The sequence below is a fragment of the Kitasatospora setae KM-6054 genome (assembly GCF_000269985.1).
GTDB lineage: Bacteria > Actinomycetota > Actinomycetes > Streptomycetales > Streptomycetaceae > Kitasatospora > Kitasatospora setae.
Genome location: NC_016109.1, coordinates 3,666,251 through 3,888,604, shown reverse-complemented (window position 1 = coordinate 3,888,604; position 222,354 = coordinate 3,666,251). Strand labels below are relative to the sequence as shown.

General features: G+C 74.0%; 214 protein-coding genes, 1 tRNA gene and 2 pseudogenes (1 of these 217 running past the window's edge). 129 read left to right on the top strand and 88 right to left on the bottom strand.

Annotated features, from left to right (window positions below; all coding sequences use genetic code 11):
• Nucleotides 1–166 precede the first annotated feature (166 nt).
• A complete protein-coding gene (locus tag KSE_RS17170) occupies nt 167–361 on the top strand; it encodes a DUF3046 domain-containing protein (protein WP_014136590.1) in 195 nt (64 codons plus the stop codon).
• 109 nt (nt 362–470) lie between these two features.
• On the opposite strand, the gene KSE_RS17165 is transcribed toward KSE_RS17170, so the two are convergent.
• The 4 genes from KSE_RS17165 to KSE_RS17150 all read right to left on the bottom strand — a co-directional run bounded on the left by KSE_RS17165 (nt 471) and on the right by KSE_RS17150 (nt 6,373).
• Nucleotides 471–986 (bottom strand): hypothetical protein, encoded by a 516-nt coding sequence (locus KSE_RS17165; RefSeq protein ID WP_014136589.1) that lies wholly within the window; start codon nt 984–986, stop codon nt 471–473.
• A 1-nt stretch (nt 987) separates the two neighbouring features.
• Nucleotides 988–3,057 (bottom strand): site-specific integrase, encoded by a 2,070-nt coding sequence (locus KSE_RS17160; protein WP_148283109.1) that lies wholly within the window; start codon nt 3,055–3,057, stop codon nt 988–990.
• A gap of 101 nt (nt 3,058–3,158) precedes the next feature.
• Nucleotides 3,159–4,907 (bottom strand): hypothetical protein, encoded by a 1,749-nt coding sequence (locus KSE_RS17155; protein ID WP_014136587.1) that lies wholly within the window; start codon nt 4,905–4,907, stop codon nt 3,159–3,161.
• Nucleotides 4,907–6,373: a site-specific integrase gene (locus KSE_RS17150; RefSeq protein ID WP_167544098.1), complete on the bottom strand. Its 1,467-nt coding sequence runs from the start codon at nt 6,371–6,373 to the stop codon at nt 4,907–4,909. Before KSE_RS17150 ends, KSE_RS17155 begins: the two co-directional genes overlap by 1 nt.
• Before the next feature lie 110 nt (nt 6,374–6,483).
• Between KSE_RS17150 and KSE_RS17145 the strand changes: the two genes are divergently transcribed.
• Nucleotides 6,484–7,809: a DEAD/DEAH box helicase gene (locus KSE_RS17145; protein WP_014136585.1), complete on the top strand. Its 1,326-nt coding sequence runs from the start codon at nt 6,484–6,486 to the stop codon at nt 7,807–7,809.
• A gap of 5 nt (nt 7,810–7,814) precedes the next feature.
• The gene (locus tag KSE_RS17140; protein WP_014136584.1) at nt 7,815–8,012 is read left to right on the top strand and encodes a hypothetical protein; all 198 of its coding nucleotides are present in this window, start codon (nt 7,815–7,817) and stop codon (nt 8,010–8,012) included.
• A 25-nt stretch (nt 8,013–8,037) separates the two neighbouring features.
• On the opposite strand, the gene KSE_RS17135 is transcribed toward KSE_RS17140, so the two are convergent.
• The 3 genes from KSE_RS17135 to KSE_RS17125 all read right to left on the bottom strand — a co-directional run bounded on the left by KSE_RS17135 (nt 8,038) and on the right by KSE_RS17125 (nt 10,689).
• Nucleotides 8,038–8,868, bottom strand: a complete 831-nt coding sequence (locus tag KSE_RS17135; protein WP_014136583.1) for an alpha/beta fold hydrolase — start codon at nt 8,866–8,868, stop codon at nt 8,038–8,040.
• A gap of 54 nt (nt 8,869–8,922) precedes the next feature.
• Nucleotides 8,923–9,546 carry an HAD-IA family hydrolase gene (locus KSE_RS17130; RefSeq protein WP_014136582.1) on the bottom strand — a complete coding sequence of 208 codons (624 nt, stop codon included), beginning with the start codon at nt 9,544–9,546 and terminating at the stop codon, nt 8,923–8,925.
• 201 nt (nt 9,547–9,747) lie between these two features.
• A complete protein-coding gene (locus tag KSE_RS17125; RefSeq protein WP_014136581.1) occupies nt 9,748–10,689 on the bottom strand; it encodes an AraC family transcriptional regulator in 942 nt (313 codons plus the stop codon).
• A gap of 104 nt (nt 10,690–10,793) precedes the next feature.
• Between KSE_RS17125 and KSE_RS17120 the strand changes: the two genes are divergently transcribed.
• The 4 genes from KSE_RS17120 to KSE_RS17105 all read left to right on the top strand — a co-directional run bounded on the left by KSE_RS17120 (nt 10,794) and on the right by KSE_RS17105 (nt 13,426).
• The gene (locus KSE_RS17120) at nt 10,794–11,822 is read left to right on the top strand and encodes an aldo/keto reductase (protein WP_014136580.1); all 1,029 of its coding nucleotides are present in this window, start codon (nt 10,794–10,796) and stop codon (nt 11,820–11,822) included.
• 118 nt (nt 11,823–11,940) lie between these two features.
• Nucleotides 11,941–12,327, top strand: a complete 387-nt coding sequence (locus tag KSE_RS17115) for a helix-turn-helix domain-containing protein (RefSeq protein ID WP_014136579.1) — start codon at nt 11,941–11,943, stop codon at nt 12,325–12,327.
• A 100-nt stretch (nt 12,328–12,427) separates the two neighbouring features.
• On the top strand, nt 12,428–12,988 hold the full coding sequence (locus tag KSE_RS17110; RefSeq protein ID WP_014136578.1) for a hypothetical protein: 561 nt from the start codon (nt 12,428–12,430) through the stop codon (nt 12,986–12,988).
• A gap of 102 nt (nt 12,989–13,090) precedes the next feature.
• On the top strand, nt 13,091–13,426 hold the full coding sequence (locus tag KSE_RS17105) for a DUF2516 family protein (protein WP_014136577.1): 336 nt from the start codon (nt 13,091–13,093) through the stop codon (nt 13,424–13,426).
• A gap of 96 nt (nt 13,427–13,522) precedes the next feature.
• On the opposite strand, the gene KSE_RS17100 is transcribed toward KSE_RS17105, so the two are convergent.
• On the bottom strand, nt 13,523–14,971 hold the full coding sequence (locus KSE_RS17100) for a PP2C family protein-serine/threonine phosphatase (protein ID WP_014136576.1): 1,449 nt from the start codon (nt 14,969–14,971) through the stop codon (nt 13,523–13,525).
• 227 nt (nt 14,972–15,198) lie between these two features.
• On the opposite strand from KSE_RS17100, the gene KSE_RS17095 reads away from it, so the two are divergent.
• Complete coding sequence (locus tag KSE_RS17095; protein WP_014136575.1) at nt 15,199–15,714, top strand: O-acetyl-ADP-ribose deacetylase; 516 nt, start codon at nt 15,199–15,201, stop codon at nt 15,712–15,714.
• Between the two features lie 253 nt (nt 15,715–15,967).
• Here the strand turns inward: KSE_RS17095 and KSE_RS17090 are convergent, their stop codons facing one another.
• On the bottom strand, nt 15,968–16,792 hold the full coding sequence (locus tag KSE_RS17090; RefSeq protein WP_051055858.1) for a methyltransferase domain-containing protein: 825 nt from the start codon (nt 16,790–16,792) through the stop codon (nt 15,968–15,970).
• Nucleotides 16,793–17,060: 268 nt separating this feature from the next.
• Between KSE_RS17090 and mshA the strand changes: the two genes are divergently transcribed.
• From mshA to KSE_RS38540, 3 genes are all read left to right on the top strand, one after another.
• Nucleotides 17,061–18,335, top strand: a complete 1,275-nt coding sequence (gene mshA, locus KSE_RS17085; RefSeq protein ID WP_051055856.1) for a D-inositol-3-phosphate glycosyltransferase — start codon at nt 17,061–17,063, stop codon at nt 18,333–18,335.
• Nucleotides 18,336–18,408: 73 nt separating this feature from the next.
• Nucleotides 18,409–18,948 carry a type III secretion system chaperone family protein gene (locus tag KSE_RS17080; protein ID WP_014136572.1) on the top strand — a complete coding sequence of 180 codons (540 nt, stop codon included), beginning with the start codon at nt 18,409–18,411 and terminating at the stop codon, nt 18,946–18,948.
• 31 nt (nt 18,949–18,979) lie between these two features.
• Nucleotides 18,980–19,477 carry an SLATT domain-containing protein gene (locus KSE_RS38540; RefSeq protein ID WP_014136571.1) on the top strand — a complete coding sequence of 166 codons (498 nt, stop codon included), beginning with the start codon at nt 18,980–18,982 and terminating at the stop codon, nt 19,475–19,477.
• A gap of 33 nt (nt 19,478–19,510) precedes the next feature.
• Here KSE_RS38540 and KSE_RS17070 read toward each other — a convergent pair whose 3' ends face one another.
• Nucleotides 19,511–20,812, bottom strand: coding sequence for an MDR family MFS transporter (locus KSE_RS17070; protein WP_014136570.1), 1,302 nt, complete (start codon nt 20,810–20,812; stop codon nt 19,511–19,513).
• A gap of 161 nt (nt 20,813–20,973) precedes the next feature.
• On the opposite strand from KSE_RS17070, the gene KSE_RS17065 reads away from it, so the two are divergent.
• Complete coding sequence (locus KSE_RS17065; protein WP_014136569.1) at nt 20,974–21,732, top strand: phosphoglyceromutase; 759 nt, start codon at nt 20,974–20,976, stop codon at nt 21,730–21,732.
• Between the two features lie 295 nt (nt 21,733–22,027).
• Entirely contained in the window at nt 22,028–22,618 is a 591-nt protein-coding gene (locus KSE_RS17060; RefSeq protein ID WP_014136568.1) for a lytic polysaccharide monooxygenase auxiliary activity family 9 protein, read from the top strand.
• A gap of 138 nt (nt 22,619–22,756) precedes the next feature.
• Here the strand turns inward: KSE_RS17060 and KSE_RS40075 are convergent, their stop codons facing one another.
• Both KSE_RS40075 and phoU read right to left on the bottom strand, forming a co-directional pair.
• Nucleotides 22,757–22,939, bottom strand: coding sequence for a hypothetical protein (locus tag KSE_RS40075; protein ID WP_033258414.1), 183 nt, complete (start codon nt 22,937–22,939; stop codon nt 22,757–22,759).
• Nucleotides 22,940–23,134: 195 nt separating this feature from the next.
• Nucleotides 23,135–23,809: a phosphate signaling complex protein PhoU gene (gene phoU / locus KSE_RS17055; RefSeq protein WP_014136567.1), complete on the bottom strand. Its 675-nt coding sequence runs from the start codon at nt 23,807–23,809 to the stop codon at nt 23,135–23,137.
• A gap of 287 nt (nt 23,810–24,096) precedes the next feature.
• Here phoU and KSE_RS17050 point away from each other — a divergent pair, with 287 nt between their 5' ends.
• Nucleotides 24,097–25,383: a sensor histidine kinase gene (locus KSE_RS17050; protein ID WP_014136566.1), complete on the top strand. Its 1,287-nt coding sequence runs from the start codon at nt 24,097–24,099 to the stop codon at nt 25,381–25,383.
• Nucleotides 25,380–26,072 (top strand): response regulator transcription factor, encoded by a 693-nt coding sequence (locus KSE_RS17045; RefSeq protein ID WP_014136565.1) that lies wholly within the window; start codon nt 25,380–25,382, stop codon nt 26,070–26,072. Before KSE_RS17050 ends, KSE_RS17045 begins: the two co-directional genes overlap by 4 nt.
• A 64-nt stretch (nt 26,073–26,136) precedes the next feature.
• Here the strand turns inward: KSE_RS17045 and KSE_RS17040 are convergent, their stop codons facing one another.
• The gene (locus KSE_RS17040; RefSeq protein WP_014136564.1) at nt 26,137–26,811 is read right to left on the bottom strand and encodes a hypothetical protein; all 675 of its coding nucleotides are present in this window, start codon (nt 26,809–26,811) and stop codon (nt 26,137–26,139) included.
• Nucleotides 26,812–27,185: 374 nt separating this feature from the next.
• Between KSE_RS17040 and KSE_RS17035 the strand changes: the two genes are divergently transcribed.
• The 7 genes from KSE_RS17035 (at nt 27,186) to KSE_RS17005 (ending at nt 33,952) form a co-directional block, all read left to right on the top strand.
• On the top strand, nt 27,186–27,668 hold the full coding sequence (locus tag KSE_RS17035; protein WP_014136563.1) for a CarD family transcriptional regulator: 483 nt from the start codon (nt 27,186–27,188) through the stop codon (nt 27,666–27,668).
• Between the two features lie 213 nt (nt 27,669–27,881).
• The gene (ispD, locus tag KSE_RS17030) at nt 27,882–28,697 is read left to right on the top strand and encodes a 2-C-methyl-D-erythritol 4-phosphate cytidylyltransferase (RefSeq protein ID WP_014136562.1); all 816 of its coding nucleotides are present in this window, start codon (nt 27,882–27,884) and stop codon (nt 28,695–28,697) included.
• A complete protein-coding gene (ispF, locus tag KSE_RS17025; protein WP_014136561.1) occupies nt 28,687–29,184 on the top strand; it encodes a 2-C-methyl-D-erythritol 2,4-cyclodiphosphate synthase in 498 nt (165 codons plus the stop codon). Before ispD ends, ispF begins: the two co-directional genes overlap by 11 nt.
• A 44-nt stretch (nt 29,185–29,228) precedes the next feature.
• Complete coding sequence (locus KSE_RS17020; protein ID WP_014136560.1) at nt 29,229–29,624, top strand: PPOX class F420-dependent oxidoreductase; 396 nt, start codon at nt 29,229–29,231, stop codon at nt 29,622–29,624.
• Nucleotides 29,625–29,690: 66 nt separating this feature from the next.
• The gene (gene cysS, locus KSE_RS17015) at nt 29,691–31,085 is read left to right on the top strand and encodes a cysteine--tRNA ligase (protein WP_014136559.1); all 1,395 of its coding nucleotides are present in this window, start codon (nt 29,691–29,693) and stop codon (nt 31,083–31,085) included.
• Nucleotides 31,086–31,178: 93 nt separating this feature from the next.
• Entirely contained in the window at nt 31,179–32,171 is a 993-nt protein-coding gene (gene rlmB, locus KSE_RS17010) for a 23S rRNA (guanosine(2251)-2'-O)-methyltransferase RlmB (protein WP_014136558.1), read from the top strand.
• A 218-nt stretch (nt 32,172–32,389) separates the two neighbouring features.
• Nucleotides 32,390–33,952: a DoxX family membrane protein gene (locus KSE_RS17005; RefSeq protein WP_051055260.1), complete on the top strand. Its 1,563-nt coding sequence runs from the start codon at nt 32,390–32,392 to the stop codon at nt 33,950–33,952.
• Nucleotides 33,953–34,078: 126 nt separating this feature from the next.
• Here the strand turns inward: KSE_RS17005 and KSE_RS17000 are convergent, their stop codons facing one another.
• From KSE_RS17000 to KSE_RS16990, 3 genes are all read right to left on the bottom strand, one after another.
• On the bottom strand, nt 34,079–34,828 hold the full coding sequence (locus tag KSE_RS17000; RefSeq protein WP_014136556.1) for a nucleotidyltransferase family protein: 750 nt from the start codon (nt 34,826–34,828) through the stop codon (nt 34,079–34,081).
• A gap of 204 nt (nt 34,829–35,032) precedes the next feature.
• Entirely contained in the window at nt 35,033–35,470 is a 438-nt protein-coding gene (locus KSE_RS16995) for a hypothetical protein (RefSeq protein WP_033258413.1), read from the bottom strand.
• A gap of 234 nt (nt 35,471–35,704) precedes the next feature.
• Nucleotides 35,705–36,802 (bottom strand): ABC transporter ATP-binding protein, encoded by a 1,098-nt coding sequence (locus tag KSE_RS16990; protein WP_014136554.1) that lies wholly within the window; start codon nt 36,800–36,802, stop codon nt 35,705–35,707.
• A gap of 314 nt (nt 36,803–37,116) precedes the next feature.
• Here KSE_RS16990 and KSE_RS16985 point away from each other — a divergent pair.
• A tRNA-Thr gene (locus KSE_RS16985) sits at nt 37,117–37,190 on the top strand.
• Between the two features lie 93 nt (nt 37,191–37,283).
• On the opposite strand, the gene KSE_RS41220 is transcribed toward KSE_RS16985, so the two are convergent.
• Nucleotides 37,284–40,208 carry an AfsR/SARP family transcriptional regulator gene (locus KSE_RS41220; RefSeq protein WP_051055258.1) on the bottom strand — a complete coding sequence of 975 codons (2,925 nt, stop codon included), beginning with the start codon at nt 40,206–40,208 and terminating at the stop codon, nt 37,284–37,286.
• Nucleotides 40,209–41,568: 1,360 nt separating this feature from the next.
• Between KSE_RS41220 and KSE_RS42170 the strand changes: the two genes are divergently transcribed.
• On the top strand, nt 41,569–41,922 hold the full coding sequence (locus tag KSE_RS42170) for a hypothetical protein (protein WP_014136552.1): 354 nt from the start codon (nt 41,569–41,571) through the stop codon (nt 41,920–41,922).
• Nucleotides 41,923–42,093: 171 nt separating this feature from the next.
• Here the strand turns inward: KSE_RS42170 and KSE_RS16970 are convergent, their stop codons facing one another.
• Nucleotides 42,094–43,461 carry a chloride channel protein gene (locus KSE_RS16970; protein WP_014136551.1) on the bottom strand — a complete coding sequence of 456 codons (1,368 nt, stop codon included), beginning with the start codon at nt 43,459–43,461 and terminating at the stop codon, nt 42,094–42,096.
• Nucleotides 43,462–43,685: 224 nt separating this feature from the next.
• Between KSE_RS16970 and KSE_RS16965 the strand changes: the two genes are divergently transcribed.
• Nucleotides 43,686–43,910, top strand: coding sequence for a hypothetical protein (locus KSE_RS16965; RefSeq protein WP_014136550.1), 225 nt, complete (start codon nt 43,686–43,688; stop codon nt 43,908–43,910).
• 99 nt (nt 43,911–44,009) lie between these two features.
• Nucleotides 44,010–44,558, top strand: a complete 549-nt coding sequence (locus KSE_RS16960; protein WP_014136549.1) for a methylated-DNA--[protein]-cysteine S-methyltransferase — start codon at nt 44,010–44,012, stop codon at nt 44,556–44,558.
• 80 nt (nt 44,559–44,638) lie between these two features.
• Here the strand turns inward: KSE_RS16960 and KSE_RS16955 are convergent, their stop codons facing one another.
• Nucleotides 44,639–45,745 (bottom strand): ATP-grasp domain-containing protein, encoded by a 1,107-nt coding sequence (locus KSE_RS16955; RefSeq protein WP_014136548.1) that lies wholly within the window; start codon nt 45,743–45,745, stop codon nt 44,639–44,641.
• 448 nt (nt 45,746–46,193) lie between these two features.
• On the opposite strand from KSE_RS16955, the gene KSE_RS16950 reads away from it, so the two are divergent.
• Together KSE_RS16950 and KSE_RS16945 are read left to right on the top strand one after the other, a co-directional pair.
• Nucleotides 46,194–47,600: a family 2B encapsulin nanocompartment shell protein gene (locus KSE_RS16950; RefSeq protein WP_014136547.1), complete on the top strand. Its 1,407-nt coding sequence runs from the start codon at nt 46,194–46,196 to the stop codon at nt 47,598–47,600.
• 481 nt (nt 47,601–48,081) lie between these two features.
• Nucleotides 48,082–49,083, top strand: a complete 1,002-nt coding sequence (locus KSE_RS16945; protein WP_231873377.1) for a family 2 encapsulin nanocompartment cargo protein polyprenyl transferase — start codon at nt 48,082–48,084, stop codon at nt 49,081–49,083.
• A gap of 71 nt (nt 49,084–49,154) precedes the next feature.
• Here KSE_RS16945 and KSE_RS16940 read toward each other — a convergent pair whose 3' ends face one another.
• Complete coding sequence (locus KSE_RS16940; protein ID WP_014136545.1) at nt 49,155–50,156, bottom strand: NAD-dependent epimerase/dehydratase family protein; 1,002 nt, start codon at nt 50,154–50,156, stop codon at nt 49,155–49,157.
• A gap of 244 nt (nt 50,157–50,400) precedes the next feature.
• On the opposite strand from KSE_RS16940, the gene KSE_RS16935 reads away from it, so the two are divergent.
• The 4 genes from KSE_RS16935 (at nt 50,401) to KSE_RS16920 (ending at nt 55,496) form a co-directional block, all read left to right on the top strand.
• Entirely contained in the window at nt 50,401–51,696 is a 1,296-nt protein-coding gene (locus KSE_RS16935) for a DUF1254 domain-containing protein (protein ID WP_106437959.1), read from the top strand.
• A gap of 27 nt (nt 51,697–51,723) precedes the next feature.
• Nucleotides 51,724–53,052: a DUF1254 domain-containing protein gene (locus KSE_RS16930; RefSeq protein WP_014136543.1), complete on the top strand. Its 1,329-nt coding sequence runs from the start codon at nt 51,724–51,726 to the stop codon at nt 53,050–53,052.
• Between the two features lie 36 nt (nt 53,053–53,088).
• Nucleotides 53,089–53,757, top strand: a complete 669-nt coding sequence (locus KSE_RS16925) for a GAP family protein (protein ID WP_014136542.1) — start codon at nt 53,089–53,091, stop codon at nt 53,755–53,757.
• 83 nt (nt 53,758–53,840) lie between these two features.
• Nucleotides 53,841–55,496 (top strand): SulP family inorganic anion transporter, encoded by a 1,656-nt coding sequence (locus KSE_RS16920; RefSeq protein WP_014136541.1) that lies wholly within the window; start codon nt 53,841–53,843, stop codon nt 55,494–55,496.
• A gap of 7 nt (nt 55,497–55,503) precedes the next feature.
• On the opposite strand, the gene KSE_RS16915 is transcribed toward KSE_RS16920, so the two are convergent.
• Nucleotides 55,504–57,279: a BACON domain-containing protein gene (locus KSE_RS16915; protein ID WP_014136540.1), complete on the bottom strand. Its 1,776-nt coding sequence runs from the start codon at nt 57,277–57,279 to the stop codon at nt 55,504–55,506.
• A gap of 152 nt (nt 57,280–57,431) precedes the next feature.
• Here KSE_RS16915 and radA point away from each other — a divergent pair, with 152 nt between their 5' ends.
• Nucleotides 57,432–58,964, top strand: coding sequence for a DNA repair protein RadA (gene radA, locus KSE_RS16910; protein ID WP_014136539.1), 1,533 nt, complete (start codon nt 57,432–57,434; stop codon nt 58,962–58,964).
• Nucleotides 58,965–59,088: 124 nt separating this feature from the next.
• On the top strand, nt 59,089–60,195 hold the full coding sequence (gene disA / locus KSE_RS16905) for a DNA integrity scanning diadenylate cyclase DisA (RefSeq protein ID WP_014136538.1): 1,107 nt from the start codon (nt 59,089–59,091) through the stop codon (nt 60,193–60,195).
• On the opposite strand, the gene KSE_RS16900 is transcribed toward disA, so the two are convergent.
• The gene (locus tag KSE_RS16900; protein ID WP_157850069.1) at nt 60,192–60,809 is read right to left on the bottom strand and encodes a winged helix-turn-helix domain-containing protein; all 618 of its coding nucleotides are present in this window, start codon (nt 60,807–60,809) and stop codon (nt 60,192–60,194) included. The genes disA and KSE_RS16900 overlap by 4 nt on opposite strands.
• A 121-nt stretch (nt 60,810–60,930) precedes the next feature.
• Between KSE_RS16900 and KSE_RS16895 the strand changes: the two genes are divergently transcribed.
• Nucleotides 60,931–62,187 carry an MFS transporter gene (locus tag KSE_RS16895; protein WP_033259056.1) on the top strand — a complete coding sequence of 419 codons (1,257 nt, stop codon included), beginning with the start codon at nt 60,931–60,933 and terminating at the stop codon, nt 62,185–62,187.
• 19 nt (nt 62,188–62,206) lie between these two features.
• Here the strand turns inward: KSE_RS16895 and KSE_RS16890 are convergent, their stop codons facing one another.
• Entirely contained in the window at nt 62,207–63,058 is an 852-nt protein-coding gene (locus KSE_RS16890; protein ID WP_014136535.1) for a hypothetical protein, read from the bottom strand.
• Nucleotides 63,059–63,191: 133 nt separating this feature from the next.
• Between KSE_RS16890 and KSE_RS16885 the strand changes: the two genes are divergently transcribed.
• Entirely contained in the window at nt 63,192–63,956 is a 765-nt protein-coding gene (locus tag KSE_RS16885; RefSeq protein WP_014136534.1) for a rhomboid family intramembrane serine protease, read from the top strand.
• A 36-nt stretch (nt 63,957–63,992) separates the two neighbouring features.
• Entirely contained in the window at nt 63,993–64,898 is a 906-nt protein-coding gene (locus tag KSE_RS16880) for an HhH-GPD family protein (RefSeq protein WP_014136533.1), read from the top strand.
• Nucleotides 64,899–64,965: 67 nt separating this feature from the next.
• Here KSE_RS16880 and KSE_RS16875 read toward each other — a convergent pair whose 3' ends face one another.
• Entirely contained in the window at nt 64,966–66,558 is a 1,593-nt protein-coding gene (locus tag KSE_RS16875) for an MDR family MFS transporter (RefSeq protein ID WP_014136532.1), read from the bottom strand.
• Between the two features lie 209 nt (nt 66,559–66,767).
• On the opposite strand from KSE_RS16875, the gene KSE_RS45850 reads away from it, so the two are divergent.
• Nucleotides 66,768–67,376, top strand: coding sequence for a TetR/AcrR family transcriptional regulator (locus tag KSE_RS45850; RefSeq protein WP_014136531.1), 609 nt, complete (start codon nt 66,768–66,770; stop codon nt 67,374–67,376).
• A 55-nt stretch (nt 67,377–67,431) separates the two neighbouring features.
• On the opposite strand, the gene KSE_RS38535 is transcribed toward KSE_RS45850, so the two are convergent.
• Nucleotides 67,432–68,409 carry a M23 family metallopeptidase gene (locus tag KSE_RS38535; protein ID WP_014136530.1) on the bottom strand — a complete coding sequence of 326 codons (978 nt, stop codon included), beginning with the start codon at nt 68,407–68,409 and terminating at the stop codon, nt 67,432–67,434.
• 364 nt (nt 68,410–68,773) lie between these two features.
• Between KSE_RS38535 and KSE_RS16860 the strand changes: the two genes are divergently transcribed.
• The gene (locus KSE_RS16860; RefSeq protein WP_014136529.1) at nt 68,774–69,880 is read left to right on the top strand and encodes a threonine aldolase family protein; all 1,107 of its coding nucleotides are present in this window, start codon (nt 68,774–68,776) and stop codon (nt 69,878–69,880) included.
• Between the two features lie 76 nt (nt 69,881–69,956).
• On the opposite strand, the gene KSE_RS16855 is transcribed toward KSE_RS16860, so the two are convergent.
• Together KSE_RS16855 and KSE_RS16850 are read right to left on the bottom strand one after the other, a co-directional pair.
• Nucleotides 69,957–72,302: an immune inhibitor A domain-containing protein gene (locus KSE_RS16855; protein ID WP_033259057.1), complete on the bottom strand. Its 2,346-nt coding sequence runs from the start codon at nt 72,300–72,302 to the stop codon at nt 69,957–69,959.
• 371 nt (nt 72,303–72,673) lie between these two features.
• Nucleotides 72,674–75,190, bottom strand: a complete 2,517-nt coding sequence (locus KSE_RS16850; protein WP_014136527.1) for an ATP-dependent Clp protease ATP-binding subunit — start codon at nt 75,188–75,190, stop codon at nt 72,674–72,676.
• Between the two features lie 466 nt (nt 75,191–75,656).
• On the opposite strand from KSE_RS16850, the gene KSE_RS16845 reads away from it, so the two are divergent.
• Nucleotides 75,657–76,088 (top strand): hypothetical protein, encoded by a 432-nt coding sequence (locus KSE_RS16845; RefSeq protein WP_014136526.1) that lies wholly within the window; start codon nt 75,657–75,659, stop codon nt 76,086–76,088.
• 24 nt (nt 76,089–76,112) lie between these two features.
• Here the strand turns inward: KSE_RS16845 and KSE_RS16840 are convergent, their stop codons facing one another.
• The 16 genes and pseudogenes from KSE_RS16840 to KSE_RS16770 all read right to left on the bottom strand — a co-directional run bounded on the left by KSE_RS16840 (nt 76,113) and on the right by KSE_RS16770 (nt 90,452).
• Nucleotides 76,113–76,472, bottom strand: a complete 360-nt coding sequence (locus KSE_RS16840; protein WP_014136525.1) for a histone-like nucleoid-structuring protein Lsr2 — start codon at nt 76,470–76,472, stop codon at nt 76,113–76,115.
• Nucleotides 76,473–76,576: 104 nt separating this feature from the next.
• On the bottom strand, nt 76,577–77,104 hold the full coding sequence (locus KSE_RS16835; protein WP_014136524.1) for an amino-acid N-acetyltransferase: 528 nt from the start codon (nt 77,102–77,104) through the stop codon (nt 76,577–76,579).
• Nucleotides 77,105–77,115: 11 nt separating this feature from the next.
• The gene (locus KSE_RS16830; RefSeq protein WP_014136523.1) at nt 77,116–77,508 is read right to left on the bottom strand and encodes a BlaI/MecI/CopY family transcriptional regulator; all 393 of its coding nucleotides are present in this window, start codon (nt 77,506–77,508) and stop codon (nt 77,116–77,118) included.
• A gap of 104 nt (nt 77,509–77,612) precedes the next feature.
• Nucleotides 77,613–77,765 carry a hypothetical protein gene (locus tag KSE_RS43380; protein ID WP_014136522.1) on the bottom strand — a complete coding sequence of 51 codons (153 nt, stop codon included), beginning with the start codon at nt 77,763–77,765 and terminating at the stop codon, nt 77,613–77,615.
• Between the two features lie 3 nt (nt 77,766–77,768).
• A pseudogene (lysX, locus tag KSE_RS16820) lies at nt 77,769–79,352 on the bottom strand (bifunctional lysylphosphatidylglycerol synthetase/lysine--tRNA ligase LysX); the annotation flags it as partial.
• A 130-nt stretch (nt 79,353–79,482) separates the two neighbouring features.
• A complete protein-coding gene (locus KSE_RS42840; protein ID WP_014136520.1) occupies nt 79,483–81,240 on the bottom strand; it encodes a hypothetical protein in 1,758 nt (585 codons plus the stop codon).
• A gap of 83 nt (nt 81,241–81,323) precedes the next feature.
• The gene (locus tag KSE_RS42835) at nt 81,324–81,500 is read right to left on the bottom strand and encodes a hypothetical protein (protein ID WP_157850070.1); all 177 of its coding nucleotides are present in this window, start codon (nt 81,498–81,500) and stop codon (nt 81,324–81,326) included.
• Nucleotides 81,501–81,729: 229 nt separating this feature from the next.
• Nucleotides 81,730–82,428, bottom strand: a complete 699-nt coding sequence (locus tag KSE_RS16810; protein ID WP_014136519.1) for a hypothetical protein — start codon at nt 82,426–82,428, stop codon at nt 81,730–81,732.
• 162 nt (nt 82,429–82,590) lie between these two features.
• Complete coding sequence (locus tag KSE_RS16805) at nt 82,591–83,388, bottom strand: type III pantothenate kinase (RefSeq protein WP_014136518.1); 798 nt, start codon at nt 83,386–83,388, stop codon at nt 82,591–82,593.
• A 23-nt stretch (nt 83,389–83,411) separates the two neighbouring features.
• Nucleotides 83,412–84,383, bottom strand: a complete 972-nt coding sequence (nadC, locus tag KSE_RS16800; RefSeq protein WP_014136517.1) for a carboxylating nicotinate-nucleotide diphosphorylase — start codon at nt 84,381–84,383, stop codon at nt 83,412–83,414.
• 49 nt (nt 84,384–84,432) lie between these two features.
• Nucleotides 84,433–86,046, bottom strand: a complete 1,614-nt coding sequence (locus KSE_RS16795; protein ID WP_014136516.1) for an L-aspartate oxidase — start codon at nt 86,044–86,046, stop codon at nt 84,433–84,435.
• A gap of 16 nt (nt 86,047–86,062) precedes the next feature.
• Nucleotides 86,063–86,512, bottom strand: a complete 450-nt coding sequence (panD, locus tag KSE_RS16790) for an aspartate 1-decarboxylase (protein WP_014136515.1) — start codon at nt 86,510–86,512, stop codon at nt 86,063–86,065.
• A gap of 89 nt (nt 86,513–86,601) precedes the next feature.
• Entirely contained in the window at nt 86,602–87,507 is a 906-nt protein-coding gene (panC, locus tag KSE_RS16785; protein ID WP_014136514.1) for a pantoate--beta-alanine ligase, read from the bottom strand.
• Nucleotides 87,507–88,421, bottom strand: a complete 915-nt coding sequence (locus tag KSE_RS16780; protein ID WP_014136513.1) for a Rossmann-like and DUF2520 domain-containing protein — start codon at nt 88,419–88,421, stop codon at nt 87,507–87,509. The genes panC and KSE_RS16780 overlap by 1 nt, the downstream gene beginning before the upstream one ends.
• 74 nt (nt 88,422–88,495) lie before the next feature.
• Entirely contained in the window at nt 88,496–89,185 is a 690-nt protein-coding gene (locus KSE_RS16775) for a response regulator transcription factor (RefSeq protein WP_014136512.1), read from the bottom strand.
• A gap of 55 nt (nt 89,186–89,240) precedes the next feature.
• Nucleotides 89,241–90,452, bottom strand: a complete 1,212-nt coding sequence (locus tag KSE_RS16770; RefSeq protein WP_033259058.1) for a sensor histidine kinase — start codon at nt 90,450–90,452, stop codon at nt 89,241–89,243.
• Between the two features lie 119 nt (nt 90,453–90,571).
• On the opposite strand from KSE_RS16770, the gene KSE_RS16765 reads away from it, so the two are divergent.
• Complete coding sequence (locus tag KSE_RS16765) at nt 90,572–91,576, top strand: SAM-dependent methyltransferase (RefSeq protein ID WP_014136510.1); 1,005 nt, start codon at nt 90,572–90,574, stop codon at nt 91,574–91,576.
• Between the two features lie 15 nt (nt 91,577–91,591).
• A complete protein-coding gene (locus tag KSE_RS16760) occupies nt 91,592–92,755 on the top strand; it encodes an NADH-quinone oxidoreductase subunit D (RefSeq protein WP_014136509.1) in 1,164 nt (387 codons plus the stop codon).
• 24 nt (nt 92,756–92,779) lie between these two features.
• Here KSE_RS16760 and KSE_RS16755 read toward each other — a convergent pair whose 3' ends face one another.
• The gene (locus KSE_RS16755; RefSeq protein WP_014136508.1) at nt 92,780–93,652 is read right to left on the bottom strand and encodes a hypothetical protein; all 873 of its coding nucleotides are present in this window, start codon (nt 93,650–93,652) and stop codon (nt 92,780–92,782) included.
• Between the two features lie 221 nt (nt 93,653–93,873).
• Here KSE_RS16755 and KSE_RS16750 point away from each other — a divergent pair, with 221 nt between their 5' ends.
• The 9 genes from KSE_RS16750 (at nt 93,874) to KSE_RS16710 (ending at nt 104,586) form a co-directional block, all read left to right on the top strand.
• Entirely contained in the window at nt 93,874–94,218 is a 345-nt protein-coding gene (locus KSE_RS16750) for a WXG100 family type VII secretion target (protein ID WP_014136507.1), read from the top strand.
• A 77-nt stretch (nt 94,219–94,295) separates the two neighbouring features.
• Nucleotides 94,296–97,505 carry a toxin glutamine deamidase domain-containing protein gene (locus KSE_RS16745; RefSeq protein WP_014136506.1) on the top strand — a complete coding sequence of 1,070 codons (3,210 nt, stop codon included), beginning with the start codon at nt 94,296–94,298 and terminating at the stop codon, nt 97,503–97,505.
• Nucleotides 97,502–98,779 carry an SUKH-4 family immunity protein gene (locus KSE_RS16740; RefSeq protein WP_014136505.1) on the top strand — a complete coding sequence of 426 codons (1,278 nt, stop codon included), beginning with the start codon at nt 97,502–97,504 and terminating at the stop codon, nt 98,777–98,779. Before KSE_RS16745 ends, KSE_RS16740 begins: the two co-directional genes overlap by 4 nt.
• 49 nt (nt 98,780–98,828) lie before the next feature.
• Complete coding sequence (locus KSE_RS16735) at nt 98,829–99,782, top strand: Ppx/GppA phosphatase family protein (RefSeq protein ID WP_014136504.1); 954 nt, start codon at nt 98,829–98,831, stop codon at nt 99,780–99,782.
• 161 nt (nt 99,783–99,943) lie between these two features.
• A complete protein-coding gene (locus KSE_RS16730; RefSeq protein ID WP_014136503.1) occupies nt 99,944–100,771 on the top strand; it encodes a sugar phosphate isomerase/epimerase family protein in 828 nt (275 codons plus the stop codon).
• A gap of 57 nt (nt 100,772–100,828) precedes the next feature.
• Nucleotides 100,829–101,254: a VOC family protein gene (locus KSE_RS16725; RefSeq protein WP_014136502.1), complete on the top strand. Its 426-nt coding sequence runs from the start codon at nt 100,829–100,831 to the stop codon at nt 101,252–101,254.
• Nucleotides 101,255–101,278: 24 nt separating this feature from the next.
• The gene (locus KSE_RS16720) at nt 101,279–102,034 is read left to right on the top strand and encodes a class I SAM-dependent methyltransferase (protein ID WP_014136501.1); all 756 of its coding nucleotides are present in this window, start codon (nt 101,279–101,281) and stop codon (nt 102,032–102,034) included.
• A 128-nt stretch (nt 102,035–102,162) separates the two neighbouring features.
• Nucleotides 102,163–104,007 carry a dihydroxy-acid dehydratase gene (ilvD, locus tag KSE_RS16715; protein WP_014136500.1) on the top strand — a complete coding sequence of 615 codons (1,845 nt, stop codon included), beginning with the start codon at nt 102,163–102,165 and terminating at the stop codon, nt 104,005–104,007.
• Nucleotides 104,008–104,055: 48 nt separating this feature from the next.
• Nucleotides 104,056–104,586 (top strand): hypothetical protein, encoded by a 531-nt coding sequence (locus KSE_RS16710; RefSeq protein WP_014136499.1) that lies wholly within the window; start codon nt 104,056–104,058, stop codon nt 104,584–104,586.
• Between the two features lie 7 nt (nt 104,587–104,593).
• Here the strand turns inward: KSE_RS16710 and KSE_RS16705 are convergent, their stop codons facing one another.
• Together KSE_RS16705 and KSE_RS41205 are read right to left on the bottom strand one after the other, a co-directional pair.
• Complete coding sequence (locus tag KSE_RS16705; RefSeq protein ID WP_014136498.1) at nt 104,594–105,814, bottom strand: SCO2583/SCO2584 N-terminal domain-containing protein; 1,221 nt, start codon at nt 105,812–105,814, stop codon at nt 104,594–104,596.
• 61 nt (nt 105,815–105,875) lie between these two features.
• Entirely contained in the window at nt 105,876–106,316 is a 441-nt protein-coding gene (locus KSE_RS41205) for a hypothetical protein (protein ID WP_014136497.1), read from the bottom strand.
• A 93-nt stretch (nt 106,317–106,409) separates the two neighbouring features.
• Here KSE_RS41205 and KSE_RS16695 point away from each other — a divergent pair, with 93 nt between their 5' ends.
• From KSE_RS16695 to KSE_RS16680, 4 genes are all read left to right on the top strand, one after another.
• Complete coding sequence (locus KSE_RS16695) at nt 106,410–107,003, top strand: DUF6461 domain-containing protein (protein WP_014136496.1); 594 nt, start codon at nt 106,410–106,412, stop codon at nt 107,001–107,003.
• Between the two features lie 128 nt (nt 107,004–107,131).
• Nucleotides 107,132–107,959, top strand: coding sequence for a pyrroline-5-carboxylate reductase (gene proC / locus KSE_RS16690; protein ID WP_014136495.1), 828 nt, complete (start codon nt 107,132–107,134; stop codon nt 107,957–107,959).
• 23 nt (nt 107,960–107,982) lie between these two features.
• Entirely contained in the window at nt 107,983–108,636 is a 654-nt protein-coding gene (locus KSE_RS16685) for an HAD family hydrolase (RefSeq protein WP_014136494.1), read from the top strand.
• 95 nt (nt 108,637–108,731) lie between these two features.
• Entirely contained in the window at nt 108,732–109,946 is a 1,215-nt protein-coding gene (locus tag KSE_RS16680; protein WP_014136493.1) for an MFS transporter, read from the top strand.
• A 7-nt stretch (nt 109,947–109,953) separates the two neighbouring features.
• Here KSE_RS16680 and KSE_RS16675 read toward each other — a convergent pair whose 3' ends face one another.
• On the bottom strand, nt 109,954–110,202 hold the full coding sequence (locus KSE_RS16675) for a type II toxin-antitoxin system Phd/YefM family antitoxin (protein ID WP_014136492.1): 249 nt from the start codon (nt 110,200–110,202) through the stop codon (nt 109,954–109,956).
• A 30-nt stretch (nt 110,203–110,232) separates the two neighbouring features.
• A complete protein-coding gene (locus tag KSE_RS42165) occupies nt 110,233–111,108 on the bottom strand; it encodes a hypothetical protein (protein ID WP_014136491.1) in 876 nt (291 codons plus the stop codon).
• Between the two features lie 253 nt (nt 111,109–111,361).
• Between KSE_RS42165 and KSE_RS16665 the strand changes: the two genes are divergently transcribed.
• From KSE_RS16665 to KSE_RS16645, 6 genes are all read left to right on the top strand, one after another.
• Entirely contained in the window at nt 111,362–112,549 is a 1,188-nt protein-coding gene (locus tag KSE_RS16665) for an acetoin utilization protein AcuC (RefSeq protein ID WP_014136490.1), read from the top strand.
• Nucleotides 112,546–113,385, top strand: a complete 840-nt coding sequence (locus KSE_RS16660) for a phosphatase (RefSeq protein ID WP_014136489.1) — start codon at nt 112,546–112,548, stop codon at nt 113,383–113,385. The genes KSE_RS16665 and KSE_RS16660 overlap by 4 nt, the downstream gene beginning before the upstream one ends.
• A gap of 118 nt (nt 113,386–113,503) precedes the next feature.
• Nucleotides 113,504–113,713 (top strand): helix-turn-helix domain-containing protein, encoded by a 210-nt coding sequence (locus KSE_RS16655; RefSeq protein WP_014136488.1) that lies wholly within the window; start codon nt 113,504–113,506, stop codon nt 113,711–113,713.
• A gap of 122 nt (nt 113,714–113,835) precedes the next feature.
• On the top strand, nt 113,836–113,934 hold the full coding sequence (locus KSE_RS40055) for a 30S ribosomal protein bS22 (RefSeq protein ID WP_003948845.1): 99 nt from the start codon (nt 113,836–113,838) through the stop codon (nt 113,932–113,934).
• Nucleotides 113,935–114,133: 199 nt separating this feature from the next.
• Nucleotides 114,134–115,207: an NAD-dependent epimerase/dehydratase family protein gene (locus KSE_RS16650; protein WP_033257749.1), complete on the top strand. Its 1,074-nt coding sequence runs from the start codon at nt 114,134–114,136 to the stop codon at nt 115,205–115,207.
• Nucleotides 115,204–116,214 carry a lysophospholipid acyltransferase family protein gene (locus tag KSE_RS16645; RefSeq protein ID WP_014136486.1) on the top strand — a complete coding sequence of 337 codons (1,011 nt, stop codon included), beginning with the start codon at nt 115,204–115,206 and terminating at the stop codon, nt 116,212–116,214. The genes KSE_RS16650 and KSE_RS16645 overlap by 4 nt, the downstream gene beginning before the upstream one ends.
• Before the next feature lie 53 nt (nt 116,215–116,267).
• Here KSE_RS16645 and KSE_RS42830 read toward each other — a convergent pair whose 3' ends face one another.
• The 3 genes from KSE_RS42830 to KSE_RS16630 form a co-directional block, all read right to left on the bottom strand.
• Nucleotides 116,268–117,512: a DUF5667 domain-containing protein gene (locus tag KSE_RS42830; RefSeq protein WP_033257748.1), complete on the bottom strand. Its 1,245-nt coding sequence runs from the start codon at nt 117,510–117,512 to the stop codon at nt 116,268–116,270.
• A 315-nt stretch (nt 117,513–117,827) separates the two neighbouring features.
• Nucleotides 117,828–118,718, bottom strand: a complete 891-nt coding sequence (locus tag KSE_RS16635) for an ECF subfamily RNA polymerase sigma factor, BldN family (protein WP_051055249.1) — start codon at nt 118,716–118,718, stop codon at nt 117,828–117,830.
• A gap of 507 nt (nt 118,719–119,225) precedes the next feature.
• The gene (locus KSE_RS16630) at nt 119,226–120,173 is read right to left on the bottom strand and encodes an HAD family hydrolase (protein ID WP_014136483.1); all 948 of its coding nucleotides are present in this window, start codon (nt 120,171–120,173) and stop codon (nt 119,226–119,228) included.
• Nucleotides 120,174–120,256: 83 nt separating this feature from the next.
• Between KSE_RS16630 and KSE_RS16625 the strand changes: the two genes are divergently transcribed.
• The 7 genes from KSE_RS16625 (at nt 120,257) to hemB (ending at nt 127,459) form a co-directional block, all read left to right on the top strand.
• Nucleotides 120,257–120,529 carry a glutaredoxin family protein gene (locus KSE_RS16625; RefSeq protein WP_014136482.1) on the top strand — a complete coding sequence of 91 codons (273 nt, stop codon included), beginning with the start codon at nt 120,257–120,259 and terminating at the stop codon, nt 120,527–120,529.
• A gap of 127 nt (nt 120,530–120,656) precedes the next feature.
• A complete protein-coding gene (locus KSE_RS16620; protein ID WP_014136481.1) occupies nt 120,657–121,358 on the top strand; it encodes a 3'-5' exonuclease in 702 nt (233 codons plus the stop codon).
• Between the two features lie 101 nt (nt 121,359–121,459).
• Nucleotides 121,460–122,338, top strand: a complete 879-nt coding sequence (locus KSE_RS16615; RefSeq protein ID WP_014136480.1) for a redox-sensing transcriptional repressor Rex — start codon at nt 121,460–121,462, stop codon at nt 122,336–122,338.
• 31 nt (nt 122,339–122,369) lie between these two features.
• The gene (locus tag KSE_RS16610) at nt 122,370–123,776 is read left to right on the top strand and encodes a glutamyl-tRNA reductase (protein WP_014136479.1); all 1,407 of its coding nucleotides are present in this window, start codon (nt 122,370–122,372) and stop codon (nt 123,774–123,776) included.
• Nucleotides 123,777–123,817: 41 nt separating this feature from the next.
• On the top strand, nt 123,818–124,792 hold the full coding sequence (gene hemC / locus KSE_RS16605; RefSeq protein ID WP_033257785.1) for a hydroxymethylbilane synthase: 975 nt from the start codon (nt 123,818–123,820) through the stop codon (nt 124,790–124,792).
• Nucleotides 124,789–126,408: a bifunctional uroporphyrinogen-III C-methyltransferase/uroporphyrinogen-III synthase gene (locus KSE_RS16600; RefSeq protein WP_014136477.1), complete on the top strand. Its 1,620-nt coding sequence runs from the start codon at nt 124,789–124,791 to the stop codon at nt 126,406–126,408. The genes hemC and KSE_RS16600 overlap by 4 nt, the downstream gene beginning before the upstream one ends.
• Nucleotides 126,409–126,478: 70 nt before the next feature.
• Complete coding sequence (gene hemB / locus KSE_RS16595; protein ID WP_014136476.1) at nt 126,479–127,459, top strand: porphobilinogen synthase; 981 nt, start codon at nt 126,479–126,481, stop codon at nt 127,457–127,459.
• A gap of 24 nt (nt 127,460–127,483) precedes the next feature.
• On the opposite strand, the gene KSE_RS16590 is transcribed toward hemB, so the two are convergent.
• The 4 genes from KSE_RS16590 to KSE_RS16575 form a co-directional block, all read right to left on the bottom strand.
• Nucleotides 127,484–128,062, bottom strand: a complete 579-nt coding sequence (locus KSE_RS16590) for an RNA ligase family protein (protein ID WP_014136475.1) — start codon at nt 128,060–128,062, stop codon at nt 127,484–127,486.
• A 174-nt stretch (nt 128,063–128,236) separates the two neighbouring features.
• Complete coding sequence (locus KSE_RS16585; protein ID WP_014136474.1) at nt 128,237–128,494, bottom strand: hypothetical protein; 258 nt, start codon at nt 128,492–128,494, stop codon at nt 128,237–128,239.
• 201 nt (nt 128,495–128,695) lie between these two features.
• Nucleotides 128,696–129,040, bottom strand: a complete 345-nt coding sequence (locus KSE_RS16580; RefSeq protein WP_014136473.1) for a hypothetical protein — start codon at nt 129,038–129,040, stop codon at nt 128,696–128,698.
• A 148-nt stretch (nt 129,041–129,188) separates the two neighbouring features.
• Nucleotides 129,189–129,533, bottom strand: a complete 345-nt coding sequence (locus KSE_RS16575; RefSeq protein ID WP_014136472.1) for a hypothetical protein — start codon at nt 129,531–129,533, stop codon at nt 129,189–129,191.
• A gap of 267 nt (nt 129,534–129,800) precedes the next feature.
• Here KSE_RS16575 and KSE_RS16570 point away from each other — a divergent pair, with 267 nt between their 5' ends.
• Nucleotides 129,801–130,508 (top strand): hypothetical protein, encoded by a 708-nt coding sequence (locus KSE_RS16570; RefSeq protein ID WP_014136471.1) that lies wholly within the window; start codon nt 129,801–129,803, stop codon nt 130,506–130,508.
• 87 nt (nt 130,509–130,595) lie between these two features.
• Here KSE_RS16570 and KSE_RS16565 read toward each other — a convergent pair whose 3' ends face one another.
• From KSE_RS16565 to KSE_RS16555, 3 genes are all read right to left on the bottom strand, one after another.
• Nucleotides 130,596–130,979 (bottom strand): hypothetical protein, encoded by a 384-nt coding sequence (locus KSE_RS16565; RefSeq protein WP_014136470.1) that lies wholly within the window; start codon nt 130,977–130,979, stop codon nt 130,596–130,598.
• Between the two features lie 127 nt (nt 130,980–131,106).
• Entirely contained in the window at nt 131,107–131,394 is a 288-nt protein-coding gene (locus tag KSE_RS16560; protein ID WP_014136469.1) for a chaplin, read from the bottom strand.
• Nucleotides 131,395–131,483: 89 nt separating this feature from the next.
• The gene (locus KSE_RS16555) at nt 131,484–131,726 is read right to left on the bottom strand and encodes a chaplin (RefSeq protein ID WP_014136468.1); all 243 of its coding nucleotides are present in this window, start codon (nt 131,724–131,726) and stop codon (nt 131,484–131,486) included.
• A gap of 449 nt (nt 131,727–132,175) precedes the next feature.
• On the opposite strand from KSE_RS16555, the gene KSE_RS16550 reads away from it, so the two are divergent.
• Nucleotides 132,176–132,415: a chaplin gene (locus tag KSE_RS16550; protein WP_014136467.1), complete on the top strand. Its 240-nt coding sequence runs from the start codon at nt 132,176–132,178 to the stop codon at nt 132,413–132,415.
• A 99-nt stretch (nt 132,416–132,514) separates the two neighbouring features.
• On the opposite strand, the gene KSE_RS16545 is transcribed toward KSE_RS16550, so the two are convergent.
• On the bottom strand, nt 132,515–133,093 hold the full coding sequence (locus KSE_RS16545) for a DUF4291 domain-containing protein (protein WP_014136466.1): 579 nt from the start codon (nt 133,091–133,093) through the stop codon (nt 132,515–132,517).
• Nucleotides 133,094–133,183: 90 nt separating this feature from the next.
• Here KSE_RS16545 and KSE_RS16540 point away from each other — a divergent pair, with 90 nt between their 5' ends.
• Entirely contained in the window at nt 133,184–134,158 is a 975-nt protein-coding gene (locus KSE_RS16540) for an N-acetylglucosamine kinase (RefSeq protein ID WP_014136465.1), read from the top strand.
• 28 nt (nt 134,159–134,186) lie between these two features.
• Here KSE_RS16540 and KSE_RS16535 read toward each other — a convergent pair whose 3' ends face one another.
• Entirely contained in the window at nt 134,187–134,687 is a 501-nt protein-coding gene (locus tag KSE_RS16535) for an ATP-binding protein (RefSeq protein WP_014136464.1), read from the bottom strand.
• Between the two features lie 170 nt (nt 134,688–134,857).
• On the opposite strand from KSE_RS16535, the gene KSE_RS16530 reads away from it, so the two are divergent.
• Complete coding sequence (locus KSE_RS16530; RefSeq protein WP_014136463.1) at nt 134,858–135,616, top strand: GntR family transcriptional regulator; 759 nt, start codon at nt 134,858–134,860, stop codon at nt 135,614–135,616.
• 135 nt (nt 135,617–135,751) lie between these two features.
• Entirely contained in the window at nt 135,752–137,515 is a 1,764-nt protein-coding gene (gene argS, locus KSE_RS16525) for an arginine--tRNA ligase (RefSeq protein ID WP_014136462.1), read from the top strand.
• A 48-nt stretch (nt 137,516–137,563) separates the two neighbouring features.
• Here argS (KSE_RS16525) and KSE_RS38525 read toward each other — a convergent pair whose 3' ends face one another.
• Nucleotides 137,564–138,574: a LuxR C-terminal-related transcriptional regulator gene (locus tag KSE_RS38525; RefSeq protein WP_148283108.1), complete on the bottom strand. Its 1,011-nt coding sequence runs from the start codon at nt 138,572–138,574 to the stop codon at nt 137,564–137,566.
• A 134-nt stretch (nt 138,575–138,708) separates the two neighbouring features.
• Here KSE_RS38525 and KSE_RS42825 point away from each other — a divergent pair, with 134 nt between their 5' ends.
• From KSE_RS42825 to KSE_RS16470, 12 genes are read left to right on the top strand one after another with little or no spacing between them, the layout of a single operon-like run.
• The gene (locus KSE_RS42825) at nt 138,709–138,882 is read left to right on the top strand and encodes a hypothetical protein (RefSeq protein ID WP_157850038.1); all 174 of its coding nucleotides are present in this window, start codon (nt 138,709–138,711) and stop codon (nt 138,880–138,882) included.
• Nucleotides 138,883–138,932: 50 nt separating this feature from the next.
• A complete protein-coding gene (locus KSE_RS16515; protein ID WP_014136460.1) occupies nt 138,933–140,102 on the top strand; it encodes an aldehyde dehydrogenase family protein in 1,170 nt (389 codons plus the stop codon).
• 35 nt (nt 140,103–140,137) lie between these two features.
• A complete protein-coding gene (locus KSE_RS38520; protein WP_014136459.1) occupies nt 140,138–141,094 on the top strand; it encodes an iron-containing alcohol dehydrogenase in 957 nt (318 codons plus the stop codon).
• Entirely contained in the window at nt 141,094–142,590 is a 1,497-nt protein-coding gene (gene argS / locus KSE_RS16505) for an arginine--tRNA ligase domain-containing protein (RefSeq protein WP_014136458.1), read from the top strand. Before KSE_RS38520 ends, argS (KSE_RS16505) begins: the two co-directional genes overlap by 1 nt.
• A gap of 28 nt (nt 142,591–142,618) precedes the next feature.
• Nucleotides 142,619–143,539 carry a class I SAM-dependent methyltransferase gene (locus KSE_RS16500; protein WP_014136457.1) on the top strand — a complete coding sequence of 307 codons (921 nt, stop codon included), beginning with the start codon at nt 142,619–142,621 and terminating at the stop codon, nt 143,537–143,539.
• 12 nt (nt 143,540–143,551) lie between these two features.
• Nucleotides 143,552–144,331, top strand: a complete 780-nt coding sequence (locus KSE_RS16495; protein ID WP_014136456.1) for a hypothetical protein — start codon at nt 143,552–143,554, stop codon at nt 144,329–144,331.
• Entirely contained in the window at nt 144,328–145,590 is a 1,263-nt protein-coding gene (locus tag KSE_RS16490; protein ID WP_014136455.1) for an MFS transporter, read from the top strand. The genes KSE_RS16495 and KSE_RS16490 overlap by 4 nt, the downstream gene beginning before the upstream one ends.
• On the top strand, nt 145,587–147,470 hold the full coding sequence (locus KSE_RS42160) for a TFIIB-type zinc ribbon-containing protein (protein ID WP_014136454.1): 1,884 nt from the start codon (nt 145,587–145,589) through the stop codon (nt 147,468–147,470). Before KSE_RS16490 ends, KSE_RS42160 begins: the two co-directional genes overlap by 4 nt.
• Nucleotides 147,467–149,299, top strand: coding sequence for a non-ribosomal peptide synthetase (locus KSE_RS16480; RefSeq protein ID WP_014136453.1), 1,833 nt, complete (start codon nt 147,467–147,469; stop codon nt 149,297–149,299). Before KSE_RS42160 ends, KSE_RS16480 begins: the two co-directional genes overlap by 4 nt.
• Entirely contained in the window at nt 149,296–150,531 is a 1,236-nt protein-coding gene (locus KSE_RS38515; RefSeq protein ID WP_014136452.1) for a condensation domain-containing protein, read from the top strand. Before KSE_RS16480 ends, KSE_RS38515 begins: the two co-directional genes overlap by 4 nt.
• On the top strand, nt 150,528–152,042 hold the full coding sequence (locus KSE_RS16475; RefSeq protein ID WP_014136451.1) for an amino acid adenylation domain-containing protein: 1,515 nt from the start codon (nt 150,528–150,530) through the stop codon (nt 152,040–152,042). The genes KSE_RS38515 and KSE_RS16475 overlap by 4 nt, the downstream gene beginning before the upstream one ends.
• A gap of 32 nt (nt 152,043–152,074) precedes the next feature.
• Complete coding sequence (locus KSE_RS16470; RefSeq protein WP_014136450.1) at nt 152,075–152,494, top strand: alkyl sulfatase C-terminal domain-containing protein; 420 nt, start codon at nt 152,075–152,077, stop codon at nt 152,492–152,494.
• Between the two features lie 18 nt (nt 152,495–152,512).
• Here the strand turns inward: KSE_RS16470 and KSE_RS16465 are convergent, their stop codons facing one another.
• Both KSE_RS16465 and KSE_RS16460 read right to left on the bottom strand, forming a co-directional pair.
• On the bottom strand, nt 152,513–153,073 hold the full coding sequence (locus tag KSE_RS16465) for a YbhB/YbcL family Raf kinase inhibitor-like protein (protein WP_014136449.1): 561 nt from the start codon (nt 153,071–153,073) through the stop codon (nt 152,513–152,515).
• A 280-nt stretch (nt 153,074–153,353) separates the two neighbouring features.
• Nucleotides 153,354–153,953: a hypothetical protein gene (locus tag KSE_RS16460; RefSeq protein WP_407927441.1), complete on the bottom strand. Its 600-nt coding sequence runs from the start codon at nt 153,951–153,953 to the stop codon at nt 153,354–153,356.
• Nucleotides 153,954–154,202: 249 nt separating this feature from the next.
• On the opposite strand from KSE_RS16460, the gene hemL reads away from it, so the two are divergent.
• The 7 genes from hemL to KSE_RS16425 all read left to right on the top strand — a co-directional run bounded on the left by hemL (nt 154,203) and on the right by KSE_RS16425 (nt 161,168).
• Nucleotides 154,203–155,546 carry a glutamate-1-semialdehyde 2,1-aminomutase gene (gene hemL / locus KSE_RS16455; protein WP_014136447.1) on the top strand — a complete coding sequence of 448 codons (1,344 nt, stop codon included), beginning with the start codon at nt 154,203–154,205 and terminating at the stop codon, nt 155,544–155,546.
• A 62-nt stretch (nt 155,547–155,608) separates the two neighbouring features.
• Entirely contained in the window at nt 155,609–156,259 is a 651-nt protein-coding gene (locus tag KSE_RS16450; RefSeq protein ID WP_051055848.1) for a histidine phosphatase family protein, read from the top strand.
• A gap of 152 nt (nt 156,260–156,411) precedes the next feature.
• Nucleotides 156,412–157,008 (top strand): TlpA family protein disulfide reductase, encoded by a 597-nt coding sequence (locus tag KSE_RS16445; protein ID WP_014136445.1) that lies wholly within the window; start codon nt 156,412–156,414, stop codon nt 157,006–157,008.
• On the top strand, nt 157,005–157,778 hold the full coding sequence (locus KSE_RS16440; protein ID WP_014136444.1) for a cytochrome c biogenesis CcdA family protein: 774 nt from the start codon (nt 157,005–157,007) through the stop codon (nt 157,776–157,778). Before KSE_RS16445 ends, KSE_RS16440 begins: the two co-directional genes overlap by 4 nt.
• Nucleotides 157,779–157,780: 2 nt before the next feature.
• Nucleotides 157,781–159,547, top strand: coding sequence for a cytochrome c biogenesis protein ResB (gene resB, locus KSE_RS16435; RefSeq protein ID WP_014136443.1), 1,767 nt, complete (start codon nt 157,781–157,783; stop codon nt 159,545–159,547).
• Between the two features lie 3 nt (nt 159,548–159,550).
• On the top strand, nt 159,551–160,672 hold the full coding sequence (ccsB, locus tag KSE_RS16430; protein ID WP_014136442.1) for a c-type cytochrome biogenesis protein CcsB: 1,122 nt from the start codon (nt 159,551–159,553) through the stop codon (nt 160,670–160,672).
• 91 nt (nt 160,673–160,763) lie between these two features.
• The gene (locus tag KSE_RS16425) at nt 160,764–161,168 is read left to right on the top strand and encodes a hypothetical protein (RefSeq protein ID WP_014136441.1); all 405 of its coding nucleotides are present in this window, start codon (nt 160,764–160,766) and stop codon (nt 161,166–161,168) included.
• A gap of 76 nt (nt 161,169–161,244) precedes the next feature.
• Here KSE_RS16425 and KSE_RS16420 read toward each other — a convergent pair whose 3' ends face one another.
• From KSE_RS16420 to KSE_RS16410, 3 genes are all read right to left on the bottom strand, one after another.
• Nucleotides 161,245–161,445 carry an acyl-CoA carboxylase epsilon subunit gene (locus KSE_RS16420; protein ID WP_014136440.1) on the bottom strand — a complete coding sequence of 67 codons (201 nt, stop codon included), beginning with the start codon at nt 161,443–161,445 and terminating at the stop codon, nt 161,245–161,247.
• A gap of 57 nt (nt 161,446–161,502) precedes the next feature.
• Nucleotides 161,503–163,095: an acyl-CoA carboxylase subunit beta gene (locus KSE_RS16415; RefSeq protein ID WP_014136439.1), complete on the bottom strand. Its 1,593-nt coding sequence runs from the start codon at nt 163,093–163,095 to the stop codon at nt 161,503–161,505.
• A gap of 351 nt (nt 163,096–163,446) precedes the next feature.
• Nucleotides 163,447–163,848: a PLD nuclease N-terminal domain-containing protein gene (locus KSE_RS16410; RefSeq protein ID WP_014136438.1), complete on the bottom strand. Its 402-nt coding sequence runs from the start codon at nt 163,846–163,848 to the stop codon at nt 163,447–163,449.
• 93 nt (nt 163,849–163,941) lie between these two features.
• On the opposite strand from KSE_RS16410, the gene KSE_RS16405 reads away from it, so the two are divergent.
• A complete protein-coding gene (locus KSE_RS16405) occupies nt 163,942–165,399 on the top strand; it encodes a menaquinone biosynthesis decarboxylase (RefSeq protein ID WP_014136437.1) in 1,458 nt (485 codons plus the stop codon).
• Nucleotides 165,400–165,481: 82 nt separating this feature from the next.
• Nucleotides 165,482–166,384, top strand: a complete 903-nt coding sequence (gene mqnP, locus KSE_RS16400; protein WP_014136436.1) for a menaquinone biosynthesis prenyltransferase MqnP — start codon at nt 165,482–165,484, stop codon at nt 166,382–166,384.
• Nucleotides 166,385–166,466: 82 nt separating this feature from the next.
• On the opposite strand, the gene KSE_RS16395 is transcribed toward mqnP, so the two are convergent.
• Genes KSE_RS16395 through KSE_RS16370 form a run of 6 tightly spaced genes read right to left on the bottom strand, consistent with a single transcriptional unit; the run spans nt 166,467 to nt 173,079 of the window.
• Nucleotides 166,467–169,121 carry a fumarate reductase/succinate dehydrogenase flavoprotein subunit gene (locus tag KSE_RS16395; RefSeq protein WP_014136435.1) on the bottom strand — a complete coding sequence of 885 codons (2,655 nt, stop codon included), beginning with the start codon at nt 169,119–169,121 and terminating at the stop codon, nt 166,467–166,469.
• A 22-nt stretch (nt 169,122–169,143) separates the two neighbouring features.
• The gene (locus KSE_RS16390; protein ID WP_014136434.1) at nt 169,144–169,860 is read right to left on the bottom strand and encodes an ABC transporter ATP-binding protein; all 717 of its coding nucleotides are present in this window, start codon (nt 169,858–169,860) and stop codon (nt 169,144–169,146) included.
• Entirely contained in the window at nt 169,857–170,642 is a 786-nt protein-coding gene (locus tag KSE_RS16385) for an ABC transporter permease (protein ID WP_014136433.1), read from the bottom strand. Before KSE_RS16385 ends, KSE_RS16390 begins: the two co-directional genes overlap by 4 nt.
• Entirely contained in the window at nt 170,639–172,018 is a 1,380-nt protein-coding gene (locus tag KSE_RS16380) for an ABC transporter substrate-binding protein (protein WP_014136432.1), read from the bottom strand. The genes KSE_RS16385 and KSE_RS16380 overlap by 4 nt, the downstream gene beginning before the upstream one ends.
• A gap of 11 nt (nt 172,019–172,029) precedes the next feature.
• Nucleotides 172,030–172,257: a 4Fe-4S dicluster domain-containing protein gene (locus KSE_RS16375; protein WP_014136431.1), complete on the bottom strand. Its 228-nt coding sequence runs from the start codon at nt 172,255–172,257 to the stop codon at nt 172,030–172,032.
• A gap of 57 nt (nt 172,258–172,314) precedes the next feature.
• The gene (locus KSE_RS16370; protein ID WP_014136430.1) at nt 172,315–173,079 is read right to left on the bottom strand and encodes a GntR family transcriptional regulator; all 765 of its coding nucleotides are present in this window, start codon (nt 173,077–173,079) and stop codon (nt 172,315–172,317) included.
• A 212-nt stretch (nt 173,080–173,291) separates the two neighbouring features.
• Here KSE_RS16370 and KSE_RS16365 point away from each other — a divergent pair, with 212 nt between their 5' ends.
• Nucleotides 173,292–173,669 (top strand): VOC family protein, encoded by a 378-nt coding sequence (locus tag KSE_RS16365; protein ID WP_014136429.1) that lies wholly within the window; start codon nt 173,292–173,294, stop codon nt 173,667–173,669.
• A 3-nt stretch (nt 173,670–173,672) separates the two neighbouring features.
• On the opposite strand, the gene KSE_RS16360 is transcribed toward KSE_RS16365, so the two are convergent.
• Both KSE_RS16360 and KSE_RS16355 read right to left on the bottom strand, forming a co-directional pair.
• Nucleotides 173,673–174,383, bottom strand: a complete 711-nt coding sequence (locus KSE_RS16360; RefSeq protein WP_014136428.1) for an MOSC domain-containing protein — start codon at nt 174,381–174,383, stop codon at nt 173,673–173,675.
• Between the two features lie 101 nt (nt 174,384–174,484).
• The gene (locus KSE_RS16355; RefSeq protein ID WP_014136427.1) at nt 174,485–175,225 is read right to left on the bottom strand and encodes a cyclase family protein; all 741 of its coding nucleotides are present in this window, start codon (nt 175,223–175,225) and stop codon (nt 174,485–174,487) included.
• Nucleotides 175,226–175,297: 72 nt separating this feature from the next.
• Between KSE_RS16355 and KSE_RS16350 the strand changes: the two genes are divergently transcribed.
• The 6 genes from KSE_RS16350 (at nt 175,298) to KSE_RS16325 (ending at nt 180,973) form a co-directional block, all read left to right on the top strand.
• Complete coding sequence (locus KSE_RS16350; protein ID WP_014136426.1) at nt 175,298–175,975, top strand: UbiX family flavin prenyltransferase; 678 nt, start codon at nt 175,298–175,300, stop codon at nt 175,973–175,975.
• 118 nt (nt 175,976–176,093) lie between these two features.
• The gene (locus KSE_RS16345; RefSeq protein WP_030462120.1) at nt 176,094–176,555 is read left to right on the top strand and encodes an Lrp/AsnC family transcriptional regulator; all 462 of its coding nucleotides are present in this window, start codon (nt 176,094–176,096) and stop codon (nt 176,553–176,555) included.
• Nucleotides 176,556–176,638: 83 nt separating this feature from the next.
• Entirely contained in the window at nt 176,639–177,601 is a 963-nt protein-coding gene (locus tag KSE_RS16340; RefSeq protein ID WP_014136424.1) for a threonine ammonia-lyase, read from the top strand.
• Between the two features lie 53 nt (nt 177,602–177,654).
• Entirely contained in the window at nt 177,655–178,818 is a 1,164-nt protein-coding gene (gene mqnE, locus KSE_RS16335; protein WP_014136423.1) for an aminofutalosine synthase MqnE, read from the top strand.
• Nucleotides 178,819–179,017: 199 nt separating this feature from the next.
• A complete protein-coding gene (locus KSE_RS16330) occupies nt 179,018–179,932 on the top strand; it encodes a L,D-transpeptidase family protein (RefSeq protein WP_014136422.1) in 915 nt (304 codons plus the stop codon).
• 96 nt (nt 179,933–180,028) lie between these two features.
• Nucleotides 180,029–180,973 (top strand): beta-ketoacyl-ACP synthase III, encoded by a 945-nt coding sequence (locus tag KSE_RS16325; protein ID WP_014136421.1) that lies wholly within the window; start codon nt 180,029–180,031, stop codon nt 180,971–180,973.
• A 180-nt stretch (nt 180,974–181,153) separates the two neighbouring features.
• Here KSE_RS16325 and KSE_RS16320 read toward each other — a convergent pair whose 3' ends face one another.
• A complete protein-coding gene (locus KSE_RS16320) occupies nt 181,154–181,795 on the bottom strand; it encodes a TetR family transcriptional regulator (RefSeq protein WP_014136420.1) in 642 nt (213 codons plus the stop codon).
• Nucleotides 181,796–182,099: 304 nt separating this feature from the next.
• On the opposite strand from KSE_RS16320, the gene KSE_RS16315 reads away from it, so the two are divergent.
• The gene (locus KSE_RS16315; protein WP_014136419.1) at nt 182,100–184,469 is read left to right on the top strand and encodes a serine/threonine-protein kinase; all 2,370 of its coding nucleotides are present in this window, start codon (nt 182,100–182,102) and stop codon (nt 184,467–184,469) included.
• A gap of 71 nt (nt 184,470–184,540) precedes the next feature.
• Here the strand turns inward: KSE_RS16315 and galE are convergent, their stop codons facing one another.
• Entirely contained in the window at nt 184,541–185,515 is a 975-nt protein-coding gene (gene galE / locus KSE_RS16310; protein WP_014136418.1) for a UDP-glucose 4-epimerase GalE, read from the bottom strand.
• 143 nt (nt 185,516–185,658) lie between these two features.
• On the opposite strand from galE, the gene KSE_RS16305 reads away from it, so the two are divergent.
• Complete coding sequence (locus tag KSE_RS16305; protein WP_051055846.1) at nt 185,659–186,744, top strand: S1C family serine protease; 1,086 nt, start codon at nt 185,659–185,661, stop codon at nt 186,742–186,744.
• A gap of 96 nt (nt 186,745–186,840) precedes the next feature.
• On the opposite strand, the gene KSE_RS16300 is transcribed toward KSE_RS16305, so the two are convergent.
• Nucleotides 186,841–187,995, bottom strand: coding sequence for a sensor histidine kinase (locus tag KSE_RS16300; RefSeq protein WP_033257745.1), 1,155 nt, complete (start codon nt 187,993–187,995; stop codon nt 186,841–186,843).
• Nucleotides 187,996–188,304: 309 nt separating this feature from the next.
• Between KSE_RS16300 and KSE_RS16295 the strand changes: the two genes are divergently transcribed.
• The 12 genes from KSE_RS16295 to KSE_RS16240 all read left to right on the top strand — a co-directional run bounded on the left by KSE_RS16295 (nt 188,305) and on the right by KSE_RS16240 (nt 199,854).
• On the top strand, nt 188,305–188,712 hold the full coding sequence (locus KSE_RS16295; RefSeq protein ID WP_014136415.1) for an NADH-quinone oxidoreductase subunit A: 408 nt from the start codon (nt 188,305–188,307) through the stop codon (nt 188,710–188,712).
• Complete coding sequence (locus KSE_RS16290; protein WP_014136414.1) at nt 188,703–189,332, top strand: NADH-quinone oxidoreductase subunit B; 630 nt, start codon at nt 188,703–188,705, stop codon at nt 189,330–189,332. The genes KSE_RS16295 and KSE_RS16290 overlap by 10 nt, the downstream gene beginning before the upstream one ends.
• Nucleotides 189,329–190,432: an NADH-quinone oxidoreductase subunit C gene (locus KSE_RS16285; protein ID WP_014136413.1), complete on the top strand. Its 1,104-nt coding sequence runs from the start codon at nt 189,329–189,331 to the stop codon at nt 190,430–190,432. The genes KSE_RS16290 and KSE_RS16285 overlap by 4 nt, the downstream gene beginning before the upstream one ends.
• A complete protein-coding gene (nuoH, locus tag KSE_RS16280) occupies nt 190,429–191,388 on the top strand; it encodes an NADH-quinone oxidoreductase subunit NuoH (protein ID WP_014136412.1) in 960 nt (319 codons plus the stop codon). The genes KSE_RS16285 and nuoH overlap by 4 nt, the downstream gene beginning before the upstream one ends.
• On the top strand, nt 191,388–191,966 hold the full coding sequence (locus KSE_RS16275) for a NuoI/complex I 23 kDa subunit family protein (RefSeq protein ID WP_014136411.1): 579 nt from the start codon (nt 191,388–191,390) through the stop codon (nt 191,964–191,966). The genes nuoH and KSE_RS16275 overlap by 1 nt, the downstream gene beginning before the upstream one ends.
• Nucleotides 191,963–192,673, top strand: a complete 711-nt coding sequence (locus KSE_RS16270; RefSeq protein ID WP_014136410.1) for an NADH-quinone oxidoreductase subunit J family protein — start codon at nt 191,963–191,965, stop codon at nt 192,671–192,673. The genes KSE_RS16275 and KSE_RS16270 overlap by 4 nt, the downstream gene beginning before the upstream one ends.
• Before the next feature lies 1 nt (nt 192,674).
• Complete coding sequence (gene nuoK, locus KSE_RS16265) at nt 192,675–193,031, top strand: NADH-quinone oxidoreductase subunit NuoK (RefSeq protein WP_014136409.1); 357 nt, start codon at nt 192,675–192,677, stop codon at nt 193,029–193,031.
• Complete coding sequence (locus KSE_RS16260; RefSeq protein WP_014136408.1) at nt 193,028–195,034, top strand: NADH-quinone oxidoreductase subunit 5 family protein; 2,007 nt, start codon at nt 193,028–193,030, stop codon at nt 195,032–195,034. The genes nuoK and KSE_RS16260 overlap by 4 nt, the downstream gene beginning before the upstream one ends.
• Before the next feature lie 181 nt (nt 195,035–195,215).
• Entirely contained in the window at nt 195,216–196,742 is a 1,527-nt protein-coding gene (locus KSE_RS16255) for a complex I subunit 4 family protein (protein ID WP_014136407.1), read from the top strand.
• Between the two features lie 32 nt (nt 196,743–196,774).
• Nucleotides 196,775–198,304 (top strand): NADH-quinone oxidoreductase subunit N, encoded by a 1,530-nt coding sequence (locus tag KSE_RS16250; protein ID WP_051055842.1) that lies wholly within the window; start codon nt 196,775–196,777, stop codon nt 198,302–198,304.
• Between the two features lie 105 nt (nt 198,305–198,409).
• Entirely contained in the window at nt 198,410–199,267 is an 858-nt protein-coding gene (htpX, locus tag KSE_RS16245) for a zinc metalloprotease HtpX (protein ID WP_014136405.1), read from the top strand.
• Between the two features lie 170 nt (nt 199,268–199,437).
• Entirely contained in the window at nt 199,438–199,854 is a 417-nt protein-coding gene (locus tag KSE_RS16240; protein ID WP_014136404.1) for an SHOCT domain-containing protein, read from the top strand.
• Nucleotides 199,855–199,927: 73 nt separating this feature from the next.
• Here KSE_RS16240 and KSE_RS40045 read toward each other — a convergent pair whose 3' ends face one another.
• Nucleotides 199,928–200,395 (bottom strand): transposase, encoded by a 468-nt coding sequence (locus KSE_RS40045; RefSeq protein WP_157850037.1) that lies wholly within the window; start codon nt 200,393–200,395, stop codon nt 199,928–199,930.
• 217 nt (nt 200,396–200,612) lie between these two features.
• On the opposite strand from KSE_RS40045, the pseudogene KSE_RS40040 reads away from it, so the two are divergent.
• The 4 genes and pseudogenes from KSE_RS40040 to KSE_RS46240 form a co-directional block, all read left to right on the top strand.
• A pseudogene (locus tag KSE_RS40040) lies at nt 200,613–201,301 on the top strand (alanine--tRNA ligase); the annotation flags it as partial.
• A 272-nt stretch (nt 201,302–201,573) separates the two neighbouring features.
• Complete coding sequence (locus KSE_RS38510; protein ID WP_051055246.1) at nt 201,574–202,089, top strand: 4'-phosphopantetheinyl transferase family protein; 516 nt, start codon at nt 201,574–201,576, stop codon at nt 202,087–202,089.
• A gap of 2 nt (nt 202,090–202,091) precedes the next feature.
• Entirely contained in the window at nt 202,092–202,685 is a 594-nt protein-coding gene (locus KSE_RS16225) for a flavodoxin family protein (RefSeq protein ID WP_014136400.1), read from the top strand.
• A 70-nt stretch (nt 202,686–202,755) separates the two neighbouring features.
• Nucleotides 202,756–202,935 (top strand): YccF domain-containing protein, encoded by a 180-nt coding sequence (locus KSE_RS46240; protein WP_081539859.1) that lies wholly within the window; start codon nt 202,756–202,758, stop codon nt 202,933–202,935.
• Here KSE_RS46240 and KSE_RS16220 read toward each other — a convergent pair.
• Together KSE_RS16220 and KSE_RS16215 are read right to left on the bottom strand one after the other, a co-directional pair.
• On the bottom strand, nt 202,862–204,820 hold the full coding sequence (locus KSE_RS16220; RefSeq protein WP_014136398.1) for a recombinase family protein: 1,959 nt from the start codon (nt 204,818–204,820) through the stop codon (nt 202,862–202,864). The two genes, KSE_RS46240 and KSE_RS16220, sit on opposite strands and share 74 nt — an antisense overlap.
• Nucleotides 204,821–205,233: 413 nt before the next feature.
• Nucleotides 205,234–205,791: a helix-turn-helix domain-containing protein gene (locus KSE_RS16215; protein ID WP_014136397.1), complete on the bottom strand. Its 558-nt coding sequence runs from the start codon at nt 205,789–205,791 to the stop codon at nt 205,234–205,236.
• A 261-nt stretch (nt 205,792–206,052) separates the two neighbouring features.
• Here KSE_RS16215 and KSE_RS16210 point away from each other — a divergent pair, with 261 nt between their 5' ends.
• From KSE_RS16210 to KSE_RS16185, 6 genes are all read left to right on the top strand, one after another.
• Entirely contained in the window at nt 206,053–206,814 is a 762-nt protein-coding gene (locus KSE_RS16210) for a DUF2637 domain-containing protein (protein WP_407927440.1), read from the top strand.
• Nucleotides 206,815–207,329: 515 nt separating this feature from the next.
• Complete coding sequence (locus KSE_RS38505) at nt 207,330–207,773, top strand: plasmid mobilization protein (RefSeq protein ID WP_014136395.1); 444 nt, start codon at nt 207,330–207,332, stop codon at nt 207,771–207,773.
• The gene (locus tag KSE_RS16200) at nt 207,770–209,491 is read left to right on the top strand and encodes a relaxase/mobilization nuclease domain-containing protein (protein WP_014136394.1); all 1,722 of its coding nucleotides are present in this window, start codon (nt 207,770–207,772) and stop codon (nt 209,489–209,491) included. The genes KSE_RS38505 and KSE_RS16200 overlap by 4 nt, the downstream gene beginning before the upstream one ends.
• Before the next feature lie 104 nt (nt 209,492–209,595).
• Nucleotides 209,596–210,510, top strand: a complete 915-nt coding sequence (locus KSE_RS38500; RefSeq protein ID WP_014136393.1) for a ParB N-terminal domain-containing protein — start codon at nt 209,596–209,598, stop codon at nt 210,508–210,510.
• 241 nt (nt 210,511–210,751) lie between these two features.
• Nucleotides 210,752–211,078, top strand: a complete 327-nt coding sequence (locus KSE_RS16190) for a hypothetical protein (RefSeq protein ID WP_014136392.1) — start codon at nt 210,752–210,754, stop codon at nt 211,076–211,078.
• 254 nt (nt 211,079–211,332) lie between these two features.
• A complete protein-coding gene (locus KSE_RS16185; RefSeq protein WP_231873177.1) occupies nt 211,333–212,253 on the top strand; it encodes a hypothetical protein in 921 nt (306 codons plus the stop codon).
• A gap of 162 nt (nt 212,254–212,415) precedes the next feature.
• Here KSE_RS16185 and KSE_RS16180 read toward each other — a convergent pair whose 3' ends face one another.
• The 8 genes from KSE_RS16180 to KSE_RS16145 all read right to left on the bottom strand — a co-directional run bounded on the left by KSE_RS16180 (nt 212,416) and on the right by KSE_RS16145 (nt 219,175).
• Nucleotides 212,416–212,622: a hypothetical protein gene (locus KSE_RS16180; RefSeq protein WP_014136390.1), complete on the bottom strand. Its 207-nt coding sequence runs from the start codon at nt 212,620–212,622 to the stop codon at nt 212,416–212,418.
• Between the two features lie 191 nt (nt 212,623–212,813).
• Nucleotides 212,814–213,857, bottom strand: a complete 1,044-nt coding sequence (locus KSE_RS16175; protein ID WP_014136389.1) for a serine hydrolase domain-containing protein — start codon at nt 213,855–213,857, stop codon at nt 212,814–212,816.
• An 84-nt stretch (nt 213,858–213,941) separates the two neighbouring features.
• Nucleotides 213,942–215,057: a glycosyltransferase family 4 protein gene (locus KSE_RS16170; protein WP_014136388.1), complete on the bottom strand. Its 1,116-nt coding sequence runs from the start codon at nt 215,055–215,057 to the stop codon at nt 213,942–213,944.
• On the bottom strand, nt 215,054–215,590 hold the full coding sequence (locus tag KSE_RS16165; RefSeq protein ID WP_014136387.1) for a dCTP deaminase: 537 nt from the start codon (nt 215,588–215,590) through the stop codon (nt 215,054–215,056). Before KSE_RS16165 ends, KSE_RS16170 begins: the two co-directional genes overlap by 4 nt.
• Nucleotides 215,587–216,126 carry a dCTP deaminase gene (gene dcd / locus KSE_RS16160; RefSeq protein ID WP_014136386.1) on the bottom strand — a complete coding sequence of 180 codons (540 nt, stop codon included), beginning with the start codon at nt 216,124–216,126 and terminating at the stop codon, nt 215,587–215,589. The genes KSE_RS16165 and dcd overlap by 4 nt, the downstream gene beginning before the upstream one ends.
• Nucleotides 216,123–217,349, bottom strand: coding sequence for a metallophosphoesterase (locus tag KSE_RS16155; RefSeq protein WP_014136385.1), 1,227 nt, complete (start codon nt 217,347–217,349; stop codon nt 216,123–216,125). Before KSE_RS16155 ends, dcd begins: the two co-directional genes overlap by 4 nt.
• Nucleotides 217,346–218,650, bottom strand: a complete 1,305-nt coding sequence (locus KSE_RS16150; RefSeq protein WP_014136384.1) for a UDP-N-acetylglucosamine 1-carboxyvinyltransferase — start codon at nt 218,648–218,650, stop codon at nt 217,346–217,348. Before KSE_RS16150 ends, KSE_RS16155 begins: the two co-directional genes overlap by 4 nt.
• 45 nt (nt 218,651–218,695) lie before the next feature.
• A complete protein-coding gene (locus tag KSE_RS16145) occupies nt 218,696–219,175 on the bottom strand; it encodes an ATP-binding protein (protein ID WP_014136383.1) in 480 nt (159 codons plus the stop codon).
• A gap of 269 nt (nt 219,176–219,444) precedes the next feature.
• Between KSE_RS16145 and KSE_RS16140 the strand changes: the two genes are divergently transcribed.
• The 4 genes from KSE_RS16140 to dapF all read left to right on the top strand — a co-directional run.
• Nucleotides 219,445–220,317 carry a helix-turn-helix domain-containing protein gene (locus tag KSE_RS16140; RefSeq protein WP_014136382.1) on the top strand — a complete coding sequence of 291 codons (873 nt, stop codon included), beginning with the start codon at nt 219,445–219,447 and terminating at the stop codon, nt 220,315–220,317.
• A 2-nt stretch (nt 220,318–220,319) separates the two neighbouring features.
• Nucleotides 220,320–220,550, top strand: a complete 231-nt coding sequence (locus tag KSE_RS16135) for a DUF397 domain-containing protein (RefSeq protein ID WP_063747387.1) — start codon at nt 220,320–220,322, stop codon at nt 220,548–220,550.
• 358 nt (nt 220,551–220,908) lie between these two features.
• The gene (locus KSE_RS16130) at nt 220,909–221,811 is read left to right on the top strand and encodes a hypothetical protein (RefSeq protein WP_033257744.1); all 903 of its coding nucleotides are present in this window, start codon (nt 220,909–220,911) and stop codon (nt 221,809–221,811) included.
• A 121-nt stretch (nt 221,812–221,932) separates the two neighbouring features.
• Nucleotides 221,933–222,354 carry the beginning of a diaminopimelate epimerase gene (dapF, locus tag KSE_RS16125; protein WP_014136379.1) on the top strand. It continues 577 nt past the right edge of the window, so 422 of the gene's 999 nt are visible here — the first part of the coding sequence; the start codon lies at nt 221,933–221,935; the stop codon falls past the right edge of the window.

Genomic DNA, 222,354 nt, shown 5'->3' with positions numbered 1-222,354 from the left:
TCCCAGATGCGGGTCGCTGTACGCGGCCCTGCCGCACTCAGCGCAACCGGTATACCGGCCAGCGCCGACACACAGCGGCCCCTGCCCTGAGACCGCCCATCATGGCAATGGTCCGGGCGGCACGGCCGTCGGCGGGGTCCGCGCTGCTGGACGGGATACTGGGGCCATGAAACTGCAGGAGTTCTGGCGACGGATGTACGAGCACTTCGGCGAGGCGTACGCCGATTCGTTCGCCAGCGACCACGTGATGAGCGAGCTGGGCGGACGGACGGTCCGGCAGGCCCTGGACGCTGGCTGGGACACCAAGAACATCTGGCGGGTGGTCTGCGACACCCAGGGGATCTCGGCGCTGCTTCGCTGAGATCCCCGCTCCGGATGCGGCCATGCCCGCGTTCGGGACGAGGGGTGGGACTGGGGCGGGCGCCGCGCACGGCGGGCGTGTGTGTGGGGCCGCCCGCCGTACGGTCCGGTCAGCTGCAGGAGCCGTGCGGGGCGATGCCGCGAGGCGTCGGCAGCGACGCGACGATGCCGACCGGGCCGGTCAGTTCGGGCTGTTCGGCCAGTTCTTCCCGTAGGCGCTCGATCTCCAGGTGCTGGGCGGCGATGCGGGACAGCGCGAGCTGCTTGAACTCGGTCAGCTTCTCGATCTCGGCGTCCCGGTCCGTCACGCGCTTCTTCAGCTCGGCGTTGGTGGTCTTCAGCCGCTCGATCTGGGCCGCCCTCGGGTCGGGCACCGTCCCGGCGTCCTGAAGGGCTTTCAGGCGCCGTTCGAACTCCTCGGCGAGGTGCTGGTAGGGGCCGGGCCGGGTGGTGCCGTCGCGGTCCTTCTTGGGGTAGAGGGCGGTGCGGGTGACGCCGGCCTCGGCGGCCAGGGTCTTGAGGTCGCATTTGCCGCCTGGCGGTAGCTCGCCGCGCAGGAGGCGGTCCATCGCCGCGCGGAGAGCGTCCTCGTTGCGGGCGCGGGTCTCCTCGGTGATCCGTCCCATGTCAGGCCGCCGATCCGGTGGCGGCGTCGATCTCGGCCAGCACGCGCAGGTCGCGCTCCAACTCGCCCTGCAGACGGGTCTTCTCGGCTTTCTGGCCTCGGCCGATGGAACCGATGAACACCGTCTTGGTCTCGGCGCTGGAGGCCCACACCGGCCGGTGGCACAGGTGGTGGGTGGCCTGCGGGCAGCGCGAGGAGTCGCACATGCCGGCCATGGGCTTCGTCGCGCCCGGGTTGCCGGCGAGTTTCAGGCACAGGGCCTTGGCCGGGTCGACGAACCAGCAGTAGTTCGCCGTGGCCAGGTGCAGGGTAGCCGCCCGCCTCGACAGCAGGTTGATCACTTCCTGGTCGCCTCCCTTGGTGTTCGGGGCGCCGCCGGCCAGTTCTTCCAGTTGGCCGTCGACGTGGGTGAAGAACTCGACCAGGCTCCTGGCGCCGGGTCCGGCGGGCATCTGCCCCTGCTGGAAGTCGCGGAAGACCTCCAGCGTGAGATCGTTGTTGCGCTGCTGTTCCTCCTCGCCCATCTCGGCGAGGAACTTGCCCTGGGCCCCGCCGGGCAGAGCCGCGTAGCCTTCGGTCGTGGCCACGGACACGTGCTTGAGGTGGATCTTGGCGGCGAGCAACCCGCCTGGCCGGTGGGCGAGTTCGACGGCTAACGTCCTCCGCAGCCGCCGCAGGTTGACCAGGGTCTCGGGGATCGGGGCCAGGCCCAGCCGCTGCCCCTCGGGCCCGTTGACCCAGTCACGGAAGCTCTTGTAGCGGGAGTTGAAGCCGACGCGGCCGTACAGGTGCGTCTGCCCGTGGTTCTGGCCGAGCAGGGCCGCGGACAGGATCGCGGCGTCGTGGGGTTCCTGGACGGTGACCCATTCCTCGCGTTTGCCGCCGCGCGGCTGGCCCTTGATCAGGCGGCTGGCCAGGCGGTAGCGGAGCCGGCCGGGGCCGGTCGGGATGAGGGGAAGCGCGCAGTCGACGGGCAGTTCCATGAGTTCGCTCGAACGCATTCCCGTGACGGCGGCGATCACCAGTAGGCAGGCGGTGCGGACCTTCTCGATGAGGAAGTCCAGGTCCTGGGCGCGGGTGAGCGGGAGGGTCCACGGGACCTCGCCCGCGCCGTCGGCTCGCGGGACGAGGACGGCGTCCAGCCCCCACCCGGCCTGGGTGCCGACCTGGCCGAGGGCGTGTTCGATCAGCGGCCGGAACTGGGTGACCCAGTGGGGGCGGAATGTACGGATGCCGGCCTCTTGGGCGATGGCGTTGAGGTTGACCGCCAGCAGTGGGTCGTCGGCCGACCAGGTCTTGCGGGCCAGGCGGATGTCGATGCGGAAGCTGGGCAGGGCCTCCAGCGCCACGCGGCCCTCGATGTGGCCTCTGATCACGTCCTCGATCCGCTCGCGCCAGTCGGTCGGGCTCGGGCCGGGCTCCACGTCCTTGGCCAGGGCGCGCGGGGGCAGGGCCAGCAGGTGGGGGCCGAGAGTCTGGATGACGTACAGAGCTGCCGCCAGCATCGGCTGCACGACGCTCTGGTCCAGAGCCGGGGTCTTGTTCTTCTTGGTGACGACCTTCCCGGCGATGCTGTGGGCGGTCCGACCGTCCCAGGGCAGGAAGCCGGGCCGGTAGGCGTCGGCGGTGAACAACTCGTTGTAGTAGAACGGTTCGACGATGGCGAGGACGACATGGACCCGGGTGGAGTCGCTGCTGGGTCGCACGACCGCTCCCTCCTTGTCCCGGATGTCGCTGCACCACTGGTAGTAGGCCGTGCAGTGCTGCTGGGTGACCGCCTCCAGGGAGGGGACCCTGTGCTCGTCGAGCCAGTTCAGCCAGCCGGTGAGGTCCAGGATCCGCTGATAGCAGGTTTCCAGGCCCAGCGGGGTGCGGAAGGCGTGGGCGAGCTCGCGTACGCGCTCGTGCCAGGGGGCGAGCCTGGCGAAGAAGTACTCCTTGGCTATCAGCCGCCAGCGCGGGTTGCGGATGCCGGTGAAGTCCAACTGCTTTGCGTAGTCGGGGTGTTGCTGGGACAGGCCCTGAACCTCGGTGAAGTGCCAGATGTCGTCGTCGAAGACACTGCGCGGCACTCCGCTGGGCACGGTGAACCGGGCCGCTTCGCAGACATCGGCTCCGGTGAAGGGGCAGGGCCGCGCGGCCGGTCCGGGGGAGGTGGGCAAGGCCGTGATGGTCATCGGACGGTCCGTTCTTCCGCTCGCAGCGGCAGTTCTTCGTCGGTGTCGGCGACCTGGGCGGCGGCCCTGGCCAGGGACTCGGCGCTGAAGTGGACGCCGGGGGTGAGAATGGAGTCCAGGCGCTGGGAGTAGAAGCCGAAGACGGCCATGAACTCGGCCGAGGTCATCTCCTGCCACATGGCGGAGAAGAACGCCCGCAGCCGCATCAGGTTCGGCAGGTGCCGGGGCGTGAACAGGGCGAGCGGGCAGGCCAGGCAGACCCAGGGCCGGGCCGGGCAGGGCTTGCCTTTGGGCCCGTGCAGGCCCGAGAGCTGGTCGGCGCACGAGGCGCTGAACACGTCCCGCTGCCCGCTGAGGAGTTCGGTCAGGACCTCGTCGGTCAGGTTCAGCGCCGCGACCTGCTCGGGGTAGTCGCGCACCAGCGTGGCCATGGACTCGTCGGTGAGGACGACCGGTGGCTGGGCGCGACGCAGCATGTCCATCTGGGCGTCGGCGATGACGTCGTCGACCATCTCGCGCTGGGCCTCGGTACCGAGGGTGAGATAGTGATCGCCCTCGACCAGTGGGCTGCGGTTGGGGTCGATGGTGGAACGCCGACTGCCCCGCCAGGTGCGCCGGTCGCGCATCGCACCGTGCGTGGTACGGATCCGGTGCCGGTGGATCTGCAACGGGCGGCCCTGATCGTCGAGCAGCCCGGCGCCGCGGGCCCAGCGGATGAGGACCATGGAGTCCTCGGTGCGGGCCGTCCAGCGAGTGGGAAGTGGGAACGTGTGGCGCACCCACAGCTTGTCCTTGAGGTCGGGGGGTGCGAAGCGCCGACTCGGCGCGGAGTGCTCCAGCCACTGCTGCAGCAGGCGGCTCGCGCGACGGGACAGGACCAGGCTCTCCGGCGCGGTGCGGCCCTTGACGTAGTCGAGCAGGACCGTCGTGTCACCGGCCCAGTCCACATCGCCCAGCCCCAGGTCGGCGAGCCCGTCCGGCACGATGCCGCTGTAGATGCCCAACAGCACGCGGTAGGCGATGATCGTTCCCGTGTTCGGGAAGAGCACCTCCGTGTCCTTGACGGCCTGATACGGGAAGCTGTTCACGCTCAGGCCCGACGGATGGTCCCGGCGCCAACTGACGACCGGCGCGGCCTCGATCGGACCCCACGTCGCCATCGCCCAGCGGACGTTGTCGACACTCCAGCCGCCCTCGTACGGGTCCCGGCCCCGTCCGGCCGCCGCCATCGCGTCCTTGAACCGCCCGAAGTCCAGCTTGACGATCCGCTGGCACGCCTCGGTCAGCCGGGCCCACTCTCCTTCGCTGTAGGGCGGCAGCGGCTTCTTGTCGCGCAGGTGGGCGCTGTAGCTGCGGCCGGCGACCAGGCCGCGCACATCCGGCTTCAATACGCTGTGGATATCGTCCAGACGCAGCAGCATCGCCCGCGCCTTCTGCTCGTTGGCAGGGTGGGCCGTGCCCAGCCAGTGCTCGGAGAGCCGGCCGCGGGTCAGCTCGGCAGCAGTGCCGGTGAAGCCCAACTCGGCCAGCTTGTCGCACAGGTGGCGGATCGCGGTCGTGTAGCCCTGCACGGAGCCGGTGCTGTCCAGGTCGCCGTGCGGCTTGACGAGATCCGCCAGGCCAAGGAGCAGTTCCCGGGCCAGGGCCGGGTTCTTGGAGTCGCGGATGCGGACCGTGCACGAGCTGCCGTCGGTGAACTGCGCGGAGATGGCGGGCGGGTCGTCGTGGATGACGGTGGCGGGCATCAGGAGTACACCTCGTCCATGTCTTCTCCGAATTCGTCCTCCGCCTCGCGGTCGGACGCCCCGTCGAGCAGCCCGGCCTCCATGCCGACCCGCTCGTAGAGCTCCTTGAAGATGCGGGTGGTGTCGAGCCGGTGGAGGTATTTTTCCGTGGTCATCGAACTCGAGTGCCCCAATAGGTCGCGCAGGACCAGAATCGGTTCGGTCGTACGCAGATACAGGGCGAGCGCGGCGTTCTCGTCGGTCTCCCGCACGAGGCGGGCGGCCTGCTCGTAGTAGCCCTGGACCAGGCGTTTCATCGTCGCCATGGCCATCGTGTGGCGAAGTCGGTGGGGCCAGACGTGCGGGAAGCGCGGTTCGTAGCGGTCCCGGAGCCGGTCGGCGGTCCGCTCGAACACCTTGGACCACTCGGTGAAAGGCCGCCCCGGGCCCCAGACCGAGAGCAGCATCGAACCGCCGTCCGGACCGACCAGACGCCGGCGCTGTGACGGCTTCAGGCCCGCCCAGGACGTCCTCGTCCCGTTGACTCGGCCGCCGAACGCGTCGGCCTCGGTCACGATCAGCGGCTCGCCCCAGCGCGCAGGCGGCATCCACGTCGAGCCCTGCACCGCCAGCGCCCGCTCCAGCCCCAGATAGCCGTGCACCTCCGCCAGCACGTCATAACTGACCAATGACTCGCGGTACTTGCTGCCTTTGGTGATCCCCTCCGGGACCGGGAGGACGACCGGGACTTCGGTGCGGATCCGGGGCAGCGGCGGCACCTCCACCGCGAGCATGTACGAGAACTCCTGCAACCGCAGGCCGGACGACAGCACGAACTTGCCCACCGCCGAGTTCCGCGCGATCTCCCGGCCCCGGTAGCCGCGCTCCTCCGAGCCGTCGGGCTCCAGCCGCGCCAGTCCCTTGGTGAACAGGTCGGCGAAGTCGTCCAGCAGGTACTTGATCGTCACATGTTCCTTGGGCTGGCGCCGCCGGGCCTGGTTGACCCGGATCGTCGTCGACTGCTCCTTGAACACGTGCTGAGCCTGCTTGTAGGTGAACGGGAGCGCCGTCGCGTAGCCCTCGCTGATCGCCCAGTTGTAGAAGATCCCGAGGATCGTCATGGCCTGGTTCCAAGTCGACGCGGCGAAAAGAGACTTGACCGGGCCTGACGAGCGGTGGACCGCGTAGGCGCCGAGCACCTGTTTCAGGCGGACCCTGGTGTCGAACAGGCTCACGCCGTACAGCGCGGCGAACTCCTTCCACTCACGCACCGCGCGCACGTACGTGGGCCAGGAATTGGCCGCCGGCACCCCTGACGTGGGCAACTCGCAGGCCCACCGATTCACCGCCACGGTTTCCCGAGTGCCGCGAGCGTCCTCGAAGAGCAGGTCGTCATCGAAGACGAGCGGCATGCCCTCGGGGATCGCCGGCTTGAAGGCCAGGCCCCAAGATTCCCAGCCAGCCGAAGAATAGAACTCTTGTTCCATGGCTTCGAGCCTATCTAACCGACATGACATTGGACGGCTCGCAAACACCACGACAGGACGACACCTGACGCTCTATCCGACACTGCAAGTAAGTCGAGACAACCGACGACATGGGCCTCGGCAAGACCGTCCAGACCCTGGCCCTGCTCGCCCTCGAACACGCCCGCGGCGCCCGCGGCCCCGTCCTGCTGGTCTGCCCCACCTCACTGGTCGGCAACTGGCGCCGGGAGGCCGCCCGCTTCACCCCCCGGCTGCGCGTCCAGCTCCACCACGGCCCCGACCGCACCCTCCCCGACCCGGCCGCCGACCTGGTCGTCACCACCTACGGCGTGCTCCAGCGCGACGCCGCCCTGCTGCGCGCCGTCCACTGGCGCCGGATCGTCGCCGACGAGGCCCAGCACGTCAAGAACCGCGCCGCCCGGCAGTCCCGCGCCCTGCGCTCGCTGCGCTCCGGCCCCCGGATCGCCCTCACCGGCACCCCCGTCGAGAACCGCCTCGCCGAACTCCACACCGTCCTCGACTTCGCCAACCCCGGCCTGTTCGGCACCCCCGAGTCCTTCCGCGAGCACTACGCCGTCCCCGTCGAGCAGTCCGGCAACCAGGACGTCGCGGCCGCCCTCCGGCGGCTCACCGCGCCGTTCCTGCTGCGCCGCCTCAAGAGCGACCCCGAGATCGGCCGACAGCTGCCCGCCAAGCGGGAGTTCACCGTCCGCTGCGACCTCACCCCCGAACAGGCCGGCCTCTACCAGGCCGTCGTCGCCGACCTGCTCGACCGGCTCGGCGGCGTCCGCGGCGTCGAACGCAAGGGCGCGGTGCTGGCCGCCCTCGGCCGGCTCAAGCAGGTCTGCAACCACCCCGCCCAACTCCTGCGCGACCGGAGCCCGTTGGGCGGCCGCTCGGGCAAGGTCGAACGGCTGGTCGCCCTGCTCCGGGAGGCCCTGGCGGAGGGCGACCGGGTGCTGGTCTTCACCCAGTACGCCGAGTTCGGCGCCCTGCTCCAGCCCCACCTGCGCCGCCGCCTCGACACCCCCGTCCTCTACCTGCACGGCGGGCTCAGCGCGCCGCGCCGCCAGGAACTCGTCGACAGCTTCCAATCCCCGGACGGGCCACGGGTGTTCCTGCTCTCCCTGAAGGCCGGCGGCACCGGACTCAACCTCACCGCCGCCAACCAGGTCGTCCACCTCGACCGCTGGTGGAACCCCGCCACCGAGGACCAGGCCACCGACCGCGCCCACCGGATCGGCCAGCACCGCGACGTCCAGGTCCGCAAGCTGGTGTGCACCGGCACCATCGAAGAACGGATCGCCGAACTCATCGACACCAAACGCGAACTGGCGGACTCGGTGGTCGCCCCCGGCGAACAGTGGCTGACCGGGCTCCCCACCGACCGGCTCCGCGAACTCCTCACCCTCTCCGCCGACCCGACAGGCCCCTGACCGCCATGGACCAGCCCCTCGACGCTGCCCTCGATGGCGCCCTCGACGCCTTCTGGCAGGGCGACTTCACCCTCCGCGACACCCCGCCCGAGGCCCCGGCCGAGGACGGGCCGCGGTCGGAGCCGCCTCCGGAGCTGCCTCCGGAGCTGCCTCCGGACCTCGCGGCACTCCTCGCCCCGTTCTACCGGCACCTCGCGGAGTAAGGAGGGCGCCGCGCGGGGCGCCGCGTCACGCCCGGTCGAGGAACCCGCCCACCAGCTCGGCGAACTCGTCCGGCCGCTCCACCCACGGCCGGTGGCCGACCCCGGGCAGGACGGCGAGCCGGGCGCCGGGGTGCAGGTCGGCGGCCAGCCGCGCGGGCGCGGTGCCGATCATGCCGTCCCGCTCGCCGGCCACCACCAGCACCGGCACCGACGCCGGCACCGGCCGTCCGGCGCCGGAGCCCGCGTAGAACGCGTCCCGCATCCAGGGCGCGGCCGGTGCCAGCGCGGGATTGAACGCCTCGGCGCGGGCCGTCTCGTTCCAACTGCCCCAGAAGAACGGGGTGATCCGCCGGACCAGCTCCGGGTCCGAGCCCGGGCCGGCGGCCAGCAGCGCGTCCGCCGCCGCCGCGTCCGGGTACCAGGGCTCGGCCGACCGGGCCGCCCTGAGCGCGGCGAGCTCCGCCGCGTCCGGCTCCCGGGCGGCCCGGCCGACCGGTGTGACCAGCACCAATGACCGTACCCGGTGCGGGAATTCGGCCGCGTACCGCTGGACGGTGAGCGCACCCGCCGAGTGCCCGAGCAGGTCGAGGGCGTCCAGCCCGAGGTGCTCCCGGAGCGCCTCCAGGTCGGCCGCCTGGGCACCGAACGCGCTGCTCGCCCGGTCGGCCGGGGCCGCCGACCGGCCGCAGCCCCGCGGGTCGAACCGGATCAGCCGCCGCCGCGCGTCCAGCCCGCCGAGGGTGCCGAGGTAGCGGGCGTCCATGCCGGGGCCGCCGGGGACGGCCAACAGGGCCGGGCCGTCGCCCAGTTGCTCGTAGTGCAGGGCGGTGCCGTCGTACCCGGGGAAGATCGTCATGCACCGGATGGTGGCACGCCGGGCCCGGGCCCGGCAGATGATTTCGCCGGGCGCTCAGCCCAGCAGCCCGTGGCCGTCGAGCGCCGCGCGCAGCCCGGTCGCCCCGTCGTGGTGGTGGCCGTGCATGCCGAGCGCCGTCGCGGCGGCGACGTTCCCGGCCGAGTCGTCGACGAACAGGCAGCGCTCCACCGGGACGCCGGCCAGCCCGGCGGCCGCCAGGTACACCCGGGGGTCGGGCTTGGCGTGTCCGAACCGGGCGGTGTTCAGGACGGCGTCCACGGCGCCGTCCAGCCCGCACGCGGCCAGGTCGGCCTCCAGCCGGGTCGTCCCGTTGGACACCAGCACCACCGGGACACCGCCCCGCCGCACCTCGGCGACCAGCGCCAGCACGTCCGCGTCCACCTGCGACGGCTGCCGGCCCCAGGCCGCCACCGCCTCCCGCGCCGCCTCCGCCGACCCGCACACCGCGACCAGGTCCGCCGCGACCGCCGCCCGCCACTCCTCGTCACTGACCAGCCCCGTCACCGCGGGCAGCAACCGCTCCGCCCGGAACGCCGCCCCGCCCACCGTCCCCGGCGGCAGCCCCCGCACCCGGTCGACCTCCGCCAAGTCCCCCCAGACCCGCAGCACCCCGTCCAGGTCGCACAGCACCGCCCCGACCCGCCGTCCCGCCGCCATCTCCCCGCCCCCTCCTCGCCCGTGGACGGCCGACGCTACCGGACGGGCTCAGGGGCTCGGCGTGCTGTCGGGCCGGGAGCAGGGGGCGAGCACGGTCACGTGCATGAAGTCGGTGTCGACGGCGTGCAATCCCCTGCCCCTGGTGTCCGACGAGATCGCGAAGCCGTTCGACGCCCCGGTCAGCCGGGCCGGGCCGACGTGTCAGGGCGTCTCGATCCGGACGCGGCCGGTGGCGTCCTGTCGCACGCGGGACCGGTAGCGCAGCGGCGACTCGCCGACGACCCGTTTGAACGCCGTGCTGAAGGCGCTCTCCGATCCGTAGCCCAGTTCCTCGGCGAGTGCCGCGACGCGGGCGTCGCCGTCCCGGAGCGCGCGTTGGGCGAGCAGCATGCGCCACCGTCCCAGGTAGGTCAGTGGTGGCACGCCGGCCGCCTCCCGGAACCGTTCGGCGAAGGTCGTCCGGGACATCGCGGCGGCCCGCGCCAGCTCCTCCAGTCCCCAGGCGCGGCCGGGGCGGTCGTGCAGCAGGTCGAGGGCGGGGCGCAGTCGTTCGTCGACGAGCAGCCGGAGCCAGCCGGAGGGCAGGGCGCACTGGTCGACGTAGGACCGCAGCAGTTCCAGCAGGAACAGCTGGCCGTACTGCCGGATCGCGAAGGCCGAGCCGAGGCGCTGCGCGGTCGCCTCGTCGAACAGGCGGAGCAGGGCGGCGGGGAGCCGGTCGTCGGCACCGGTCGGCCTGATGTGGGCCAGGGGCGGCAGTGATTCCAGCAGGAGCGTTCTGCCGGCTTCGTTCAGGTTGATGCAGCCGCCGATGACGATGTCGTCGGCGTCGCGGTCGGAGCGGGCGAAGCGGTCGGTGGAGAAGTCGGATTCCGGCTGCACCTCCTGGCGGGGTTCCGGGCCGGCCTCGAAGGCGACCCAGGAGCGGCCGGTGAGGATCGCCACGTCGCCCGCCACGAGGTCGACCGGTTCGTCGATCCCGTCGGTGGTGAGGCGGGCCCGACCGCTGACGAGGGCGAAGAACTTGACCGGGTCGGCGAGCGGTCCGCGGCCCCGCCATCCGCCGCGGGCCGCGATGCCGCCGGTGAGGACGCCGCGGACTTCGACCAGGTCGAGTGCTTCGGAGAGTCGATCGGGAGTCACAGCCGTACTCTCGCGCAAAAAAACGGGACTCACAAGTATTCATAGTCCGTCCGCCCCTCGGCAGGCTGGTGGCAGCACCCCGATGACGAACCCCAGGAGAGAACATGCGTTACCGCGGCCTCGGCAGGACCGGGATCAAGGTGAGCCCCTACGCTCTGGGCGCCATGATGTTCGGCGCCATCGGCAACCCCGACCACGACGACTGCGTCCGGATCATCCACCGGGCCCTGGACGCCGGCATCAACCTCGTCGACACGGCCGACATGTACGCGCGCGGCGAGTCGGAGGAGATCGTCGGCCGCGCGCTGAAGGGCCGCCGGGCCGACGTCGTGCTCGCGACGAAGGCCGGGAACCCGATGGGCGACGAGCCCAACCACCAAGGCGCGTCCCGGCGTTGGCTGGTGCGTGCGCTGGAGGACTCGCTGCGCCGCCTCGACACCGACTACATCGACCTCTACCAGATTCACCGCCCGGACCCCGACACCGACATCGAGGAGACGCTCGGGGTCCTCACCGACCTGCAGCGGGCCGGCAAGATCCGCGCCTTCGGCACGTCGGCGATGCCGGCCTCCGAGCTGGTGCGCGCCCACTGGGTCGCCGAGCGGCGCGGCCTGGCCCGGCCGCGCACCGAGCAGCCGGTGTACTCGATCCTCAACCGGGGCATCGAGCGCGAAGTGCTCCCGGTGGCCCAGGAGTTCGGCATGGGCACGCTGGTCTGGTCGCCGCTCGGCGGCGGGCTGCTGACCGGGCGCTACCGCAAGGGCCGGCCGGCCGCGACGCACCGCTCGCAGTACGGCTTCCAGCACCTCAAGGACGACCGGCGGCTCGACGTCGTCGAGCAGCTCATCCCGCTCGCCGAAGAGGCGGGCCTGCCGCTGACCCACCTGGCGATGGGTTTCGTGCTCGCCCACCCCGGCGTCACGTCCGCGCTCCTCGGGCCGCGCACCATGGCGCACCTGGACGATCTGCTCGCGGGCGCCGACGTCACGCTCCCGGACGAGGTCCTGGACCGGATCGACGCCATCGTGCCGCCCGGCACGGACGCCGGCACGCTCGACATGGCCTACCAGCCCCCGGCCGTCCGCCGGCGCGAACTGCGGCGCCGGCCACCGGTCGAGCGCGCGGCGGCGTGACGACGGCGCGACGGCTCGGCTGCGGTCCGGGGCCGCAGCCGCACGGGCCCGCCCGGCGCCGGACGTCGATGCTAGCAGTCTGCTTGCAATTGCAAGCGGTCCGGTGCAGACTGCCCGCATGGCGTCACTGAACGTGGGCTCGCTCGGCGAGTACATCCGGGAGCAGCGGCGGAGCGCGCAGTACTCGCTGCGGCAGCTCGCCGAGGTGGCCGGGGTGTCCAATCCGTACCTGAGCCAGATCGAGCGCGGGCTGCGCAAGCCCAGCGCGGAGATCCTCCAGCAGATCGCCAAGGCGTTGCGGATCTCGGCGGAGACGCTGTACGTGCAGGCCGGGATCCTGGAGGAGCGGGGCGAGGAGGGGCCGGGGCTGCGCGCGGCGATCCTGGCCGATCCGCTGATCGGCGAGCGGCAGAAGCAGGCGCTGCTGTCGGTGTACGAGGCGTTCCTGCAGGAGAACCAGGAGAACCGGGAGAACCGGGCGGGGCGGCCGAGCGGCTCCGCGTGAGCGAGACCCCGGGCGACCGGGCCAGAACGAGACAGACCCGCGTGACCGAGGCCGGGTACGACCCGACCGCGCGGCGGCACCCCGACCGGGAGGACCCGACATGCCGATCAGCGACGAGCTCAAGAAGACCCTGACCGACCCGACCCCGCTGTACGCGCTGGCCGGCGCCGGCGACCTGGCGTACGAGAAGCTCCGCGAGGTGCCGGCCCAGCTGGAGGCGCTCGCGGCGGACCGCAAGGGCACCCAGGAGAAGGCCGCCGCCGCGCTGCAGGAGGCGGGCACCGCGCTGGCCGGGGCGCAGGCGAAGGTCACCGAGGCGGTCACCGCGCTGCCCACCGACGTGAAGGAACTCCAGGCCAAGGCGCAGGAGTTCGCGATGCAGCAGGTCGGCCGGGCGCTGGAGTTCGCGGTGAAGGCCAAGGAGGTCTACGACGAACTGGCGGTCCGCGGCCGCACCGTGGTCGACGCCGCCTCGGCCGCCCCGAAGGCCGACGCCGACGGGCCGGCCGCCGCCGAGGACGAGGCGGAGGTCGTCGAGGAGGTCGTGGTCGCCGAGGTCGTGGTCGCCGAGGTCGCGGTGGACGAGGCGCCCGCCGGGTCGAAGCCGGCCGCGAAGAAGGCGCCCCGGCCCCGGAAGAGCGCCGCGCCGAAGGCCGAGTGACCCGGAGGCCGGTGCGGGCGGTGCGGGAACGCCGCGCCGACGGGGGCCGTTGACTGCTGCGGTGTCCGTGCCAGGATGGAAGTAGAGAGTGAGGAGCCCCGGTTGATCCTGTACGTCGACCTCCTGAACCCGTTCTGGTGGATCGCCACGGCGATCATCTGCTTCAAGGTGTTCGCGCTCGGCGACGCGGTGTTCCGGCGGGAGGACGCGTACCGGGCCGCCGACAAGAAGACCAAGGGCTTCTGGGTGATCATCCTGGCCCTGGCGCTGGTCTGCGACCTGGTCTTCGGCGCCAACCCGGTCACCGGCCTGCTGACGCTGGCGGGCCTGGTCGCCGCGATCGTCTACGTGGTGGACGTCCGCCCCGCGATCAAGCTGCTGACCGACGGCCGCGGCCGCGGCGGGCGGAGCAACCAGGGCCCGTACGGCCCCTGGTGAGCACGAGGACCACGAGGAGCACGAGCGGAAGGGCGGCCCCCGGAGCACCGGGGGCCGCCCTTCCCGCGTTCGGGCCGCAGGGCCCGGACGGCCGGCTCAGCCCATGATGACCGGCAGCGGGTTGCGCTCCAGCAGCAGCACCGCGACGTCGTCGGTGAGCGCGCCGCCGTTCAGCTCCTCGACCTCGGCGATCGCGGAGTCGACCAGCCGGCCGCGGGTCAGCCCGGCGGCCTGGTGGTCGGCGATCAGCTCGATCAGGCCCTCCTGGCCCAGCCGCGGCGAGCCCGCGCCGACCTTGCCCTCGACCAGGCCGTCGGTGTACATCAGCAGCCGCCAGCCGGCGGAGAGGTCGATCCGCAGCGCGGGCCAGGCCGTGTGCGTCGCGTCGCAGGGCAGCAGGCCGAGCGCGGGGCCGGCCTGGTCGAGCGGGAGCAGGACGGGCGGGCCGTCGGGGGCGAGCAGCAGCGGCGCGGGGTGCCCGGCGAGGTACAGCTCGGCGGACTCGGGGCCGCCCTGCGCGTCCGGGGCGTCCAGCACGACCATGCACAGGGTCGCGAAGATCTCGTCGCTGCGGCGCTCGTGCTCCAGCACGTGCTGCAGGGTGGTGAGCAGGTGCTGGCCGGTCAGCCCGGCGAACACCAGGGTGCGCCACGCTATCCGCAGCGCGACGCCGAGCGCGGCCTCGTCGGGGCCGTGGCCGCAGACGTCGCCGATCACCACGTGCACCCGGCCGTCCTCGGTGCGGACGGCGTCGTAGAAGTCGCCGCCGAGCAGGGCGCGGCGGCGGCCGGGCCGGTAGCGGCGGGTGAAGGCGAGGCCGGCGCCGTCCAGCAGCGGGGTGGGCAGCAGGTGGCGCTGGAGCCGGGCGTTCTCCTGGCCGCGGATCTCGGCCTCGACCAGCCGGCGCTGCGACTCGTCGGCGCGCTTGCGCTCCACCGCGTAGCGCAGGGCGCGGGCCAGCAGCGGGCCGCCGGTGTCCTGCCGGAGCAGGAAGTCCTGGGCGCCGGCGGCGACCGCGGCAGCGCCGAGTTCGGCCCCGGCGGCGTCGGTGAGCACCACGACGGCGGTGTGCGGGGCGCGCAGCAGCAGTTCGCGCAGCCCGTCCAGCCCGTCGGAGGAGTCGTCGGACGGGTCGCCGGAGGGCTCGTCGGGCGTGCCGAGGTCGAGCAGGACGCACTGGAAGTCGGGCGGGCGCTGTCCGCGCCGGCCGCTGCCGGGCGGCGGGGGCAGCGCGGCCAGGGCCTCGCGGATGCCGTCGACCCGGTGCAGTTCGGCGTGTAGCCCCAACTCGGCGGCGAGCGAGTCGAACAGGGTGTGCCCGGGGCCGTCGGCCTCGACCACCAGGACCCGGAAGTCGGCGGCGGGCCGGGCGGGTTCGGCGGCGGCCGGGGTGCTGCGCGGATGCGGTATCGGCGCCGGGCCGGCGGCCTGGGCGGCGCCCTGGCCGGGCCGCGGTGCGCTGTGGGCGCGGCGGCTGCGGCTGCGTTCGGCGGTACCGGCGCTGCTGGTCGCGTCGGGTGCCCGCCCGTCTCCCGTAGCGGGCATCGGTCGGTCCTTCCTTTCCCCGACGGACCAACGGCTGGTGTCCGTCCGCAGTGCCCGGGCGGCACCGGGCATCGTGGGGCTTCCCGCGACCATAACGTGATCTCCGTGGATTTCTTCGACCGGGCGGCGCCGATGTGGTTATTGCCACGCGTCTGGTGGCGGCTTTGCCTAGGGTTTCCGCAGGCTTTCGCCATCGGAGGACCGGAATCGACCGGAGGGGTGTCGCGGTGACGCAGATCACTTTGGTGCAGGGTGACATCACGGAACAGCGGGTGGACGCGGTGGTGAACGCCGCGAACGGCTCGCTGTTGGGCGGTGGCGGGGTGGACGGGGCGATCCACCGCAGGGGCGGACCGGAGATCCTGGCCGAGTGCCGCCGGCTGCGCGCCTCGCACTACGGCAAGGGCCTGCCGACCGGCCGGGCCGTGGCGACCACGGCGGGGCGACTGCCGGCCCGCTGGGTGGTGCACACCGTCGGCCCGGTGTACCGGGCGGACGACTACCCGGAGCGCGCGGCGCTACTGGCGTCCTGCTATCGGGAGTCCCTTCGGGTCGCGGTCGGACTGGGGGCGCGGACGGTGGCCTTCCCTGCGATCTCGGCCGGAATCTTCGGCTGGCCGCTGGAGGACGCCGCGCGGATCGCCCTGGCGGCCGTGACCGAAGCGGCCCCGGACCTGGACGAGGTGCGGTTCGTGCTGTTCGGCGCGGACGCGTACCGGGCCTTCGAGCGGGCCCTGGGCTGAACGCGCCCGTGCTGGTGCGGTTGCTGTTGGTGCGCTTGGTTCCGTTGGTGCCTTCGCTGCCGTGGTGGTCGGGGCGTGCGGACGGGAGGGTGCCCGGGCGGCCGCGCCAACAGCCGTCCGAAAACCGTCCTCCGAACGGCTCCATGGTGGCCTGAGGGAGCGTCAACACGCCAGAGGAATTCGATAACTCGTTCGAGTGAATGGCCGAACGGATGTGCGGACGGGCGGGGCCGTCCGGGGGACGGCGCGCCGCTCAGCGCGGGGCCAGCGCGGCCCAGTCCACCGTCAGCTCGCCCTGCCGCCGCCGGACCGGCCCGTCCCGCAGCGGCCAGTCCGCGGCCAGCGCCGCGCAGGCCGCCGCCCAGCGCTGCCGGGCCCCGAACGCGCCCAGCGGCGCGGCCGCCGCCCAGGCCCGGTCGAAGTCGCGCAGGAAGGAGTGCACCGGGCGCCCCGGCACGTTGTGGTGGATCAGCGCCTTCGGCAGCCGCTCGGCCAGGTCGGACGGCCGCTCCAGGCCGGCCAGCCGGGCCGCGAAGGTCACCGTGCGCGGCCCCTCCGGGCCGAGCGCCACCCAGACGTGCCGCCGGCCGACCTCGTCGCAGGTGCCCTCCACCAGCAGCCCGTCCGGCGCCAGCCGCCCGCACAGCCGGGCCCACACCTCGGCGACCTGGTCCTCGTCGTACTGCCGCAGCACGTTCGCCGCCCGGATCAGCTGAGCCCGCCGCCCGCCGTCCAGCGGCACCTCGAAGCCGCCGCGGCGGAACTCCAGCAGCGGCGGCTCGGCCATCGGCAGCGCCGCCGCCACCCGGGCCGGGTCGATCTCGATCCCGACCACCCGGACGTCCGCCCGCACCGCCCGCAGCCGCGCCGACAGCTCCACCGCCGTCCACGGCGCCGCGCCGTACCCCAGGTCGACCGCGACCGGCGGCTCGACCGCCGCCCGCAGCGCCCGGCCCGCGGTGTACGCGATCCAGCGGTCCATCCGCCGCAGCCGGTTGGTGTTGGTGGTGCCCCGGGTGATCGTCCCCACCGGCCGGACCGACCGGCCCCGGGACGACGGCGTGTCGCTCGCTGCCATGGTCACCAAGCGTACGCAGCCGGACATGGCCCCCATGCCGCCGCCCTCGACCGGGAATAGAGGGAAGCTCCTGTTCCGTTCCCCTCCCTGACGCCATCCGCCCGCAGCCGCCGGCCGCGGGCGGCGGCGCGAACGGACCAGACCGGAACCACCGGACGGCCGGCACCCAGGGAGGCATCCGCAGGTGACCCAGCACCTCGTCCGCACGCCCCGCCGGGAGTCGCGCCGGGCCGCGGCCGCCACGGCCCTTCCCGCCGCTCCCGCACCGCTGTCCCCGCCGCCCCCCGGGCCCGGCCGCCGACCGCGCCGGATCGCGATGCTGAGCGTCCACACCTCGCCGCTGCACCAGCCCGGCACCGGCGACGCCGGCGGCATGAACGTGTACATCGTGGAGCTGGCCAAGCGCCTCGCCGACCTGGACATCGAGGTCGAGGTCTTCACCCGCGCCGTCAGCTCGGACGACGCCCCCACCGTCGAGCTCGCCCCCGGCGTCCTCGTCCGGCACGTCACCGCCGGCCCGTACGAGGGCCTGCTCAAGGAGGACCTGCCCGCCCAGCTGTGCGCCTTCACGCACGGCGTGCTGCGCACCGAGGCCGGCCACCGCCCCGGCTACTACGACCTGGTGCACTCGCACTACTGGCTGTCCGGCCAGGTCGGCTGGCTGGCCGCCGAGCGCTGGGGCGTCCCGCTGGTGCACACCATGCACACCATGGCCAAGGTCAAGAACGCCGCCCTGGCCGAGGGCGACACCCCCGAGCCCGCCGCCCGGGTGATCGGCGAGACCCAGGTGGTCGGCGCCGCCGACCGGCTGATCGCCAACACCGCGGAGGAGGCCGCCGAGCTGGCCCACCACTACGCGGCCCGCCCCGACCAGCTGGCCGTCGTCCACCCCGGCGTCAACCTCGACGTCTTCCGTCCCGACAGCCGGGCCGCCGCCCGCGCCCGCCTCGGCCTCCCGCAGGACGCCGCGGTGCTGCTGTTCGCCGGCCGGATACAGCCCCTCAAGGCGCCGGACGTCCTGCTCAAGGCCGTCGCCCGGCTGCTCGACCGGCACCCCGGGCTGCGCGAGCGGCTCGTCGTCCCGATCGTCGGCGGCCCGTCCGGCACCGGCCTGGCCCGGCCCGAGAGCCTGCACAAGCTCGCCGCCCAGCTCGGCATCGGCGACGTGGTCCGCTTCCACCCGCCGGTCGACCAGCGCAGCCTCGCCGACTGGTACCGCGCCGCCACCGCCCTGGTGATGCCCTCGCACAGCGAGTCCTTCGGCCTGGTCGCCCTGGAGGCCCAGGCCTGCGGCACCCCCGTGGTCGCCGCCGCCGTCGGCGGCCTCCCGGTCGCCGTCCGGGACGGCCGCACCGGCACCCTCGTCCCCGGCCACGACCCGGACGCCTGGGCCCGCGCCCTCCACCCCTACGTCGCCGACCCCGCCCTCACCCCCGTCCGCGGCGCCGCCGCCGCCGCCCACGCCGCCGCCTTCGGCTGGCTCACCGCGGCCGGCGCCACCGCGGAGGTCTACCGGGGGGCGATGGCCGCCATCCGCGCCTGAGCCCCCGCCCGCCCCGTCCCGGTGTCGGGTTGCTCACCGCCCCCGCCCGCCCCGGAGGGGCTAGCGTGGGGGCATGGCCGCCAAGGACGACGCTCTGACCCTGCTGCGCGCCGCGCTCGACGAGGCCGGCGTGGCCTGGGAGCCGGCCGCCGCCGACCCGTACACCCTGGTGGCCGCGCTGCCCGGCACGCGGAAGCTCTCCACGGCGTGCGCGCTGCGGGTGGGCGACCACACGCTGTCGGTGAACGCGTTCGTGATCCGGCGGCCGGACGAGAACCACGAGGCGTTCCACCGCTGGCTGCTGGAGCGCAACACCCGGATGTTCGGGGTCGCGTACGCGGTGGACCGGCTCGGCGACGTCTACCTGGCCGGGCGGCTGCCGCTGGAGGCGCTGACGCCGGGAGCGGTGGACCGGCTGCTGGGCAGCGTGCTGGAGAACGCGGACGAGCCGTTCGACACCCTGCTGGAGCTGGGCTTCGCGACCGCGATCCGCCGCGAGTGGGAGTGGCGGACCAAGCGCGGCGAGTCGACCCGCAACCTGGCCGCGTTCGCGCACCTGGTGAGCGAGACCCCGCCCGGGACCACGCCCGGAACCCCTCCCGCCGCGGGCTGAGCCCGGTATCCTCCCGGCCGGGGAGGGAACCATGGACACCGAACACCGCGGATCCGCCGAATCCGCCGCCGCGCAGCGGAAGTCGGCCTGGCTGGAGACCGAGCTCGCGGCCGAGCTGAAGGAGCGCCGCCGCCGCCGCGACTGGGACCGGCGCCGCGCGCTCACCCTGCAACTGGCCACCGTCAGCCTGTCCGCGCTGGTCACCGTGCTGCTCGGACTGAAGGTCGGCGAACCCGCCGCCGACCGGCTGGCGGACGCCGCCCTGGTCGCCGGCGCGCTGGTGACCGTGCTCGCGGCCTGGGCCGCGTTCTTCGGCTACCGCACGCTGTGGATCCAGCGCTCCGACACCGTGCACCGGCTGACCTCGCTGCGCCGCCGACTCGGCCTGCTCAGGGCCGAGGCCGGCGACGCGGTGCCGGAGCCCTCCCGGCTGGCGCCGCTGATCGACGAGTACCAGGCGATCCTGGAGGACGACCACGACTCCTGGGTCCGGCTGCGGCAGAGCGAGGTCGGCGGCGGCGCGGGCTGACCGGCCCCGCGCCGTGCGTCGCGCCCCGCACCGCTAGCCCGCGATCCCCTCCGCCGCCCGGACGGCCGCCGCCGACCCGGCCGACCCCGCCGGGACCGCCGGGACCGGCTCCGGGCGGGCCGGGCGGCGGCCGATCCGGACGAAGGCGGCCGCGGCCAGCGTGCCCGCCGCCGCGCAGCCGCCCCACAGCGCCCAGCTGCCCGCGTACTGCAGCAGCAGGCCGCCGCCGAGCGGGCCGGCGAACGAGGCCAGCGACCAGGAGAGCGAGTAGACCCCCTGGTAGCGGCCGCGGGCCCGGGCGGGGGAGTGCTCGGCGACCAGCGCCATCATGGTCGGCGCGGTGACGATCTCGCCGACCGTCCAGACCGCGACCGCCAGCGCGTACAGCGCGGCGGACGAGCCGGCCAGCGCGGTCAGGCCGAAGCCCCAGCCGGTCAGCAGCGCGCCGGCCACCAGCAGGGCGGTGCGGTCGCGGTTCTCCATCAGCCGGGTCAGCGGGAGCTGCAGCAGCACGATCAGCGCCCCGTTCAGGCTGATCACCAGGCCGAACTCGGTGGTCGAGAGCCCGTGCGCGCCCATGTCCACCGGCAGCGTGGTGGAGCCCTGCTGGACGACCAGCGCCAGCAGCAGGTTCACCGCGACCACGGCCATGAACGGCCCGTCCCGGAACACCGTGCCCAGCCCGACCCGCGGCTCCCGCCCGGCGGCGGCCGCCGGGGCGGCGTCCGGGGCGGCGTCCGGCCGGGTCTCCGGGACCTTCACGAACACCACCACCGCGCAGAGCAGCGTGGTCGCCGCGTCCAACAGGAACAGCGTCAGGTAGCCGTGCACGGCGATCAGCCCGGCCACCGCGGCGGACGCGCCGAAGCCGATGTTGATCGCCCAGTAGTTCAGCGCGTACGCCCGCACCCGGTCGGCGGCCGGCACCAGGTCGGCGATCATCGCGCTCACCGCCGGACGGGACGCGTTGCTCGCCAGGCCGACCAGGAACGCCACTGCGGCGATCGCCGCCGGCCCGTCGGCGAACCCGAGCAGCGCGGTGAACAGCGCCGTGGACAGCTGCGCCGCCAGCAGCGTCGGCCGCCGCCCCAGCCGGTCGGTCAGCACGCCCGCGCCGACCGCGGCCACCGCCGAGCCGAGCCCGAACAGCGAGGCGACCAAGCCCGCGTACGCCGCGGAGTAGCCGCGCTGCTGGGTCAGGTACATCGCCAGGAAGGTGACGACGAAGCCGCCGAGGCGGTTCACCAGGGTGGACGTCCACAGCCACCAGAACTGGCGGGGCAGCCCGCCGCCCGCTCGGCGTGCTTCGGCGGTCAGACGGGCGAGCGGGGGCATGGGGGCTCCGGGTGGTACGGCCCGGTCCGGCGGCCGCGGGCAGGGTGGGGCGGCCGCCCGCGGGGCGGGTGGAACGGTAAGAGTCGAAACCGATGAGCGAACATTACATGCGAAAGGGACGGCCAAGCGATCGGATGAACCCCTCCACTAGGCTTGGCCCCATGGCTGACACGACCTATCGCTTGATCCTGCTCCGCCACGGCGAGAGCCAGTGGAACCAGAAGAACCTGTTCACCGGTTGGGTCGACGTCGACCTCAACGAGAAGGGCGAGAAGGAGGCCGCCCGCGGCGGCGAACTCCTGCTGGCCGAGGGCCTGCTGCCGGACGTGCTGCACACCTCGCTGCTGCGCCGCGCGATCCGCACCTCGCAGATCGCCCTCGACAAGGCCGACCGGCACTGGATCCCGGTCCGCCGCAGCTGGCGCCTGAACGAGCGCCACTACGGCGCCCTCCAGGGCAAGGACAAGGCCCAGACCCTCGCCGAGTTCGGCGAGGAGCAGTTCCAGCTCTGGCGCCGCTCCTACGACACCCCGCCGCCGGCCCTGGCCGACGACGCCGAGTACTCGCAGGCCGGCGACGCCCGCTACGCCGAGATCCCGTCCGAGCTGCGCCCGAACACCGAGTGCCTCAAGGACGTCGTCGAGCGGATGCTCCCGTACTGGTACGACGCCATCGTGCCGGACCTCGCGGCGGGCAACACCGTCCTGGTCACCGCCCACGGCAACAGCCTGCGCGCCCTGGTCAAGCACCTGGACGGCATCTCCGACGAGGCCATCGCCGGCCTCAACATCCCCACCGGCATCCCGCTCGTCTACGAGCTCGACGCCGACTTCAAGCCGCTCGCCGCCGGCGGCCGCTACCTCGACCCCGACGCCGCCGCGGCCGCCATCGAGGCCGTGAAGAACCAGGGCAAGAAGTAGCACCCGCACGCCCTCACCCACCTCTCAGCCCCCTGCCCGGCGCAACGACGCCCCGGCCCAGGGGGCTGTTCCGTTCTCCGCCGCGGATGGCGCCGCCGGTCGGACGGAGTGTCAACTCACGGGTGGCAAAGGTTGGTTCAGGGGTAAGAATGGTTCAGACCATTGACGCCGGGCGGCGGTGGCTTCTAGCGTGGGAGCACTGTCGACGCGGGCATGACAATCTTGGTCGCCCCCCACGCGGCCCCATCCGCGTGCCCGCGCTCGTGTACTCCATCCACCCCCACGGAGGAGCACCATGCGCAAGCGCAACATCCTGGCGGTCGGCTTCGCCGCCGCCTCGGCGGTCCTGGCGACCGCCATCCCGGCCAGCTCGCACGGGTACATCACGACGCCGCCCAGCCGGGCGGGGCTGTGCGGGGCCGGCGTGGTCAAGAACTGCGGCGACATCCAGTGGGAGCCGCAGAGCGTCGAGGGCCCGAAGGGCTTCCCGACCCGCGGCCCGGCCGACGGCACGCTGTGCGCCGGCGGCGACGCCCGCTGGGCGCCGCTCGACAACCCGCGCGCCGGGGCCTGGCCGGCCACCAAGGTGACCGCCGGGCAGCAGCTGACGCTGACCTGGAGCATCGAGGCGCGGCACGCCACCACCTCGTTCCGGTACTTCATCACGAAGCCGGGCTACGACGCCACCACCAAGATCACCAGGTCGAACCTGAACCCGACCCCGTTCCTGACCGTCTCGTTGGGCGGCAAGCAGCCCCCCGCCACGCTCAGCCACACCGCGACCCTGCCGACCGGCCTGACCGGCCACCAGGTGATCCTGGCGGTCTGGGACATCGCGGACACCGGCAACGCCTTCTACCAGTGCATGGACGTCAACTTCTCCTGACGCCGGCACGCGCGCGGACGGCCGGGCACCCCTGCGGGAGGGGCGCCCGGCCGTCCGGTCGTGCGCAGAGTGCGGAGAGTGCGAGGCACGCGGGGCGCCCGGGGCCGCCGGGGCGTACGCGGGCCGGGCGGCGCGCTGTCAGTGCCCGCCGCAGCAGCCCCCGGTCACGCCGCCGCACTGGCAGGGCGCGCCCGACTGGCAGCCGCACCCGCAGCCCGGGCTGCAGCCGCAGCCCGCCGCGAGAACGGGCAGCAGCCGCACCGCGGTCGGCGCGGCCGGGCCGGGCGGGGGAGTGGTCGGGGTGCCGGCGGTCGTCTTCATCGCGCTGCCTCTCGTCCGGGCGGAGCCGGGCAGCCCGGAGGAGCCACCCCGTTCCTCCGAGTGAAACCCGGCGGTCGACGGTGCGTCAACGGGCGCGCGGGGGCTGCCGGTTGACGCGCCGTGCGCCCCTTGGAGCCCTCCGCCGGCCACCTCCGCCGGCCGTTCCGTCGACCGGTCGGCCGTCTGCTCGGCCGCCTACTCGGCCGACTCCGCGGTCGCCACGAAGTCGGCCACGTGCTCGCCGGTGACCAGGTACACCACGCGCTTGGCGACCGAGACCGCGTGGTCGGCGAAGCGCTCGTAGTAGCGGCCGACCAGGGTGACGTCCACCGCGGTCTCGATGCCGTGGTGCCAGCGGTCGTCCAGCAGGTGCGAGAACAGCTCGCGGTGCAGGGCGTCGATGGCGTCGTCGTCCGCCTCCAGCTCCAGCGCCTTGTCGACGTCCTTGGTGGCGATCACCAGGCCGGCCTTGGCGACCAGGCGCTGGGCGAGCTGCCCCATCTCCAGCACGATCGGGTGCAGGTCGTTCGGGACGGCGGTCTCCGGGTAGCGCAGCCGCGCGACCTTGGCGACGTGCCGGGCCAGGTCGCCGCAGCGCTCCAGGTCGGCGCTCATCCGCAGCGAGGTGACCACGATCCGCAGGTCGGTGGCGACCGGCTGCTGGCGGGCCAGCAGGTCGATGGCCCGGTTCTCCAGGTCGTGGTGCAGGCCGTTGATCTTCTCGTCGGCGGCGATCACGCTCTCCGCCAGGGCCAGGTCGGCGTCCAGCAGGGCGGTGGTGGCCCGTCCCATCGCGGAGCCGACCAGGCGGGCCATCTCGACCAGGCTGTCGCTGATCGAGTCGAGTTCCTCGTGGTACGCGTCGCGCATGCGCTCTTCTCCTCCAGTACCGGTGTCGGTGGCGGTGCCGACCGGACGCCCCGGACCCGGTCCGCCGGGAGGGCGGAGGGTGCGGGCGGCCGCTGCTGGTGGCGCGAATGGTAGCCGCGTCACCGCCCACACGGGCTTGCCCGGCCCAGACTGAGCCGTTCGGGCGACCTCCCACGGCCTCTGCGGTGAATCGGCGGGAGCGTGAAGGTGAATTCTCGGCAACGTCAGGCCGATGCCTTGATCGCACCCTTACGGAGCGCGCCCGGACACCATTTACGCTGACAGGCATGGACGTGAACGTGGCCGCCGCCGCTGCCTGCGCCATAGCCGGGCTCGGCGTCGGCCTCACCGCCTCCATCGCCTTCCGCTGGAGCGAGCGGGAGCAGGCGCGGGACCGGAACGGCGGCAGGACCGGCAAGGCGGGCAGGACCGGCAGGGGCAGCGCACCGGCGGAGCTGGAGCAGGAGCCGGCCCTGCCCCCGGGCGTGGACACCGTGCTCTCGGTGCTGCGCTCCTGCGCGATCGTGCTCGGCGAGGGCGACGAGGTGGTCAAGGCCTCCTCCGCCGCCTACGCGATGGGCCTGGTCCGCGGCGGCAAGGTGGCGGTGGACCAGATGTTGGCGCTGGCCCGCTCCACCCGGCGGGACGGCGAGATCCGGCAGATCGAGCTGGAGCTGACCCGTCCGGGCGCCTCGGCGCGCACCGCCGAGCCGCTGGCGGTCTCGGTCCGGGTCGCCCCGCTGGGCTCCCGGCTGGTGCTGGTGCTGGTCGAGGACCGCACCGAGCGCCGCCGGATCGAGGCGATCCGGCGCGACTTCGTGGCGAACGTCTCGCACGAGCTGAAGACCCCGGTCGGCGCGCTCTCGCTGCTCTCCGAGGCCGTCGCGGACGCCTCCGACGACCCGGAGGCGGTGCAGCGCTTCGCCGGCCGGATGCAGGTCGAGGCGACCCGGCTGGCCAGTCTGGTGCAGGAGATCATCGACCTGTCCCGGGTCCAGGACGACCAGCTCAAGGTCGACCCGGAGCCGGTCGCGGTGGACGAGCTGATCGCCGAGGCGATCGACCGCTGCCGGCAGACCGCGGCCGCCAAGCAGATCGTCATCGCGGCGGGCGGCACCGCCGGCCTGTACCTGGTCGGCAACCGCGGCCAACTGGCCGCCGCGCTCGGCAACCTGGTGGAGAACGCGGTGAACTACAGCCCGCCGCGCACCAGGGTCGCCATCGCCACCCGCCGGATCTCCAGCGCCGCCGCGCTGGGCGAGGCGGACGGCGAGCTGATCGAGATCTCGGTGACCGACCAGGGCATCGGCATCTCGGAGAAGGACCGCGAGCGGATCTTCGAACGCTTCTACCGGGTGGACCCCGCCCGCTCCCGCCTCACCGGTGGCACCGGCCTCGGCCTGTCCATCGTCAAGCACGTCGCCGCCTCGCACCGCGGCACCGTGTCGGTGTGGAGCGTCGAGGGCCAGGGTTCCACCTTCACTCTGCGGCTCCCCGCCGGGCAGGCTCCGGCCGGGGACCGCGACACCCACGCAGCAACAACCACATTTCCTGCCCCGGAGGCCCGATCGTGACCCGTGTACTGGTGGTCGAGGACGAGGAGTCGTTCAGCGACGCCCTGTCGTACATGCTCCGCAAGGAGGGCTTCGAGGTGGCGGTCGCCGCCACCGGCCCCGACGCGCTGGAGCAGTTCGAGCGCAACGGAGCCGACCTCGTCCTGCTCGACCTGATGCTGCCGGGCCTGCCCGGCACCGAGGTCTGCCGCCAGCTGCGGGTCCGCTCCAACGTCCCGGTGATCATGGTCACCGCGAAGGACAGCGAGATCGACAAGGTGGTCGGCCTGGAGATAGGAGCCGACGACTACGTCACCAAGCCGTACTCCACCCGCGAGCTGGTCGCCCGGATCCGCGCGGTGCTCCGCCGCCGCGGCGAGGACGGCGGCGCCGACGGCGCGGCCGCCCCGGGCGCGCTGGAGGCCGGCCCGGTCCGGATGGACGTCGACCGGCACGTGGTGACGGTGGACGGCGCCAAGGTCGACCTGCCGCTCAAGGAGTTCGACCTGCTGGAGATGCTGCTGCGCAACGCGGGCCGGGTGCTCACCCGGATGCAGCTGATCGACCGGGTCTGGGGCGCGGACTACGTCGGCGACACCAAGACCCTGGACGTCCACGTCAAGCGCCTGCGGGCGAAGATCGAGCCGGACCCGGGCGCCCCGCGCTACCTGGTCACGGTCCGCGGCCTGGGCTACAAGTTCGAGCCGTAAACCCGGCCCGGCACAGCGCGAAGGGCCCCGCCTCGGCGGGGCCCTTCGCGTGCGGCGGGGTGCGTCAGCGCGCCGAGGCCGAGGCCGAGCCGGACGGGCTGACGGGGGCGGAGGCCGAGCCGCTCGCGGTGGCACCGGCCGGGGCCGACGCGGTCGCGGACGCGCCGGCCGACGCGCCGGCCGAAGCCGCGGCGGACCCGGAGGCCGCGGCGGACGGGCTGGCGGCGGCCTTCGGGCCGAAGCCCGCGTAGTGGCCGACGGCCGGCTGCACGTTGGCGTCGGCCGAGACCTCGCCGGCCTGCTGGAAGCCGAAGGTGGTCGTGGCGTAGCCGCCGACCGAGAGGTCGGAGGAGGCGATCTGGGCGGTCGGGTTGCCGGTGCCGCCGAGCAGCACCGACTGGCCGGCCTTGATCTGGATGCTGGTGACGGCGGCGCCGTCCGCACCGGTCAGCTTGGCGGCGGTGTCGCCGATCTTCACCGAGGTGAGCACCTCGTCGCTGGTGCCGGTGTTGGCGATGTTGACCGTGACGGCCGCCGCGCCCTTGTACTCGCCCGCGGTGCCGGCCGGGGTGACCACCACGATGTTGTTGAGCTTGACCTTGCCCGCGATCGAGGTGGCCGCGTTGTCCGGCTTGATCTCCAGCGTGCTCGCGTCGTTGCCCGCGGCGCAGGCGGCCAGCGGAACGATCGCGGCGAGGACGATGGCGGCGGCAGCGCCGCGTCGAAGGCTCCGGCTCACGGCGGCGACTTCTCCTTGGTGGGGGACGATCCAGCGGAAAACGGATCACGGTCGGTGGTCGAGGGTCAGACTACCGACCGCACATATCCGGCTCTCACGGGGTGGCCCCGTGTCGCGGTCCGATCACGATCCGGGGCGTCCGGCGCGTCGTGGGCAAAAACTCAAGATCCAATCATGGTTTCGGGCATGTGACCAGAGGTTTCGCCGTGCGACCAGACCGCCTCCGACCTGCGGGAAGCCCGGATCGAACACCGGTCGCAGCATGCGACGGGGGTGGTTGTCAAGCCCTGGGACCGGCCCTGACCTGCGAAAACGCCCTTCGAGTCAGCCGAAAAGCGTGTTATTCTGGAAAGCCACGGAAGGGGTCCTGTCACATGACGTTCAAGGTTGGCGACACGGTGGTCTACCCCCATCACGGGGCTGCGCTGATCGAGGCCATCGAAACTCGCCAGATCAAAGGTGTGGACAAGACCTACCTGGTGCTGAAGGTGCAGCAGGGAGATCTGACGCTTCGCGTTCCCGCGGAGAACGCCGAGTTCGTCGGCGTCCGCGACGTGGTGGGCCAGGAAGGCCTGGACCGCGTCTTCGAGGTGCTCCGGGCACCGTACACCGAAGAACCCACCAACTGGTCTCGCCGGTACAAGGCGAACCTCGAGAAGCTCGCCTCCGGCGACGTGATCAAGGTGGCCGAGGTCGTCCGCGACCTGTGGCGCCGTGAGCGCGAGCGCGGCCTGTCCGCCGGCGAGAAGCGGATGCTGGCCAAGGCGCGTCAGATCCTGGTGAGCGAGCTGGCACTCGCCGAGAACACCAACGAGGACAAGGCCGAGACACTGCTCGACGAGGTCCTCGCCTCCTGAGCCGTCCCGCCCTGCTCGGTGCGCGGCGTGCTCGGTGTCGTCCTGCCGAGTGCCGTCCCACCGGGCCGTCCAGGCCCTGAAGCCCGGTCGATGAGCCCGGTCGATCCAGGTTTGACGCAGCGCCCGGTGGTGCCCGAACGGCACCTCGGGCGCTTCGCCATGCCCGGAAAGGGGTCGGTGGCATGGCGGAACGGCGGGCGCGGTTCCACTAACGTGCAGTCAGGAAGGGGGCCTGCCCGCTCGCGTCATCCGCGCTCGGGACGGGCCATACCCATCACTACCGAGGAGCCAAACCTGAACGCCTCAGTACAGCTCGCGGCGGCGGTCGTCCCGGCCGCCGGGCGCGGCGAGCGACTCGGCCCCGGCGCCCCCAAGGCGCTGCGCGAACTCGGCGGCGTGCCGCTGCTGGTGCACGCCGTCCGGGCGCTGGCCCGCAGCCGGGCGGTCGGCCTGGTGGTGGTCTGCGCCCCGCCGGACGGGGTGGCCGAGGTGGTCTCGCTGCTGGACAGCCACGGCCTGGACGGCAAGGACGTCCGGGTGGTGCCCGGCGGCGCCAGCCGGCAGGAGTCGGTGCGGCTCGGCCTGGCGGCCGTCCCGGAGGGCACCCGGGTGGTGCTGGTGCACGACGCGGCCCGCCCGCTGGTGCCGGTCGAGGTGGTGGACGCGGTGGCCGCCGCCGTCCGCGCCGGGGCCGGGGCGGTGGTGCCCGCGGTGCCGCTGGCCGACACCGTCAAGCGGGTCGAGCCGCAGCCGTCCGGCCCGGAGCCGGTGCTCGACACGCCCGACCGCGCCGCGCTGCGCGCGGTGCAGACCCCGCAGGGCTTCGACCTGCCCGGGCTGGTCGAGGCGCACGGCAGGGCGCTGGCCGAGGGCGTCGAGGTGACCGACGACGCCGGGCTGATCGAGCGCTTCGGCGGCCGGGTGGTCGTGGTGCCCGGCCACGAGGAGGCGTTCAAGGTGACCCGTCCGCTGGACCTCGTGCTCGCCGAGGCCGTACTCGCCCGCCGGAGGGCCACCGATGGCTACTGACCGCCCGATCGTCCCCCGGGTCGGCATCGGCACCGACGTGCACGCCTTCGAGGAGGGCCGCCCGCTGCGGGTGGCCGGCCTGGACTGGCCCGGCGAGACCGGCCTGGCCGGGCACTCGGACGCCGACGTGGTCGCGCACGCCGCCTGCGACGCGCTGTTCTCCGCGGCCGGCATCGGCGACCTGGGCGCGCACTTCGGCACCTCCCGCCCCGAGTGGGCGGGCGCGGCCGGGGTGGCGCTGCTGGCCGAGGCGGCCCGGCTGGTCCGGGAGGCCGGCTTCGAGATCGGCAACGTGTCGGTGCAGGTGATCGGCGTCCGCCCGAAGGTCGGCAGGCGGCGCGCCGAAGCGCAGGCCGCGCTGTCGGCGGCGGTCGGCGCCCCGGTCTCGGTCTCCGGCACCACCACCGACGGCCTCGGCCTGACCGGCCGGGCAGAGGGACTCGCCGCGATCGCCACGGCGCTGGTCTACGAACGGCCCGCGTCCTAGCCTGATTTCCGACCGACCGTCAGGAACCAGGCACAGGAGGACGAATGGGCGTCGAACTCGGCGACAAGGTCAAGGAGTTGCTGGACGCGAAGAGCTACGCCGTGGTGTCCACGGTGCAGCCCGACGGCAGTCCGCAGTCGTCGGTGGTCTGGGTGCGGCGGGACGGGGACGACATCCTGTTCTCCACCGTCCAGGGCCGCCGCAAGCACCTCAACCTGCTGCGCGACCCGCGGATCAGCCTGCTGGTCAACCCGGCGGCCGATCCGTACACCTACTTCGAGGCGCGCGGCGAGGTCACCATGACCACCGAGGGCGGCCGGGAGCTGATCGACGAGCTGTCGCGCAAGTACCGAGGTGAGGACTACCGCTTCGACGGGCCGGACGCGGTGCGGGTGGTGGTCCGGCTCAGCCCGCGCAAGATCGTCGGGAACATCGGCTGAACGAGGGCACGACAAAGGGGCGGGAAGGTGGCGGGGCACCCCCCGCCGCCCACTACCCTGGTCGCTGTGAGCCTTCGCCTGTACGACACCATGACCCGCCAGGTACGCGACTTCGTCCCGCTGGTGCCGGGCTGTGTCTCGATCTACCTGTGTGGCGCCACGGTCCAGGCACCGCCGCACATCGGGCACATCCGGTCCGGCCTGAACTTCGACGTGATGCAGCGGTGGTTCCGCTACCGCGGCTACGACGTCACGTTCGTCCGCAACGTCACCGACATCGACGACAAGGTGATCGCCAAGGGGCGCGAGCAGTCCACCGACTGGTGGAAGATCGCGTCCGCCAACGAGCGCGCCTTCAGCGAGGGCTACGCCGCCCTCGGCTGCCTGCCGCCGAGCGTCGAGCCGCGGGCCACCGGGCACGTGCCCGAGATGATCGAGATGATGCGCGGGCTGATCGAGCGCGGCCACGCGTACGCCGCCGACGGCAACGTGTACTTCGCGGTCACCACCTTCCCGGACTACCTGGAGCTCTCCAACCAGGAGTTGGAGAACCTGCGGCAGCCGGCCGGCGACAACGAGACCGGCAAGCGCGACCCGCGCGACTTCGCGATGTGGAAGGCCGTCAAGCCCGGCGAGCCGAGCTGGGAGACGCCCTGGGGCCGCGGCCGGCCGGGCTGGCACCTGGAGTGCTCCGCGATGGCGCACAAGTACCTGGGCCGGGCGTTCGACATCCACGGCGGCGGGCTCGACCTGATCTTCCCGCACCACGAGAACGAGATCGCCCAGTCCAGGGCGTACGGCGACGACTTCGCCAACTTCTGGGTGCACAACGCCTGGGTGACGCTGGCCGGCGAGAAGATGTCGAAGTCGCTGGGCAACTCGGTGCTGGTCTCCGAGATGGTCCGGCGCTGGCGGCCGATCGTGCTGCGCTACTACCTGGCCGGCCCGCACTACCGCTCGATGATCGAGTACAGCGAGGAGTCGCTGCGCGAGGCCGAGACCGGGTTCGCCCGGATCGAGGGCTTCATCGAGCGGGCCGTGGAGCGCTGCGGCCCGGTCGACCCGGCGCCCGAGGTGCCGCCGGCCTTCGCCGAGGCGATGGACGACGACCTGGGCGTCCCGCAGGCGCTCGCCGTGGTGCACACCGCCGTCCGGCAGGGCAACAGCGCGCTCGGCGCGGACGACAAGGAGTCGACCGCGGCCCGGCTGGCCGAGGTCCGGGCGATGCTCGGCGTGCTCGGCCTGGACCCGCTGGACGAGCAGTGGGCCGACGGCGCCGGCCAGGGCGAGGAGCTCACCGGCGTGGTCGACGCGCTGGTCCGGCTGGTCCTGGAGCAGCGCCAGGCGGCCCGCGCCCGCAAGGACTTCGCGACCGCGGACGCGATCCGCGACCAGCTCGGCGCGGCCGGGCTGGCGGTCGAGGACACCCCGTCCGGCCCGCGCTGGACGATCGGTCAGTAACAACCAGTAGCCCTCCGGGGCGCGCAGGGGCCGTACCTTTGTAGGGGTGCGGCCCCGACGCACGAAGCAGACGCAGAGACAGGAAGTACAGCCATGGCCGGCAACAGCCAGCGCAGGAACCGACGCAACGCCGGATCGAAGAAGGGCGCGAGTGTCGGTACCGGCGGCCACAGCCGGAAGGCGCTCCAGGGCAAGGGCCCGACCCCGCCCGGCGAGGCCCGCAAGGGACACCCCAAGCAGCGCGCCGCCAACGCGGCGCTCAAGCGCGAGCGCGACGCGAAGTCCCGCGCGGGCATGCGCCGCTCCGGCGCCGGCTCGCGCAGCGGGCGCGGCGGCGCCGGCGCGGCCGAGCTGGTGGTGGGCCGCAACTCGGTGGTCGAGGCGCTGCAGGGCGGCGTCCCGGCGACCGCGCTGTACGTGCAGCAGTTCCTGGACACCGACGACCGGGTCCGGGACGCCTTCCAGGCCGCCAACGAGCGCGGCGTCCCGCTGATGGAGGCGCCGCGCGCCCAGCTGGACCAGATGACCGGCGGCCTGAACCACCAGGGCCTGGTGCTGCAGGTCCCGCCGTACGAGTACGCGCACCCCGACGACCTGCTGGAGGGCGCGGCCGACGCCGGCCAGGACGCGCTGATCGTCGCGCTGGACGGCGTCACCGACTCCCGCAACCTCGGCGCCGTGGTCCGTTCCGCCGCCGCGTTCGGCGCGCACGGCGTGGTGATCCCGGAGCGCCGGGCGGCCGGCATGACCGCGGGCGCCTGGAAGACCTCCTCCGGCGCGGCGGCGCGGCTGCCCGTGGCGCGCGCCACCAACCTGACCCGCGCGCTGGAGTCGTACCAGAAGGCCGGCGTGATGGTGGTCGGCCTGGCCGCCGACGGGGAGGCCGAGATCGGCGACCTGGACGCGCTGAACGGGCCGGTGGTGATCGTGGCCGGCTCCGAGGGCAAGGGCCTGTCCCGCCTGGTGTCGGAGACCTGCGACCTGCTGGTGCGGATCCCGATGCCGGGCCAGACCGAGTCGCTGAACGCCGGCGTCGCGGCGGGCATCGTGCTGTACGAGGCCGCCCGGCTGCGCGCCAAGCGCTGACGCCGTCCGTCCCGTCGTTTTCGTGGGGGAACCGGTCGGGTCCGGTCGGGCCCGATCGGTTTTCCCATGATCACTTCAAATCCTCTCCGGGAATCCACCCGGGAGAGTGTCCTCCGGGCCCGTCACCCGGTTAGAGGGGTGTGGACACCAGAACACCTCTGCGCCTCGGGCAGCGCCCCGCGGGGATAGACGACGGACCGGTCCTCAACACGGTCCGGGTGCCGTCCGACCCGTCGAGGCTCAGCAGCACCCAGGCCAGTTTCCGGGTCAGGCTCTCCGCCCCGGTGGCCCCGATGATCGACGCCCCGGCCGGTGCCGCCTTCGGTGACCCGTACGGCCTGCGCGGCGGCGTCACCCCGCAGATCGTGGTGCCCGTCTCGTCGGTGCCCGCGCTGGCCGGGATCACCGCCGCCTCGGTCACCGGCGCGGCGCCGCGCCGCAAGGCCCGGGTGGTCACCGCCTGGAGCGGCCAGGCCGGGCCGGGCGACACCGCCGCGACCCAGCTGCTGGAAGCCGTCCGGCTGAGCACCGTGCCCGCGCCCGCCAAGGGCTTCGCCGACGACGACACCCAGCAGGTGCAGGGCGTCCCCCGGCAGTACGGGCCGACCGGCCCGGCGGCGGGCGAGACCCCGCACGTCGGCGTGCCCGAGGTGCTGGACGAGTCGGTCCGGATCGGGGCCGGCCGCAGCTGGCAGCCCGAGGGCGAACTGCCCGAGGTGCCGTCGCTCGGCGAGGGCTCCAGGCACGCCTGGTACCCGGGCCGCCGGGTCGACCTCGGCCTGGTGCTGCTGCCGCTGCGGGTGCTGCTCGGCTCGCTGTCGGTGTACGCCGGGTTCAGCAAGCTGTGCGACCCGGTGTACTTCGACGGCGGCGAGCGCGGCTCGATGATGCGCTGGCTGTCCTCGCTGCACCCGTGGAAGGTCGCCCAGCCGCTGCTGGACTTCGCGATGGCCCACCCGGTCGGCGCCGGGCTCGCGGTCTCCTTCCTGGAGATCGTGGTCGGCGTGCTGTCCATCCTGGGCCTGTGGCAGCGGCTGGCGGCCGGCACCGCGATGGCGCTCTCCGCGGCGCTGCTGTTCACCGTGAGCTGGAAGGCGGTGCCGGTCTACGACACCCCCGACCTGATCTTCCTCGCGGCCTGGAGCCCGCTGCTGATCGCCGGAGCCCCGTTCGCCTCGCTGGACGGGCGGATCGCCCTGGAGGCGTTCCGCCGGCACGGGCCCGCCGAACCCGGTGCCGTCCGGCGGCGGATGCTGCGCCGGCGCGGCGTCGTCACCGCGGTGGTGGTCGGCCTGACCCTGCTGTCCGGCTCGCTGCTCGGCGCGGCCGTCCGCACCGGCGACCCCAAGGCGCCGGCCAAGCGGCCCACCGACTACGGCTCCCCGGTCTGGCCCAGCAACAGCCCGTCGCCGTCCCCGTCGGCCCCCTCGCCCACGCCGTCGCCCAGCGCCACCACCGGCCAGGGCAAGGCCCCCGCCTCGTCCACCCCCTCGCCCTCGCCCAGCCGCAGCGGCGGCGCCAAGCCCAAGCCGAGCAGCACCCCGGCCGGCGGCGGCGGCACCGCGCCGAGCCCGCGCGCCGGCGCCCCCACCGCGGGCTCCGGCGGCGGCTCGGGCACCGGCAACGGCGGCTCGGCCGGCGGCACCGGCAACGGCGGCGCCCCGGCGGGCACCCCGCGCACCGCGCAGCCCTCGCACGGGGTGATCGGCGGGCTGCTGGGCAGCGGGCCGCCGCTGCTGGAGCTCGGCATGAGCCCGCAGCGGCCCGTGGGCGCGGCCTGACCGGCCGGGCCGTCCGGACGCCCCGCAGGGCCCGGTACCGGGGTTTCCCCCGTGGTACCGGGCCCTGCGGGCGTTCTCGGGGCGTTCTCGTGGCGTTCCGGGGGCGTCTTCGGGCGCGCGGCTGCCTCACGTGCGGGACGCGGCGAGCTCCTTGGCGGCCTCGGTGAGGTCCTTGGCGGTGTCGATGGCCCGCCAGTAGCAGCCCTGCGGGAGCTGGTAGCCGGCCAGCCGGCGGTCGCGGGCGAGCTGCGGGAAGGTGGTCCGCTCGTGGTCGCCGACCTCGGGCAGCAGCTCGCGGAAGCCCGGCGCGAAGACGTACAGGCCCGCGTTGATCAGGAACGGGGACGGCGGGGCCTCGATGAAGTCCAGCACGTTGCCGAACCGGTCGGTCTCCACCGCGCCCCACGGGATCCGCGGCCGGGCCAGCGCCAGGGTCGCCACGGCGGCCCGCTCGTGGTGGAAGGCGGCCATCTCGCGCAGGCTGAACCTGGTCCAGATGTCGCCGTTGGTGGCGTACCAGGGCTCGGCGGGGCGCGGCAGGGCGGCCGCCGCGTACCTCAACCCGCCGCCGCGGCCCAGCGGTTCGGCCTCCACCACGGTCTGGGTGCGGAGCGGCAGGTCGGCCTGCTCCAGCCACTCCTGCAGCACCTCGGCGAGGTGGCCGCAGGAGATCACCACGTCGGTGACGCCCTCGGCGGCCAGCCACTCCAGCTGGTGCCCGATGATCGGCGTCCCGGTGCCGGGGATCTCCACCAGCGGCTTGGGCCGGTCATCGGTGTACGGCCGCAGCCGGGAGCCCTGCCCGCCGGCCAGGATCACCGCCTGGGTGACGACGGGGGCGGTGGCACCCGGGACGGTGCCGGTGTCTGCTGTCATGCGCGCCACCCTAGCGGGCCCGCCCCGGCGTGGACGGGCCTGTCCAGGGCGGGCGCGGGGCGGCCGGGGGGCGGCCGGGGCGCGGGTGCGGGGCGCGTGTGAGGCGGCACCGGGCGGGTGCGGGGCCTGGCCCGGCGGTGGCTCGACGGGGCCGTCAGCCGACCGGCCGCTCCGCCGGCCGTCCGGGCGGCCGTCCGGACGGCGTCAGTTGACCACGCCGGCGGCGAACGAGCCGTCGCAGACCGGGCGGGCGAAGGAGCGGGCGCGCTGCGCGTCGCCCTGGTACTTCTTCACCGCGGCGCGGCCGAGCTCGCCGGCCAGCGCGGTGCAGTACGGGGTCAGCGAGGGCTTCTCCCGCATGGTGCGCTCCAGCAGGTCGAGCGCGGTGCCCGGATTGTGGTTCTTCAACTCCTCCATCAGGTCCACCCGGAGGGCGTCCTGCGGGGCCAGGCCCTCGGTGTTCGGCACGGTGGAGGTGCGGCCGATGGTGCCGTCCCCGCTGGAGGCCGCGACCACCTGCTGGTCCAGCCCGGTCGGCGGGGCCCACGGGACGCGGGTGACGGCGAGCGTGCCGGTGGTCACCAGGATCACCGGCAGGGTGAGGGCAACGGTCTGGGCGATGCGGCGCACGAGCTGTTTCACGCACAGGAGAGTAGCGCTGCGTGGCCGGGCGGGCGCGTCACGTTACCCCATCGGGTGAGTGCTGTCCCGTTTTGTTCCACCATCGGGTTGACGATCCGTGTCCGGAGCAGCCCCCGTCAACGCCGGAACCCCCTGCCGACCGCCGTGGGCAAGGGGTTCCGGGTGGAGAACGGGGGGACGGGCGCCGCCGTCAGGTGCGGCGCTCGTCCGGTGCCGTCGTCAGCGGCTCGGGCGTCAGCGGCTCAGGCGCACGCCGCCGTTGGCCTCGGTGGTGAAGACGTGCGGCTCGTTGCCGACCGGCACGACGTGGATGGTCTCGCCGCGCTGCGGGATCTCGCGGCTGTGCACGCGGACCACGATGTCCTTGTCCTCGCCGGACACCTGGGTGGTGCCGTAGACGAAGCCGTCCGCGCCGAGCTCCTCGACCACGTTGACGGTGACCGCGACGCCCTCCAGGCCGCCGGCCGGGACGACCTGGAAGTGCTCGGGACGGATGCCGACCACGACGCTCTTCGCGTCGCCGGCCTTGGCCAGGTCCTCGCGGGCGATGCTGATGACCGAGCCGCCGAACTTGACGCCGCCGTCGACCAGCGGCACCTCGATCAGGTTCATCGCCGGGGAGCCGATGAAGCCGGCCACGAACAGGTTGCCCGGGCGGTCGTACATCGCGCGCGGCGCGTCGACCTGCTGGAGCAGACCGTCCTTGAGGACCGCGACGCGGTCACCCATGGTCATGGCCTCGGTCTGGTCGTGGGTGACGTAGACCGTGGTGATGCCCAGGCGGCGCTGCAGGCCGGCGATCTGGGTACGGGTGGAGACGCGGAGCTTGGCGTCCAGGTTCGACAGCGGCTCGTCCATCAGGAAGACCTGCGGCTGGCGGACGATCGCGCGGCCCATCGCGACACGCTGGCGCTGACCACCGGAGAGCGCCTTCGGCTTGCGGTCCAGGTACTGGGTCAGGTCGAGGATCTTCGCGGCCTCTTCGACCTTGGTGCGGATCTCGGTCTTGTTCACGCCGGCGATCTTCAGGGCGAAGCCCATGTTCTCGGCGACGGTCATGTGCGGGTACAGCGCGTAGTTCTGGAACACCATCGCGATGTCCCGGTCCTTCGGCGGCAGGTGGGTCACGTCGCGGTCGCCGATGCGGATGGCGCCCTCGTTCACGTCCTCCAGGCCGGCCAGCATGCGCAGCGAGGTCGACTTGCCACAGCCGGAGGGGCCGACCAGGACGAGGAACTCGCCGTCCGCGATCTCCAGGTCGAGCTGGTCGACGGAGGGCTTGTCGGCACCCGGGTACACACGGGTGGCCTTGTCGTACGTCACAGAAGCCATGGTGCTTCGCTCCTTCACCGGCAGGAACGTGCCGGACGATCCGAGTAAAGGTGGATGTTCTCGCCGCCGCCCCGACAGGCCCGGAACTGGTCTGGATCACAGCAGTCGGACGCGGCTCCCCGTGACGCTACCTGGCAGTTCGTCCTTTTGTCAGCCCTCCGCCGCCCCCGAGTTGGCATCGATCCGGTCACACCCGCCCCCACCGCCCCACCACCCACCCCCGCCAACCACCCCCGCCAACCACCCGCATCCCCGCGCCCCCGCCCGGTACACTGCCCACTGGTGCCGCCGTGGATCCCGCGGACGGCCACCGCGCCTCCTTAGCTCAGTTGGCCAGAGCACCGCTCTTGTAAAGCGGGGGTCGTCGGTTCGAACCCGACAGGGGGCTCCGCGGGCCTGTCGGCCAGTGGCCCCTCCGTCGTCGTGGCGGAGGGGCCTTCCGCGTTTCCGGGGCCGGGGGCCGGGGGGCGGGGCCGGGGGTTCAGCCGGTGGCGAGCAGGTCGCGGAGTTCGCCGACCACCGGGTGGTCGGCGGTGCTGAGGCGTTCCAGGGCGGAGCGCCAGGCGGCGCGGGCTTCGGCGGGGCGGCCGAGGTCGCGCAGGATCAGGCCGTGGGTGTGCTGGAAGGTGCCGGTGACGAGGGCGTCCTGGAGGGGGGCGGCCTGGTCGAGCAGTTGCCGGACGACGGTCAGGGCGTCGTTCAGCCGGCCCAGGCGGCGCAGTGCCTCGGCCCGGCCGCGCCAGACCTCGGTGTTGATCTGCCAGGAGGCGATCCGCAGGGAGCTGCCGGTGGTCTGCTCGAAGTGGCGCAGCGCCTCGGCGGGGTCGTCCAGCCGGAGGTGGGCGAAGCCGATGTTGCAGAGGGCGGCGACGGTCGCGTACTCGAAGCCGCAGCGGTTGGCGGCGTCGATGGCGCGGTGGTGGTAGGCGATGGCCAGGTGCGGGTCCTCGGCTTCCACCAGGTTGCCGAGGGCGACGAGGGCGCTGGCCTGATCGCGGTCGTCACCGGCCCGGACGGCGAGGTCCAGCACCTCTTGCAGGCTGGCCATCGCCTCCTCGACGCGGCGCATGTCGGACAGCACGAGGCCGCGGTGGCCGAGGGCCCGGCGGCGGAAGTCCGGGTCCTCGGCCACCGCCAGGCAGGCGTCGAGGAGTTCGAGCGCGGGGACGTTCCGGCCGGCGGAGTAGTGGGCGTGGGCCATGGAGTTGAGCGCGTACGCCTGGGCGGCCAGGTCGCCGTCCCGGACCGCCAGGCGCTGGACGATTCCGTTCATCCGGAGCGCGTCCGCGTGCGGGCGGACCCGCAGGTAGGGGAAGAGCGCCCGGGCCAGCGGGGAGACCTCGGCGGAGGTCGCCCAGTTCGTGGCGGTGAGCTGTTCGACCAGGAGCAGCAGGTTGCCGAACTCGGCGTCGCCGGCGGCCAGCGCGCCCTCGTGGTCCAGCTGGTCGGCGGGGGCGACCGGCGGCAGCTCCCGGGTCAGGGCGGAGCCGGGGTCGAGGGCGAAGGCCATCCGGACGGTCAGCGAGCGGTACCAGTCGAGCGCGGCCCGGACGTGGCCGGTGCGGTCGGCGGGGTCGGGGACGAGTTCGCGGGCGTAGTCGCGGACCAGGTCGTGCGGGGCGTACCGGTCGGGGCGGGGCTCGTCGAGCAGGGCGACCTCGACCAGGCGGTCGAGGGCGGTGGCGGCCTGGGCGGGGGTGATCCGCAGGACAGCGGCGAGCAGCGGGGCGGAGTAGTCGGGGAGGTCGAGGGTGCCGATCGCGGCGAGGGCGGCGGCGGCCCGGACGTCCGGCCGGCGGGCGGAGCCGCGCAGCGAGTCGTACGTCAGGGCGAGCGAGCGGCGGATGCTCAGGTCGTCGAGTTCGAGCTCGTCCAGCCGGTCCTCGTGCTCCTCCAGCCGGCCGACCAGGTGCCGGACGGGGAGGGTGCGGCGGGCGGCCAGCCGGGCGCCGGCGATCCGCAGGGCGAGCGGGTGCCGGCCGCAGAGCCGGACCAGGCGGGCCAGGTCGGTCCGCTCGATGGCGACCACCGACCGGTCCGCACTGGTGCGGCCGGCGGCGCGTTCGACCAGGGCGATGCCGTCGTGCTCGGAGAGGACGTCCAGCCGCAGGTGCAGCGCGTGGTCCAGGGCGTGCATGGGGGAGCGGCTGGTGACCAGGACGGCGCAGCCGGGGGCGGTCGGCAGCAGCGGGCGGACCTGGGCGAGGTCGGCTGCGTCGTCCAGGACGAGCAGGGTGCGGGTGCCTGCCAGGGCGGTGCGCAGCAGGGCGGCGGCGCCGTCGGTGTCCTCGGGGACGCCGCCCCGCGCGGCGTCGAGGGCGGGCAGCAGCGCGGTGAGCGCGGCGTGGGCGGTGAGCGGGGTCAGGCCGGGGGTGGCGCCGCGCAGGTTCAGGAACAGCTGCCCGTCCGGGAACTCGCCCCGCAGGTCGGTGGCGCAGCGCACCGCGAGGGCGGACTTGCCGACGCCGGCCAGGCCGCTGACCACGACGATCGCGGGCTGCTCCGAGGTGTCGGTCAACGCGTCCCGGAGGGTTGCCAGTTGCTCTTGGCGTCCAACGAAGTACGGTGACACGAGCGGGAGTTGGGACGGCCTTGGGCGGTCGGCCGAGAGCGTGGCGGCCGGAGCGGGCGGCGCTTCGGTTGCCGCCTTGGCCGCCTCGGCCGCCTCGGCCGACTGTTCAGCCTGTTCGGCTGGGTTGCTCGGTTCGGTCGGCGGCTCGGCGAGGATCCGCTGGTGCGCGGCCCGGACGGTGGGGCCGGGTTCGATGCCCAACTCCTCGATCAGGGCGGTGCGCAGGCGCTGGTGCACCTCCAGGGCCCGGGCCCTGGAGCCGGTCAGGTGCAGGGCCAGCATCAGCTGGGCGTGGAAGACCTCGCGCAGCGGGTGCTCGCGGACCAGGCGGGTGAGTTCGGGCAGCGGCGCGTGCGGGCGGCCCAGGCCCAACTCGGCGTCGAAGCGCCACTCCAAGGCCTGCAGGCGGCTCTCCCGCCACTGCTCGGCCGCCGCGCCGCCCCCGGCCGCCTCCGGGAGGTCGGCCAGCGGCTCGCCGCGCCAGAGGCCGAGTGCGGTGGCGGTCTCGGCCAGTACGGCGGACAGGTCGCCGGCCTCGTGCGCGGAGCGGGCCCGGCGGATCGCGGCCTCGAACTGTCGAGTGTCCAACTCGTCGTCTGTCAGCGAGAGTTGGTAGCCGGACGGGGTGGACCGCAGTCGCTGTCCGTCCTCGTCGCCGAGTGTCCGGCGCAGCCGGGAGACCAGGTTGCGCAGCGAGGCTTCGGCGGTGGCGGGGGGCCGGTCGCCCCAGAGCGCGTCGAGCAGGCGGTCGAGCGAGACGGGCCGGTCGGCGTTCAGCAGCAGGACGGCCAGCAGGGTACGGGCTTTGGGGCCCTGGACCGGCCGGTCGGCCACTCCGTCATGGGCCGTCAGAGTGCCGAGCAAACCGAAGCGCACCGTGCTGCTCCCCGTTCGCGTGCCCCCCGTCCGACGCTTCGTCGGCGCACGTTAGGCCGATGTTATCGGCCGGTTGCCGGGGCGCTCCAGGCTTGTCCCGTCCCACCGCGAACCATCCACCAGGGCCGCACCGGTCCGGCACCGTACGGAGATCAGCATGGCGAACACCCGGTCCGCCCCGGCCCGTTCCGGTCGACGGGATATCGCCTGGTCCTGACCCCGCCCCGGGCCCCGCCGCCACCGGCCTGGCCCCATCGACCCGCGGCCCGCCCGAACCCCGGCACCGGCCGCGCCCCGCCGCCCCGCGCTCCCGGCCGCCGCTCGCCGGAGCCGCGCGGACGGCGGATCCGCAGGACGGCGGCCCGAGGGGGAGCCACCGTCCTGAACGGAGAGTGCCGGGGGCGCGCGAGGTCGGCCCGCGAGAACGCCGCCGGCAACGGGAGACCGCGCGCCCCCGGCCACCACCGTCGCTGTCGCTCTCGCTGTCGCTGCTGCTGCCGCCGCTGTTGCCGGCGGACAGGTCGGCGCCGCGCCAACAGCCTTGCCATGCGGGGGCGTTGCCCCGCCACCGCCTCCTCCTGGCGGACGATCCGACAGGACGTCAATCTCCTCGCCGGGTAGGCGCCCCGTCCTTCCCGCGACCTGCCCCGCCCCCGCGCGGCCCTCCCCGCGGCCGATGCCCGGCCCACCCGCCGCTGCCTAGCGTGGACGCCATGGCAGACCGCACCCACCACCCGCCCCGGACGGCGGCCGCCGCGCTCGCCGCCGCCCTCGCGTACGGGCTGACGCAGACCTGGTGGGCACTCGGCCACGCCCCGTCCTTCGGTCGGCTCGGCACCGACCTGCTGGTCGTTCCCCGCTGGGGGACGGTCGGCCTGTCCGCCGCCGCCGCGGCGCTCGGATACGGCCTGCACCGGGCCCGCCGCTACCGCCCCGGACTGCTCGCCGGGGCCGCTGCGGTGGCCGCCGTCCTGCTGCTGAGCTGCCCGTTCCTGCTGCTGGACGTGGTCGGCGGCCTGCTGCCCGGGCTGGGCCTCCCCGGCTCGGCGGCGGGTTTCCTCAGCCGGACCGGCTGCGCCGCGACCGCCGTCCTGCTGGCCGCCGCTGCCCGCGCCCACCGCCGCCTGCGCGGCGACTGCCCCGCTGCGGCCGCACCGGCGACCCGCACGACCCCGCCGCCCGCACCCGCACCCCGCGCTGGGCCCGCCTGGCCGGCTACGGGGCGGTCGCCTCCTGCTGGCTGCGGATCCTCGCCCAGTACGGACTGGGCTTCGGTAGCCCGGGACCGCTCGGGACGGCCGAGCGACTCTCCCTCGCCGTGTTCGAGGCCGGCTTCGTCCTGGCCGGCACCGTCCTGCCGCTCTCCCTCGTCCACCGCTGGGGCCGGAACGTCCCGCACCCCGTCCCGCTGCTCGGCGGCCGCCCGGTGCCCCGCTGGCTGCCGCTCGGCCCGGCCGCCGCGCTCTCGGTCGGACTGCTGGTGTACTTCGGCGTCGGCATCGCCCAACTGCTCGGCGAGACGCTCCACCCGGCGTCCCGCGACGACACGCTGCCGCTGCCCTTCCTGTGGATCGCGATGCCCGCCTACTGGCTGTGGGGCCTCGGCCTGGGCGCCGCCGCCCTCGGCTACGCCCGCGCCACCCGGCCGCCGTGCCGCGCCTGCGGCCGGTGAGCGGGGGGTGGGGGTGGCGGAGTGGGTGGGCGGGGCGCGAGGGTGATGGCGCGTCGATGTCGTGACACCGATGTCGCGACACCAGTGTCGTGACATCGATGCCGCAGCATGAATGTCCCGGCATCGGTGTCGTGACACCGATGCCAGCGCACCGGTGTCACGACACCGATCTCAAGCCGCCACCCGACCCCGGCCCCGCCCTTCCCCTCCCCCGTCCCCCTCCGCCGTCGGCCGAGGCGCGGCCACCCGGTGCACGAACGTCGCGGTCAGGAACGACACCACCGCCGAGACGATCAGCAGCGGCATCGAATCCGCCGACTGGTCGCCCAGCAGCGCTGCCGCCAGCACCGTGCTGGTCACCGGCAGCCGCATGACCGCCGCGCCGCTCGCGGCCAGGCCGGCGGCCAGGCCCGCCTCGACGCCCAGGCCGGGCAGGCCGCCGGCCGCCACGCCGAGGGCGGCGCCCAGCAGGACCGCCGGGAAGATCGGGCCGCCGCGGAGCGATCCCAGGGCCACACCCCAGCCCAGGCCCTTGAACAGGACGAGGGCCAGCAGCGCGCCCACCGACCAGCTCCGCGGGTCCGCCGCGAGCTGTCCCAGCGCGGCCTGGCCGGACAGTGCCGCCTCCTCGGGGGAGCGTCCGGTCACCAGCGCGTACCCGGCGATGCAGGCACCCACCAGCACCGCGGACAGCACCGTCCGCACCGCCGTCCGGTGGGCCGTGAACGCGGCGAAGCGGTGGCCCAGGGTCTGCCCCGCGACCAGGATCACCGCGATCGCCATCGCCAGCGGCACGCCCCACAGGAAGTCCCCGGCGTCCGGCAGTTGCGCCTTCGGGACGGACGGCAGGTTCAGCGAGCCGATCGACAGGCCGGTCCAGTGTCCGAACCCGGTGAACACCAGCGCGCCCACGCCGGAGGAGAGCAGGCACGGCAGCAGCAGCAGGGTCAGCTGCGCCCCGCCCAGGCCCGCTGCCTCGATCATCATCACGGCCGCGACCAGCGGGCTGCCGAAGATCGTGGCGATCGCCGCCGTCGATCCGGCCGCGCCCAGCATCGGTCCGACCATCGGGCTGTTCGCCCGTTTCGCCGCGCTCACCGTCAGCAGCGCCAGCCCGCTGCCCAGTGCCATCAGCGGTGCCTCCGGGCCGAGTACCGCGCCCAGCGGGAGGGAGGCCAGCGCGGCCAGGACGACCGACGGCACCTCCACCGGCAGGGTCGGCGGGCCGCCCAGCCCGAGGACGGGGGTGTGTCCGCCCCGGCCGGGCATCCGGGTCACGATCGGGGCCAGCAGCAGACCGGCCAAGGCCAGCGCGGGCAGCGGCCACCACCAGGGTGCCCGGTCGTAGCCGAGCTGGTCCGGCAGCGACTCCCACACCCAGTGCTGCAGCTCGTGCTCCAGGCTCACGAAGCCGAACGCCGCCAGCGAGACCGGCACCCCGACCAGCGCCGACACCAGCAGCAACCGCCCGTAGCCGGGGCTGCGCAGCAGCTCCCGCAGACCGGGCGGTTGGGACGGACCGGCGGCCTCTGCTGGCATCTGCGCTCCCTGTCACCCGTCGGACACCGTCCCCTGACCGTCCGCCGGGCGCCCCGCCCCCGGCCATCCGGGTGGTCCGAACGGGCGAGCCGCCCCCGCCCCTCGCAGACCCGCCCCCTCCCTCCACTCCCACCACACACGACCCCACGCGACCCCGCGCGACCCGGCTCCGGCGGTCGTACGGTGGACGGAGGACCGATCGAGGACCGACCGAGGAGGACGAGATGCCCGGCTCCATGACCATCGGCCACACCGACACCCTCGTGATGCTCAGCCACGACGACGCCGAACACCTCTCGGCCGTCCTCGCGGGCCTCTCCGCGCTGGCCGCGAGCGGCCGCCTCTCCACCGAGCAGCTCGCCGCGCTCGGTGCGGGCGAGGCCCCGGACCGCGCCGCCCTGGCCACCTGGTCCCGCACCCTGGCCGGCTACCTCCGCGACCACCTGTAGGGCCCGGCGTCCGGAGCCCCGGGCGGTGTGCCCCGGGGGTTCTCCGCCGTTCTCGCCGAACCCCCGGGGTCCCTGCGGCGGAGTCCTTAGAGTGGAGGGATGGACCTCTCCTGGGTGACCGTCCCGACCCCCTTGCCGAGCGGGCCGATGCGGTTCGGGGTGACCGCCCGGGGCGTGGCGTCCGCCAGCTACACGGGCAGCTACCCGGGGGCGGCCGGGCCCGAGTGCACGGATCCGCGGCGGGTGGAGCTGGTGCGGGCCCGGGTGGGTGAGTACTTCGCGGGCGTGCGGCGGGAGTTGGAGCTGCCGATCGACTGGTCGCTGGCCGGTGGTCCGCACCTGGTGGTGCTGCGCTGCCTGTTGGCGACGGTCGGCTGGGGCCGGACCGTCACCTACGGTGAACTCGCCGCCCGCAGCGGGGTGTTCACCGACCCGTCCGAGCCGGGGGTACCGGCCCGGACGGTGGGGCAGATGATGGGCGCGAACCCGCTGCCGCTGCTGGTGCCGTGCCACCGGGTGGTGGCGGCGGACGGGTTGGGCGGTTTCGGCGGGGCGTGGCACGGGGTGGAGACGAAGCGCTGGCTGCTCACGCTGGAGGGCGTACTGCCGCCGACCCTCGACTGGTCGGGTCCGACGGAGGCCGGCTAGCCAGGGCGAGGGCCGACCGGAAACGGCCGGCTCGCCAGGGCGAGGGACGGCCAGTCCAGGGCCGACGGCAGCAATCGCAACTAGCCTGCGGTGGAGAGGAGTTCCGCGCCGGTGCCGACGGCGACGCTCTCGATCCGCTCCAGCGCGGGCGCCGCGGACTGCCGGGGCAGTAGCGCCTGGATGGTGGAGACCAAGGTGTACTCGCCGAGCGTGAGTTCGTCCGTCGCGGGGAGCACGGGCCGTCCGCCGAGGGCGAGTTCGAGCGCGGCGGCGGGCAGGTTGAGTCCGCACACCCGGAGCTGGTGCAGGCCGCCGGACGGGCGGGTGTTGATGTCGAGGACGACCGGGCGGCCGGTGTGCCGCTCGTGCCGGAACTGGACGTTGGACAGGTGGCCGACGCCGAACTCCTCGACCAGGCGGCGGGCCGGCTCCAGGTAGGCGGGGTCGACGGTGAAGCCGCGGCGGCGGCCCTGCTTGGTGCGGCCGACCGCGGCCAGTACCCGTCCGTCGCGTTCGGCGAGGCAGTCGACCGAGACCTCGGGGCCGTCCAGGTAGGGCATCACCAGCAGTTCGGCGGGGGTCGGCGATGCCTCCAACGCGGCCAGCACCTGGTCGAGTTGGACCCGGGAGTCGACGTACCCGGCGAGCCGGCGGAGGCTGAACGGCTCGCGGGTCAGGACGCGGAATCCCTCGCCGCCCGCGCCGGAGGCCGGCTTGAGGCAGGCCGGGACGCCGGTCGCCTCGATCTCCTCGACGGCGGCGAGCAGTTCGGCCGCGGTGTCGGCGTGCCGCCACAGCGGGGTGGGCAGTCCGGCGGCGTCCAGCGCCCGGTAGCCGTCGCTCTTGCTGGCGAACAGCGAGATCGCCGAGGCGGGCGGGCAGACCAGGGCGGTGCCGAGCGCCTCGAAGTCGCGGTGGCGCAGCGAGATCGCGAGTTGGTGCAGGCGGGGCAGGAAGACGTCCACGTCGTGGCGGGCGCAGAAGGCGAGCGCGAATTCGACGTACGCCTCGGCCGAGAGGCCGTCGGGTTCCAGGGCACCCAGGTCGGCGGCGGCGAGCACGGGGGAGTCGGGGTCGACGTGGGTGGCCAGGATGTGAACGGGGCGCGGCGCGGAGCGCAGCAGATCGATGAAGAAGACGTTCTCGGCGTAGGTGCGGTTCAGCCAGACGCGGACGGGCGCGGTCACGAGGGTCTCCCTGGAGAAGGGCGTGCCGATGGGAGGTCACCGACCGGTTCGCCTGCGCTGCGGCGGCGGTCACCACGCGGTGAGGGGGCCACCATAGCGCTGTTCCGCAGGGATTCGAACAGGGGGTGGGTGAGCTGCGCGGACGTCCGAAACGAGGGGGTCCTGAAGGGGTCCCGACAAGCCTCTCGGCGACCCTTCGGAGCGGCCCCGACGGGCCCCTCGCGAGGCCCTTCGCGGGGCACCGCGCGGAGGCGTCCGGAGGTGTCCGGAGACGTCCGGCGGCCCGCCGGGAGGGGGCGTGAATCGGACGATGATCGCTCCAGTCCGCTGGTCGCACTATTGCGCGCACGCACCTGAATCACCCCCACGAGTGATTGCCGCCTCACCTGAACGGCCGTCAGCATGGTTGCCGCAACGTGCCGTCGACACGATCAGGGGCCCCGCCGAAATGACGACCGAAACGACCGCCGGAATCCCCCAAGCGAGGCAGCAGAGCAGCCTCTCGGTGGCGGCCGCCAAGAACCTCGCGTCGACCACCAAGTCGGCCCCGCAGATGCAGGAGATCAGCAATCGCTGGCTGCTCCGCGCGCTGCCCTGGGTCGAGGTCTCGGGCGGCACCTACCGGGTCAACCGGCGCCTCTCGTACGCGGTCGGCCGGGGCCGGGTGAGCTTCGCGCAGACCGGTCGCCAGGTCAGCGTCGTCCCGCCGACGCTGCGCGAGGTCCCGGTGCTGCGCGGGTTCGAGGACGACGCGCTGCTGGCCGAGCTGGCCGGCCGCTTCGTCCAGCGCGACTTCGCCGTCGGCGACGTGCTGATCGAGCAGGGCGCCGAGATCGACGAGGTGTTCCTGGTCGCGCACGGCAAGGTCGACAAGATCGGCACCGGCAAGTACGGCGACCCGACCGTGCTCGGCACCTTCGCGGACGGCGACCACATCGGCGACGAGGCGCTCACCGTCGCCGACCGCCGCTGGCCCTACAGCGTGAAGGCGACCACCTCGGGCACCGTGCTGGTGCTGGCCTGGCCGGCCTTCCAGGAGCTGGTCGACCGCTCCGAGGCGCTGCGCGACCAGATCCTCGCCTTCATCGCCGACTCGCAGCTCCCGCAGACCCACAAGGGCGAGGCGGCGATCGGGATGTCGGCCGGCCACGAGGGCGAGTTCGACCTGCCGACGGCCTTCGTCGACTACGAACTCTCGCCGCGCGAGTACGAGTTGAGCGTCGCGCAGACGGTGCTGCGGGTGCACAGCCGGGTCGCCGACCTCTACAACCAGCCGATGGACCAGACCGAGCACCAGCTCCGGCTGACCGTCGAGGCGCTGCGCGAGCGGCAGGAGCACGAGCTGGTCAACAACCCGGAGTTCGGCCTGCTCAGCAACGCCGAGTACGGGCAGCGGATCCAGACCCACTCCGGCCCGCCCACCCCGGACGACCTGGACGAGCTGCTCTGCCGCCGCCGCAGCACCAAGTTCTACCTGGCCCACCCGAAGGCGATCGCCGCCTTCGGCCGGGAGTGCAACAGCCGCGGGCTGTACCCGGAGGCGATCCAGTTCGAGGGCAAGACGGTGCCGAGCTGGCGCGGCGTCCCGATCCTGACCTGCAACAAGATCCCGGTGGTCAACGGCACCACCTCGATCCTGGCGATGCGCGTCGGCGAGGACAACCAGGGCGTGATCGGCCTGCGCCCCGGCGCGCTCCCGGACCAGGTCGAGCCCGGCCTGAACGTCCGCTTCATGGGCATCGACGAGAAGGCCGTGGTCAAGTACCTGGTCAGCGCCTACTACTCGGCGGCGGTCCTCGTTCCCGACGCGATCGGCGTCCTGGAGAACGTGGACGTCGCCCACTGGCAGCACTGACCACCGGGCGGGCCCACCGTCCTGGGCCCGCCCGTCCGTCCGTTCCGGTGCTCGTCCGTTCCGGTACCGGCCGGTGTCGCCGTTCCACCGCACGTTCCACCGCACGTCCCGCCGCCCGGGCGGGTCGGCCGGCCGTAGGGGAGTCATCCGCCGGCCCGCCCGGGCCGCGCCCGTCAGCCCGCGCGCCGCGCCTGTCAGCCCGCGCGCCGCGCCTGTCAGCCCGCGCGCCGCGCCTGTCAGCCCGCGCGCCGCGCCTGTCAGCCCGCGCACCGCGCCCGTCAGCCCGCGCACCGCGCCCGACGGCCCGTCCGCTTCACCGCTGCACCGCCTGGCGGACCGTCAGCGCACATTCACGCCGCCCCGCAGCCGGGGCCGTCGAGGGGGAGGATCCACCATGGCCATCACCGTGCCCGAACGCGGGCAGCACGGCGAGAACGCGACGGTCGCGGCCGTCGACGGCGGGCGCGACACCGCCGAGGCGATGGCCCTGCTCGGCCGGGCCCGTACCGTCGTCGACCCGGCGCTGCGGGCGGCGGTCGACACCCTCCCGGACTCGATGCGGCTGATCTCCGGCTACCACCTGGGCTGGCTGGAGGCGGACGGCGCCCCGAGCGCGGTCGGCGCGGGCAAGTCGATCCGCCCGGCGATGGTGCTGGCCGCGACCACCGCGGTCGGCGGCCGTCCGCAGGACGCGGTCCGGGCCGCGGCCGCCGTCGAGCTGGTGCACAACTTCACGCTGCTGCACGACGACGTCATCGACCGCGACCACACCCGCCGCCACCGGCCCACCGCCTGGCGGGTGTTCGGCACCACGGGCGCGATCCTGGCCGGCGACGCCATGCACTCGCTGGCCCTGCGGGTGCTCGCCGAGGACCCGCACCCGGCGGCCGCCGCGGCCGTCCGCCGCCTCGCCGACTGCGTGGTCGAGCTGTGCGCGGGCCAGCAGGCCGACTGCTCCTTCGAGCAGCGCACCGACGTCACCCTCGCCGAGTGCCTGACCATGGCCGAGGGCAAGACCGGCGCCCTGCTCGGCTGCGCGTGCGCGCTCGGCGCGCTGTACGCGGGGGCGGACGCGGAGACCGCCGACGCGATGGACGCCTTCGGCCGCGAGATCGGACTGGCCTTCCAGCTGATCGACGACCTGATCGGCATCTGGGGCGATCCCGCGGTCACCGGCAAGCCGGTCGGCGCCGACCTGGCCGCCCGCAAGAAGTCCCTCCCGGTCGTCCACGCCCTCTCCTCCGGCACCCCGGCCGGCGCGGAGCTCGCCGCGCTGTACGCCACCGGCCGCCCGCTCAGCCCCACCGAACTCGCCGCCGCCGCCGACGCGGTCGACCGCGCGGGCGGCCGCGGCTGGGCCCAGACCGAGAGCTGCGACCGGATGGCCGCCGCCATCGCCCACCTCGCCGCGGCCGTCCCGGACCCGTCCGGCGCCGACGACCTGCTGGCCCTCGCCGAACTCGTCACCCGCCGGACGTACTAACCGGACGCCACCGGCCGGACGCACCAGCCGGACGCACCAGCCGGACGTACCGGCCGGGACGCCCGGCCCGCCTACCGCCCGTCGAGGATCCGCCGTTCCTTCGCCGGGTCGATGCCGAGCGGTGTGTCGAGCTGCCGGTAGCTGACCTCGGCGCGGCCGCCGGATTCGAGCCAGGCCCAGGTGTCGGTGACGGTGTCGAGGACCGGGCGGGTCCGGAGGCCGGCGGCGAGGGCGGTGGCGGGGTCGGCCTGCCAGGTGCCGTGCCAGCCGTCGGTGGCGGGGGCCCAGAGCGGGAGTTCGACCCAGGGGGAGACGTCGGCGGCGAGCAGGTCGGCGTCCGGGGTCCAGACGAGTTCGGCGTCGGAGCCGGTCGCGGTGCGGCAGGCGTCGAGGAACTCGCCGGTGGTGGTGGAGCGGATCGGCGCGGTGGTGACGTAGCGTCCGGCGGCCCGCCGTTCGGCGAGGTCGAGGCCGAACGCGGCGAAGTCGCGGGCGTCGATGAGGCTGAGCGGGCGGTCGGGGTGGCCGGGGGCGAGGACGCGGCCGCCGCGGGCGATCCGGTCGAGCCACCAGGGGAGGCGGCCGATGGGTTCGTGCGGGCCGATCAGCAGGCCGCAGTTGAGGATCGCGGCGGGTCCGGTGAAGTGCGCGGTCAGGGCGCGTTCGCAGCCGGCCTTGAGCGCATTGGCGAAGGGCTGGTCGGGCGGGAGGTCGCCGGGGCAGTCGAGGGTGGCGGAGTCGGCGTCGACGGGGTGGGCGGGCCAGTCGGCGAAGGCGTGGATCGAGGAGACGAAGCCGTAGTGCCCGGCGCGGCCGTCGAGCAGCCGGGCGGTGGTGGCGACGTCGTGGGGCTGCTGCCCCGAGGTGTCGACGACGGCGTCCCAGGTCCGGCCGTCGACGAGGCGCTCCAGGTCGGCGGGGTTGCCGCGGTCGCCGTGGACGGCCTCGACGCCGGGCGGGTCGGTGCGGCTGACGCCGCGGTTGAAGGTGGTGACGCGGTGGCCGCGGGCGAGGGCCTCGGTGGCGTAGGCGCGGCCGAGGAACTTGGATCCGCCGAGCAGAAGGATGTCCATGCCTTCGAGGGTCTCCGCCGCCGGGGCCGTCCATGCGCCGTGTTCACCGGCGGCGGAGCGGTTCTGCCGCCGGCAGACCACCGGCAGACCACCGGCAGACCGCCGGCCGCGCGCCCGGTCCCCGTCCGTCCTCGCCGCCGGAGTGCCGATGCCGCCGGAGTGCCGATCGAAAAGGGAGCACATAGCATCCGGGTGTACCGCTATGTCTGGATATTCCCTTTTGTGGGGGAGAAGGGTGGGCGAGATGGGCAACCCGGTCGGCGCGGATCCGGCGGCGGTGCGGCGGACGGCGGCGCGGGCGTGGGTCTGGGGGTACCCGCTGGTGGAGAACTACCGGACGATCTACCCGCAGGCGATCGACGACGCGGACCCCCGGTACGTCGGGGGGTTCGGCGTGTTCCGGCACTACCCGCGGCCGTTCACCCCGGAGAACACGGACGTGGTGACGCCCAACAACGACACCCCGTACTCGTGGGCGTGGCTGGACCTGCGGGCCGAGCCGTGGGTGCTGGAGAAGCCCGCCGCCGACCGCTACCACGTGCTGCCGGTGCACGACCTGGACACCGCGTACGTCGGCTTCGTCGGCTCACGCGCCACCGGGCCCGGCGCGGGCCGCTACCTGGTCGCGGGCCCGGGGCACCGGGCGAACCCGCCGGAGGGCTTCGACGGGGTGCTGCGGGCCGACACCAACCTGGTCGGGATCGTCGGACGGACGTCCTCGGCGGGGCCCGCCGACGTGCCGGAGGTCGAGCGGATCCAGGCCGGGTACGTGCTGAAGCCGCTGAGCGAGCACCTGGGCACGCCGCGCCCGGTCGCCGCCGAGCCGCTCTGGCCGGTCTGGCGGGGCGAGGAGGTGCTCGGCACGCTGGAGTTCTTCTCCCTGCTGGACTTCCTGCTGGGCTTCTTCCCGACCCTGCCCGCGGATGCCGAGCTGCGCGGCCGACTGACCGAACTGGGCATCGGCAGCGGTGACTTCGAGCCGGCGGCGCTGCCCGCCGAGGTGCGTGCGGCGCTGCTCGCGGGCATCGCGGACGGCCGGGCGGAGCTGGTCGCGGCGACGGACGGCGCGGCCACCGGCACCACCCTCTTCGGCACCCGGGAGCAGCTGGGCACCCGCTACCTGGACCGGGCCTGCGGCGCCCTCAAGGGCCTGTACGGGCTGCCGGTCGAGGAGGCCTGGTACGGCGGTTGGGAGTCGACGGCGGGCGGCCGGGAGCGGTCCGTGCTGCGCTTCCCGGCCGGCGGCCTCCCGCCGGCCCGGTTCTTCTGGTCGGTGTCGATGTACCGCCTGCCGGAGCGGCTGCTGGTCGCCAACGAGATCGACCGGTACTCGGTCGGCGACCGCACGCCCGGCCTGGTGTACGGCGAGGACGGCTCGCTGACGCTCTACCTCCAGCACGAACGGCCCACCGACGCCGCCGAGTTCGCGAACTGGCTGCCCGCTCCCGAGGGCCCGTACTTCGTCGCGGTGCGCGCCTACGGTCCGAAGCCCGAGCTGCTGGACGGAAGTTGGCAGCTCCCCACCCTCACCGCCCGCTGAAGTACCCGATCAGACAAGGACGTTCGGATGGCTGACGCCACACCCGAAATGCTGGCCGCCGAGGCCCACGTGTACGGCTCCCCGCTGGTGGCGGGCTTGGTCGCGGTGGACGGCATCGTCCGCCACGGGCTGGGCTCGATCGGTCCGACGCCGTGGAACACCTTCGGCCATGCCGCCGAACTCGGCGACGCCTCCTCGCACTTCGTGTCGGTGAACAACGACACGCTGTACTCGGTCGCCCCGCTGGACCTGTCGGCCGGCCCGCTGCTGCTGCACGTCCCGGACACCGGCGGCGCGTACGACGTGCTGCAGTTCGTCGACGCCTGGACGAACAACTTCGCCTACGTGGGCCGTCGTTCGTCCGGTACCGCCGAGCAGTCCTGGCTGGTGGCCCCGCCCGGTTGGCGCGGGACGGCGCCGGAGGGCGTGCCGGTGATCAGCTCGCCGACGGCGGTCGCCGTGATCCTCGGGCGCAACTACTGCGCCGGGCCGGACGACATTCCCCGAGTGCGCGAACTCCAGGGGCAGTTGACGCTCACCCCGGTGGACGGGGGCGCCGCGACGGGCCTCCCGGAGCCCGACCCGGGCGTCCCCGGGGACCTGCTGTTCCTGGAGCGGCTGCGGCTCTGGGCGGCCGCGTTCCCGCCCGCCGCCGCCGACGTGGAGTTCCAGCGCCGCTTCGCCCCGATCGGCCTGCACGACCAGGGCCGCTCGCCGTACCTGGACGGCCCGCCGGAGTGGGCGGCGGCGCTGGCCAAGGGTCTGGCGGCGGGCCGGGAGCGGGTGGAGGCGGCGACCGCCGGCGCCGACGACGCCACCGGCGAGTGGGCCGCGAACCTGCACCTGTTCGACTACAACCTGGACCACCTCGGCCCCGGCACCCGCGACGAGCCGCAGTGGAAGATCGCCGACCGCCGCTCCGCCTACCTGTCCCGCGCGGTGGCCGCCCGGGCCGGCCTGTGGGGCAACCACGCCTACGAGGCCGCGTACGCCACCACCTACCACGACGCGGACGGCGTCGAGCTGACCGGCGCGCACGCGTACACCCTGCGGTTCGAGCGGACCCCGCCGGTGGGCGCGTTCTGGTCGGTGACGATGTACGGCACCCCGGAGTACCTGCTGGTCGCCAACGAGATCGACCGGTACTCGATCGGCGACCGCACGCCCGGCCTGGTGTACGGCGAGGACGGCTCGCTGACGCTCTACCTCCAGCGCGAACGGCCCACCGACGCCGCCGAGTTCGCGAACTGGCTGCCCGCGCCGGAGGGCGGCTTCCGGCCGATGGTGCGGATGTACCAGCCGAAGGACGAGGTGCTGGACGGGAGTTACCGGCTGCCCCCGATCCGGCTGCGCTGACCGGAAGGGCGAACCCGAGGAGAGGCGGGAACGGGGATGGGTGACGCGATCGGGCAGATGCTGGCCTCGGCGGTCGGCATCGCGATCAGTCCGCTGCCGCTGATCGCGGTGATCCTGATGCTGGCCACCCCGCGCGGGCGGTCCAACGGCATCGCGTTCACGGCGGGCTGGGTGGTGGCGCTGGGCGCGGTCACCACCGCGGTGGTGCTGGCCGGTTCGGGCATCGACAGCAGCGCGGGGACGCCGGACTGGTCGTACTGGGTGAAGCTCGGGCTGGGCGTGCTGTTCCTGCTGCTGGCGGCTCGGCAGTGGCGGGGGCGGCCGCGCGCGGGGCAGACCGCTGAGCAGCCCGGCTGGATGCGGGCGATCGACCGGTTCGGCCCGCCGAAGTCGGCGGGGTTGGCGGCGGTGCTGGTCGCCGCCAACCCGAAGAACCTGGTGCTGGCGGTCGGCGGCGCGGTCTCGATCGCCACCAGCGGCGCGAGCGGCGGCGGCAAGGCGGTCGCCGGGGCGCTGCTGGTGCTGATCGGCTCGCTGTGCACGCTGCTGCCGCTGGGCGTCTACCTGCTGGGCGGGGCGCGGGCGACCGAGGTGCTGGGCGGCTGGAAGGCGTGGATGTCCGCGCACAACTCGGCGATCATGATCGTGCTGCTGCTGGTCCTGGGCGTGAAGTACGTCGGCGACGCCGTGTCGGGGCTGGCCTGATGGGCCGGCCGGCGCCGCCCGGCCGGGGGCGGCCGTCGTTGCAAGGCCGGGGCCGGTCGCTGGGCCGGTCGCTGGGTCGTTCGTTGGGCCGCCCGAAGCCGAGCGACGTCACCTCCGGGCTGGTCACCGGCCTGTTCTCGATCCCGGAGGGCATGGCGTACGCGTCGATCGCCGGCTTCAACCCGGTCGCGGGCCTGTTCTCCGGCGTCGTCCCGGCGATCGTCGGCTCGCTGACCGCCCGTACCGTGCTGATGGTCACCACGCTGACCAGCGCCATCGCGCTGACCTCGCAGAGCGTGCTGGGCGACGCCGGGCTCGACCCGTCCGACGCCGGGAACGTGGCGATGCTGGGCGTGCTGTCCGGCGTGGTGATGCTGCTGATGGGCGTGCTGCGGCTCGGGGTGGTGCTGAGCTTCGTGTCGAACGCGGTGATGGTCGGCTTCTCGACCGGCATCGCGCTGCAGATCGTGGTCGGCGTGCTCAAGGACGCCACCGGGTACCGGCCGCAGGGCCACAACAAGCTGGCGCAGCTCGGCGACTGGCTGGTGCACGCCGGTTCCTGGGAGCTCGCGGCGACGCTGGTCGCGGTGGCGACCGTCGCGGTGTGGGTGCTGGCGCACGCGGTGAAGCGGCTCCGGACGGTGGCGCTGCTGGTGGCGATGGTGCTGGTCAGCGCGGGCGTGGCAGTGTTCGGCACGGACGTGGAGCTGGTCGGCGGCATCGCCGACATCCCGGCCGCGCTGCCGCACTTCACCGCGCCCGACTGGTCGGCGGCCTGGCACCTGCTCGGCGGGGCGCTGTCGATCGCGCTGGTGGCGCTCGCCCAGGCGGCCGGGATCAGCCCGTCGGTGCCCAACCCGGACGGCTCGAAGTCCAGCGTCAACGGCGACTTCACCGCGCAGGGCCTGGCCAGTGCCACCGGCGCGCTGTTCCAGTCGCTGCCGGTCGGCGGCTCGCTGTCGCGCACCGGCGTCGCGGTCTCGGCCGGGGCCGGGACCCGCTGGGCGGGCGTGTTCTCCGGCGTCTGGCTGGCGCTGATCGTGCTGGTCCTGGCGCCGCTCGCCGAGCACATCCCGATGCCGGTGATCGGCGGGCTGATCATCGTGGTCGGCGGCGAGCTGATCGTCGGCAAGGTCCCGGACGTCCGGCTGGTGCTGCGGACCTCGCGGCTGTCCGCCGCCGCGATGGTGGTCACCTTCCTGGGCACCACCCAGCTGCCGCTGCAGCAGGCGATCATCCTCGGCGCGGTGCTCTCGCTGCTGCTCTACTGCGTGCAGGCCGCCCGGCAGGCCCGGCTGACCGCGCTCGTCCCGGCCGGCGGCGGCCGCTGGCGGATCGCCGAGGTGCCCGCCGAACTGCCCGCCGGGCAGGTCACCGTGCTGGCCTACAGCGGTGTCAGCCTGTTCGCGGAGCTGCCGCTGATCGAGTCGGCCTGGCCGAAGGCGCCGGACGGCCCGGCGGTGCTGGTGCTGGTGGTGCGGGCCGTCCCCGACGTGCCCTCGTCCAGCATGGTCAAGCTGCTGCGCCGGAGGAACGAGGAGCTGGGCGCCCGCGGCGGACGGCTGATCGTCGCCGGGGCGCAGCCCTCCTTCGTCCGGCTCACCGAGCACACCGGGCTGGCCGGCGCGCTCGGCGCGGACGGAGTCGTTCCCGCCGACCCCGTCCTGGACGCCTCGCTGGAGGAGGCGGTGGCCCGCGGTGAGCGCTGGCTGGCCGGCGAGCGCACCGCGGCGGACTGACCACCCGTCACGGCGAGCCGGCGGCCGCGCCGGACGGGCTGGCGGAGACGGACGGGGACGGACCGGCCGAGCCCGGGCCCGAGGCCGACGGCGAGGGCGAGGCCGGGGGTGACGACGGCGGGGGCTCCGACGAGGGCGGCGACGACGGCGGCGACGCGGAGACCGAGGCGGAGGCGGAGGCGGACGGCGAGGGCTCGGCCGGTCCGGAGTCGCTCGCGGACGGCGTGGGCGCCGGGCTCCCGGTCGCCGCCGGGTCCGGGGTGGGGACGCCGCGGTGGTCGCTGCCGCCCTCCAGGGTCACCACGGCGGTGGACGGCGGCAGCGCCAGGCGCGCGGTCCAGCGGGACTGCGGGGCGCGCGCCTCGTCGACGGTGACGGTGACGGTGATCCGCTGGCCGGGCTCCAGGGTGCCGCCGTCCCGGCTCAGCCGCAGCCAGTCGACGTCCAGCACGGCGTGCCAGGCCAGCGGCCCGTCACCGGAGTTGGTGAGGGTCAGCACGGTGCGGCTGCCGTACGCGCCGGCCGTCACGGTCAGCCGGTCCCGGTCGGCGGCGGTCGGCGGCGGGGCGGGCTCGGGGCTCAGCGCGGGGCTGGAGAGCGGGGTGGCGCCGTGCGAGGGCACCGGCACCGCCGGGCCCTGAACGGTCGGCAGGGACGTTTCTGCGGCCACCGCGCCGGCCAGCTCCAGCACCTGCACCGGGGCGGCCGGCGGCAGCGCGCCGACCGCGCCCCCGACCGCGGTCGGCTCGGGCACCGGCACCCGCCGCCCGGGCGCCGCCGTCGGGTCGACCCGCACCGAGGAGACCGCGGTGGCGTGCTCCTCGCCGCCGCCCCGGTGCGCGCTCCACAGCGCGACCACCGGCGCGGCCAGCACCGCGGCCAGCACGCCGGTGGTCACCACCCGCTGCCGGACCGCGGCGCCGCGCGGTGCCGAGGGCATCCGGTGCCGGGGGAAGCCGCGCTGGTCGAACCGGGGTTCGGCGGGGCCCTGCGCGGCCCGCCGGCCCGCGGCCGCGCCGGTCAGGAAGGCCGCCCCGCCGGACGGCGCCACGCCGGGGCGCAGCGGCCCGGGCGCGGCCAGCAGCGGCAGGCCGGGCAGCCCGGCGAGGCCGTGGCCGAGCTGGCCGGCGACCCGTTCGGCGGTGCCCCGGCAGGTGGGGCACTCGACCAGGTGCAGGACGAGTTCGCGGCGCAGCGCCGGGCCGAGCACCCAGCCCCGCCAGGACTCCGCGCCGACGCCGCCGAGCTGGGCGAGTTCGGGGCAGGAACCGACGCCGAGGACGAGCAGCGCGGTCCTGGTCCGGCCGACCTCGGCGCCGGCGGCGTCCAGCAGGGCGGCGGCGTCCGCGGTGCTCAGGCCGAGCACCGCGGCGACCTCCGCGCCGTCCAGCCGGTGGCGGACCGCGAGTTCCAGCGCCTCGCGCTGTTCGGGGTCGGTGCCGGCCGCCTCGGGCCAGGCCAGCGAGGCGAGTTCGCGCCGCCGCTCGCGCAGCGCGCCGGGCGCCGGGACGCCGGGGGCGCCGTCCTCGTCGGCGGCGTCCCCTTCGAGGCGGGCCAGGCAGCGGTGCCGGGCCAGCGCGTACAGCCAGGCGCGCAGCAGCGCCGGGTCGTCGACCCGGTCGCCGTGCCGCCGGGCGAGGTCGCGGACTTCCAGGACGGCCGCGCTGGCGGCTTCGTGCTCGCAGAGCACGGACAGGCAGTAGGTGAACAGCCCGTCGACGTGCGCGCCGTACGCCCGGAGTGCCGGGGTCGGGTCGACGGGGTGGGGCTGGCCGGTGGTCACGGAACCGACGGTAGGCAGCCGAAACCCGCCGCCCGGAAGGTTTCCCCCGTTTGTCCTTCTTTCGGGTAACAGGACCGATTCCTTGTTCGCCTGGTTGACGCCGTTCGAGTGAGGTCCGGGCGTTGTCGGTGCGAGGCGCTACCGTGGCCCGCATGGCTGCCCGTACCAAGACCACCGCGAAGCCGCGCCCCTCGTACCGCTGCACCGAGTGCGGCGCCCAACTGCTGAAGTGGGTCGGCCGCTGCCCCGAGTGCAACGCCTGGGGCACGGTGGAGGAGCACGGCGCCGTCCCGGTCCGGACGACGGCGGCGGGGCCGGTCTCGGCGCCCGCCCGGCCGATCGGGCAGGTCGACGGGCAGGTGGCGACGGCCCGCTCGACCGGCGTCCCGGAGCTGGACCGGGTGCTCGGCGGCGGCCTGGTGCCGGGCGCGGTGGTGCTGCTGGCGGGCGAGCCCGGCGTCGGCAAGTCGACCCTGCTGCTGGACGTCGCGGCCAAGGCCGCCAGCGACCGGCACCGCACGCTGTACGTCACCGGCGAGGAGTCGGCCGGCCAGGTCCGGCTGCGCGCGGACCGGATCGACGCGATCTCCGACCACCTCTACCTGGCCGCCGAGCAGGACCTGGGCGCGGTGCTCGGCCACATCGAGGCGGTCAACCCCTCGCTGCTGATCCTGGACTCGGTGCAGACCATCGCGTCCGCCGAGCTGGACGGCGCCCCGGGCGGCCCGGCGCAGGTCCGCGAGGTGGCGGGCGCGCTGATCCGGGCCTCCAAGGACCGCGGCATGGCCACCCTGCTGGTCGGCCACGTCACCAAGGACGGCCAGATCGCCGGCCCCCGCCTGCTGGAGCACCTGGTGGACGTGGTGCTCTCCTTCGAGGGCGACCGGCACGCCCGGCTGCGGCTGATCCGCGGCGTGAAGAACCGGTACGGCGCGACCGACGAGGTCGGCTGCTTCGAGCTGCACGACGAGGGCATCGTCGGCCTGGCCGACCCGTCCGGCCTGTTCCTGACCCGCCGCGACAAGGCCGTCGCCGGCACCTGCCTGACCGTCACGCTGGAGGGCAAGCGCCCGCTGGTGGCCGAGGTGCAGGCGCTGATGGTGGACTCGCAGATCCCCTCGCCGCGGCGCACCACCTCGGGCCTGGAGTCGCCGCGGATCGCGATGATCCTGGCGGTGGTGGAGCGGCACGGCGGCGTGAAGCTCGGCAAGCAGGACATCTACACGGCGACGGTCGGCGGCGTGAAGCTCACCGAGCCGTCGGCCGACCTGGCGATCGCCCTGGCGGTGGCCTCGTCCTCGACCGACACGCCGCTGCCGAACAACCTGGTGGCGATCGGCGAGGTCGGCCTGGCGGGCGAGGTGCGGCGGGTGACCGGCGTGCAGCGGCGGCTGGCGGAGGCGCACCGGCTGGGCTTCACCCACGCGCTCGTCCCGCCGGACCCGGGCAAGGTCCCGGCCGGCATGAAGGTGGTGGAGGTCTCCGACATCGGCGAGGCGCTGCGCGCGATCCCGGGCCGCCGCCCCCGCTCGAAGCCGAAGGCGGACGCCGCGCCGCCCGCCCGCACGCCCGCCGACCCGGGCGCCCAGGCGCTCGCCCGGGCCCGCGCCCAGGCCCCGGTCCCGGCCTATCCGGAGGAGCTGATGGCGGGTTGGGAGCCGGTCGACTCGGACGAACTGGCCTGACCCACGCCCCGTCGCGGCCGTACGCAGTTAGACTTCAGCTGCTCATCGGCATCATGCGCAGGAACAACGAGAGACAGACCGTCGGCCGCCGCGGCACACGGTTCGGGTCGGCCCAAGGAGTCACGTGGCAGCCATCGACCGGGCGGACAAGTCCTCCCGCGAGGAGGCCCTGCTGCGGGCCTCCCTCAGTGCGATCGCGCCGGGCACGGCGCTGCGGGACGGCCTGGAGCGGGTGCTCCGGGCCAACACCGGCGGCCTGATCGTCCTCGGCTTCGACAAGAGCGTGGACGCGCTGTGCACCGGCGGCTTCGTGCTGGACGTCGAGTTCACCGCGACCAGGCTGCGCGAGCTGTGCAAGCTGGACGGCGCGGTGATCCTGGACAAGGACCACGCCAAGATCCTGCGCGCGGGCGTCCACCTGATGCCGGACGCGAACATCCCGACCGACGAGACCGGCACCCGGCACCGCACCGCGGAGCGGGTCAACCGGCAGACCGGCTTCCCGGTGGTCGCGGTCTCGCACTCGATGCGGCTGATCGCGATCTACGTCAACGGCGCCCGCCGGGTGCTGGAGGACTCCACCACGGTGCTGTCCCGGGCCAACCAGGCGCTGGCCACCCTGGAGCGCTACAAGCTCCGGCTCGACGAGGTGGCCGGCACGCTGTCCGCGCTGGAGATCGAGGACCTGGTCACCGTCCGGGACGTCTCGGCGGTGGTGCAGCGGCTGGAGATGGTCCGGCTGATCGCCGGCGAGATCGCCGGGTACGTGCTGGAGCTGGGCACCGACGGCCGGCTGCTGTCGCTGCAGCTGGACGAGCTGATCGCCGGCGTCGAGCCGGAGCGCGAGCTGGTCGTGCGCGACTACTTCCCGGACCGGGCGGCGAAGAAGGGCCGCACGGTCACCGAGGTGCTCGCCGACCTGGAGGCGCTGACCCACGCCGAGCTGCTCGACCTGCAGACCGTCGCCAAGGCGCTCGGCTACACCGGCACCCCCGAGTCGCTGGACTCCGCGGTCTCGCCGCGCGGCTACCGGCTGCTCGCCAAGGTGCCGCGGCTGCCGAACACCGTCATCGAGCGGCTGGTCGACCACTTCGGCGGCCTGCAGAAGCTGCTCGCCGCCTCCATCGACGACCTGCAGACCGTGGAGGGCGTCGGCGAGACCCGGGCCCGCTCGGTGCGCGAGGGGCTGTCCCGGCTCGCCGAGTCCTCCATCCTGGAGCGGTACGTCTAGCCCTGGCCGCCGTCCTCCGCGGGCGGCCGGACGGCGTACAGCAGCGCGAACAGCGCCACCTCGACGGCGTCCGGGTCGGTGGAGTCGCCCTCGGCGAACACCTCGTCCAGCGCGTCGTCCAGCCGGGCGCGCAGCCGCCGCAGCCGTTCGGGGCTGAGCCGGAAGGTGGCGTGCGCGAACTTGCCGGGGTGCGGGTTGCCCTGCGCCGCCGGGGTGAGGTCGATCCGGCCCGCCAGGAAGTCGCGCCGGAAGTCCGCGCGCACCAGGTCCATCGCCGCCAGGATCGCCCCCAGCGCGGCCGGCGGCTCGTCGCCCTCCGCGTAGACCTGCGGGGACAGCCGCAGTGACTGCTGGGCGGAGCGGTAGCGGCTCTCCACGATCCCGGAGACCAGCCGGGTCTCCGCCACGTACACCAGCCCGGTCTGCTCCAGCTGCTTGACGTGCCGGTAGAGCTTGGTCGGCGCCTCGTCGAGCGCCGCGGCGATCTCCTTCACCGACACCGGCTCCGGGTCGCGCTTCATCAGCACGCCGAGCACGGCCAGCCGCAGCGGATCGGCCAGCGCCTTCAACGTCGCGACGTCGGTGACCTCGCGTTCCTTCATCTGATCAGCCACGTTCACATTCAGCCATAGCGTCAACGCCCGCGCAATCATTACCCCTGTTGCAATCATTCACGTCATCGTGAATGATTGCTGAGGCATGAACATGGGCGCGAGCATGAACGGGGTACGAGAGATGACCACGACGACGACCGAACCGGCGGCCACCCCGGTGCCGCTGCGCCGCAACCGCCGCTTCCAGACCCTCTGGGCCGGCTCCGCCTCCGCGATGCTCGGCACCTGCCTCGCCGACACCGCGTACCCGCTGCTGCTGCTCGCGATGACCGGCTCCCCGACCGTGGCCGGGGCGTTCGGCGCCGTCCAGTTCGGCGCGTCGGTGCTGTTCGGCCTGCACGGCGGCACCGTCGCCGACCGGTACGACCGGCGGCGGATCCTGATCGCCGCCGACACCGTCCGGCTGCTCACCGCGCTCAGCGTCGTGCTCGCCCTGGCCGCCGACTGGTTGACCGTCCCGCACGCGCTGTTCGCCGCCGCCGTGATCGGCGCCACCATGGCCTACGGCGGCCCCTCCCGGATGCTCGCGCTGCGCGCCGTCGTCCCGCCCGAACAGCTCCGCCAGGCCCTCTCGCAGGACGAACTGCGGGTCAACGGCGCCGCGCTCGCCGGGCCGCCGCTGGCCGGCTTCCTGCTCGGCCTCGGCAGCGCGGTCCCGTTCCTCGCCACCGTCCTGACCTCGGGTCTGGCGCTCGGCGCGAGCGTCGCCGTCCGGTTCGACTCCGGCCCCGGGGCGGACAAGCCGGCGGACGGCCCGGCGGGGGAGCAGGGTAAGGAGAAGGGCGCCGCGCTGGCCGGCCTGCGCTACCTGCTCGCCCACCGGACGATGCGCGGCGCGGTGCTGATCGCCGCCGGGCTCAACCTCACCGGCTCGGCGATCCTGCTGGCCGTGATGGTCCTGCTCCGCGAGCACGGCACCTCCGAGGCGGGCACCGGCCTGGTCCTCACCGGCGAGGCCGTCGGCGGTCTGCTCGGCGCGCTGCTCGTCCCGCACCTGCACCGGCTGCTCAGCCCCGGCCGGCTGATGCTGGCGGTCGGTTGGGCCGCCGCGGTCGCCTTCGCCGCCTGCGCGGCGGCCTCCGGTCCGGTCCTGGTCTTCGCCGCCCTGGCCTTCGGCTGCCTCGGCGTCCCGTCCCTGCGGGTCCTGCTGGACGTCCTGGTCTTCCAGCGGGTCCCCGAGGAGATGCGGGGGCGCGCGATGGCCGGGACGATGACCCTCCTGATGGCGGGCGTCCCGCTCGGCACGATGGCCGCGGGCCTGCTGCTCGACCGGCTCTCCGCCCCCGCCGTCCTCACCCTGCTCGCCGCGGCCCTCGCCGCCGCCCTGCTCCCGCTCACCCTGGGCCGCACCCTGCGCAGTACCAGCTGGACCGAGTAGCGCCCGGCAGGGGTGCCGCTCAGCCCTCCAGGCGGATCGACGCCCGGGCGGAGAGCGGCCCGCCGGCCGGGCCGGTGAGGTCGGCCTGGACGAGGTAGTTGCCGGGCTGGGCGGGGTTCGGGTCGGGGGTGGCGCACTGCGGCTTGGAGCGGGCGCGGTCCCAGGTGAAGGTCTCGGTGACGCCGCTGTTGCCGGCGATCTGGGCCCAGGCGTCGACCCGCTCGGCGATGCAGTCCGCGGAGGACCAGACCCGCTCGTTGGCGCTGGAGGTGACGGTCAGGAAGGAGTACTCGTGGGAGAGGTTGATCCGGCAGCCCGACCCGGAGGAGTTGCGGATGGTCAGCGCCAGCTTCGGCTTGTCCTTCGCCGCGTACGAGTTCTGCGCGGAGGCGAGTTCGAGGGTCAGCTGCGAGGTGGTGCAGACCGGCAGCGTCATCACCTCGGTGGTGTTGACGGCCGGCGAGGCCCCGGTGCCGCCGGTCCGGGAGCCGCTGCCGGTCCCGCCGGTGGAGCCGCCGGCGGCCGAACTCCCGCCGCTGGAGCCGCCGGAGGAGGAGCCGCCGCCGGTGACGCTGATCTCGCCGCCCGCGCCGCCGCTCGCCGAGCCGCTGCCGCTGCCGCCGGAGGAGCCGCCGGGCCGGGTGGTGATCGCGGGGCCGGTGGGGGAGGCGCCGGGGGTGATGGACTGCGCGGGCGCGGGCAGCGGGCTGCTGCCGGCGGCCTTCTTCTGCTTGTCGCCGTCGCCGCCGGGGCCGAACGCGAGCCAGCCGACCACGAGGAGGACGACGGCGAGGGCGGACAGGACCACGACGCGGCGCCGCCAGTAGATCGAGGCGGGCAGCGGTCCGACGGGCTGGCGCAGAGAGGGCACGCGCAAACTCTACGAGACCTTGTGCACCTGTTGACGCATCAACACCGCACCGGGACCACTTCTTTCACATGATCCGCCATTTGGGCCGGAAGAGGGACTCGACACGACGGTGTGTCGCCCTATAGTCGCCCTCATGGCCTCCTCGCACGACCACGCCCCCACCGGCGGCGGCCTCGACCCGGCGCAGCTGATCGCCGAGGCGCGGCGCGCGTTCTTCGTCATGTTCTCCTTCATGTGCCTGGTCTGGGCCGCGCAGCTGGTGAACTGGCTGCTGGGCGGCGACATGGCGAGGCAGCACGGCATCGTCCCGCACGACCCGGACACCCTCGGGTACCTGCTGACCGCGCCCTTCCTGCACGCCAACTGGCAGCACCTGGAAGGCAATTCGGGGCCGCTGTTCGTGTTCGGCTTCCTCGCCGCCTACCGCGGGGTGGGCAAGTTCCTCGGGCTGACGGCGCTGCTGGTGGTGACCAGCGGGATGACGGTCTGGCTGTTCCAGGACGGCGACACGGTGACCGTCGGCGCGAGCGGCCTGGTCTACGGCTACCTCGGCTACGGGGTGCTGCGCGGCCTGTTCGACCGGAACCTGATCGACTCGCTGATCGGCCTGGTGATGGGCGCCTCCTTCGCCTACGTGCTGACCGCCGCCGTGCCGGGCACCCCCGGGGTGTCCTGGCTGGGCCACCTCGGCGGGCTGGTCGGCGGCCTGGCGGGGGCCTGGATCTTCCGCGACCGGCGGCCAGGGCGGCCCGCCGGGCTCGCCCTCCGGTCCGGCCGGTCCGGCTCCGCCGACGACGCCCGGTCGCTGCCGGCCCCGGGCCGACCGGCCGCGGCCCCGGCCGGACCGGTCAGCCCGCGCGCGGACCTCCTCAAGGAGCTCGACGACCTGGGGCTTTAAGCCTGCGGGCCGGGTCGTGGCAGGATCGAGAGAACCATGGTTGCCACTGCTTCGACTCTTGCCCCGGGCGCCGTCCAGGCGCTGCACTCGACCGTCATCGGCTGGTACGAGACCCACGCCCGCGATCTGCCCTGGCGGGCGCCGGACGCCTCGCCGTGGGCCGTGATGGTCAGCGAGTTCATGCTCCAGCAGACGCCGGTGAAGCGGGTGCTGCCCGCCTACGCGGCCTGGCTGGAGCGCTGGCCCACGCCCGCCGCGCTGGCCGCCGACGCGCCGGGCGAGGCGGTCCGGATGTGGGGCCGGCTCGGCTACCCGCGCCGCGCGCTGCGGCTGCACGGGGCGGCCGTGGCGATCACCGAGCGGCACGGCGGCGAGGTGCCGGCCGACCACGCGGAGCTGCTGGCGCTGCCGGGGGTGGGGGAGTACACGGCGGCCGCGGTCGCCTCGTTCGCGTTCCGGCAGCGGCACGCGGTGCTGGACACCAACGTGCGCCGGGTGTTCGCCCGGGCGGTGACCGGCGTCGAGTACCCGGCGAACGCCACCACGGCCGCCGAGCGCCGCACCGCGCGGGAGCTGCTGCCGGCCGGCGACGAGCGGGCGGCCACCTGGGCGGTCGCCGTGATGGAGCTGGGCGCCCTGGTCTGCACCGCCCGCGGCCCGGAGTGCGGCGGCTGCCCGCTGCTCGCCGACTGCGCCTGGCAGCGGGCCGGCCGCCCGCCGTACCAGGGCCCGGCGCGCCGCGGCCAGACGTACGAGGGCACCGACCGGCAGGTGCGCGGCAAGCTGCTGGCGGTGCTGCGGGAGGCCACCGGGCTGGTCGCCCAGGGGCAGTTGGACGTGGTGTGGCCGGACGCGGTGCAGCGGGCCCGGGCGCTGGACGGGCTGGTCGCCGACGGGCTGGTCGAGCCGGTCGGCCCGGGCACCTACCGGCTGCCGCGGTAGCGGAACGCGGAACGGTCCGCCGCCCCGGGGAGGGGCGGCGGGCCGTTCCACGCCTCGGCGGGCGGCGTCAGACCGCGCCCTCCAGGGCGGCCTCGGCCTTGGCCTCGGCGGCGTCCGCGCCCCCGCGGAGCTTGACCTCGCGGATGAACAGCGAGGCGGCGATGGCGACCACGCTGACCACGGTGCCCCACAGGAAGACGGTGTGCATGCCGTTGGCGATGCCGTGCCGGAGCACCGCGACCGCCTCGGGCGGCATGTGCTTCAGGGTCTCCGGGCTCATCGAGCCGGTGGACTCGCCGCCGGCCGGCATCCCGGCGTCCTTCAGGGTGTCGTTGAGCCGGTTGATGTAGAGCGTGCCGAACAGCGCCACGCCGAAGGAGCCGCCGATGGTGCGGAACAGGGTGGCGGAGGACGAGGCGACGCCCATGTCCTTCATCTCCACGCTGTTCTGCGCGACCAGCATGGTGACCTGCATCAGGAAGCCCATGCCGGCGCCGAGCACCACCATGTAACAGGAGGAGGTGAAGGTCTTGGTGTCCACCGCGAGGGTGGACAGCAGCAGCGAGCCGCCGGCCATCACGGTGGTGCCGATGATCGGGAAGATCCGGTACTTGCCGGTCTTGGTGATGGCCTGGCCGACCACCAGCGAGACCACCAGCATGCCGAACATCATCGGCATCAGCAGCAGGCCGGAGTTGGTCGCCGAGGCGTTCTGCACGATCTGCTGGTAGGTGGGCAGGAAGGTCACCGCGCCGAACATCGCGAAGCCGACGATGAAGCCGATGATCGAGACCATGGTGAAGTTCCGGTTGCGGAACAGCGAGAGCGGGATGATCGGCTCGGCGACCCGCTGCTCGACGTAGCAGAAGCCGATCAGCGAGGCCAGGCCGAGCGTGCCCAGGCCGAGGATCTGCTTCGAGCCCCAGGCGTACTCGTGGCCGCCCCAGGTGGTGACCAGCACGGCCGAGACGATGCCGACGGTGAGCAGCAGCGCGCCGAAGTAGTCGATCTTCGCGTTGGAGCGGATCTTCGGCAGCTTCAGCACGACGACGATGAAGGCCAGCGCGATCGCGCCCAGCGGCAGGTTGACGTAGAACGTCCAGCGCCAGTTCAGGTGGTCGGTGATGAAGCCGCCGATCAGCGGGCCGCCGACGGTGGCCAGCGCCATCACGGCGGCGAACATGCCCTGGTACTTGCCGCGGTCGCGGGGCAGCACCAGCGCGCCCATGATCGACATCACGCCGACCATCAGGCCGCCGGCGCCCAGGCCCTGGACGGCGCGGAAGGCGATCAGCTGGGTCATGCTCTGCGACAGGCCGGACAGCGCCGAGCCGAGCAGGAAGATCGCGATCGAGACCAGGAACGAGCCCTTGCGGCCGTACAGGTCGCCGACCTTGCCCCAGATCGGGGTGGAGGCGGCGGTGGCCAGGGTGTACGAGGTCACCACCCAGGACATGTGCTCGGCGCCGTGCAGCTCGCCGACGATGGTGGGCATCGCGGTGCCCACGATCAGGTTGTCCAGCATGGCGAGCAGCATGGTGATGACCAGGCCGACCATCACCAGGCGGATCTCGCGGTGCGGGCGCTGCTCGAACTCGGCGGGCTTCCCGAGCTCGACGACCGGTTCCTCCGGAACCGCCGCTGACTTCTGGGTTGTCATGGTGCGTCTCTCCCGGGGCGCAGGTGCCGCGGGGTGCCGCGGCGGTACTTACTTGACGACCGGCTAGTTAATCGCCGTCCGGCACGGTAGGTTGTTCACTAGCCGGTCGTCAAGCCAGTTTCGACGGAGTCCCACTGGGCAGGGACAATGCCAGCAGAACCGGATCTTGACACCCGTCCGCCCCCGCTCCCCGAGGCAGGCCGCCAGCGATGACCACCACCCAGAGCCCCCGCAGCGACACCAGAGCGCGGATCATCGACGTGGCGCTGGAGCTGTTCGCCGAGCACGGCTACGAGAAGACCTCGCTGCGGGAGATCGCCGACCGGCTCGGCGTCACCAAGGCCGCCCTCTACTACCACTTCAAGACCAAGGACGACATCGTCCGCGGCATCGTGGAGAAGATGGCCGCCCCGCTCGACGACGCCATCGCCTACGGCGAGGACCGGCCCTGGTCGCCCGAGCTGCGCGAGGAGCTGCTGCGCCGGTTCGCGGCCGGGATGGGCGAGCGGGCCCCGTTGCTGCGCTTCTTCCACGAGAACCAGCCCGCACTGCGGGAGTCCGCGGCCGGGCTGGCGTTCAAGGAGCGGATGATCCGGATGATCCGCCTGCTGCACGGCCCGGAGCCGACCTTCCGCGACCGGCTGCGCGCCACCGTCGCGCTGACCTCCGTGCACTCGGCGATGTTCCTGCTGAAGGCCGACACCTGCGAATCCGACACCCCCTACGAGGTCCCCCCCACCACGGTCGAGGAGGCGATGGAGGCCGCCCTGGAGGTCGCCCTGGAGGTCGCGGCACGCATCGAGCCGCCCACGCGGTAGGCGCGGGCGGCTCGGGGCTGAGCGGCGGTACGGGGGCAGTGCGGGGAGCGGCGGATCAGAAGTTGGTCGCGCCGTGCTGCTTCAGGTAGCCGACCGGGTCGATCACCTTCGCGTACTGGTTGGCGGTGCGGATCTCGAAGTGCAGGTGCGGGCCGTGCGAGTTGCCGGTGTTGCCGGACTTGCCGACCTGCTGGCCCGCGTCCACGTGCTGCCCGGCCTTCACACCGAGCTGCGACAGGTGCGCGTACTGGGCGAAGCGGCCGTCGGACAGCTTCAGCACGACCTGGTTGCCGTAGGCGCCCGCGTAGCCGGAGGACACCACGGTCGCGTCGCCGACCGCCAGCACCGGGGTGCCGACCGAGACCGCGAAGTCGGTGCCGGTGTGGTAGCCGGCCGCGTACGCCGCGTTGGTCTTGTGGTACGGGTTGCTGATCGTGGCGCCCGGCGCGGGCGAGGACCAGGCCGGCTTCGCCTGCGCGGCGGCGGCAGCGGCGGCGGCCTGCTCGGCCGCGGCCTTCTCGGTCGCCGCCTTCTCGTCGGCGGCGTGCTGCTCGGCGGCGGCCTGGTCGGCGGTCGCCTGCTCGTCCTGCTGCTGCCCGTCGGCCGGCAGTTCGGCGCGGTCCTCGCCGCGGGAGGCCGACTCGTCCTGGTGCTGCTCCTGGTGCTGGTCCTCGGCCGGGGCCTGGGTCAGGCCGGCCTGCTCCAGCGAGGCGGCCAGCACGGCCTTGGCGGTCTTGGCCTGCTCGCTCTGCAGCGCGGTCGCCTCCGGCAGGTGGTACTCGGCGACCTCGGCGGGGGTGCCCTCGGCGGTGGCCGTGACGGCGATCCGGTCGCCCGGGTGGGCGGTCTGCGCGATGGCCTGTCCGGTCGGGATCAGCAGCGCGCCGGCGGCGACCACCGCGGCGCCCGAGGCGAGCGCCTTGGCGGGGGCCAGCCGGGCCGTGGTGTGCGGGGCGGCGGACAGGACCGAGCGGACGTGGCGGGTGCTGATCGCCTGGAGAAGCCGGCGGCCGGTGGCGGGGAGAGAACGCATCGGGAGTCGGTACCTCACGGACGGGGCCAGGACGGGGCCGGGCCGGTGAGGGCCCGCCGCACTGGTGCAACGACTCCGGTGTAAACGACCCGGACGCGAAGGCCCAAGAGTGTGACCTACGACGGCCGATAGTGCGCGGGGCGGGTGGTAGGCCGCCCCGAGGCGTCGGGATGCACGGCTTTTCGCGCCCTAAACCTCCTATCCCGGGTCGTATGTCGGAAATGCCCTGTGAGCAGCGCCACCGGCGGCCGCCCGGTTTGGGCCCGAACCGGTGCGGGTATGACCGGCTTCCGGGCGATGTTCGAACCCGCTTGCGAACCAGCTGCGCCATCCGATCCACCTCGACGTCGGAGATGATCAGCTGATGAACGACACCCCTGTTCAGGACCGCCGCTTCCACGCCCGCCGCCGGGCCGGCCGGCTGCTCTCGGCCGGCCGCCAGCAGACCGTCCGCGAGTCACTGGCCGCCCTCGCCGCGCTGGCCGACGGCCCCTACCCGCTGGACGAGCCCACCGACCGCTACGGCGACGGCATCGTCCGCACCCTGGAGCTGCGCACCGCCGCCCTGCTCGGCAAGCCGGACGCCGCCTACTTCCCGACCGGGACGATGGCCCAGCAGGCCGCCCTGAAGACCTGGGCCGACACCCACGGCCCGGTGGTGGCCATGCACCCGCTCGCCCACCCCGAGCAGCACGAGCGCCGCGCCCACCAGGTGCTGTCCGGCCTGCGCAGCGTCCCGCTGACCGGCGCCCCGCGGCAGCCCGCCGCCGCCGAGCTGGCCGAGCTCGACGAGCCGTACGACGTGCTGATGCTGGAGCTGCCGCTGCGCGACGCCGGCTTCCTGCTGCCCGGGTGGGACGAACTGGAGGCGCTGTACGCGCTGGCCGAGCGGCAGGGCCGCCCGGTCCACCTGGACGGCGCCCGGCTCTGGGAGTCCGCCCCGCACTTCGGCCGGTCGCTGCCCGAGGTCTGCGCCCGGGCCGGCTCGGTGTACGTCTCCTGCTACAAGTCGCTCGGCGGCCACAGCGGCGCGCTGGTGGCGGGCGAGGCGGAGTACGTCCGCCGGCTCAAGGTCTGGCGGCACCGCTACGGCGGCAGCCTGTGGCAGCAGTGGCCCGCCGCGCTCGCCGCGCTGGCCGGCCTGGACCGCGAGCTGCCCCGGCTGCCCGGCTACGTGGCGCACGCCAAGACGGTCGCCGCCGCGCTCGCCGCGGCCCCCGGCGCCCGGGTGCACCCCGAGCCGCCGCACACCCACCAGTTCCAGTTCTGGCTCCCGTACCCGGCCGCCCGGCTGGAGGAGGCCGGCTTCCGGCAGGCCGAGGAGCAGGGCGTCTCGCTGTTCGGCGGCTGGCGCGAGCCGGGCCCGCACCCCGGCCTGTCGATGACCGAGGTGACGGTGGCCGCCGACGCCGCCGACTGGAGCGCCGAGCAGGTCACCGAGGCGCTGGACGCCTTCCTCGCACTGGTCTGATCGACCGTCGGGAACGACCGGGGGCCCCGGTGGTGGAAAACCACCGGGGCCCCCGGGTACCGCTACCGCCGTGGTGTCACTTGCGGACCGGCGAGACCTTGATCAGGGCCTCCAGGTCGTTGTGCGACTGCCACAGCACCTCGATCTGGGTGCGGGTGTCCGGCACCTGGACGCTGCTGTACTTGTTCTCGTCGAACCAGTACTTGGTGGTGTGGTCGTTGAAGACCGTCACGCCGCGCGAGCTCGGGATCTTGGTGAGCGCGTCGGCCTTGTGCAGGCTCAGGCCGTCGGTCCGGTCGGACCCGAAGGTCGCGTCGTAGGACTGGAAGCGCGGACGCATCACCGTGCCGTCGTTCCACTTCAGCGTGGCCGGGTGGGCGTCGACCGGCAGGATCAGGCCCTGGCCGGGGTGGTTCGCCACGTTGTTGTCGGTCTGCGAGGAGTCCCACAGCCAGATCAGCACGCCGTTCTGGTTGGCGTAGTGCTCCACCCAGTCCGGACGGGCCGCCGAGCCGAAGTTGTACGGGCCGGTCTTCAGCGTGGTGTCGAACGAGACGTACTGGCGGTTCTCGACCAGGTAGTGCTGGTCGTAGTCCTTGGCGAACTTGCCGGTGATCCGGGAGAAGCCCGCCGCGGTCCAGCCGTTGTCACCGTTCTCGGCGCCGTCGGTGAACAGGGCCGAGCCGTCCGCGGTCACCGCGACGTTGTCCAGGGCCAGGCCCTTGTAGTGGACGCCGCCGTCGGTGGTGTTGCGGAACCGGAGCTTGACGGCCTGGCCCGCGTACTGGTTCAGCGAGAAGGACAGGTCGCCCCAGGCGCCGTTCGAGGTGCCGTTGATGGCGTTGTCCGGCAGCGCGGCGCCGTTGAAGGTGCCGGCCAGCGGGGTCCAGTTCTTGCCGCCGTCGGTGGAGACCTCGGCGTACGCGTAGTCGTAGTCCGTCTCCAGCTCGTACCAGGCCTTCGCGGTCAGCGCGGCCGAGGTCTTGCCGGTCAGGTCGACGTCGCGGGTCAGCGTGACGTTCAGGTCGTCGGCGCTGCCGCTCCACCACTCGTTGGCACCCTCGAACGGGGTGTTGATCACGGTGGTGACGGTCTTCGGGGGCAGGTTGACGATCAGGCCCTGCTTGCGCTTGGTGTTGTACTCGACCGGGCCGAGCAGCGAGAGCGAGGTCTGGCCGGCCTTGGCGGTGTCGTAGTTCAGCCAGCCCAGCTTGAGCTTCGACCAGATGTCGAGGTCGTTCGGCAGGTCGCCGATCTGGTCCTTGCCCTCGCCCAGCCAGGAGCCGGAGGACATCAGCGACCAGAAGCCCACCGAGTTGTCGATGCCCTGGCCGGAGGTGTCGTACAGGTCCGGCAGACCGAGGTCGTGGCCGTACTCGTGCGCGAACACGCCCAGGCCGCCGTTCTCCGGCTGCATGGTGTAGTCGCCGACCCACAGGCCGGTGGCGCCGATCGGGGTGCCGCCGAGCTTGTTGTTGTCCGGACCGGTCTTGCCGGCCTGGTTGGCGTACACGTAGGAGCGGTGCGCCCACAGCGCGTCGGTGCCCTGGACGCCGCCGCCGGCCGACTGGTCCTCACCGGCGTGGACGATCTGGAAGTGGTCCAGGTAGCCGTCCGGCTCGTTGAAGTTGCCGTTGCCGTTGTAGTCGTAGCGGTCCCACTGGTCGTACTGCGCCAGGTCGGCCTTGATCTGGGCGTCGGTGCGCCCCTTGGCCTTCTGGTCGGCGACCCAGGCGTTGATGCCGTCGCGGATCAGGTCCTGCGCGTTGGCGCAGACGTGCTGGCCGCAGTAGTCCGAGCCGTAGCGGGCCTCGTTCCACGGCACCCGGACCCAGTCGGTCACCAGGCCGTCGACCGAGTACCGGCCGGAGGACTGGCGCTCGTAGTAGGTCTTCAGCGAAGGCTTGTCCTTCGCGAAGTACAGGTCCTGGTAGTGCGCCTGGTTGTAGTCCGCCTGCCAGGCCGTCGAGTTGTCCTTCGAGCGGTCCGGAGCGGCGATCTGGTTGCGCGCCGGGCCCGGCGTGCCACCGTACTTGACCTTGCCGTCGGCGGTCTTGGTGGTGTTGTCCACCTGGTCGCCGAAGTCGACGAGGATCGTGAAGATCCGGTCCGTGCGCTCGCGCGACAGCTCCACGTACTTGTCGCGGCCCAGCTTCACCGAGGAGCCGCTGCCGTGCTGCTCGACCTTCGCGGTGCCGTTGACCAGCTGCTCCACCGCGGCGGTCTGCTCGGCCTGCTGCTTCTCGGCGAGCGGGCTCTGCAGTTCACGCGGAACGCTGTCGTTCTGGGCGGCGTCGGCCGGGTCCGTGACCACCGGGGTCGCCGGGGCGGCGGAGGCGATGCCGGGCAGCATGCCGGCGCCGAGCGCCGCGGCCACCGCGACTGCCGCGGAAGCCGCGGCAACCCTCTTGGTTATCTTCAACGTGGTGACGTCCTCCCCTTGCCGGTGAGGCCTGTTGGCCGAACCGGTGAACCAATGCAAGACAGGTGGACGACATTTGATCCAAGGTCCGGTAAAAAAGAAAGACCTTGACCGTGGCGTGTTCACGCCGCTATGCTCCCGCGACTCCGAGTGACTGACGGAGCGTCAACCTACTGGTCGGCCAGGCGCGGCAGGGGTCGGTCGTGCTCGGAGTGTGGCGTGTCGTACCCATTCGGCGGCCTGCGGGGCCCGGATTCACAGCGCACGGAAACCTAAACAGTTTTTCAACTGAAAAGCGCGGCACGGAAAAGCCGCCGCCCCCGACCTGGCCAGGTCGGGGGCGGCGGCTTGCGAAACGCTTTGCGGCGCTATTACTTGGTCAGATCCGGACCGGCCGCCGTGACCGCCGCCGGGGTGTCCGCCACCGGGGACTTCTCCTCGCCGCGGAAGGTGAACTTGGCCTCCTTGCCCTCACCCTCCACGCCGACGACCACGATGTGGCCCGAGCGCAGCTCACCGAACAGGATCTTCTCGGACAGGTGGTCCTCGATCTCCCGCTGGATCGTGCGGCGCAGCGGACGCGCGCCCAGGATCGGGTCGTAGCCGCGCTTCGCCAGCAGGCTCTTGGCCTCCGGGCTGAGCTCGATGCCCATGTCCCGGTCCTTCATCCGCTGGTCGACCCGGGCGATCATCAGGTCGACGATCTCGATGATGTTCGCCTCGGACAGCTGGTGGAAGACCACGATGTCGTCGACGCGGTTCAGGAACTCGGGGCGGAAGTGCTGCTTGAGCTCCTCGCCGACCTTGGCCTTCATCCGCTCGTAGCCGGCCTGGACGTCACCCGTGGCCGCGAAGCCCAGGTTGAAGCCCTTGGAGATGTCCCGGGTGCCGAGGTTGGTGGTCATGATGATGACCGTGTTCTTGAAGTCCACGACCCGGCCCTGGGAGTCGGTCAGCCGACCGTCCTCCAGGATCTGCAGCAGCGAGTTGAAGATGTCCGGGTGGGCCTTCTCGACCTCGTCGAAGAGGACGACGGAGAACGGCTTGCGGCGCACCTTCTCGGTGAGCTGGCCGCCCTCCTCGTAGCCCACGTACCCGGGCGGGGAGCCGAACAGCCGGGAGACGGTGTGCTTCTCGGAGAACTCGGACATGTCGAGCGCGATCAGCGCGTCCTCGTCCCCGAACAGGAACTCCGCCAGGGTCTTGGACAGCTCGGTCTTACCGACGCCGGACGGGCCGGCGAAGATGAACGAGCCGCCGGGGCGCTTCGGGTCCTTGAGGCCCGCCCGGGTGCGGCGGATCGCCTGGGAGAGCGCCTTGATGGCGTCCTCCTGGCCGATGACCCGCTTGTGCAGCTCGTCCTCCATGCGCAGCAGCCGGGAGGACTCCTCCTCGGTCAGCTTGAAGACCGGGATGCCGGTGGCGGTGGCCAGGACCTCGGCGATCAGCTCCTCGTCCACCTCGGCCACGACGTCCATGTCGCCGGCCTTCCACTCCTTCTCCCGCTTGGCCTTCGCCTGGAGCAGCTGCTTCTCGTTGTCGCGCAGCGACGCGGCCTTCTCGAAGTCCTGCGCGTCGATCGCGGACTCCTTCTCCCGGCGGACGTCGGCGATCTTCTCGTCGAACTCGCGCAGGTCCGGCGGCGCGGTCATCCGGCGGATGCGCATCCGGGAGCCGGCCTCGTCGATCAGGTCGATCGCCTTGTCCGGCAGGAAGCGGTCCGAGATGTACCGGTCGGCCAGGGTGGCGGCGGCGACCAAGGCGGCGTCGGTGATCGAGACCCGGTGGTGGGCCTCGTACCGGTCGCGCAGGCCCTTGAGGATCTCGATGGTGTGCGCGAGCGAGGGCTCGGCGACCTGGATCGGTTGGAAGCGGCGCTCCAGCGCGGCGTCCTTCTCCAGGTGCTTGCGGTACTCGTCCAGCGTGGTGGCGCCGATGGTCTGCAGCTCACCGCGGGCCAGCATCGGCTTCAGGATGGAGGCGGCGTCGATCGCGCCCTCGGCGGCGCCCGCGCCGACCAGGGTGTGCAGCTCGTCGATGAACAGGATGATGTCGCCGCGGGTGCGGATCTCCTTGAGGACCTTCTTCAGGCGCTCCTCGAAGTCACCGCGGTAGCGCGAGCCGGCCACCAGGGCGCCGAGGTCCAGGGTGTAGAGCTGCTTGTCCTTGAGCGTCTCGGGGACCTCGCCCTTGACGATCGCCTGGGCCAGGCCCTCGACGACGGCGGTCTTGCCGACGCCGGGCTCGCCGATCAGCACCGGGTTGTTCTTGGTGCGGCGGGACAGCACCTGCATGACCCGCTCGATCTCCTTCTCGCGCCCGATCACCGGGTCGAGCTTGGCCTCGCGGGCGGCCTGCGTCAGGTTGCGGCCGAACTGGTCGAGCACCAGGGAGGTGGAGGGGGTGCCCTCGGCCGGGCCGCCGGCGGTGGCCGACTCCTTGCCGGTGGTCTGGTAGCCGGACAGCAGCTGGATGACCTGCTGGCGCACCCGGTTCAGGTCGGCGCCGAGCTTCACCAGGACCTGGGCGGCGACGCCCTCGCCCTCGCGGATCAGGCCGAGCAGGATGTGCTCGGTGCCGATGTAGTTGTGGCCGAGCTGAAGGGCCTCGCGGAGCGACAGCTCCAGCACCTTCTTCGCCCGGGGGGTGAAGGGGATGTGGCCGGACGGGGCCTGCTGGCCCTGGCCGATGATCTCCTCCACCTGCTGGCGGACCGCCTCAAGCGAGATGCCGAGGCTCTCCAGCGCCTTTGCGGCGACACCCTCGCCCTCGTGGATCAGGCCCAGGAGGATGTGCTCGGTGCCGATGTAGTTGTGGTTGAGCATCCGGGCTTCTTCCTGTGCCAGGACGACAACCCGCCGCGCGCGGTCGGTGAACCTCTCGAACATCGTTAATCGCTCCTCAGAGCGGTCGGTCAGTTCGGGGGCCGTCCCCGCCCTGTCCTTCCGCATGCTAGTCCCGCTCAGCAGCGCGGCTACGGAACTCCCACGGAGCGGGAGCAACATGCTGCGCGACCAGCCGACACCTTTCCCAACCTGATGCTGGGAGACGGTGTTCCCAGCGACGGGCCCGATGCACCGGATCCCGCTACGCCAACGGCGAACACGGTTCGGTGGAACCGTTGCTCCGGCCCCGCGGCGTGCTGCGGACGGGCTCCTGCGACCCCGTCCACCAGCATTCATACCCGGTAATCCGGCGGGTTTCGCGTGGTTTCCGCGGGGTGCGTGTTCGCCTGGCGAGAAGTCCGGCGGCCCGGTGCCCGGAATGACGGGTCGTCAGGCCGGCCGGGGGCGGGGTACCGCCGTTCCGGTGGCGGTCGCGTGACCGCCCGGCCCCTCCAGCGTTGCACAGGTCGTGACCAGTGCGCCGTCGGCCGCCGCGGCCGCCCCGACCGCGGCCGCGCTCTGGCGCGGCTCGGACCGGCTGAGCGCACCGCTGCGGCCCGCGCGGGCCGCGCTGGGCCGGCTGGAGCGGCTGGGCCGGGCCGGCGGCCCGGTGCTGCGGCAGGCCGACCGGGCGGTGTTCCTGCTCGCCCCCGGGGCCGCCGAGCCGGTGCCCGAACTGCTCGGCTGGCTCGGCTGGGGCCCGGAGCTCGGACTGCCGATCGAGGCCCGCGCGGCGCACCCGGGAGACCCCCGGGTGCCCGAACCGCGGACCGCCGACTGGCTGCGGGCCGGGACCGTCCGCCCCGCCCTGGACCTGCGCTCGCCCGACCTGCTGCACCTGCTGGACGCCCTCGCGGACGCCTGCGCGCGCGAACGGCTGGGCCTGCCGCCCGCCCGCTGAGAGCCTCGCGGGCTCAGCCCCCGCTCAGGAGGCGTGGGCCCGCTCGTACGCCTCGCGCACGTTGCTCGGGACGCGGCCGCGGTCGTTGACCGGGTGGCCGTTCTCCTTCGCCCAGGTGCGGATCTTGGCGGTGTCGGCCTGTCCGGCGGCGGCGGTCCGGCCGGCGCTCCGGCCGCCGCTGCCACCGCGCCGCGGCGCGGTGAGCCGCCCGCTCTGCTTGCGGCCCTTCTCGACGTACGGGGCGAGCAGGCCGCGGAGCTTCTCCGCGTTGTCGCTCTTCAGGTCGATCTCGTAGGCCACGCCGTCCAGGGCGAACGTCACCGTCTCGTCCGCGGAGCCGCCGTCGAGATCGTCTTCCAGAATGACCTGAACCCTCTGTGCCACGGGCTTCCCTTTCCGCGATAACGATCCATTGCCTAGAGAAAGGAAAGCGTCTTTTCCCGGAAAACACAAACCCCTGTGTCGCAGGTCGTGCCGCCGGGCATGACTCACAGGTGCAGCAGCATCCGCGAGTTGCCCAGGGTGTTCGGCTTCACCCGCTCCAGGTCGAGGAACTCGGCGACGCCTTCGTCGTACGAGCGCAGGAGTTCTTCATAGACTTCCGTGGCCACGGCCGCCGGGTCTGCCGTACGATCGTCGTTTTCGCCGATCTCGACGAAGCCGTGTTTCGAGAAGAACGGAACCTCGAACGTCAGGCAGAAAATCCGACGGACGCCGAGCCAGCGCGCGGTCTCCAGCAGCTTGTCCAGCAGCAGGTGCCCGATGCCGAGCCCCTTGCAGACCGGATCCACCGCGAGGGTGCGCACCTCGGCGAGGTCCTCCCACATCACGTGCAGCGCGCCGCAGGCCACCACCCGGCCGTCCTCGTCGCGTTCGGCGACCCAGAACTCCTGGACGGATTCGAACAGGGTGACGGTCGGCTTGTCGAGCAGAATGCCGTTGCGGGAGTACGTGTCGATGAGCCGGCGGATGGCGCGCACGTCGGTGGTCCGCGCACGGCGGATGGTGACCTCCATGCCGGGGAACGTTATCGTGCCGCGGGCTGCCCGGTCTCCTCGGTATCGACGCCGGCCACCCGCAGCGCGTCGCGCAGCCACTCGCGCTGTTCCGGCGACATCATCCCGAAGAAGTGGACCAGCGCCGCCGCCGGATTGTCGCTGGTCGCCCAGGCGTCGTTCATCAGCGCGGCGGTGTACGCCTCCCGGGAGGAGACCGGTTCATATCGGTATGCGCGCCCGGCGCGCTCCCGGCGCACCCAGCCCTTTCGGTACAGCTTGTCGAGCACCGTCATCACGGTGGTGTACGCGATTTCGCGTTCCGACCGCAGATCCTGCAGAACCTCCCGAACCGTGACCGGGCGGTTCCACTGCCACACCCGGGTCATGATGTCGTTCTCGAGTTCTCCGAGTTGCCGCACCATAGTGCCGCCAAGGATAGGACCGATGCGGACAAAAGACGGCAAACGGCAAACGCGGCGGCGCGCCGCTCCCCCCTCCGGGGAGCGGCGCGCCGCCGCGGATACCGCTATTCGGCGGAGGAACGCGCGGCCAGGGCCTCGGCCGCGGCGTCCTCCTTCGCCTTCTGGGCGCCGCCCTGGCTGCGGATGATGGCCCGCACCAGGAAGGCGAAACCGATCGCCATGACCAGCGGCGGGACGATCGCGCTGACGTAGTCCATCGCCTACTCCTCGGTGTCGTCGTCGGCGGCGGCCTGGTCGGCCGCCCGCTCGGTCCTGCTGTCCGCCTTGGCGGCCTTCTCCGGCTTCACCAGCGGGAAGAGCACCGTCTCGCGGATGTTCTTGCCGGTCAGCAGCATGATCAGCCGGTCCACGCCGAGGCCGAGGCCGCCGGTCGGCGGCATCGCGTACTCCAGGGCGCGCAGGAAGTCCTCGTCCAGCTGCATCGCCTCGACGTCGCCGCCGGCCGCCAGCAGGGACTGCGCGGTGAGCCGGGCGCGCTGCTCGACCGGGTCGATCAGCTCGGAGTAGGCGGTGCCGATCTCGGTGCCGAAGATGACCAGGTCCCACTTCTCCGCGACGCCCTCGATCGAGCGGTGCCGGCGGGTCAGCGGGGAGACCGAGGTCGGGTAGTCCTTGATGAAGGTCGGCTTGATCGCGTGGTGCTCCAGCAGGCGCTCGACCAGCTCCAGGACGATCTGGCCGTGGTCCCACTTCGGGTCCAGGTACTCGCCGAGGCCGGCCTTCCCGGCCAGCTCGCGCAGCTCCTCCTCGGTGGTGGCGGGGGTGACCTCGGTGCCCAGCCGGGCCGAGATGCCCGGGTAGACCGAGACCTCCTCCCAGGGCTCGGCCAGGTCGATCTCGTGCTCGGCGCCGTCCGGGCCGACGCCCCTGACCACGGTGGTGCCCAGCGCGTCCCGGGCGGCGTTGACGATGATCGCCCGGATCAGCTCGGCCTGGGTGTCGTAGTCGCCGTACGCCTCGTACGACTCCAGGGCGGTGAACTCCGGGTTGTGGGTCGCGTCGGCGCCCTCGTTGCGGAAGTTCCGGTTGATCTCGAAGACCTTCTCGGCGCCGCCGACCACCAGGCGCTTGAGGTACAGCTCGGTGGCGATGCGCAGGTACAGCTCGATGTCGTACGCGTTGATGTGGGTCTTGAACGGGCGGGCGTTGGCACCGCCGTGGATCGGCTGCAGCATCGGGGTCTCGACCTCGAGGTAGCCGCGGTCCTCGTAGGTGCGGCGGATCGAGCGGACCACCTTGGTGCGCAGCAGCAGCATCTCGCGCGCCTCGGGGTTCACGATCAGGTCCACGTAGCGCTGGCGGACCCGGGCCTCCGGGTCGCTCAGGCCCTTGTGCTTGTCGGGCAGCGGGCGCAGGCACTTGGCGGTGAGCTCCCAGCGGTCGACCAGCACGCTGAGCTCGCCGCGCTTGGAGGTGATCACCTCGCCCTCGACGCCGACCTGGTCGCCGAGGTCGATGTCGCCCTTCCAGGCGGCCAGCCGCTCGGCGCCCAGCCTGTCCAGGGAGAACATCACCTGGAGGTCGCCGGAGCCGTCGCGCAGGGTGGCGAAGCAGAGCTTGCCGCCGGTGCGGGCCAGGACCACCCGGCCGGTGACGCCGACCCGCTCGCCGGTGGCGGTGTCCGGCGCCAGGTCGGGGTGCTTGTCGCGCAGGTCGGCGATGGTGGTGGTGCGGGGGAAACCGACCGGGTACGGGTCGATGCCGGCTGCCCGCAGCCGGTCCAGCTTCTCGCGCCGGACGCGCATCTGCTCGGGAAGGTCGTCGGCCGCGGGAAGGGTGCTCTGATCGCTCACCCCACCAGGGTAGCCAGGCTCACGGGGCGTCCCGGCACGGGCTGCCGTGCTGCCGGGCGGCCGCGCGGGCCGGGACACCGGCCGCCCCGGGCGGGGGCGGGCCGGTGCCCCGGCGGTGGCGTCAGCGCTGCCGCGCGCCGCGGCGGCGGGAGACCGCCAGGATGGTGCCGCCGCCGAGCACCACGGCGCCGATGCCCAGGCCGAGCATGGTGCCGGTGCCCTGGCCGCCGCCGGTGGAGGCCAGGTTGCCGCCGGCGGTCGAGCCGGTCGAGCCGGTGGTGCCGCCGGTCGAGCCGGTGGCCGGGGCGCTCGACGTGGCGGAGGCGGTGGCGGTGGCGGTGGCGCCGCCGTTCCCGCCGGTGGTGGAGCCGCCGCCGGCGGTCGAGCCGCCGCCGGTGGTGGAGCCGGTGGAGCCGGTGCCGCCGCCGGGCTTGGTGGTCGGCGCGGCGGTGGAGCCGGTGGTGCCGAGGGCGACCACGGCGGTGTTGTCGGCGTTCTCGCTGTCGAACTCCAGCGGCTCGACGCGGTTGTTGTAGCCGCCGTCCTCGGTGGTGACGCCGAGGAGGACCTTCGGGGCGGCGGCCGGGTCGGCGACCGCGAGCGGCAGGTCGAAGGTCTGCTCGGTGCCGTTGCCGACGAACGCCGTGGTGTGGCAGGTCACCACGTTCGGGAGCTCCTCGCGGACGGAGCAGCCGTCCGGCAGCTGCCCGTCGACGGTGACCCCGGCGGGCAGCGTCACCAGCTCGGCGGCGACCGCGTTGCCGCTGCGCGCGTAGGCGACCGAGGCCGGGCCGTTGTTGTGCACGCCGGTCTTCAGGACGCCCTTGCGGCCGCCGGCGGACGGGGTCCAGGTGCCGAGCACGGCGAAGTCCGCGGTGCTGTCGACCCGGTACTGGACGATCACGCTGTCGCGTCCGTCGTTCTCGCCACCGGGCAGGTTCGGCGGGCCGGGCTTGGTGCCCTCGGTCTCCGGCACGCCCTGGACGGTCAGCCGCTCGCCGGTGCCGGAGGCCGGGGTGAAGGTGAAGCCCCGGTTCAGGTAGACCAGGGTGTCGGTCTCGGGCACGGCGTAGAACTGGATGTCCGGGTAGAGCGCGTCGGCCCCGACCTTGAACTCCAGCGGGTTGACGGTGACCTGCTGGCCGGGCCGCACCGAGGTGTTGATGGTGCAGATGGCGGCGCTGCCCGCGTTGAACCGGGGGTCGGTGTTCCGGGAGGTGCCGTACGAGCAGTTGGCGAACTTCTTCTCGAAGGTCAGGCCGGGCGAGAGCTCGGCCGCGACGACCAGCCGGCCGCTCTCCAGCGGGCCCTTGTTGGTGATCTCCAGGGACTGCTTGAGGACCGTGCCGGGCTTGCCGGCGGGCCGCGCGGAGCTGTCGAAGTCCTTGGCGAACGCCAGCCGGGGGCCGCCGGCGTAGACCGCGACGTCGATGCTCTGCGGCGCGGCGCCCTTCCAGGACTGGGAGACCTTCAGGTGCCCGGCGGTGTTCGCCGGGGCGCCCTTGAGCGCGGTCAGCCGGGGCTGGAACTGCATGCCGAACTCGGGGTGGCCGGGTGCGGAGTAGTGCCGGTAGGTGCAGGTGACGAGCTGCCCGGCGGTGGTGCAGGCGTGGCTGGTGCCGCTCTCCGGGGTGAGCGACGCGATGCCGGCCAGGCCGGTCGTGTCGTAGGTGACGACCAGGTCGCCATCGGTGGTGGCGGTGCCGCGGGCGTCGATGAACAGCGTCGTGCCGTCGGCCTGGTCGGTGGGCAGCGAGAGCGCGGGGACGGCGTCCAGGGTGATCTGCTCGGCGGCCTGGGCCGGGACGGCGAAGGCGCCGAGCGCGAGGACGGTGAGCGCGGCGGACGCGGCGAGCGTCCGGGAACGGGGGTGCTGCATGGGCTTCCTCGGTACTGGTGAGGTGGGCGGCGCCCCTGCCGGCCCGGCCGGGTGGGCGGGGGCGCCGGAGGTGTGCGGGTGCCTCAGCGGTGCGCCCCGGCCTTGCGGCGGCGGCGTCCGGTGGGCACCGGCCCGTCGGCGGGCGGCTCGCGGCCGGGGCCGGTGGCGGCCTCCGGTCGGGGCCCGCCGGTGTGCGTCAGGAGGTCGGCGGCCGGCGGAACGCCGGTGGCCGCCGCGCGCGGAACACGCGAATTCCCCACGTTGACCCTTCGATCTTTCGAATGCGATCGAGCCAGACCATAGGGGGGTGGGGTGACATCGGGCGGGCTGATAAATCAGACAATTCCGGACGCGCTCGACCTATCGTTCGAAGGTTTTGCCAGATCTTTGCCGAAGGGTTCTCCGCGAACGCCTCACATTGTCGACACATCTCCCCGGAGCACGGAAAAGCCCCCTCCGGGGAGGGGGCTTCGGTGTCCTGGCGGGGTGTCAGCCGCCGGTTCCGGTGGCGAGCTCGGGGCGCTCCTCGTCGTCCGGCGGGTCCTGCCGGGGGGCCGGGCGGGAGCGGCGGCCGAAGAGTTCGGCGGGGGTGGGCATCCGGCGCGGGCGGGGCCGGTCGGCCGGGTGCGGGGGGTGCTGGTCGCTCATCGGGAACCGTCCTCCAACAGTGATGGCGGGCTGGGGTTCGGACGCCGGGTTCGGCACCGCGGCGAGGTGCCGCTGGCCGGAGCCCAGCGAGAGCCGTTCGCGGACTTCCGCCTCGGCGAGCGCGTGGCAGCGCCCGGCGAGCCGGGAACGGCGGGCCTGCTCGTGCGGGCCGCACGGCTGGCGGGACAGCGAGCGCAGCGCCGACAGGTCGTCGGCGGTGGGCAGGTAGCCGTCGGTGACGGCCTCCTCCAGGCGGTCCAGGTAGCCCGCCGCGCTGCCGGGCAGCGCGGACCGGTAGCGGGACAGGTCGGTGAGCATGAAGGCGCGCAGCCGACCGCCCTCCTGGACCGCCTCGTCGATGGCCTCGGTCAGCCGAAGCGCGTCCTGGACGTCCTCGGCCCACAGCTCGCCCGCCGGGGCGGGCGCCGGGAGCCGGTCGGGGACGGCCGGGTAGAGGGCTTGGGCGAGGACACGGCGCAGCACCCGGACTTCGTCGGCGCTGAAGGCCATGCCGCCGCGCGATCCGTGTGGCGTTGGCATGGGTCGACAGTACGTGGCGTACGTCCGACTTATGACGATTGATGACGTGTTTGTCCCGATTGGCCTATGAGATGGTGCATCCGCTCCGGACCTGCGGTGCGGGAACGCGACCGGCCCCGGTCCCCCGTCGGAACGGGCCGGGGCCGGGGGGACGGCGGGGCGTCAGGCGGCGGTGGCCGGGCGGTTGCGCTCGAAGATCAGCCGCAGGCCGATCAGGGTCAGCCAGGGCTCGTGCACGTCGATCGAGTCGGCCTCGCCGAGGACCAGCGGGGCCAGGCCGCCGGTGGCGATCACCTGGACGTCGTTCGGGTCCTTGGCGAGTTCCTTGGCCATCCGGTTGACCAGCCCGTCGACCTGCCCGGCGAAGCCGTACAGGATGCCGGACTGCATGCCCTCGACGGTGTTCTTGCCGATCACGTTGCGCGGGCGGGCCAGCTCGATCTTGCGGAGCATCGCGGTGCGGCCGCCCAGGGCGTCGACCGAGATCTCGATGCCCGGGGCGATCGCGCCGCCGACGTAGTCGCCGCGCGCGTTGATCGCGTCGAAGGTGGTCGCGGTGCCGAAGTCGACCACGATGCACGGGCCGCCGTACAGGTGGTTGGCGGCCAGCGCGTTCACGATCCGGTCCGCGCCGACCTCCTTCGGGTTGTCCATCAGGACGTGCACGCCGGTCTTCACGCCCGGCTCGACGATCACCGCCGGCACGTCGCCGTAGTAGCGGCGGGTCACCTCGCGCAGCTCGTGCAGCACCGCCGGGACGGAGGAGCAGATCGCCAGGCCGGCCACCCGGTCGTCCGCCGAGACGATCGGGTGGGCGCCCATCAACCCCTGGAGCAGGACCGCGAGTTCGTCCGCGGTGCGGCGCGGGTCGGTGGAGATCCGCCAGTGCTCGACGATCTCCTCGCCGTCGAACAGGCCGAGCGTGGTCTGGGTGTTGCCGACGTCGATGGTGAGGAGCATGGGGGGCTTTCTGCTTCGAAGGGTCAGGAGGTGCGGAGGTCCAGGCCGATGTCCAGGACCGGCGCGGAGTGCGTCAGGGCGCCGACGGCCAGGAAGTCGACCCCAGTCTCCGCGACCTCGCGCGCGGTGGCCAGGGTCAGTCCGCCGGAAGCCTCCAGCCGGGCCCGGCCGGCCACCAGGGCGACGGCCTCGCGCAGCTGCTCGGTGCTGAAGTTGTCCAGCAGGATGAGGTCCGCGCCGGCCTCCAGGACCGGGGCGATCTGCTCGACGGTGTCGACCTCGACCTCGATCGGCAGCTCCGGGAACGCCTCCCGGACGGCGGTGAACGCCTCCGCGACGCCGCCCGCGGCCACCACGTGGTTGTCCTTCACCAGCGCCGCGTCGGACAGCGCCATCCGGTGGTTGGCGCCGCCGCCGGCCCGGACCGCGAACTTCTCCAGCGCGCGCAGGCCCGGGGTGGTCTTCCGGGTGTCGCGGACCACCGCGCCGGTGCCCTCCAGGGCGTCCGCCCAGGCCCGGGTCGCGGTCGCGATGCCGGACAGGTGGCAGAGCAGGTTCAGCGCCGAGCGCTCGGCGGTCAGCAGGTCGCGGGTGCGGCTGCGGACCGAGAGCAGCACCTGGCCGGGGACGACCGCCTCGCCGTCCTCGACGTGCCGCTCGACCTCGAACTCCTCCTCGCAGACCAGCGAGACGACGGCCTCCGCCACCCGCAGGCCGGCCACCACGCCCGCCTGCCGGGCGGTGAAGTCGGCGGTCGCCACGGCCTCGGCCGGGACGGTCGCCACCGAGGTGACGTCCTCGCCGCCGGCCAGGTCCTCGGACAGGGCCATCATCGCCACGTCCTCGACCTCGACCGGGTCGAGCCCGGCCTCCTCCAGCAGCGCGGCGAGCGCCGGGTCGAGCCCGGTCTCGTACTCCTCGCCCTCCCCGCACGCGCAGCCGTCGCCGCAGCCGCCGGACTCGGAGGACAGGAGGGGCAGTTCGGAGTGGGACATGGTGGCTGGGCTCCAGGGTTCGGCGGGACGGGAGGGCGGGCGCGGGGCGCTAGCCGGCGAGCGGGTGGACGACGTGGCGGTGCCAGTGGGCGTCGTCGCGGTCGGGGAAGTCCTCGCGCCAGTGGCAGCCGCGGGTCTCCTGGCGGAGCGCGGCGGAGGTGGTGAGGGCGGTGGCGACCTGGTGCAGGTTGGTGGCCTCCCAGGTCTCCACGGACGGGGCGGCGCCGTCGGCCGGGTCGGCCAGCGCGGCCAGGCCCTTGGCGGTGGCGGCCAGCGACTCCGCGGAGCGGAGCACGCCCGCGCCGGACGTCATCAGCTGCTGGATCTCGCCGCGGGCCGCCTCGGGCAGCAGCGGCACCGGCGTCGCGGCGCGGGCCGCGTCGGTGGTGACGGTGCGGGCCGGGAGCCGGCCGGCCGCGTTCAGCGCGGCCAGGTCGGCGGCGATCCGCTCGGCGAAGACCAGGCCCTCCAGCAGCGAGTTGGAGGCCAGCCGGTTGGCGCCGTGCACGCCGGTGCAGGCGACCTCGCCGCAGGCGTACAGGCCCGGGACGGTGGTGCGGCCGTGCAGGTCGGTGCGGACGCCGCCGGAGGCGTGGTGGGCGGCCGGGGAGACCGGGATCGGCTCGGTGACCGGGTCGATCCCGTGCGCCCGGCAGGCGGCCAGGATGGTGGGGAAGCGGTGCTCCCACATCTCGGCGCCGAAGTGCCGCCCGTCCAGGTACATGTGCCGGGTGCCGTGGGCGTGCGTCCGGCGGATGATCGCCTTGGCGACGATGTCGCGCGGGGCGAGCTCGGCCAGCTCGTGCTGGCCGACCATGAAGCGGACGCCGTCCGCGTCGACCAGGTGGGCGCCCTCGCCGCGGACCGCCTCGGAGACCAGCGGCTGCTGGCCCTGCGCGTCCGGGCCGAGGAACAGCACGGTCGGGTGGAACTGGACGAACTCCAGGTCGGTGACCTCGGCGCCGGCCCGCAGGGCGAGCGCGACGCCGTCGCCGGTGGAGACCGCCGGGTTGGTGGTGGCCGAGTAGACCTGGCCCATGCCGCCGGTGGCCAGCACCACGGCCCGGGCCAGGATCGCGCCGACGCCGTCGCGCTGGCCCTCGCCCATCACGTGCAGGGTGACGCCGGAGGCGTGGCCCTCGGCGTCGGTGAGCAGGTCCAGCACCAGGGCGTGCTCGATCAGCTCCAGGCCGGGGTCGGCCTCGACCGCGGCGACCAGGGCGCGCTCGATCTCGGCGCCGGTGGCGTCGCCGCCGGCGTGCGCGATCCGGCGGCGGTGGTGGCCGCCCTCGCGGGTCAGCACGATCTCGCCGTCCTCGTCGAGGTCGAACTCGGCGCCGGTCTCGATCAGCCGGCGCACCGCGTCCGGGCCCTCGGTGACCAGGGCGCGCACCGCCTCCTCGTCGCACAGTCCGGCGCCGGCGACCAGGGTGTCCTGCAGGTGCTGCTCGGGGGTGTCGCCCTCGCCCAGGGCGGCGGCGATGCCGCCCTGGGCCCAGCGGGTGGAGCCCTCGTCCAGCACCGCCTTGGTCACCACCATGGCCCGCAGGCCGGCCTTGCGGGCGTTGAGCGCGACGGTGAGCCCGGCCACGCCGGAGCCGATCACGACCACGTCGGTGCTCGTGGTCCAGCCGGGGGCGGGGGCGGTCAGGCGGTACGGCATGGGTTCAGCTGCTCCTTCAGCGCGCGGCGGCGTCGGCCGCGCCGTTCGCACCACCGTACGCGGCGTCGCCGCGCACCAGTCCGCTGCCCTCGGGGGCGTCCGCGGGGTCGCCGCCGAGGCCGGTGATCCGGTTGCGCCCGTCGACGAAGACCACCTTCGGCAGGTACGCCTTGGCCTCGGCGGTGTCCATCTGCCCGTAGGCGATCAGGATCACCAGGTCGCCGGGGTGGACCAGCCGGGCGGCGGCGCCGTTGATGCCGATCACGCCGGAGCCGCGCGGGCCGGCGATGGTGTAGGTCTCCAGCCGGGCGCCGTTGTCGATGTCGACGATGTGGACCAGCTCGCCGGGGAGCAGGTCCGCGGCGTCGAGCAGGTCCTCGTCGACCGTCACCGAGCCCACGTAGTGCAGGTCGGCCTGGGTGACGGTGGCGCGGTGGATCTTGGACTTGAGCATGGTGCGGAACATGGGTCACGCCTCCTGTGAGTGCATGCCTGGTGGTGCGTACCGGGAAGGGGCGGGCGGCCGGGCGGCCGCCCCGGGGTCCGGGCTGGTGCCTAGCGGACGATGACGCTCACGTTGTCGATCAGCCGGGTCGAGCCGACCCGGGCCGCGACGGCGAGCACCGCCTCGCCCTGGAAGTCGTCCGGCGCCTCGGTGAAGGACAGCGGGTCGACCAGGGCCAGGTAGTCGGGGGAGACGCCGTCCGCGCCCTCCAGCACGGCGGCGGCCGCCTCGCGGACGGCCTTCGGGCCCCGCGCGCCGGCGTCCCGGCCGGCGAACAGGGCGCGGGAGAGCACGAGGGCCCGGTCGCGCTCGGCCTCGGACAGGAAGCGGTTGCGCGAGGACAGCGCCAGGCCGTCCTCCTCGCGGACGGTCGGGACGCCGACCACCTCCACGTCGAAGTCCAGGTCGGCGACCATCCGGCGGACCAGCGCCAGCTGCTGGGCGTCCTTCTCGCCGAACACCGCGAAGTCCGGGTCGGTGATGTGCAGCAGCTTGGCGACGATGGTCAGCACACCGTCGAAGTGGCCCGGGCGGGCGGCGCCCTCGAAGCCCTCGCCCATCGGGCCGGCCGAGATCCGCACCAGCGGCTCGCCGTTCGGGTACACCTCGTCGACGGACGGGGCGAACACCACGTCCGCGCCCATCTCCTCGGCGAGCGCGAGGTCCTCGTCCAGGGTGCGCGGGTAGCGGTCCAGGTCCTCGCCCGCGCCGAACTGCAGCGGGTTGACGAAGACCGTCACGGCCACCCGGCCGTCCTGGCCGACCTGGCGGCGGGCCGCCCGGACCAGCGCCGCGTGGCCCTCGTGCAGCGCGCCCATGGTCATCACCACGGCGTTGTCCACCGGCTGCTCGTCCGGCCAGAACGCGGCCTCGAACTCCTCCACGGTGCGGGTCAGCACCGCCTTGCGGACCTTCGCCGCCTTCGGGGCCTTCGCCGGGCGCCTGTCGCGTGCCATCAGTGCTTCTCCTCGTTCAGTACGTCCAGCAGCGCCGCCGCCGGCTCCGGCTTCAACGTGCCGTTGGCCACCGCCCGTTGCGCGGTCGCCGTGGCCATCGCCCGGTAGGCCCGGCCGATGTCCGGGGTCACCGTAGCGAGTCGGGACAGGTGCGTGCGCACCGTGCCGACGTCGCCGCGGGCCACCGGGCCGGTCAGCGCGAGGTCGCCCGAGCGCAGGGCGTTGTCCAGGGCCGCGCCCAGCAGCGGGCCGAGCAGCTGGCCGGGCTCGGCGACGCCGGCCGTGCGCAGCAGCTCCATCGCCTGCGCGACCAGCGTGACCAGGTGGTTCGCGCCGTGCGCGAGCGCCGTGTGGTAGAGCGGCCGGACCTCCTCGGGGATCCAGGCCGGCTCGCCGCCCATCTCCACCACCAGCGCCTCGGCGACCGGCCGCAGCTCCTCCGGCGCGGTCACCCCGAACGGGCAGCCGGCCAGCCGGGCCACGTCCACCGAGGTGCCGGTGAAGGTCATCGCCGGGTGCAGCGCCAGCGGCAGCGCGCCCACCCGGGTCGCGGGCTCCAGCACGGCCACGCCGTGCGCGCCCGAGGTGTGCACCAGGAGCTGGCCGGGGCGGACCGCGCCGGTCGCGGCCAGGCCGCCGACCAGGTCCGGCAGGGCGTCGTCCGGGACGGTCAGCAGCACCAGGTCGGCGGCGGCCATCACCTGCGGCGGCGTCACCAGCCGCACCCCCGGCAGCAGCGCCTCGGCCCGCCGCCGCGACGCGGCGGAGACGCCCGACGCGGCGACCACGCGGTGCCCCGCGAGCTGCAGGGCGGCGCCGAGGGCGGGGCCGACCCGGCCGGCCCCGAGCACGCCCACGGCGAGTCGGGCGGGGCGGTTGCCGGGGTCGGAGGGGTCTCCGAAGTCGGGAAGCACTTTTCCGTTCCAGTCCTCTAGGGGTACCAGACGTACCGGTCAATGGTACGGGCGTTTCCGCCCCGGGCCGCCGGTCAGGGGGTCTCGCCGGCCCGGACGAGGCCGTTCTCGTAGGCGAGGACGACGGCCTGGACGCGGTCGCGCAGGCCGAGCTTGGCGAGGATCCGGCCGACGTGGGTCTTGACGGTCGCCTCGGAGAGGACCAGCCGGGCGGCGATCTCGCCGTTGGAGAGGCCCTGGGAGACGAGCAGGAAGACCTCCCGCTCGCGGTCGGTGAGCGGGCCGAGGACGGTGGAGCCGGGGGTGCTGGCGGGGGTGGGCAGCACCTCGGCGAAGCGGTCGATCATGCGGCGGGTGGTGGTGGGCGCGACCACCGCGTCGCCGCCGTGCACCGAGCGGATCGCGGCCACCAGCTCGGTCGGCGGGACGTCCTTGAGCAGGAAGCCGGACGCGCCGGCCTTGAGCGCGGCGAAGGCGTACTCGTCCAGGTCGAAGGTGGTGAGGATGAGCACCCGGGGGGCGTTCTCGACCGGGTTGCCGTGCTCGTCCAGGCAGATCCGGCGGGTGGCCTGGACGCCGTCCAGCCGCGGCATCCGGACGTCCATCAGGATCACGTCGACCTCCGCGGTGCGCAGCACCTCGACGGCCTGCTGGCCGTCGCCCGCCTCGGCGGCGATCTCGATGTCGCCCTGCGACTGCAGGACCATCCGGAAGCCGGTGCGCAGCAGTTCCTGGTCGTCGACCAGCATCACGCGGATCGGCATAGGGGTCGGGTCTCCTTCGTCGGGGTCGGCTCAGCGGGTCAGCGGGACGTCGGGGTCAGCGGGAGGCCTTGAGCGGCAGCACGGCCCTGATCCGGAAGCCGCCGCCGGGCCGGGGCCCGACGTCGAGGCTGCCGCTGACCATGCCGACGCGCTCGCGCATGCCGATCAGGCCGTGGCCGAGGCCGTCGGTGCCGCCGGTGAGCTGTTCGTGGGTGGAGCCGCGGCCGTCGTCCTCGACCAGGACCTCCAGGTCGCCGTCGCGGAAGTCCACGGAGACCCTGGCCCGGGCGTTCGGGCCGCCGTGCTTGCGGACGTTGGTGAGCGCCTCCTGGACGATCCGGTAGACCGTGAGCTCCAGGCCGCGGGGCAGTTCGCGGACCTCGCCGGTGGCGGCGTACTCGACCTGCAGGCCGGCCGTGCGGACCTGCTCCAGCAGCTCGGGCAGCTCCTCGACGCCGGGCTGCGGCACGTACTCGCCGGCCGTGTCGGCGGTGCGCAGCACGCCCAGCAGGCGGCGCATCTCGGCGAGCGCCTGGCGGCCGGTGGAGGCGATGGTGCCGAGCGCCTCCTTGGCCTGCTGCGGGGAGGAGTCCAGCACGTACGCGGCGCCGTCGGCCTGGACGATCATCACCGAGACGTTGTGCGCGACCACGTCGTGCAGCTCGCGGGCGATCCGGGCGCGCTCGGCGGCGACCGCGACCTGGGCCTGGGCGTCGCGCTCGCGCTCCAGCCGGGCGGCCCGGTCCTCCAGCTCGACCAGGTAGGCGCGGCGGACCCGGGTCAGCCGGCCCCAGGCCCAGCAGAGCACGAACGGGGTGGTCATCAGGGCGGCCAGGAACACCGCCTTGTAGCCGTCCCCGCGCTCGGGCGGGGGCGTCAGCCGCCACAGCGTCAGCGGGCCGGCGACCAGGCTCGCGGCCAGCGCCAGCCGGGACGTCCAGGCGTGGCCGAACGCGGCGCCGGTGTAGGCGAAGACCAGGAACGCGATGCTGGAGCCGCCCGGCTCGATCCGGAACGCCACCTGGCCGAGGCCGACCGCCACGGCGGCCGCCGTGGTGGCGTCCGGCCAGCGGCGGCGGACCACCATCAGGGCGGGCACCACGCACGCGACCGCGATGCCGGTGTAGTGCTTCCAGGAGGGCATCGGGTAGTCCGGCATGCCGGACGACTCGACGGCGGCGAGCACGCCGAGCATCAGTACCGGCAGCGCCCAGGCGGAGTCGACGATCATGGGATGTCGGCGGAGCCAGGCGTTGAGTCGATGCACGCCTCCAAGCCTAGGGAGTCCGAAGGGGCGTTCCGCTCCGCCGCGAGGCCGATCCGGGGCTACTCCCCAGGGTGGATGCCGGGATCCGGGTGCCGGGGATCCGGGTAACGTCGTCCGCCATGACCTGGATGCGGTGGCGGCCCGCGATCGAACACGCCCTGTACCGGCCGGACGGCGGCTTCTACCGCGGGCCGCAGGGGCCCGCCGGGCACTTCCGCACCTCCGTGCACGCCTCCGCGCTGTTCGCCGGGGCGGTGGTCCGGCTGCTGGCCGGGGTCGACGCGGCGCTCGGCCGTCCGGAGCGGCTGGCCTTCGTCGACGTCGGCGCCGGGCGCGGCGAGCTCACCCTGGCGGTGCGCGGTCTGCTGCCGGCCGGCCTGCGCGACCGGGTGGACCTGTACGCCGTCGAGCTGGCCGACCGCCCGGCCGGCCTGCCCGCCGGGGTCGACTGGCGGGCCGAGCCGCCCGCCGGGGTCCGCGGCCTGCTGTTCGCCAACGAGTGGCTGGACAACGTCCCGCTGGACGTCGCCGAGCGCGGCCCGGACGGCGCGCTGCGGTACGTCGAGGTCGCGCCGGACGGCACCGAGCGGCCCGGCGGGCCGCTCGACCCGGCGGACGCGGCCTGGGCCCGCCGCTGGTGGCCGGACGGCGAGCGGGTCGAGCTGGGCGGGCCGCGCGACGCCGCCTGGGCGGCCGCCGTCGGCGCGCTGGCGGGCGGCCTCGCGGTGGCCGCCGACTACGCGCACACGGCCGCCGCCCGGCCGCCGTTCGGCACCCTGACCGGGTTCCGGGCCGGCCGCGAGTGCGCGCCCGTCCCCGACGGCTCGACCGACCTGACCGCGCACGTCGCGCTCGACGCGGCCGCCGCGCCGGGGCACCCGGCGCTGCTCACCACCCAGCGCGCGGCGCTGCGCGCGCTCGGCGTCAGCGGGGCCCGGCCGCCGCTCGCGCTGGCCTCCGCCGACCCGGCGGCGTACCTGCGGGCGCTGTCCGGCGCGGGGGAGGCCGCCGAGCTGACCGACCCGGCCGGGCTGGGCGCGTTCCACTGGCTGGTCCAGGCCGTCCGGATGCCGGTACCGGACGACCTCGCGGGCCTGCCGGGATGGCAGACTCTCCCCTCGTAGAAGGAGGCGACGGCCATGACGGAGACCACGGTCGGCATCGGCCCGGGCGCGCAGACGCTCCCCGGCGACGGCGGCAGCACCGACATGGTGCTCAACATCGGCCCCCAGCACCCGTCCACGCACGGCGTGCTGCGCCTGAAGCTGGTCCTCGACGGCGAGCGGATCACCAGCGCCGAGCCGGTGATCGGCTACATGCACCGCGGCGCGGAGAAGCTCTTCGAGGCCCGCGACTACCGGCAGATCGTCATGCTGGCGAACCGGCACGACTGGCTGTCCGCGTTCGCCAACGAGCTGGGCGTGGTGCTGGCCGTCGAGCGGATGCTCGGCATGGAGGTGCCCGAGCGGGCGGTCTGGCTGCGCACCCTGCTGGCCGAGCTGAACCGGGTGCTCAACCACCTGATGTTCCTCGGCTCCTACCCGCTGGAACTGGGCGGCATCACGCCGATCTTCCACTCCTTCAACGGCCGCGAGGAGCTCCAGCACGTCCTGGAGGAGGCCTCCGGCGGCCGGATGCACTACATGTTCAACCGGGTCGGCGGCCTCAAGGAGGACCTCCCGGCGGGCTGGCTCGGCCGGGTCCGCCGCGCGGTCGGCGTGGTCCGCGGGCAGCTGCCGGTCTTCGAGGACCTGGTGCTCGGCAACGAGATCTTCCGCGGCCGCACCGCGGGCGTCGGCGTGCTCTCCCGCGAGCACGTCCACGCGTACGGCGTCAGCGGCCCGATCGCCCGGGCCAGCGGCGTCGACTTCGACCTGCGCCGGGACGAGCCCTACCTCGCGTACGGGGAGCTGCGGGACGTCCTGAAGGTGGCCGTCCGCGAGGAGGGCGACTGCCTGGCCCGGTTCGAGTGCCTGCTGGAGCAGACCGGCAACGCGCTCGACCTCGCCGACGCCTGCCTCGACCGGCTCGCCGAGCTGCCCGCCGGGCCGGTCAACCTGCGGCTGCCCAAGGTGCTCAAGGCCCCCGAGGGCGAGACCTACGCCTGGACGGAGAACCCGCTCGGGCTGAACGGGTACTACCTGGTCTCGCGCGGCGAGAAGACGCCGTGGCGGCTCAAGCTGCGCTCGGCGTCCTTCAACAACGTCCAGGCGCTGACCGAGCTGCTGCCGGGGACGCTGGTGGCGGACATGGTGGCGATCCTGGGGTCGATGTTCTTCGTGGTCGGGGACATCGACAAGTAGCCGGCCCGCCGGGCCCGGTCGGGCCTACCGGCCCGCCGGGTCCGCCGGGTGCGGGGCGAGGCGGGGGTCGTGGGCCTCGCAGAAGGCGACCAGGGCCGCGTACGCGGCGGGGCCCATGAGCTCGGTGAGCTCGGGGCGGTAGGAGACGTAGACCGGGTCCGGGCCGTTGTGCGCCTCGGGGGAGCCGGTGCACCACCAGTGCAGGTCGTGGCCGCCGGGGCCCCAGCCGCGGCGGTCGTACTCGCCGATGGAGACCTGGAGGTAGCGGGTGTCGTCGGGGCGGTCGATCCACTCGTAGGTGCGGCGGACCGGGAGCTGCCAGCAGACGTCCGGCTTGGTCCGCAGCGGCTCCAGGCCCTCGCGCAGGGCGAGCACGTGCAGCGCGCAGCCGGCGCCGCCGGGGAAGCCGGGGCTGTTCAGGAAGAGGCAGGCGCCGTTCACCCGGCGGGTCTGCCGGTCGCCGTCCTCGTCGAACATGGTGATGCCGCCGTCGCGGCGGATCCGGCCCTTGGCGTCGGTGCCCTCGGCGTGGTGCTCCCAGATGTCCGGGGTGAGCCGGGCGGCGTGCTCGGCGACGCGCTGCTCGTCGTCCTCGTCGGAGTAGTGGGCGCCCAGGGTGCAGCAGCCGTCGGAGGCGCCGCGGCCGGGCTGGATGCCGTGGCAGCCCTTGCCGAAGATGCAGCCCCAGCGGGAGGTGAGCCAGGTGAGGTCGCAGCGGAACACCTGGTCCTCGTCGGCGGGGTCGGTGAACTCGACCCAGGCGCGCGGGAAGTCGAGGGCGACCTCGCGGACGGCGGGCATCGCCAGGTCGACGACGGTGCCCTCGGACTTCGGGGACTTCGGGGCCCCGGCGGGCTTCTTGGTCTTCTTGCTCTTGGTGCTGTCAGCTGCTGCCACCCGGTAAGGGTATGGCCTGGGCCGGACGGTCCGGGGGTGCGGCGGCGCGGCATTGCCGGTGGTTCGTCGCGATTGGGGCGGTTGAAACCGTTTCGGCGGGCGGACGAAGGTGAAACGGCTGTGAAAACGGCCGCAGGCCGGTCGGCGTCGGCGGGGTGTGGTTCTAGGATGGCCCAGCCGGTAGGTCGGGCGCGTGAGCGCCCTTGCACGGGGGAGTGCAGATGGGCGACGAGATCGTCATCCGGTCGTGGGAACTCCACGGCGAGGGACGGGAGTTCGAGAAGATCTCGGACGAGTTCAGCAGTGCGGCGAAGCAGTTGGAGAGCGGGCTGGCGGCGCTCGGCGCGCCGTGGGGCCCGGACGAGCCGGGGAAGCCGTTCGGCGCCGCGTACGGCGAGGCCCGGGAGGGCGCGCTGGCCGGGTTGCAGGGGCTGTCGGAGCGGCTGGGCCGCGTCGGGCAGGGGCTGCACACGATGGCGGACAGCAGCGAGCGCACCGATCAGGAGATCAGTGCCGACTTCACCGCGCCCTCGGCGAACCGCCCGGCCGCAACCGGCCGGGCCTGAACCGCAGTCAGACCACGGGGCGGGCCGCCGCGCGCGCCGAGCCGTACCACCTGCCGTACCACCTGAAGGGGGAGCACGTGTCCAGGAACCTGCCGGAGGAACTAGCCCCCGCGCTGGCGCGGACCGGCCACGCGTGGCCGCAGGCGGACGAGGACGGGCTGCGCCGGGCGGCCGCCCTGTGGCGCGAGTTCGGCTCGGAGGCGGACGCCCTGGTGACCCGCGGCGCGGCGTCCGCGCAGCGGGTCTCCGGGGAGAACAAGGGCCCGGCGGTGGAGGCGTTCGCCGACCACTGGCGGCAGTTCAGCGGCGGCGGGCGCGGCCAGCTGGACGACGCGGCGGCGGCCGCCGCGCTGGTGGCCGCGGCGCTGGACAAGGCGGCCGGGGTCGCCGACCAGTCGAAGGCCGACATCATCGCGGTGCTCACCGAGCTGACCGAGAAGATCCGGGCGGCCGACGCGGCCGAGGCGAAGGCCAAGGCCGACATCGCCTCGGCCGGCCAGCAGATGACCACCGGACTGGGCGGCCTGGTGACCGGCGCGGTCGGCGCGGTCGTCGGCGCGGTGAAGGAAGTCGCCGCCGAGGCGGGCGAGTTGGCCGCGGTCGAGCACGCCAAGGTGAAGATCGGCCAGCTGCTGGAGCAGCTCGGCCGGGACATGGGCGAGGCCGCCAAGTCGCTCGCCAAGGAGCCGCCGCTGGTCGCGCTGGAGCGGATCGCCCAGGCCGACGGCCGGGGCCTGCACGGCGAGCGGCGCGAGACCTCGATGGCGGCCCGCTCCGGGCAGGTCACCGGCGTGCTGGCGAAGGCCGGGGTGGCCGGCGCGGTGGAGGTGGCCTCGGTCGCCCAGGTGCACGCCGACCTGAAGGCCGACGGCACCGTGCGCACCGACCGCAACGGCAACCCGGTGCTGGTCGGCCCGGACGGCCAGCGGGTCAAGGGTGTCGAGAACCTGACCGTCACCCAGGGCCCGGACGGCACCCAGCAGTTGGTGACCAAGGACGGCACCCCGGTCAGCGGCGTCGCGATGGACGAGGGCGGCAAGCCGCTGCTCGGCAGCAACGGCCAGCCGCTGCTGGTCGGCCTGAGCGGCGCGCTGATCGGCACCGGCCTGATGCTGGCGCTCGGCCACAACGGCCAGCCCGAACTCGGCACCGACGGCCACCCGGTGATGACCACGCTCGACGGCCACCCGGTCGCCGCCCTGGTCACCGACCCGAAGGGCCACCTGCTGGCGGGCACCGACGGCCAGCCGGTCACGGTCGACGCCTCCGGCCGCGCGGTCGGCCCGAACGGGCAGATCGTCCAGTTCGGCGCGGACGGCCGCCCGCTCGACCTGCTCGGCGCCGACGGCAAGCCGGTCCCGGTGGCGGACGGCCAGCAGCACGGCGGCGGCCCGTTCCAGAACGGCCACGACAACAACGGCCACGGCAACGGCAACGGCCACGGCCAGGGCAACCAGAACGGCCAGGGCAACGACTGGCAGGCCGGCAACCAGAGCGGCCGCGGCGGCGGCCCGCTCGGCGGCCTGCTCGACCCGGTCACCGCGCCGGTGGAGACCGTCGTGCAGGGCGCGCTCGGCGGCGACCACCCGCAGCCCGCCCCGGCCCCGGCCGACAACGGCGGACACCGCGGTGGCGGTGGCGGTGGCAACCAGCAGGGCGGCTACCAGAACAACTCCGGCAACGCGTACGGCAACGCGCACAGCTCCTCGGGCGGCTCCTCGTACGCCGGGGCGTCCAGCCCCGCGTACCAGGGCGGCGGTGGCGGGGGCGGCGGCGTCCCGTACCCGGACGACGACTACCGGCCGCCGGCGCGCGGCCCGCTGTCGGTGCACGTCGACTCGGTGGCGGCGCCGCCCGCGCCGAGCGCCCCGCCGCTGGTGGGCGGCGACATCTGGTCGTCGGTCGGCGGCGGTGGCGGCGGCGGGCACCACGCCCCGGACCCGGGGTCGTCCTACGCCGGGTCGGCCTCCTCCAGCGGCTCTTCGTTCCAGCTCGGCCCGGTCGGCGGCGGTGGCGGCGGCGCGGTCGGCGGCGGCCTCCCGGCCGGCGGTGGCGGCGCGGTGGGCGGCCCGGTGGTCGGCGCGGGCCCGGTGGGCGGCCCGGTCGGGGCCGCGCCCGGCGGTGCGGCGCCCGTTCCCGGCGCGCCCGGCGCGGGCGGCGCGGCCGGTCCGGTGACCGGTCCGGTGGGCGGCCCGGTCGGCGGCGGCGTCGGCGCCCCCGGTGCGGCCGGTGCCCCCGGCGGCGCGGCCGCGGTGGTCGGCGTCGGCCAGCACCCGGTGGCGGGCCGCCCGGTGGCGACCGGCCCGGTGGCGCCGATCGGCGGCGGCGGGATCGGCCAGCACGCGCCCGGTGGCCCGGTGCGCGGCCCCTACGAGCCGCTGGGCGACCTGCGGCGCCAGTCCGGCACCGACGAGCAGGGCGTGCCGGTGCACCCCGGCCAGGCGTCCGCCGCCTGGCTGCTGATCGCCAACGGCCGGCGCGGCGGGCAGCTCGGCCCGCTGCCGGCCGCCGAGCGCGAGCGGACCCTCGCCGACAGCCGCCCGTACGGCCTGCCCGGCGGGCTCGGCCCGGTCGACCCGGCGCACCAGGCCGAGGCGGTCCGCCGCACCCCGGTGCCCGCGCCGGACCCGATGGTCGGCGAGTGGATCGAGGTGCTGAACGGCGGCGGCCCGGCCCAGAGCGGCCGCGCCAACAACTGCGTGGACGTGGCGCTGTCCGCCGTGGACACCCTCGGCGGCGTCCCGACCTGCGCCGCGCCCCGGCTGCCCGACGGCCCGGCCGGCGAGCGCGGCGGCCGCGACCGCGCCGAGCTCGAACTCGGCACCCGCTTCCTCGACCTCGGCGACGGCGCCGACGCCCACGGCAGGCTCGGCCAGGCCCTGCTCGCCCACGGCACCGGCACCCGCGCGGTGCTGCTCACCGTCGACGGGTTCGGCCGCTCGCACACCTGGAACGCCGTCAACCACAAGGGCGTGCTCAGCTACCTGGACCACCAGACCGGCTACGCCGCGGCCACCCCGCTCTACCCGGCCGACCACGGCCTGTGGGCGATCGCGGTGGACGCCGCCGACCGGCCGATCGACCTGACGGCGCCGCTGCCCGCGACCGTCGCCGTCCCGGCCGCCGCCCAGGCCCCGGCGCCCGAGCCGGAGCCGGAGCCCGCGCTGGTGGGCGCGCCCGCCGGGGAGGCCGGGGAAGCCGGGGCGGGCGACGCCCCCGACGAGCCCGCACCGCCGCGCTCCCGGCTCACCATCCACCGCACCACCACCGGGAGCACCAGCCGATGATCACCCGCGAGCAGGCCCTCGCCACCGCCCACCGCTGGGTCAACGGCGACCTCCCGCAGGAGGGGGCGCGGCCGGTCAGGTGCCACGAGTTCGACCTCGGCTGGGTGCTCTGGCCGGAGCCCGCGCCGCTGCTCACCGACCCGCTCACCGGCTCCCGCCGGGCCCCCGAGGAGATCGGCGCGGCCTGCGCCGTGGTCGACCGGGCCACCGGCGAACTCGTGGTCTACCCGTCCGTCCCGGTCCCGGTGGTCGAGCAGCTGCACCGGGACCGGCTCGGCGCCGGCAGCCACGACCCGTCCCGGCCGCCGGTCACCGGCCCCGGCACCCGGGCCACCCTCGGCTACCTGGACGAGCAGGACCGGCCGCGGTCGCTCACCGTCCGCTCCGCGCACGGCCGCCCGCACCCCGCGCTGCTGGCCCGCGAGCAGCTCGACGCGCAGGGCGTCCCGGCCGAGCGGCTGGTCTCGCTCCGCACCGACCTGCGGCTGTCGATGCTGCCCGGCAGCTACTCCGAGCAGGCCGTCGCCGACCGGCTGCCCGGCGTCCGGCTGGAGTTCGAGCAGCCGTACGGGCCGCGCCACGACCACCGGGCGGCCGCCGTCCGGGCCCTGGTGGCCCGCGGCCGCGGCGGCTACAACCGGGTGCCGCTGCCGACCTCGGTGCCGCCCGCCCAGCCCGAGGACGAGACCGGCCTCGGCAAGCGGCTGGCCGCGCTGTTCGGCGAGGACGGCACGCACCGCTTCGAGCAGGCCCAGACGCTGGCCGCCGACCTGCCCGAGGAGTTCTCCCGCCCGCTCCAGCGGGTCGGCCTGCCGCGCGAGCTGCCCGGCTTCTTCGCCCTGCACCTGCCCGAGGCCGACGGCATCGCCGAGCAGGCCGCCCCGCCGCTGCCCGACCTCGCCGAGTACCTGGCCGGGCTCGGCCGGGGCCGCCGGGCCACCGCCGCCGCCCGGGCCGCGCTGCTCGGCCAGCGCCTGATCGGCACCGACGGCTGGGCGCTGCTCACCGTCGACACCGCCCAGGGCCGGGTCCGCGCCGTCGACCCCGACACCTGCGAGGCCCGCTACTGCAACGCCGACCTGACCGCCTTCACCCGCTGCCTGGCGCTGCTCGCCGAGCACCGCCCCGCCCTGCTCGACCTGCCCCCCGAGCAGGCCGGACCGGCCGTCGCCCGGTTCCAGTGGGCGCTGGCCGGACTCGACCGGACGGCGCTGCGCGACCCGGAGAACTGGTGGGCGGTCATCGTCGAGCAGCTCTGGGACGGAATGCTCTGACACCGTTCGTATCCCGGCAGGTCACCGGGTTGGGCTAGGTTGGACGGTTATGCGACTCGGTGTGCTCGACGTAGGCTCCAACACCGTCCACTTCCTCGTGGTGGACGCCCACCCCGGCGCGGCCCCGCTGCCCGCCTACTCCCACAAGGCCGAACTGCGTCTCGCCGAGCTGCTGGAGGAGGACGGGGCGATCAGCGCGGTCGGCGTCGAGCGGCTGGTCTCGATGGTGGCCTCCTCGCTGCGGGTCGCCGAGGACAAGGGCGTCGTCGACCTGCTGCCGTTCGCCACCTCCGCCGTCCGGGAGGCCGCCAACGGCGAGGAGGTGCTGCGCCGGGTCGAGGAGGAGACCGGCGTCGCGCTCACCGTGCTGTCCGGCCAGGACGAGGCCCGGCTGACCTTCCTGGCGGTCCGCCGCTGGTTCGGCTGGTCCTCCGGGCGGCTGCTCAACCTCGACATCGGCGGCGGCTCGCTGGAGATCGCCTGCGGCCTCGACGAGCAGCCCGACGTCGCCACCTCGCTCCCGCTCGGCGCCGGCCGGCTCACCTCCCGGCTGCCCGGCGAGATCGCCGACCCCGGCGACCTGCGCGAACTGCGCCGGCACATCCGGGCCGAGATCGCCGGCGCGGTCGGCGACATCGCCCGGCTCGGCCCGCCGGACCACTCGGTGGCCACCTCCAAGACCTTCAAGCAGCTCGCCCGGATGACCGGCGCCGCCCCCGAGGGCGCGGGCGTCCGGGTCCCCCGCAGGCTCACCCGGTCCGGTCTCTCCGCCTGGCTGCCCCGGCTCGCCGCGATGACCCCCGCCGAGCGCGCCCAGATCCCCGGCGTCTCGCTCGGCCGGGCCCGCCAGCTGCTGGCCGGCGCGCTGGTCGCCGACGCCGCGATGGACCTCTTCGGCCTGGACGAGCTCGACATCTGCCCGTGGGCCCTGCGCGAGGGCATCATCCTGCGGCGGCTGGACACCATGGACGGGCAGGAGAACCGGGTCGCGATCGAGGCGTAGCGCCGGTGCCGGGGCCGCCGCGCGCCGCCGGCTCCGCGCCGGTCTGACTTAGTCTGGTTCGCGTGGCGGATACAGCGGACGACCGGAAGGCGCGGCGCGGCCCGCTGCCGTCGAAGGCGGCGCGGGCCGCCAGGGCGGCGCGGCGGAAGCTGGAGCGGCCGGTGCTGCCGCCGCCGCACCCCGCGCTGCACGTGCCGGACACCAAGGTGGCGCTGTCGACCGCGTCGGTCTATCCGTCGACGACGGAGACGGCGTTCGAGCTGGCGGCCCGGCTGGGGTACGACGGCGTCGAGGTGATGGTCTGGAACGACCCGGTCAGCCAGGACGTGGACGCGCTGCGCCGGCTCTCCGACGCGTACGGGGTGCCGATCCTGGCGGTGCACGCGCCGTGCCTGCTGATCACCCAGCGGGTGTGGGGCTCCGACCCGTGGACGAAGCTGGTGCGGGCCCGGCGGGCGGCCGAGCGGCTGGGGGCGGACACCGTGGTGGTGCACCCGCCGTTCCGGTGGCAGCGGCAGTACGCCAAGGAGTTCGTGGCGGGGGTGAACCGGATGGCGGGCGAGACGGACGTCCGGTTCGCGGTGGAGAACATGTACCCGTGGCGCTACCGGGACCGCGAGGTGCTGGCGTACGCGCCGGGCTGGGACGTCACGGACGAGGAGTACCGGCACTTCACCGTCGACCTGTCGCACGCGGCGACGTCCCGGACGGACGCGTTCGAGCTGGTCGACCGGATGGGCGACCGGCTGGCGCACGTGCACCTGGCGGACGGGTCGGGGTCGGGGAAGGACGAGCACCTGATCCCGGGGCGCGGAAAGCAGCCGTGCGCGCAGCTGCTGGAGCGGCTGGCCAGGACCGGCTTCCAGGGGCACGTGGTGCTGGAGGTGAACACCCGCAAGTCGGGCGGCGCCGAGGAGCGCGAGGCGGACCTCGCCGAGGCGCTGGCGTTCACCCGGCTGCACCTGGCGACGGTCCGGCCGGGAAGCTGACCGCCGGGCCGCCAAAGCGCGTGCGCCGGGCGGCCGTTCGTGCCTAGAGTGCGAACCGTGACCGATGCGAACCCCGACCTCCCGGTGCCCGGCCCGTCCCTCCACGTCCGGCACGCCCGCCCCTCCCGCGACCTCGCCGCCGCCGAGCGGTTCTGGACCGAGGGCCTGGGCCTGTCGGTGCTCTGGCGCACCACCGAGCGCGTCCCCGGCGAGCACGACCTGGTGATGGTCGGCTTCCCCGGCGGCGGCTGGCACTTCGAGCTGACCCGGGACCCGGAGCGCCCGCTGGAGCCGACGCCGACGGTCGACGACCTGTTCGTGCTGTACCTCGGCGGGCCGGTGGACGAGGCCCTGGTGGACCGGCTGGTCGCGGCCGGCGGCACCCGGGTCGCCGCGCACAACCCGTACTGGGACGAGCACGGCGTCACCGTCCGCGACCCGGACGGCTACCACCTGGTGCTCAGCTCGCGCGCCTGGTCCTGAACGACGACGGGGGAGCACGACCCGATGTACGACACCAAGGCGCACGCCTACTCCTTCGGCCCGGTGGCCGCGCAGTACCAGGCCGCCCGGCCGTCCTACCCGGACGCGCTCTTCGACGAGCTGGAGCGGCTGACCGGCCGCCCGCTGGCCGGCGCCGACGCGCTGGACGTCGGCGCGGGCACCGGCATCGCGACCAGGCTGCTGGCCGGGCGCGGCGCCCGGGTGGTCGCGGTCGAGCCGAGCGAGGGGATGGCCGCGGTGCTCCGCGAGGTCAGCCCGGGGATCCCGGTGGTGAAGGCCACCGGCGACGAACTCCCGTTCCACGACGCCTCGGTGGACCTGGTGACGTACGCCCAGGCGTTCCACTGGACCGACCCGGAGCGCTCGATCCCGGAGGCGGTGCGGGTGCTGCGCCCGGGCGGCGCGCTCGCGGTGTGGTGGAACGTGAAGGACCTCCAGGTGCCCTGGCTGGCCGCCCAGCAGGAGCGGCTGCGGGCCGCGCTGCCCAGCTACCAGCACACCGGTCGGGGGAACAGCAGGCCCGAGGCGTTGACGGCCTCCGGCCTGGAGGTGCGCACCGCGCGGCTGCGCTGGCAGCGGACCATCCCGGTGGACCAGCTGGTCGACGACCTGACCTCCCGCTCGTACTTCGCGGTGCTGGAGCCGGAGCAGCGGGCCCCGGTGCTGGCGGCGGAACGGGAGGCGCTGCTCGCCGAGTTCCCGGACGGGCTGGTGGTCGAGCCGTACCAGCTGGACGTCTTCGTGCTGCCCAGGCCGTAGCCGGGGGCCGGTCGCCGGTGTCCGCGCGCGGTGCCCGGGTTGACCGCATGGCGGACACGGTGTCCGGATCCGGGCGGCGCGGGCGTAGGCTCGACGGATCCCGAAAGTCTCCTGAAGGAGCGGCAACGATGCCCCAGCTGAGGTCCAACACGGTCACCCAGGGTCGCAACATGGCGGGCGCGCGCGCCCTTCTGCGCGCCGCGGGCGTAGCCCGCGAGGACTTCGGCAAGCCGATCATCGCGGTCGCCAACTCCTTCACCGAGTTCGTCCCGGGCCACACCCACCTGCAGCCGGTCGGCCGGATCGTCTCCGAGGCGATCAAGCAGGCGGGCGGCATCCCGCGCGAGTTCAACACCATCGCGGTCGACGACGGCATCGCGATGGGCCACGACGGCATGCTGTACTCGCTGCCCTCGCGCGACCTGATCGCCGACTCGGTCGAGTACATGGTCAACGCGCACTGCGCCGACGCGCTGATCTGCATCTCCAACTGCGACAAGATCACCCCCGGCATGCTGATGGCCGCGCTGCGCCTCAACATCCCGACGGTCTTCGTCTCCGGCGGCCCGATGGAGGCCGGCAAGGCCACCCTGGTCGACGGCACCGTCCGCAAGCTCGACCTGGTCGACGCGATCTCCCAGGCGGTGAACGAGAACGTCTCCGACGCCGACATCTCGATCATCGAGGAGAACGCCTGTCCGACCTGCGGCTCCTGCTCCGGCATGTTCACCGCCAACTCGATGAACTGCCTGACCGAGGCGATCGGCCTGTCGCTGCCCGGCAACGGCTCGCTGCTGGCCACCCACACCGGCCGCCGCGCCCTGTACGAGCAGGCCGGCCGCACCGTCGTCGAGATCACCAACCGCTACTACGGCGGCGACGACGAGTCCGTGCTGCCGCGCAACATCGCCACCCGCGCCGCGTTCGAGAACGCGATGGCGCTGGACATCGCGATGGGCGGCTCCACCAACACGATCCTGCACCTGCTGGCCGCCGCCCAGGAGGCCGGGGTCGACTTCGACATGCGGGTGATCGACAGCATCTCCCGCAAGGTGCCCTGCCTGTCCAAGGTCGCCCCGAACGGCTCGTACTACATGGAGGACGTGCACCGGGCCGGCGGCATCCCCGCCATCCTCGGCGAGCTGTACCGCGGCGGCCTGCTGCACGAGGACGTGCACACCGTGCACTCCGACTCGCTCGCCGAGTGGATGAAGACCTGGGACGTCCGCGGCGGCTCGGCCTCCGAGGAGGCCGTCGACCTCTGGTACGCCGCCCCCGGCTGCGTCCGCTCCGCCGAGGCGTTCAGCCAGTCCGAGCGCTGGGACACCCTGGACACCGACGCCGCGGGCGGCTGCATCCGCAGCGTCGAGCACGCCTACTCGGTCGAGGGCGGCCTCGCGGTGCTGTACGGCAACATCGCCGAGGACGGCTGCGTGGTGAAGACCGCGGGCGTCGACGAGTCGATCTGGCGCTTCCGGGGCAAGGCCGTGGTCTGCGAGTCGCAGGACGAGGCGGTCGACAAGATCCTCCGCAAGGAGATCACCGAGGGCGACGTGGTGGTCATCCGCTACGAGGGCCCCAAGGGCGGCCCGGGCATGCAGGAGATGCTCTACCCGACCTCGTTCCTGAAGGGCCGCGGCCTGGGCAAGGCGTGCGCGCTGATCACCGACGGCCGGTTCTCCGGCGGCACCTCCGGCCTCTCGATCGGCCACATCTCCCCGGAAGCCGCCTCCGGCGGCGCCATCGCCCTCGTCCGGGACGGCGACTCGATCACCATCGACATCCCGGCCCGCACCATCAGCCTGGACGTCTCCTTCGAGGAGCTGCACGAGCGCCGGCTCACGCTGGAGGCCGCGGGCGGCTACCGCCCGAAGAACCGCGACCGCCAGGTCTCGGCCGCGCTCAAGGCGTACGCGGCGATGGCCACCTCCGCCGACAAGGGCGCCGTCCGGGACGTCTCCAAGCTCGGCTGAGGCGCGTTGCTCCCCGGGGCGGCCCCCGAGCGCGGTGATAATCGGACCGTGAGTACGACGAGTACGACGGGTTCGACGAGCCCCACCACCACCGCGGACGGGGCTCCCGCCCCCCAGCCGATCCGCTGGTTCGGCACCAGCTGGGTCGAGCGCGGCGCCGGCTACTGGCTGCGCCGCGCCGCGGTCTCGCTCGGCGCCCTGGCGGCCACCGCCGCCGGGGCGCTCGCGCTGCGGCTGGGCGTCTCCGGCGTCCGGCTCTCCGAGGCGGCCCCGCTCTCGCTGCTGCTGATGCTGGCCATCGGCGTCTGCTCGGCGCTGGCCGGCCTGCGGAACTGGAAGATCCTCACCGAGGGCAAGGACGCGCTGAGCGGCTGGATGGCCGAGGAGAAGTCGCTGGCCGGGGTCTGGCTGATCGGCTTCACCGGGGCGCTGGCCGCCTACTTCGCCCGCAGCCTGGTCGAGGCCCCCGGCGAGGGCCTCAAGCGCGCCGCCTACGACCAGGAGAGCGCGGTCTGGCACCGCCGCCGGGCCGCCAAGGCGGAGCGCGACGCCCGCAAGGCGGCCCGGCGGCGGTCCTGACGGCCGGTCAGGTCCGGCTGATCCGCCCGCACTCCCCGTCGGTGCGCAGCGGCTTGGTCCGGTCGTAGGGGTCGCTCTCCGGCCCGCTCGGCGTCGGGCCGGCCGCGGGGGCCCGCATGAAGTCGAACTCCGGCTCCAGGAAGCCGGAGCCCATCTCGCACCGGTTGTTGCCGAACTCGCTGCTGCCCTCGCCCAGCACCGGCTTCCCGGGCGTCACCTTGAAGCGCTCCGGGTCGTAGAACCGGAAGTCCTGCGAGCGGCGGACGATCTCCCGGGCCACCTCCCGGCTGTGGTCCGCCTGCGCCCAGGAGGCGGGCTTCGCGCCGCCGGCGGCGGTCTTCCCCGCGTCCGGGCCGGGGCGCAGCGCGTACACGTAGGTGACGTCGGTGTGCACCAGCATGCCGTTCTCGCCGTCGCCCTCGAAGGTCACCGAACCCTGCACCTTGACCTGGTCGGTGACCGGTACCGCCCAGGCCGGGTCGAAGCGGCTCAGCCAGGAGGCCGGGTCGTCCTCGGTGGTCGGGTGCTCCAGCGCCTTGGAGAGGTCCGCCGCGCTCTGCTCGTCCAGCAGGTCGAGGGCGGGCCGCGCGGTCGAACCGGAGAGCACCTCCGGGTCGAGGTTGCTGGCGACCAGGTACGCCTTCACCGCCTCCAGGTTCGCGGCGACCTGCCGGGCGCCGAACGCGCCGGTGGCCGGCGTCTCCGTGGGCATGCCGATGCCGTCCGCGCCGTTCGGCCAGGACTCGGCGGGCGCGCCCGCCCAGGGGCGCTCGGGGGTCGGCACCTCGGGCGCCAGGGTGGGCGGGGCGCTGCTCGGCGGGGCGGTCTCGGCGCCCAGGGCGGGCAGCGCGGAGGACTTCTGCGGCAGCGTCGAGCCGTCGCCCAGCGAGGCCAGGCCGACCAGCACCAGGACCGGCACCAGCAGCAGCGCCAGGGCGCTGCCCAGACCGGGGCGGAACGGCCGGCGCGGGCGGATCGACCGCCGCTGCCGGCGGCGGTGCCAACGGGAGCGGCGGTCGTCCAGCCGGACGACGGTGGCGGGGCGCCACGGCTCGTTCTCCGGCGGCGGGTCCTTCTTCCACCGCTCGGTCAGCATCCGGGCCCGCCCGGACGCCTCCTTGTTCGTCGCGGACCGGACGAACTCGTCGTCCAGCACCAGCCCCTCGAAGGGGTCGTCGTCTCGGCCGGGCCCGGAGGACCCCGGACCCGGCTCGTCTGTCGTCGGCACGGCGGGGATTATGTCGTCCACCGACGACGCCCCCGGCAACGGGGGGAAACGTGAGGTTCCGTCAGCCCTTGCGGGCGGCCTTCACCGAGCCCACCACGCCCGCCACCGCGAGCAGCGCGGCGGCCGGCAGCAGCGCGGTGAACAGCGCCCCGAGCAGGCTGTGGTCGCCCAGCAGCCAGAGCACCAGGGTGTCCAGCCCCCACAGCGCGCCGGCGGCCGGCAGCACCGACTGCCACGGGTGGGCGTCCGCCCAGCGGCGCAGCCGCCGCTCGCCGCCGCGCAGCCGGCCGCCGACCGTGCCGACCAGGAACGACACGAACAGGCCGAGGCTGACCGGGAAGGACAGGATGTCCAACGACCAGTCCAGGGTGAACACCTCGACCGCGAGCGCGGCCCCGCCGACCACCGTGCCCACCGTCGCGGCCGTCCGCCACGGTCCGAGCGTCGCCGCGGCGACGGCGACCTGGCGGCTCTCGCGTCCTGACAACTCTCCGTTTCCCATGTCTCCACGGTCCTCCCGCCGGGCGCCGGAATCCAGAGCCGGGGCCCCTGAGATTCCCCCTACGGGAGCGGGCCGCCCGGCCACAATGGACGGATGACGCCGACCGCGCACGACTACGCCTGGACCGCCGACTCCTCCTGGTTCCCCGACCTGCGGGACTCCGGCTACTCGCTCACCCTGGTCCGCGGCCGCACCCCGGACGAGGTGCTGGAGCTGCTGGGCGCCGTCCCGCAGGGCTTCGGCGACGGCGTCGACGACGTCTTCGACTGCCAACAGGAGCTCTACGCCTGGCTGGAGGACCCGGACGAGGACTCGTACACGGTCGGCGCGCTCGCCGTCCCCGGCGACGGCGGCGACTGGACGCTGCTGCTGGCCCTCGACCGGGGCGCCGGGGTGGACGGCGGGCGGCTCGCCGCGCTCTCCCGGGGCGGCGGCGAGGCGGTGCAGCACGGCGGCGGCGGGGGCGACGGGCCGGCCGGGCGCTTCCGGCACTACCGGGACGGCGAGCCGCGCGCGGTGGCCGGCGCGGAGCCGGACGCGGACGGCGTGCAGCCCGGCGGGGGAGCGGGGCCGGAGCCGGCCCTGCTCGCGCTGGCCGAGCGGCTCACCGGCGTGCGGGTCACCGAGGAGCTGGTCCGGGACGGCGCGTTCGTCCTCGGCGTGGTCCCCGACCGCGAGCTGGGCTGAATCCGCCGCCGGCCCGGCGCGGGCCCGCCGCCGCCCCGCGCCCGCAGGGTGGACACCTCCGCCGGGGCGGGTGCCTGCCGGGGCAAGATGGCGCGCAGGAACCGCAACCGCAGTGCACGGAGGGGCCCATGAGCGACACCACGACCGCCGGCCAGAAGATCGCCTTCCTCGGGACCGGCAAGATCGGCGAGGCCCTGCTCTCCGGCCTGCTGCGGGCCGGCACCTCGCCCGCCGACGTGCTGGTCACCGCCCGCCGGGCCGAGCGGGCCACCGAGCTGGCCGACCGCCACGGCGTCACCGTCGTCACCAACGCGGAGGCCGCCAAGCTCGCCGACACCCTGATCCTCGCGGTCAAGCCGCAGGACATGGGCACCCTGCTGGACGAGCTGGCCGAGCACGTCGCCGCCGACAAGCTGGTCGTCTCGGCCGCCGCCGGCATCCCCACCAGCTGGTTCGAGGAGCGGCTGGCCCCCGGCACGCCGGTGGTCCGGGTGATGCCCAACACGCCCGTCCTGGTCGACGAGGGCATGAGCGTGATCTCCGGCGGCTCGCACGCCGCCGAGGCGCACCTGCTCCGGGCCGAGGCGATCTTCCGCTCGGTCGGCAAGGCGCTGCGCGTCCCGGAGAGCCAGCAGGACGCCGCGACCGCGCTGTCCGGCTCCGGCCCCGCGTACTTCTACTTCCTGGTCGAGGCGATGATCGACGCGGGCATCCTGCTCGGCCTGCCCCGGCAGGTCGCGCACGAGCTGATCGTGCAGTCCGCGATCGGCGCCTCGGTGATGCTGCGCGACTCCGGCGAGCACCCCGTCAAGCTCCGCGAGGCCGTCACCTCCCCGGCGGGCACCACCATCGCGGCCATCCGCGAGCTGGAGAACCACGGCGTCCGGGCCGCGATGCTCGGCGCCCTGGAGGCCGCCCGGGACCGCTCCCGGGAGCTGGCCGGCGGCGGGAAGTAGGCTCGGACGGCATGAGCGACCCCGTGAGCTACGACCTGCTGATCCTGGACAACGACGGCGTGCTGGTGGACAGCGAGCCGATCTCCAACCGGGTGCTCGCCGAGTACCTGACCGAGCTCGGCTACCCCACCAGCACCGAGGACTCCTACCGGGACTTCATGGGCACCGCCGCGCACACCGTGCACGACGTGATCGCCGAGCGGTACGGGGCGAAGCTCCCGGACGGCTTCGACGACCTGTTCCACGACCGGGTGTTCGCCGCCTTCGAGGCCGAACTGCGGCCGGTCGCCGGGGCGGCGGAACTGCTCGGCCACCTCCGGGAGCAGGGCCTCCGCTACTGCGTGGCCTCCTCGGCGCACCACTCCTGGATCCGCACCGCGCACCGGCTCACCGGCCTGTCCGGCTACTTCACCGACGACCTGCTGTTCTCCGCCCAGGACGTCGGCGTCGGCAAGCCCGCCCCCGACCTGTTCCTGCACGCCGCCCGCACCATGGGCGTCGACCCGGCCCGCTGCCTGGTCCTGGAGGACAGCCGCAACGGCGTGCTGGCCGCCCGCGCGGCCGGCATGGACGTGTACGGGTACGCGGCGCTCACCGACCCGGCCAAGCTCACCTCGGCGGGCGCGACCGGCCTGCTCGGGGCGCTGCCGGACGCGATCGCGCTGCTGCCGAACTGATCCCGTCGCACCCCTCCCGCCGGCGCCGCCGACCGCCTACGCTCTGCCCAACAGTTGCGTACCGGCCGGTAGCGTCGGTGGTGAGCGAGGTCCCGATGCAGGTCAGCACGGCCCCGGCCGAACCCGCCCCCCGGCTGCGGCGGGCCCGGGCCGCGCTGGCGGTCTCGTTCTTCCTCCAGGGCACCACCTTCGCGCTGCTGGTCACCTGCATCACCGACATGCAGAAACGTTACGGCCTGAGCGACGGCCTGCTGCCGGTCTTCCTGGCCGCCGTCCCTATCCTGGCGGGCGTCGGCTCGATCACCTCCGAGACGCTGGTCAAGCGCACCACCGCGCGCGGCGTCCTGCGGGTCGTCCAGCCCGCGCTGTGCCTCACCCTGGCGCTCACCGGCCTCGGCACGCGGCTCTGGCAACTCGCCCTCGCCCTCGGCCTGTTCGGCCTCCTGGTGGGCGCCCTGGACGCCTCGATGAACATGCTGGGCGTCGGCCTCCAGCACCGCTACGGCCGCAGCATCATGATCGGCTTCCACGCCGCGTTCAGCCTCGGCGGCATCGTCGGCGCCGCGCTCGCCGCCGCCGGCGCCCACTGGGACACCGGGCTGCCGCTGCTCTTCGGCGGCGCCGCGGCCGTCCTGGTCCCCGCCGCGCTCGTCGCCGGGCGCTGGTTCGCCGGGCCCGCCGAACTCGGCGACGCCGTCCGCGAGGCCGCCGCGCTGGCCGCCCGCCGGATCCCCTGGAAGCCGCTGCTGCCGCTGTGCGCCGTGATGGCCTTCGCCTACATCGCGGACGCCTCGGTCTCCAACTACAGCGTCAAGTACCTCACCGACGGCCTGCACAGCCCCGAGGACCTCGCCAAGTTCTCCTACCTCGGCTACATGGTCGCGATGCTCCTCGGCCGCTCGGTCGGCGACCGCGCCGTCCAGCGCTTCACCGTCCTCCCGGTGGTCCGCACCGGCACCGCCGTCGCCGCCGCCGGCTTCCTGATCGCCGTCCTCGCCCCCGGCGCCTGGGCCGGGATCCTCGGCTTCACCGTCCTCGGCTTCGGCATCTGCGCGATCATCCCCCAGGTCTTCGCGGCCGGCGGCCGGCTCCTCCCGCACGCCAGCGACGCCGCCGTCGCCCGCCTCAACCTGTTCAACTACGTCGGCTTCCTGATCGGCTCCCCGCTGGTCGGCACCCTCGCCGAACTCTCCGACTACCGCTGGGCCTTCTGCGCCCCCATGCTCCTGGTGCTGGCCATCCTCCCGCTCGCCCCCCACTTCGCCCCGGCCCCGGCCGCACGGCCCGCCCTGGCGGACAGCCCGGCCTGACCCGGCCTCAGGCGGTCGGGTCGTGGTCCGGGGCGGTCGGGTCGTGGTCCGGGGCCGTCGGGGGGTGCTGGGAGGGCAGGCGGGTGCGGTACCAGGCCAGGGTGGCTTCCAGGTCGGCGAGTTGGCGGGGGTTGACCAGGACGGCGGCGGGGAGGCCGTGGACGGTGAGGGTGACGCGGTCGCGGGTGTCGGCGACGCGGCGGGTCAGCCGGCCGAGGCGGGCGCGGGCTTCGGTGATCGAGAGGGATTCGGGCATACGGGTGCCGTGCTTTCGGTGGGGTGCGGTTCAGCGGGCCGCGCGGACGGGGCGGGCGTGGGTAGCCCCGCTGTAGGCGGGGCTGTCCTTGGCCTGCCGGCAGTCCGGGCAGATCCCGGGGCGGGCGGCGGGCCGCTGGCAGTCGGCGCAGCGGTGGGCGGGGGCGGGCGGGGCGGTCGCGAGCGACGGCGGGAGCTTCTCGGTCAGGCGGTGCTGCAGGAGCCCGGCGGGGTTGTGCACCAGGGTCGGGAGGCCGGTGAGGAGCGCGGCGGCGAGGATGGCCTCGGTGCAGCCGCGGTCGAGCCATTCGAGGACCAGCGGGGCCAGCCGGAGGGCCTCCAGCTCGCCGATCCGGAGCATGGGCTGCGGGCGGACGACGCGGAGCAGCAGGTCGCCGGCCTGCCTGGTCCGCTCGTCGACCGGGGCCCGGCGGGGCCCGGGCACCCGGGCGGGTGCGGGCCCGGGTGCGCCCGGCGGGGCCTGCGCGTGCTCGCGCGCGAGTGGTTCAGGTTCAGACGGGAGGGGCGGGAGGGAGGTTTTTTCTTTCCCTGGTTTCTTTGTCTTTAGGGAGGGGGCCGGACCGGATACCGGACCTTCGACACCCGGTCCGAACTGGTGCGGAGTGTCCGTGACGTGCTGGACGGAGATGATCCGCCCCTTCTCGATCCGGACCTTGGCGACCTTGTAGTACCCGGCGGCGGTCAGCCCCCGGAGGGACTTCCGGATGAGGTAGAGGCTGTCCTGCGTGTGGCCGGCGATGTCCGCGGCGGTCATCCGCACGTTGTCGGGGAGGGAGAGCAGGAAGGTGAGGAGGCCGCGCTCGGCGCACTTCAGCCCGCGGTCCTGCAGCAGAGAGTTGGAGAGAACCGTGAAGTTGCGCTTCGACGCGCTACGATGAACTCGCATGGGAGGGGTGAGAACTCCTGTGTCATGCCCCGGGGTGTTGGCGCACCGCCGGGGCGAAACTTTTTCGCTTCGGATGACGCAGAACGTAACACGGTGACTACGCTCCGCACCAAGCCCGGTACGGGCCGTGAGAATCCGACGAGTTAATGGATCATCCCCATTAGATCCGTGATCGGATCTGTCCGTTTGGGTGCGCACTCGTGCCGGGGGCGGCGCGACCGGCGCCGGGGCCGCCACCGATACGGTGTGGGGCATGGCGGACACCTCCTGCGGACTGCACCTGTTCTGGGACGAGGCCGAGACCGGATACGACTTCGGACCCGGCCACCCGATGGACCCGACCCGGCTCGCGCTGACGATGCGACTGGTCGAGGCGCTCGGGCTGACCGACCGGCCGTCCGTGACGATGCGTTCGGCACCGCCCGCCGGGGAGTCGACGCTGCGGCTGGTGCACACCGCCGAGTACGTCGACGCGGTGAAGCGGGCCGCCGCCGACCCGTCCGCGACGGACCTCGCGCACGGGCTGGGGACGGACGACAACTGGGCGTTCCCCGGGCTGCACACCGCCTCCGCGCTGATCGCCGGGCAGTCGGTGGCCGCCGCCGAGGCGGTCTGGCGCGGCGAGACCCCGCACGCCGTCAACTTCGCGGGCGGGCTGCACCACGCGATGCCCGGGCAGGCGTCCGGCTTCTGCGTCTACAACGACCCGGCGCTGGCCATCGCCCGGCTGCTGGAGCTCGGCGCCGAGCGGGTCGCCTACGTCGACGTGGACGTCCACCACGGCGACGGCGTCCAGCAGGCGTTCTGGAACGACCCCCGGGTGCTGACCGTCTCGCTGCACGAGAGCCCCAGCACGCTGTTCCCGCAGACCGGTTGGGCCACCGAGACCGGCGGGCCGGACGCCGGGGGCTCCGCCGCCAACCTCGCGCTGCCCGCCGGGACGGGCGACGCCGGGTGGCTGCGCGCCTTCCACGCGCTGGTGCCGGAGCTGCTGGCCGCGTTCCGCCCGCAGGTGATCGTCAGCCAGCACGGCGCCGACACCCACGTCGAGGACCCGCTCGCCCACCTCGCCGTCACCGTCGACGCCCAGCGGATCGTCGCCGAGGCCGTCCACCGGCTCGCCCACGAGCACGCCGGCGGCCGCTGGATCGCCACCGGCGGCGGCGGCTACGCGGTGGTCGACGTGGTCCCCCGCGCCTGGACGCACCTGGTCGCCACCGCCGCCGGCCACCCCGTCGACCCGGCCACCGAGACCCCGGAGTCCTGGCGCGCCGAGACCTACCGGCTGACCCGCCGCCCCGCACCGCTGCGGATGACCGACGGCGCCACCCCGCGCTGGTCCGACTTCCAGGACGGCGGCTACGACCCCGCCGACCGCCTCGACCAGGCCATCCTGGCCACCCGCCGGGCCGTCCTGCCGCACCACGGGCTGATCCCGTGAGCGCCCGCGACGAGCTCCGCGCCTACCTGGTCAAGCACCGGCTGGCCGGCCCCGAGGTCCCCACCCCCCGGCAGAACAACCTCCGGCACTACCGGCTGTTCGCCCAGGGCGACCCGAGGTCCCTGATGGGCCTCGGCCCCGCCGCCCGCCGCGACGAGGCCGCCGTGCTGGCGCTGATGGTCGAGCGGGTCGGCGTGAACCCGGACCCGCGCCACACCGAGGGCGCCGACTCCATCGACCCCGACCGCACCCTCGACGCGCTGGACCGGCTCGCCGCCCTGCTGCGCCGCACCGCCGACCGGCGCGGCAGCGTGCTGGCCGGCACCGGCCACCCGAACAAGCTGGCGGGCTTCCACCGCGCGCTGGCCGAGGCGCTCGAAGCGGCCGGCTGCACCGTGCACACCCCCGCGCGGGGCACGCGCTTCCGCGAGCCCACCCCCGAGGGCGAGCGCCCCCGTTACCTCGACGTGCTCGACGGCGTGCTGGTGACGCGCGCCCTGGACGGCCCGGACGGCCCCGGCCGCCCCGGCCCCGGCGACCTCGCGCACACCCACTCCCCGCTGCCGGTCCGGCTCGCCCTGACCGCCCTCGCCGACGCCGGCCACCGCCCGCCCGACCTGGTGCTGGGCGACCACGGCTGGCTGTGCGGCGCGGGCCGCCTCGGCATCCCGGCCGGCGGCATCGCGGACTGCAACGACGTCGCCCCGTTCGCGGCCGAGGCGGACGGCCTGGTCGAGGTGGTCGTCCCGCTGGAGGACGGCTCCGCGCCGAGCTGCTACGTCCCGCTGAGCGACTACGTACTGCAACGGGCGGATCTCGCACCGTACAACAGGTGAGGGCCCCCCTCTTCCCACCCGTACCACGCATAACTACTCTGGGGATACACGTGTGCCGGTGGAGTCACCGGAGGGGAAGCCGGTGCCTTGCACACGGGTAAGGGTCGGGTGATGGGTCATGAGTTCCGGCGAGCGTCCCCTGCAGGATGTCGTCTTCCTGACCGTGGCCGAGGTCGCCTCGGTGATGCGGGTGTCGAAGATGACGGTCTACCGTCTCGTGCACAGCGGTGAGCTTCCGGCCATCCGGGTCGGGCGCTCCTTCCGGGTGCCCGAGCAGAAGGTGCACGAGTACCTCCAGGAGTCCTACGTGCGCCTGGAAAGCGCGTAGGCCGGAGCCCCGAGGGGGCACCGATTACGGCAAACGCGACGTGGACGGTAGGCTAGGCCCTCCGTCAGTCGTATGGACTCCCGTCTCTCACGGGCGCGGGTCCGAGTGAGCGAGGAAATTCCGTGGGCTCTGTCATCAAGAAGCGTCGCAAGCGTATGGCCAAGAAGAAGCACCGCAAGCTTCTGAAGAGGACTCGCGTTCAGCGTCGCAACAAGAAGTAACACCGGTCGGCGCCTTCCTCGCTCCAGCGGGGGACGACCCCGCACACGCGTTCAGCGACGCAGGTAGAACTGGCGCCGTCGGTCTGGCACTGCCCGCCCAGGGGAGAAATCCCCTGGGCGGGCAGTGGCGTTTGAGCCCCCGTCCCCTCCGCGCGGTACGGTGCACCCCAGGGTGGGCATCCAGGGAGGTCGGGGCATCGTGGGCAAGGTCGTGCTCGTCACCGGCGTGGCGCGCCCGCTGGGCGCGCGCTTCGCCGAGCGGATCTCCGAGCACCCCGAGGTCGACCGGGTGGTCGGGGTGGACGCCGCCCCGCCGCCGCCCGGACTGCCGTTCGGCGTCCGGTACGCCCAGGTCGACCCGCGCCGCCCGGCGATCGCCCGGGTGATCGCCGAGCACGGCGTCGACACCGTCGTGCACCTCAACGTCACCGCGCTCGGCCACGGCGGGCGGGCCGCGGTGAAGGAGAGCAACGTCATCGGCAGCATGCAGCTGCTCGGCGCCTGCCAGCAGGCCCCCGGCGTGCGCCGGCTGGTGGTGAAGTCGACCACCGCCGTCTACGGCTCCGCGCCCCGCGACCCCGCCGTGTTCGGCGAGCGCACCCAGCCCAAGGCGCTGCCCCCCGGCGGCTTCGCCCGGGACGCCGCCGAGGTCGAGGGCTACGTCCGCGGCTTCGCCCGCCGCCGCCCCGACGTCGCCGTCACCGTGCTGCGCTTCGCCAACATCCTCGGCCCGGACGGCGACACCCCGCTCGCCGCGTACTTCCGGCTGCCGCTGCTGCCCACCGCGTTCGGCCACGACCCCCGGCTGCAGTTCGTCCACGAGGACGACGCCCAGGAGGTGCTGCGGCTGGCCGCGCTGGCCGCCGCCCCCACCGGCACCTACAACGTCGCCGGGGACGGCGTCCTGCTGCTCTCCCAGTGCGCCCGCCGGCTCGGCCGCCCCACCGTCCCGCTGCTGCGGCCCGCGCTCGGCCTGGTCGCCCAGCTGGCCCGGCAGCTGTCCGCCCCCGCGGACCGCGCGTTCTCACAGGAGCAGCTCCAACTGCTCACCCACGGGCGGGTGGTGGACACCGCCCAGCTGCGTGACCGGTTCGGCTACGCCCCGCGCCGGACCACCTCCGAGACCTTCGCCGACTTCGTCGCGCACTGCCCGCCCGGGCCGCTGCCGCCGGAGCGGCTGACCGCCGTCACCGACCGGCTCGCGGACGCGCTCGGCGACCGCCCCACCGCCCGGAACCACCCCACCCGGAACCAGGAATCGAGGCCGCGATGACAGCCGCCCGGGAGTCCGCCGATCCGGCGGCCAAGGTCATCCCGATCGAGTCCGCCCCCAGCTGGTGCGGGCCCGACCCGGACGCCCGCCCCGGCCTCGCCGACCGGATCGCCGACGGCGTCGGCACCGCCCTCGCCGGGCAGCTCGGCGCCACCGCCACCCGGGTCCTCGGCAAGGACTGGGAGCAGCGCGCCGCGAACGGCCTCGGCTTCCTGCGCCGCCGGCTCACCGGCGACTACGAGGTCGACGACTTCGGCTTCGACCGGGAGCTCACCGAGGAGGTCTTCCTCGCGCTGCTCCGGCCGCTCGCCGAGAAGTACTTCCGGATCGAGGTCCGCGGCACCGAGCACATCCCCGCCGAGGGCGGCGTGCTGATCGTCGCCAACCACTCCGGCACCATCCCGCTGGACGCCCTGATGACCCAGGTCGCCGTCCACGACCACGCCGACCGGCACCTGCGGATGCTCGCCGCCGACCTGGTCTTCGTGCTGCCGGTGGTCAACGAGCTGGCCCGCAAGGCCGGGCACACCCTGGCCTGCAACGAGGACGCGCAGGCCCTGCTGGAGCGCGGCGAGGTGGTCGGGGTCTGGCCGGAGGGCTTCAAGGGCATCGGCAAGCCCTTCGCCGACCGCTACAAGCTGCAGCGCTTCGGCCGCGGCGGCTTCGTCGCCTCCGCGCTGCGGGCCGGGGTGCCGATCGTGCCCTGCTCGATCGTCGGCGCCGAGGAGACGTACCCGATGATCGGCAACTTCAAGACGCTGGCCCGGCTGCTCGGCCTGCCCTACGTGCCGATCACGCCGACCTTCCCCTGGCTCGGGCCGCTCGGCGCGATCCCGCTGCCCACCAAGTGGACCATCCAGTTCGGCGAGCCGATCCCCACCGACAGCTACCCGAAGGACGCGGCCGAGGACCCGATGCTGGTCTTCAACCTGACCGACCAGGTGCGCGAGACCATCCAGCACACGCTGTACAAGCTGCTGGTGCAGCGGCGGTCGGTCTTCGGCTGACGTCTTCGGCTGACGGGTGGCGCCCCCGGGCGGTGGGCGCCACCCGGGGCGCGCTACTTCAGCGTCAGCCCGGGCAGCAGGCCCGGGATCAGCGGCGGGATGGTGATGCCCTGCCCGGAGTCCGCCGGCGGGGCCGCCGGGGAGCCGGAGGGGGCCGGCGAGGCGTTCGCCGGGGCGCCCCCGCCGGCCGCCGGGGAGCCGGACGCGGCGGGGGAGGCCCCGCTGCCGGTCAGGCCGCCCAGCAGGTCGCCGAGACCGCCCGCGGCGCCGCCGCCCGGCGTGCTCGGGGTGGCCCGGGAGGACGGTGCGGTGGCCGGGGCGTGCCCGCCGACCGCGCCGCCGGTGACCGGCAGGCCGGGCAGCAGCGGCTGCTGGCCCGTCCCGGTGCCCGCCGAGCTGCCGGCGGTGGTGCCCGCGCCGGTGCCGCTGCTCGCGCCGCCCCCGGAGGAGGCGCCGCCGCTGTCGCCGCCGCCGCTGCTCTGGCCCGGGGCCTGCCCCAGGCGCAGCGGCGCGACGTCCTCGCTTATGTCGTCGAACAGCCGGTCGACCTTGCTGGCCTGCGGGCTCAGCCCGGAGGGCAGCTTGGACTGCAGGGCCGACCAGCGCTGGTCCTCCCCGGCGAAGCCGGCGAGCTGGCGCATCGGGGCGAGCGAGCCGTCGTTGCGGTAGACCGCGCGCAGCAGGTCGCGGCCGCGCAGCGCCTCGGCGTGCATGTCGTCGAGCGCGCGGCGGACCTGGTCGACCGTGGCCGGGCTGAGCGAGGTGGGGCTGTCGGCCCGGCCGAGCAGGCTCTGCGCCTCGTCGAGCCGGGTGGACGCCTGCTGGAGCAGCAGGGCGCCGCGCTCGGTGTCGCTGTCGGCGAAGTCGAGGCGCAAGCCCTCCAGCCCGCGCTTCATGCCGTACAGGGCGTCCCCCGGGAGGGCGTTGGTGGACGCGGCGGCGGCTCCGGCCAGCGAGCCGACCGCGACGCCGGCGACCAGGCCGCCGATCGCCAACCGGCGGCCCCAGCGGGAGCGTTGGGCGCGCCGGCCGCGCTGGGCGGGGAGGACCGCGGTGGGTGCGCCGCCGGACCACTCCTGCTCGAACGCGGCCATCAGCTGGGCGCGTTGGACCGTCCGCGTCTCGGCCGCGAGCCCGGGGGCGGGGACCGCGCCGAGTGCGTCGGCCATGGCGAGGAGCTCGGTCATGGCGGCGGAGCCGGCCCGGTGCGAGCCGCTGTTCCGGTGGTCACTCTGGTGGGCCTCCAGCGCCTCGGCGAAGGACTTCGCCCGCCGGTGCTCCAGCACGTTTGCCGTCACGGGCCACACCTCCCTTCGTCGTTTTCGACACCGTGGCCCGCCGGTTGGTTGTCCCGACAGGCCGAAACCACACCATCGGGTGACAGTTCGAGTTCGCACTTGACTGCGGGCCCGGTGGCGGATTGCACGCTGGCCAACGAGCGGTGTCGGGAGTCGGTTACGCACGACCCCCCTGGCGTATTAAGCAGAGCAGATGACCGCCCCGTCACCCGGACGTGCCGACGCCCGGCCCGGGTTGACGCCCCGTCGGCCGCCGGGGGCGGCGGCGACGGGCTGGGCGGCGGTCTGTGGGCTATCGCGTCCACGGCCGGCGGATCACCTGGCGTCCGGCGGCAGCAGGCGGGCCAGCGTGCGCACCGCCCGGTACTGCAGCGTCTTGATGGCGCCCTCGTTCTTGCCCATGATCCGGGCCGTCTCGGCCACCGACAGGCCCTGCAGGAAGCGCAGCGTCACGCACTCCTGCTGCTGCGGGTTGAGCCGGCGCACCGCGTCCAGCAGGGCGGCGTTGGAGAGCGACTCCAGCACCGACTCCTCGGGGCTGCGCTCGCACTCGTTGGAGTCCAGCATCTCGCCGGTGGTGACCTCCAGCCGGAACCGGCTGGACTTGAAGTGGTCGGCCACCAGGTTGCGGGCGATGGTCACCAGCCAGGCGCCGAAGTCGCGGCCCTGCCAGGTGAAGGTGCCGATCCGGCGCAGCGCGCGCAGGAAGGTCTCGCTGGTCAGGTCCTCGGCGGTGGCCCGGCTGCCGACCCGGTAGTAGATGTACCGGTACACGGTGTCGGCGTAGTGGTCGTAGAGCCGCCCGAAGGCCTCGCTCTCGCCGTTCTGGGCCCGCTCGACCAGCTCCACCACCGGGTTGTGCTCGGTGTCGTAGCCGGGCCCGGCGGGCGCGCTGCGCGAGCGGCCGCGGGTGCCGGGGGCGGGCACCGTGCGGGCCCGCGCCCCCGCGGCCGGGGCGGCGCCGCCGGACGGGCTGCCGGCGGCGGTCGGGCCGGTGGCGGTCGAGCGCAGCAGCGGCGCGGCGAACGCGACCGGCACCGCGGGGACGGGCGCGGCGAACGCCGGGCCGGCCGGCGCGAGCTGCGGAACGGCCAGTTCGAACTCGCGGATCGCGGCCCACAGCCGTTCCAGGCGCACACCGCGGCGCAGAGTGGCGGTCGACGGGCGGGAGGTGGCTGGCGCGTCGTTCCGGACGGGTGGGTACACGGGACTCCCAGAGGCAGAACTGTGGACGGATCACCTCCGCCTGTGCGGAGAGCACGCCGCACGGACCACCCGTCACGGGGACGTTCGGGTGGCGTGCATCCAGGAGAGAATAACGCTTTGTGCAATGACAGCTACACCGCGTGGTCGAAGTGGTCGGATGAGGTCCACTTCTTGCGCATATTCACCTGTCGGTGACCGGAGTTGGCGCCATCCATCCGGCTCAATGTGACCACTTGTGCACATCCGGTGACCGAACACCGGGGCGCGGGCCGGGTTTCCCCGCTATCCGCGCCCCCAACCCACGACTTTGACCGACTGCCGAACGATCAGTTCCGGTCACCGCCGGACGGTCCCGGACCATCCGTCCGGGCGGGCCGGTTCACCCCCGCTGACGTGCCACGACCACCCGCCGGGGGGCGTGTCGCCGTCGCGGTGTTGACGCGGGCCGGGCCGGGGCCCGCCAGTGCGCTCTCAGGCCCGCTCGCGCTCTCAGGTCCGCTCGCGCTCTCAGGCCCGCCGGCGTCGGTGCACCGCGACCGCCGCCGCGGCCGCCCCGGCCAGCACGCCCAGCCCGGCCGCCGCCGGGAGGCCGATCCGGGCCGCCTTCCGCCCGGTCCGGAAGTCCCGCACCCGCCAGCCCATCGCCCGCGCATGCCGGCGCAGCGCCCGGTCCGGGTTGATCACGTACGGGTGGCCGACCAGGCTCAGCATCGGGATGTCGTTGGCGGAGTCGCTGAACGCCGCGCAGCGCGCCAAATCCAGCTGCTCGCGGCGGGCCAGCGCCCGCACCGCGGCGGCCTTCGCCGGGCCGTGCAGCATCCCGCCGACCAGCCGGCCGGTGTAGACGCCGTCCGCGGTCTCCGCGACGGTGCCGAGCGCGCCGGTCATGCCCAGCCGGCGGGCGATCAGCCGGGCCACCTCCTGCGGGGCGGCGGTCACCAGCCAGACCCGCTGCCCGGCGTCCAGGTGCATCTGCACCAGCGCCCGGGTGCCCGGCCAGACCTTCTCGGCCAGCACCGGTTCGAAGATCTCCTCGCAGATCTGCTCCAGGTCGGCGGTGCGCTTGCCCGCGACCAGGCCGAGCGCGCTGTCCCGGGCGTCGGCGATGTGGTCCGGGTTCTCCGACCCGCGCAGCCGGAACGCGGCCTGCTGCCAGGCGAAGCGGGCCAGGTCGCGGCGGGAGAAGAAGCGCCGCCGGTACAGCCCGACGCCCAGGTAGAAGATCGCTGCCCCGCGCAGGATCGTGTTGTCGCAGTCGAAGAACGCGGCGGCCCGGACGTCCCCGGGCACCGGGGTGTGGTCCCCGGCCGGCTCGGCGGCGGCCGGCGGCCCCTCCGCCGCCGTGTCCTCGGGCGGGAGCTGGGCCCGGGCGGCGTCGGCCGCGGCCTCGCCCGCCAGGGCGGTCCGGTCGTCGGTGGAACGCTTTGACTGGGTGAGCCTTCGCAGCGCGGCCATGCGACGAGCATAGTCAGCGCGGCCGCCCGACCCCGTGTCGGCGGAGTGCCGCCGCAGTGAACGCGCGGCGGCACAATGAACCGGTGAACCTGTTGCGACGCGCCAAGAAGAACCCCGCCGACACCGTCGTCACGCTGGTCGGCAAGCCCGGCTGCCACCTCTGCGAGGACGCCCGCGCGGTCGTCCTCAAGGTCACCGCCGACCTCGGCGCGACCTTCGAGGAGAAGGACGTCCTCCAGGACCCGGAGCTCTACGAGCGGTACGCCGAGCAGATCCCGGTCACCCTGATCGACGGGCGGCAGCACGACTTCTGGCGGGTGGACGAGAGCCGGCTGCGCAAGGCGCTGGGCGGGTAGCGGCGGGGGCGCCCGCGGAACTGCTTCGTGGACGCCCGACGAAGATCGCCCTAGGAGTTCGCCCTCCTCTCGGCTTACGATCGAACGGTTTCCGTGTCCGCCGGGGGCTGTGCAAGAGGAGGGCGCGATGAGCGGCTACGCCGTCGTCGACGTCGAGGCCACCGGTCGTAGCCCCTGGCGCCACCGGGTGGTCGAGGTCGCCGTGGTGCAGTTGGACGCCGGGCTGCGCACCGAGCGGGAGTTCGCCACGCTGGTGGACCCGGGCGGACCGGTGGGCCCGACCCACGTGCACGGGATAGCGCAGGCGGACGTGCTGGGCGCGCCGAGGTTCCGGCAGATCGCGCCGCGGCTGCTGGAGCTGCTGGCCGGCCGGGTGCTGGTCGGCCACCACGTGACCTGCGACCGGGCGTTCCTGGAGCGCGAGTTCGCCCGGATCGGGGTGGCGCTGCCGCAGGTCCCGCTGCTCTGCACGATGCGGCTGGCCCGCCGGCAGCTGCCGGAGGCGGGCGGCTACGGGCTCTCGGCGTGCGTGGACGCGGCCGGGCTCGGCTGGTTCCCGGCGCACACCGCGCTGGGGGACGCCCGGGCGACGGTGGAGCTGCTGCGGCACTGCCGCCGGACCGGCGGCTGCTCGGAGGAGCCGCCGCCGGAGCGGTCGGTCGAGCAGCCGGCCGGGCAGCCGCCGGTGCCGTGGCCGCGACTGGCCCCCGCGCGGGCGGCGCGGGCCGGCGGCGCGGCCCCGCTGCTGCGCCGGGTGGCGCAGCTCGGGCCCTGGCCGGCCGGGGTGGAGGGCCCGCGGGCGCTGATCGGTTCGGCGGGTTACGAGTGATGCGTGTCACTGTTCGGGGACAAATCGGACACCATCTTTGTGCACACGTTCACAAACGCATAGCCTGGCGGTCCAAGCCCAGCTTCACCCACAGGAGCAGCGTGGCAATCGGCCGACCCTCACCCAGCAGTTCGCAGACGCCCGACCCGGGCGCCGCGCGCAGGTCCTCGCGTGCGCGGGGCATTCCGGAGGCGACCGTGGCCCGCCTCCCGCTCTACCTGCGGGCCCTGACCGCGCTCTCCGAGCGCTCGGTCCCGACCGTCTCCTCCGAGGAGCTGGCCGCCGCCGCCGGGGTGAACTCCGCGAAGCTCCGCAAGGACTTCTCCTACCTGGGCTCCTACGGCACCCGCGGCGTCGGCTACGACGTGGAGTACCTCGTCTACCAGATCTCCCGCGAGCTGGGCCTCACCCAGGACTGGCCGGTCGTCATCGTCGGCATCGGCAACCTGGGCCACGCCCTCGCCAACTACGGCGGCTTCGCCTCCCGCGGCTTCCGGGTCGCCGCGCTGCTGGACGCCGACCCCCACGTGGTCGGCTCCGCCGCCGCCGGCCTGCCCGTCCGGCACATGGACGAGCTGGAGGAGATCGTCGCCACCCAGCACGTCTCCATCGGCGTGATCACCACCCCGCCCGGCGCCGCCCAGCAGGTCTGCGACCGGCTGGTGGAGGCCGGCGTGACCAGCATCCTGAACTTCGCCCCGACCGTGCTGACCGTGCCGGACGGCGTCGACGTGCGCAAGGTCGACCTGTCGATAGAGCTGCAGATCCTCGCCTTCCACGAGCAGCGCAAGGCCGGCGACGAGCCGGCCGCGGGCGACTCGGTGCTCGACCGCGCCCCCGGCCCGGTCCGCGCCGCCGCCGCGAAGCTGCGCCGGGCCGCCGGCGGCAAGGCCGAGCAGGCGAAGGCCGCGCCCGCCGCGCCCGCGGCACCCGCCAAGGGCGGCCCGGACGACGACCTGTCCGCGGTGATGCCGGCGTGAGCACGAACATCCGTCACGACGAGGTGGGGGCATGAGTCTTCTGGTAGTCGGTCTGAGCCACCGGACCGCGCCGGTCGGCGTGCTGGAGCGCGCCGCGCTCACCGGCCAGACCCCGACCCGGCTGCTGCACGACGCGGCCGCCTCGGCGACCGTCGGCGAGGCCGCGCTGGTCAACACCTGCAACCGGATCGAGCTGTACGCCGACGTGGACAAGTTCCACGCGGGCGTCGCCGAGCTGTCCCAGCTGCTCGCCGGGCACAGCGGCGTCGACCTGGACGAGCTCACCCCCCACCTGTACGTGCACTACGAGGACCGCGCCGTCCACCACCTGTTCTCGGTGGCCTGCGGCCTGGACTCGATGGTCGTCGGCGAGGGCCAGATCCTCGGCCAGCTGCGCGACGCGCTGGCCAGGGCGCAGGAGGAGCACACCGCGGGCCGCGGCCTGAACGAGCTGTTCCAGCAGGCCCTGCGGGTCGGCAAGCGCGCGCACAGCGAGACCGGCATCGACAAGGCCGGCCAGTCGCTGGTCACCTTCGGCCTGGAGCAGGTCGCGGCCGGCGCCGGCCCGATCGCCGGCAAGCGCGCCCTGGTGGTCGGCGCGGGCTCGATGAGCTCGCTGGCCGCCGCCACCCTGGCCCGCGCGGGCGTCACCGACCTGCTGGTCGCCAACCGCACCCCGGCCCGCGCCGAGCGGCTGGTCGAGATCCTCGGCGGCGCCGCCCGCGTCCTGGACTTCGCGAAGGTCCCGCAGGCGCTCGCCGACGTCGACCTGGTGATCTCCTGCACCGGCGCGGCCGGCACCGTGATCGACGCCCCCGCCGTCGCCGCCGCGCTCGCCTCCCGCACCGCCGCCCGGCCGCTGGCCTTCCTCGACCTGGCCATGCCGCGCGACGTCGACCACACCGTCCGCGACCTCGACGGCGCGCTGCTGGTCGACCTGGAGACCCTCTCGCACGCGCACGCCGCCACCCCCGGCGCCGGCGACGTGGACGCCGTCTCCGGCATCGTCGCGGACGAGGTCACCGCCTTCGGCCAGGCGCAGCGCGCCGCCCGGATCGCCCCGACCGTGGTCGCCCTGCGCGCCATGGCCTCCGAAGTGGTCAGCGGCGAACTCGCCCGCCTCACCTCCCGGCTGCCGGACCTGGACGAGCGCTCCCGCGCGGAGATCTCGCAGACCGTCCGCCGGGTGGTCGACAAACTGCTGCACGCCCCGACCGTCAAGGTCAAGCAGCTCGCCGCCGAACCCGGCGGGGCCTCCTACGCGGAGGCCCTGCGCGAACTGTTCGACTTGGACCCCGCGGCAGTGCACGCTGTCTCCGGCACCCCGATCGGCGCCCAGGCGGGATCCTCGATCCCACCGGGCGGCGTCCCCGCCGCCCAGGCCGCCCTCGCCCCGCCCGCCGGAGCGTCCGCCCCGCCCGCCGGAGCAACCAGATGAACACCCCGTCAGCCCCCCAGCACGACCAGGACGATCGCCTCATGAACGGTCCAGAGACAGTGACGCCGCTGCGCCTCGGCACCCGCCGCAGCGCCCTCGCCATGGCCCAGTCGGGCATGGTGGCCGAGGCGGTGGCCGGGATCACCGGCCGCCGGGTGGAGCTGGTCGAGATCACCACCTACGGGGACGTCTCCCGCGAGTCGCTGGCCCGGATCGGCGGCACCGGGGTGTTCGTCTCCGCCCTGCGCGACGCCCTGCTGGAGGGCCGGATCGACCTGGCCGTCCACTCGCTCAAGGACCTGCCCACCGCCGCCCCCGCCGGGCTGCTGCTGGCCGCCGTCCCCGAGCGCGAGGACGCCCGGGACGCGCTGGTCGCCCGCGACGGCCTGACCCTGGCCGAGCTGGTCGGCAAGAGCACCGGCCGCGCCGTCCGGGTCGGCACCGGCTCCCCGCGCCGGATGGCCCAGCTGAACGCCTGGGCCCGGGCCCGCGGCGCCGAGCTGGAGACCGTGGCGATCCGCGGCAACGTCGACACCCGGATCGGCTTCGTCGCCTCCGGCGAGCTCGACGCCGTGGTGCTGGCCACCGCCGGCCTCAACCGGCTCGGCCGCGCCGCCGAGATCACCGAGCACCTCGACACCGAGCTGATGCTGCCCGCCCCCGGGCAGGGCGCGCTCGCCGTCGAGTGCGTCGACCCGACCCTGGCCGCCGTCCTGGCCCGGCTCGACCACCGCCCGACCCGGGCCGCCGTGGTCGCCGAACGCGCCCTGCTCGCCACCCTGGAGGCCGGCTGCTCCGCCCCGGTCGCCGCGCTGGCGACCTGGGCCGGCACCGAACTGCGCCTGGACGGCGTGGTCGGCAGCACCGACGGCACCGAACTGATCAAGATGTCCGCCAACGGCCCGCTCGTCCCCGACGGGACCGCCGAGGAGCAGGCCGCGGCCCTGGGCCGCGCCCTGGCCGCCCGGCTGCTCGACACCGGAGCGGCCGACCTGATGGGGGAGCGCGCCCGATGACCGCCGCCGGATTCCACCCGCCCGCAGGGCGCTGCACCTTCCTCGGAGCCGGCCCCGGCGACCCCGGACTGCTCACCCTGCGCGCCGTCGACGTGCTCGGCACCGCCGACGTGCTGATCGCCGACCCGCTGACCGCCGCCGCGGTCCGCACCCACTGCCCCAGCGGCGTCCAGGTCATCGACCCGGCCGACGCCGGCAAGGAACTGGCCGACCTGGCCGCCGACGCCGTCAAGGCCGGCCGCCACCTGGTCCGCACCGTCGACGGCGACCCCGGCCTGGACGGCTGCGCCGCCCAGGAGATGCTGCGCTGCGCCAAGGCCGGTGTGCCGTTCGAGGTCGTCCCCGGCGTCGCCCAGTCGGTGGGCGTGCCCGCCTACGCGGGCGTGCCGTTGCGCGGCGGCCAGGGCGCCGACGTCCGGTTCGTGGACGCCGAGGCGCTGCTGGCCGGCCAGGTCGTCGACCTGGGCGTGCCGGAGACCACCCTGGTGGTCCGCACCACCCTGGGCCAGCTGCCCGCGACCGCCAACGCGCTGGTCGCGCACGGCCGCAAGCCCGACGCGGCGCTCTCCGCGACGCTCTCCGGCACCACCACCCGGCAGCGCACCTTCACCTCCACGCTGGCCGCCATCGCCGCCGACCTGAAGGCCGCCCGGGTGCTGCCCTCGCCGGTCTCCGCCCCGGTGGACCCGGCGACCTCGGTGATAGCCGTGGTGGGCGCGCAGGTCGCCCACCGGGCCTCGCACTCGTGGTTCGAGACCAAGCCGCTGTTCGGCTGGAACGTGCTCGTCCCGCGCACCAAGGAGCAGGCCCACGGCCTCTCCGAGCAGCTCCGCTCGTACGGCGCGGTGCCGCAGGAGGTGCCGACCATCGCGGTCGAGCCGCCGCGCACCCCGCAGCAGATGGAGCGGGCCATCAAGGGCCTGGTCACCGGCCGCTACGAGTGGATCGCCTTCACCTCGGTGAACGCCGTCAAGGCCGTCCGGGAGAAGTTCGAGGAGTACGGCCTGGACGCCCGGGCGTTCGCCGGCATCAAGGTCGCGGCGGTCGGCGAGACCACCGCGCAGGCGCTGGTCGACTTCGGCGTCAAGCCCGACCTGGTGCCCTCCGGCGAGCAGTCCGCCGCCGGCCTGCTGGAGGACTGGCCGCCGTACGACCCGGTGTTCGACCCGATCGACCGGGTGCTGCTGCCGCGCGCCGACATCGCCACCGAGACCCTGGTGGCCGGCCTGGTCGAGCTCGGCTGGGAGGTCGACGACGTGACCGCGTACCGCACGGTGCGCGCCTCGCCGCCGCCGGCCGAGACCCGGGAGGCGATCAAGGGCGGCGGCTTCGACGCGGTGCTGTTCACCTCGTCCTCGACCGTCCGGAACCTGGTCGGCATCGCCGGCAAGCCGCACAACGTGACCGTCATCGCCTGCATCGGTCCGGCCACCGCCAAGACGGCGGAGGAGCACGGCCTGCGGGTGGACGTGATGGCCCCGGCCCCGTCCGCGTCCGCGCTCGCCCAGGCGCTGGCCGACTTCGGGGCCACCCGCCGGGACGCCGCCACCGCGGCGGGCGAGCCGGTCTACCGGCCGAGCGAACGCCGCCCCGGCTCGCGCCGCAAGGCGCGCTGACCCTCCGGTCGGGGGGGAGGCCCTCGGGCCTCCCCCCGACGCATTCTCCGTGACTCAGGGAGCCTTCGAAGTGTCCGCCGAATTCCCGTCCGTCCGCCCGCGCCGGCTGCGCTCCACCCCGGCGATGCGCCGCCTGGTCGCCGAGACCCGGCTGCACCCGGCCGAGCTGGTCCTGCCGGTGTTCGTCCGCGAGGGCATCACCGAGCCGAAGCCGATCACCTCGATGCCCGGCGTCGTCCAGCACACCCGCGACACCCTGCGCCGGGCCGCCGTCGAGGCCGTCGAGGCCGGCGTCGGCGGCCTGATGCTGTTCGGCGTCCCGGAGGTGCAGGACGCCACCGGCACCGAGGGCACCAACCCCGAGGGCATCCTGCAGCTCGCCATCCGGGACGTGGTCTCCGAGGTCGGCGACCAGGTGGTGGTGATGTCCGACCTCTGCCTGGACGAGTACACCGACCACGGGCACTGCGGGGTGCTCGCCGCCGACGGCTCGGTCGACAACGACGCCACCCTGGAGCGCTACGCCGAGATGGCCGTCGTCCAGGCCGACGCGGGCGTCCACCTGGTCGGCCCGTCCGGCATGATGGACGGCCAGGTCGCCGTCATCCGCCGGGCGCTGGACGCGGCGGGCCACCAGGACACCGGCATCCTCGCCTACACCGCCAAGTACGCGTCCGCGTTCTTCGGCCCGTTCCGGGAGGCCGTCGGCTCCTCGCTCAAGGGCGACCGCAAGACCTACCAGCAGGACCCGGCCAACGCCCGCGAGTCGCTGCGCGAACTCGCCCAGGACGTCGCCGAGGGCGCCGACCTGGTCATGGTCAAGCCCGCGATGTCCTACCTGGACGTGCTGCGGCAGATCGCCGACGCCTCCCCGGTGCCGGTCTCCGCCTACCAGGTCTCCGGCGAGTACGCGATGGTCGAGGCCGCCGCCGCCAACGGCTGGATCGACCGCGAGCGCACCATCCTGGAGACCCTGACCTCGATCCGCCGGGCCGGCGCCGAGCAGATCCTCACCTACTGGGCGGTCGAGGCCGCCGGGATGCTGCGCTGACGGCGGGCCCGCCTTGACGGACCGTCAGGCGCGCCCGGGCCGGGCGGACCCGGGGAAGTCCTTCCGCTTGATCTTGGCGCGCCGCCCGTCCGGGTGGTGGAACACGATGCCCTCGGCGAGCGCGCCCGGCGCGAACCGGCTCTCCAGCTCCGCCAGGTACGCCCGCAGGCCCGGGTAGTCGCGCGGCACCCCCTCGTACACCGGCGCCTCCCGGTCGAACGGCAGGCACAGGTGCCCGTCCAGCCCGAGCGGGTTGCCCTGGATCCGCGGGCCCAGCGCCTCGCACGGGTGCTCGCCGTCCGGCCAGCCGGCCACGTCGGTGCCCCGGGCGGCGGCCAGGATCCAGCGGTCCTCGGCGGCGTCCTCGGCGGTGTCGGCGTACCAGCCGTCCACGATGCCCGCCTTCTTCTGCGCGGCGCTCGGGTTGCGGCGCTTCTCCACCCGCACCAACTGCCCGGCGCGGACCGTCAGTCGGACGTTCGTGCCGTCCAGCTTCTCGGTCGCCGCGCCCTCCCCGGCGAACACCCAGGCGCACTCGGCGCGCGGGCGGTCCACCACCCGGAAGGCGCCGTCCCGCTCGAACAGCGTCGGGATCTTCTCCATGACCGTTCTCCCCTCCGTGGCCGGTCCGGTCGGCCAGTCTTCCGGCCGGCACCGACCGGGGCAACGGAGTATCGGCGCGCGGGCGTTGGCGGGGCGGGCGTCCGCGCAGGGCGGGGACGGCGAAGGGCGCGGCGGCCGCCGACGGCCTCCGCGCCCAGGGGGGTTGTCGCGACGTCAGTCGATCGCGACGATGCCGCCCTCGCCGCCGCCGACGGCGGTGTCGGTGGCCCAGCCGTAGCCGCCGCCCGCGGTGAAGATGTGCGAGGTCTCGGCGAAGCCCGCCCAGTGGCCGGCGACGAAGGGCTCGTCGGCGGTGGCCACGCCCTCCTGGCCGCCGCCGACGGCGACGTGCGCGTAGGCGGGGGCGGCGATGCCGGCCAGCGCGAGCGCGGCGACGGTGGTGACGACGGCCTTGCCCAGCTTGCTCTTCATGGGAGTTCCTCTCTGCGTCATGGGGAGTGCTTCTACGTGATCACAGGGGTGCGGCTGGAGCGGCGCTGCACGCGCCCACCGGTGCTCCGATCACCCGAACGCGCCGCAGACGGACGGGTTTCCGGGAGCGGCCGGAGACGTGGAACCGCCGGGCCCGCGGGATCGCTCCCCCGGACCCGGCGGTCGGTTGCGACCGGGAGGTCAGCCGATCAGGTGGCTGACGCCACCGTCGCCGCTGCCCACGGTGTTCTGGCCCACGACGCAGGTCTGCGACGGCTTGTTGTCCAGGACGTCGGCCTCGATCGGCACCGCGACACCGATGACGGCGACGGCGATGTTGTGCACCTCGGGGAGGCACAGGTTCGGGTTGTCCAGGGTGTGGAAGTTCGGGCTGTGGTTGCCCGAGGTGCCAGTGGCGTTGGTGCCGCCGTTGCCCTGGACCGAGGTGGCGGCGCCGTCCGCGTCGCCGATGGCCATCGCCGGGGAGGCGATCGTGGCGAGACCGGCGGCGGCAACGCCGGCGGCGGCGAGAGCCTTCTTGATCATTGGGTTTTCCTTTTCGGATCTGATGGAGTGGAGCGCCGGACCGGTGCGTGGCTCGCGCCGGGTCCTGTGACCGCCGGGCCGGGGGAGCGGCCCGGCGGGTGGTGCCGCGCGGAGCGTGGGGCTCCGCGCCGGGGGCAGTGACGGTGGGTCAGCCGACCAGGTGGGAGACGCCGCCGTCGCCGCTGCCGAGGGTGCCCTGGCCGACCACGCAGGTCTGCTTGGGCTGGTTGTTGAGCGCGTCGACCTCGACCGGGACGGCCACGCCGAGCACGGCGACACCGATGTTGTGGATCTCCGGGAGGCACAGGTTCGGGTTGTCGGCGAAGTGGAAGTTCGGGCTGTTGTTGCCCCAGGTGCCGGTGGCGTTGGTGCCGCCGTTGCCCTGGATCGAGCCGGCCGAACCGTCCGCGTTGCCGATGGCGACGGCGGGGGTGGACACCGCGGCCAGCGCTGCGGCGGCCAGGCCGACGGTAGCGAAAGTCTTCTTGAGCATGGTGGAGATACCTCTCTGAAATGCCGTTCGAGGGGTGCTGCCCCGTCGTCGTCGGGATCAAAGAATGGCGACTCGGAAAGTTACGGGTTCTTGGGGAAATTCGTCATCGATCTCGGCTTTCCCTGCGCGCCGGTCGGATTGTCGACCATGCGGAGATCGGATTATTCAGCCGTTCCGGTTAACTCCCGCTATCCGCACCGGAGCTGGCTCGTTCGCCAGGGTGCCCACAGGCACTCGAACCAATTTCCCGAACGAACGGCGAACACGATGAAGCTCTCCAAGCGGGCGACCGGCGCCCTGCTGCTGGCGGTCGGCGCCGGCGTGGCGGCGGCGCAGGGCGTGGCCCAGGCGGCCCCGAAGACCCCGGCCGAGGTGGCCGCGATCGAGAACGGGCTCGCCACCCAGGAGGTGCCGTTCACCATCCCGCTCAGCGCGGCCACCGCGCCGCTCCCGCTGCTGCCGGACGGCGGCGAGGTCCACGGCGGGATCCCGACCTCGCCGCTGATGCCGCCGACCGAGACCGGCCAGAGCCCGACCCAGCCGATCCCGGACCACGTGGTGCCCTCCCTCAACGGCGGCAAGGCCGGCCCCTCGCTGGGCGCCGTGCTGCCGCTGCCCGAGGTCGACCGGAGCACCGAACTCGGCGCCCTCGGCGTGGACGCCCCGGCCGCCCCGCTCAGCCTGGGCGGCCCGGCGGTCGGCCTCGGCCAGCCGGTCTCCTTCGTGCGGGGCGAGAGCGGCCAGCTCACCGACGCCGCGCTGACCCTGGACAAGGTCGACCCGCACCTGGTGACCGCGCCGGTCCAGGCCGTCCCGGGCGCCAGCGCCTCGCTCGGCGGCGAGCAGGACCAGATCTCGGTCACCGACTCGGTGAAGAACCTGGCCGGCACCACCACCGCCACCACCGGCGAGATGCTCAACCAGGCCGACCCGGTGGGCGTCCTGGCCGGCGGCCTCGACCAGGCCCGGTTCTGACCCGGCCTCCCCCCTCGCACGCGCGACGGCCCGGGCCCCCGGCTGGGGAACCCGGGCCGTCGCGCGTGCGGGGCCGGAGCGGCGGGCTCAGCCCGGCAGCACGCCGAGCAGCGGGCCGGCCAGCGGCAGGTCCTTCGGGCCGCCGCCGCCGGACAGCGGGGAGGTCAGCGGGGCGGTGCCGACCGGGGCGACCCCGTTGTCGGGGACGACCGCGACGCCGTTGTTCAGCACGTCCGCGCCGGAGCCGGCCCACGGGTCGAGCCGCAGTTCCTTCACCGGCGCGACCGCGTAGCCGAGCGCGCTGGTGGTGCCGGTGAGCGCCTGCTGGGCGTCGGTGTTCTGCAGGTGGGTGGTGGGCGCGGGGAGCCCGTCGAGCGCGGCGGGCTCGGCGTGCGCGGCCTGGGCGGTGACGCCGCCGAGCAGCATCGCCGCGCCGAGCGCGGCCACGGCGCCGGTGGTCTTCCGGGTCATCGGCCAAATCCTTACGGGTGGGGTGCCGGGTGTGGTGTCCCGCGAGGGCGCGGGGGCGGAACGCGGGCGGCCCCCCGGCCGCGGGGCCGGGGGGCAGTCTGCACGGGAATGCCTGTCAGCGGGGACTTCAGCAGTCCTCGTCCACCGGCGCCGGGTGCACGTGCTCGACCGGGGCGTCGACGTTGGCGCAGGAGTTGCCGAACGCGGGGTTCAGCAGGCCGATGACGTTGACCGAGTTGCCGCAGACGTTCACCGGGACGTGCACCGGCACCTGCACGGCGTTGCCGGACAGCACGCCGGGGGAGTTGGCGGCGACGCCCTCGGCGCCGGCCGAGGCGTTGGCCAGACCGGCGGAGCCGAGGACCAGGCCGGCGGCGGCGGCCGACAGGACGGCGGCCTTCTTCACGTTCTGCATGGGGGTTGATCTCCTAGATCACACAGGGAGTTGGTGCGCCGCACCGCACCACGGGGGTGCGGTGCGGCGCTGGCGCTGCGTCAGGCAGTTCAGCCGACGTTGGCGCAGGAGTTGCCGAACGCCGGGTTCAGCAGGCCGATGACGTTGACGGTGTTGCCGCAGACGTTGACCGGGACGTGCACCGGGACCTGGATCAGGTTGCCGGAGAGCACGCCGGGGGAGCCGGCCGCGACGCCCTCGGCGCCCGCGGAGGCGTTGGCCAGACCGGCGGAGCCGAGGACCAGGCCGGCGGCGGCGACGGACAGGACCGCGGCCTTCTTGAAGTTGCGCATAGCTTTCTTCCTCACGTTCTGCCCGACTTCGGATGGTCGGGTGCCGGGCGATTGGCATCATCGCCCGGTGTTTTCCGGATGCGCCGTGAATGTCACTCACGCGGCCCAACACCCTCGTGTCGCCCGTGGCTTGGGCGATCCGTGCCGCGTCGGGGTGCGCCCGCGACCACTCGCTCACGGCGGGGAGCGGTCGCTTCGCGGCGCTTCCAGGGCGGCCAGGTGGCTGCCTGTGGAGCGGTGTTCGTCAGCAAGAACGAGTCGGCGCGGCCGGGGAAACGGGCGGATCCACCGATCACCCGAATGCGGCGGATTAGGCCGAGTGGGTGATTGTTCGGGGGCGTGCGCAACTGTGCCGGGGCGGCTTCGTTGGCCTGGTGCACGTCCCGTGTGCTTCCTTCCGGCAGCCCCCGGCGCGGCAATTGGAAGATCTGATTTATCGAGGAGACTCAATGAGCATCAAGAAGGCTGCCGCCGTCGGCGCCGCTGTCGTGGGCATCGTCGCCGCCGGTGCGGGCTCCGCCATGGCGAGCAGCGGCGCCGAGGGCGTCGCCGCCGGCTCCCCCGGCGTGGCCTCCGGCAACGAGATCCAGGTTCCGGTGCACGTCCCGGTCAACCTGTGCGGCAACTCGGTGGACGTCATCGGCGCCCTGAACCCGGCGTTCGGCAACTCCTGCGCCAACGTCGGCTGACGCGCGGCCCCTGGTCGGCGAGCCGCCGACCGCACCCTCCTGGCGGGGTGCGGTCGGCGGCTCGACTGCTGTGCGGGGCCTCCCCGCCGGTCCGGAAGCTCAGGACGCCCCCAGTCGGACGGCCGCGCCCGCGGGCAGCGGGTACGGCCGCTCCGGCGGCAGCAGCCCCGGGTCCCGGGTCGCGTGCAGGGCGCGGGCCAGCGGCGTCAGGTCGTCGATCCGCACCAGCCACTCGCCCAGGTAGCGCTCCACCAGCGAGCCGCTCAGGCCCAGTTGCAGCGAGCGGTGCGCCAGCGGCCGCAGCTCCAGGTCGCGCTCCGGATCCCACTGCGCCCGGCCCTCGGAGCGCCGCAGCTCCCGCTGCCACTCGGCCCGCGACGCGTGCACCCCCCGCTCGTACGAGCTCAGCACCGCCGCCTCCAGCGCCGCGTCGAACCCGGCCCGCCACAGCACCACCCCCAGCACCCGCTGCTGCCCCTCGCTCCTGGCCCAGTCGCTGCGGTGCATCAGCCACCGGAACGACGGCTTCACCCACGTCATCCGCCCCGGGTCGAACGCCGCCGGGAACCGCCCCCCGGCCACCGCGGGCTCCGCGATCTCCGGCCGGAACGCCTGGTAGACCGTCACGGTCTCCTCGTCGTACCGCGCCCTGACCTGCCTCTTCGGTGTCTCCGTCACCCGGCCGATCCTGCCCGGGGCGGGCGGGGGACGGTACCGGTTTTCCGGGCCCGCCTAGCATGGGGACCTCTCTGCCAGGAGGTGTGCGCGGTGGCCGGTGCGGCGTTGGTGCTCGGGGTGGACGTCGGCGGGACCAGCACCCGGGCGGTGGTCGCCGCACTGGACGGGCGGGTGCTCGGCCGGGCCCGGGGCGCGGGCGGGAACCCGGTCGCGCACGGGGTGGCCGCCGCCGCGCGCGAGATCGGCGGCACCGTGCGGGCCGCGCTCGACGGGATCGACCCGGGACGGGTGACGGCCGGGGTGCTGGGCCTGGCGGGCGGACTGGTGGTCCGGCCGGACTTCACCGGACTCTGGGACGGCCTCGGGCTCGGCGCCCACCCGGTGCTGGTCAACGACGTGGTGCTGGCGCACGCGGCCGGCACCGCCGAACCCGACGGGAACGTGCTGCTCAGCGGGACGGGCGGGATGGCCGCCGAGATCCGCGACCACGAAGTGCGCCGCACCGCGGACGGCCACGGCTGGCTGCTGGGCGACCGCGGCTCCGGCGTCTGGCTCGGCCGGGAGGCCGTCACCGGCGCCCTCGCCGCCATCGACCGGGACGAACCGCTGACCGGCCTGCACGCGGCCCTCGCCGTGGAACTGACCGGCCCGGACGGCCCGGGCGCGGACCCGCGCTCCGCCCTGATCGCCGCCGTCCACGCCCAGGCCCCGACCCGGCTGGCCCGGCTCGCCCCGGTCGTGCTGGCCCGCGCCGAGGCCGGCGACCCCGCCGCCCGCGCCCTGGTCGACCGGGCCGCCGACCACCTGCTCGACACCCTCGCCCTGCTCCGCCCGCCCGGCTCCGCGCTGCCCGTCGTGCTGGCCGGCGGCCTGCTCACCGCCGGCACCCCGCTCGCCGCCCGACTCCGCGCGCTGCTCGCCGCCCGCTGGCCCGCCGCCCCGCTCCGCACCGCGGGCGACGGCGCGGGCGCGGCGGCCTGGCTGGCGGCCCGCGGGCTGGGGCACGGCACGCCGGAGCTGCACCGCGCGCTGACGGCCGCGCCTCTGGGCGACCCGTCGATCTGACGACGCGTCGGCCCGGCCGACCGGCCGGCTACTGGCAGGTCATCGCCCAGGGCGCGACCCCGCCGTGCGGGGTCTTGCGCGGGGTGCCGTCCCGGGGGCCGGGGATGGGGCGGGCGGCGGCGCCCGGGAGGGCGATCTCGGCCCAGACCCACTTGCCGCCGCGCTTGCGGACCACGCCGTGGGCGAGGGCGAGTTCGGCGACCAGCAGCAGGCCGCGGCCGGACTCGGCGTCCTCGTCGGGCAGGTCGGCGGCGGTGGGCAGGACGGGGAGGGCGGGGGAGGAGTCGTAGACCTCGATGACGGCGCGGTGGTGCAGCGGGTCGGCGTGGACGCCGACGGTGACGGCGGGGCCGGTGGCGTGGCGCACGGCGTTGCCGAGCAGTTCGGAGGTGACCAGGTCGAGGGCGAAGCGGGTGTCCTGGTCGAGCGGGGTGTTCCAGGCGGTGAGGAGGTCGCGGACCCGGCGGCGTCCGGCGGCGACGGTGGCGGGCTCGCGGGGCAGTGAGAACCATCGACGGTGGACGGACATGGCGGGCTCCTCACGCGGTTTCGCCCGATGGGCGGAGACTCGGCAGCCGATATGAGGGTATGTCAGATCCCAACATCTCTAGACAACCTGAAATCTCTAGAGATGTCAATGCGTCAGGGGTCACATCCCGCGTAGGATGTCTAGAGAAGAGGGGAAGGAAGTCCGCCGCCATGACCAGTCACCCACCCGCCCCGCAGCCCAAGTACCAGCGGATCGCCGAGGACCTCAGGCGCGACATCGACTCCGGCCGCTACCGCCCCGGCGACCGGCTCCCGGGCGAGAACGACCTGATGGCGACGTACGGCGTGGCCAGGATGACGGCCCGCCAGGCCCTCGGCGTCCTCAAGGACCAGGGGGTGGCGGAGGCCCGCCGGGGCGTCGGCGTCTTCGTCCGGGAGTTCCGGCCGATACGGCGGCGCGGCATCCAGCGGCTCTCCGGCCGCACCTGGGGCGGCGGCGAGTCGGTCTGGTCGGCGGACATAGCCTCCCGCGAGCTGACGGTCGACCAGCTGAGCGTGACCGAGCGCGGGGCGCCCGGGCGGATCGCCGCCGTGCTCGGCCTCAAGGGCGACGAGCCGGCCTGCGTGCGCAGCCGCCGCTTCGTGCTGGACGGCAAGCCGGTGCTGCTCTCCGACTCGTACCTGCCGGCCGCGTTGGTCGCCGGCAGCCGGATCACCGACCCGGACACCGGCCCCGGCGGCACCTACGCCCGGCTCGCCGAACTGGGGCACAAGCCGGTGCACTTCCAGGAGCAGATCCGCTCCCGGATGCCCGCCGGCGACGAGGCGGAGCGGCTGGCGCTGGCGCCCGGCACCCCGGTGTTCCTGGTGCACCGGATCGCGTTCGCCGAGGACGGGCAGGCGGTGGAGGTCAACGAGATGGTGCTGGACTCGGCCTCGTACGTCCTGGAGTACGACTTCGACGCCTGAGGGCCGCCCGCGCCTTCCGGAGGCGCGCCTCGGCCCATCTGGTATGTGATATATTACCTAGCTCGGAAGTCTGCCGGGTCGGCGGCCGACGGCGGCCGACGACCCGGGGCGCACAGCACTGGGGGGAAGTCGCACGTGACCGAGGTACTCGCCGCGATGGGTCTGGCGGAGCGCGCGGTGCGGGAGGCGATGGCCCGCGTCCTGCCGGAGGACCTGTCCGGTCGGGACGCGCTGGTCCGGCCGTCCGAGCACGCCGACTTCCAGTCGAACGTCGGACTGGCCCTGGCCAAGGAGGCCGGTCGTCCGCCGCGCGACCTGGCCGAGGCGCTGCGGTCCGAGCTGGCGGCGGGGCCGTTCGCGGCCGACGTCTCGGGGCCGGGCTTCCTCAACCTCCGCCTCGCCGACCGCCTGCTGTGGGCGCAGGTGACGGCCCGGCTGGCCGCCCCGCGGCTCGGTGTGGGCCTCCCGCTGGCGGGCAGCAGGACGGTCATCGACTACTCGGCGCCCAACATCGCCAAGGAGATGCACGTCGGGCACCTGCGCACCACGGTCATCGGCGACTCCCTGGTGCGGGTGCTGTCCTTCCTCGGCGGGGAGGTCGTCCGGCAGAACCACCTCGGCGACTGGGGCACCCAGTTCGGCATGCTGATCCAGTACCTCGACGAGCACCCGGAGGCCGGCTGGCACGGCCGGGCCGAGCAGGGGGACGCCGCCGCGCAGGTGGCACTCCTCGACACCCTGTACCGGGCGGCCCGCAAGGAGTTCGAACGGGACCAGGACTTCGTCGAGCGGGCCCGCGGCCGGGTGGTCGCGCTGCAGTCCGGCGACGAGGCGACGACCGGGGCCTGGCGGGAGCTGGTGGCGGTCTCCACCGCCGCCTTCCAGCAGCTGTACGACCGGCTCGGGGTCCTGCTGACCGAGGCGGACTCGGCCGGCGAGTCCACGTACAACCACCTCCTCGACGAGGTCGCCGAGGAACTGCTGCACAGCGGTGCCGCGGTCGAGAGCGACGGCGCCCTCTGCGTCTTCTTCGAGGACGTGACGGGACCGGACGGCGCCCCGGTGCCGCTGATCGTCCGGAAGAAGGACGGCGGCTACGGCTACGCGGCCACCGACCTGGCCACGCTCCGGCACCGGGTCCGGGAGCTGCGCGCCGACCGGATCCTCTACGTCGTCGACGCCCGGCAGTCGCTGCACTTCAAGATGGTCTTCGCCACCGCCCGCCGGGCCGGCTGGCTGCCCGCCGGGGTGGAGGCCGTGCACGTCCCGTTCGGTACGGTCATGGGCCCCGGGGGAACGCCGTTCAAGACCCGGGAGGGCGGCACCGTGCGGCTCGCCGAGCTGCTGGACGCCGCCGTCGCCGCGGCCCACCGGGCGGTCGCCGACAAGCCGCACGAGCTCTCCGAGGCGGAGCTCGACGACGTCGCGCGGGCGGCCGGCATCGGAGCGGTCAAGTACGCCGACCTTTCGACGTCGCGCACCAAGAACTACGTCTTCGACATCGACCAGATGGTCTCGCTCCAGGGCAACACCGGGGTCTACCTGCAGTACGCCCACGCCCGGCTGCGCACCCTGCTCGGGAAGGCCCAGGCGGTCGACCCGGCCCCGGAGGTCGATCCCGGACTGCCGCTCGAACCCGCCGAGCGCGCCCTGATCCTGCAGCTCGAGGGCTTCGGGCAGGTGCTCCGGGAGGTGGCCGACGAGGCCGAGCCGCACCGGCTGGCCGGGTACCTCTTCGCCCTGGCGAAGGCGCTCACCGAGTTCTACGGCAGTTGCCCCGTCCTGAAGGCCGACACCCCGGCCCGCCGGGCCAACCGCCTGGCGCTGTGCCGCCTCACCGCGGACACCCTCGCGCAGGGCCTGGACCTGCTCGGCCTGCGCGCCCCCGAGCGGATGTGACCGGGGTCCGTCTTCCCGGCCGGACGGGCCGGGAAGACGGACCCCGGGTCAGGCGTCGGAGGGCGAGAGCTCGATGACGCCCCGCTCCACCGCCATCACCGCGGCCTGGAACCGGCTGGTCGCGCCCAGGTCGGAGATCGCGGTCGAGAGGTGGCGGCGGAACGTCCTGGTGGACATGCCCAGCCGGCGCGACGCCGTCTCGTCGGTCAGGCCCAGGGCCAGGGCGTGCAGGACGGCCCGCTTCACCTCGTCCAGTACCTCCTCCCGCACCGCTTCGGTGGCGGTGAAAGGCGTGGCCGAATCCCACAGCCGCTGGAAAAGATCGACGACGAACCCGATGGTGCTCGGCGACATGATGGCGACCCCGGCCGGCGGGCCCGAATTCGTGAGGCGACGGGGTATGACGCAGACACGCCGATCGATGACGACCATGCGGTCGGGCAGCACGTCCACGGTGCGGACTTCTCCGCCTGCGGCGCAGAGGGACGACACGAAGGACTGCATGGCGAGCGATCCGCGCGCCGTGTGCTGGTAGAGAATTCTCCGGCTGATTCCCCGGCCGAGCATTTCCAGCTCCTGGGAGAGCACGGAGTCGAGGGTGGACGGATTGCGCACCCCGCCGGGTTGGACGGTCAGTACCTCGTGCTCGGCCCGCTTGATCTCGCCGGCGAGGAACGCCGATACCTCCGAGGCTTCGAGCAGGATTTCGGACGGGTCGCTCTCGCCGTAGTGGGGCAGGCAGGAAAGCATGGACTCCCGCAATTCCTCCAGGCCGGTCAGGCGCTCCCGCGCGCCCTCGATGGCGTCCCGCAGGGCCAGCTCCGCAGCCACCCCCGGATGGACCGCCACCACTCCCGGCGGCTGGGTGAGGCTCCCCCTGACCAGTCCGAACGCGGAGAGCCTGGCCAGCGAGTCGAGCGTCTCGGCCAACGGTAACCCCACCCGGCGGGCCATGTCCGCGCCGTCCGCGCCGTGCCCCTGGGCCACTGCGGCGTACACCGCGACATCAACGCCGCCCAATCCCGTCGGCGGCCGTTGAAAATCGCCGACATTGTCCATTTTGCCCCCCATTGAGTATTGGCCAGGTCGGGACGTCAATCATAGGCCAAACGGCAGCCCTGGACCGGGTGAAGGCGGTCGGGAAGCATTGCTGTCGAAGGGGGCGGAGACACTGGGATCCGGCCTCGAGGAAAATGATCCATCCGATCAGATTGGATTTTTCGGTGATCCGGGCTTCCCTTTTCGTCGTCACCTTCGCCGCAATCGTTTCCATCTTTGCCGCGCCTTCCTCCGTCCCGTCCGGTGCGGTGGCGGAAAACCGGGGCGCAGTGGTGGTCGGATCGGGTGGCGACATCGGCTGGGACTGACCGGCCGGACCTTCTCGACAGGATCGCCACAAACCGTTCCGGAGGATCTGATGGAAATTCTGAGGAAACTCGAAATCCTGAGAGGGCTGCTCGCCGAGGAGAAACCGGAGCTGATCGCCCTGGCCGCGACGGTGGAGACCGTCCGCACCGCGGAGACCGAGTGGCAGTGGGCCGACGCCGGGCTGGCGCTCGACCGGCGCCAGGTCGCCTGGCTGGCCGGACGGGTGCCGCTGGGCACCGTCCACGTGCGGCTCCCCGCCACCCTCCCGCTCTACTCCTTCGTCCTGTTCGCGGTCGGGGCCCTGCTCCCGGGCAACCGGGTCCTGGTGCGCCCGGCCACCGCCAGCCGGCACGTGGTCGAGCGGGTGGTGTCGATCGCCCGCCGGGCCGGGCTGGACGTGCGGGCCGACCGGGACGACTGGGAGTCGTTCGAGCGGCGGACCGGGGAGGACGCGGCCGGGGTGGTGTTCTGCGGCGGCCCGGCCCGGGCCGAGCGGCTCCACCAGCGGCTCCCCGAGCGGACCCGGATGGTCTACCAGGGGCCGGGGTGCTGCGCCTTCGTGGTGGCGGCCGACGCCGACCCGGCGGCCGCCGCGGCGGCGGTCGCGGCCACCCGGTTGTTCAACAGTTCGCAGGACTGCCTGGCCACCGAGCGGGTCTACGTCGCCGACGCCGTGTTCGACCGGTTCACCGCCGAACTCGACCGGGTCCTGGACGGAGTCCGCTACGGACCGAACACCGACCCCGCCACGGACGTCGGCCCGCTGCTGCTCACCGCGCACGCCGAGGACTGGTACCGCCGGATCACCGACCCCGCCGCCGGCACCGTGCTGCGGGCGGGCGGCCGGATCGGCCCCGACCTGTACGAGACCTCCGTCCTGGAGGCCGCCGCGGACAGCGCCGTGGTGCTGGAGGAGAAGTACTGCCCGATCCTGCCGCTGGTCCGCTACCGCTCCGACCGGGAACTGCGGCAGATGCTCGAACTCGGCGACTTCGCCCTCGGGCTCACCGTCCACGGCCGGATGCCGTCCTTCGGGACCCTCGACTTCGGCCACGTCGCGATCGGCTCCACCCAGTACGACCAGGAGAACGCGATGGCGTCGTTCGGCGGCTACCGCCGCACCACGTTCGTCCGCCAGGCCCGAGGAGTCCGCCCGGGGCCGGCGCTCGTCCCCTTCGAGATGTCCGCCCCCGCCGGCCGACACCTCCCCCGCTCCTGAGCCCGCTCCCGAGCCCGTTCCGACGGAGGACCACCATGCCACCCACCCACGACCGGATCCGCGTCATCGAGGGCCTCGACCGGCTCGGCCCGATCGGCCGGACCGACCTCGTCGTCACCTCGCCGCGGGCCTGGGCCGCCGCCGCGCCCCTGCTCGGCGCCGGGGCGGCCCGGATCGAGACCGGCCCCGCACCGGTGCCGGACGCCGGAACCACACGGATCCTGGCGGTCGGGGCGGGCGCGGTCATGGACCGCGCCAAGGTCGCCGCCGCCGACGCGGGACTGCCGCTGCTCACCGTGCCGACCCTGCTGTCCACCGACGCCGCGTTCAGTCCGGTCGCCGCCCTGCGGGTCGGTGACGCGGTGGAGTACCGGGAGACCGGCCTGCCCGACGCGGTCGTGCTGGACCGGGCCCTGCTGGCCGCCGCCCCGCCCGCCGGCCACCGGTGGAGCACCGGCGACCTGCTGAGCGTCGAGTCGGCCGTGCGGGACCGCCTCCTGGCGCACCAGGTGGACGAACCGCTCCTGCGCACCGCGCGGGACCTGGTCGACCGGACCCTGGCCGGCCTGCACGACGAGGCACCCGACCCGTCCGGGACCGCCGCGCTGCTGATCGCGAAGGTGGAGGCCGGCCTGCGGACCGGCGACGCCTGGTTCGAGGAGGGCACCGAGCACTACCTGGCCTACCAGCTGGAACAGGAGACCGACGCGGTCCCCTGGCACGGCGAACTGCTGCTCGCGCTGATGCCGGTGTGCGCCGTCCTCCAGGAGTGGGCGCCCGAGCGCTCCGCGCGGATCGCGGACGCCCTCCGCCGCCGGGGACTCGACCGGCCCGGCGCGCGCCTGCTCCCGGCCGTGGACTTCCGCCGGCTGCTGGCCGGGGCGCCCGGGTACTGCGCCGCCCACGGCCTCACCAACACGGTGCTGCTGCACCGCCCGCCCACCGCGGCGCGGTCCGAGGCCGCGGTGGCCGCCTGGGAAGGAGGCTGGTGATGCGGGACCGCGACCACTCCCTCCCGGTCAACCCGCTCCTGCGGGAACTGCTCGGCGACCACGCCGACCCGGCCCACGCCGTCCACTGGAACCGCGACGGCCGGCTGCACTACCGCGACCGGACCGGCGCACCCCGGCAGGCGCCCCTGCCCTGGCACGAACTCGGCGAGTACGCCCGCTCCTTCCAGCACACGTACTGGAAGGAGTGGAGCACGCACCTGCGGGGCCGACGCGTGATCGTCGAGCACACCAGCATCAACCCGGTGCACCCGATGCACCTCGGGGCGCTGCGCAGCACGCTGATCGGCGGTTCGCTGGCCCGACTGCTCCGCTCCGCCGGGGCCGAGGTGCGGGTGCACTACTTCGTCAACGACCACGGTCGCCAAGTGGTCCTGCTGGACTGGATCATGGCGCGCACCCGGACCCGGGCGATCCCGCCCGGGATGCGCTTCGACACCGCGGCCGGCGTGCTGTACGCCCTGGTGAACATGGTGCTGGGCGAACGCGCGGCGGACATCGAGCGGCTGACCGCGGCCCACCCCTGGCTGGACCGCGCGGTGCCCCCCGAACTGCGGGACCCGGTCGCCCTGCGGGCCCGACTGGCGGACCCCACCGACCCCCGGCCCGGATTCGTCGACCGGATGGTCGACCTGGCGGTCGCCGACATGGGGCTCGTGCACGCCGAGGTGGACCACTTCGAACGGGAGAGCGCCGTCACCGGCCCGCTCGACTCCCTGCTGCACGAACTGCTCGCCGAACACCCCGCGGTGGCGGTCAACGGCACCTGGTGCCTGCGCCGTCCGGACGGCCTGGTGCCGGTGGCCCGGGCCAACGGGTCCTCGCTGTACTTCCTCCGGGACGTGGCCAACAGCCTCGCCCGCGACCCGGCCGCCGACCTGATGCTGCACGTCATCGGCGACGACCAGACGCTGCTGCAGCGAGCCCTGCGCGACGTGCTGGCGGCCCGCGGGCGGACGTCGGAGCACGTGGCGTTCGGCACGATCCACGACCGCGGCCGGAAGTTCTCCTCCCGGCAGAACCGGCTCATCACGGTGGCCGAGGTGGACCGCGAGGACGCGGACCGACTCGCCTCGACCGCCCTGGAGATGATGCTCCGCCGGCCCCGCCGGGCCCTGGACGTCGGCGCGCTGACCGGCCGCCCGCACCGGCGGGTGGCCGAGGCGCTGGAGCTGGCCTCGCACGGGACGGGGGTCGGCCCGGAGGCCGGCCTCCCGCACCCGGCCGCCCGCGAACTGGCGACGGCCCTGCTGCGGAGCCTCGGCGCGGCGCACGGCGCGCTCCACCTGCGCAGCCCGCACCCGCTCGCCCGCTACCTGGTGGACCTCGCCACCGCCTACCGCCGCGCCGCGCGCGCCGGGGCCGTCCCGCCCTGGGCCCGGGAGTGGTTCCTGCACACCCACGAACAGGTGAGCGGCCTGCTCGGCCTCCGGGCCGACCGCTCGCACGACACCGCCGGCTCGGTCCGAGCCGCCTGAACCGATCCCAGACCGAAGGAGAGACACCATGTCCGTGGAGACCTTCAACATCGGCTACAAGAACGCCGACGTCTACAAGGAGATGCTGCCCCCGCACTACTACGGGGGCACGGAGGACACCGACCTGGTCGCCGAGCTGCTGGAGGAGATCCACGGCCCGGCGGACGGCCGGCCGCGCGACCTGCGGGCGCTGGACCTGGGCTGCGGCCCGGGCCGGGCCAGCTGGCCGCTGGCCCGCTACGGCAGCCTGCACGGTGCCGACAAGAGCGAGGGCATGATCGAGCGCTTCCGGTCCGCGTTCCCCGCGGCCGAGGCCACCGTCGGCGACACCGAGCGCGTGGTGGCGGACCTGCTGGCGGAGGGCCGGGCGGGCAGCTACGACCTGGTCGGGTCGTTCTGGTCGCTGAACTACCCCCTGCTGGAGTGCTTCGAGGAGACCTCGGCCGACGGCGTGGTCTCCGTCGGGGACCCGGAGGCCGGCCTGGTCCGGGCCCGCCGGATCGTCGACGGGCTGACCCGGCTGCTCACCGCGGACGGCCACCTGGTGATGCTGTTCTTCGACGCGGACTCCGCGGAGCAGCGCCTGGTCACCGAACTGTGGGAGCGGATCGCCCCGTTCCCGGGCACCGGCCGCGACTACACCTGGCGGATCGTCGAGGACGTGCTGCTGCGGGCCGAACGGGAGGGGCGCGGCACGCTGGACGTCCGCCGGCTGGCCGGGGTGGCCGTGGCCGAGGACGCGGCGGCCGCCCGGGAGTGGTTCCGGGTCGGCCACCTCAACACCTTCCCCGGCCTGGTGGACGACCCCGAGGTGATCGCCCGGATCGACGCCTTCGTCGCCGGGCACACCGCCGAGGACGGCCGGGTGATGATCCCGAGCGGGGTGCGCCTGGTGCACTTCCGGGCCGGGGCCGCGGCCGCGGACCACCTGCCCGCCGCGGCGGAGTAGAGACCGCCTCCGATGTTCGAGGAGATCAAAGCCCTGGCCGACCGGGTACCGGCCGGCCGGGCCTCCTTCGTGATCCTGACCGGCAGCGCCGTCGACCGGTCGGGGCCGGCCGGCGACATCGACCTCGTCGTCGTCCTGCGCGACGAGGTGCCGCTGGAGGAGGCCGTCGACCTGCGCGTCGCGTTCAGCGCCGAGTACGCCCGGCTGCACCGCAGGTTCGACCGGCACCCCGACCTGGAATGGCCGGGAGAGGTGCTGTTCGCCCGGGACCTGCGGACGGCCCGCCGCGGCGCGGCGTTCCGCCGCGACCCCTCCGGGGTGATCCTGCCGGGACCGCTCGACGAGCCCTGGCGCTACTGGATCAGCATGGTGGCCTCGGGGACGGCCGTGCGGGGCGCCGCGGAGCACGCCGAACAGGCGGCCGGATGCGCGGCGGCCCTGGTGCGCCAGCAGCTCAGCCGGATCCTGCCGTACGGCGGGACCGTGCGCCTGGACCGCTTCCTCGCCCTTCCCGGCTGGTGGGAGGAGTGGCGGCTGCCCACCGCGGGCTCCCCCCGGGGCGAGGCCGTCCGGACCAGGCTGGTCCGGGCGCTGGCGCGGATCGCCGCGGCCGGGGAGATCGCCCTGGCCGGAGAGCGGGTCACGCTGCCCGGACCGACCGTGCGGGGCTGGGGGGAACGGCTGGAGCCCGGCCCCGCCGCCCCGCCCGACCTGGACGCCTATCACGTGCAGTACTGCTTCGCCGCCGCGCAGGCGTACGGCTCCCACCCGTCAGGAGTTGACCACCCATGAACCCGCGTACCGTCCTCGGCGACCGCAGGATCAGGTACCTCGCCTCCGCCCAGGCCCTGTCCGTCCTCGGCGACGGCTGCAACGGCGTGGCCATGGCCTTCGCCGTCTTCTCGCTGACCGGGTCGGCCGGGGCGCTGTCCGCGGTGCTCACGGCACGGGTCCTGGGCCTCACCGTCTCGCTGCTGTTCGGCGGGGTGCTGGCCGACCGGGCGGACCGCCTCCGCATCCTCGTCGGGTCGGACCTGGTGCGCTTCGTCTCCCAGGGGCTGACCGCGGCGGCGCTGTTCGGCGGCCACGCGGGGGTGGCGGGCCTCGCGGCGCTCCAACTCGTCCACGGCCTCGCCTCGGGCTGCTTCCTCCCCACCTACGGCGGTTTCGTCCCGCAGCTGGTGCCGCCCGCCGCGCTCCAGCAGGCGAACGCCTCGATCTCGGCGGTGTCCGGGGTGGCGAACGTCGCCGGCCCGGCGCTCGCCGGCGTGCTGACCGCCACGCTCGGCCCCGCCTGGGCCCTGGGCCTGGACTCGCTCACCTTCCTGGCGGGCGCCCTGCTGCTCGTGGCCGGCGGGCGCGGGACGAGGTCCGCGGCGGCGGACGCGGGCGGGGAGCGCGCCTCGGTGCTCGCCGACCTCCGGGCCGGTGCCGCCGAAGTACGGGCCCGGCCCTGGCTGACCGCCGGGATCGGCTACTTCGTGGTGAACCAACTGTGCGTGGCCGGACCGCTGTTCGTCCTCGGGCCGATCGCCGCGGAGCGGGTGCTCGGCGGAGCGACCGCCTGGGGCACGCTGCTGACCGCCTTCTCGATCGGCAGCGTCCTCGGGAGCCTGGCCGCCGCCCGGCTGGTGCCCCGCCGCCCGATGCCCGCCTTCCTCGCGAGCTCGGTGCTCACGGTGCCGCTGCTGCTGGCGATGGGCGCGGGCGCCGGCCTCGGGGTCCTGGTGGTCGCGGAGGTGCTGGCCGGGGCGGCGGTGATGTTCACCGACATCGTCTGGCAGAGCACCATGCAGAAGCACGTGCCCGACGAGACGCTGTCCCGGGTGCTGTCCTGGGACCTCTTCGGCTACACCGTGTCGCGGCCGGTCAGCATGGGGCTGGTCGGGCTGCTCGCCCAGCACGCCGGGACCCGCACCACGTTCGCCGCCGCCGCGGCGCTCCTCGCCGCCTCGGCCGTGCTCACCCTCCTCGTCCCCGGGGTCCGCTCCCTGACGGACCGTGCGGCACCCGCCCCCCTCCCGCCCGACCCCGATCGGAGCCCGGCATGACCGACCCGACGAACGAACAGCCGTCCTGGGACGGCACGGTGGTGTCGGCCACCGGTGACCGGGCCGACGCCGCGGCCGCCGCCCTCGCGAACCGGACCGGCCGGCCGCACCTGCGACTCGCCGACCTCGCGGAGGTCTTCGCCCTGGACGCCCGGGGCCCGCTGACCGTGGTCGCCTCCCCGGAGGCGGTGGGGGACCGCTGGCTCGCCCGGGCCTCGCAGCGGGACCACATCGGCCTGCTCACCGCCCGCGGACCCCGCCGACTGGCCGCACTGGTGGAGCGCACCGTCAGCGCGCCCACCTGGCTGGGCGAGCGGTCGGTGCTGATCGACGCGACCGCGGACCGGCCCGCCGCCACCCGCGAGGAGGTCCGCCGGGCCGCCGACGGCGGCGGAACCCTGGTGCTGAAGGCCCACGGCCGGGAGTGCCTGGTGCACCTCGCCGACGGCGTGATCTGCGGCCGCACCGCGGACGAGCCGCTGGTGCGGCCGGACGGGCGGCGGCCCCTCGGCCTGACCTCCTGCGTGCAGGGGGAGGGCTGCTACCGCCTCCACTACGGGGACGCCGAGCTGCTGCCCGCCGCCTCGCTGGGCGCGGGCATCGTCTTCATCGACAGCTGCCTGGTGCAGAAGGTGGGCGACACCCAGTTCACCAGCGACACCACGCTCGCACCGACCCTGCTGGAGGGCGGCGCGGTCGCCGTGGTCGCCAGTCCCTGGCTGCGCGGCGGCCACTACGCGGCCGGCCCGCAGTTCGCCGCGCTGCTGCGCGACGGGCTCTCCCTCGGCGCGGCCGTCGCCGCGGTGAACCGCGGGGTGGCCGACTGCGAGCGGGCCTACGGGCGGTTCGTCCTGCTCGGCGACCCGGGGCTCGTCCCGTACCCGGGACGGCGGCTGCCGGCCGGCCGGATCGGCGAGCCGCTCGACCTGGCGGCCGGCGGCGTCCGGATCGCCCCGGGGGCCGACCCCGGCCGGATCACCGTGCGCGGCCCGGCGGACGCGCTGCGCCAACCGGACGGCGGGATCCTGCTGGTCGCCAGGGGGGAACCGGGCGAGGTCCGGGTCGAGCCGGCGTCCGACCGCCCGGCCGAGCGCTTCGCGGTGCTCGCCGACCGGACCGCGGCCGCCGGACGCCTGTGGACCTGCGGGTTCACCGGGGAGCGGTTCCGCCCGGACGCCGCCCGGACGGAACTGGCCGAGGTCTGGGCCGAACTCGCCGACGCCCTGGGGTCCGAGCGGGCGGTACGGGGCCTGGACCGCGGCCGGGACCTGCTCGACGGGATCGACCGGGCCGTCGCCGAACAGCTCACCAGCCTCACGGCACAGGGCCGCTACCACTTCATGGACAGCTACTCGGACGCCTCCCGGGTGCTCGCCCAGGAGCCCGAGAGCTGCCCCGAGTGCGGCTCCGAGGGGCTGCGCCTGCACTGGCGGCACGCCCTCGACCCCGACGCGGAACGCACCCTGCTGTCCTGCCCGGTGTGCGGTGAGGTCGTCGACGCGGACCGCCGGGCCGCGGTCTCCTGCCGCCTGGAAGGACCCCGGCACACCGTCCGCGGCGAGCACCTCGTCCAACGCGCGGTACTGGCCAACCGGACCAGCCGCCCGGTGGTGGCCCACCTCGGCTACGCGCTGCTCCACGAGGACCTGTACGGCACCGAGTGGGCGACCACCCTGACGGTTCCGCTCGCCCCGGCGGAGGAGCGGTCCGTCGACGTCGGCGGACCGGTCCCCCCGCACTTCGACGTCGCCGACCGCCACGGCCTGCGGCTGTTCGCCGTCGCGGAGGGCCGGATCAGCACCTACAGCCGGTACCTGTGGGTGGCCGCCGGACCCCGCGGCGGAGACGCGCACGACGACAACGGAAAGGAACGCGCGTGACCGCGCACCCGACACCCACCCTGTTCGGAATCTTCCTGGCGGCCGCCCGGGCGCACCCCGAGCGGCTCGCGCTGGAGACCGCCGGCACCGGGCTGACCTACGCCCGCCTGCTCGACCGGGTGGCAGAGCTGGCCGCCCTGCTCGGCGGACGCGGGGTGCGCCCCGGGGACACCGTCGCGGTCCTGATGGACCGGGGCCCGGACCTGGTCGCCGCGGTCCTGGCGGCCAGCGCCCGCGGGGCGGCCTGGCTGACCGTGGACCCCGCCCATCCGCCGCTGCGGACCGACTCGATCCTGCGGCAGGCCGACCCGCGCTGCGTGGTCACCGACCCCGCCAACCGGGCCCGGGCCGAACGCCGGGACGGGCCGCCGCCGCTGGTGCTGCCACCGGCCGTCCCCGGGACGGAGCCCGCCGGCCCGGGGGCGGAGCCCGCCGCGGTCGGCGGACTGGTCGCGGAGGCCGCCCCCGACGACCTCGCCTACCTGGTCTTCACCTCGGGCTCCACCGGGGCCCCCAAGGGCGTCCGGGTGCCCCAGGGCGGACTGGCCCCGCTGGCCGCCGGGCTGCGCGACCGCCTCGGGCTCGGTCCGGACGACCGGGTCCTCCAGTTCTCCAGCACCGGCTTCGACGCCTTCGTGGGGGAACTGCTGATGGCCTTCCCGGTGGGAGCCGCGCTCTGCCTCGACGAGTGGGACGCCCTGCTCGTCGGCGCACCGCTGGAGGAGGCGCTCCGCGTCCGCCGGATCACCGCGGTGCTGCTCTCCCCCACCGCCCACGGGGCGCTCGACCCCCGGCGGCTGCCCGGGCTGCGGGTCCTGGTGTCGGGGTCCGAGCCGCTGACCAGGGCCGCCGGCGACCGCTGGAGCGCACCCGGGCGCCGGGTGTTCAACGCCTACGGGCCCAGCGAGGCCACCTGCATGATCTCGATCGGCGAGGTCGGGGCCGACGGCGGGGAGGTCGACGCGGGCCGGCTCCTCCCGGGCTTCGCCCTGGTGCTCGCGGACCGGGACCTGGCACCCGTCGCCCCGGGGGAGGCCGGCGAACTGGTCGTCTTCGGCGGGGGAGTGGCCCTCGGCTACCTGGGCGCCCCCGACGCCGGGTCGGCGGCGTTCCGCTCCCTGCCGCACCCGGACACCGGGCGCGCGCGGCGCGCGTACCGGACCGGGGACCTCGCCCGGACCACCGCCGACGGGCGGATCGTCGTGTACGGCCGGATCGGCGACCAGGTGAAGATCCGCGGCCACCGGGTGGAGCCGGGCGAGATCGACGGCGCGCTCGAACTCCACCCCGAGGTCGCGCTGGCCCGGACCCACGGCGTCCGCGACCCGGCCGGACGGCCGGCCCTCGCCTCGTACGTCGTGCCGACCGGGGCCGGCGATCCGCGCGGGCTGCCGGCCCGGCTGCGCGTCCACCTGGCGGACCGCCTGCTGCCGGCCATGATCCCGGCCACCATCCGGTCGGTCGACCGGATCCCCACCACCGTCAACGGAAAGACAGACTGGAGCGCGCTGATGCGATCGAACGACACCGGGGAATCCGGAACCGCCCGCCCGTCCGCCTCGGCCGAACGGGCCCGCGCGGTCCTGGAGCGGGTGCTCGGCGAGAACCGGCTCGGCGAGGGCGGCTTCGCCGCGGACAGCGACTTCTTCCTCAGCGGCGGCCATTCGCTGCTGGTCGCGAACGCCGCCGAACTGCTGCGGGAGGAGTTCGGCGTCGAGGTGCCGCTGCGGATCGTGGTCCGCCGCAGGACGGCGGTCGCGATCGCCGAGTGGATCGACGCCGAACTGCGCGACCGCCCGTCCGGGGCTGCCCCCGAGGCGGCCCGGTGACCGGCGCGGACGCACGGCTCACCCCGGAGCAGGCCGGGCTCTGGTACGAGGAGCAGGTCTCGGACGTCCCGTCGCTGTACACCGAGCCGACCGCGATCCTGATCGAGGGCCCGCTGGACGCGGCCCGCCTGCGCGCCGCCGCGGCCGCGGTGCTCGGGAGCCGCCCCGCGCTGGGGGCCGCCGTCCGGGTCCGCGCGGGGTGGCCGGTCCTGGCGGACCCGGGCGGACGGGTCGACGCGGTGCTGGAGGACCTGCCGCTGCCGCCCGGGGCCGAGGCCGCGGACGTGCTGCGGGAGCGGGCGCTGGCACTGTGGCGCGACGGGATCGACCCGGACCGGGGGCCGCTGGCCGCCGTCCGGATCCAACGGATCGCCCGCGACCTGCACGGCTTCGTGCTGCTGGCCCACCACGTGGTCGTCGACGGCTGGTCCACCCGGCTCCTGGTCCGGGACATCGCCCGGGCCTACGCGTCGGGCGAGGCGCCGGCCGCGCCCCGGCACGACCGGGCGCCGGCCCCGCCGCGGATGCCCCCGGCGCGGCCGTTCGCCGGCCCCGCGCCGGAGGACCCGTTCCCGGCCGCCGGGGCGGCGCCGCGCGGGGCGTCGCTCCCCCCGACGGCCCTGCCCGACGGCGTCGACGAGGCGGCCCTGAGGTTCGCCGTCACCCCGTTCACCCTGCACATGGCGGCCTTCCAGGAGGCGCTGCACCAGGTGGTGGGCGTGCGGACCTTCCTGGTCGGCTTCCCCGACGCCGGGCGCGGCCGGCACGACGGCGACCGGGTGGACAGCATGGTGCGGATGCGGGCGGTGCTCGCCCGGGTGCCCGTCGGCGGGCTGCGGGCCGAGCACCTGGAGGAGGTCTGCGAGGCGGTCTTCGACGGGCTGGAGGGGCCCGCGCTGGACCCGGCGACGCTGCGGGCCATGGCTCAGGCCGGCCAGTCGCCGCCGTCCGCCGTGCTGGCCCTGGACACCGTCCCCGCCCTCGACCTCCCCGGCTGCTCGACCCGGTGGCTCCCGCTGGCCCCGCCGAGGGCCCGCTTCCCCCTCGGGTTCCTGCTGTTCCGCGAGGAGCACGCCGCCGGCGGACGCACCTGGCTGGTCGTCGAGTACGACGCGGCCCGGGTCGGCGACCGGACGGCGCGGGAACTCGCCGACCGCTACGCGACGGTCCTGGCCGGGCTCCGCGCCCAGCCGGGGGCCGGGACGGCGGCCGGGCCGGGAGGGGACGGATGAACCGCCCGCTGTACGAGTGGTTCGCCGGGTCCGCCGCGCGCCACCCGGAGCTGCCCGCGCTGGAAGTGGACGGCGAGGTGCTGACCTACCGGGAGCTGGAGCGCCGGGCGGCAGCGCTCGCGGGCCGGCTGACCGCGCGGGCCGGGGGCCGTCCGCGCAGGGTCGCGCTGCTGGCCGCCCGCAACGCCGCGACCTACACCGCCTACCTGGCGGCGCAGCGGATCGGTGCCGCGGTCGTCCCGCTGAACCCGGGCCACCCGGCGGACCGGAACCGGCTGGTGATCGAGGCCGCCGACCCGGACCTGGTGGTGGCGGCGGATCCCGGCGGCCCCCGCTCCCGCCCCGCGCCGGACCGGCCGCTGCTCACCCTGCCGGCCGAACCGGCGGGCGCGGACGCCGCCGTCGTCCGGCCGGACGCCGCGCGGACGGCGTACATCCTCTTCACCTCGGGCTCGACCGGGCGCCCCAAAGGCGTGCCGATCAGCCACGCCAACGCCTCCGCCTACCTCGCCCGGGCGATCGTCCAGCACCGGCTGTCCCCCGGTTGCCGGGTCTCGCAGACCTTCGACCTGACCTTCGACCCGTCGGTCTTCGACCTGTTCGCCGCCTGGGGAGCCGGGGCCACCGTGGTGGTGCCGCAGCGGGCCGACCTGTTGGCACCGGGCGACTTCATCGCCGAGCGGCGGCTCACCCACTGGTTCTCGGTCCCGTCGGTGGTCACCGTCGCGGAACGGTTGGGAACGCTGACCCGCAGGACCGGGACGGCGCTGCGGCACAGCGTGTTCATCGGCGAACCGCTGACCCTGCAACAGGCCAGGACCTGGGCCGAGGCGTTCCCCGGCACCGGGGTCGAGAACGTCTACGGCCCGACCGAACTGACCGTCGCCTGCACCTGGTTCCGCCTGCCGGGCCGGCCCGCGGACTGGCCGGCCACCGGCAACGGCACCGTGCCGATCGGGACGCCGCACGAGGGCCTGGAGCACCTGGTGGTCGACCCCGACGGACGCCCCGCCCGGGAGGGCGAGCTGTGCGTGCGGGGCGCCCAGCGCTTCCCCGGCTACCTCGACCCCCGGGACAACGCCGGGCGGTTCGCGGCGGTGGCGGACGGCCGGGCCCAACCGTGGAACGGCGCCGGGCCGCCGGGCCCCGAACTGTACTACCGCACGGGTGACCTGGTGCGGGTCGGAGCGGACGGGCTGCTGCACCTGGGGCGCCTGGACGACCAGGTCAAGCTGAGCGGCCACCGGGTCGAGCTGGGGGAGATCGAGGCGGTGCTGCGCGACTTCCCCGGCGTCACCGAGGCCGCGGTCGTCCAGGCCGGTGGCGGCGTCCACGCCTTCTGCGCCGGACCGGTCGACCTGGCGGCCCTGGAACGCTGGCTGCCGACCCGGCTGCCCCTCCACATGCGCCCCGGTGGCTGCACCCGCCTCGCGGCCCTGCCGCTGAACGTCAACGGGAAGATCGACCGGCTCGCCCTCCGGCGCCTGGCCCCGGGGCCGGACGCCGGCTGAGCGGACGGACCGGCGCGGTTGTCCACAGACCTGTGGACAACCGCGCCGGTTCACCGCTTCGGAGCAGCGCCGGGCGGCGCGCCGGGGCGGCCCCGATCTCGGCGGGCAGCATGGCCGGGGCGCTCTCCGTCGACCAGGTCTTCGACTCGCTGGCGATCCGGGTCAACGGGCCCGCGGCCTGGGGCGAACACCTCAGCACCGTCTGGAAGTTCACCGACCTCGGCACCACCCACCGGGCCACCCTGCGCAACGGCGTCCTGGTGCACGCCGAGACCGCCGGCGACGGCGGCCCGGCCGACCTGACCGTCACCCTCACCAAGCCGCAGCTGTTCGCCCTGCTGGCCGGGAAGGGCACCGACGGGATCGCCCTGGACGGCGACGCCACGGTGCTGGCACGGCTGTTCGCGGCCCTGGACGAACCCGACGCGTCGTTCGCGGTGGTCACCCCCTGACCCGTCCCTGACGGACGGTCAGTCCTGGCCGGCGGGGGAGCCCGGGGAGCCCGGGATCTCGTACTCGGCGACCAGGACGGCCCGGGCCAGCGCGAGGAAGCCCAGGGTGCCGCTCACCACGGCCGCCGGGGTGTCCGGGGCCAGCCCGAGGGACTCCACCGGCAGGGCGTGCACGGCGAACACGTAGCGGTGCGGGCCGTGGCCGGGCGGCGGGGCGGCCCCGCCGAAGTCGTTGCTCCCGTAGTCGTTGCGGCCGTGCACGGCCCCGGCCGGCAGGCCCGGGAACCCGCCGCCGCCCGCCCCGGCCGGCAGCTCGGCGGTGTCGGCCGGGAGGTCGGTCAGCAGCCAGTGCCACCACCCGCAGCCGGTCGGCGCGTCCGGGTCGAAGCAGGTCACCGCGAAGCTCTTGGTCTCCGGCGGGAAGCCCGACCAGCTCAGCTGCGGCGAACGGTTGCCACCCGCGTGCGCCTGCTCCGCGCCGAGCCGGCCGCCGTCGGCGAGGTCGGCGCTGAGCAGGGTGAACGACGGGACGGGACGCATGAAGTCGAACGGCAGTGGCGGCCTGGCGGACGCGGTCATCGGCGGTTTCCCCCTCGGAAGGTCGGGCAGTGCCGGGCGATCCTAGCCACGGATTCTCCGGGTCGCCCAATGCCCTTGCGCGGTGCGATAATTGATCCGTGGCCGCGACGCCTTCCGGCTGCCCAGGCCCTCGCAGAGCCTCGCGGGGCCTCCTCCTCCACTGCCGCGCCGCCGCCGTTGCCGCTGACAGGGGAACGGAGTTGACGAAACGTCAGGAGCCGCCCTGCCCCGCCCTGCCCTGCCCTGCCCTGCCCGTGCCCGGAGCGGGCGGGGGGACGGGTCAGGGCCAGACCAGGCAGTACAGCTGGTGGCCGGCCTCGTGCAGGCGGTTGGCGAAGTCCTGCCACTCGTGCAGCATCTGGTAGATCACGAAGGCGTCCCGCGGGCCGCGGCGGTCGGGGACGGTGGACCAGATGAAGGCGGCGGCGCCGAGCTCGGTCTCGTCCGCCTTGCGGAGCGGTTCGACCACGGTGTGCGGCAGCTGGACGACCGCGTAGTCGGGGTGCAGGACGACCAGTTCGAGCGGCGGCACGTGGTGCAGCGGGACGCCCTGGATGCCGGTGAGCACCATCGCGCTCATCGTCTCCGGCTTGATCTTGGTGGAGAGGTGGCCGTTGACCGAGCCGCTGGTCTCCATCAGGTCGCCGAGCCGGCCGAGGGCGCCGAGCTCGCCCGCGTCGAGGCCGAGGCCACCGGGGCCGAGGGCGGTGGGAACTCTGGCGGCGGTCGCGCGGTCCGGTGCGCCGAAGTACTTGTAGGTGACCCCCACGCTGCCCTCGCCCCTCCTTCCCCTGCCCGTTCCCCCGCCGGTCTCGCGCGGCCGGCGGCTGCGCCCCGCGACCTCGTCGGAACCGTCCTGCCTCTCGGACACTCGGACCATCCTCACCGGAACTCGCCGGAATCGACAGACCCTCGCATGGTCGGTGTCCCTCCGAACATGCCCCTTACCCGTCTGCCGGCGTGCTACACGAGCGCGCGTCACTCGACCTTACCTTTGGCACAGCCGGTGATGGGAACAGCACACGGATCATCGTTCCAGATGATCGGGCCCGACATGCAGAACGCCAGGACACGATTTGAGACCATGTGCGGGTAAGAGCGGTTCCCGACCGCTCCCAGCACCCAACGGATGAGCGAGCGGATGAGCTACCCGTACGAAGCCCCCCAGTCCCAGTCGCTGTTCGACCGCGCCCTGGCCGTCACCCCCGGCGGCGTCAACTCGCCGGTGCGGGCCTTCCGCGCGGTCGGCGGCACGCCCCGCTTCATGGTGTCCGGCACCGGCCCGTACCTGACCGACGCGGACGGCCGCGAGTACGTGGACCTGGTCTGCTCCTGGGGTCCGATGCTGCTCGGCCACGCCCACCCGGCGGTGGTGGAGGCGGTCCGGCGGGCGGTCGCCCTGGGCACCTCGTTCGGCACGCCCGGGCAGGGCGAGGTCGAGCTGGCCGAGGAGATCGTCGCCCGGATCGCGCCGGTCGAGCAGGTCCGGCTGGTCTCCAGCGGCACCGAGGCGACCATGTCGGCGATCCGGCTGGCCCGCGGCTTCACCGGCCGCGCCAAGGTGGTCAAGTTCGCCGGCTGCTACCACGGCCACGTGGACGCGCTGCTGGCCGCGGCCGGCTCCGGCGTCGCCACCTTCGGACTGCCGGACACCCCCGGCGTCACCGGCGCCCAGGCCGGCGACACCATCGTGCTGCCGTACAACGACCTGGACGCGGTGCGCGCCGCGTTCGCCGCCCACCCCGGCCAGATCGCCTGCGTGATCACCGAGGCGTCGCCCGGCAACATGGGCGTCGTCCCGCCGCTGCCCGGCTTCAACCGGGGCCTGTCCGAGCTCTGCCGGGCCGACGGCGCGCTGTTCGTCTCGGACGAGGTGATGACCGGTTTCCGGGTCTCCAAGGCCGGCTGGTACGGCCTGGAGGCCGCCCACGAGGGCTGGGCGCCGGACCTGCTGACCTTCGGCAAGGTGATGGGCGGCGGCTTCCCCGCCGCGGCCTTCGGCGGCCGCGCCGACGTGATGGCGCACCTCGCCCCGGCCGGCCCGGTCTACCAGGCGGGCACGCTCTCCGGGAACCCGATCGCCACCGCGGCCGGCCTGGCCCAGCTGCGGCACTGCACCGACGAGGCGTACGCGACGGTCGACCGGGTCGCCGCCGAGGTGTCCGGCCTGGTCACCGAGGCGCTCGCCAAGGAGGGCGTGGCGCACCGGCTGCAGACCGCGGGCAACATGTTCTCGGTCTTCTTCACCGAGCGCCCGGTGACGGACTACGACGAGGCGCGGACCCAGGAGGCGTTCCGCTTCAACGCGTTCTTCCACGCGATGCTGAGCGGCGGCGTCTACCTGCCGCCCTCGGCCTTCGAGTCCTGGTTCGTCTCGGCCGCGCACGACGAGCGCGCGATCGAGCGGATCGCCGCCGCCCTGCCCGCCGCCGCCCGGGCGGCCGCCCAGGCCACCGAGGAGACCGCCAAGTGACCGAGCAGAACCGGCAGAACCAGCAGGACCGGCAGGACCGGGAGACCACCGTCGTCCACGTGATGCGGCACGGCGAGGTGCACAACCCGGAGGGCGTGCTGTACGGCCGGCTCCCCGGCTACCACCTCTCCGACCTGGGCCGGGAGATGGCCGAGCGGGTCGCCGACCACCTCAAGGACCGGGACGTCACCTACGTGGTGGCCTCGCCGCTGGAGCGCGCCCAGGAGACCGCCGAGCCGATCGCCAAGGCGCACGGCCTCCAGGTGGCGGCCGATCCGCGGCTGATCGAGGCGGAGAACGTCTTCGAGGGCAAGACCTTCGGCGTCGGCGACGGCTCGCTGCGCAACCCCGGGTACTGGAAGTACCTGACCAACCCGTTCAAGCCGTCCTGGGGCGAGCCGTACCTCGACCAGGTGGTGCGGATGATGGGTGCCGTCGCGGCGGCCCGGGACGCGGCGCGCGGGCACGAGGCGGTCTGCGTCAGCCACCAGCTGCCGATCTGGATCCTGCGCTCGTTCGCGGAGCGGCGCCGGCTGTGGCACGACCCGCGGCGGCGGCAGTGCTCGCTGGCCTCGCTGACCAGCTTCACCTACGAGGGCGACCGGATCGTCTCGATCGGCTACCGCGAGCCGGCCCGCGACCTGCTGCCGGCGCACCTGGTGGGCAGGGGGAAGAAGGGCGACAAACCGGTCGGGAAGAGCTTCGGGGCGTAGCTCGCACCGGGCCCCGCGCCGGTAAGCCCGGCGGGCGGCGAAATGCCCGAATTAAGACGATCATAAGCGGAGAACCCGCAGGTCAAGGGGGGTCCGGCCGAGAAGGCCGGACCCCCCTAAAACGGGCCGAAGAGCCATGCGAAACTTTTCACATGTCACGGACGTCCAGCCGCCGCATCCGCCTCACCGCCGCACTCGGCGCGGCCGCCACCCTGGTCCTCGCCGGCTGCTCCAGCTCCGCCACCGGCGGCGGCGACGGGGTCGGCTTCGTCACCGGCAAGGGCGGCATCGACACCGCGAGCCCGGCGGAGCGGATCGCCGCCCCCGACATCGGCGGCACCTCGCTGGACGGCGGCGGCGGCCTCAAGCTCTCCGACTACCGCGGCAAGGTGGTCGTCCTCAACATCTGGGGCTCCTGGTGCAGCCCCTGCCGGGCCGAGGCCAAGGGCCTGCAGGAGAGCAGCGAGAAGTACGGCGACCAGGTGCAGTTCCTCGGCATCAACACCCGGGACACCGACCCGGCCAACGCCGTCGCGTTCGAGAAGAACTTCGGGGTGACCTACCCGAGCATCTACGACCCGGACGGCGCCCAGATCCTCAAGTTCCCCAAGGGCAGCCTCAACCCGCAGTCCATCCCGACCACCATCGTGGTCGACAAGGACGGCAGGCTGGCCGCCCGCGCCATGCACGCGCTGTCCGCCGAGGACCTGCAGGGCATGGTCGACCGGGTGCTGGCGGAGTCGAAGTGAGCGGCCTGCTGGCCACCAGCGGGTACAACGACACGGTCGGCAGCGGCGCGCTGGTGCTCGCGCTGCCGATCGCGCTGGCCGCCGGGCTGGTCTCGTTCTTCTCGCCGTGCGTGCTGCCGCTGGTGCCCGGCTACCTCAGCTACGTCACCGGCTTCTCCGCCGCCGACCTCTCCGACGCCAGGGGCGCCCGGCGCGGCCGGATGCTGGCCGGCTCGCTGCTGTTCGTGCTCGGCTTCGCCGCCGTGTTCGTCTCCGGCGGCGCGCTGTTCGGCTCGTTCGGCCAGACCCTGCAGGAGCACCGGCGGGTCATCTCGGTCGTGATGGGCGTGCTCACCGTGCTGATGGGCCTGGCCTTCATGGGCCTGCTGCCCGGCTTCACCATGCGCGAGCTGCGCTCGCACCGCCGCCCCGCGATCGGCCTGGCCGGCGCCCCGCTGCTCGGCCTGGTGTTCGGCATCGGCTGGACGCCGTGCATCGGACCGACCCTGGCGGCGATCCAGGGCCTGGCCCTCAACCAGGCCAGTGCCGGGCGCGGCGCGCTGCTGATGGCCGTCTACTGCCTGGGCCTCGGCGTACCGTTCGTGCTGGCCGCGCTGGCCTTCCGCAGGGCGCTGGGCGCCTTCGGCTGGGTCAAGCGGCACTACCAGTGGGTGATGCGGATCGGCGGCGGCATGCTCGTCCTGGTCGGCCTGGCCCTGGTCACCGGGGCGTGGGACGCGCTGGTCAACCAGCTCCAGTACCTCACCCAGAACTTCTCGATCGGAATCTGACCGTGAGCGACACGAAGACCAGCCCCCAGCCGGCCGACGCCGCCGAGGACCCCGACGTCGAACGGCTCAGCAGCGCGCCCGCGGAGAGCGACAGCGCCCCGGTCGGGATAGGCGTGCTGGGCTGGCTGCGCTGGTTCTGGCGGCAGCTGACCTCGATGCGGGTCGCCCTGCTGCTGCTGTTCCTGCTGTCGCTGGCGGCCATCCCCGGCTCGCTGGTGCCGCAGAACACCAACGCGTTCAAGGTCGCCGAGTGGAAGAACGACCACCGGGGCGTCGCCCCGCTCTTCGAGAAGCTCCAGCTCTTCGACGTGTACAGCTCGGTGTGGTTCTCCGCGATCTACATCCTGCTGTTCGTCTCGCTGGCCGGCTGCATCCTGCCGCGCACCTGGCAGTTCGTCGGCGTGCTGCGCGCCCGGCCGCCGGCCGCCCCGCGCAACCTGACCCGGATGCCGGTCTACGCGGCCTGGCACACCGACGCCGCCCCCGACGCGGTCACCGCGGCCGCGCACCGGCTGCTGGCCAAGCGCGGCTTCCGGACCGCGGCCGGCCGCGGCTCGGTGGCCGCCGAGAAGGGCTACCTGCGCGAGGCCGGCAACCTGCTGTTCCACTTCGCGCTGTTCGCCCTGCTGGCGGGCTTCGCCTGGGCCAGCCTGTCCAGCGGCTCCGGCACCAAGATCGTGCTGGAGGGCCAGGGCTACTCCAACACCACCACCCAGCTCGACGACTTCACCGGCTCGGCGTTCTACGGCGTCGACGACCTGGACGCCTTCGGCTTCAAGCTGGACGGCTTCACCGCCGACTACCAGACCCAGGGCCCGGCGGCCGGCACCGCCAAGGAGTTCGTCGCCAACGTCCGGTACTGGGAGGGCGCCGACTCCGGGAAGCAGAAGAACGCCCGGATCGAGGTCAACCACCCGCTGGAGGTGGGCGGTTCCAAGGTCTTCCTGACCGCGCACGGCTTCGCCCCGGTGGTGACCGTCCGGAACGCGAAGGGCGAGGTCGTCTACCGCGGCCCGACGGTGTTCCTGCCGCGGGACTCCAACGTCACCTCGCCCGGCGTGATCAAGGTCAACGACTACGGCACCGGCCCCGACGGGCGGAAGACCCAGCTCGCCTTCCAGGGCTTCTTCCTGCCCACCGCCGCGGCCGACTTCACCCACACCGGCCCGATCTCGACCTTCCCGGCCGCCGCCGACCCGAAGCTGGTCCTCAACGTCTACGCCGGCGACCTGCGCACCGACAGCGGCCTGCCGCAGAACGTGTACGAGCTCGACGACAAGGCGATGACCAAGCTGCAGCTGAACGGCGAGCCCGCGAAGGCCATCCTCAAGGTCGGCCAGGGCTGGGAACTGCCGGACGGCTACGGCACGCTGACCTTCGACGGCTACCAGCAGTGGGCCAACTTCACCGTCTCGCACCGCCCCGGCAACGCGCTGGCGCTGACCGGCGCGGTCGCCGCGATCCTCGGCCTGATCGGCTCGCTGTTCGTCCAGCGCCGCCGGATCTGGGTCCGGGCGAGCACCGCGGCCGACGGCCGCACCCTGGTCGAGGTGGCCGGCCTCGGCCGCAGCGAGTCCAACCGCACCGCCGAGGAGCTGGCCGAGCTCGCCGTCGACCTCCAGGACGACGCGCCCGCCGCCGACGAACCGAGCGCCGACGAACCGAGCGCCGACGAACCGCCGGGCCCCGACCGCCCGGAAGACGACGCACCCGCCGCGACCGACCCCCCGGCCGCGACCGTCCCCACCGCCCCGGAAACCAAGGAGTAGACGGTGCTGCTCGCGCAGGTCAACACCCAGTTGGCCCAGATCTCCAACAACCTGATCTATTCGGCGATGGCCGTCTACACCCTGGCCATGTTCGCCCAGATGATCGAGTGGACCTTCGGGTCCAAGGGCGGCGTCGCCGTCCGCTCCGCGCAGCAGGGCTCCCTCGCGGAGTCGGTCGCCGAGTCCGCGGCCGCGGCCAAGGGCGTCCGCAAGGTCACCGTCACCGTCGCCTCGCAGGGCGGCGGCACCACCACCCTGACCCGGACCGCGCTCGCCGACGCCGGGGCCACCACGGTCACCAGCGGCCGCGGCGACGACGGCCCGGCCGACGGCCCCGGCCCGGCCGGCACCAGCGAGAAGGCCGACCTGGCCGGCCGGATCGCGGTCTCGCTGACCGTCCTCGGCTTCCTGCTGCACATCGGCGGCGTGGTCAGCCGCGGCCTGTCGGTGATGCGCTGGCCGTGGGGCAACATGTACGAGTTCTCCTGCGCCTTCGCCCTGATGATGGTCGCCACCTACGTCGCCATGCTGGCCGCGAAGAAGAACGTCCGCTGGCTCGGCCTGCCGGTGGTGATCGCCGCGCTGCTCTTCCTGGGCATCGCCGTCACCGTGCTGTACACCGACTCCGAGCAGCTCGTCCCCGCCCTGCACTCGTACTGGCTGGGCATCCACGTCTCCACCGCGATCATCTGCGGCGGCGCCTTCTTCGCGGCGTTCATCGCCACCGGCGCCTACCTGCTCAAGGACCGCTACGAGCACCGGGTCGCGGCCGGGCTGACCGTCCGGGCCGGCAACCTGATGGAGCGGCTGCCCGCCTCCGGGACGCTCGACAAGCTCTCCTACCGGATCAACGCCCTGGTCTTCCCGCTCTGGACGTTCACCATCATCGCGGGCGCGATCTGGGCCGAGGCCGCCTGGGGCAAGTACTGGGAGTGGGACCCGAAGGAGACCTGGTCCTTCATCACCTGGGTCGCCTACGCCGCCTACCTGCACGCCCGGGCCACCGCCGGCTGGCGCGGCCGGAAGGCCGCCTACCTGGCGCTGCTGGCCTTCGCCTGCTGGCTGTTCAACTACTACGGCGTCAACATCTTCGTCACCGGCAAGCACTCGTACGCCGGCGTCTGACGCCCGCCGCGCACCACCCCGCACCGCGCACCACCGAGCACCACCCCCACCACCCACCGCACCACGAAGCCGCGAGGAGGGCCGCACCACCATGGAGTGCGACGAGGTCATCATGACCGTCCGAATCACCGCAGCGGAACGCACGCTGCTGCGACGGCTCGCCCAGGGCCACCACAGCGACGTCTCCGAAGTCGTCGCCGACGGGCTGCTGGACGTCCTGCCCACCCTGCACTGCACGGCGGACGCCTACCGGCTGCTCGCCGCGATCACCACCCCGGCGCCCTGCGCGCTCACCGTCTGGCTCCCCACCGAGCTGGCCGACCTGCTCACCATCGCCACCGCCCGGATCGCCCAGTCCACCGGCGTCCGGCTCGGCTCCTCCAGCATCATGCTCGGCGCCGCGGTCCGGCTCTGGCTGGCCCAGGACCCGCAGCGGCTGGCGGCCAACCTCACCACCATGCACGCCGGCCGGCCGATCGTGCTGGCCGCCGCGTAGCGCCCGTCCGGGCGGTACGGCGCGGGGGCCGGAAGCGAGCGGATCGCTTCCGGCCCCCGCGCCGTACCGGCGGCCGCTACGCGGCCTGCTGCCAGCTGACGGGGGAGAAGTAGGCCGGGCGGCGCTCGACCCGCGACCAGGTGGCGACGGGCTCGACGACCGGGGCGGCGGCGGTGGCGGCGGCCACCGCGGCCCGCGCTGCGAGGACGGCGGTCAGGGCGGCGAGTTCTTCGGCGGTCAGCGAGCCGCGGACGACGCGGACGAGAGGTTCGCTCATGGTTCCTGTTCTCCCCCAGGCTTGATTCGGAAAGGTTTCGGCGCGCTTGACCGCTCGTTACATCGGCGGGTTGCCGTGCTTGCGGCTCGGCAGGTCGGCGTGCTTGGTGCGGAGCATCGCCAGCGAGGAGGCGAGCACCGCGCGGGTCTCCGCGGGGTCGATGACGTCGTCCACGAGGCCGCGCTCGGCCGCGTAGTACGGGTGCATCAGCTCGTTCTTGTACTCCTTGATTTTCTGCGCGCGGGTCGCCTCCGGGTCCTCGGAGCCGTTGATGTCGCGGCGGAAGATCACGTTGGCGGCGCCCTCGGCGCCCATCACGGCGATCTCGTTGGTCGGCCAGGCGAACGACAGGTCGGCGCCGATGGAGCGGGAGTCCATCACGATGTACGCGCCGCCGTACGCCTTGCGCAGGATCAGCTGGATCCGCGGCACGGTGGCGTTGCAGTACGCGTACAGCAGCTTGGCGCCGTGCCGGATGATGCCGTCGTGCTCCTGGTCGACACCGGGCAGGAAGCCCGGCACGTCGAGCATGGTGACCAGCGGGATGTTGAAGGCGTCGCACATCTGGACGAAGCGCGCGGACTTCTCGCTGGCGTTGATGTCCAGCACGCCGGCCAGCGACTGCGGCTGGTTGGCGATGATGCCGACCACGTGGCCGTCGATCCGGGCCAGCGCGCAGATCACGTTGGTGGCCCAGCGCTCGTGGACCTCCAGGTACTCGCCGTGGTCGACGATCTCCTCGATGACCTTGCGCATGTCGTACGGGCGGTTGCCGTCCGCCGGGACGAGGTCGAGCAGCGAGTCGTTGCGGCGGTCCACCGGGTCGTCGGCGGGGACGGACGGCGGCATCTCGCGGTTGTTCTGCGGCAGCAGCGACAGGAGGTAGCGGACCTCCTCGATGCAGGACTGCTCGTCGTCGTAGACGAAGTGCGACACGCCCGAGACCGAGGAGTGCACGTCGGCGCCGCCGAGGCCGTTCTGCGAGATCTCCTCGCCGGTGACCGCCTTGACCACGTCCGGGCCGGTGATGAACATCTGCGAGGTCTCGCGGACCATGAACACGAAGTCGGTCAGCGCCGGGCTGTAGGCCGCGCCGCCCGCGCACGGGCCGAGCATCACGCTGATCTGCGGGATCACGCCGGAGGCCCGGGTGTTGCGCTGGAAGATGCCGCCGTAGCCGGCCAGCGCGGTGACGCCCTCCTGGATCCGGGCGCCGGCGCCGTCGTTCAGCGACACCAGCGGCGCGCCGGCCGCGATGGCCATGTCCATGATCTTGTGGATCTTCTGCGCGTGGGCCTCGCCCAGCGCGCCGCCGAAGATCCGGAAGTCGTGCGCGTAGGTGAACACCGTCCGCCCGTGCACGGTGCCCCAGCCGACGATCACGCCGTCGGTGTGCGGCTTCTTCGCCTCCAGGCCGAAGCCCTGCGCGCGGTGCCGGCGCAGCGGCTCCACCTCGTGGAACGAGCCCTCGTCCAGCAGCAGCTCGATCCGCTCCCGGGCGGTCAGCTTGCCCTTGGCGTGCTGCGCCTCGGTGGCCTTCTCGCTGGGCCCGCGGCGGACCTGCTCGCGCAGTTCGTGCAGCTCGGCGACCCGACTACGGGCGTCGGCCGGAGCCTCGCCGCCGACCGGCGCATCGTGCAGGACCGTCATTTCGAACCACTCCAAGCTCGCGTGGGGCAGCGAACACCTCTTCTGTTACGACAGTACGAGTCAGTGCGCCCGCGTTTCGGCGTCGAATCCGTACAAGGTCGGGGGCCGATCGCTGTACAGGCTCGACATAGGGGGGCGCACGGGCCTACCGCCGGGTCACCGCGGACGGGCGGCCGGGCACCCCCCGCGCGGGAGCCGGGGGAGTGGTCGAAGCAGCAGGTCAGCGGCCGGATCGGGGGCACGCGGAAGCCGCCCGCCGACCGGGCGCGGACAGGGGCGCACGGGGGCGGGCGGGACGGGGTGCGGGCCGGGTGGGCGGACCCGGATGGTAGGGATGCGCCAAAAGGCGCATCAGGGCTTGGGACGGCCCTCGTCCTCGGGGCCGTCGCCGCCGCGGCGCAGCTCCTCCTCGCGGCGGCGCAGGTCCGCCTCCCACTGCTTGAGCATGTCCTCGTGCTGCTCGTTGCCGCGCTTCAGCGAGGCCAGGAACTCCGGGTCGTCGTCCGGCGCGAGCGGGCGCCGGGGGCGCTCGTACTCCGGGTACCCGGCGGTCGGGCCGGCCGGCCAGGGGGCCCGGCGGCGGCGGGCGCCGGTGCGGTCGCGGCCGGCCACCAGCCAGGCGATCGAGCCGACCAGCGGGAAGAACAGCACGACGATCACCCAGACCACCTTGGGCAGGTGGCGTATCTCGTCCTCGGGGGTGGTCAGGCAGTCGATGAACGCCCAGACCCAGAGGGCCAGCAGCGCCACCATGGGCACGACTCTCAGCACAGCGCGGAACTCCGGTGACGTTTCGGACAGGACCCTTGGCGGCCTCAGGTTAGCCCGTGCCGGATACTGACAGGTATGGCATACGACGATCTCCGTTCCTTCCTCCGGGCGCTGGAGCGGGAAGGCGACCTGAAACGGATCAAGGTCGAGGTCGACCCCTACCTGGAGGTCGGCGAGATCGTCGACCGGGTGCAGAAGGCCAAGGGTCCCGCGCTGCTCTTCGAGAACGTCAAGGGCTCGGCGATGCCGCTGGCCATGAACGTCTTCGGCACCGAGCGGCGGCTCTCCAAGGCGCTCGGCCTCAAGTCGCCCGACGACATCGCCGAGAAGATCGGCGGCCTGCTCAAGCCCGAACTGCCGCAGGGCTTCACCGGCTTCCGGGACGCGTTCGGCAAGCTCGCCTCGATGGCGCACGTCCCGCCGCGGAACGTGAAGTCCGCCGACGCGCCGGTCCACGAGGTGGTGCTCACCGGCGACGACGTCGACCTGGAGCGGCTGCCCGCGCTGTTCACCTGGCCGCTGGACGGCGGCTCCTTCTTCAACCTCGGCCTCACCCACACCAAGGACCCGGACTCGGGCGTCCGCAACCTCGGCCTGTACCGGCTGCAGCGGCACGACAAGCGCACCATCGGCATGCACTGGCAGATCCACAAGGACAGCCGCAACCACGCCGCGGTGGCCGCCAGGCGCGGCGAGAAGCTGCCGGTCGCGATCGCCTTCGGCTGCCCGCCGGCCGTCACCTACGCGGCCACCGCGCCGCTGCCCGGCGACATCGACGAGTACCTGTTCGCCGGGTTCGTCGCGGGCGAGCGGGTCCGGATGGTCGACTGCAAGACCGTCCCGCTGCAGGTCCCGGCGGACGCCGAGGTGGTGCTGGAGGGCTGGCTGGAGCCCGGCGAGCTGCTGCCCGAGGGCCCGTTCGGCGACCACACCGGCTTCTACACCCCGCAGGAGCCGTTCCCGGCGCTGACCATCGACTGCGTGACGACGCGCCGCCGCCCGCTGCTGCAGTCCATCGTGGTCGGCCGGCCGCCGACCGAGGACGGGCCGCTCGGCAAGTTCACCGAGCGCTTCTTCCTGCCGCTGCTCAAGGTGATCATCCCGGACATCGTCGACTACGACCTGCCCGAGGCCGGCGGCTTCCACAACTGCGTGATCGTCTCGATCGACAAGAAGTACCCGAAGCACGCGCAGAAGGTCATGCACGCCATCTGGGGCGCCCACATGATGTCGCTGACCAAGCTGATCATCGTGGTGGACGCCGACTGCGACGTGCACGACTACCAGGAGGTCGCCTGGCGGGCCCTGGGCAACGTCGACTACAGCCGGGACCTCTCGGTCGTCGAGGGCCCGGTCGACCACCTGGACCACGCCTCCTACCAGCAGTTCTGGGGCGGCAAGGCGGGCATCGACGCCACCCGCAAGCTCCCCGAGGAGGGCTACACCCGCGACGGCGGCTGGCCCGAGATGGTCGCCTCCGACCCGGAGACCGCGGCCCGGGTCACCCGCCGCTGGAAGGAGTACGGACTGTGACACCCGACAGCCTGCCGGACGTGGTCCGGGCGCAGGAAGCCCTTCCCCGCACCCGCGGGGGTCAGCCGGAGCACGGGCTCTGATGACGACAGCCGACGCCTTCGAGGCCCCGCCGAGCCGGACCCGGGCCTTCCTGCGGCTGGTCGCGATCGAGCACTCGGTGTTCGCGCTGCCCTTCGCCTACATCGCCGCGCTCACCGCGATGTTCCTCGCCGACCGGTCGGTGCACTGGCGCGAGCTGCTGCTGGTCACCGTCTGCATGGTCGGCCTGCGCACCTTCGCGATGGCCGCCAACCGGATCATCGACCGCGAGATCGACGCCCGGAACCCGCGCACCGCCGGCCGCGAGCTGGTCACCGGCGCCGTCTCGGTGCGCACCGCGTACACCGGCTCGGCGGTCGCGCTGGTGGTCTTCCTCGGCTCGGCGGCGCTGCTGAACCCGCTCTGCCTGCTGCTGGCGCCGGTCGCGGTCGTCCCGATGGTGGTCTACCCGTACGGCAAGCGGTTCACCGACTTCCCGCAGGCGATCCTCGGCCTGGCCCAGGCGATGGGCCCGATCGGGGCCTGGCTGGCGGTCACCGGCAGCTGGTCCTGGGAGGCGGTGGTGCTCGGCCTGGCGGTCGGCGTCTGGATCGGCGGCTTCGACCTGATCTACGCCTGCCAGGACGTCGCGGCCGACCGCGGCACCGGCGTGCGCTCCGTCCCGGCCCGGTTCGGCGTCCCCGCCGCGATCACCGGCGCCCGGGTCTGCCACGCGGTCACCACCGCGCTGCTCGCCTGGTACGCGGTGCTGACCGACGCGGGCGCGTTCTTCTGGTGCGGGCTCGCCGTGGTGGCCGGGGCGTTCGTCTACGAGCACACCATCGTCAAGCCGCACGACCTGTCCCGGCTGAACCGGGCGTTCTTCTCCACCAACGGGTTCGTCGGCATCTCGCTGTTCGCCTTCGCCCTGATCGACCTGATCAGCCGCGGTCTGACGGTCTGACGGTCCGGCGGTCCGGTCGACGGCTGATGGCCGGGGGCGCGCGGGTGCACCGCGCGCCCCCGGTCGCGCTCCCGACCGGCCGCTACGCCCCCTTCAGCGCCAGCCGGGCGTACGCCCGGACGTCCGCGTCGCCGTCCGCGAGGCGTTCGCGCAGGGCCGCCTCGACGGCCGGTTCGGCGGTGCCCGCCGCCAGCGCGCGGACGGCGGCCTTGCGGACGTCGGCGTTCCCGTCCGCGGCCAGGGCGGCCAGCGCCGGCCAGCGGCCGGCGGCGCCGAGGACGCCCGCGGCGGCCTTGCGGACCTGCCAGGCCGGGTCGGGGCGTTCGGCGAGGTCGGCCAGGCCGGCTCCGCCGAGGGCGGCGGCGCCGGTGAGGGCGCCGGCCCGGACGAGCGGGTCCGGGTCGGCGGCGAGCCGGGCGAGGGTCGGGGCGGCGGTGGGGGAGCCGACGGCGCCCAGTCCTTCGCCGACGGCGACCCGGACCTCGCGGGCGGGGTCGGCCGCGCCGGCGGCCAGCGCGGCGGCCGCGTCCAGGGCGACCAGGCCGCGGACGGCCTGGAGCCGTACCGGTGTCTCCGGGTCGCGCAGGCCGGCGGCGAACAGCTCCACCGAGCCGGTCCGCAGGGCGCGGGCGAGTTCCTGGACGCTGGCCCGGACCACCGGGTCGGGGGAGTCGGCGGCGGCGGCCAGCGCGTCCCCGAGCGAGGCGTCGAGCACCTCGACCAGTTCGCGCAGGCCGGCGGTGGCCGCGCCGCGGACCCGCCCGTCGGGGTCGCCGAGCGCGGCGGCCAGCGCGCGGCCGGTGCCGTCGGGGGTGTGTTCGGTGAGGGCGGCGACGGCGGCCAGCCGGACGTCCGGGTCGGGGTCGGTCAGGTAGCCGATGACCGCCGGGCCCTCGGCCCGCAGGACTTCCAGCACCCGGCCGCGCGGTCTGGCCGCCCCGGCGGCGGCCGTCCGGTCGGGGGCGGCGGCGCTCACTCCGGTCCGGCCGACCACCATCGCCTCGACGGTGCCGAGCAGTTCGACCTCTCCGGCGGGCGGTTCCAGCCCGTCGACGGGGACGAGGTAGGGCGCGACCGGCCGGGTCAGGAACTCCATCGCGCCGTCGGCCCGCCGGCGCAGGTTGAGGTGCCGGAACCAGCGGCCGTCGTCCCGCCCGGGGCGGTCCAGGCGCTGGTGGTAGAGGCCCCAGCGGGACTCCTCGCGGGCCAGCGAGGCGCGGGCGGCCATCTCGGCGCAGTCCCGGATGAAGTCGACCTCGACCGCCCGCATCAGTTCGTGCGGGGTGCGGGCGCCGATCGAGGCGACCTCGCCGCGCATCCGCTCGAAGTGGTCGAGCGCGACGGAGAGCCGGGCGCCGGTCTTCGGCGGGGCGATGTAGTCGTTGACGAAGCGCCGCAGCTTGTACTCGACCTGCTGCTGCGGCGGCCCGTCGGGGTGCTCCAGCGCCCGGTAGACCAGCCGGTGCGCGTCGGCGACCTGGTCGTCCGGCAACGCGGCCCGCACGGCGGGGAGTCGGCCGGCGGCGTGGGTGCCGGCCAGCTCGCCGAAGACGAACGCCCCGATCATGTAGTTGTGCGGCACGCAGGCCAGGTCGCCGGCCGCGTACAGCCCCGGCACGGTGGTCGCGGCGTTCTCGTCCACCCAGACGCCGCTCGCGCTGTGGCCGCCGCACAGGCCGATCTCGGAGATGTGCATCTCGACGTCGTGGGTGCGGTAGTCGTGGCCGCGCCCGGCGTGGAAGGTGCCCCGGCTGGGGCGCTCGGTGGTGTGCAGGATCGACTCCAGGGCCTGCACGGTCTCCTCCGGCAGGTGGGTGGTCCGCAGGTACACCGGGCCGCGCTCGGAGGCGAGTTCGACCGCGAACTCGGCCATCATCTGCCCCGACCAGTAGTCGGAGTCGACGAACCGCTCCCCGTGCCGGTTCACCTGGTAGCCGCCGAACGGGTTGGCGACGTACGCGCAGGCCGGCCCGTTGTAGTCCTTGATCAGCGGGTTGATCTGGAAGCACTCGATGCCGGACAGCTCCGCGCCCGCGTGGTACGCCATCGCGTAGCCGTCGCCCGCGTTGGTCGGGTTCTCGTAGGTGCCGTACAGGTAGCCGCTGCTCGGCAGCCCGAGCCGTCCGCACGGCCCGGTGGCCAGCACCACCGCCCCGGCCGAGACCAGCACGAACTCGCCGCTGCGGGTGTCGAACCCGGCCGCGCCGACCGCCCGCCCGCCGTCGGTGAGCACCCGCACCGGCATCACCCGGTTCTCGATGGTGACCTTCTCGCGCATCCGGCGCTCGCGCAGGACGCGGTACAGCACCTTCTTGACGTCCTTGCCCTCCGGCATCGGCAGCACGTACGACCCGGAGCGGTGCACCTGCCGCACCGCGTACTCGCCGTGCTCGTCCTTCTCGAACTTGACGCCGTAGCGCTCCAGCCGCCGCACCATGTCGAAGCCGCGCCGGGCGGTCTGCCGGACGGTCGCCTGGTTGACGATGCCGTCGTTGGCCCGGGTGATCTCGGCGACGTACGCGTCCGGGTCGGCCCGGCCCGGGACGATCGCGTTGTTGACGCCGTCCATGCCCATCGCGAGCGCCCCGGAGTGGCGCACGTGCGCCTTCTCCAGCAGCAGGACGCGCGCCCCGGCCTCGGCGGCGGCGATCGCGGCCATCGACCCGGCGGTGCCGCCGCCGACCACCAGGACGTCGCACTCCAGCCGGCGCGCCTCGCTGATCTCGGGTGTGCGCATCTCCGTTGCCTCTCAGGTGGGTTCAGGCGTACGAGGTGAGGAGCAGCGCGCGCAGCGCGCTCCGGTCGGCCGCGGGGTCGCGCGGCCCGGGGACGTCGTGCAGGGCGGCCAGGGTGCCGCCGGCCAGCACCGCGACCCGGTCGCCGAGCAGCAGCGCCTCGTCCACGTCGTGGGTCACGAAGACCACCGTGCAGCGCTCCTTCTCCCAGACGGCCAGCAGGAGTTGCTGCATCGCGGCGCGGGTCTGCGGGTCGAGCGCGCCGAACGGCTCGTCCATCAGCACGGCCTTCGGGGCGCCGACCAACGCCCTTGCCAGCTGGACGCGTTGGCGCTGCCCGCCGGACAACTCCCTTGGCAGCCGGTCGCCGTGGCCCTCCAGGCCGACCCGGGCCAGCCAGTCGGCGACCGGGGCGCGCCGCTCGGCGCGCTTCGATCCGGCGATGGCCAGCGGGAGTTCGACGTTGCGGCGGACGGTGCGCCAGGGCAGCAGCCCGTCCTCCTGGAAGACCAGCGCCCGGTCCGCCCCCGGCCCGGCCAACGGCCGCCCGTCGGCCAGCAGTTCGCCGCCGGTGGGCGGCAGCAGTCCGGCCAGCGCCCGCAGCAGGGTCGACTTGCCGCAGCCGGACGGGCCGAGCACGGTCAGCACCTCGCCCGGCGCGACGTCCAGTTCGACGCCGCGCAGCACCGGCCGCCCCGGGTGGCCGACGTCCAGGCCGCGCGCGGTCAGTCGCAGGCTCATCCCCGCACCCCCGCCGGGGCGGCGGCCGGCAGCCAGCGGGTCAGCCGCCGGCCGAGCAGTTCGACCGCGCCGGAGGTGGCCCAGCCGAGCAGGCCGATGGTGGCCATCCCGACGAACACCCCCGGGTAGTCCAGCACCGTGTACGCGGACCAGGTGCGGTAGCCGACGCCGTACTGCCCGGAGACCATCTCGGCGGAGATCACGCAGATCCACGAGACGCCCAGGCCGACCGAGAGCCCGCCGACCACCCCGGGCAGCGCGCCCGGCAGCACCACGCCGAACAGCACCCGGCCGGTCCCGCCGCCCATCGTGCGGACCGCCTCCTCCCAGCGCGGCGGCACCGCCCGCACCGCGTGCCGGGTGGCGACCGTGACCGGGAAGAACGCGGCGGCGCAGGTGATGAACACGATGCCCTGCTCGTTCTCCGGGAACAGCATGATCGCCACCGGGACGAGCGCGATCGCCGGGATCGGCCGGACCAGCTCCAGCACCGGGCCGACCAGGTCGGCGGCCAGCCGCGAGCGGGCGGTCAGCACCCCGGTGCCGACGCCGAGCAGCGCGGCCAGCGCGAAGCCGGTGGAGATCCGCCGCAGGCTGTCGGCCAGGTCCTGCCAGTACACGGCGGTGCCGAGCTGCGCCCGCAGCGCGTCGAGCACCTCCAGCACCGTCGGCAGGTGGTCGAACCGCACCCAGAACTCCACCTTGCAGGCGGTGAGCAGCTGCCACAGCCCGAGGAAGCCGAGCAGCGCCGCCGCCCGCAGCAGCCTGCGCCCCGCGGTCACGAGGCGTCCAGCGCTTGCCGGTAGGTCAGCGCGGCGGCGGACGGGTGGGCGGCCAGGTAGGCCCGGGCGCCGTCCTCGGTGGTGAAGGGCTTGAAGGCGTCGCCGTCCCGCACCCACCAGTCCTGGTCGGCGAACCAGCGGGTGCCGGTGGCCGCGTCCGGCACGTACGCGGCCCGGAGCTTGCCGCCGCCGGCCTTGACGGCCCTGAGCAGGCAGGTCGGGTCGGCGGCCGGACGGGTCGCGTCCTCGCCCTCGTACCAGAGCTCGCCGGCCAGCGCCGGGTCGGTGACGGGCCGGCCGCAGACCGGGTCGGTGCCGGTGATCCGGGCGGGTTCGCCGTCGCTCACGCCGGCGTCCCGCAGGTAGGACGGGTCGACGAAGCGGTCCGGGTCGAGCGCCTTGAGCACGCCGACCGAGGCGAGGAACGGCACGTCCGCGCGCAGCGCGGCCAGCAGCCGGGGGTCGAGGGCGGTGGCGAAGGTGGCGACGCCGTTCGGGCCGTTGTAGAGGTACACCACCTCGGGCGGCAGGCCGGTGGCCTCGGCGACGGCCCGGGCGGCGGCCAGCGGGTGCTGGTTGAGGTCGCGGGTGGCGGTGTCCTGGGCGCGCAGGAAGGCCCGGACGACGCCGGGGTGCGCGGTGCCGAACTTCTGCCGGACCACGACGCCGTGCAGGGTCGGCCGGCCGAGCGCGGCGCCGTCGTACAGCAGCCGCCCGTCCCCGGCGAACACCACCGCGGCCGGCCAGGCCACGAACTGGGCCAGCGCGTCCACGCTGTGCGCCTTCAGCGCGGAGGCGCCGACGGCCGGCTGCTGGTTCTGCTTCTGGATGTCGGCCTCGGCGACCCCGGCCCTGGCCAGGGCCTGCACCAGGGTGCCGTCGGAGGCCGAGCCGACCGAGCTGGAGACCTTCTTGCCCTTCAGGTCGGCCAGCGTGCGCGCGGGCGAGTCCTTCGGCACCACCACGGAGTTGAGCGCGCCCAGCAGGTTGTAGCCGGTCACCGAGACCAGCCGGGTGCCGGGCCCGCCGGCCGCCTGGGCCCGGGAGCCGTTGATCAGCAGCGGGTAGTCGCCCATCGAGCCGATGTCGATCTTGTCGGCGAGCATCTGCGCGGTGATCGGCGCGCCCGCGTCGTAGTCCTGCCAGACCACCTTGTAGCGGTGCCCGTCCTGCTTGCCCAGCTCGGCGAGCTGCTGCTCGAAGAAGCCGCGGGAGCGCAGCAGCGTCCCGGCGGTGACGGTGTTGATGGTCTTCGACTGGTAGCCGACCACCACCTCGACGGTGTCCTGGCCGCCGCCGGACGAGCACCCGGCCGCCGCCGCGACCAGGGCCGAGGCCAGCGCCAGGACGCCCGACTTCCTTGTGGTACGAGACATCTGACGCATCTTCAGCGAATCAGGTAGGGCATGTTGACGGTGACGGCCCCGGTGGGGCAGCGGGCGGCGCAGGGGCCGCAGTACCAGCACTCGTCCACGTGCATGTAGGCGCTGCCGCTCTGCTCGTCGATCGCCAGCGAGTCCAGCGGGCACATGTCGACGCACAGGGTGCAGCCGGCGATGCACAGCGAGGCGTCGATGGTCACGGGCACGTCGGTGCGCTGGTCGGCGAGCGCCATCGGGACAACTCCAGGGTGAGGAAGGTCGGTTGGGGGTGTGCTCGGGGGTGTGCGGGGTCAGGTCAGGTCGCGCAGCAGGCGGCCGCGCATGGCCAGCCGGTCGCCGCGGAAGCGCACGTACTCCAGGTCCACCGGGCGGCCGTCGGCCAGCGTGGTGAGCCGCTCCAGCATCAACAGCGCCGCCCCGCGCGGGACTTCGAGCACCGCGGCGGAGTGCGCGTCGGCGTTGACGGCCTCCAGGGTGATGTCGGCGGCGCCCAGCGGCTGCCCGGCGGCCTCCTCGATCAGCCGGAACACGTCCCGGTGCGCGAGGTCGGCGGGCTCCAGCAGGGCGCCGATGTCCGGCGCCAGGTAGGTCAGGTCCAGCGACAGCGGCAGCCCGTTCAGCCGGCGCAGCCGCTCGACGTACACCACGTCCGCCCCGTCCGGCAGGCCGAACCGGCGGGCCACCGCCCCCGGCGCCCGGACCGGCCCGAACGAGCGGACCTCGTTCACCACCTCGCCGTGCTCGTGCAGGGTCTCGGCCAGGCCCTCCAGCCGGTTCAGCCCGTGCGGCACCTTCTCCGCCGCCACCAGCGTCCCCGACCCCGGCACCCGGCGCACCAGGCCCTCGCCGCGCAGCAGGTCGAGCGCCTGCCGCACGGTGTTCCGGGACGCGCCGAACTCCCGTGCCAGCGCGTCCTCGTGCGGCAGCGGGCCGGTCCCGAACGCCTCGCTCAGCACCTGCTGCCGCAGCACGTCCGCGACCTGCCGGGCCCGGTCGGCCCGCGGCCGCCTGGCCTGTCCGCCGCTCCGGCTGGGAACGGTGTTGTCGCTGGTCATCGGGTCTGCTCCGGCCCTCGGCTGCGCTGTCCGCGGCAACCCTAGGGCCGGGGCGGCCCGGTTTTCGTTGCCGGACCATTACGCCACCTGACGGCCCGTCGGGGACCGCCCCCACCTGCGCGGACGCCGCCCCGGCCGGATGAACCGCCACCCGCCGCCCCGGTGCGCCATGCTGGAAACCGGGGGACACCGCGAGCGGAACGGGGAACACGATGATCGGCACACTGCGGTGCGTGGTGCTGGACTGCCACTACCCGGCCGGCCTGGCCCAGTTCTACGCCGCCCTGCTCGGCGGCGAGGTCGACCGCCCCGACCCGCGCTGGACGCTCCACGACGCCTGGTCCACCGTCCACCTGCCCGACGGCCGGGTGCTCTGCTTCCAGCGGGTCGAGGACTACCGCCCGCCGATCTGGCCCGACCCGGCCCACCCGCAGCAGCTGCACCTCGACATCGACGTCGCCGACCCGGCCGCCGCCGAGACCGCGGCGGTCGCGCTCGGCGCCGAGGTCAAGTCCCGGCACCAGGGTTCGACGGTCCTCACCGACCCGGCCGGCCACCCGTTCTGCCTGGTCCCGCACCCCGCCGGCTGAGGCTCAGGCCAGCGAGAGCGCGTCCCCGACCCGCAGCCGGCCCGGCCGGGCCACCGCGGCCAGCGCCGCCAGCTCGCCGTCCCGCTCGTGGACGATCGTCTTCAGGATCTCCGGCGAGTGCGGCAGCCCGGGCTGCGCCGCCCCGACCATCGCGCACCGCGGGCTGGCCCGGACGAACGCCAGCCGCGCCCCGCCCTTCACCCGGCCCTCCCGGCCGAACCAGCCGTCCTCGGTGAACGGCGGCGTCCCCGGCGGGGTGCGCAGCAGCACGTTCGGCCGGAACCGGCGCTCGTCCACCACCGCGGACGGCACCGCCCGGACCACCCAGTCCAGGGTGGCGGTGGTGAGCACGCTCACCGGCAGCTCGTCGAAGTGCGACACCGCGTCCTCGCGGGCCAGCGCGACGTCCTCCTGCTCCAGGTAGGCGCGCAGGAAGGAGTCCGGGTCCGGCACCGGCATGCCCAGCGGGTCGAACAGCTCGGGGCCGTCGATCCGGGCGCCGAGCCGGGCGCTCAGCCGCAGCAGCCCGTCCATCCGGCGGAAGCGCCGGGTGTTCTTCCCGGAGCCGAGCTTCCCGGCGCCGTCGCGCACCGCGTACAGGCGGTCGCCGACCAGGCCGCGCTCCTCCACCTCGACGGCGTCCAGCAGCTCGCCGCCCGCGGACTTCACGGGGTAGCGCCACAGGCGCTCGACGACACCGACGATCTCAGGCATGGCGGGAGCCTAGCGGGGCGCTCCCGGCATGGTCTAGACCAAGTCGCGGAAGCGAGGGGGCCGTTGGGCTCCCCGGCCCGCCCCGGCCCGCCCGGGCCGGCTCATCCGAGCCGCGCCACCGCCCGCACCGGCGCCCCGTCCGCCGCCGTCAGCCGCAGTGGGAACAGCGAGACCTCCACCGGCCGCCCGGCCGCCTGCGCCTCCAGCAGCGCCGACAGGTCGGTCAGGTTCTCCGCGATCACCCCGCCCCCGTCCGGGCCCAGCAGCACCCGGTGCGCCGCCAGCGTCGCCTGCTCCGGCGCCGGGTCGTGCTCGTCCGCCAGCTCGGCCAGCAGGCTGGCCACCGCCGGGTCGGACGGCCCGGGGTCGGGCGTCGGGTCCACCGAGAGCGCGTCGATGCCCACCGTCCGGACCCCCGCCGCGACGATGGCCGCGGCCGCCCCGGCCGAGAGGTAGGGGTGCGCGAAGTACCGGTCGGTCCCCCAGTAGCGCGGCCAGCCGGTCGCCAGCAGCAGCACCGTCCCCGGCCCGCAGGCCGCCAGCGCCCGCGCCAGGTGCTCCTCCGTCACCTCGCCCCGGGCCGGCAGCCCGCGCAGGTCCACCACCACGGCGGGCCCGGTGAACAGCTCCAGCGGCAGCCCGTCCAGCGTCGGCCACCGCACGTCCAGGTGGTACGGCGCGTCCACGTGCGTCCCGGTCTGCGACCCCAGGTGCACCGCCAGCACGTTCACCCCCTCGCCCGCCACCGTGAGCGCCGCCCGCAACTCCACCTCGGGATCCCCCGGGTACACCGGCATCCCGGACACCACCGGATGCGTCAGATCCACCAACTCGGCTGCCATGACCCCATTGTGGGCCCCCGACCCGCCCGGCGGACGCGGGGGAGCGGGCCGGGAGCCCGCACAATGGGACCCATGAGCACCACCCGCGAGCCCTGGGTCGTCGGCGTGTCCGGCGCCAGCGGCACCCCGTACGCCGCCTCGGTGATCCGCGCGCTGCTGGCCGCCGGGGAGCCCGTCGACCTGATCGTCAGCCGGGCCGCCCGGCTGACCATCCTGGACGAGACCGGCCTCTCCTTCCGCGACGCGCACTGGCGGGCCGACCTGGCCGCCTGGCTGGGCACCGGCGAGGAGGAGCTGGCCGACGTCCGGCACTGGTCGGCGGGCGACTTCGCGGCCGGCCCGTCCTCCGGCTCCTACCCGGCGAAGGGCATGCTGGTCGTCCCGGCGACCACCGGCGCCGCCGCCGGCATCGCGCTCGGCCTCTCCAAGGACCTGCTCCAGCGCACCGCCTCGGTCACCCTGAAGGAGCGCCGCCCGCTGGTGCTCTGCCTGCGCGAGACCCCGCTGACCGGCAGCACGCTGCGCCACCTGGTGGCGCTGGACGAGCAGGGCGCGGTCGTGCTGCCGGCCTCGCCGGGCTTCTACGCGGGCGGGTCGACCGCCCGCGAGCTGGTCGACTTCGTGGCCGGCCGGGTGCTGGACGCGGTCGGCGTCCCGCACGGGCTGTACCGCCGCTGGTCGGGCACCCTCGGCGAGAGCGCCGGCACGCCGGAGAACCACCCGCGAAACGGACCGCGCCGGGGTGAGTGAGCGCCCTCGTCACGGGAGAGTATGTTCTCTGGGATACCCGGGTTGATCGGCGCGCAGCGCCTTGGATTCCGGATAATGATCTGTGGTTCTGGTGAGCTTCGGAAGGACGCGGCAGGCGATGGACTCTGTGGACAGACAGCTCATCCAGGCACTCCGGGAGAACGGCCGCGCCTCGTACGCCGAGCTGGGCCGCCTGGTGGGCCTGTCCGGGCCGAGCGTGACGGACCGGATCAACCGCCTGGAGCAGGCGGGCGTGATCACCGGCTACCGCGCCACGGTCAACCCGGCGACCCTCGGCTACGGGGTGACGGCGCTGATCGGCCTGCAGCTCACCGACGCGGCCGACCACGACGACGTCTCGCACCGGCTGAAGGACCTCCCCGAGGTCGAGGACTGCTGGTTCATCGCGGGCGACGACTCGTACATGCTCAAGGTCCGGGTGCCGGACGTCGAGGGCCTGGAGTCGGTGGTCAAGCGGCTCTCCGGCACCAAGGGGGTGGCCCGCACCCGGACGACGGTGGTGCTGTCCACCAAGTGGGAGAACCGGGTCAGCGAACTCCCGCTGCACCTCGCCGAATAGGCCCGGCCCCGAGACCCGGCCCCCGGCCCCGAGTTCCGAGTCCGGCCCCGAGTTCCGAGCCCAGCCCCGGAGGAGCGCCCGTCATGTCCCTGGTCGACCTGGAAGACCTGCGCGCCGCCCAGCGCCGGATCGCCGGCACGGCGGTGCGCACCCCGCTGCTGCCCTGCCCGTGGGCGGAGGACGGCGGGCGGCGGCTCTGGCTGAAGCCGGAGGGCCTCCAGCCGACCGGGGCGTTCAAGATCCGCGGCGCGACGAACCGGCTGGCCGCGCTCACCGACGAGGAGCGGGCCAGGGGCGTGGTCGCCCAGTCCAGCGGCAACCACGCCCAGGCGGTGGCGTACGCGGCGCGGCGGCTCGGGATCAAGGCGGTGATCGTGATGCCCGACACCTCGCCCGCCGTGAAGATCGAGAACACCCGCGCGTTCGGCGCCGAGGTGGTGATCGTGACCGCCGAGCAGCGCGACACCGTCCCGGCCGAGCTGGCCGCCGAGCACGGCTACGTGTGGGTGCCGCCGTACGACGACCCGTACGTCATCGCGGGCCAGGGCACCGTCGGCCTGGAGATCGCCGAGGACGCCCCGGACGAGCTGGACACCGTGCTGGTGCCGGTCTCCGGCGGCGGGCTGATCTCCGGGACGGCCGCCGCGCTCAAGCTGGCCTGCCCGGGCGTCCGGGTGGTCGGCGTGGAGCCGGAGCTGGCGGCCGACGCGCAACAGAGCCTGCGCGCGGGCGTCCGCACCGCCTGGCCGGTCGCCGACACCTACCGGACCATCGCCGACGGCCTGCGCACCCCGTCGGTCGGCGTCCTCCCGTTCGAGCACCTCACCGCCTACGTGGACGACATCGTCACCGTCTCCGAGGACGAGATCCGGGCCACCGTCGCCCTGCTGGCCCGGCGCGGCCGGCTGGTCGCCGAGCCCTCCGGCGCGGTCGCCCCCGCCGCCTACTTCCACCGCGCCGGGGAGCTCGGCGGGAGGGTGTTCGCGGCCGTGGTCAGCGGTGGCAACCTCGACCCCGCCCTGCTGGCCGATCTGCTGGCTACCTAGGCGTAGTCTCGGTTCCGGCAACGAATCGAAGTCGCAAGGAGGCGGAGCGCCGCATGGACGCAGGGCTCAAGCGCGAGCTGGAGGCGAAGGTCTACGCCGGTGAGCGGCTGACCCGCGAGGACGGGATCGCGCTCTACGAGAGCGACGACCTGGCCTGGCTGGGCGGCCTGGCGCACCACGTGCGGACGCGGAAGAACGGCGACGTCGTCCACTTCAACGTCAACCGCCACCTGAACATGACCAACGTCTGCAGCGCCTCCTGCGCGTACTGCTCGTTCCAGCGCAAGCCGGGCGAGAAGGACGCGTACACGATGCGGATCGAGGAGGCCGTCCGGCTCGCCAAGGCGATGGAGTCGGAGTCGCTGACCGAGCTGCACATCGTCAACGGCCTGCACCCGACCCTGCCGTGGCGCTACTACCCGCGCTCCCTCAAGGAGCTGAAGGCGGCGCTGCCGAACGTCTCGCTGAAGGCGTTCACCGCCACCGAGATCCACTGGTTCGAGCGGATCAGCGGCCTGAGCGCGAGCGAGATCCTGGACGAGCTGATCGAGGCCGGCCTGGAGTCGCTGACCGGCGGCGGCGCGGAGATCTTCGACTGGGAGGTCCGCCAGCACATCGTCGACCACGACACCCACTGGGAGGACTGGTCGCGGATCCACCGCCTGGCGCACGAGAAGGGCCTGAAGACCCCGGCCACCATGCTCTACGGCCACATCGAGGAGCCCCGGCACCGGGTCGACCACGTGCTGCGGCTGCGCGAGCTGCAGGACGAGACCGGCGGCTTCCAGGTCTTCATCCCGCTGCGCTACCAGCACGACTTCCACGACTCCAAGGACGGCAAGGTCCGCAACCGCCTGATGGCGCGCACCGAGATGGCCACCGGCGCCGAGGCGCTGAAGACCTTCGCGGTGTCCCGGCTGCTGTTCGACAACGTCCCGCACGTCAAGGTCTTCTGGGTGATGCACGGCGTCACCACCGCCCAGCTGGCGCTCAGCCACGGCGCGGACGACATGGACGGCTCGGTGGTCGAGTACAAGATCACCCACGACGCGGACAACTTCGGCACCCCGAACAAGCTGGGCCGCGACGACCTGCTCGGCCTGATCCGGGACGCCGGCTTCCGCCCGGTCGAGCGGAACACCCGCTACGAGATCATCCGCGAGTACGACGGCCCGGACCTGAACCGCCGGGAGACCCCGCAGGCGATGCGCCTCTGACCCCCGTGGGTCCGGCCCGCGCCCGGTGACCGGTTTCCGGCCACCGGGCGCGGGCCGTTCCCGGGGGGCGCGCGGGGTCGGAACGCGCAACCGGGGCGGTTGTCGTGACGGAGAAACGTTTCCGCTGGCGCGTATGCTCACAGGCTCATCACACGGCCCGGGTTCCGCCGCGTCCATGAGGTCTGGGAGGATCGTCCGCATGTCCGGTTCCCATCGTTCCGCCTCGCACCGCCGTCCGGCCGCCGCGCCGTCCGACCGGGACGAGGCCGGGCAGCCCCAGGGCCGAGCCGCCGCCCGCCGCAGCCGCCGCAAGCCGAAGGCGCGCCGGGCCCGCAAGTTCACCGTCGGCACCGCGACCCTGCTGGCCCTCGCGGCCGGCTGGTTCACCGTCGGCCCCGGCCGGAACTTCCAGGACGCCACCGCCAGCGCGGCCCCCGACCGGGAGCCCGAGGTCGTCCCGATGCAGGCCGCCGAGGCCCAGCACACCGAGGCGCCCGCCGCGGACCGCTCCGACCGGGACAAGATCACCAGCATCCCGGGCATCGGCGCCGACTGGATGTCCAAGGTCCCGGCCGGCACCCGCCAGCTGCTGGTCGCCAGCGGCAAGGACAAGGACTCCTCCGACAACACCGTCACGCTGTGGACCCGCGGCGACGACGGCAGCTGGCAGGCCGGCCAGGCCTGGCCGGCCCACAACGCCTACAAGGGCTGGACCGCCGACCACCGCTCCGGCGACCTGCGCAGCCCGATCGGCCTGTTCTCGCTCACCGACGCGGGCGGCCGCAAGGCCGACCCCGGCTCCAAGCTCCCGTACGACGAGAACAAGAAGTTCGTGATGTCCGGGCGCGGCTTCAACAACGAGCCGCTGGCCGGCTCCTTCGACTACGTGGTCGCGATCAACTACAACCGGGTCGAGGGCACCTCCCCGCTGGACACCACCTACCCGCAGGGCGCCGCCAAGGGCGGCGGCATCTGGCTGCACCTCGACCACGGCGGCCCCACCCACGGCTGCGTCTCGCTCACCGAGGACCACATGGTCGAGCTGATCCGGACCCTCGACCCGGCGCTGCACCCGATGATCCTGATGGGCGACGCCCCCGCGCTGGCCGCCTGACCCCGGCCGGTTTGTGAGGTTTTTACAGCATCCGGCACCCGATCCTGTGCCGGGGCGTTACCTCCTGACTCACCGGTAACCCGGTTGAGTGGCTGTATGACCGCCTCCCGCATCGTGGCGCTTGGCCACCACCAGCCGTCGAAGGTCCTCGGCAACGACGAGCTCTCGGCGATGGTCGACACCGACGACGAGTGGATCCGCTCCCGGGTCGGCATCCGCACCCGGCACATCGCGCAGGAGGAGACCCTGGTCGACCTCGCGGTCGCCGCCGCCGAGAAGGCCCTCGCCCACGCGGGCGTGACGCCCGACCAGGTCGACCTGGTCGCCGTCGCCACCTGCACCGCGGTCGAGCGCAGCCCCAACACCGCCGCCGCCGTCGCCGCCCGCCTCGGCATCCCCGCCCCCGCCGCGTACGAGCTGAACACCGCCTGCTCGGGCTTCTCGTACGCGCTGGCCACCGCCGACCACGCGATCCGGGCCGGCGCGGCCACCCGGGCGCTGGTGGTCGGCGTGGAGCGGATGTCCGACATCATCGACTGGACCGACCGCACCACCTGCGTGATCTTCGGCGACGGCGCGGGCGCCGCCGTGCTGGAGGCGGTCCCCGACGAGCAGGCCGGCATCGGCCCGGTGGTGTGGGGCTCCGAGCCGGAGAAGGGCGAGGCGGTCGCGATCAGCGGCTGGAAGCCGGTCATCAGCCAGCAGGGCCAGACCGTGTTCCGCTGGGCCACCACCCAGGTCGCCCCGCTGGCCCGGAAGGCCTGCGAGAAGGCCGGCATCGAGCCGTCCGAGCTGCGCGGCTTCGTCGCCCACCAGGCCAACCTGCGGATCATCGACGCCATCGCCGGCAAGCTCGGCCTGGCCGAGGACGCGGTGGTCGCCCGCGACGTGGTCGACTCCGGCAACACCTCCGCCGCCTCGATCCCGCTCGCCCTCTCCAAGCTGGTCGAGCGCGGCGAGCTGCACAGCGGCGACCCGGTGCTGCTGTTCGGCTTCGGCGGCGGCCTGGCCTACGCCGGGCAGGTCGTGCGCTGCCCCTGACGGGTCGGCGGGGCCGGAGACGGCGGAGGGGCGGCCGGGAGGAGAACATCCTCCCGGCCGCCCCTCCGTCCGTTGAAGGACGGCGCTCCGCGGTACGTCGGCGAACCTCCCCCGAGGCACGGCCGCATCCGACACACCCGGACAGGAACCGGGGCCGAGCGCCAGTGGCGGGCTGCTGTCTTACTTCGGCGGCTTCTTTCCGGTGACTCCCAGGTACACCTGGAGCGCCAGGTTGGGCTTGAGGTCCTTGACCTTCACGCCCCACGAGGTGAACGCCTTGCCGTGCTCGGCGGCCGAGGCGAGCAGCGACACCAGGGCGCCGGCGATCGCCGCCGGTTCGACCGTCTTGTCGGTCTTGCCCTGATTGTTGCGCACGGCTTCGGTGAGCGGGCCGGCCACCGAGTTGAGGACCTTCATGCGGATCTTGAAGAACCGCTTGTCCCCTTCCGCGGCACCGAGTGTGACCACTCGGAGAATGGCGTCATTCTTGCGCCAGAAGGCGAGGAATCCGTCCACCAGTTCTTCGGAAGTGGTGAAGCCGGTCTTTCCCGCCCAGGACTTTCCATCGACGAGCTCTTTGAGCCCGCCGCTGTCCTCGGCCATTTCCTCGGCGATCTCAAGGACTGCGCCCTCGACATCCGGGAAGTACTGGTAGAAGGTCGCGGGGGAGGTTCCCGCCATACGGGCGACGTCGATGACCTTGACGTCCCGGTACGGCGACGTGCTGAGCATCTCGCGGAGGCAGTCGAGCAGCTTCTGCCGCGTCTCCTGTCCGCGCCGCCCGGCGACGCGACCGTCGACGGTGCGAACTTGTCCTGTCATGCCGTCAGCTTACAGCGGCAAGATCTTGGCGCTAATCGGTAGTGCGACTATTAGTCCGGGCGAGGGGGGAAAACGTGCCTTTTCCGCGTGAGTTGTTGCCCCCCCGTGTGCTGATGACCCCACAGCGTGACGACAAGTCAGCTGGGGGCCGTCCGGGTGGTGCCGCCGGGCCACTCGGAGGGCGGGGCTCCGGTACCCGGGGGCGTGTCCCGGGCGGGGGAGATTGGCTCCCGGGCGGCGGGCATTGGAGAATCGGGGGGCGCCACCGCCGGGGGGCGTTGGCGGAAGGGGAGGTGGCTGAGGAGTGGACCAGCTGACGGCGCACGATCCGAGGCGGATCGGGCCCTTCGAAGTGCTGGCCCGGCTCGGCGCGGGCGGCATGGGCCTGGTGTACCTGGCCCGGTCGGCCTCGGGGCGCCGGGTGGCCATCAAGACCGTCCGCAGCGAGCTGGCCGAGGACAACCTGTTCCGGGTCCGCTTCGCCCGCGAGATCGCCGCGGCCAAGACGGTCGGCGGCTTCTACACCGCCGCCGTGGTGGACGCGGACGCCGACGCGGCCGTCCCGTGGCTGGCCACCGCGTACGTGCCCGCGCCCTCGCTGGAGGACCTGGTCAACGACTGCGGGCCGCTGCCCGCCGACGCGGTGCGCTGGCTGACCGCGGGCATCGCCGAGGCGCTGCAGTCCATCCACGCGGCCGGGCTGGTGCACCGGGACCTCAAGCCGTCCAACGTGCTGGTGGTCGAGGACGGGCCGCGGGTGATCGACTTCGGCATCGCCGCCGGGGTCTCCAGCACCCGGCTGACCATGACCAACGTCGCGGTCGGCACGCCCGCCTACATGTCGCCCGAGCAGGCCCGCGACAGCCGCAGCGTGACCGGCGCCAGCGACGTGTTCTCGCTCGGCTCGCTGGTGGTGTTCTGCGCCACCGGGCACCCGCCGTACCGCGGCGCCAACCCGGTCGAGACGGTGTTCCAGCTGCTGCGCGACCAGCCCGACCTGTCCGGGCTGCCGGCCGAGCTGGTCGACCTGGTGCGGGCCTGCATGCGGCCCGCCGCCGAGCACCGGCCGACTCCCGCCCAGATCCAGGCCGAGCTGGCCCCGCACCTGTTCTCCCGGGAGGACGCCTCCGGCGAGGCCGGCGACTGGCTGCCGCCCGCCGCGCTCGACCTGATCGAGGCCAAGCGCAGCAGCAGGCGCCCCGTCGCCGCCCAGCAGCCGGCCCGCCCGCCGGCGCAGCCGCAGCCGCAGTCGGGGCTCCAGGCCCCGCCGCCGTCCCAGCGGCAGGTCGAGCTGCCGGCCCAGCCGGTCGGGCCGCCGCCGCTGCCGCCGGTGCCGGTCGCGGCCCGGGCCGCCGGGGCCGGGCCGGTCTCCGAGTCCGAGATCGCCACCGAGCGGGTCCGTCCGCACCGCCGCCCGGAGCCCGGCGGCCCCGGGGGCCCGGACGGCGAGATCCGGCTGTCCGGGGCGCAGGTGCCGATAGGCCCCGGGCCGCGGGCGGAGCCCGCCGCGCCCGTGCCCGCCCCGGCCGGCACCGACTGGGTGCGCCGCAGCCCGGCCCCGTCCGCCGCCCCGCCGCAGCCCGCGGCCCGCTGGCGGCCCTGGCGGTTCCGGATGTCGAACGACGTGTGGGGCACCCCGGTGGTCGCCGACGGCACGCTGTTCGCCTCCAGCTTCGAGGTGCACGCGCTGGACATCGGCTCCGGCGAGCGCCGCTGGAAGACCCGGGACGTGGCCTGGGCGCTGGCCGTGGACGGCGGCCGGGTGCACGCCGCCGACGGCCCGCACCTGTACACGGTGGACGCCGCCGACGGCACCGAGCGCTGGCGCCACTCGCTGGACGGCTGGGTGTACGCGCTGGACGCCGCCGACGGCGTGCTCTGCTGCGGCGTGCGCGGCGGCGGCGTGCAGCTGCGCGCGGCGGCCACCGGCGCCGAGCTGTGGCGGACCGACGACGCCCAGCAGGAGTACGAGAACCCGCAGTCCGGGCCGGCGCTGATCGCCGGCGCCGCCTACTACCAGGGCGGCGGCCGGCTGCACTGCGTGGACCCGCTGGGCGGCGGGGTGCGCTGGGCGGTGCCGCTGGGCGGCGAGGTGCCGTCCCGCCCGGTCGAGCGCGGCGGCGTGCTGTACGTGACGTCCGGTCAGCGGGTGCACGCGCTGGACGCGGCCACCGGCGCCGAGCGCTGGCGGTTCGACGCGCCGGTGGTGCTGTTCACCCCGCCCGCGGTGGACGGCCGCGCGGTGTACGTCGCCGACTACCTCGGCACCCTGTACGCGCTGGACGCCGCCACCGGCCGCGGCCTGTGGCGGGCCGCCACCGCCGCCCGGCAGGGCGCCGAGCCGGCCGTGGTCGCCGACGGGACGGTACTGCTGGGCTCCGGCGACACGCTGTTCGCCTTCGAGGCGGCCGGCGGCCGGGAGCGCTGGCGCTACACCACCCGGGGCGAGCTGGTCGGATCCCCGGCGGTCGCCGAGGGCCTGGTCCACCTGGGCAGCCGCGACCAGTCGCTGCACACCCTGGAGCTGGCCACCGGCCGGCTGCGCTGGGAGCTGGGCACCAAGGGCGAGCTGACCGGCTCCCCGGTGGCGGTCGGCGGCCGGGTGTTCGTCGGCTCCAAGGACCGCTGCGTGTACGCGCTGGACTCCTTCTACGGCACCGCCGTCCCGCAGTAGGCCGGGAGGAAACGGTACGGCCCCGGACCTCGCGCGAGGTCCGGGGCCGCTGCCGTACGGGCGGGCCGGGGCTACGGGTGGCGGTGCTGCCAGCCGGCCCAGGCCGAGGCGACCATCTCGCGGACGTCGTGGCGGGCGCTCCAGCCGAGCTCCTGCCGGATCAGGTCGGCGGCGGCCACCACCCGGGCCGGGTCGCCGGCCCGCCGCGGGGTGATCTCGGGGGTGGTGTCCAGGCCGGTCACCGCGCCGATCTCGGCCAGCATCTCCCGCACCGAGACGCCCTCGCCGCGGCCGATGTTCAGGGCCAGGTTGACCCGCTCCTGCGGCCCGGCCGCGTTCAGCCGGCGGACCGCCGCCAGGTGGGCGGAGGCGATGTCCGAGACGTGGATGAAGTCGCGGACGCAGGTGCCGTCCGGGGTCGGGTAGTCGGCGCCGAAGACCCGCGGCGGCTGCCCGGCGGCCAGCCGCTCGAACACCATCGGGACCAGGTTGGTGACGCCCTCGTCGGACAGCTCGGGGGAGGCCGCGCCCGCCACGTTGAAGTAGCGCAGCGCCACGGTGGACATCCCGTAGGCGGTGGCGGAGGCGTTCAGCAGCCACTCGCCGACCAGCTTGGTCTCGCCGTACGGGTTGATCGGCGCGCACGGGGTCGACTCGGTCACCAGGTCGACGTCCGGCATGCCGTAGACGGCGGCGGAGGAGGAGAGCAGGATCCGGCGCACGCCGCCGGCCACCGCGGCCTCCAGCACCAGGCGCAGGCCCTCGACGTTCTCCTGGTAGTAGTGCAGCGGCTCGCTGACCGACTCGCCGACCTGCTTCTTGGCGGCGATGTGCAGGATGCCGGTCACGCCGTGCTCGGCGATCACCTTGTCCAGCAGCGGGCGGTCCAGCGTGGAGCCCACCACCAGGGGGACGCCGGCCGGCAGGCGGTCGGCGGAGCCGCTGCTCAGGTCGTCCAGGACGACCACCGGCTCGCCGGCCTCGGCCAGCTCCTTGACTACGTGTCCGCCGATGTAACCGGCACCGCCGGTGATCAACCAGGTCATGGGCCGATCCTAGACGGCGGCCATTTGCCGGTGGTGTGGTGTGTCCGCACGAGCATTCGGACATTTCGGTGCAATAGTGACGAAGCTCTGTCCAGCGACCGGAGGTGGCCGCCGTGCGCCCGAAGAAGGAACCGACCCGTCCGATCCCGGCCGGTCCCCGGCCCACCGGGCCCAAGCTGTGGCTCGGGCCCGCGGCGGCGATCGCCGCCGCGGCGCTGCTGGCGACGGGTTGCTCCAGTTCGAAGGACGGCACCGGCGCGGCGGCCGACAGCTCCTCGTCCTCGTCCGCGCCCGCCCCGTCCAGCAGCAACCAGCTGGAGCAGGACTACCAGCAGGTGATCTCGCAGGTGCTGCCCTCCGTGGTGCAGATCACCGCGGGCGACAGCCTCGGCTCCGGGATCGTCTTCGACGACAAGGGCGACATCGTCACCAACGCGCACGTGGTCGGCACCGCCACCACCTTCACCGTGACGCTGGCCAACAGCACCAAGCCGCTGGACGCCACCCTGGTCGGCAGCTACCCGGAGTCCGACCTCGCGGTGATCAAGCTGTCCAGCACGCCCAGCGGCCTCAAGCCGGCGGCCTTCGCGGACAGCGCGAAGGTCTCGGTCGGGCAGATCACGCTGGCGATGGGCAGCCCGCTCGGGCTGTCCAGCAGCGTCACCCAGGGCATCGTCTCGGCGGTCGGGCGGACGGTCAGCGAGCCGCAGTCGGCCGGCTCGCCCGGCGCCACCATCGGCAACATGGTGCAGACCTCGGCCGCGATCAACCCCGGCAACAGCGGCGGCGCGCTGGTCAACCTCTCCAGCCAGGTGATCGGGATCAACACGCTGACCGCCGTCGACCCGGAGCTGAACGGCTCGGCCGCGCCCGGCATCGGCTTCGCCATCCCGGCGGCCACCGTCACCAGCATCGCCAACCAGCTGATCAAGGACGGCAAGGTCAGCAACTCCGGCCGGGCCGCGCTCGGGGTGACCGTCCGCCCGTACTTCGACGCGAACTTCCAGCCGGCCGGCGCCGCGGTGGTCTCGGTGACCGGCGGCGGCCCCGCAGCCTCCGCCGGGCTGCAGGCGGGCGACGTGATCACCAAGGTCAACGACACCGCGATCAGCGGCCCCTCCGCGCTGACCACCGCGCTGGCCTCGCTCAGCCCCGGCGACAAGGTCACCGTCGGCTACCAGCGGGACGGGCAGGGCAAGACCGCGGAGGTCACCCTCGGGACGCTGTAGCGCCCGACAGGCCCGGGCCCGGAGTGCCGTACCGCGCAAGGGAGGCGGCGCTCCGGGCCCGTCCACGTCCGGCCGGCGGTCACCGCCCGGCGGGTGTCACCGCCTGGGCCCGGAGCGGGTGTGCCAGGGGAGCTCGACGGTCACCAGGGTCGGGCCCTCGGCCGGGCTCTCGACCACGAACGCGCCGTCCACCGACTCGGCGCGCTCGGCCAGCCCGGCCAGCCCGCCGCCCGGGTGCACCCGGGCGCCGCCCCGGCCGTCGTCGCGCACCGTCAGCATCAGCCGGCCGTCCTGGCGCCAGACGTCCACCGCCGCGGTGCGGGCGCCGGAGTGCTTGGCGGCGTTGGTCAGCAGCTCGGTGACGGTGAAGTAGGCGATGCCCTCGACCGCGGAGTCGGGGCGCTCGCCGCCCAGCTCGACGTGCACCCGGACGCCGCCCGGCAGCGCGGTGCGGGCCGCGACCGAGGAGAGCGCGGCGTCCAGCCCGCGGTCGGTGAGCACGGCGGGGTGGATGCCGCGGGCCAGGTCGCGCAGCTCCTGGAGGGCGAGCTTGACCTCGCCGTGCGCCGCGTCGACCATCTGCCGGGCGGACGCCGGATCCTCCTCCAGCTTCTCCTTGGCCAGGCCGAGGTCCATCGCCAGCGCCACCAGCCGGGCCTGCGCGCCGTCGTGCAGGTCGCGCTCGATCCGGCGCAGGTCGGCGGCGGCGGTGTCGACCACCACGCCCCGGTCGTCCTCCAGCTCGCGGACCCGCTCGGCCAGCGCGCCCGGCGACAGCAGCGCCTCCACCAGCCAGCGGGAGACCGCGGAGATCGCCCGCATCGCCCAGGGCAGCACCGGCCAGCCGACCACCAGCAGCACCAGCGTCAGGGCGAAGGTGACGATGCCCCAGACCAGCAGCACCGCGCAGTACAGCGCGGAGCGCCAGCCCAGCCCGTCGCCCAGCGCCGCCACCACCCGGCCGGCCACCCCGGCCCGGGCCGGGCGCAGCGGCTCCGGCTCGGCCACCGCGCTGCCCAGCTCGGAGCGCGCCCGGGACCGGCCCAGCCGGCCGAACCAGCGGCAGCAGGCCAGCCCGAGGGCCAGCAGCGGCAGCCCCACCACCGTCACCGCCAGGCCCAGGCCGGTGGTCAGCAGCACCACCGCCACCACGAACCCGGCCAGCCCGACCGGCAGGTTCAGCAGCGCGTTGCGCACCTCCCGCCACAGCTGGGCCCCGTACAACGACGGGCGCTTCACCTCGTCCTCCATGGTCGGCGCCCTCTCCTGGTGATCTCGCCGGTGCTTGTCGATCACCAGCATCCCGCCCGGTGACCGCCCCCCGCCATGGTGCTGCACACCGTCTTCGTCCGGGGGTTATCCCCACCCCCCGAGGTGCGCTCCGCACCCGGACCGTCCGCGGACGGAATTCCGCGGCGCTCCGCCGACTGTCCGCCGACTGTCCGCCGGGTGTCCACCGGCCGTCTTGCAGGACGGGCAGGTGACGGAGTAGACGGACGGTGCACATAGACTCCCGCGATAGCGATGGTTATGGACGGGCAAAGAAGAAGGGCGTGACCCATGGAGTGGCAGCCGCTCGCTGCCGACCCCGCCGCCGGCAGCGGTTACTTCGACGCCTACGCGGCGATCGGCCTGCTGGCGGTCATCGGCGTCCTCTTCGTGGTGGTGTCCTTCACCGCGAACCGCCTGCTGCGACCGGTGGTCGACACCCCCGAGAAACTCCTCGCCTACGAGTGCGGGGTCGACCCGGTCGGCGAGGGCTGGGCGCACACCCAGATCCGGTACTACGTCTACGCCTTCCTGTACGTGATCTTCGCGGTCGACGCGATCTACCTGTTCCCGTGGGCCACGGTGTTCTCCGCCGCCGGCTTCGGGGCGACCACGCTGGTGGAGATGTTCGTCTTCGTCGGCTTCCTCGCGGTCGGACTGCTCTACGCCTGGAAGAAGGGCGTTCTGGAATGGACGTGACGCACTCCCACGGGACGCCGGGCGACGGCCCCGTCCCGCTCGGCATCCCCGACCCGGCCCGCCCCGGCGCCGCCGTCGAGCAGTGCCGCCTCGGCCCGCTGGCCCGGCTCGCCCCGGACCCGGTCAAGGTGGTGCTCAACTGGGGCCGCCGCTACAGCCTCTGGTGCTTCAACTTCGGACTGGCCTGCTGCGCGATCGAGTTCATCGCCGCGTCGATGGCCAAGCACGACTTCATCCGGATGGGTGTCATCCCGTTCGCGCCCGGCCCCCGGCAAGCCGACCTGATGATCGTCTCGGGCACCGTCACCGACAAGATGGCCCCCGCCGTCAAGCGCCTGTACGAGCAGATGCCCGAGCCGAAGTACGTCATCTCCTTCGGCGCCTGCGCCAACTCCGGCGGCCCGTACTGGGACTCGTACTCCGTCACCAAGGGCGTCGACCAGATCATCCCGGTCGACGTCTACGTGCCCGGCTGCCCGCCCCGGCCCGAGGCGCTGCTCCAGGGCATCCTCAAGCTGCAGGAGAAGATCGCCGCCGAGGACGTGCCGCAGCGCTACACCGCGCCCGCCGCCGCGCTCGGCCGCCCGCTGCGGCCCGCGCCCGGGGAGGGGCAGCAGTGACCGACACCCCCGAGCCGCCGGAGGCGTCCGTCGTGCCCGAGCCCGTGCCGGTCGCCGAGCCCACGCCCGCCGAGCGCGCCGCCGCGGCCGTCGGGCCCTGGGCGAGCGCCACCGAGGCGTACGACCTGCTGACCGTCGACGTGCCCGCCGAGCACTGGATCGAGGCGCTCACCGCCGCCCGCGACGCCCTCGGCCTGGCCTTCCTGGACTGGCTGAGCGCCGTCGACGACCTCGAACGCGGCTTCGCCGTCTGCGCGCACCTGGCCGCCGTCGGCGGGCCCGGCGGCGTGCGCCGGCTGCTGCTGCGCACCCGGATCCCGCGCGAGAAGGCCGCGCTGCCGACCGCCGTCGGGGTGTACGCCGGGGCCGCCTGGCACGAGCGGGAGACCCTGGAGATGTTCGGCATCGAGTTCCCGGGCCACCCGCACCCCGTCACCCTGCTGCTGCCGGACGGCTTCGAGGGCCACCCGCTGCGCAAGGACTTCGTGCTGGCCGCCCGGGTCGCCAAGGACTGGCCCGGCGCCAAGGAGCCCGGCGAGGCCGCCGACCACGGCGGCCCGGCCCGGCGCAAGATGCAGCCCCCCGGCGTCCCCGACCCGAACGAGTGGGGCCCGCTCAAGGGCACCCTGCCGCCGGTCGCCGAACGCCCCGCCCGCGGCGCCGCCCGCGCCGGGGCGGCCCGGGCCGGCGCCGCCGCCGGGGTCGACCGGCCGCGTCGCACCCGCAGCGTCGAGGGTGGCTCCGCCAGCCAGGCCGCCGAGGCCGGCCCCGCGACCGGGGCCGACACCGGGGCCGACGCCACGCCGCCGGTACGGGCCGACCGGCCGCGCCGCACCCGCGGCGTCGGCGACGGATCGGTCAGCCAGGCCGCCGGCGAGACCCCGGCCGAGCGGCCCGAGGCCCCGCGCCGCACCGCCCGCACCCAGTCGTCCGACGCCCCGTGGCACGCGCCGGTACCGGCGCGCGACGAGACGGCGGCGAAACCCGAGCGGCCCGAACGGCCCGCCGCCCAGCCCGAACAGCCCGAACAGCCCCAACAGCCCGAACAGCCCGAACAGCCCGAGCAGACCACCGAGCAGCAGGACGGAGACGGCGCGTGAACCTCCTCGACACGCTGCTGCGCTGCGTCGGCACGCTGGTGGCGTTCCTGGTGCTGCCGCTGGTGGTCGGCCAGACCGAGCACAAGGTGATGGCGCACATGCAGGGCCGGCTCGGCCCGATGTACGCGGGCGGGTTCCACGGCTGGGCGCAACTGGTCGCCGACGGCGTGAAGTTCGTCCAGAAGGAGAACGTCGTCCCGGCCGGCGCCGACCGGCGGATCTTCCAACTGGCCCCGGCCGTCGCGCTGCTGCCCTACCTGCTGGTGCTGCTGGTGATCCCGGTCGGGCCGGACGGGATGGTCGGCCAGGTGGTCGACGCGGGCATCTTCTTCGTGCTGGCCGTGATGGGCGTCGGCGTGCTCGGCTCGCTGATGGCGGGCTGGGCGTCGGCCAACAAGTTCTCGCTGCTGGGCGCGCTGCGCACGGCCGCGCAGCTGATGTCGTACGAGCTGCCGATGCTGCTGGCCGCCGCCTCGGTGGCGATGGCGGCGGGCAGCGTCTCGCTGCCCGGCATCGTGGACGCCTTCCACTGGTGGTGGGTGCCGTGGCAGCTGATCGGCGCGTTCGTGTTCTTCACGGCCGGCCTGGCCGAGCTGCAGCGCCCGCCGTTCGACATGCCGGTGGCCGACTCGGAGATCATCTTCGGCGCGTACACCGAGTACACCGGACTGCGCTTCGCGCTGTTCCTGCTCGCCGAGTACGCGGGCATCGTGGTGCTCTGCGCGCTGACCTCGGTGCTGTTCCTGGGCGGCTGGCACGGCCCGTTCGCCGACCAGCTCGGCTGGCTGTGGACGCTCGCCAAGACCTTCGCGCTGGCCTTCGTGGTGCTCTGGCTCCGGGTCACCTACCCGCGACTGCGCGAGGACCAGCTGATGCGCTTCGCGTGGACGGTGCTGATCCCGCTGGCGCTGGCCCAGCTCGTCCTGACCGGCATCATCAAGGTGGCGATCTCGTAATGGGAATTCCCGGCTCCGGCCTGGCCAAGGGCCTGGCCGTCACCATGCGCACCATGATGCGGAAGACCGTCACCGCGCAGTACCCCGACGTGCAGCCCGATCTCCCGCCGCGCAGCCGCGGCGTGATCGCGCTGCTGGAGGAGAACTGCACGGTCTGCATGCTGTGCGCCCGCGAGTGCCCGGACTGGTGCATCTACATCGACTCCCACAAGGAGACGCTGCCCGCCGCCGACCCGAACGCCCGCGCCCGCACCCGCAACGTGCTGGACCGCTTCGCGATCGACTTCTCGCTCTGCATGTACTGCGGGATCTGCGTCGAGGTGTGCCCGTTCGACGCGCTGTTCTGGTCCCCGGAGTTCGAGTACGCGGAGACCGACATCCGCGAACTCACCCACGAGCGCGACCGGTTGCGCGAGTGGATGTGGACCGTCCCGCCGCCGCCCGCGCACGACGCCGCGGCGGAGGAGCCCAAGGAGATCGCCATGGCCCGCAAGGCCGCCGACAAGCTGGCCGCAGCCGCTGCTGCCGCCGCTGCCGCCGCCGCCCCGGTAACGGCCGAGGAGGGTGGGGAGAGTTGAGCACCCTGCTGGCCGCGGCGGGCTCGCTGGAGCCCGCCGCGCGCTCGTACCTCTCGCCGACCGGGCAGGAGGTCGTCTTCCTGCTGGTCGGTGTGCTCGTGCTCGGCGCGGCCGTCGTCTCGGTGACCACCCGCCAGCTGGTGCACGCCGCGCTGTGGCTGGTGGTCGCGCTCGGCGGGCTCGCGGTCGAGTTCCTGCTGCTGACCGCCGAGTTCGTGGCCTGGGTGCAGGTGCTGGTGTACCTGGGCTCGGTGATCGTGCTGGTGCTGTTCGGCCTGATGCTGACCCGCGCCCCGATCGGCCGCTCCCCGGACGCCGACTCCGGCAACCGCCCCGCCGCGCTCGCGGTCGGCGCCGCCTCCGCCGCGACCCTGGTCACCCTGGTCGTCGACGCGTTCCGCTCGTCCTGGATCGACCTGTCCGGCGCGGCCGGCACCACCCGGCTGACCGGCGAGTACCTGTTCTCGCACTGGGTGCTGCCGTTCGAGGCGCTGTCGGTGCTGCTGCTGGCCGCACTGGTCGGCGCGATCGTGCTCTCCCGCACCGAGGGCGGCCGGGCCAAGCCGCGGGCGGGCAAGCTGCGCGCCGGGCAGACGTCCTCCGGGCAGGCGCGGGCCGGGCAGGCGTCCGCCGGGAGCCCTGGTGCCGGGAGCCCGGCTGCCGGGAAGCCGTCCGCCGCCGCTCCGACGAAGCCGAAGGAGCGCTGACGTGCACCTCGCCTACCCCGCCGTCCTCGCCGTGCTGCTGTTCAGCGTCGGCGTGTACGGCGTGCTCGCCCGGCGCAACGTCATCCTGGTGCTGATGTCGGTCGAGCTGATGCTCAACGCCGTCAACCTCAACCTGGTCGCCTTCGACGTCTGGCTGCGCGACACCCTGCACGCCGGCCAGGCGCTCACCCTGTTCACCATCACCATCGCCGCCGCCGAGATCGGCCTCGGCCTGGCCATCGTGCTGCTGGTCTACCGCACCCGCCGCACCGCCGCCGTCGACGAGGTCACCGCGCTCGGCGACCGCCACGAGGCCGACGAGCCCTCCGACGGAGAGAAGGAGCAGGCCGCCGCATGAACCTCGCGCTGCCGATCCTCGTCCCCGCGCTGCCCGCGCTCGGCGCCGCCGCCGGCCTCGCCACCGGACGCCGGTACCCCGGCCTGGCCCGCCCGCTGGCCGTGCTGCCGGTCGCGGTCTCCGCCGTGCTCGCCCTGGTCACCGCCCTGCAACTGGGCACCGGCAGCACCCTGGACGCCGCCACCCGGCTCGCCCCGACCGGCGGGCCCGAGATCTCGCTCGCCCTCCACCTGGACGGCTTCTCCTCGCTGATCTCGGTCCTGGTCGGCCTGGTCGCCACCTGCGTGCAGGTCTACTCGACCGCGTACCTCGAGGACGACCCGCGCTACCCCTCGTACGCGGCCCTGGTCTCGCTGTTCACCGCCGCGATGTTCCTGGTCGTCTACTCCGGCGACCTGATCGTGCTGCTGGTCGGCTGGGAGGTGATGGGCATCTGCTCGTACTTCCTGATCGGCCACCACTGGGAGACCGCCGACGCCCGGACCGCCTCGCTGAAGGCGTTCCTGGTCACCAAGCTCGGCGACGTGCCGTTCCTGTTCGGCCTGTTCCTGCTCGGCGCGGACGCGGGCAGCTTCCGGATCACCGAGGTGCTGCGCACCGCCGCCACCGGCGGGCTCGACCACCCCACGCTGATCGCCCTGCTGCTGCTCGCCGGCGTGGCCGGCAAGAGCGCGCAGTTCCCGCTGCACACCTGGCTGCCCGACGCGATGGCCGGCCCGACGCCGGTCTCCGCGCTGATCCACGCCGCCACCATGGTCGCGGCCGGCATCTACCTGGTCGCCCGGCTGCTGCCGGTCTTCCTGCTCTCCTCCGCCGCGCTGCTGGTGCTGGCCGTGATGGCCGCCGTCACCATGGTCGGCTCCGCGCTGTGCGCGCTCGCCCAGGACGACCTCAAGCGCGTGCTCGCCTACTCGACGGTCGGCCAGCTCGGCTACATGGCCGGCGCGCTGGCCTCCGGCGACCGGCAGGCCGCCGTCTTCCACCTGGTCTCGCACGGCGCGTTCAAGGCGCTGCTGTTCCTCACCGCCGGCGTCGTCATCCACGCCGCGCACACCAACTCGATCAGCGCCATGTCCCGGATCGACGGCCTGCGCCGCCGCGTCCCCGACGCCTACTGGACGATGGGCATCGCGCTGGTCGCCCTGGTCGGCCTGCCGCCGTTCGCGGGCTTCTTCTCCAAGGAGTCCGTGCTCACCGCCGCCGAGCACGCCGCCCACGGCGAAGCCCTCACCGGCACCCTCGGCCCCGCCTCGGCCGTCCCCGCCGCCGCCGGCTGGACCGTGCTGGCGGCCGGACTGCTCACCGCGCTGCTCACCGCCGCGTACGCCACCCGGCTCTGGCTGGTCGCCTTCCACGCCAAGCCGGTGCCGCCGGTGGCCGCCCCCGCCGACGCCCCGTACTCCCCGGAGATCGACGAGGCCGACCCGGCGCACGCCGAACCCGCCGCGATGCGCTGGCCGCTGTGGGTGCTGGCCGTGCCCACCATGGGCTTCGGCCTGCTCGGGCTGCGCTCCGACTGGCTGCCCGCGCTGCTCGACGGCGAATCGCTGCGCCCCGGCTTCGAGACCGCGGTCCTGGGCACCGGCGCCGCGCTGATCGGCGTCCTGGTCGCGTACGCCGCCTGGCGGACCGTGAACGCCCGGGCCGTTGCCGCGGCCGCGCAGTCGGCCGGGGAGGCCGGGCTGGTCGCGGAGGCTGCCGAGGCCGCCGCCACCGACCCCGGCCGGCTGCTGCTCGGCCCGCTGTACGGGCCCGCCCAGCACGGCTTCGGCGTCGACCGGTTCTACGGCGCGCTGTTCGTCCGGCCCACCGCGGCCGCCGCCCGGCTGGTCCGGTTCCTGGACCGCGCCGTGGTGGAGACGTACGTCCGCGGCGCGGGCGCGGCGCCCGGCTGGCTCGGCCGGGCCGTCCGCTTCGCCCAGACCGGCAACGCCCAGGGCTACCTGAGCGCGCTGCTGGCCGGGGCCGTGCTGCTCGTCGTTCTGGTGGCGGTCGGCTCATGACACGTCACCGGCCCATGTCACGTCACTCGGTGCCACGTCATTCCGTGTCGCGTCACCAGATGACACGTCATCCTGTGTCGCGTCATCAGATGACGTGTCACGAGATGTCGTGTCACCAGATGCCGCGACACCACATGACACGTCACCGTTCCCTCGTCCCGGCACGCCCTTGGAGCCCCCGATGAACGCGGTCCTCATCGCCCTCCTGGCCCTGCCGCTGCTCGGCGCCGCCCTGATGCTCGCCCCGATCGGCGACCGGCAGGCGCTGCGCCTCGGCGCCACCGTCACCGGCGGCACCCTGCTGCTGGCGGTCGCCCTCGCCGCGGGCTTCGACCACGGCGACCCCGGCCGGATGCAGGCCGTCACCGACGTGTCGTGGATCCCCGCGCTGGACGTCCGCCTGCACCTGGGCACCGACGGCATCTCGCTGCCGCTGCTGGTGCTCACCGCGCTGCTGACCTTCCTGTGCGCGCTCTACTCGGTGAAGAAGCTCCCCGCCGGGCCCGGCGGCCGGGCCTTCACCGGGCTGCTGCTCCTGCTGGAGACCGGCATGCTGGCCACCTTCGCGGTGCTCGACCTGGTGCTGTTCTTCCTGGCCTTCGAGATCGTGCTGATCCCGATGTACTTCCTGGTCTCCCGCTGGGGCAGCGGCAAGAAGACCGCCGCCGCCAACCGGTTCATCCTGTACACCCTGCTCGGCTCCGCCGTGATGCTGCTCGGCTTCCTGCTGATCGGCGTCAAGGCCGGCACCTTCGACATGGTGAAGCTCGCCGACGCGCACGGCGCCGGGCTGTCCCACACCACCCAGCTGGTCGCCGCGCTGGCCGTCCTGGTCGGCCTCGCGGTGAAGGCCCCGGCCTGGCCGCTGCACTCCTGGCTGCCCGACGCGCACACCGCCGCCCCGACCGTCGGCTCGGTGCTGCTGGCCGGCGTGATGCTCAAGATGGGCACCTACGGCCTGGTCCGGGTGCTGCTCCCGGTCGTCCCCGACGGCACCGCGACCTTCGCCCCCTACCTGGGCGCGTTCGCCGCCGTCGGCATCGTCTACGGCTCGCTCGCCTGCCTCGCGCTGGCGCGCGCGGGCGCCAAGGGCGACCTGAAGCGGCTGATCGCGTACTCCTCGGTCGGCCACATGGGCTTCGTGCTGCTCGGCATCGCCTCGCTCACCCCGACCGGCCTGAACGGCGCGCTGTTCGCGAACATCGCGCACGGCCTGATCACCGGCCTGCTGTTCTTCGTGGTCGGCGCGGTCAAGGACCGCTACGGCACCGCCGACCTGGACACCCTCTCCGGAGCCACCGGCGCCGCGCTCTACGGCCGGGCCCCGCGGATCGGCGCGCTGCTCGCGTTCGCCGCCGTCGCCAGCCTCGGCCTGCCGGGACTGGCCGGCTTCTGGGGCGAACTGCTCGCCATGTACGGCGCGTTCGACCCGGCCGCCGGGCTCTCCCGGCCCGCGTTCGTCACCTACATGGTGCTGGCCGGCCTCGGCACCCTGCTGACCGCCGGCTACCTGCTGATCGTGGTCAAGCGGGTCTGCATGGGCGACCCGAAGCAGCCCGCCCCGGTCGCCGAACTGCCCGACCTCCAGGCCCACGAGGCCGTCAGCTGGACGCCGCTGGCCGCGCTCACCCTGCTCGCGGGCCTGTGGCCGGCCCTGCTCCTCGGCCTCTCCGACCCGGCCGTCAAGCACCTCCTCGGAGGCGGCTGATGGCCCCCGCTCACGACCTGGGGCAGCCCCTCATGACTCCGCTGACGCCGCTCGCCGTCGCCGACCCGGGCGGCCTGATCCAGTCCGTCGACTGGGTGGCCGTCGCCCCGCCGCTGATCGCCGCGCTCGCCGCCCTCGCCGTGCTGGTCGCGGACCTCTTCCTGCCCGAGGCCCGCAAGCGCCTGCTCGGGTGGCTGAGCGCCGCCGGGCTGCTGGCCGCGCTCGCCGCGCTGCTCCCGCTCGCGCTCGGCGACACCCGCTCGACGTTCTGCTTCAGGAGCCCGGGCGGCGGCTGCTCCTACACCGCCGACCACTTCGCGCTCGCCTTCCAGCTGCTGGCGCTGGGCGGCGCGCTGCTGACCGTGCTGCTCTCCCTGCACACCGTCGACGAGGAGAAACTGCCCGGCGGCGAGTACTGGTTCCTGCTGCTCTCCTCCGCCTGCGGCGCCGCCCTGCTGCCCGCCTCCCGGGACCTCGCCACCCTGGTGATCGCGCTGGAGGTCGCCACCCTGCCGGCGTTCGCGCTGGTCGGCCTGCGCCGGGACGGCCGGGGCGCGGAGAGCGCGCTGAAGTTCTTCCTCTCCTCGGTCACCGCGACCGCCGTGATGCTGCTCGGCGTCAGCTTCGTCTACGCCGCCGCCGGCACCGTCCAGCTCCAGGGCATCGCCGACGGACTGGCGCACGCCCCCGGCCAGTTGAAGCCGCTCGCCGAGGCGGGCGCGGTGCTGACGCTGGTCGGCTTCGCGTTCAAGACCGCCGCCGTCCCGTTCCACTTCTGGGTGCCCGACACGTACGTGGGCGCGCCGCTGCCGGTGGCCGGCTACCTCTCGGTGGTCGGCAAGGCGGCCGGCCTGTCCGGCCTGGCGCTGGTCACCACCGTCGCGTTCCGCCCGTACGGCCACACCTGGGGCCTGGTGCTGGCGGTGCTCGCCGCGCTCACCATGACCTTCGGCAACGCGGCCGCGCTGCGCCAGCGCACCGACACCCCGCACGGGGCGGTCCGGCTGCTGGCCTGGTCCTCGGTCGGCCAGGCCGGCTACCTGCTGGTGCCGCTGGCCGCCGCCGGGTACGCCGGGTCGGCCGGGCCGCTGGGCGCGACCGTGGCGTACGCGCTGGTCTACGGCCTGGTGAACCTGGGCGCGTTCGGCGTGGTGGCGCTGGTCGGCGGCCGGGGCGGGCTGGACGGGTTCCGCGGGCTGGCCGGGCGCAACCGCTGGGCGGCGTTCGCGCTGGCGTTCTTCCTGCTCTGCCTGGCGGGCCTGCCGCCGGGCGTGGTCGGCCTGTTCGGCAAGGTCGTGGTGTTCCGCGCGGCCGTGGACGCCGGCCTCGGCTGGCTGGCCGTGGTGATGGCGGTGAACGTGGTGATCGCGCTCGCCTACTACCTGAAGTGGACCGCGCTGCTGTTCGCCCCGGCGACCGGGGGCGGCGAGGCCCCGGCCGCCGCCGGCCGTCGCGTCCCGGCCTCGCTGGGGGCCGCGCTGGGCCTCGCCGGGGTCGGCGCGGTGGTGCTCTCGGTGGCTCCGCAGCTGGTGCTCCAGGTGGTGTCGGGCAGCCTGTTCTGACCTGTGGTCGAATGCCCGGGGGAACGAACCGGCCAGCTCGGAGCGTTGATCCCGGCAGAGGGAAGCGCCTCCACGGCTTCCACCGGCACCACAGGAGGGCCCGCAGTGCACAGCCACCACAACGGATTGCGGACGGCCCTCCTGCTGGGCGGCCTCTCCGCGCTGATCCTGGTGATCGGCAGCTTCTTCGGCCGCGCCGGCCTGCTGGTGGCCCTGCTGGTCGCGGTCGGCACCAACGCCTACGCGTACTGGAACAGCGACAAGCTGGCGCTGCGCGCGATGCGGGCCCGCCCGGTCAGCGAGATCGAGGCCCCGCAGCTGTACCGGATCGTCCGCGAGCTCTCCACCGCCGCCCGCCAGCCGATGCCCCGGCTGTACATCTCGCCCACGCCCGCGCCGAACGCCTTCGCCACCGGCCGTAACCCGCGCAACGCGGCGGTCTGCTGCACCGACGGCATCCTGCAGCTGCTGGACGAGCGCGAGCTGCGCGGCGTCCTCGGCCACGAGCTGAGCCACGTCTACAACCGGGACATCCTGATCTCCTCGGTGGCCGGGGCGCTCGCCTCGGTGGTGATGTTCCTGGTCAACTTCGCCTGGCTGATCCCGATCGGTCGCTCGGACGACGACGAGGGACCGGGGCTGGTCGGCATGCTGGCGATCATGATCCTGGGTCCGGTCGCGGCCGGCCTGATCCAACTGGCCGTCAGCCGCTCCCGCGAGTACCAGGCGGACGCCGACGGGGCCCGGATCACCGGCGACCCGCTCGCCCTGGCCAGTGCCCTGCGCAAGCTCGACTCCGGCACCCAGCGGCTGCCGCTGCCGCCCGAGCCGCAGCTGCAGACCGCCAGCCACATGATGATCGCCAACCCGTTCCGGCCCGGCGAGCGCGGCGCCAAGCTGTTCTCCACCCACCCGCCGATGCGCGAGCGGATCGCCCGCCTGGAGCGGATGGCCGGGCGCTGACCGCCCGCCGGCCGGGCGCCGATCCCGGCCCGCCCGCCCGCTGATCCCCGGTCGCCCGGAGGCCCGGCCCGACGTGCGCCGTCCGTTTTGCGGTGATAGGAATCGTTTCGTCCCTACGCCGTTCGAGGCGCGGGGGCGTTCCGTCTGACTGTGCGCGGGATCGGAGCGTCATGGACAACTATCCGCTGCTCAACCTCTTCTGGACGATGCTGGAGCTGTTCCTCTGGATCCTCTGGTTCTTCCTGCTGTTCAAGATCATCACCGACATCTTCCGCAGCGACGACATGGGCGGCTGGGGCAAGGCCGGTTGGACGATCTTCGTGATCCTGCTGCCGTTCCTGGGCGTCCTGGTCTACCTGATCGCCCGCGGCGGCTCGATGCAGCAGCGGGACGTCGACCAGGCCAGGAAGGCCGACGCGGCGTTCCAGGACTACGTCCGCAAGGCGGCGGGCAGCGGTGGCGGCGGGGCCCCCGGCGGCGGGGCCGGCGGGCACGTGGAGGACCTGGCGAAGCTGGCCGACCTGAAGAGCAGCGGCGCGCTGTCCGAGGAGGAGTACCAGCGGGCCAAGGACAAGCTGCTGGCCTGACCCGGCGTCCGCCCGGCCGACGAGCGGCCCGCCCCTCCTCTGACGCTGTTGGTTGACTCCGCCCCGCTGGATCTCATCCAGCGGGGCGGAGTGCTGCGAAGGGCGAGACGCGGGTGCGGGCGAGGGGTCTGCCGGTGAGCCAGGCGTCAAGGCGGGTGAGGTTGATGGCCGCGCCGGTGAGGTGGTGTTGCAGTTGGGTCTTGGCGAGGCCGCGGTAGCGGGATCTGCGCAGTTCGAAGGCTTGGACGGCTTGGGAGACGGTGCCTTCGACGCTGGCGCGGTGTCCGTAGCGGCGGCGCCAGTGGTCGGTTGCCTGCTCGATGCGAGTCCGGCGGAGGATGTCGTGTTCGGGTCGGGGTCTCAGCGTGAGATTGCACCCGGTCGTGGCGGTTGGTGCCCGAGGCCCGTAGTTCGCAGAGGTCGCAGTGCCGGGCGGCGAACCGGACCCGGGTGACCGAGGCGCCTGCCTGGCTCCGGCCCTCTCGCCACTGGACGCTGGTCTCTCCGCCGGGGCAGTACGCCCGGTGGCGGTGCCAATCACCACCGACGCCTGGGGGTCGGTGCCGGAGGGCGGCTGGCCGGAGTGGCTGCGGACCCTTCCCTCGAAGGGGCGGCGCGACTCGGTCAAGCAGGAGGTCAAGGCTTTCGCGGCGGCCGGGTGCGAGATCACCCGGGCACCCCTCGCCGCGTGCTACCGGGAGGCGGCGGCCCTGCCGGCCGGCACCCAGCGGCGCTACGGCCGCGCCTACGACCTCGACGTGCTGGCCGACGTCGAGCAGAAGATCAACGAGGTGCTGGTCCGCGAGCTCGACGTCACCGCGGAGGTGATGACGATGGACCAGGCGCGCGAGCAGGGCGCGATCGCGATGTTCGGTGAGAAGCACGGCGACTCGGTGCGGGTGGTGACCATCGGGGACTTCTCCAAGGAGCTGGGCGGTGGCACGCACGTGGGCAACACCGCGCAGCTGGGTTTGGTGAAGCTGTTGGGCGAGTCCTCGATCGGTTCGGGTGTGCGGCGGGTGGAGGCGCTGGTCGGTGCCGACGCGTACAGGTTCCTGGCGCGCGAGCACACCGTGGTCGCCCAGCTGACCGAGCTGGTCAAGGGCCGCCCGGAGGAGCTGCCGGAGAAGATCTCCGGCATGCTCGGCAGGCTGAAGGACGCGGAGAAGGAGATCGAGCGGTTCCGCGCGGAGAAGGTCCTGGCGGCCGCGGCCGGTCTGGCCCAGGGCGCGGAGGACGTCCGGGGCGTGGCGCTGGTCGCGGCCCGGGTCGGGGACGGCACGGGTGCGGACGAGCTGCGCAAGCTGGTGCTGGACGTCCGGGCCCGGCTGGGCAACCGTCCGGCGGTGGCGGCAAGGACGACGTCGCGCAGGGCGGCGGCACGAACCCGGCCGCCGTCGCGGACGCCGTCGAAGCCGTCCGGGCACTGGTGGCGGAGCGTGCGTGACCGGGGAACCGACCGTGCGCCCGCTGCCCCGGCCGGGGGAGGCACACTTCTGGTTCGGCGAGGCGACCGGCGAGCCCCACCGGGACGTCGGGCTGCTCTCGGCGGACGAACGGGCCCGGTGCGCGAGGTTGACCAGGCCGGAGGACCGTGCCGGATTCGTGGCAGTATGGGCGGGCATCCGCCGGGCCGTGGCGGGCTACCTCGGGGCCGCTCCCGGGGCCGTCCGCCTGGAACGGGCCGGCGGGGGCCGATCCGGGCTCCGGCTGGCGGGAGTGCCCGGCGAGCCGGTCTTCCTCAGCTCCGCCCGTTCGGGTGAACTGTGGCTGCTCGGCCTGGCCGTCGGCGACCCGCTCGGCGTCGACCTGGAGCACGTCCGGCCGATCGACACCGAGGGCCTGGCCGGCCGCTGCCTGGCACCGCCGGAGCGCCGACAGGTCCGGTCGCTGGGCGCGGACGCGCGCCGGACCGCCCTGCTCCGAGCCTGGACCCGGAAAGAGGCCCTGATGAAGGCGGCCGACCTGCCTGCGGGCACCGACCCGCGCCACGTCGTGGTCCACCCGGCCGTCACCACCGGCACCGTCCGGGCCGGGCTGCCCACCGGCGACGACTGGACGGTCCGCGACCTGCGCCTGCGGGACGCGGTGCAGGCGGCACTCGCCCGACCGCTGTCCTGCACGGGGCAGGTGCGGATCCACGACACCACCGCGGCCGGCCGGACCACCCGCCCGACCGCCACGACCACCACGACCACCACGACCCTTGGCCCCGGAACGGGGCCGGAGAGCTGACGATGTCGAACACCAACCCCGCGGGGCCCCGGAAGTTCCTGTTCCTGCTCGGGAGCGCGCGTCCCGACGGCAACAGCGAGGCGCTGGCCCGGCGCGCGGCGGCGGCGCTGCCCGCGGCGGCCGAGCAGCAGTGGCTGCGGCTGAGCGAACTGCCGCTGCCGGCCTTCGAGGACGTCCGGCACACCGGATCCGGCCGCTACGAGCCGCCGACCGGGAACGCCCGGCTGCTGCTCGACGCCACCCTCGGCGCCACCGACCTGGTCGTGGTCTCCCCGCTCTACTGGTACAGCGTCTCGGCCCCGGTGAAGCTCTACCTCGACCACTGGTCCGGCTGGATGCGGGTGCCGGGCGTGGACTTCAAGCAGCGGATGGCCGGCCGGACGATGTGGGCGGTCAGCACGTTCTCCTCGACGGACCCGACCCTGGCCGACCCGCTGGTCGGGACGCTCCGCAACACCGCCGACTACCTGGGCATGCCCTGGGGCGGAACGCTGTTCGGCAACAGCACCGCCCCCGGACAGGCCCTGGCCGATCCGGAGACGGTCCGGGCGGCGGACGGGTTCTTCACGGGGGCGAGGACCCGGGGGGCGGCCTGACCCGCCGCCGGACCGACCGCTCGCGGACGGTGCCTGGCCGGAGGTGGCGGGGCGTGCGAGCCTGGAGGGCATGAAGCTGGTCAACTTCCTGCTCAACGTGATCTGGCTGCTCTTCTGCGGCCTGTGGATGGCCATCGGCTACGCGCTCGCCGGGATCATCTGCTTCGTCCTGATCATCACGATCCCGTTCGGGACCGTTCCTCGGCGCTCAGCATCACGCGGGGGTCGACCCGCCCTTCGATTCGCATAGGCGGCAGCAGTTCCACCACGGGGAGCGGCACCCGCTCGGCCTCCGCGAGCGCGGCGTTCAGCCTCGCCCAGGAGCCTTGCGCCACCCACTCGTTGAAGTGCTTCGAGGCCGTGCTCGTCGAGCCGTACGCTTCGCGGAGCAGCGGCCACGCGACGCCGGTGCGGGCCTTGGCGAAGATCGCGTCGACCGAGCGGCGGACCCGGTCGCGGCGGCCGGCGGGGAGCAGGGGGGAGACCAGCGCCCACTGCTCGTCCGACAGGTCGGCGGCCGGAACGTCCACCCCGGCGGACCGGTACCAGGACTGCACGGTGCAGGCATGGCCACCGGCCCGGACCGGCACCGGGCCCTCGATGAACACCTTCACCTCCAACAGGCCCAGCACTTCGCTCTGCTCCTCCAGCGTCATGTCCACCAGCTGATGCTGCGCCAGGTTCGCCAACGCCTTCAGGTCGCGGGCCCGGCGGTCGGACTCCTCCACCTCGGCCAACCACGCGGCGGCCTCGGCGCGCATCTCCTCCAGCTGCTGCAACTCCTCGTTCAGGGCCGCCGTCGCGGCGGCGATGGCGTCGGCGGACTGCTGCTGCTTCGCGGAGGCCACGATCACGGCGGTGATGGACGCCTTCATGGACTCGATCTGCCGGTCGAGGCCGGCGATCCGCTCGGCGTGTGCCTCCTGGTCGCCGTCGGACATGCCGACCCACTCGGCGGCCAGTTCCTCCAGCTTCCGCGAGTCGCCGAGCAGGGCGACGACCTCGGACCAGACGCGCTGCTCAACCGTCCCAGCGTCCAGGTACGAGCAGGCGCAGACCGGCCGGTCGGGCAGGGAGCCGGCCTTGCCGCCGCACCGGTAGTTGCGGTGGCCGTACGGGAGGGACTCGCGGCTGATCCCGGTGTACCGGGCCCCGCAGAGGCCGATCAGGCGGCCGCTGAGCGGGTAGACCGCCCGGTTGCGGCCGCTGGTCCGCGCGCGGGCCGCCACCTTCCGGCGGAGCGTGGCGGCTTCGTCCTCGGACAGGACGCGGGGCAGCGAGATGCTGACCGACTCGCCCCACAGCGGCCGGCCCTCGGCATCGGTCTTGGCGTGCGCGCCGCGGAAGACCAACTCGGCGTCCAGCACCGCGCGGGACATGATCCGGTCGCGGAGGTTCGCCGCCGACCAGGGGCGCCCCGAACGGCAGGTGACGCCTTCCGCGTTGAGGCGGACGGCGACCTGGCGCAGGTTCAGCCCGTCGATCACCACCATGTCGTGGACGCGGCGCACGACCTCGCTCTCGGCCTCGTCGACGACCAGGTGCGACGCGCCCTTGATGCCCTTGTCCGCGATCCGGTAGCCGTACGGCGGTCGGCCGCCGATGTGCGGGGAGCCGGGGTCCTGGGCCTTCTCCTGGAGGCCGCCCTGGGTGCGGGACCGGATGTTCTCCCATTCGGTCTCGGCGTAGTCGGCCTCGCGCCGCATCTGCGCCCGGCCCTCGGGGGTGGTGTTGTCGATGTTTCGGTTGGTGATCGCGACGAAGATCCCCACGTCCTCCAGCGCCCAGACCCAGCGCCAGAAGGCCCGGCCGACCCGGCCGATGCGGTCGCCCTTCTCCACCACGACGACGTCGAACGCGTCGAGCTTCGCCTGCTCCATCAACCGGTCGAAGTCCGGGCGCTCGCCCATCTCCTTGGAGCCGGACACGCCTTCGTCCTTGAAGGTGCCGACGTGGTCCCAGCCCTTGCCCGCGATGTGACGGCTGTTCTTGCGGCCCTGGCTGGCGATGCCGTAACCGAGCTTCTGCTCCTCGGTGCTCACCCGCAGGTAGTCCACGGCGCGGAGGGCGCGCGGCCGCGTGATGCGGGTGACCGTGTCGGTGGCGGTCCGTATGTGTGTGCTTGGATTCGGCACGTCGACTCCTGAACAGTCGGCCGGCCCCGGGACGGTTGCAGCCGTCGCCGGGGCACTCGATGTGGGGTGAGGGTAGGCGAATTACCCGCGGTTCGCCGAGGTTTCCGGGCGGGCGCGAGCCGTTGTGGTGCGCGGACCGAACAGCAGGCGCAGGAGGCGGGCGCGCTCGGCCGGAGTCAGGCCGCTTCCCGGCGCCCAGACCACGGAGACGGTGGGACGGTGGGCGCACGCGGGGGCGGGGGCGCGCTTCGGCTGGGGAGGGCAGGTGTTGGTGATGGGGCTCCTCGGGTAGCGGGGGAGTGGGAGGTGGCGGGCATCGACGCGGTCGGTTCGCGCGATGGGGGTGAAGGAACGGGGTCGGGTGATGGACGGACGGCAGGCTTCCTCACGGGGCTCCCGGGCGGTGGCGCGGCTCAGCTCCCGGGCGTCTGCTCCGACGGCTGCTGAGCCTGCTGGAACGCCGGGTACCGGAGGAAGACCATGGGGCTTTCCCGGACGGGTCCGTGACGACGGTTCTCCTCGGTGAGGGCACGGGCGATGCGGCTGTTCAGCTCCTCGGCGTGCTGGGGGAACATGGCGCAGTACTGGTCGACGAGCTTGAAGGCGTTGCCGGTGCTCTTCATCAGGTCGAGCAGTCTGCGGTACATGTCGAGCACGACATCGGTGACCTCGGCGATGTGCTTGTCGGAGGAGGAAGCGGGCGGGCCGAGGAACTCCTCCAGCGTGAGGCCGAAGACCTTGGCGAACCCGATCGCCTCGTCCAGGTTGATCCGCCGGCGAGGTTCGCCGCTCTCGATCCGCCAGACCGAGGACTGGTTCATCGGGTAGCCGGCGGCGGTCATGCGCTTGGCGAGCTCGCCGGTGCTCCAGCCCAGGTACTCGCGTTCCAGGCGGACCCGTTCAGCGGCGTGCTCCTCGCTGAGCGGGGGAGTCGTCGGGGCGTCGTTCGGCGCTTCTGGCTGGTCGGGCATTTGATTCACCTCGCATCAGGGTTCGATCGTCCTTGCATGGGCGACCGATCGCATGCTAGCTTGATGCGTGTCGCATGGCAAGTAGATGCAAAAAGAATCGTCGCCGAGTCCCTGGAGCCACCCACGACCACCGCCGCACCGATATCCCCCACTCGCGTTCCACTCCGCGCGGGCGCCGTTCGCGTCGCGTCCGGTGACCGCCTTGCCGTCGTCCTGATCGGGGCGGCAGGGTTCGCTCTGTCCTTCGACGTGCTGCGGCAGGTGGCTGTCGCCGTCCACGTGCGCGGCCCGTTGACCTACGTCTTCCCGGTGACCCTCGACGGCTTCATCGCCTACGGAGTGCGCGCCCTGCTGGTGCTGAGCACCGCGCCCCGGACGGCCCGTGCCTACGCCTGGGCCCTGTTCGCCGGCGCGACCGCCGCCAGCGTGTGGGCCAACGCCCTGCACGCCGTACGCCTGAACCACCTGCCTCTTCGGGCTGGAGGGCTCCGGCTCGGCGACAGCGTGGTCGCCGTCCTGTCCGCCGTCTCCCCGCTGGCGCTCGGGGGTGCCGTCCACCTCTACATCCTCATCGCCCGCTACGCCCCCACTGCGGGGCGGTCGTTCGGAGGCGCCCACACCGAGTCTGGGCGGGTGGTCCCCGTCCAGCACGGGACCGGTCCGTCCGCCGGACCGGTCCGTGGTCCGTCCGCGAGTGCCGTCCCCGTCCCGGACTCAGGGGCGGTGGGGCCGCTCGGTATCGAAGCCCGGACGGACGGAGGCCCGCCGCAGGCCGACGAGCGGACCGCTGGCGATGCCGGTCCGGCCCGACGAACGGGTCGGCCGCCGGGCGCCTCGATGGAGAAGCTGCTGGAGGTCAGCCGACCGGCGGTCCGGGCGCACGGCCGTCCGAGCCGCGCAGTCGTCGAACGAGCGGTCCGCGAGGCCGGCCTCCCGCTCGGCAGCACCCGCTTCACGGCCCTCATGAAGGAACTCCGCAAGGAGTTCCGGGACGGCCCGGTCCGCCGCCGCCCGTCCGGCTGAGCCCGTTCCGGCGATTCCCGGGACAGTCCGGACCGTTCTCCGGACTTCTGCCGATCGGCAGAAGTCCGACCTGGCGCGGTCCGGCTCCCACTTCCACCGCGGACCGGACCGTCCGCGTTTCCTTGCCCGTCCGACCCCGGCACTTCCACGCCACAGCCGAGCCCCGAACACCCCAGCCCCGTCCACCCCCGTAACCGACGCTCCGGGAGCATCCCCTGACCGACACCCGTCCCGCACCGCACGAACCCGCCGACAACCCCGAGGCGTCGTCCGACTGCGGTGACATCACCGACCGCACCACCCCCGGCGGAGCAAGCGAGTGGCTGCGCCCGTCCTACGGACGGTCGCAGCCGCAGGCCCCCGAGGGCGGGGGCCCGCCGGTGAAGCCGAGCGCGGCATCACCGGACCGGTACCGCGAGGGCGCGGCACCGGCGGAGGAGGAGCAGCCCACCGCAGCGCCGCCCGCCGCCGTCCGCACTTCGAGCGCCGTGCCGTCGCCCGCTGTGCCGCGTGTCGTGCGCGCGACCGAGATCGCCGCGCTGCGCCGCAAGCCCAAGCGCCGCCAGCGCGACGCCGCGAACCTGAAGAACGCCAAGATCACGGTCCGGTTCAACCCCGACGAAGCCGCCGACCTCCGTCGGCGCGCCGGGGAGCTGGGCGTCTCGGTGTCCGCCCTGATCGCCCGCAAGGCCCTGGCCGACGAGGACAGCGCCACCGTCTCGTGCGACGGGCAGTTGGACGCGGCGATCGAGGAGCTGGCCGCGCTGCGTCCGCAGGTCGCGGGCATCGGCCGGAACATCAACCAGATCGTCCGGGACGTCCACCGGGACGCCGCTCCGCCGCCCGGTCCGGTCCGTGACGCCTTCACCGCCGCCGCCGAACTGCTCGCCGCCGTCCGCACGGCGGTGGCCGGCATCGACCGGACGGCGATGCGGCTGGCGGGTGCGGGGCGCGGGTGATCAGCAAGGCGGTCCGCGGGGGCAACACCTTCGGCGCGCTCGCCTACCTGTACGGGCCGGGCCGGGCGAACGAGCACACCGACCCGCACCTCGTCGCGTCCTGGGACGGCTTCGCCCCCGACCCCGGCCGCGACGACTCCGCGACCCTCCAGGAGCTGCGGGACGCCCTCGACCTCCACGTCGTCCGCTACGAAAGGAAGATCAGGAGCCACGTCTACCACCGGATCGTCCGCGCCGACCCGACCGACCGGATCCTCGACGACGAGGAGTGGGGCGACATCGCCCGGCGCCTGATGGCCGCCGCCGGCATCGCCCCCGACGGCGACCCGGACGGCTGCCGGTGGGTCGCGGTGCGGCACGCGGACGACCACATCCACATCCTGGCCACCACGGTGCGCGCCGACCTGCGGCAGGCCAACATCCGCAAGGACCAGTACCGCGTCGAGGACGAGCTCACCACCGTCGAGCGCGAGTACGGGCTCAAGTGCCTCGCCGACACCCGCACCCGCGCCTACCGGGCCACGGCCCCCAAGCGCGCCACCGGCGCGGAACTGCGCAAGGCCCAACGCCAGGGCAGGGAGGCCAGCGAACGCGACCGGCTGCGGGTCGCGGTGCGCCGAGCGCTGGCCGGGGCCGCGAGCGAGGAGGAGTTCGCCGCCCGACTCGCCGCCCAGGGCGTGCTGCTGGGCGTGCGCAGGGCGCCGTCCGGGGACGTGACCGGCTACAAGTTCGCCCTCCCCACCGGCGACGGGGCCGGACCGGTGTGGTTCTCGGGGAGCAAGCTCGCCGCCGACCTCACCCACCCGCGGATCCACGCCCGCTTCACCGTCGGCACCGACCCGCCCACCACCAACTCACCGACAGCGGTCCGCTACCGGGCCAGCGCCACCGTCGACCACGCCGCCCGCACCCTCCACGACGATCCCGCCCCCGCCGAGGTCGCCGCAGCGGTCGGCGGCGGCATCGAAGCCCTGGACGCCCTCGCCCTCACCAGCCCCGTCCTCTCCCGGAAGGAGATCAACCACGCCGCCCGCGCCCTCGAATACACCGCCGTCGCCCGCACCCACGCCGCCCGGGACGGCCTGCGGGCGATGCGCTCCGCCGCCCGAGAGCTTCTCCATGCCGGCCCGGTCACCGGCCGGGGCGGCGAGGGGGCCGCCGTTGCCACGATCCTGTCCAGCCTGATCCTGCTCGCGATCGTCATCGCCGAGTGGCACGCCGCCCAGGGCCACCAGCGCCAGGCCGAGGCCGCTCGCACCGCGGCCGACCACCTGCGTACGGCGTACGGCCGACACGCCGCCCGCCCGGCAGCCCTGCTCGATGTCCAGGGACAGCGGCTGCCTGCCCCGGTGCGTGATCGGCAGGAGGAGGCGGTTCGCCGCGCTCTGCCCGTCGACCAAGCCGCGCTGGTGCTCGCCGGGGAGGACTGGGCGGTGCTCGCCGCCACCCTCGCCGAAGCCGAGCAGGCCGGTCACGACCCCACCGCCCTGCTCGCCGACGCCGCTGGACGGCGGGAGCTCGCCAGCGCCGACTCGCCAGCCGCCGTGCTGACCTGGCGCGTCCGTCGCGACGCCCGGCTCCCCGCTCCCGCGCCCAGGGGCCGTACCGCCGCGGCCGCGTCCAGGACCACCAGCCGCGCCACCACCCCGCCGACCACAGCGGCGGTGCCTGCTTCGCCGGGGCCTTCGTCGCCCGACACGGCCCGCCGAGGGCGCTGACCGGAGCGGCATTCGTCCACCCCCTACCCGCCGACCGGGCCCCACCAGGTCGGCGGATGCCTCTGCCTGGCCGCCCCAGGCCACCCTCATCCGCAAGGAGCCACGTGAAAGTCCACCCCCTCATCGCCGAGTTCCCCATGCTCAGCGAGGCCGAACTCCTCGGCCTCGCCGAGGACATCAAGACCAATGGCCAGTACGAGCCGATCCTCCTCGACGCCCACGGCACCCTCCTGGACGGCCGCAACCGGCTCGCCGCCTGCGAACTGGCCAGTGTCGAACCCCGCTTCACCACCTACCAGGGCGACGACCCGGCACACCTGATCTGGATCTCCAACGCCCTGCGCCGCCAGCTCAACCAGGGCCAGCGCGCCATGATCCTCGCCAAGGCCCGTTCAGCTTCGAAATCCGTGGCGCGCGCCGATGCCGAAGGCTTCGGGGTCAGCCCCGCGCGGCTGTCCCTCGCCACCACCGTGGTCGAGCACGCCCCCGCGCTCGTCGATCCGGTGATCAGCGGCGCGATGGGCCTGGACGCCGCCTACGAGCAGGCCCGCAAGAACAAGGCCGAGGCCAAGACCCGGCAGGCCCAGTACGACCGGCTCCGCGACCAGGCCCCCGACCTCGTCGGCCGCCTCGGCGAGGACGACCTCACGCTGGCCGAAGCCCTCGCCGAACTCGACCGCCGCCACGAGGAGGAGGAACTCCGCGCACACGTCCGCAGGATCGACGACCTACGCGCAGCCGACGGAGACCCCGGCCCCGGGCATGCCCGACTCGCGGAGGACGAGGAGATCGACTGGAACGAGGCTGGCCTGCGTGCCGACCGCTACCTCGCCCAGCGCCGGGAGCGCCTCCAGCAGGTGCAACAGGCCCTCCACCTGATCACCGACAACTGGAGCGGCCTCCTTCACCTCGCCCACCACCCCGACAGCGCTTTCACCCGCGAGGCCCTCGACGTACTCGCCCCCGAAGCGCGTGCTCTCGCCGACCGCCTCATCGCTCGCGAAGCCGAAACCCGGTAGCACCGACTGATGCACGACCTGCGGTAGTCGTTGCGGCGGGACCGGTCTCCGTTCGGAGAACCCGCTGTGGTTCTCCGGACGGGGCCACCGGAATTTCGAGAGTAAACGGCAGGGTGACCGCTTCAAGCGGACCGTGGCACGATTTCGGTGTCGATTCGATGTCCTTCGCGGAGGCCGGGAACCAACCGGCTGCCGGACGTCTTGTGGTGCTCGCGACCACTACCGATGCGAAGGGCACCGCATGACCGAATCTGCCGACCCCAGCCGTGACCAGCACCCTGGTCTGGTCCTCGCCGTCCCCCACCCCGGCCCCCTGGTCCTTCGCGGCGCGGTCCTCGCCTGTGCCGCGTGCGGCGCCGAACGGGACTGGCTACTCATCCATGTCCAGCCTGAGCTGGTCTTCGTTCGCTGCCGCTGCACCCATGAATGGCGCGAACACGACCTGGAGGCTGACCACGTCGCCGCTGCCCGGGGCGAGGGAGCTGGGGAACGCTCTTGGGAGAGCATCGAGCAGATGTATCGAGGGCTCGGCTACGACGGGCTCCTCGCGGGCACCTACTTCGGGTGAAGTCTTTCGGTCTCGTGGTTCCCGAGTGAAGCCGGGGGCGATTTCCGCAGTAAGTTGGCCGGATTTCGGCTAATGGGAATGTGATGCTGGTCGCTCGCTGATCACGCCGATCTTCGGGCGAGCCTGTGCTACGTTCCGTGGTCCAATCGAAAATAGGCGACCCCGGCGGTGCTGGTAACACCCCGGGGTCCGGCAACAGGAGCGATCAACTCCCGATGCGTGTTCATCGTAGCGCCCACGCGCGCAATTTCACGGTGCTGCCCAACGCGATGCTGCAGTACCGGCAACTGTCCTACACCGCCCGCGGCCTGCTCGCCGACCTTCTCTCGCGCCCTGACGGCTGGCGTGAGGACGGCCGCCACATGGCCGACACCAGCCCGCAGGGCCGGGGCGCCATCCGCAAGGCCCTGAAGGAGCTGACCGAGGCCGGCTTCTACCGGGTCGAGAAGATCCGGATGCCCGACGGCACGATCGTCACCGAGACCCACGTCTACGACACCCCGCAGCTCCCGCCGCTGCCGGGTGCCACCCGTCCGGTCTCCGGTGGATCGACCACCGGCGGTGCTGACGCCCTTCCAAAGGACCGGTACCAAGAACCCTCCCTCCCCACCGGCGCGGTGAGCGAAGAGACGGTCGCCGACGAGGCGACCGAGACGGAGGGCGGGCGGGAGGGCGACCAGCAGGAAACCGAGGACGCCCCGGCGCTGCCGGACGAGCGGACCCGCGCGGCGGTCGACACCCTGTTCCGGGTGATCCGCCCCGAGCCCCGCCTCCACCTCGGTGAGGCCGAAGCGCTTGCGCTCGCCCCGTTGGTAGCCGAGTGGCTGGAGCGCGGCGTAACCCATGTCGACCTCGCCCATGCCCTGTTGCCCGGCCTGCCGGTCCCGCTGCACTCCGCGGCAGCGGTGCTCCGCAACCGGCTTGAGCGCAAGATGCCGCCCGCCCAGGCCCCCGTGCGGTCAACAGCAGCTCGGTACGTCGAGTGCGCCAAGTGCCACGATCCGGTGCCCGCACCGGGCATCTGCCGCCCCTGCGCGGGCCTCGGAACCGTTCGCCCGCCCGCCGTTGGAGGCGGCGCAGCAGCGACCCGCGTCGGTGCTGCGCTGGTCCGGGAGGCGATGCGCTCCGTTGGGGCCGTGCAGCGGATCTGTCGGGAAAGGGCGGTCGTCGGCTGATGCGGCGAACGGCTTCGTGCCGCGCCGTGAGTTCGGAGCGCTGCCGTCGGTGGGACTACGCTCAGCCAGCGGCGGCGGGTTGGTGGTGACGCGGCCCCAGTTGCCGACGGTGAGGAGGATTCTTTCCTCACCTCCGCGGGCAGCCGTCGACGACCGTTCGCCTCACTCGCTCGGCTGGTGCCGGCCGAGATCGGAGAGCCTCCGGCCGGCAGTCGTCCCGATCCATTCGGCCAGGGTGCGGACGTCCCGGGCCTGTTGGACGGTCCAGGTTTCGAGGTCGCCTTGCGCGCCCAGGCGGACGAGCTGAGCGAGAACGGCCCGTACCTCTGCGCCGGTGGTGTCGGCCGAGACGTGCTGAGAGTGGGACATGACGTGGTCTCCGTCCGCCGGTGATTTTGCCGGACTCTCCCGCATATCGTTCGTCCCCGCCGGCGAACCACGATTCTGTCCCCAGGAAACCCCCGCTGAACTGCTGCGATGAGTTCCAGCCAGCCCGGGCCGCTCTTGACCGTACGGGCGGCCGCACATCGCAGACCGCGCCGCTGGCGCGTTCGCTTGGATCAGGGGAAGACGAGCTCGCGGAAGCGGTTGCGGAGGGTGGTGAGCGGTTCGCGGTCGCGGGTGAAGTAGAGCTTGTTGGTCAGCAGGACAGCCCAGGTGCCCAGTTGAGGGGAGACCCACAGGCCGGTGCCGGTGAAGCCGTAGTGCACCCAGATGTCCTCGGCCGGGCTGGCGCCGGGGGCGGGGTGCCAGAACAGGCCGCGGGCGGGTTCCAGGGTGCCGGTCCGGACGGTCAGGGATTCCTGCGTCCAGGCGGGGCCGAAGCCGGGCTTTCCCGGGGCGGTGGCGGGGTCGAGCAGGTACTGGAGGAAGCGGGCGAGGTCGGCGGCGGTGGAGAAGGTGCCGGCGATGCCGCACACGCCGTTCAGGAGGCGGGCGGAGAAGTCGTGGGCGGTGCCCTTGAGGTGGGTGCCGGTGTCCTGGTCGAGTTCGGTGGGGGCGGCGAGGGCGGCCCGGTCGGCGGGCAGCGGCCCGAAGCGGGTGGCGTCCATCCCGAGGGGCTGCCAGATCCGGGTCTCGGCGAGGCGGTCGAGCGGCTGCTCGGAGAGGTGTTCGGCGAGGTAGCCGAGGACGAGGGCGGCCCGGTCGGTGTACTCGACGGCCTCGCCCGGCGGCCGCTGCAGGGCCTCGTGCAGGACGCCCGCGCGGATCTCGGCGGGGTCGGTGCCGTAGCGGTTCTTCAGCTGGGCCCGCAGCGGCAGCCCGGCGGTGTGGGTGAGCAGGTGGTGTGCGGTGGCCCGGCCCAGCGGGTGGCCGGTCACCTCGGGCCAGAAGTCGCCGAGCGGCTCGTCCAGCGGCAGCAGGCCGTCCTGCCACAGCGTGCCGACGGTGGACCAGACGGCGAGGATCTTGGTGAGGCTGGCGACGTCGAACAGGGTGTCCGGCCGCATGGCCTCGCCGGGGCGAGCCGGGTCGAGGACGCCCACGGCACCGCCGTCCAGGGTGCCGGTCGCGTCGCCGACGGCCCACACCGCCCCGGGGTAGGCGCGGTCGCGGACGCCGTCGGCCAGGAGCCGGTGGATGCGGTCGGTGCTGGGTGTCATGGTCTCCCCGAATCACGGTGGACGTCCGCCCCGGTCAGCCTAGTGAGCCGACCGGGGCGGGGCGGGCTTCGGCGCGGGGCCGAGTCAGCGGAGCTGCGTGCCGAGGTCGGCCAGTGCGGCTGCGGTGGTGCTGAGCGGGTGGCGGGCCGCGTTCGTCCGGCCGGCCTCCCGCAGGGCGGGCAGCAGCGTGGGCGAGGTCCGCAACCGTTCCAGGTCGCGGGCGAGCGTGGCGGCGTCGGTGAAGTCGGTGGCCAGGGCGGAGCTGCCGAGGGCCTCGCGCAGGCCGGGGACGGGCTGGTAGAGGACGGGCAGGCCGCACGCCTGGGCCTCCAGGGCGACCAGGCCCATCGCCTCCAGGGTGGTGGAGGGCATGACGAGCGCGTCGTGCTCGGCGAACGCCTTCCACAGCTGGGGACGGCGGAGCCAACCCAGGTAGCGGACCGGGTGGATGGCTTGGCGGAGCGCGGGTCGGAGCGCGTCGAACTCCGCGCGCGGGGCGGCGACGCTCAGTTCGACGTGCTCTGCCGCGGCCAGCGCCTCGGCGAGGACGCCGCCGCCCTTCTCCGGGGTGAGCCGCCCGGCGTACAGCAGCCGCAGGCGGGGGCCGCCGGGGCGGGTGGCCTGAGCGGGCGGGGCGGTGAGCAGGTGGTCGGGGATGCCCCACGGGATGTGGTGGATCTTGTCGGTGCCGGTTCGGGGTGCGAGGCGGGTCAGGTGGTCGGCCATGGCCGTGGTGGGGACCACGATCGCGTCGGCGAGGCGGGCGCTCTCGCGCAGGACGCGCAACTGGTCGCGGTGCTGCTCGGCGAAGAGCAGGTCGGTGCCGTGCACCAGGGCGATCCGCGGGTGTCGGGGCAGCGCCCGCAGCAGGGCGGGGGTGGCGCCGAACGCCAGGTGGTGCAGGTGCAGCACCCCGATCCGCTCGGCGTCCAGGGCGTGTACGAGGGCACGGCCGAGAGCGGCGGTGTAGCGGCGGAAGGCGGGGCCCTCCAGGGCCTTGCCGGTGACGGGCAGCAGGTCGAGCCCGGCCGGGACGGTGGGGCGGGGTCCGGCGGGCTGGAGCATGAAGGCGCGGGCGGGGAGGAGCGGGCGGTCGCCGGTGTACAGGTCGAGGAAGAGCTCGACGCTGCCGCCGGGGCTGCCGAAGGGCAGGTCGAGGCAGGTCGCCACCAGGGGGCGGCCGGGGCGGGGGAAGGTCACGTGGTGCCTCCGGGGATCTCCTCGTAGAGGCGGGAGATGTCGATGCCGTCGGTGGCCGTGTACTTGAGGCCGAGCTGCTGGTAGCTGGCCGGGGCGCCGAAGGTCTGCAGGAAGACCAGCTTCCCGAAGGTCATGCCGGGGTAGACCCGGACCGGTTTGGCGGCGCGGATCTCCAGCGTCCAGCGGATCGCGTGGCCGGCGTGGCCGAGCGGGGCGGAGACGTGCACCCAGATGCCGAGCGCCCCGGTGGTCCGGTCGCCGTTGAGTAACTGCGCGTACCGCTCGGAGCCGGTGTGCTCCAGCGTCGCGCCGAGGTACAGCACGCCGGGTTCGAGGACGAGGCCGTCGGCGGGGAGGGCGGTCTCGGTGAAGGCGGTGGGCTCGGCGGCGTCCAGGTCGCCTTCGCACACCCGTAAGGTCTCGCCGAGGCGCCAGTCGTAGGCGTTGGGGGAGAGCCGGGCCGGGTCGAAGGGGTCGATGGTGATCTCGCCCGCCGCGACGGCGGCGGCGATGGCGGCAGCGGTGAGGATCATCGGGCCGCCGCCTCGGTGCCGGGCCGGTCGCGCCAGTAGCCGGAGGGCTGCGGGCCGAGCGCCGCCTGGTACTTGCCGCTGTAGAGGTCGACCGGTCCGACGGACAGGAAGAACATGATCTGGCCGATCTTCATGCCCCGGTAGACCCGCAGCGGGCGGGTCGGGGAGAGCATGAGCGTCCACTGGCCGTGGAAGCCGAGGTCGCCGATCGGGGCGGTGATCTCGACGAACAGGCCGAGCCGGCCGACGGAGGAACGGCCGAACAGCAGCGGGACGAAGGTGTCGGAGCCGACCTCCTCCACGGTGTGCCCCAGGTAGAGCTGGCCCGGCTGGAGGACGAACCCGTCGTTGCCGATCTCGAACTCCCTGGTGGGGTTGGGGCGGTGGGCGTCGATGACCTCCTCGGTGTACGTCAGCAGGGTGGGGCCGAGGCGGACGTTGTAGCTGTTGGGGTTGACCTGGCCGGGTTCGAAGGGGGCGATGCGCAGGCGGCCGTCGCGGGCGGCCGTGGTGATCTCCGGGCCGGTGAGGATCATTCGGCTGCTCCTTCGACGCTCGGGGTGCGGGTGAGGACGTGCCTCACGACCTGGCCGAGCGGCCGGCCGCTGTCCTCAGCGGGCCCGGACGGGAAGGTCTCGGCGAGGTAGTCGGTGGTCAGCACGTGGCGGAGGCCGGGCGGAGGCGGGTCGGGCACCGTGACGAGCGGCCCGGCCCGTTCGGTCAGGCGCGCCAGCAGCGCGGGCAGGTCGTCGGGCGGGCCGGTGCGGACGAGCCGGTTGCCGAACGGTTCGACCGCCATCAGATCCTCGGTCCGCAGCACTTCGCCGAGGGGCACGGGCCGCAGGGCGGTCTCGTTGAGGACGACGAGCATGCTGCCGCCGAGATCCCGGTGCAGTTCGGCGGCGACGGCTTCCAGCAGCGCCCTGCGGTCGGGGACGGTGTTGCGCCAACACTCTGCGACGGGGCCGAGCGGGTCGGCCAGGCGGTCCTTCAGCGTGTCGATCTCCCGGCCGATCTCCGCCAGGTCGGCCGGGAGCCGGCCGGTGGCGGGGAAGCGGCAGGGGCGGGCGCTCCAGCCGGGCCCGGCGACCGGTTCGGCCAGCGCGTAGCCGGCCCCGTGCTCGGGGCCCTTGACGACGAGGGCACCGCCGACCGCCTCGGGCCCGTAGCGGTCGCTGTGGCAGTGCCCGGCGAAGACGACCTCCAGGAACGGGCACTCGGCGGTCAGTCGCACGTCCTGTTCGAAGCCCGAGTGCGACAGCAGCACCCAGGAGTCCACCTCGTGGTGATGGGCCAGCAGCAGTTCGCGCAGCGCCCGCACCGGGTCCGTGACGCGGTGCCCGGCGCGCTGGGCGAGCGGGATCGCGGCGAACGCCTGCGGGCCGATGACGGCGGTGACCGCCACCCGCCGTCCGCCGACCTCCGCCAGGTGTAGCGGGCGGAACAGCGGCCGGTCGCTCACGGCGTCGACGGCGTTCGCGCACACCGTCAACTCGTGCAGCCCGGGCTCGAAGTGGTGGCTCCAGCCGTGGTTGCCCGGTGCGATCACGTCGTACAGCGCGAGCAGGACCTTGCGCTCGACGCCGCCGCGGCCGAGTCGGTAGTAGCCGGTGCCTTCGAAGAAGTCCCCGCAGTCCACGATCAGCGACCGGTCGCGTTCGGCGCCCAGGTGGGAGAGCAAGCCGGTGGCGTGGGCGAGGTGGGAGTGGACGTCGGTGGTGGCGAGGATCCGCTCCAGCACCCGCGCGGCCCCGGTCACCGGGCGGCCTCGGTGACGTCGGCGCCGAGGGCGCGGAGCTTGGCGGGCAGGTCGGCGTGGCCGCGCCGGAGCTGGTCGAGTCCGGTGACGGTGGTGGTGCCGCGGGCGGTGAGTCCGGCGATCAGCAGCGCGCTGCCGGTGCGGATGTCGATGGCCTCCACCACGGTGCCGGTCAACCGCTGCGGGCCGGTCAGGCGGCAGCGGGTGGCGGAGAGCTCCTCGAACTCGGCTCCGAGGAGGCGGAGTTGCGGCAGCAGGTTGCCGTGGCGGCCGGGGTTGATGGCGTCGGCGAACAGGTGGGTGCCGGGCAGGCCGAGGGCGAGCGCCAGCAACGCGGGCTCGAAGTCGGCGTCCAAGCCGTCCGGGTCGAGCGAGGCGACGGCCGTCAGCGGGGCGCCGGTCGGGGTGCCGCCACCGGGCAGGACCAGGGCGTCGGGCTCGGCCCGGACGGGGATGCCCAGCTGGTTCAGTGCCTCGGCGACGGGCCGGACGTCCGGGGCGCGGACGCCCTCGATCCGGCCGCTGCCGCCGGTGGCGGCGATCGCGCAGGCCAAGGTCCCGGCCTCGATCTTGTCGCCCGGTACCGACCAGTCGAGCGTCGCCGTCTCGTCGGGTGCGGCGGGCGGCTCGACGCGCAGGACGTCCCGGGCGAGGTCCGCCTGCCAGCCGGCCTGTCGCAGGAAGTCCAGCACCCCGGTGAACTCCGGGGACAGGTTGGGGTTGCCCAGCCGCAGCCGGTGGCCGCCCGCCACGGCGCGCAGGACGGCCGCCACGCTCGCTCCCCGCGAGCGGAACGGCAGGTCCACCGTCACCTGCGCGGGGCTGCTCGGCGAGGCGGTGACGCGGTAACCGGCCTGGTCGGTCTCGACCTTGTCGCCGAAGGCGGCGTAGACCTTGAAGTGCTCGTCCATGCCCCGGTCGCCGATCCGGCAGCCACCCGGCCACGGCAGCCGGGCCTGACCGCAGGCGGCCAGCAGGGCGGGCACCAGGTAGTAGGAGGCCCGGATGCGGCCCGCGTCCGGCAGTTCCGGCACCGCCGGGTGACTCTCCAGCGGCAGCAGGGCCACTGACCGGGGGACGGCGGAAGGACGGGCCAACTGCCGGCCCGAGCGCTGGAGCAGGGCCAGCAGCAGTTGCACGTCCGCGCTGTCGGGCACGTTGCCCATCCGGACCGGGCGGCGGATCGTCGCGGCCGCCGCCAGCAGGGGCAGCGCGGCGTTCTTCGAGCCGTCGACCCGGACGGTCCCGGACAGGGGGCGCCCGGGACGGACGGTGACGGCGGGGACGGGGGCATGCGTCATGGATACCTCCAGGCAGTGGGCAGAGCAGGAAGCGGAAGGGGGCGGTCAGGACGAGGCGGGTTCCCCGTGCGGCAGGGTGCAGGTGATCCGCTTGCCCACCGGGGTGGGGGCGACGCTCCAGCCCGGGGCGAGGGCGTCGAGGATCCACAGGCCGCGGCCGGTCTCGGCGTGGGTGTTGTCCGGGGACTCGGGCTTCCGGCCGGGCACCGTGGACGGCACCGGGTCGTGGACCTCCACCACGACTCCCTCGTCGGTGCCGGCCACCAGGACGACCACCGGGGCCCACGGACCGCACAGCCGCACCACGTTGGCGACCAGTTCGCCGGCCACCAGCCGGGCCGAGTCGGCGACGTCCTCGGAAGCCCCGGACGAGGTCGCCGCCTTGAAGACCAGGGCCCGCATCTCGCTGACGTGCTCCGGGCTCGCGCTCATGTGCAGCACGAAGCCGTCGGGGCGGGGCAGCAGGAAGAACCCGCACGAGACCGCTTCGGGCTCATGGCGACGACGGGTTCGGACTTCGTGCATGGCGGGCTCCCCGGTCGGCGGAGCGAGCCGCCGCCCGCGGAGGGCAGGGGTTCGCGCAAGGGTTCGGCAGGCACGTCGGCGTCGGAGCGTGCAGGCTCCGGAAGTCGGCGCGAGGCAGGCAACGGCATAGGACACGAGAAGCGACCAGGTGGTCACGTTTCGCTACCGCCAGTCAGCATGCCCGCCCCTCCTGCCATTGGGCAATATGCCCAAGCGAAGTTTCCTCGGACTGATTGTCCTCCGGCTCGGTGGAGGTGGAGACTTGTGCCATGGCGAAGAGGAACCCGGCCCCGCAGTCCGTGTACCGCCGTCAGCTCGCTTCCAGGCTCAAGGAGTTGAGGGACGCGCGCGAGCTGACGCTGACCGAGGTCGCGGGCATCGTGGAGGTCAACCAGAGCTCGCTCAGTCGCATCGAGAACGGCGAACGGGGCACCACCCCCGTCTTGGTGAAGGCTCTGCTGGACTGCTACGAGGTCACCGACCCCGTCGAGCGCGAGGACATCCTCGACCTGGTCCGGGCCGACCAGGCCCAGCGCCAGCAGTGGTGGAAGAAGTACTCCACGGTCATCAACACCACCCAGTACGCGGGCTACCTGGCCCTGGAGTCCAGCGCGACCAGCTTCCGCTCCTACGAGCCGCAACTGGTACCCGGTCTCCTGCAGACCGCCGACTACGCGCGCCAGGTCATCACCGCGATGCGGGTGGACCTGACCGCCAGGCAGGTCGACGCCCTGGTGACGGTCCGGATGGAGCGCCAGGAGAAGGTGATGGACCGCCCAGACGCACCGAAGCTCTGGGCGGTGATCGACGAGGCGGCCATCCGGCGGATCGCGGGTTCGCCGTCCGTCCTGAAGGGCCAGCTGGAACACCTGCTGGCCGTCGCGCCCAGCCCGAACCTCACCGTCCAGCTCCTGCCGTTCTCGGCCGGCTTCCACCCCGGCCTGTACGGGTCGTTCATGCTCATGGGCTTCCCCGAACCCAATCCGGACGTGGTGTGGGTGGAGAATCTGACCAACTCGGTGGGTTTCGAGGGGTCCGAGGACGTGGAGCGCTACGCCGAGGTCTTCGACCACCTGCGGGCCCGCGCACTCGGCCCGCCCGAGACCCGCGGTCAGATCAACAAGATCCTCAAGGAGCTGTGAGCGTGAGCACCACCAAGCCCGACCCCGCCGAGCTGGACTTCTCCGCGGTCACCTGGGAGAAGAGCCCGTTCAGCGGGGGCAACGACAACTGCGTGGAGTTCGGCGTGGTCGGCGGGTTCGTCGCCGTCCGCGACTCGAAGCGGCCCGAGCAGACCCCCCTGCTCTACACCCGCACCGAGATCGCGGCCATGATCGCGGGCGCCAAGGCCGGGGCCTTCGACCACCTGGCCTGACACGGTCGGTTCCGGCAGTCGGACAGCGAAACGGCGGTCGGCCCCAGCGTTAGTGGGGCCGACCGCCGTTGCCATCATCCCAGACCGGGGCTTCCGGCATGCTTGATCGTGAGGGAGTTCACTGCCGAGGGCGGGGCGCATCCGAGTGCCTGGTCGCTTGGGTCGTCCCCGCCTCGAACCGGCTATGGCCGACCGGCTCGACGGGGAGGCCGGCCGGTTTCGTTCTTGACGTTTCTCCGTGTCAAATACCCTGACCCCCACCCGCCTTGAGGCCAAGGCACCCACTTGTCGAGCGGCTGCCGGGTCCGGGATCATCGAAGGCTGAAGGTCCGGCTGGGGGAGCAGGGGGATTCGAGAGATGGCCGAAGCACGCAAGGACGTGACTGCCAAGGTCGCCGATCTACTGTCATCGCCGTTGTTGAACGGGGTGATCGGTGTCGTCGGTGTCGCCACGCCGCTGGTGGGCTGGCTCAGTGACGCGGTCAGCCTCCACGTCGTCCTGGCCGTGGAGACGGCGCTGTTGCTGTTCCTGGTGGCCAACCACCTCTGGATGCGCCGGGTTTACATCACCCTGCGCCGGGCCAACAACAAGGACATGTCCGATGCGCGGTATTTCGACCTCGTTCGCGGCCAGCTCGAACAGGAGCTGATCACCGACTTCGGTGAGATCGCGGACGGGCACCTCCAGGTGTACGCGGGAGAGGTGCCGCGGTTGTCGGTGCTGCTGTTCCAGGCGCTGATCGATTCCGGGTCGGAGCCGAAGCGGGTGCTGGCGGCGGACCTGACGACGAACCCGAGCCTGCTCAAGCAGCGCCGGGAGTACCTCGCGGTCAACCGGCGCCTGGTCGAGGCCGGCGGCACCATCCAGCGGCTGTTCATCGCCTTCGCCGCCGACCTGGCGCGGGAGGACTATGCCCGCTCCCTGCTGCAGCTCGTCGACCACCACCGCTCCCTGGGCGTCACCTGTGGCATCGCGGTGCGCGACCGGCTGCGCGCGGACCAGGCGATCGACTTCGTGGTCGTCGCACGGGCCGCGGTGCTGGTCGAGGAGGACCAGGGCGACGCCGAGTACACCCGTGGCCGCTCCTCGGTGTACTTCAAGCAGATCGACCGCTGGACGGGCAGGTTCGAATCGATCTGGGGCCACGGCACCGACGCCGCCCCGTTCGTCCTGCAGACGTACGAGGCGGTGGCACGACCGATGCTGAACGCCGCGGAGTGGGACGAGCGCCGGGCCGCGGAAGCCGTCGACAAGCTCTGACCCCGCCCGTCGGACGGTGCTCGGGGCGATGATCGCCGCCTCGGAACGATGATCGCCGCCTCGGTACGATGGACGGCACGAGCCGAGCGGCCGGCGCCGGCGTGAGGGCGGAGAACAGCCCATGTCCCGACTTTCGATCACCAAGACCCACGGCTCCCGCAACGACATCTTCGTGATCGACGGCGCGCCGGACCGGCACTTCCCGGCTGCCGACCTCGAACGGGCCGTGACGAGGCTGTGCGACCGCAAGAGCGGCCTGGGCTCGGACGGTGTCTACTTCGTCGAGGACCACGGGGACGGCACCGCGCAGGCATGGTTCTTCAACCCGGACGGGTCCCCGGCCCTGCTGTGCGGCAACGGCATGCGCTGCGCGGGCAGGCTGCTGCTGGACCGCCACGGTGCGGAGTCCTGGACGGTCAACACCGGCCCCTACACCTTCACCGTCCGCGCCGCGCAGACCACACCGCACGGCGTGCGGCAGGTCGCCGTCGAACTGCCGCCGGCCGACTTCTCCCCGCAGGAGGCGATCGTCGCCGACGTCGC

Excerpts from the sequence above, each read along its gene's own strand:
- KSE_RS17170 (WP_014136590.1), top strand. The coding sequence starts at position 167 with ATGAAACTGCAGGAGTTCTGGCGACGGATGTACGAGCACTTCGGCGAG.
- KSE_RS17165 (WP_014136589.1), bottom strand. The coding sequence starts at position 986 with ATGGGACGGATCACCGAGGAGACCCGCGCCCGCAACGAGGACGCTCTC.
- KSE_RS17155 (WP_014136587.1), bottom strand. The coding sequence starts at position 4,907 with ATGCCCGCCACCGTCATCCACGACGACCCGCCCGCCATCTCCGCGCAG.
- KSE_RS17150 (WP_167544098.1), bottom strand. The coding sequence starts at position 6,373 with ATGGAACAAGAGTTCTATTCTTCGGCTGGCTGGGAATCTTGGGGCCTG.
- KSE_RS17145 (WP_014136585.1), top strand. The coding sequence starts at position 6,484 with ATGGGCCTCGGCAAGACCGTCCAGACCCTGGCCCTGCTCGCCCTCGAA.
- KSE_RS17140 (WP_014136584.1), top strand. The coding sequence starts at position 7,815 with ATGGACCAGCCCCTCGACGCTGCCCTCGATGGCGCCCTCGACGCCTTC.
- KSE_RS17135 (WP_014136583.1), bottom strand. The coding sequence starts at position 8,868 with ATGACGATCTTCCCCGGGTACGACGGCACCGCCCTGCACTACGAGCAA.
- KSE_RS17130 (WP_014136582.1), bottom strand. The coding sequence starts at position 9,546 with ATGGCGGCGGGACGGCGGGTCGGGGCGGTGCTGTGCGACCTGGACGGG.
- KSE_RS17120 (WP_014136580.1), top strand. The coding sequence starts at position 10,794 with ATGCGTTACCGCGGCCTCGGCAGGACCGGGATCAAGGTGAGCCCCTAC.
- KSE_RS17115 (WP_014136579.1), top strand. The coding sequence starts at position 11,941 with ATGGCGTCACTGAACGTGGGCTCGCTCGGCGAGTACATCCGGGAGCAG.
- KSE_RS17110 (WP_014136578.1), top strand. The coding sequence starts at position 12,428 with ATGCCGATCAGCGACGAGCTCAAGAAGACCCTGACCGACCCGACCCCG.
- KSE_RS17100 (WP_014136576.1), bottom strand. The coding sequence starts at position 14,971 with ATGCCCGCTACGGGAGACGGGCGGGCACCCGACGCGACCAGCAGCGCC.
- KSE_RS17090 (WP_051055858.1), bottom strand. The coding sequence starts at position 16,792 with ATGGCAGCGAGCGACACGCCGTCGTCCCGGGGCCGGTCGGTCCGGCCG.
- KSE_RS17080 (WP_014136572.1), top strand. The coding sequence starts at position 18,409 with ATGGCCGCCAAGGACGACGCTCTGACCCTGCTGCGCGCCGCGCTCGAC.
- KSE_RS38540 (WP_014136571.1), top strand. The coding sequence starts at position 18,980 with ATGGACACCGAACACCGCGGATCCGCCGAATCCGCCGCCGCGCAGCGG.
- KSE_RS17070 (WP_014136570.1), bottom strand. The coding sequence starts at position 20,812 with ATGCCCCCGCTCGCCCGTCTGACCGCCGAAGCACGCCGAGCGGGCGGC.
- KSE_RS17065 (WP_014136569.1), top strand. The coding sequence starts at position 20,974 with ATGGCTGACACGACCTATCGCTTGATCCTGCTCCGCCACGGCGAGAGC.
- KSE_RS17060 (WP_014136568.1), top strand. The coding sequence starts at position 22,028 with ATGCGCAAGCGCAACATCCTGGCGGTCGGCTTCGCCGCCGCCTCGGCG.
- KSE_RS40075 (WP_033258414.1), bottom strand. The coding sequence starts at position 22,939 with ATGAAGACGACCGCCGGCACCCCGACCACTCCCCCGCCCGGCCCGGCC.
- phoU (WP_014136567.1), bottom strand. The coding sequence starts at position 23,809 with ATGCGCGACGCGTACCACGAGGAACTCGACTCGATCAGCGACAGCCTG.
- KSE_RS17050 (WP_014136566.1), top strand. The coding sequence starts at position 24,097 with ATGGACGTGAACGTGGCCGCCGCCGCTGCCTGCGCCATAGCCGGGCTC.
- KSE_RS17035 (WP_014136563.1), top strand. The coding sequence starts at position 27,186 with ATGACGTTCAAGGTTGGCGACACGGTGGTCTACCCCCATCACGGGGCT.
- ispF (WP_014136561.1), top strand. The coding sequence starts at position 28,687 with ATGGCTACTGACCGCCCGATCGTCCCCCGGGTCGGCATCGGCACCGAC.
- KSE_RS17020 (WP_014136560.1), top strand. The coding sequence starts at position 29,229 with ATGGGCGTCGAACTCGGCGACAAGGTCAAGGAGTTGCTGGACGCGAAG.
- rlmB (WP_014136558.1), top strand. The coding sequence starts at position 31,179 with ATGGCCGGCAACAGCCAGCGCAGGAACCGACGCAACGCCGGATCGAAG.
- KSE_RS17000 (WP_014136556.1), bottom strand. The coding sequence starts at position 34,828 with ATGACAGCAGACACCGGCACCGTCCCGGGTGCCACCGCCCCCGTCGTC.
- KSE_RS16990 (WP_014136554.1), bottom strand. The coding sequence starts at position 36,802 with ATGGCTTCTGTGACGTACGACAAGGCCACCCGTGTGTACCCGGGTGCC.
- KSE_RS16970 (WP_014136551.1), bottom strand. The coding sequence starts at position 43,461 with ATGCCAGCAGAGGCCGCCGGTCCGTCCCAACCGCCCGGTCTGCGGGAG.
- KSE_RS16965 (WP_014136550.1), top strand. The coding sequence starts at position 43,686 with ATGCCCGGCTCCATGACCATCGGCCACACCGACACCCTCGTGATGCTC.
- KSE_RS16960 (WP_014136549.1), top strand. The coding sequence starts at position 44,010 with ATGGACCTCTCCTGGGTGACCGTCCCGACCCCCTTGCCGAGCGGGCCG.
- KSE_RS16950 (WP_014136547.1), top strand. The coding sequence starts at position 46,194 with ATGACGACCGAAACGACCGCCGGAATCCCCCAAGCGAGGCAGCAGAGC.
- KSE_RS16945 (WP_231873377.1), top strand. The coding sequence starts at position 48,082 with ATGGCCCTGCTCGGCCGGGCCCGTACCGTCGTCGACCCGGCGCTGCGG.
- KSE_RS16940 (WP_014136545.1), bottom strand. The coding sequence starts at position 50,156 with ATGGACATCCTTCTGCTCGGCGGATCCAAGTTCCTCGGCCGCGCCTAC.
- KSE_RS16935 (WP_106437959.1), top strand. The coding sequence starts at position 50,401 with ATGGGCAACCCGGTCGGCGCGGATCCGGCGGCGGTGCGGCGGACGGCG.
- KSE_RS16930 (WP_014136543.1), top strand. The coding sequence starts at position 51,724 with ATGGCTGACGCCACACCCGAAATGCTGGCCGCCGAGGCCCACGTGTAC.
- KSE_RS16925 (WP_014136542.1), top strand. The coding sequence starts at position 53,089 with ATGGGTGACGCGATCGGGCAGATGCTGGCCTCGGCGGTCGGCATCGCG.
- radA (WP_014136539.1), top strand. The coding sequence starts at position 57,432 with ATGGCTGCCCGTACCAAGACCACCGCGAAGCCGCGCCCCTCGTACCGC.
- KSE_RS16895 (WP_033259056.1), top strand. The coding sequence starts at position 60,931 with ATGACCACGACGACGACCGAACCGGCGGCCACCCCGGTGCCGCTGCGC.
- KSE_RS16885 (WP_014136534.1), top strand. The coding sequence starts at position 63,192 with ATGGCCTCCTCGCACGACCACGCCCCCACCGGCGGCGGCCTCGACCCG.
- KSE_RS16880 (WP_014136533.1), top strand. The coding sequence starts at position 63,993 with ATGGTTGCCACTGCTTCGACTCTTGCCCCGGGCGCCGTCCAGGCGCTG.
- KSE_RS16875 (WP_014136532.1), bottom strand. The coding sequence starts at position 66,558 with ATGACAACCCAGAAGTCAGCGGCGGTTCCGGAGGAACCGGTCGTCGAG.
- KSE_RS45850 (WP_014136531.1), top strand. The coding sequence starts at position 66,768 with ATGACCACCACCCAGAGCCCCCGCAGCGACACCAGAGCGCGGATCATC.
- KSE_RS38535 (WP_014136530.1), bottom strand. The coding sequence starts at position 68,409 with ATGCGTTCTCTCCCCGCCACCGGCCGCCGGCTTCTCCAGGCGATCAGC.
- KSE_RS16860 (WP_014136529.1), top strand. The coding sequence starts at position 68,774 with ATGAACGACACCCCTGTTCAGGACCGCCGCTTCCACGCCCGCCGCCGG.
- KSE_RS16850 (WP_014136527.1), bottom strand. The coding sequence starts at position 75,190 with ATGTTCGAGAGGTTCACCGACCGCGCGCGGCGGGTTGTCGTCCTGGCA.
- KSE_RS16835 (WP_014136524.1), bottom strand. The coding sequence starts at position 77,104 with ATGGAGGTCACCATCCGCCGTGCGCGGACCACCGACGTGCGCGCCATC.
- KSE_RS16830 (WP_014136523.1), bottom strand. The coding sequence starts at position 77,508 with ATGGTGCGGCAACTCGGAGAACTCGAGAACGACATCATGACCCGGGTG.
- KSE_RS43380 (WP_014136522.1), bottom strand. The coding sequence starts at position 77,765 with ATGGACTACGTCAGCGCGATCGTCCCGCCGCTGGTCATGGCGATCGGT.
- KSE_RS42840 (WP_014136520.1), bottom strand. The coding sequence starts at position 81,240 with ATGCAGCACCCCCGTTCCCGGACGCTCGCCGCGTCCGCCGCGCTCACC.
- KSE_RS16810 (WP_014136519.1), bottom strand. The coding sequence starts at position 82,428 with ATGCCAACGCCACACGGATCGCGCGGCGGCATGGCCTTCAGCGCCGAC.
- KSE_RS16805 (WP_014136518.1), bottom strand. The coding sequence starts at position 83,388 with ATGCTCCTCACCATCGACGTCGGCAACACCCAGACCACGCTCGGCCTG.
- nadC (WP_014136517.1), bottom strand. The coding sequence starts at position 84,383 with ATGTCCCACTCCGAACTGCCCCTCCTGTCCTCCGAGTCCGGCGGCTGC.
- KSE_RS16795 (WP_014136516.1), bottom strand. The coding sequence starts at position 86,046 with ATGCCGTACCGCCTGACCGCCCCCGCCCCCGGCTGGACCACGAGCACC.
- panD (WP_014136515.1), bottom strand. The coding sequence starts at position 86,512 with ATGTTCCGCACCATGCTCAAGTCCAAGATCCACCGCGCCACCGTCACC.
- panC (WP_014136514.1), bottom strand. The coding sequence starts at position 87,507 with ATGGCACGCGACAGGCGCCCGGCGAAGGCCCCGAAGGCGGCGAAGGTC.
- KSE_RS16775 (WP_014136512.1), bottom strand. The coding sequence starts at position 89,185 with ATGCCGATCCGCGTGATGCTGGTCGACGACCAGGAACTGCTGCGCACC.
- KSE_RS16765 (WP_014136510.1), top strand. The coding sequence starts at position 90,572 with ATGACCTGGATGCGGTGGCGGCCCGCGATCGAACACGCCCTGTACCGG.
- KSE_RS16760 (WP_014136509.1), top strand. The coding sequence starts at position 91,592 with ATGACGGAGACCACGGTCGGCATCGGCCCGGGCGCGCAGACGCTCCCC.
- KSE_RS16750 (WP_014136507.1), top strand. The coding sequence starts at position 93,874 with ATGGGCGACGAGATCGTCATCCGGTCGTGGGAACTCCACGGCGAGGGA.
- KSE_RS16740 (WP_014136505.1), top strand. The coding sequence starts at position 97,502 with ATGATCACCCGCGAGCAGGCCCTCGCCACCGCCCACCGCTGGGTCAAC.
- KSE_RS16735 (WP_014136504.1), top strand. The coding sequence starts at position 98,829 with ATGCGACTCGGTGTGCTCGACGTAGGCTCCAACACCGTCCACTTCCTC.
- KSE_RS16720 (WP_014136501.1), top strand. The coding sequence starts at position 101,279 with ATGTACGACACCAAGGCGCACGCCTACTCCTTCGGCCCGGTGGCCGCG.
- ilvD (WP_014136500.1), top strand. The coding sequence starts at position 102,163 with ATGCCCCAGCTGAGGTCCAACACGGTCACCCAGGGTCGCAACATGGCG.
- KSE_RS41205 (WP_014136497.1), bottom strand. The coding sequence starts at position 106,316 with ATGGGAAACGGAGAGTTGTCAGGACGCGAGAGCCGCCAGGTCGCCGTC.
- KSE_RS16695 (WP_014136496.1), top strand. The coding sequence starts at position 106,410 with ATGACGCCGACCGCGCACGACTACGCCTGGACCGCCGACTCCTCCTGG.
- proC (WP_014136495.1), top strand. The coding sequence starts at position 107,132 with ATGAGCGACACCACGACCGCCGGCCAGAAGATCGCCTTCCTCGGGACC.
- KSE_RS16680 (WP_014136493.1), top strand. The coding sequence starts at position 108,732 with ATGCAGGTCAGCACGGCCCCGGCCGAACCCGCCCCCCGGCTGCGGCGG.
- KSE_RS16675 (WP_014136492.1), bottom strand. The coding sequence starts at position 110,202 with ATGCCCGAATCCCTCTCGATCACCGAAGCCCGCGCCCGCCTCGGCCGG.
- KSE_RS42165 (WP_014136491.1), bottom strand. The coding sequence starts at position 111,108 with ATGCGAGTTCATCGTAGCGCGTCGAAGCGCAACTTCACGGTTCTCTCC.
- KSE_RS16665 (WP_014136490.1), top strand. The coding sequence starts at position 111,362 with ATGGCGGACACCTCCTGCGGACTGCACCTGTTCTGGGACGAGGCCGAG.
- KSE_RS16655 (WP_014136488.1), top strand. The coding sequence starts at position 113,504 with ATGAGTTCCGGCGAGCGTCCCCTGCAGGATGTCGTCTTCCTGACCGTG.
- KSE_RS16645 (WP_014136486.1), top strand. The coding sequence starts at position 115,204 with ATGACAGCCGCCCGGGAGTCCGCCGATCCGGCGGCCAAGGTCATCCCG.
- KSE_RS16630 (WP_014136483.1), bottom strand. The coding sequence starts at position 120,173 with ATGGCCGCGCTGCGAAGGCTCACCCAGTCAAAGCGTTCCACCGACGAC.
- KSE_RS16620 (WP_014136481.1), top strand. The coding sequence starts at position 120,657 with ATGAGCGGCTACGCCGTCGTCGACGTCGAGGCCACCGGTCGTAGCCCC.
- KSE_RS16610 (WP_014136479.1), top strand. The coding sequence starts at position 122,370 with ATGAGTCTTCTGGTAGTCGGTCTGAGCCACCGGACCGCGCCGGTCGGC.
- hemC (WP_033257785.1), top strand. The coding sequence starts at position 123,818 with ATGAACGGTCCAGAGACAGTGACGCCGCTGCGCCTCGGCACCCGCCGC.
- KSE_RS16600 (WP_014136477.1), top strand. The coding sequence starts at position 124,789 with ATGACCGCCGCCGGATTCCACCCGCCCGCAGGGCGCTGCACCTTCCTC.
- KSE_RS16590 (WP_014136475.1), bottom strand. The coding sequence starts at position 128,062 with ATGGAGAAGATCCCGACGCTGTTCGAGCGGGACGGCGCCTTCCGGGTG.
- KSE_RS16585 (WP_014136474.1), bottom strand. The coding sequence starts at position 128,494 with ATGAAGAGCAAGCTGGGCAAGGCCGTCGTCACCACCGTCGCCGCGCTC.
- KSE_RS16580 (WP_014136473.1), bottom strand. The coding sequence starts at position 129,040 with ATGATCAAGAAGGCTCTCGCCGCCGCCGGCGTTGCCGCCGCCGGTCTC.
- KSE_RS16575 (WP_014136472.1), bottom strand. The coding sequence starts at position 129,533 with ATGCTCAAGAAGACTTTCGCTACCGTCGGCCTGGCCGCCGCAGCGCTG.
- KSE_RS16570 (WP_014136471.1), top strand. The coding sequence starts at position 129,801 with ATGAAGCTCTCCAAGCGGGCGACCGGCGCCCTGCTGCTGGCGGTCGGC.
- KSE_RS16565 (WP_014136470.1), bottom strand. The coding sequence starts at position 130,979 with ATGACCCGGAAGACCACCGGCGCCGTGGCCGCGCTCGGCGCGGCGATG.
- KSE_RS16560 (WP_014136469.1), bottom strand. The coding sequence starts at position 131,394 with ATGCAGAACGTGAAGAAGGCCGCCGTCCTGTCGGCCGCCGCCGCCGGC.
- KSE_RS16555 (WP_014136468.1), bottom strand. The coding sequence starts at position 131,726 with ATGCGCAACTTCAAGAAGGCCGCGGTCCTGTCCGTCGCCGCCGCCGGC.
- KSE_RS16550 (WP_014136467.1), top strand. The coding sequence starts at position 132,176 with ATGAGCATCAAGAAGGCTGCCGCCGTCGGCGCCGCTGTCGTGGGCATC.
- KSE_RS16535 (WP_014136464.1), bottom strand. The coding sequence starts at position 134,687 with ATGTCCGTCCACCGTCGATGGTTCTCACTGCCCCGCGAGCCCGCCACC.
- KSE_RS16530 (WP_014136463.1), top strand. The coding sequence starts at position 134,858 with ATGACCAGTCACCCACCCGCCCCGCAGCCCAAGTACCAGCGGATCGCC.
- KSE_RS38525 (WP_148283108.1), bottom strand. The coding sequence starts at position 138,574 with ATGGACAATGTCGGCGATTTTCAACGGCCGCCGACGGGATTGGGCGGC.
- KSE_RS42825 (WP_157850038.1), top strand. The coding sequence starts at position 138,709 with ATGATCCATCCGATCAGATTGGATTTTTCGGTGATCCGGGCTTCCCTT.
- KSE_RS16515 (WP_014136460.1), top strand. The coding sequence starts at position 138,933 with ATGGAAATTCTGAGGAAACTCGAAATCCTGAGAGGGCTGCTCGCCGAG.
- KSE_RS38520 (WP_014136459.1), top strand. The coding sequence starts at position 140,138 with ATGCCACCCACCCACGACCGGATCCGCGTCATCGAGGGCCTCGACCGG.
- argS (WP_014136458.1), top strand. The coding sequence starts at position 141,094 with ATGCGGGACCGCGACCACTCCCTCCCGGTCAACCCGCTCCTGCGGGAA.
- KSE_RS16500 (WP_014136457.1), top strand. The coding sequence starts at position 142,619 with ATGTCCGTGGAGACCTTCAACATCGGCTACAAGAACGCCGACGTCTAC.
- KSE_RS16495 (WP_014136456.1), top strand. The coding sequence starts at position 143,552 with ATGTTCGAGGAGATCAAAGCCCTGGCCGACCGGGTACCGGCCGGCCGG.
- KSE_RS16490 (WP_014136455.1), top strand. The coding sequence starts at position 144,328 with ATGAACCCGCGTACCGTCCTCGGCGACCGCAGGATCAGGTACCTCGCC.
- KSE_RS42160 (WP_014136454.1), top strand. The coding sequence starts at position 145,587 with ATGACCGACCCGACGAACGAACAGCCGTCCTGGGACGGCACGGTGGTG.
- KSE_RS16475 (WP_014136451.1), top strand. The coding sequence starts at position 150,528 with ATGAACCGCCCGCTGTACGAGTGGTTCGCCGGGTCCGCCGCGCGCCAC.
- KSE_RS16465 (WP_014136449.1), bottom strand. The coding sequence starts at position 153,073 with ATGACCGCGTCCGCCAGGCCGCCACTGCCGTTCGACTTCATGCGTCCC.
- KSE_RS16460 (WP_407927441.1), bottom strand. The coding sequence starts at position 153,953 with ATGGTCCGAGTGTCCGAGAGGCAGGACGGTTCCGACGAGGTCGCGGGG.
- hemL (WP_014136447.1), top strand. The coding sequence starts at position 154,203 with ATGAGCGAGCGGATGAGCTACCCGTACGAAGCCCCCCAGTCCCAGTCG.
- KSE_RS16450 (WP_051055848.1), top strand. The coding sequence starts at position 155,609 with ATGCGGCACGGCGAGGTGCACAACCCGGAGGGCGTGCTGTACGGCCGG.
- KSE_RS16445 (WP_014136445.1), top strand. The coding sequence starts at position 156,412 with ATGTCACGGACGTCCAGCCGCCGCATCCGCCTCACCGCCGCACTCGGC.
- KSE_RS16425 (WP_014136441.1), top strand. The coding sequence starts at position 160,764 with ATGGAGTGCGACGAGGTCATCATGACCGTCCGAATCACCGCAGCGGAA.
- KSE_RS16420 (WP_014136440.1), bottom strand. The coding sequence starts at position 161,445 with ATGAGCGAACCTCTCGTCCGCGTCGTCCGCGGCTCGCTGACCGCCGAA.
- KSE_RS16415 (WP_014136439.1), bottom strand. The coding sequence starts at position 163,095 with ATGACGGTCCTGCACGATGCGCCGGTCGGCGGCGAGGCTCCGGCCGAC.
- KSE_RS16410 (WP_014136438.1), bottom strand. The coding sequence starts at position 163,848 with ATGGTGGCGCTGCTGGCCCTCTGGGTCTGGGCGTTCATCGACTGCCTG.
- KSE_RS16405 (WP_014136437.1), top strand. The coding sequence starts at position 163,942 with ATGGCATACGACGATCTCCGTTCCTTCCTCCGGGCGCTGGAGCGGGAA.
- mqnP (WP_014136436.1), top strand. The coding sequence starts at position 165,482 with ATGACGACAGCCGACGCCTTCGAGGCCCCGCCGAGCCGGACCCGGGCC.
- KSE_RS16395 (WP_014136435.1), bottom strand. The coding sequence starts at position 169,121 with ATGCGCACACCCGAGATCAGCGAGGCGCGCCGGCTGGAGTGCGACGTC.
- KSE_RS16390 (WP_014136434.1), bottom strand. The coding sequence starts at position 169,860 with ATGAGCCTGCGACTGACCGCGCGCGGCCTGGACGTCGGCCACCCGGGG.
- KSE_RS16380 (WP_014136432.1), bottom strand. The coding sequence starts at position 172,018 with ATGTCTCGTACCACAAGGAAGTCGGGCGTCCTGGCGCTGGCCTCGGCC.
- KSE_RS16375 (WP_014136431.1), bottom strand. The coding sequence starts at position 172,257 with ATGGCGCTCGCCGACCAGCGCACCGACGTGCCCGTGACCATCGACGCC.
- KSE_RS16370 (WP_014136430.1), bottom strand. The coding sequence starts at position 173,079 with ATGACCAGCGACAACACCGTTCCCAGCCGGAGCGGCGGACAGGCCAGG.
- KSE_RS16365 (WP_014136429.1), top strand. The coding sequence starts at position 173,292 with ATGATCGGCACACTGCGGTGCGTGGTGCTGGACTGCCACTACCCGGCC.
- KSE_RS16360 (WP_014136428.1), bottom strand. The coding sequence starts at position 174,383 with ATGCCTGAGATCGTCGGTGTCGTCGAGCGCCTGTGGCGCTACCCCGTG.
- KSE_RS16355 (WP_014136427.1), bottom strand. The coding sequence starts at position 175,225 with ATGGCAGCCGAGTTGGTGGATCTGACGCATCCGGTGGTGTCCGGGATG.
- KSE_RS16350 (WP_014136426.1), top strand. The coding sequence starts at position 175,298 with ATGAGCACCACCCGCGAGCCCTGGGTCGTCGGCGTGTCCGGCGCCAGC.
- KSE_RS16345 (WP_030462120.1), top strand. The coding sequence starts at position 176,094 with ATGGACTCTGTGGACAGACAGCTCATCCAGGCACTCCGGGAGAACGGC.
- KSE_RS16340 (WP_014136424.1), top strand. The coding sequence starts at position 176,639 with ATGTCCCTGGTCGACCTGGAAGACCTGCGCGCCGCCCAGCGCCGGATC.
- mqnE (WP_014136423.1), top strand. The coding sequence starts at position 177,655 with ATGGACGCAGGGCTCAAGCGCGAGCTGGAGGCGAAGGTCTACGCCGGT.
- KSE_RS16330 (WP_014136422.1), top strand. The coding sequence starts at position 179,018 with ATGTCCGGTTCCCATCGTTCCGCCTCGCACCGCCGTCCGGCCGCCGCG.
- KSE_RS16325 (WP_014136421.1), top strand. The coding sequence starts at position 180,029 with ATGACCGCCTCCCGCATCGTGGCGCTTGGCCACCACCAGCCGTCGAAG.
- KSE_RS16320 (WP_014136420.1), bottom strand. The coding sequence starts at position 181,795 with ATGACAGGACAAGTTCGCACCGTCGACGGTCGCGTCGCCGGGCGGCGC.
- galE (WP_014136418.1), bottom strand. The coding sequence starts at position 185,515 with ATGACCTGGTTGATCACCGGCGGTGCCGGTTACATCGGCGGACACGTA.
- KSE_RS16300 (WP_033257745.1), bottom strand. The coding sequence starts at position 187,995 with ATGGAGGACGAGGTGAAGCGCCCGTCGTTGTACGGGGCCCAGCTGTGG.
- KSE_RS16295 (WP_014136415.1), top strand. The coding sequence starts at position 188,305 with ATGGAGTGGCAGCCGCTCGCTGCCGACCCCGCCGCCGGCAGCGGTTAC.
- KSE_RS16290 (WP_014136414.1), top strand. The coding sequence starts at position 188,703 with ATGGACGTGACGCACTCCCACGGGACGCCGGGCGACGGCCCCGTCCCG.
- KSE_RS16275 (WP_014136411.1), top strand. The coding sequence starts at position 191,388 with ATGGGAATTCCCGGCTCCGGCCTGGCCAAGGGCCTGGCCGTCACCATG.
- KSE_RS16260 (WP_014136408.1), top strand. The coding sequence starts at position 193,028 with ATGAACCTCGCGCTGCCGATCCTCGTCCCCGCGCTGCCCGCGCTCGGC.
- KSE_RS16255 (WP_014136407.1), top strand. The coding sequence starts at position 195,216 with ATGAACGCGGTCCTCATCGCCCTCCTGGCCCTGCCGCTGCTCGGCGCC.
- KSE_RS16250 (WP_051055842.1), top strand. The coding sequence starts at position 196,775 with ATGACTCCGCTGACGCCGCTCGCCGTCGCCGACCCGGGCGGCCTGATC.
- KSE_RS16240 (WP_014136404.1), top strand. The coding sequence starts at position 199,438 with ATGGACAACTATCCGCTGCTCAACCTCTTCTGGACGATGCTGGAGCTG.
- KSE_RS16225 (WP_014136400.1), top strand. The coding sequence starts at position 202,092 with ATGTCGAACACCAACCCCGCGGGGCCCCGGAAGTTCCTGTTCCTGCTC.
- KSE_RS46240 (WP_081539859.1), top strand. The coding sequence starts at position 202,756 with ATGAAGCTGGTCAACTTCCTGCTCAACGTGATCTGGCTGCTCTTCTGC.
- KSE_RS16215 (WP_014136397.1), bottom strand. The coding sequence starts at position 205,791 with ATGCCCGACCAGCCAGAAGCGCCGAACGACGCCCCGACGACTCCCCCG.
- KSE_RS16190 (WP_014136392.1), top strand. The coding sequence starts at position 210,752 with ATGACCGAATCTGCCGACCCCAGCCGTGACCAGCACCCTGGTCTGGTC.
- KSE_RS16180 (WP_014136390.1), bottom strand. The coding sequence starts at position 212,622 with ATGTCCCACTCTCAGCACGTCTCGGCCGACACCACCGGCGCAGAGGTA.
- KSE_RS16175 (WP_014136389.1), bottom strand. The coding sequence starts at position 213,857 with ATGACACCCAGCACCGACCGCATCCACCGGCTCCTGGCCGACGGCGTC.
- KSE_RS16165 (WP_014136387.1), bottom strand. The coding sequence starts at position 215,590 with ATGATCCTCACCGCTGCCGCCATCGCCGCCGCCGTCGCGGCGGGCGAG.
- dcd (WP_014136386.1), bottom strand. The coding sequence starts at position 216,126 with ATGATCCTCACCGGCCCGGAGATCACCACGGCCGCCCGCGACGGCCGC.
- KSE_RS16150 (WP_014136384.1), bottom strand. The coding sequence starts at position 218,650 with ATGACGCATGCCCCCGTCCCCGCCGTCACCGTCCGTCCCGGGCGCCCC.
- KSE_RS16145 (WP_014136383.1), bottom strand. The coding sequence starts at position 219,175 with ATGCACGAAGTCCGAACCCGTCGTCGCCATGAGCCCGAAGCGGTCTCG.
- KSE_RS16140 (WP_014136382.1), top strand. The coding sequence starts at position 219,445 with ATGGCGAAGAGGAACCCGGCCCCGCAGTCCGTGTACCGCCGTCAGCTC.
- KSE_RS16130 (WP_033257744.1), top strand. The coding sequence starts at position 220,909 with ATGGCCGAAGCACGCAAGGACGTGACTGCCAAGGTCGCCGATCTACTG.